Annotated in this window: 160 protein-coding genes and 2 tRNA genes (1 of these 162 only partly in view); 94 read left to right on the top strand and 68 right to left on the bottom strand. The window is 63.5% G+C overall.

What is annotated here, in order from left to right:
• Positions 1-649 carry the 5' end (the start) of a pyridoxal-dependent decarboxylase gene (locus tag G0P99_RS14105; RefSeq protein WP_164130867.1) on the bottom strand. 761 nt of this gene lie to the left of the window's left edge, so only the first 649 of its 1,410 coding nucleotides appear in the window; it begins with the start codon at positions 647-649; the stop codon falls past the left edge of the window.
• A gap of 21 nt (positions 650-670) precedes the next feature.
• Positions 671-1,651 carry a 3,4-dihydroxyphenylacetate 2,3-dioxygenase gene (hpaD, locus tag G0P99_RS14110; RefSeq protein ID WP_164130869.1) on the bottom strand — a complete coding sequence of 327 codons (981 nt, stop codon included), beginning with the start codon at positions 1,649-1,651 and terminating at the stop codon, positions 671-673.
• Between the two features lie 133 nt (positions 1,652-1,784).
• Between hpaD and hpaR the strand changes: the two genes are divergently transcribed.
• The 15 genes from hpaR (at position 1,785) to G0P99_RS14180 (ending at position 18,565) form a co-directional block, all read left to right on the top strand.
• The gene (gene hpaR, locus G0P99_RS14115; protein ID WP_164130871.1) at positions 1,785-2,222 is read left to right on the top strand and encodes a homoprotocatechuate degradation operon regulator HpaR; all 438 of its coding nucleotides are present in this window, start codon (positions 1,785-1,787) and stop codon (positions 2,220-2,222) included.
• Positions 2,223-2,677: 455 nt separating this feature from the next.
• Positions 2,678-3,712, top strand: coding sequence for a cupin domain-containing protein (locus G0P99_RS14120; protein WP_164130873.1), 1,035 nt, complete (start codon positions 2,678-2,680; stop codon positions 3,710-3,712).
• Complete coding sequence (locus G0P99_RS14125; protein WP_164130876.1) at positions 3,709-4,407, top strand: fumarylacetoacetate hydrolase family protein; 699 nt, start codon at positions 3,709-3,711, stop codon at positions 4,405-4,407. Before G0P99_RS14120 ends, G0P99_RS14125 begins: the two co-directional genes overlap by 4 nt.
• A 320-nt stretch (positions 4,408-4,727) precedes the next feature.
• Complete coding sequence (locus G0P99_RS14130; RefSeq protein WP_164130878.1) at positions 4,728-5,786, top strand: TRAP transporter substrate-binding protein; 1,059 nt, start codon at positions 4,728-4,730, stop codon at positions 5,784-5,786.
• 72 nt (positions 5,787-5,858) lie between these two features.
• Positions 5,859-6,443, top strand: a complete 585-nt coding sequence (locus G0P99_RS14135; RefSeq protein ID WP_164130880.1) for a TRAP transporter small permease — start codon at positions 5,859-5,861, stop codon at positions 6,441-6,443.
• Entirely contained in the window at positions 6,440-7,936 is a 1,497-nt protein-coding gene (locus G0P99_RS14140) for a TRAP transporter large permease (RefSeq protein WP_164130882.1), read from the top strand. The genes G0P99_RS14135 and G0P99_RS14140 overlap by 4 nt, the downstream gene beginning before the upstream one ends.
• A gap of 69 nt (positions 7,937-8,005) precedes the next feature.
• Positions 8,006-9,793 carry a feruloyl-CoA synthase gene (locus G0P99_RS14145; RefSeq protein WP_164130883.1) on the top strand — a complete coding sequence of 596 codons (1,788 nt, stop codon included), beginning with the start codon at positions 8,006-8,008 and terminating at the stop codon, positions 9,791-9,793.
• Positions 9,794-9,939: 146 nt separating this feature from the next.
• On the top strand, positions 9,940-11,469 hold the full coding sequence (locus G0P99_RS14150; RefSeq protein WP_164130885.1) for a benzoate-CoA ligase family protein: 1,530 nt from the start codon (positions 9,940-9,942) through the stop codon (positions 11,467-11,469).
• 3 nt (positions 11,470-11,472) lie between these two features.
• Positions 11,473-12,288, top strand: a complete 816-nt coding sequence (locus G0P99_RS14155; protein WP_164130887.1) for an alpha/beta fold hydrolase — start codon at positions 11,473-11,475, stop codon at positions 12,286-12,288.
• A 105-nt stretch (positions 12,289-12,393) separates the two neighbouring features.
• Positions 12,394-12,729 (top strand): DUF309 domain-containing protein, encoded by a 336-nt coding sequence (locus G0P99_RS14160; RefSeq protein ID WP_239059815.1) that lies wholly within the window; start codon positions 12,394-12,396, stop codon positions 12,727-12,729.
• Between the two features lie 156 nt (positions 12,730-12,885).
• Positions 12,886-14,547 (top strand): 2,3-epoxybenzoyl-CoA dihydrolase, encoded by a 1,662-nt coding sequence (gene boxC, locus G0P99_RS14165; protein WP_164130889.1) that lies wholly within the window; start codon positions 12,886-12,888, stop codon positions 14,545-14,547.
• A gap of 74 nt (positions 14,548-14,621) precedes the next feature.
• Entirely contained in the window at positions 14,622-16,073 is a 1,452-nt protein-coding gene (gene boxB, locus G0P99_RS14170; protein WP_164130891.1) for a benzoyl-CoA 2,3-epoxidase subunit BoxB, read from the top strand.
• Positions 16,074-16,193: 120 nt separating this feature from the next.
• Positions 16,194-16,370: a hypothetical protein gene (locus G0P99_RS24515; RefSeq protein ID WP_203583100.1), complete on the top strand. Its 177-nt coding sequence runs from the start codon at positions 16,194-16,196 to the stop codon at positions 16,368-16,370.
• Complete coding sequence (gene boxA / locus G0P99_RS14175; protein WP_164130893.1) at positions 16,367-17,551, top strand: benzoyl-CoA 2,3-epoxidase subunit BoxA; 1,185 nt, start codon at positions 16,367-16,369, stop codon at positions 17,549-17,551. Before G0P99_RS24515 ends, boxA begins: the two co-directional genes overlap by 4 nt.
• Before the next feature lie 96 nt (positions 17,552-17,647).
• Positions 17,648-18,565 (top strand): helix-turn-helix transcriptional regulator, encoded by a 918-nt coding sequence (locus G0P99_RS14180; RefSeq protein WP_164130895.1) that lies wholly within the window; start codon positions 17,648-17,650, stop codon positions 18,563-18,565.
• Positions 18,566-18,649: 84 nt separating this feature from the next.
• Here G0P99_RS14180 and G0P99_RS14185 read toward each other — a convergent pair whose 3' ends face one another.
• Both G0P99_RS14185 and G0P99_RS14190 read right to left on the bottom strand, forming a co-directional pair.
• The gene (locus tag G0P99_RS14185) at positions 18,650-19,864 is read right to left on the bottom strand and encodes a DNA glycosylase AlkZ-like family protein (protein WP_164130897.1); all 1,215 of its coding nucleotides are present in this window, start codon (positions 19,862-19,864) and stop codon (positions 18,650-18,652) included.
• A gap of 4 nt (positions 19,865-19,868) precedes the next feature.
• Entirely contained in the window at positions 19,869-20,894 is a 1,026-nt protein-coding gene (locus tag G0P99_RS14190) for a LacI family DNA-binding transcriptional regulator (RefSeq protein ID WP_164130900.1), read from the bottom strand.
• Positions 20,895-21,013: 119 nt separating this feature from the next.
• On the opposite strand from G0P99_RS14190, the gene G0P99_RS14195 reads away from it, so the two are divergent.
• Positions 21,014-21,090 (top strand) — tRNA-Arg (locus G0P99_RS14195).
• A 23-nt stretch (positions 21,091-21,113) separates the two neighbouring features.
• Here G0P99_RS14195 and G0P99_RS14200 read toward each other — a convergent pair.
• Together G0P99_RS14200 and mbfA are read right to left on the bottom strand one after the other, a co-directional pair.
• Positions 21,114-22,043, bottom strand: coding sequence for an AEC family transporter (locus tag G0P99_RS14200; protein WP_164130902.1), 930 nt, complete (start codon positions 22,041-22,043; stop codon positions 21,114-21,116).
• A gap of 45 nt (positions 22,044-22,088) precedes the next feature.
• Positions 22,089-23,063 carry an iron exporter MbfA gene (mbfA, locus tag G0P99_RS14205; RefSeq protein WP_164130904.1) on the bottom strand — a complete coding sequence of 325 codons (975 nt, stop codon included), beginning with the start codon at positions 23,061-23,063 and terminating at the stop codon, positions 22,089-22,091.
• 132 nt (positions 23,064-23,195) lie between these two features.
• On the opposite strand from mbfA, the gene G0P99_RS14210 reads away from it, so the two are divergent.
• Entirely contained in the window at positions 23,196-23,813 is a 618-nt protein-coding gene (locus G0P99_RS14210; protein ID WP_164130906.1) for a TetR/AcrR family transcriptional regulator, read from the top strand.
• A 61-nt stretch (positions 23,814-23,874) separates the two neighbouring features.
• On the opposite strand, the gene rpsO is transcribed toward G0P99_RS14210, so the two are convergent.
• The 6 genes from rpsO to rbfA form a co-directional block, all read right to left on the bottom strand.
• Positions 23,875-24,144, bottom strand: coding sequence for a 30S ribosomal protein S15 (gene rpsO / locus G0P99_RS14215; protein WP_093028924.1), 270 nt, complete (start codon positions 24,142-24,144; stop codon positions 23,875-23,877).
• A gap of 154 nt (positions 24,145-24,298) precedes the next feature.
• The gene (locus G0P99_RS14220; protein ID WP_164130908.1) at positions 24,299-25,312 is read right to left on the bottom strand and encodes a calcium-binding protein; all 1,014 of its coding nucleotides are present in this window, start codon (positions 25,310-25,312) and stop codon (positions 24,299-24,301) included.
• Between the two features lie 97 nt (positions 25,313-25,409).
• Complete coding sequence (locus G0P99_RS14225) at positions 25,410-25,916, bottom strand: DUF1643 domain-containing protein (RefSeq protein WP_164130910.1); 507 nt, start codon at positions 25,914-25,916, stop codon at positions 25,410-25,412.
• A gap of 227 nt (positions 25,917-26,143) precedes the next feature.
• Complete coding sequence (gene truB, locus G0P99_RS14230; protein ID WP_164130912.1) at positions 26,144-27,049, bottom strand: tRNA pseudouridine(55) synthase TruB; 906 nt, start codon at positions 27,047-27,049, stop codon at positions 26,144-26,146.
• A 71-nt stretch (positions 27,050-27,120) separates the two neighbouring features.
• Entirely contained in the window at positions 27,121-27,858 is a 738-nt protein-coding gene (locus tag G0P99_RS14235) for a phosphodiester glycosidase family protein (RefSeq protein WP_164130913.1), read from the bottom strand.
• On the bottom strand, positions 27,855-28,250 hold the full coding sequence (rbfA, locus tag G0P99_RS14240) for a 30S ribosome-binding factor RbfA (protein ID WP_164130916.1): 396 nt from the start codon (positions 28,248-28,250) through the stop codon (positions 27,855-27,857). Before rbfA ends, G0P99_RS14235 begins: the two co-directional genes overlap by 4 nt.
• An 87-nt stretch (positions 28,251-28,337) precedes the next feature.
• On the opposite strand from rbfA, the gene dapB reads away from it, so the two are divergent.
• From dapB to G0P99_RS14265, 5 genes are all read left to right on the top strand, one after another.
• A complete protein-coding gene (gene dapB, locus G0P99_RS14245; RefSeq protein ID WP_164130918.1) occupies positions 28,338-29,147 on the top strand; it encodes a 4-hydroxy-tetrahydrodipicolinate reductase in 810 nt (269 codons plus the stop codon).
• 105 nt (positions 29,148-29,252) lie between these two features.
• Entirely contained in the window at positions 29,253-30,677 is a 1,425-nt protein-coding gene (locus G0P99_RS14250) for a circularly permuted type 2 ATP-grasp protein (RefSeq protein WP_164130919.1), read from the top strand.
• 3 nt (positions 30,678-30,680) lie between these two features.
• Positions 30,681-31,625, top strand: coding sequence for an alpha-E domain-containing protein (locus G0P99_RS14255; protein ID WP_164130920.1), 945 nt, complete (start codon positions 30,681-30,683; stop codon positions 31,623-31,625).
• Positions 31,626-31,628: 3 nt separating this feature from the next.
• Positions 31,629-32,429, top strand: coding sequence for a transglutaminase family protein (locus tag G0P99_RS14260; protein WP_164130921.1), 801 nt, complete (start codon positions 31,629-31,631; stop codon positions 32,427-32,429).
• A 9-nt stretch (positions 32,430-32,438) separates the two neighbouring features.
• The gene (locus G0P99_RS14265; protein WP_164130922.1) at positions 32,439-33,170 is read left to right on the top strand and encodes a proteasome-type protease; all 732 of its coding nucleotides are present in this window, start codon (positions 32,439-32,441) and stop codon (positions 33,168-33,170) included.
• Positions 33,171-33,206: 36 nt separating this feature from the next.
• On the opposite strand, the gene G0P99_RS14270 is transcribed toward G0P99_RS14265, so the two are convergent.
• Positions 33,207-35,408, bottom strand: a complete 2,202-nt coding sequence (locus tag G0P99_RS14270) for a DEAD/DEAH box helicase (RefSeq protein ID WP_164130923.1) — start codon at positions 35,406-35,408, stop codon at positions 33,207-33,209.
• Between the two features lie 149 nt (positions 35,409-35,557).
• Between G0P99_RS14270 and G0P99_RS14275 the strand changes: the two genes are divergently transcribed.
• Positions 35,558-36,298 carry an SDR family NAD(P)-dependent oxidoreductase gene (locus tag G0P99_RS14275; RefSeq protein WP_164130924.1) on the top strand — a complete coding sequence of 247 codons (741 nt, stop codon included), beginning with the start codon at positions 35,558-35,560 and terminating at the stop codon, positions 36,296-36,298.
• Here the strand turns inward: G0P99_RS14275 and G0P99_RS14280 are convergent.
• Genes G0P99_RS14280 through pepT form a run of 3 tightly spaced genes read right to left on the bottom strand, consistent with a single transcriptional unit; the run spans position 36,292 to position 39,335 of the window.
• Complete coding sequence (locus tag G0P99_RS14280; protein WP_164130925.1) at positions 36,292-37,239, bottom strand: ornithine cyclodeaminase family protein; 948 nt, start codon at positions 37,237-37,239, stop codon at positions 36,292-36,294. The genes G0P99_RS14275 and G0P99_RS14280 overlap by 7 nt on opposite strands.
• The gene (locus G0P99_RS14285; RefSeq protein ID WP_164130927.1) at positions 37,236-38,093 is read right to left on the bottom strand and encodes an alpha/beta fold hydrolase; all 858 of its coding nucleotides are present in this window, start codon (positions 38,091-38,093) and stop codon (positions 37,236-37,238) included. The genes G0P99_RS14280 and G0P99_RS14285 overlap by 4 nt, the downstream gene beginning before the upstream one ends.
• A gap of 3 nt (positions 38,094-38,096) precedes the next feature.
• Complete coding sequence (pepT, locus tag G0P99_RS14290; RefSeq protein ID WP_164130929.1) at positions 38,097-39,335, bottom strand: peptidase T; 1,239 nt, start codon at positions 39,333-39,335, stop codon at positions 38,097-38,099.
• Positions 39,336-39,508: 173 nt separating this feature from the next.
• Here pepT and fghA point away from each other — a divergent pair, with 173 nt between their 5' ends.
• The 10 genes from fghA (at position 39,509) to G0P99_RS14340 (ending at position 48,823) form a co-directional block, all read left to right on the top strand.
• Complete coding sequence (gene fghA, locus G0P99_RS14295) at positions 39,509-40,342, top strand: S-formylglutathione hydrolase (protein WP_164131178.1); 834 nt, start codon at positions 39,509-39,511, stop codon at positions 40,340-40,342.
• Between the two features lie 3 nt (positions 40,343-40,345).
• Positions 40,346-41,797, top strand: coding sequence for a Si-specific NAD(P)(+) transhydrogenase (gene sthA, locus G0P99_RS14300; RefSeq protein WP_164130931.1), 1,452 nt, complete (start codon positions 40,346-40,348; stop codon positions 41,795-41,797).
• A gap of 28 nt (positions 41,798-41,825) precedes the next feature.
• A complete protein-coding gene (locus tag G0P99_RS14305) occupies positions 41,826-42,302 on the top strand; it encodes a YaiI/YqxD family protein (RefSeq protein WP_164130933.1) in 477 nt (158 codons plus the stop codon).
• A 126-nt stretch (positions 42,303-42,428) separates the two neighbouring features.
• Entirely contained in the window at positions 42,429-42,893 is a 465-nt protein-coding gene (locus tag G0P99_RS14310) for a GFA family protein (RefSeq protein WP_164130935.1), read from the top strand.
• A gap of 226 nt (positions 42,894-43,119) precedes the next feature.
• On the top strand, positions 43,120-44,082 hold the full coding sequence (locus G0P99_RS14315) for a DMT family transporter (protein WP_164130936.1): 963 nt from the start codon (positions 43,120-43,122) through the stop codon (positions 44,080-44,082).
• A 10-nt stretch (positions 44,083-44,092) separates the two neighbouring features.
• Positions 44,093-44,713 carry an HAD family phosphatase gene (locus tag G0P99_RS14320; RefSeq protein ID WP_164130938.1) on the top strand — a complete coding sequence of 207 codons (621 nt, stop codon included), beginning with the start codon at positions 44,093-44,095 and terminating at the stop codon, positions 44,711-44,713.
• Positions 44,710-45,624: an ornithine cyclodeaminase family protein gene (locus G0P99_RS14325; RefSeq protein ID WP_164130940.1), complete on the top strand. Its 915-nt coding sequence runs from the start codon at positions 44,710-44,712 to the stop codon at positions 45,622-45,624. Before G0P99_RS14320 ends, G0P99_RS14325 begins: the two co-directional genes overlap by 4 nt.
• On the top strand, positions 45,621-46,541 hold the full coding sequence (locus G0P99_RS14330) for an alpha/beta hydrolase (protein ID WP_164130942.1): 921 nt from the start codon (positions 45,621-45,623) through the stop codon (positions 46,539-46,541). Before G0P99_RS14325 ends, G0P99_RS14330 begins: the two co-directional genes overlap by 4 nt.
• Before the next feature lie 176 nt (positions 46,542-46,717).
• Entirely contained in the window at positions 46,718-47,134 is a 417-nt protein-coding gene (locus G0P99_RS14335) for a universal stress protein (protein WP_164130944.1), read from the top strand.
• Positions 47,135-47,173: 39 nt separating this feature from the next.
• On the top strand, positions 47,174-48,823 hold the full coding sequence (locus G0P99_RS14340) for a BCCT family transporter (RefSeq protein WP_164130946.1): 1,650 nt from the start codon (positions 47,174-47,176) through the stop codon (positions 48,821-48,823).
• An 8-nt stretch (positions 48,824-48,831) separates the two neighbouring features.
• Here G0P99_RS14340 and G0P99_RS14345 read toward each other — a convergent pair whose 3' ends face one another.
• Entirely contained in the window at positions 48,832-49,725 is an 894-nt protein-coding gene (locus G0P99_RS14345) for a LysR substrate-binding domain-containing protein (RefSeq protein WP_164130948.1), read from the bottom strand.
• A gap of 103 nt (positions 49,726-49,828) precedes the next feature.
• Here G0P99_RS14345 and G0P99_RS14350 point away from each other — a divergent pair, with 103 nt between their 5' ends.
• On the top strand, positions 49,829-50,056 hold the full coding sequence (locus G0P99_RS14350) for a hypothetical protein (RefSeq protein WP_164130951.1): 228 nt from the start codon (positions 49,829-49,831) through the stop codon (positions 50,054-50,056).
• Here the strand turns inward: G0P99_RS14350 and G0P99_RS14355 are convergent.
• Positions 50,053-51,288 carry an MFS transporter gene (locus G0P99_RS14355; protein WP_164130953.1) on the bottom strand — a complete coding sequence of 412 codons (1,236 nt, stop codon included), beginning with the start codon at positions 51,286-51,288 and terminating at the stop codon, positions 50,053-50,055. The genes G0P99_RS14350 and G0P99_RS14355 overlap by 4 nt on opposite strands.
• A 151-nt stretch (positions 51,289-51,439) precedes the next feature.
• Between G0P99_RS14355 and zapE the strand changes: the two genes are divergently transcribed.
• Positions 51,440-52,501, top strand: coding sequence for a cell division protein ZapE (gene zapE / locus G0P99_RS14360; RefSeq protein ID WP_164130955.1), 1,062 nt, complete (start codon positions 51,440-51,442; stop codon positions 52,499-52,501).
• Between the two features lie 197 nt (positions 52,502-52,698).
• Here zapE and G0P99_RS14365 read toward each other — a convergent pair whose 3' ends face one another.
• Positions 52,699-53,349, bottom strand: coding sequence for a carbonic anhydrase (locus G0P99_RS14365; protein ID WP_164130957.1), 651 nt, complete (start codon positions 53,347-53,349; stop codon positions 52,699-52,701).
• Positions 53,350-53,517: 168 nt separating this feature from the next.
• On the opposite strand from G0P99_RS14365, the gene G0P99_RS14370 reads away from it, so the two are divergent.
• The 5 genes from G0P99_RS14370 to G0P99_RS14390 all read left to right on the top strand — a co-directional run bounded on the left by G0P99_RS14370 (position 53,518) and on the right by G0P99_RS14390 (position 58,189).
• Entirely contained in the window at positions 53,518-53,889 is a 372-nt protein-coding gene (locus G0P99_RS14370) for a hypothetical protein (protein ID WP_370462798.1), read from the top strand.
• 82 nt (positions 53,890-53,971) lie between these two features.
• A complete protein-coding gene (locus G0P99_RS14375; protein WP_164130959.1) occupies positions 53,972-55,351 on the top strand; it encodes a M17 family metallopeptidase in 1,380 nt (459 codons plus the stop codon).
• Positions 55,348-56,097, top strand: a complete 750-nt coding sequence (locus G0P99_RS14380) for an NlpC/P60 family protein (protein ID WP_164130961.1) — start codon at positions 55,348-55,350, stop codon at positions 56,095-56,097. Before G0P99_RS14375 ends, G0P99_RS14380 begins: the two co-directional genes overlap by 4 nt.
• Before the next feature lie 53 nt (positions 56,098-56,150).
• The gene (gene sseA / locus G0P99_RS14385) at positions 56,151-57,005 is read left to right on the top strand and encodes a 3-mercaptopyruvate sulfurtransferase (RefSeq protein ID WP_164130963.1); all 855 of its coding nucleotides are present in this window, start codon (positions 56,151-56,153) and stop codon (positions 57,003-57,005) included.
• A complete protein-coding gene (locus tag G0P99_RS14390; RefSeq protein WP_164130965.1) occupies positions 57,005-58,189 on the top strand; it encodes an amino acid aminotransferase in 1,185 nt (394 codons plus the stop codon). Before sseA ends, G0P99_RS14390 begins: the two co-directional genes overlap by 1 nt.
• A gap of 51 nt (positions 58,190-58,240) precedes the next feature.
• Here the strand turns inward: G0P99_RS14390 and G0P99_RS14395 are convergent, their stop codons facing one another.
• Together G0P99_RS14395 and G0P99_RS14400 are read right to left on the bottom strand one after the other, a co-directional pair.
• Positions 58,241-58,882, bottom strand: a complete 642-nt coding sequence (locus G0P99_RS14395) for a hypothetical protein (RefSeq protein ID WP_164130967.1) — start codon at positions 58,880-58,882, stop codon at positions 58,241-58,243.
• 5 nt (positions 58,883-58,887) lie between these two features.
• Positions 58,888-59,397, bottom strand: a complete 510-nt coding sequence (locus G0P99_RS14400; protein ID WP_164130969.1) for an Rrf2 family transcriptional regulator — start codon at positions 59,395-59,397, stop codon at positions 58,888-58,890.
• Between the two features lie 155 nt (positions 59,398-59,552).
• On the opposite strand from G0P99_RS14400, the gene G0P99_RS14405 reads away from it, so the two are divergent.
• On the top strand, positions 59,553-59,783 hold the full coding sequence (locus G0P99_RS14405) for a DUF2798 domain-containing protein (protein ID WP_164130971.1): 231 nt from the start codon (positions 59,553-59,555) through the stop codon (positions 59,781-59,783).
• A 7-nt stretch (positions 59,784-59,790) separates the two neighbouring features.
• On the opposite strand, the gene polA is transcribed toward G0P99_RS14405, so the two are convergent.
• The 10 genes from polA to G0P99_RS14455 form a co-directional block, all read right to left on the bottom strand.
• On the bottom strand, positions 59,791-62,592 hold the full coding sequence (gene polA, locus G0P99_RS14410; protein WP_164130973.1) for a DNA polymerase I: 2,802 nt from the start codon (positions 62,590-62,592) through the stop codon (positions 59,791-59,793).
• 151 nt (positions 62,593-62,743) lie between these two features.
• Entirely contained in the window at positions 62,744-63,112 is a 369-nt protein-coding gene (locus tag G0P99_RS14415; RefSeq protein ID WP_164130975.1) for a cupin domain-containing protein, read from the bottom strand.
• Positions 63,113-63,124: 12 nt separating this feature from the next.
• The gene (locus tag G0P99_RS14420; RefSeq protein ID WP_164130977.1) at positions 63,125-64,165 is read right to left on the bottom strand and encodes a YeiH family protein; all 1,041 of its coding nucleotides are present in this window, start codon (positions 64,163-64,165) and stop codon (positions 63,125-63,127) included.
• 122 nt (positions 64,166-64,287) lie between these two features.
• Positions 64,288-66,069, bottom strand: coding sequence for a sulfoacetaldehyde acetyltransferase (gene xsc / locus G0P99_RS14425; protein ID WP_164130979.1), 1,782 nt, complete (start codon positions 66,067-66,069; stop codon positions 64,288-64,290).
• 33 nt (positions 66,070-66,102) lie between these two features.
• Positions 66,103-67,503: an FAD-binding oxidoreductase gene (locus G0P99_RS14430; RefSeq protein ID WP_164130981.1), complete on the bottom strand. Its 1,401-nt coding sequence runs from the start codon at positions 67,501-67,503 to the stop codon at positions 66,103-66,105.
• A 33-nt stretch (positions 67,504-67,536) separates the two neighbouring features.
• A complete protein-coding gene (locus G0P99_RS14435; RefSeq protein ID WP_164130983.1) occupies positions 67,537-67,923 on the bottom strand; it encodes a nuclear transport factor 2 family protein in 387 nt (128 codons plus the stop codon).
• Between the two features lie 24 nt (positions 67,924-67,947).
• Positions 67,948-68,457, bottom strand: coding sequence for a universal stress protein (locus tag G0P99_RS14440; protein WP_164130985.1), 510 nt, complete (start codon positions 68,455-68,457; stop codon positions 67,948-67,950).
• A 25-nt stretch (positions 68,458-68,482) separates the two neighbouring features.
• A complete protein-coding gene (locus tag G0P99_RS14445) occupies positions 68,483-69,823 on the bottom strand; it encodes a TRAP transporter large permease (RefSeq protein WP_164130987.1) in 1,341 nt (446 codons plus the stop codon).
• Positions 69,824-69,835: 12 nt separating this feature from the next.
• The gene (locus G0P99_RS14450; protein WP_164130989.1) at positions 69,836-70,375 is read right to left on the bottom strand and encodes a TRAP transporter small permease; all 540 of its coding nucleotides are present in this window, start codon (positions 70,373-70,375) and stop codon (positions 69,836-69,838) included.
• A 59-nt stretch (positions 70,376-70,434) separates the two neighbouring features.
• Positions 70,435-71,451, bottom strand: a complete 1,017-nt coding sequence (locus G0P99_RS14455; protein ID WP_164130991.1) for a TRAP transporter substrate-binding protein — start codon at positions 71,449-71,451, stop codon at positions 70,435-70,437.
• Positions 71,452-71,612: 161 nt separating this feature from the next.
• Between G0P99_RS14455 and G0P99_RS14460 the strand changes: the two genes are divergently transcribed.
• Together G0P99_RS14460 and rlmN are read left to right on the top strand one after the other, a co-directional pair.
• On the top strand, positions 71,613-73,097 hold the full coding sequence (locus G0P99_RS14460) for a PLP-dependent aminotransferase family protein (RefSeq protein ID WP_164130993.1): 1,485 nt from the start codon (positions 71,613-71,615) through the stop codon (positions 73,095-73,097).
• Positions 73,098-73,187: 90 nt separating this feature from the next.
• Positions 73,188-74,375: a 23S rRNA (adenine(2503)-C(2))-methyltransferase RlmN gene (gene rlmN, locus G0P99_RS14465; protein ID WP_164130995.1), complete on the top strand. Its 1,188-nt coding sequence runs from the start codon at positions 73,188-73,190 to the stop codon at positions 74,373-74,375.
• A gap of 3 nt (positions 74,376-74,378) precedes the next feature.
• Here the strand turns inward: rlmN and G0P99_RS14470 are convergent, their stop codons facing one another.
• The gene (locus G0P99_RS14470) at positions 74,379-74,720 is read right to left on the bottom strand and encodes a hypothetical protein (RefSeq protein ID WP_164130997.1); all 342 of its coding nucleotides are present in this window, start codon (positions 74,718-74,720) and stop codon (positions 74,379-74,381) included.
• Positions 74,717-75,637 carry a DnaJ C-terminal domain-containing protein gene (locus G0P99_RS14475; RefSeq protein ID WP_164130999.1) on the bottom strand — a complete coding sequence of 307 codons (921 nt, stop codon included), beginning with the start codon at positions 75,635-75,637 and terminating at the stop codon, positions 74,717-74,719. Before G0P99_RS14475 ends, G0P99_RS14470 begins: the two co-directional genes overlap by 4 nt.
• Before the next feature lie 168 nt (positions 75,638-75,805).
• On the opposite strand from G0P99_RS14475, the gene G0P99_RS14480 reads away from it, so the two are divergent.
• Complete coding sequence (locus G0P99_RS14480; protein WP_370462788.1) at positions 75,806-76,192, top strand: hypothetical protein; 387 nt, start codon at positions 75,806-75,808, stop codon at positions 76,190-76,192.
• A 3-nt stretch (positions 76,193-76,195) separates the two neighbouring features.
• Here G0P99_RS14480 and G0P99_RS14485 read toward each other — a convergent pair whose 3' ends face one another.
• Positions 76,196-77,314 (bottom strand): cystathionine gamma-lyase, encoded by a 1,119-nt coding sequence (locus G0P99_RS14485; protein ID WP_239059816.1) that lies wholly within the window; start codon positions 77,312-77,314, stop codon positions 76,196-76,198.
• Positions 77,315-77,547: 233 nt separating this feature from the next.
• Between G0P99_RS14485 and G0P99_RS14490 the strand changes: the two genes are divergently transcribed.
• Positions 77,548-77,757 (top strand): hypothetical protein, encoded by a 210-nt coding sequence (locus tag G0P99_RS14490; RefSeq protein ID WP_164131001.1) that lies wholly within the window; start codon positions 77,548-77,550, stop codon positions 77,755-77,757.
• A 16-nt stretch (positions 77,758-77,773) separates the two neighbouring features.
• Here the strand turns inward: G0P99_RS14490 and G0P99_RS14495 are convergent, their stop codons facing one another.
• The gene (locus tag G0P99_RS14495) at positions 77,774-78,061 is read right to left on the bottom strand and encodes a hypothetical protein (RefSeq protein WP_164131002.1); all 288 of its coding nucleotides are present in this window, start codon (positions 78,059-78,061) and stop codon (positions 77,774-77,776) included.
• A 48-nt stretch (positions 78,062-78,109) separates the two neighbouring features.
• Positions 78,110-78,952: a TIGR00730 family Rossman fold protein gene (locus G0P99_RS14500; protein WP_164131004.1), complete on the bottom strand. Its 843-nt coding sequence runs from the start codon at positions 78,950-78,952 to the stop codon at positions 78,110-78,112.
• 89 nt (positions 78,953-79,041) lie between these two features.
• Between G0P99_RS14500 and G0P99_RS14505 the strand changes: the two genes are divergently transcribed.
• The 5 genes from G0P99_RS14505 (at position 79,042) to dapD (ending at position 83,192) form a co-directional block, all read left to right on the top strand.
• On the top strand, positions 79,042-79,962 hold the full coding sequence (locus tag G0P99_RS14505) for a threonine/serine dehydratase (RefSeq protein WP_164131005.1): 921 nt from the start codon (positions 79,042-79,044) through the stop codon (positions 79,960-79,962).
• Positions 79,963-80,008: 46 nt separating this feature from the next.
• Positions 80,009-80,608 (top strand): GntR family transcriptional regulator, encoded by a 600-nt coding sequence (locus tag G0P99_RS14510; RefSeq protein WP_164131006.1) that lies wholly within the window; start codon positions 80,009-80,011, stop codon positions 80,606-80,608.
• Positions 80,609-80,731: 123 nt separating this feature from the next.
• The gene (locus G0P99_RS14515) at positions 80,732-81,319 is read left to right on the top strand and encodes a biotin transporter BioY (protein WP_164131007.1); all 588 of its coding nucleotides are present in this window, start codon (positions 80,732-80,734) and stop codon (positions 81,317-81,319) included.
• On the top strand, positions 81,312-82,268 hold the full coding sequence (gene bioB / locus G0P99_RS14520; protein ID WP_164131008.1) for a biotin synthase BioB: 957 nt from the start codon (positions 81,312-81,314) through the stop codon (positions 82,266-82,268). The genes G0P99_RS14515 and bioB overlap by 8 nt, the downstream gene beginning before the upstream one ends.
• 96 nt (positions 82,269-82,364) lie before the next feature.
• The gene (gene dapD, locus G0P99_RS14525) at positions 82,365-83,192 is read left to right on the top strand and encodes a 2,3,4,5-tetrahydropyridine-2,6-dicarboxylate N-succinyltransferase (RefSeq protein WP_164131009.1); all 828 of its coding nucleotides are present in this window, start codon (positions 82,365-82,367) and stop codon (positions 83,190-83,192) included.
• A gap of 61 nt (positions 83,193-83,253) precedes the next feature.
• On the opposite strand, the gene G0P99_RS14530 is transcribed toward dapD, so the two are convergent.
• Entirely contained in the window at positions 83,254-84,825 is a 1,572-nt protein-coding gene (locus tag G0P99_RS14530) for a choice-of-anchor L domain-containing protein (RefSeq protein WP_164131010.1), read from the bottom strand.
• A gap of 156 nt (positions 84,826-84,981) precedes the next feature.
• Here G0P99_RS14530 and G0P99_RS14535 point away from each other — a divergent pair, with 156 nt between their 5' ends.
• Positions 84,982-85,323 carry a hypothetical protein gene (locus G0P99_RS14535; RefSeq protein ID WP_164131011.1) on the top strand — a complete coding sequence of 114 codons (342 nt, stop codon included), beginning with the start codon at positions 84,982-84,984 and terminating at the stop codon, positions 85,321-85,323.
• 6 nt (positions 85,324-85,329) lie between these two features.
• Here G0P99_RS14535 and G0P99_RS14540 read toward each other — a convergent pair whose 3' ends face one another.
• Entirely contained in the window at positions 85,330-86,385 is a 1,056-nt protein-coding gene (locus G0P99_RS14540; RefSeq protein ID WP_164131012.1) for a transporter substrate-binding domain-containing protein, read from the bottom strand.
• Positions 86,386-86,523: 138 nt separating this feature from the next.
• Between G0P99_RS14540 and G0P99_RS14545 the strand changes: the two genes are divergently transcribed.
• Positions 86,524-88,182 carry an amidohydrolase gene (locus G0P99_RS14545; protein ID WP_164131013.1) on the top strand — a complete coding sequence of 553 codons (1,659 nt, stop codon included), beginning with the start codon at positions 86,524-86,526 and terminating at the stop codon, positions 88,180-88,182.
• 15 nt (positions 88,183-88,197) lie between these two features.
• On the opposite strand, the gene G0P99_RS14550 is transcribed toward G0P99_RS14545, so the two are convergent.
• Positions 88,198-89,292, bottom strand: a complete 1,095-nt coding sequence (locus tag G0P99_RS14550; RefSeq protein WP_239059817.1) for a Hint domain-containing protein — start codon at positions 89,290-89,292, stop codon at positions 88,198-88,200.
• A 1-nt stretch (position 89,293) separates the two neighbouring features.
• Positions 89,294-90,868 (bottom strand): Hint domain-containing protein, encoded by a 1,575-nt coding sequence (locus tag G0P99_RS14555; protein WP_164131015.1) that lies wholly within the window; start codon positions 90,866-90,868, stop codon positions 89,294-89,296.
• Between the two features lie 283 nt (positions 90,869-91,151).
• Here G0P99_RS14555 and dapE point away from each other — a divergent pair, with 283 nt between their 5' ends.
• The 4 genes from dapE to G0P99_RS14575 all read left to right on the top strand — a co-directional run bounded on the left by dapE (position 91,152) and on the right by G0P99_RS14575 (position 95,710).
• Positions 91,152-92,294: a succinyl-diaminopimelate desuccinylase gene (gene dapE / locus G0P99_RS14560; RefSeq protein WP_164131017.1), complete on the top strand. Its 1,143-nt coding sequence runs from the start codon at positions 91,152-91,154 to the stop codon at positions 92,292-92,294.
• A 9-nt stretch (positions 92,295-92,303) separates the two neighbouring features.
• Complete coding sequence (locus G0P99_RS14565) at positions 92,304-92,903, top strand: TIGR04282 family arsenosugar biosynthesis glycosyltransferase (protein WP_164131019.1); 600 nt, start codon at positions 92,304-92,306, stop codon at positions 92,901-92,903.
• 31 nt (positions 92,904-92,934) lie between these two features.
• Positions 92,935-95,193, top strand: a complete 2,259-nt coding sequence (gene rnr / locus G0P99_RS14570; RefSeq protein ID WP_164131021.1) for a ribonuclease R — start codon at positions 92,935-92,937, stop codon at positions 95,191-95,193.
• A 115-nt stretch (positions 95,194-95,308) separates the two neighbouring features.
• Complete coding sequence (locus G0P99_RS14575; RefSeq protein ID WP_164131023.1) at positions 95,309-95,710, top strand: globin domain-containing protein; 402 nt, start codon at positions 95,309-95,311, stop codon at positions 95,708-95,710.
• Between the two features lie 6 nt (positions 95,711-95,716).
• On the opposite strand, the gene G0P99_RS14580 is transcribed toward G0P99_RS14575, so the two are convergent.
• Positions 95,717-97,192, bottom strand: a complete 1,476-nt coding sequence (locus G0P99_RS14580; RefSeq protein ID WP_164131026.1) for an NAD-dependent succinate-semialdehyde dehydrogenase — start codon at positions 97,190-97,192, stop codon at positions 95,717-95,719.
• Positions 97,193-97,449: 257 nt separating this feature from the next.
• Here G0P99_RS14580 and G0P99_RS14585 point away from each other — a divergent pair, with 257 nt between their 5' ends.
• The gene (locus G0P99_RS14585; protein ID WP_164131028.1) at positions 97,450-98,667 is read left to right on the top strand and encodes an aminopeptidase P family protein; all 1,218 of its coding nucleotides are present in this window, start codon (positions 97,450-97,452) and stop codon (positions 98,665-98,667) included.
• 61 nt (positions 98,668-98,728) lie between these two features.
• On the opposite strand, the gene G0P99_RS14590 is transcribed toward G0P99_RS14585, so the two are convergent.
• Positions 98,729-99,070 (bottom strand): cupin domain-containing protein, encoded by a 342-nt coding sequence (locus G0P99_RS14590; RefSeq protein WP_164131030.1) that lies wholly within the window; start codon positions 99,068-99,070, stop codon positions 98,729-98,731.
• A gap of 191 nt (positions 99,071-99,261) precedes the next feature.
• On the opposite strand from G0P99_RS14590, the gene G0P99_RS14595 reads away from it, so the two are divergent.
• The 8 genes from G0P99_RS14595 to G0P99_RS14630 all read left to right on the top strand — a co-directional run bounded on the left by G0P99_RS14595 (position 99,262) and on the right by G0P99_RS14630 (position 106,825).
• Positions 99,262-100,341, top strand: coding sequence for a hypothetical protein (locus G0P99_RS14595; RefSeq protein WP_164131031.1), 1,080 nt, complete (start codon positions 99,262-99,264; stop codon positions 100,339-100,341).
• Positions 100,342-100,343: 2 nt separating this feature from the next.
• A complete protein-coding gene (locus tag G0P99_RS14600; protein WP_164131033.1) occupies positions 100,344-101,462 on the top strand; it encodes a hypothetical protein in 1,119 nt (372 codons plus the stop codon).
• Between the two features lie 67 nt (positions 101,463-101,529).
• Positions 101,530-103,467: an ATP-binding protein gene (locus G0P99_RS14605; protein WP_164131035.1), complete on the top strand. Its 1,938-nt coding sequence runs from the start codon at positions 101,530-101,532 to the stop codon at positions 103,465-103,467.
• Positions 103,464-104,057, top strand: coding sequence for a hypothetical protein (locus G0P99_RS14610; RefSeq protein WP_164131036.1), 594 nt, complete (start codon positions 103,464-103,466; stop codon positions 104,055-104,057). Before G0P99_RS14605 ends, G0P99_RS14610 begins: the two co-directional genes overlap by 4 nt.
• Positions 104,054-105,403 (top strand): DUF6638 family protein, encoded by a 1,350-nt coding sequence (locus G0P99_RS14615; RefSeq protein WP_164131039.1) that lies wholly within the window; start codon positions 104,054-104,056, stop codon positions 105,401-105,403. Before G0P99_RS14610 ends, G0P99_RS14615 begins: the two co-directional genes overlap by 4 nt.
• A 1-nt stretch (position 105,404) precedes the next feature.
• Positions 105,405-105,671, top strand: a complete 267-nt coding sequence (locus G0P99_RS14620) for a hypothetical protein (RefSeq protein ID WP_164131042.1) — start codon at positions 105,405-105,407, stop codon at positions 105,669-105,671.
• A gap of 10 nt (positions 105,672-105,681) precedes the next feature.
• On the top strand, positions 105,682-106,326 hold the full coding sequence (locus tag G0P99_RS14625; RefSeq protein WP_164131044.1) for a DUF1523 family protein: 645 nt from the start codon (positions 105,682-105,684) through the stop codon (positions 106,324-106,326).
• Positions 106,327-106,396: 70 nt separating this feature from the next.
• Entirely contained in the window at positions 106,397-106,825 is a 429-nt protein-coding gene (locus G0P99_RS14630) for a cytochrome c (RefSeq protein WP_370462792.1), read from the top strand.
• 8 nt (positions 106,826-106,833) lie between these two features.
• On the opposite strand, the gene G0P99_RS14635 is transcribed toward G0P99_RS14630, so the two are convergent.
• The gene (locus tag G0P99_RS14635; RefSeq protein WP_164131048.1) at positions 106,834-108,411 is read right to left on the bottom strand and encodes a DUF5928 domain-containing protein; all 1,578 of its coding nucleotides are present in this window, start codon (positions 108,409-108,411) and stop codon (positions 106,834-106,836) included.
• A 146-nt stretch (positions 108,412-108,557) separates the two neighbouring features.
• Between G0P99_RS14635 and G0P99_RS14640 the strand changes: the two genes are divergently transcribed.
• A complete protein-coding gene (locus tag G0P99_RS14640) occupies positions 108,558-109,376 on the top strand; it encodes a sulfotransferase family protein (RefSeq protein ID WP_164131051.1) in 819 nt (272 codons plus the stop codon).
• A 17-nt stretch (positions 109,377-109,393) separates the two neighbouring features.
• Here G0P99_RS14640 and G0P99_RS14645 read toward each other — a convergent pair whose 3' ends face one another.
• Positions 109,394-109,948 (bottom strand): TetR/AcrR family transcriptional regulator, encoded by a 555-nt coding sequence (locus tag G0P99_RS14645; protein WP_164131053.1) that lies wholly within the window; start codon positions 109,946-109,948, stop codon positions 109,394-109,396.
• A gap of 132 nt (positions 109,949-110,080) precedes the next feature.
• Between G0P99_RS14645 and G0P99_RS14650 the strand changes: the two genes are divergently transcribed.
• Positions 110,081-110,500, top strand: a complete 420-nt coding sequence (locus G0P99_RS14650; RefSeq protein WP_164131055.1) for a pyridoxamine 5'-phosphate oxidase family protein — start codon at positions 110,081-110,083, stop codon at positions 110,498-110,500.
• A 234-nt stretch (positions 110,501-110,734) separates the two neighbouring features.
• Here G0P99_RS14650 and ilvD read toward each other — a convergent pair whose 3' ends face one another.
• Positions 110,735-112,567, bottom strand: a complete 1,833-nt coding sequence (ilvD, locus tag G0P99_RS14655) for a dihydroxy-acid dehydratase (protein ID WP_164131057.1) — start codon at positions 112,565-112,567, stop codon at positions 110,735-110,737.
• 105 nt (positions 112,568-112,672) lie between these two features.
• Here ilvD and G0P99_RS14660 point away from each other — a divergent pair, with 105 nt between their 5' ends.
• Entirely contained in the window at positions 112,673-113,242 is a 570-nt protein-coding gene (locus G0P99_RS14660; RefSeq protein ID WP_164131059.1) for a helix-turn-helix domain-containing protein, read from the top strand.
• Here G0P99_RS14660 and G0P99_RS14665 read toward each other — a convergent pair.
• The 4 genes from G0P99_RS14665 to G0P99_RS14680 all read right to left on the bottom strand — a co-directional run bounded on the left by G0P99_RS14665 (position 113,239) and on the right by G0P99_RS14680 (position 115,936).
• On the bottom strand, positions 113,239-114,012 hold the full coding sequence (locus tag G0P99_RS14665) for an isocitrate lyase/phosphoenolpyruvate mutase family protein (protein ID WP_164131061.1): 774 nt from the start codon (positions 114,010-114,012) through the stop codon (positions 113,239-113,241). The two genes, G0P99_RS14660 and G0P99_RS14665, sit on opposite strands and share 4 nt — an antisense overlap.
• A complete protein-coding gene (locus G0P99_RS14670; RefSeq protein WP_164131063.1) occupies positions 114,009-114,662 on the bottom strand; it encodes a methylated-DNA--[protein]-cysteine S-methyltransferase in 654 nt (217 codons plus the stop codon). The genes G0P99_RS14665 and G0P99_RS14670 overlap by 4 nt, the downstream gene beginning before the upstream one ends.
• Before the next feature lie 63 nt (positions 114,663-114,725).
• On the bottom strand, positions 114,726-115,373 hold the full coding sequence (locus G0P99_RS14675) for a ChrR family anti-sigma-E factor (protein ID WP_164131065.1): 648 nt from the start codon (positions 115,371-115,373) through the stop codon (positions 114,726-114,728).
• Positions 115,374-115,378: 5 nt separating this feature from the next.
• Positions 115,379-115,936, bottom strand: a complete 558-nt coding sequence (locus tag G0P99_RS14680) for a sigma-70 family RNA polymerase sigma factor (RefSeq protein WP_239059818.1) — start codon at positions 115,934-115,936, stop codon at positions 115,379-115,381.
• A 219-nt stretch (positions 115,937-116,155) separates the two neighbouring features.
• On the opposite strand from G0P99_RS14680, the gene G0P99_RS14685 reads away from it, so the two are divergent.
• The 7 genes from G0P99_RS14685 (at position 116,156) to G0P99_RS14715 (ending at position 121,784) form a co-directional block, all read left to right on the top strand.
• Positions 116,156-117,454: an NAD(P)/FAD-dependent oxidoreductase gene (locus tag G0P99_RS14685; RefSeq protein ID WP_164131067.1), complete on the top strand. Its 1,299-nt coding sequence runs from the start codon at positions 116,156-116,158 to the stop codon at positions 117,452-117,454.
• Positions 117,451-118,212, top strand: a complete 762-nt coding sequence (locus tag G0P99_RS14690) for a DUF1365 domain-containing protein (protein ID WP_164131069.1) — start codon at positions 117,451-117,453, stop codon at positions 118,210-118,212. Before G0P99_RS14685 ends, G0P99_RS14690 begins: the two co-directional genes overlap by 4 nt.
• Positions 118,209-119,435, top strand: coding sequence for an MFS transporter (locus G0P99_RS14695; RefSeq protein WP_370462793.1), 1,227 nt, complete (start codon positions 118,209-118,211; stop codon positions 119,433-119,435). The genes G0P99_RS14690 and G0P99_RS14695 overlap by 4 nt, the downstream gene beginning before the upstream one ends.
• Entirely contained in the window at positions 119,432-120,010 is a 579-nt protein-coding gene (locus tag G0P99_RS14700) for a DUF3833 domain-containing protein (protein ID WP_164131074.1), read from the top strand. Before G0P99_RS14695 ends, G0P99_RS14700 begins: the two co-directional genes overlap by 4 nt.
• Positions 120,007-120,738: an SDR family oxidoreductase gene (locus tag G0P99_RS14705; protein ID WP_164131075.1), complete on the top strand. Its 732-nt coding sequence runs from the start codon at positions 120,007-120,009 to the stop codon at positions 120,736-120,738. Before G0P99_RS14700 ends, G0P99_RS14705 begins: the two co-directional genes overlap by 4 nt.
• Before the next feature lie 66 nt (positions 120,739-120,804).
• Positions 120,805-121,122 (top strand): DUF3775 domain-containing protein, encoded by a 318-nt coding sequence (locus G0P99_RS14710; protein ID WP_164131190.1) that lies wholly within the window; start codon positions 120,805-120,807, stop codon positions 121,120-121,122.
• Positions 121,123-121,196: 74 nt separating this feature from the next.
• Entirely contained in the window at positions 121,197-121,784 is a 588-nt protein-coding gene (locus tag G0P99_RS14715) for a hypothetical protein (protein ID WP_164131077.1), read from the top strand.
• Between the two features lie 33 nt (positions 121,785-121,817).
• Here G0P99_RS14715 and G0P99_RS14720 read toward each other — a convergent pair whose 3' ends face one another.
• The 4 genes from G0P99_RS14720 to G0P99_RS14735 are packed head-to-tail and all read right to left on the bottom strand — an operon-like array spanning position 121,818 to position 125,308.
• Complete coding sequence (locus G0P99_RS14720) at positions 121,818-122,960, bottom strand: saccharopine dehydrogenase family protein (protein ID WP_164131079.1); 1,143 nt, start codon at positions 122,958-122,960, stop codon at positions 121,818-121,820.
• A gap of 3 nt (positions 122,961-122,963) precedes the next feature.
• Positions 122,964-124,019, bottom strand: coding sequence for a saccharopine dehydrogenase (locus G0P99_RS14725; RefSeq protein ID WP_164131081.1), 1,056 nt, complete (start codon positions 124,017-124,019; stop codon positions 122,964-122,966).
• Between the two features lie 14 nt (positions 124,020-124,033).
• A complete protein-coding gene (locus tag G0P99_RS14730; protein WP_164131083.1) occupies positions 124,034-124,648 on the bottom strand; it encodes a glutathione S-transferase family protein in 615 nt (204 codons plus the stop codon).
• A gap of 9 nt (positions 124,649-124,657) precedes the next feature.
• On the bottom strand, positions 124,658-125,308 hold the full coding sequence (locus G0P99_RS14735) for a histidine phosphatase family protein (protein ID WP_164131085.1): 651 nt from the start codon (positions 125,306-125,308) through the stop codon (positions 124,658-124,660).
• A gap of 163 nt (positions 125,309-125,471) precedes the next feature.
• Here G0P99_RS14735 and G0P99_RS14740 point away from each other — a divergent pair, with 163 nt between their 5' ends.
• Together G0P99_RS14740 and G0P99_RS14745 are read left to right on the top strand one after the other, a co-directional pair.
• Complete coding sequence (locus tag G0P99_RS14740; RefSeq protein ID WP_164131087.1) at positions 125,472-126,668, top strand: Zn-dependent hydrolase; 1,197 nt, start codon at positions 125,472-125,474, stop codon at positions 126,666-126,668.
• Between the two features lie 84 nt (positions 126,669-126,752).
• The gene (locus G0P99_RS14745; protein WP_164131089.1) at positions 126,753-127,448 is read left to right on the top strand and encodes an SGNH/GDSL hydrolase family protein; all 696 of its coding nucleotides are present in this window, start codon (positions 126,753-126,755) and stop codon (positions 127,446-127,448) included.
• 227 nt (positions 127,449-127,675) lie between these two features.
• Here the strand turns inward: G0P99_RS14745 and G0P99_RS14750 are convergent, their stop codons facing one another.
• The 4 genes from G0P99_RS14750 to G0P99_RS14765 all read right to left on the bottom strand — a co-directional run bounded on the left by G0P99_RS14750 (position 127,676) and on the right by G0P99_RS14765 (position 131,133).
• Positions 127,676-128,074, bottom strand: a complete 399-nt coding sequence (locus G0P99_RS14750) for an MAPEG family protein (RefSeq protein ID WP_164131091.1) — start codon at positions 128,072-128,074, stop codon at positions 127,676-127,678.
• A 67-nt stretch (positions 128,075-128,141) separates the two neighbouring features.
• Positions 128,142-128,429, bottom strand: a complete 288-nt coding sequence (locus G0P99_RS14755; RefSeq protein WP_164131093.1) for a hypothetical protein — start codon at positions 128,427-128,429, stop codon at positions 128,142-128,144.
• Positions 128,430-128,533: 104 nt separating this feature from the next.
• A complete protein-coding gene (locus G0P99_RS14760; protein WP_164131095.1) occupies positions 128,534-129,238 on the bottom strand; it encodes a response regulator transcription factor in 705 nt (234 codons plus the stop codon).
• Positions 129,235-131,133, bottom strand: coding sequence for a PAS-domain containing protein (locus tag G0P99_RS14765; RefSeq protein ID WP_164131097.1), 1,899 nt, complete (start codon positions 131,131-131,133; stop codon positions 129,235-129,237). Before G0P99_RS14765 ends, G0P99_RS14760 begins: the two co-directional genes overlap by 4 nt.
• 256 nt (positions 131,134-131,389) lie before the next feature.
• Here G0P99_RS14765 and G0P99_RS14770 point away from each other — a divergent pair, with 256 nt between their 5' ends.
• The 8 genes from G0P99_RS14770 (at position 131,390) to G0P99_RS14805 (ending at position 140,240) form a co-directional block, all read left to right on the top strand.
• Positions 131,390-133,363 (top strand): AMP-binding protein, encoded by a 1,974-nt coding sequence (locus G0P99_RS14770; protein WP_164131099.1) that lies wholly within the window; start codon positions 131,390-131,392, stop codon positions 133,361-133,363.
• A 68-nt stretch (positions 133,364-133,431) separates the two neighbouring features.
• On the top strand, positions 133,432-134,250 hold the full coding sequence (locus tag G0P99_RS14775; protein WP_164131101.1) for an ABC transporter ATP-binding protein: 819 nt from the start codon (positions 133,432-133,434) through the stop codon (positions 134,248-134,250).
• A gap of 41 nt (positions 134,251-134,291) precedes the next feature.
• Positions 134,292-135,278 (top strand): branched-chain amino acid ABC transporter permease, encoded by a 987-nt coding sequence (locus G0P99_RS14780; protein ID WP_164131103.1) that lies wholly within the window; start codon positions 134,292-134,294, stop codon positions 135,276-135,278.
• A gap of 82 nt (positions 135,279-135,360) precedes the next feature.
• On the top strand, positions 135,361-135,618 hold the full coding sequence (locus G0P99_RS14785; RefSeq protein WP_164131105.1) for a hypothetical protein: 258 nt from the start codon (positions 135,361-135,363) through the stop codon (positions 135,616-135,618).
• A 3-nt stretch (positions 135,619-135,621) separates the two neighbouring features.
• Positions 135,622-136,698, top strand: a complete 1,077-nt coding sequence (locus G0P99_RS14790) for a branched-chain amino acid ABC transporter permease (protein WP_164131107.1) — start codon at positions 135,622-135,624, stop codon at positions 136,696-136,698.
• A 79-nt stretch (positions 136,699-136,777) separates the two neighbouring features.
• Positions 136,778-138,061: an ABC transporter substrate-binding protein gene (locus G0P99_RS14795; protein WP_164131109.1), complete on the top strand. Its 1,284-nt coding sequence runs from the start codon at positions 136,778-136,780 to the stop codon at positions 138,059-138,061.
• 110 nt (positions 138,062-138,171) lie between these two features.
• Positions 138,172-139,008, top strand: a complete 837-nt coding sequence (locus tag G0P99_RS14800; protein ID WP_164131111.1) for an ABC transporter ATP-binding protein — start codon at positions 138,172-138,174, stop codon at positions 139,006-139,008.
• A gap of 14 nt (positions 139,009-139,022) precedes the next feature.
• Positions 139,023-140,240, top strand: coding sequence for a phenylacetate--CoA ligase family protein (locus tag G0P99_RS14805; RefSeq protein WP_164131114.1), 1,218 nt, complete (start codon positions 139,023-139,025; stop codon positions 140,238-140,240).
• Positions 140,241-140,295: 55 nt separating this feature from the next.
• On the opposite strand, the gene G0P99_RS14810 is transcribed toward G0P99_RS14805, so the two are convergent.
• The gene (locus G0P99_RS14810; protein WP_164131116.1) at positions 140,296-141,447 is read right to left on the bottom strand and encodes an adenylate/guanylate cyclase domain-containing protein; all 1,152 of its coding nucleotides are present in this window, start codon (positions 141,445-141,447) and stop codon (positions 140,296-140,298) included.
• 104 nt (positions 141,448-141,551) lie between these two features.
• Here G0P99_RS14810 and G0P99_RS14815 point away from each other — a divergent pair, with 104 nt between their 5' ends.
• Positions 141,552-143,219 carry an iron ABC transporter permease gene (locus G0P99_RS14815; RefSeq protein WP_164131118.1) on the top strand — a complete coding sequence of 556 codons (1,668 nt, stop codon included), beginning with the start codon at positions 141,552-141,554 and terminating at the stop codon, positions 143,217-143,219.
• A gap of 10 nt (positions 143,220-143,229) precedes the next feature.
• Here the strand turns inward: G0P99_RS14815 and G0P99_RS14820 are convergent, their stop codons facing one another.
• From G0P99_RS14820 to G0P99_RS14840, 5 genes are all read right to left on the bottom strand, one after another.
• Positions 143,230-144,105: an adenylate/guanylate cyclase domain-containing protein gene (locus tag G0P99_RS14820; protein WP_164131120.1), complete on the bottom strand. Its 876-nt coding sequence runs from the start codon at positions 144,103-144,105 to the stop codon at positions 143,230-143,232.
• 131 nt (positions 144,106-144,236) lie between these two features.
• Positions 144,237-145,244 carry a Fe(3+) ABC transporter substrate-binding protein gene (locus G0P99_RS14825; protein ID WP_164131121.1) on the bottom strand — a complete coding sequence of 336 codons (1,008 nt, stop codon included), beginning with the start codon at positions 145,242-145,244 and terminating at the stop codon, positions 144,237-144,239.
• A 109-nt stretch (positions 145,245-145,353) separates the two neighbouring features.
• Positions 145,354-146,961 carry an arylsulfatase gene (locus G0P99_RS14830; protein ID WP_164131123.1) on the bottom strand — a complete coding sequence of 536 codons (1,608 nt, stop codon included), beginning with the start codon at positions 146,959-146,961 and terminating at the stop codon, positions 145,354-145,356.
• 134 nt (positions 146,962-147,095) lie between these two features.
• A complete protein-coding gene (gene ykgO, locus G0P99_RS14835) occupies positions 147,096-147,221 on the bottom strand; it encodes a type B 50S ribosomal protein L36 (RefSeq protein WP_011048967.1) in 126 nt (41 codons plus the stop codon).
• A 77-nt stretch (positions 147,222-147,298) separates the two neighbouring features.
• Positions 147,299-147,373: transfer RNA gene (locus tag G0P99_RS14840), tRNA-Val, on the bottom strand.
• Between the two features lie 150 nt (positions 147,374-147,523).
• Here G0P99_RS14840 and G0P99_RS14845 point away from each other — a divergent pair.
• Both G0P99_RS14845 and G0P99_RS14850 read left to right on the top strand, forming a co-directional pair.
• Entirely contained in the window at positions 147,524-148,384 is an 861-nt protein-coding gene (locus G0P99_RS14845) for an N-formylglutamate amidohydrolase (protein ID WP_164131125.1), read from the top strand.
• A gap of 111 nt (positions 148,385-148,495) precedes the next feature.
• Positions 148,496-150,094, top strand: coding sequence for a DUF4139 domain-containing protein (locus G0P99_RS14850; protein ID WP_164131127.1), 1,599 nt, complete (start codon positions 148,496-148,498; stop codon positions 150,092-150,094).
• A gap of 39 nt (positions 150,095-150,133) precedes the next feature.
• Here the strand turns inward: G0P99_RS14850 and G0P99_RS14855 are convergent, their stop codons facing one another.
• A complete protein-coding gene (locus tag G0P99_RS14855) occupies positions 150,134-151,396 on the bottom strand; it encodes a DNA polymerase IV (protein ID WP_164131130.1) in 1,263 nt (420 codons plus the stop codon).
• A gap of 68 nt (positions 151,397-151,464) precedes the next feature.
• Here G0P99_RS14855 and G0P99_RS14860 point away from each other — a divergent pair, with 68 nt between their 5' ends.
• Positions 151,465-151,899 carry an NUDIX hydrolase gene (locus tag G0P99_RS14860; RefSeq protein WP_164131131.1) on the top strand — a complete coding sequence of 145 codons (435 nt, stop codon included), beginning with the start codon at positions 151,465-151,467 and terminating at the stop codon, positions 151,897-151,899.
• Between the two features lie 362 nt (positions 151,900-152,261).
• Here G0P99_RS14860 and pyrF read toward each other — a convergent pair whose 3' ends face one another.
• Both pyrF and G0P99_RS14870 read right to left on the bottom strand, forming a co-directional pair.
• Entirely contained in the window at positions 152,262-152,996 is a 735-nt protein-coding gene (gene pyrF / locus G0P99_RS14865; protein ID WP_164131133.1) for an orotidine-5'-phosphate decarboxylase, read from the bottom strand.
• A 177-nt stretch (positions 152,997-153,173) separates the two neighbouring features.
• Entirely contained in the window at positions 153,174-153,434 is a 261-nt protein-coding gene (locus G0P99_RS14870; protein ID WP_164131136.1) for a hypothetical protein, read from the bottom strand.
• Positions 153,435-153,651: 217 nt separating this feature from the next.
• Here G0P99_RS14870 and clpB point away from each other — a divergent pair, with 217 nt between their 5' ends.
• Complete coding sequence (clpB, locus tag G0P99_RS14875; protein ID WP_164131137.1) at positions 153,652-156,270, top strand: ATP-dependent chaperone ClpB; 2,619 nt, start codon at positions 153,652-153,654, stop codon at positions 156,268-156,270.
• Between the two features lie 158 nt (positions 156,271-156,428).
• Complete coding sequence (locus tag G0P99_RS14880) at positions 156,429-157,124, top strand: DUF6629 family protein (RefSeq protein WP_164131139.1); 696 nt, start codon at positions 156,429-156,431, stop codon at positions 157,122-157,124.
• 3 nt (positions 157,125-157,127) lie between these two features.
• On the opposite strand, the gene G0P99_RS14885 is transcribed toward G0P99_RS14880, so the two are convergent.
• Both G0P99_RS14885 and G0P99_RS14890 read right to left on the bottom strand, forming a co-directional pair.
• Positions 157,128-157,523 (bottom strand): hypothetical protein, encoded by a 396-nt coding sequence (locus G0P99_RS14885; protein WP_164131141.1) that lies wholly within the window; start codon positions 157,521-157,523, stop codon positions 157,128-157,130.
• 132 nt (positions 157,524-157,655) lie between these two features.
• Entirely contained in the window at positions 157,656-158,093 is a 438-nt protein-coding gene (locus G0P99_RS14890) for a DUF302 domain-containing protein (RefSeq protein WP_164131143.1), read from the bottom strand.
• Between the two features lie 113 nt (positions 158,094-158,206).
• On the opposite strand from G0P99_RS14890, the gene G0P99_RS14895 reads away from it, so the two are divergent.
• The 3 genes from G0P99_RS14895 to msrQ all read left to right on the top strand — a co-directional run bounded on the left by G0P99_RS14895 (position 158,207) and on the right by msrQ (position 161,365).
• Complete coding sequence (locus G0P99_RS14895) at positions 158,207-159,760, top strand: FMN-binding glutamate synthase family protein (RefSeq protein ID WP_164131145.1); 1,554 nt, start codon at positions 158,207-158,209, stop codon at positions 159,758-159,760.
• Positions 159,761-159,865: 105 nt separating this feature from the next.
• Positions 159,866-160,765: a protein-methionine-sulfoxide reductase catalytic subunit MsrP gene (gene msrP / locus G0P99_RS14900; RefSeq protein ID WP_164131147.1), complete on the top strand. Its 900-nt coding sequence runs from the start codon at positions 159,866-159,868 to the stop codon at positions 160,763-160,765.
• 3 nt (positions 160,766-160,768) lie between these two features.
• Positions 160,769-161,365, top strand: a complete 597-nt coding sequence (gene msrQ, locus G0P99_RS14905; RefSeq protein WP_164131148.1) for a protein-methionine-sulfoxide reductase heme-binding subunit MsrQ — start codon at positions 160,769-160,771, stop codon at positions 161,363-161,365.
• Positions 161,366-161,766 lie beyond the last annotated feature (401 nt).

A 161,766-nucleotide genomic window follows, 5' to 3' on the forward strand; every position in this document is an offset into this window, starting at 1 on the left:
CTGCCTCGAGCGCGTCGGGATCCATGCCGCGCCAACTGCCCTTGATCGGCACCCGCACCAGATTGTCCTGCCCGATCCCGGCTACCCAGATGGCGCGGTCGACCGAAGTATGAACCTCGGACGAGCAATAGACCCGCAGCGGCTTCTGGCCGAAAAGCCCCTGCCGGTTCCCCTGCCAACCCAGCGCCTTTTCCCTAAGTGTCAGGACCGCCGCCAGCGTCGCCGACGAGGCGCTGTCCTGGATCACGCCCGCGAATCCTTCGGGCAGGTCCAGTGCCTGACGCAGCCAGTCCATCATCCGCGTTTCCATCTCGGTCGCGGCGGGCGAGGTCTGCCACAACATGCATTGCGGCGCGATGGCCGAGGCCAGGAATTCGGCCAGCACCGAGGGCGCCGAGGCGTTCGAGTTGAAATAGGCAAAGAAGCGCGGGTGCTGCCAATGGGTGATCCCAGGCATCACGATATCCTCGAAATCGCGAAAGATATCTTCCATCGCTTCGGGTGTCTCGGGCGGTGTTGCGGGCAGGGCGTTCAACACTGCGCCCGGCTCTGTCCGGGCGCGCACGGGGCGGTCGCCCACGGTCAGGTGATAATCCTGCGTCCAGTCGGCAACCCTGCGGCCCCAATCGGCGAATTCATCCCATTTCATCTATCGTATCCTCGCCTGCCCTCAGGGGGCAATGATCGGTTGCGCTTTGAGGGCGCTCGGCACCGGCTCAGTGCCTTCGAAGGTTGACCCTTCGTCGAACCAGCTTTTGGGCGCGGGTGCCCCCCATAGCGTCTGGCGCTGCGGGTCGGTCAGCGACCAGCGGATCGGTTCCAGATCCGGATCGACGGTCTGATAGTCCGAGCAGTAGATCTCGATCCGGTGCCCGTCGGGGTCGCGGACATAAAGGAAGAAGGCGTTCGAGATCCCGTGCCGCCCCGGCCCGCGCTCGATATTGGCGACATAGCCGGTGGTGCTCATCAGATCGAGCAGGTCGATGATGTTGAGCGGGGTCGGCACCCAGAAGGCGGTGTGATGCAGGCGCGGGCCCAGCCCGTTGGTAAAGGCCACGTCATGCACGCCGCCCTTGCGGTGCATCCAGGCGGCCCAGAGGCGACCGCTTTCATCATCTTCTGTGTATTCAGTGACGCGAAACCCCATCTCGCCGTAAAAGGCGACACTGGCATCCACATCGGCCGAGAACATGTTGAAATGGTCGATGCGAAGCGGCTTCACCCCGTTATACAGTCGGTATTTCTGATGGATCGGCGGCAGCCGGTCCATCCGCACATAGAATTCCAGCGGAATGCCCCAAGGATCGCGGGTGCGCAGCGTCCGGCCCATATGCGGGCGCTCGACCCAGGCGGTGGGCAAAGATTTTTCGGCGAAAAAGCTTTCGGCCCGCTCTAGGTCTGGTTCGTCATACAGCTTGAAGCCCAGCACGCCGACATCGGCCGTATCGGCCTGAACCAGAACGATGCAGTGGTGACCGCGCTCTTCCATCGCGCGCACATACAGACGCCCTGTCTCTTCATGCGTAACCTGAAGACCCAGGATGTCGACATAGAAGGCGCGGCTGGCCGCCAGGTCCCTCACCCGGTATTCCACATGGCTGAGACGCACGATGTTGAACGGCGGGTACAGGTTCGGTGCGGGAACTGGCATCTGAGTCCTGCTTGGCTGAGGGTTGATTTTTATTAACATGTGAAATTAATTTCACCTTGTCAAATCCGTTTTGACCGGCGTCCTGAGGCCATTCGCCCGTTGCGGGGCGCAGAGATTTCGGCAAGACTTCGTTATGAACTCCGATTTGCCCTTAACTTCAAGGTCCTTGCCGATTGCGCTGCTCAGGGCGCGCGAACGTGTGATGGGACCGATCCGTGCCATTCTGATGGACGTCGGGATTACCGAACAACAATGGCGCGTCCTTCGTGTCCTCGAAGAGGAGGGGCCGCAGGACCCGACTCGAATCGCGGATCAGGCGTGTCTGCTGTTGCCCAGCCTGACCCGGATTCTTCAGAAACTGGAAGAGAAGGATCTGATCACGCGGCAGCCGGATCCCGGAGACAGGCGCAAGCAGATTGTCAGCATTACGCCGGCAGGAGCCAAGATCATTCGCGACAACCTGGGCGCAAGCCAGGCTGTATTTGATGACATCCGAACGCAGTTGGGGGCCGGTCGTTTCGAAACCCTGCTTGACCTGCTGAATGAGCTTTACCAGGAAAAATCCAGCTGAGTCCGGGCAGATAGGTGAATCTGCCGGAGAGGAGGGGGTTCTCTCCGGCAGAAGGGCCAGGCCAGATGTAGCTGCGCCGCCTGACCTTCCAGCAGAAATCGGACGTAATGGTCACCGTCCATGCCGCTGGGTCGTCGGAACATCTGCGTGCCGGTAGGGACGGCACCTTTCAAAACTGAGCGGGACGAGGGGGTCTGCCCGTCAGCACGATGTTCCGAGATCTCCGAAATTGTCTCTGTCTCACCTTTGCTACCAGAAAGACGCACAACCAAAAGTAGCGCAATATTGATTTTACCGCTTTGAAACATAAAGGCAAGGATTGCGCGAAAAAGCGCCGATGCAATTTTCGGTTGCGGGCGAGATGCCGCGCATCGGTGCCGGGCACTGTTCTGGGACAAGCCAGTTGCCAGAACGTCAGACCGGCCTAAGATGGCGGCATCACTTCGAGAGGGAAAATGACCGAGCAGCTTGGCACACTAGAGGAACTGCCGCAGGACTATCGGGATCAGATGGCTGCGGCAGGTGTTGCGCCGCTTTGGCCGATGATGCGCAATGTGCTGCCGCATGATGCGCCGAAGCCCGTGACACGCTCGGGGCATTGGTCCTATCCGGCGGTGCGGCCCCTCTTGCTGCGTGCCGGAGAGCTGACGCCGGTGGAAAAGGCCGAGCGTCGGGTGCTGGTTCTGTCTGATCCGGGGCGCGGTGCGGGGGCGATGCAGGCGACCGCGACTATTTATCTGGGACTGCAACTGTTGCTTCCGGGAGAGTCTGCGCCGGCCCATCGCCACACGCCGTCGGCCGTGCGGATCGTGGTCGAGGGGCAGGGCGGATATACGGTCGTGGATGGTGAGCGTCTGCCGATGCAGCCGGGCGATCTGGTGCTGACGCCGGGCGGCGAATGGCACGATCACGGGCATGACGGAGACGAGCCCGTGATCTGGCTCGACGCGCTCGACCTGCCTCTTTTCGTGCAGCTCGAAGGGTCTTATGCGATCGAGGGCGACTTGCAGGCGCAGCGCAACCGCCCCGATGCCAGTCAGGTCGAATACAGGGCCGCCGGGCTGGCACCATCTCGGCGACCGGGACGCGGCGCGCGGCGCTATCCGATGATGCGCTATCCCTGGGCCGCGACCGAGGCGGCGCTGCGCCAGATGGCAGCCTATGGCGAGGGGATTGCTGAGCTGGACTATATCAACCCCGAAACGGGCGAGGATGTGCTGCCGGCGCTGGGCTTTACCGCCATGATGTTCAGGGCCGGTCAGGTCGAGACGCCGCCGCTGCGGTCATGTTCCTCGGCCTTTCACGTGATCGCCGGGGCTGGTCGCAGCGAGATCGACGGGCAGGTGATCGAATGGGGTCCAAAGGACACGTTCACCGCGCCAGTCTTTGCCCGCATTCGGCACGAGTCAGAACGCGAGGCGTTCCTGGTCCGCATCCACGACCGCCCGCTGCAAGAGAAACTTGGTTACTACGAGGAACGCGCCAGATGAGCGACAGCCTGTTCACCCTTCCCCCGATACCGGGCATCCCGGTCCGGGGCGAAAGCGCCACCTATCCTATTGGTCGTATATTCTGCGTCGGGCGCAATTATGCCGCCCATGCCGCCGAGATGGGCAACGAGGTCGACCGCGAGGCGCCGTTCTATTTCACCAAATCCCCCGCCAATGCGATCCTGACCGGGGCCACCGTGCCTTATCCGCCGGGCACCGAGAATTTCCATTACGAGATGGAGCTGGCCTTTGCCATCGGCAAGCCGGTGTTCCGTGCCAGCCGGGCCGAGGCCTGGGACGCGGTCTATGCCTATGGCTGCGCGCTGGACATGACCCGGCGCGACCAGCAGATCCGCGAGCGCGATAAAAAACGCCCCTGGGATCTGGGCAAGGATGTCGAGAACGCGGCGGTCTTTGCCCCTCTGACCCGGGTGGCAGACTGGTCGCCCGAAGATGGCAAGCGCATCCATCTCGAAGTGAATGGCGCGGTCAAACAGGACGCCACCCTGTCCGAGCTGATCTGGAAGATTGACGAGATCGTCAGCCACCTGTCGGGCTATTACCATTTGCGTCCCGGCGATCTGGTAATGACGGGCACGCCTGCCGGGGTTGGCCCGGTCGTGGCCGGGGATGTGATCATCGGCGGCATTGACGGGCTGGATCCGATCGCGCTGACGCTTGGGCCGGCAGAGTAGCCTATGATTGCGAGGGCATCCTTGCTGCGTTTGAAAAGAATGGTGGGCGGGTCGCTGATTCCAGCCTGTCCAGAGGGGCATTAAACATGGCGCCAATCAAGTGATGAGCCAGATCGCATCCAAAATCACGCTGGCCTATTAGTGACGATCCAAAATGCAATGGTACGCACCATGTCGGAAGAAAAGTGGTACGATTCGATCAAGCTGTTTTTTGGCGGCGCCCGTCTGATCGGGGCCTTTTGAGAGGAGTGTAGCAATATATTGCAAATATGAGATAAATGAGCATTATATTGCTTAGAGAGGGTCAAAGGGAGGATAACATGACCTATCGGAGAAAGATTCTGGGTCTGATCGGTGGTGCTGCGGTTGCGGCTCTGGCGACCGGGTTCGGCGCCGGCACCGCGCTGGCGCAAGAGGTTACGCTGAAGCTGCACCAGTTCCTGCCGGCGCAGGCCAATGTGCCGAAACTGGTGCTGGATGTCTGGGCGGACAATGTCGAGAAGGATTCGGGCGGCCGCATCAAGGTCGAGCGCTATCCCTCGATGCAACTCGGCGGCAAGCCACCGGAGCTGATGGACCAGGCCATAGACGGTGTGGCGGATGTGGTCTGGACTGTGGTCGGCTATACGCCGGGCCGCTTCCCCTCGACCGAGGTGTTCGAACTACCCTTCATGATGACAAATGCCCGTGCGGTCAGCCGTGCCTATTGGGAGATGTTCGAAAAACACATGAAGGACACCGAGTTCAAGGATGTGCACATTCTTGGCACCTGGGTTCACGGACCCGGCATGATCCATACCAAGGATCCGGTGGAAAAACCCGAGGACCTGCAAGGCATGAAGATCCGCGGCGGTTCGCGGTCGGTCAACTCGCTGCTGACCAAACTAGGCGCGACCCCGGTCGGCATGCCGGTTCCCGCCGTTCCCGAAGGACTCAGCAAGGGTGTGATCGACGGCACCACTATTCCGTGGGAAGTCACCACTGCGCTCAAGGTTCCGGAATTGGTGGAGAACCACACCGAGTTCTCCGGAAAGGCGCTCTATACCCTGACTTTCGTTCTGGCGATGAACAAGGCCAAGTACGACAGCCTGCCGGATGATCTGAAAGCCGCTGTCGACAAGAACTCGGGTCTTGATTTCTCGGTGTTTGCGGGCGGCACACAGGCCGATTCCGATGGGCCAGCCCGCAAGGTTGCCGAAGACCTGGGCAACAACATCATCACCATCGACGAGGCCGGGGTGGCCGAATGGCGCGCGCTGGCGCAGCCCATTTATGATGAGTGGGTCGCCGACATGAACAGCAAGGGCATCGACGGTCAGGCGCTGATCGACGAAGCGCAGATGCTGATCGAGAAGTACACACCGGATTACGCGAACTGATCCGGAGAAGAACCGACCCCGCGGCACGCAACTGCTGCGGGGTCCCCTTTCGGCGAAAGACGAAAAGAACAGATGCACAAGCTGATGATGGGGCTGGCCAAGGCCATGGCCATTTTGGGTGGGATCGTGCTCAGCGCCCTGATCATGCTGACCTGCGTGTCCATTCTGGGCCGTCTGCTCAACGGTGCGTTTCACGGCAGTTTCATGACCGGGATCGCGCCGGAATTTTCTCACTGGATGATCCAGCTGGGCGTGGGTCCGGTGAACGGCGATTTTGAACTTGTCGAGGCGGGGGTTGCCTTTGCGATCTTCTGCTTCCTGCCGTTCTGTCAGATTACCGCTGGCCATGCATCTGTCGACATCCTGACGAATTCTTTTTCGCAGGGCGTAAACCGGTTCTTGCGCATGGTCACCGAGACCGTGTTCGCCGCCGTCCTGATCCTGATCGCGTGGAAGCTGGGCGACGGGATGATCAGTAAACGAAGTTACGGCGAGACGACCCTGCTATTGGAATTCCCGATCTGGTGGGCCTATGCGCTGAGCTTTCTCGCCTCTCTAGCTGCGGCCGTGGTCGGCTGTTACATGGCTGGCGTGCGTTTTGTCGAGTTCTTCACCGGGCGCGTGATCGTCTGGGATGGTGTGGAGACAGGCCATTGACCACGCTTGAAATCGGGATCGCGTCGTTCCCTGCCCTGATGGTTCTGATCTTTCTGCGCGTGCCGATCGGGCTTGCCATGTTCCTTGTCGGCCTGATCGGGCTGGTGCTGGTGACCGACGGAACTCAGGTCGCTTTTGCCCGGTTGAAGAACGAGACCTATACGACCTTTTCCAGCTACTCGCTGACCATCGTGCCGATGTTCCTGCTGATGGGCCATTTCGCCACCCTTGGCGGTATGTCGAACGCCCTGTTCAAGGCGGCCGAAGGCTGGCTGGGCCACCGCAAGGGTGGTGTTGCCATGGCCGCTATTGGCGCCTGCGCGGGGTTTGGCGCGATCTGTGGATCGTCACTGGCCACTGCGGCCACCATGGGCCGTGTCGCCCTGCCAGAGTTGCGGCAGTATGGCTATGCCGGCGGGTTTTCTACCGCCACGCTGGCCGCGGGCGGTACGCTGGGCATCCTGATCCCGCCATCGGTAGTGCTGGTGATCTATGCCATTCTGACCGAACAGAACATTGCCAAGCTGTTTCTCGCGGCTTTCATTCCCGGCATCATGGCGGCGGTCGGCTACCTGATCGCTATCTCTGTCTACGTGCGGCTCTACCCCGAAAGCGCAGGCACCCGGCCACCGGTGCCCTATTCCGAACGGTTTGCTGCTTTGGTCCAGGTCTGGCCAGTTCTTCTGGTGTTTGGTCTCGTTGTCGGCGGTATCTACCTTGGCTGGTTCACACCAACTGAAGGTGCCGCCGTCGGAGCGCTGGGGACCGGCGTGATTGCTTGGCTGAACGGCGGCTTGACGCGGGCCTCGCTGACCGAAAGCTTTCTGGTGACAGCGCGTTCTACAGCGATGATCTTTTTCATCGTGCTGGGTGCGGCCTTTTACAACGGGTTCCTTGCCCTGACCCAGGTGCCGCAGGAACTCTCGAACTTCGTGGTCAGTCAGGGATACAGCCCGTGGACGGTACTGGCGCTGATCCTCGTCTTCTATCTGGTGTTCGGCTGCCTGATGGACAGTCTCAGCATGATCCTGTTGACCATCCCGATCTTCTTTCCGGTGATATCCGCCATGGACTTCGACCTTGTGTCGCTGGCCGCCATGCAGGCCGACGCCGCGATGGAGGTTCTCAAGGCCGGCGTTCCCGACGGGATGAGCGCTGAGACCCTGGCAGGCATCAAGGATGCCATCGCCAGCGGTGCCGAACTGACTCGCGACCAGATGAAGGAGTTGGGCATCCGCGTCACCCGTAGCATGGCCAACCGGATGGAGGCCGAGCACGTGGCGATCTGGTTCGGCATTCTGGTGCTGATCGTGGTCGAAGTCGGACTGATCACGCCACCTGTCGGCATGAACCTGTTCATCATCAACGCGATGGATCGGGCGACCCGTATGGTCGATACCTACAAGGCGGTAATGTTCTTTGTTGCGACGGACCTGATCCGTGTTGTCATTCTGGTCGCGTTTCCCGCGATCACACTGTTTCTGCTGGGATAGGTCAGGTCTGCCCCGGCTCTGCGCGACCGGCCTGACCGCAGGCCGCGACGCGGCATGTGGGAGGAGAAGATGACGCATTACCTGGCGCATGATGTCCGGCGCGAGGATCGCGCGGATGGCGCGGTCCTGCTGCGATCCGGGCATGAAGCAGTATCGCCTGACCGAAAGACTGCCGATTGGTTGCACCGCTGGGCCGGGCGCACGCCCGATGCTGTGTTTCTGGCAGAACGCAGCGGGGCGGGCTGGGCCGAGTTGCGCTATGACGCGGCGCTGGAGCGGGTTCGCGCCGTGGCGGCAGGTCTGCTGGCGCGTGGGCTGATGCCTGGGGATCGTATCCTGATCATCTCGGGCAACAGCGTCAATCATGGGGTTTTGGCACTTGCGGCGCAGTATGTGGGTCTGGTGCCGGTCCCGGTGGCCGAACAGTATTCACTGATCCCCGGTGCACTGAAACAGCTACGCTATGTGATCGGGCTGATCGACCCGGCGATGGTTTACGCCGAGGATGGTGCGCAGTTCGCAAATGCGCTGGCGATGGACGAGATAACAAGCCACCGGATCGTTGTCGGGCGAAATCCCGGGCCGAGTATGAGCCTTCTTGCCGATCTCGAACGCGAAACCGCCGATATTGATACCGCAGCCAAGGCCGTCGGCCCCGAGACGGTTGCCAAGATCCTGATGACCTCGGGCTCGACCTCGAACCCCAAGGGTGTACTGACCACGCAAAAGATGCTCTGCGCCAATCAGGCACAATACACCCGCGCCTTGCCGTTTCTGTCGGAACGTCCCCCGCGACTGGTTGATTGGCTGCCTTGGAATCACGTCTTTGGCGGATCGAATAATTTCAACCAGATGCTGGCTTTTGGCGGTGCGCTTTACATCGACGGGGGCAAGCCCGCCCCGGCCCTGATCGGCAAGACGTTTGAGAACAACCGCCTGATGAACGGCACCATCGCCTATAACGTACCGGTGGGTTTTGCCCAGCTGCGTGACGAGATGCGTCGGGACCCTGCGTTGAAGCGCCATTTCTTTGCCGATCTCGACATGCTCTTCTATGCGGGCGCATCTCTGCCCGCGGATGTCTGGCGCGACCTGAGCGATATGGCCGCCGAAGTGCGCGACACCCAGCCCCTGATCACCACCTGCTGGGGCATGACCGAAACCGCGCCCGCCTGTATCTTTCAGCACGTACCGGCGAATCTGCCCGGTATCATCGGTGTGCCGCTGACCGGTGTGACGGCCAAGCTTGTTCCGGCAGATGGTGGCGGCCACGAGTTGCGTGTGCAGGGGCCCAACGTCTTCTCCGGCTATCTGGGCAACCCGGAAAAGACAGCCGAGGCCTTTGACGAAGAGGGTTTCTTTCGCACCGGCGACAAGGTTTCGCTGGTTGACGCCGAGGATCCGAACAAGGGGCTTCGGTTCGACGGGCGGATCGCCGAGGAGTTCAAGTTGACTACCGGGATATGGGTGCCTGCCTCCGATCTGCGGCTAGAGGTTCTGGAGGCATTGGCCCCCTTGGCGGCGGATGTGGTCTTGACCGGCGAGGGACGTGGCGAGGTTGGCGCGATGATTGTTCCGTCGCCCGCGCTGGTGCAGGGCCTCGACGCGCGCGATGGCGCTTGTCTACCTGGGGAACAGGCTGAGGAGATCGCCAAGCGCCTGTCTCGTTTGAATGCGGGTCGTGGCAGCGCCACGACCGTTGCACGCGCCCTGATTCTCTCGGATCCGCCATCAATGGCCGATGGTGAGATCACAGCCAAAGGAAACCTGAATTTCCGCAAAATCTTGATGCTCCGGGCAGAACTGGTGACCCGATTGCACGAGAATCCGGACGAAACAGTCATTTTTGTGCATTAAGATGCATAATTTTTGCGAGATGAATAGGCAATATCTTGCATAAATGACTTTTGAATGCATGATGACTGTCTAAGAGGGAGGCGCGCGGGACCGTGGAGGAGAGCCGTCCGCGTGCGGCCCTGGGTATTCACCGGGAGGAGAACGGGATGAGCGGAAACGCCGCGCATTACTTTGTGGATCGGCACATTGACGAAGGGCAGGGCGATCGTCCCGCCTTTCGCGAAGCCGCAGGGAAAAAGCGTCGGATCACTTATGGCGAGCTGGCCACGGAGAGCGGCCGTGTCGCGGGTGCCCTCGCCCGCGCCGGTATCCCGCGCGAGGCGCGCGCCGCGATGCTGGTGTTGGACCAGGTGGAATTTCCGACTTTGTTCTGGGGGTGCCTGAAGGCGGGCGTGGTGCCGGTGCCGCTGAATACGTTGCTGGCGACCTCTGTCTACGATGTCATCCTGAACGATAGCCGGGCCAGCATTCTGTTCGTGTCCGAAGAGCTTTGGCCGGTGGTGCAAGCCGCTGCCGAGGCGTCTCCGTATCTGACCAAGGTTGTGGTCATCGGTGCGGCGCCCGAGGGCACGCAGGGTTATGAGGATTTCGTGCGTGACGCCGATATCCTGCCCACGGTTCAAAGCTCGTCCGACGATGTCGCCTTCTGGCTCTACTCCTCGGGGTCGACGGGGCAACCCAAAGGCGTTCGGCATGTGCATGGCAGCCTCAAGGCGACGGCGGATACTTACGGCGCGCAGGTGCTGGGAATCGAGGCTGACGATGTGGTGTTCTCTGCGGCCAAACTGTTCTTTGCCTATGGGCTGGGCAATGGCATGACCTTTCCCATGTCGGTCGGGGCAGAGACGATCCTGTTCAACGGGCGCCCGACGCCAGACGGGGTGCGCGACATCATCGCCGCCGAAAAACCTACAGTTTTCTGCGGTGTCCCGACACTTTATGCCGCGATGGTTGCCATGCTCGACCGCGAGGGCGTGCCGGACGTGACGCTCCGCCGCTGCATCTCGGCAGGTGAGGCGCTGCCGGAAGAGATCGGGCGGTCGTGGCACCGGCAATGGGGCGTCGACATTCTGGATGGCGTCGGCTCGACCGAGATGCTGCATATCTTTCTGTCGAACGCGCCGGGCGATGTGGTTTATGGCACCTCGGGTCGCGCCGTGCCAGGTTATGAGGTGCGGCTGGTGGACGAAAGCGGCGCAAATGTCGGGCCCGGTGGCCTTGGCGAACTGCTGGTGCGTGGTGCCTCGGCGGCGGACGGCTATTGGAACAAGCGCGACAAGAGCCGCGCCACGTTCGAGGGCGAGTGGACCCGCACGGGCGACAAATACGAACTGACACCCGAAGGCCGCTATATCTATTGCGGGCGTACCGACGACATGTTCAAGGTTTCGGGCATCTGGCTGTCGCCGTTTGAGGTGGAGCAGGCGTTGGTCGCGCATCCGGCCGTCCTCGAAGCGGCGGTGGTGGCGGCCCGCGATGCCGACGGGCTGGAAAAGCCAAAGGCCTTTATCGTACTCAAGGCGGCAGAGACCGAAGGGCTGGCCGATACGTTGCGTGATTTCGTCAAGGAGAAGGTGGGCAAGTGGAAATACCCCCGCTGGATCGAGTTCGTTGACGACCTGCCCAAGACCGCCACGGGCAAGATCCAGCGATTCAAGCTGCGCCATGAGGGGTGAGAGATGGAATGGAGTTCTGCGCCAACCGAAAAGCTGCGCGTCAACGGCGCGGCGCTGGAATACGCCTGTTACGGCCCGGCACCGTCCGAGGCGCCGACAATTGTCCTGTTGCACGAGGGATTGGGCTGTACTGCCCTGTGGCGGGATTTTCCAAGTCGGCTTGCCGAACGCACGGGGCTTGGCGTGCTTGTCTATTCGCGTCAGGGCTATGGCAAGTCCGATCCGATATCCTTGCCGCGACCGTTGGACTTTCAGACGCGCGAGGCGTTGGATGTCCTGCCAAGGGTTCTGGACGTTACGGGCGTCGATCGCGCCATTCTCTTTGGGCATTCCGACGGGGCGACAATAGCGGCGATCTATGCCGGTAGCGTCGAGGACCGGCGCGTGCGCGGTCTGATCCTTGAGGCGCCGCATTTCTTTACCGAACCGAGCGGGCTGGCTTCGATTGCGGCCGCGCGCGAGGCATATGAGAGCGTCGATCTGAAAGCGAAGATGGCCAAGTACCATCTTGACCCTGACGGAGCCTTCAAGGGTTGGAATGGCGCCTGGTTGGATCCGGGTTTTGCCGCATGGAACGTGGCTGAGGTGATCGACTATATCCGGGTTCCAATACTGGCCATTCAGGGGCGGCAGGACCAATACGGCACCATGGCGCAGATCGAAGAGATCGAAAACCGCGCTTACTGCCCGGTCGATACGCTGATCCTCGATTGCGAGCATGCGCCGCATCAGGAGTCCCCGGAACCGGTACTGGATGCGGTGGGCGAGTATTGTGCCCGGCTGATCCGTATTGAGGCCGCCCAGGTCATTCCCGCCTGAGCTATGGCGTTGTGTCTGTCATATCCGGCTTATGTCCCCGGTCGGACAGCTCGCCCGCCTGAGGACACGTTTCTCGATTTGCGCAAAAGCGTAACGGCGGGAATGATGGAGGAAGAATTGGCCGCCAGCCCAGCCTGGAGGGCGGGTTGGCAATTCTACGGCGCGGGCTACTTCTGGGAGGCGCATGAAGTCTGGGAACCCGTCTGGATGCAGTTGCCGCCGAATTCCGCCGCGCGTCATATTGCGCAGGCGGCAATTCAACTGGCGAATGCAGAGCTCAAGATTAGGATGGAGCGCACCCGGGCTGCACGGCGTCTATGTGCTCTGGTCCGGGAACATGCCGGCAGGACCGGGGGAGAACGGGTGATGGGGCTGTGTTCTGACGATCTGGTGGCGCTCGTCGAAAAGGTAGAAAATCGACTCACGAGTAATGCAAAATAATGCATAAAATGCCTGCTCTGCTATGAGATACTTTGGCTTTTCGCGTAAGACATTGATATTAATAAAAACAAAATATGCATTATTTTGCTCAAAACCTATTGCCAAAGCGCATGTGAGCATTAAAATGCACCTCAACCTCAAGTTTTGGAGTCTAACATGACCCACCGTATCGACTTTCAAACCGATCCCTCCCGCTATCGCCATTGGCGCGTGGAGTACGAGGGCGAGATCGCCAATCTCTACATGGATGTGGATGAGCAGGGTGGGTTGTTCCCGGGATATGAGCTGAAGCTCAACTCTTATGACCTCGGGGTCGACATTGAGCTTGCCGATGTTGTCCAGCGGATGCGGTTTGAGCATCCCGAGGTCAAGGTGGTGGTCATGCAATCGGCCAAGGACCGCGTGTTCTGCGCCGGTGCCAATATCCGCATGCTTGGGGGCGCTAGTCACGCGCACAAGGTCAATTTCTGCAAGTTCACCAACGAAACGCGAAACACGTTCGAGGCCGCCGAGGCCGACAGCGGCCAGAAATACATCGCCGCAGTCAAGGGCGCCTGCGCGGGTGGCGGGTACGAACTGGCGCTGGCCTGCAACTATATCATGCTTACCAATGACAGCTCTTCTTCGGTGGCCTTGCCCGAGGTTCCGCTGCTTGCCGTGCTGCCGGGCACTGGCGGACTGACCCGTGTCACGGACAAGCGCAAGGTGCGTCGCGATCTGGCCGATGTGTTCTGCTCGGTCGAAGAAGGTGTGAAGGGCCAGCGCGCCGTAGATTGGCGGCTGGTGGACGAGATCGCGCCGAATTCGAAATTCGACGAGGTCGTGCAGGAACGCGCCCGCGAATTCGCCGCAGCCAGCGCCAAGCCTACTGGTCTGACGGGGATCGAACTTACGCCGCTCGACCGCCGCTTTGACGAGGATGGATCGGTCACCTATTCCACAGTTGAAGTCGCAATCGATCGCGCAGGAGGTAGGGCAACGCTGACCATCACAGGCCCATCCGATCCGGCTCCGGCCTCGGTGGCGGAATTGCAGGAGCAGGGGGCGCAAGCATGGATCCTGCGTGCCGCCCGCGAACTGGACGACGCCATCCTGCATCTACGCCTGAATGAACGCCAGATCGGCACCCTGGTGTTCAAGACGCAAGGCGACCCGACTGCGGTTCTGGCGCATGAGTCGCTTTTGCTAGCCAACCGTGACAACTGGCTGGCCAACGAAATCCTGCACTATTGGAAGCGCGTCCTGAAGCGTGTGGACATGACCTCGCGAAGCCTGGTCGCCATCGTCGAGCATGGCTCTTGCTTTGCCGGGCCCTTGGCGGAACTGCTCTGGGCCGTGGATCGGTCCTATATGATGCTGGACGAGTTCGAAGGCGACAATCGCCCGCTTGCGACGGTCACTCTGAGTGAAGGAAATTTCGGCCCCTACCCGATGGGGAACGACCTGACGCGTTTGCAGACCCGGTTCCTGGGTACTCCGGAAACCGTCGATACCCTGCGTGGCCATGTCGGCGAGGCGCTGGAAGCCTCTGAAGCCGAACAACTGGGTCTGGTGACCTATGCTTATGACGATATCGACTGGGAGGATGAAGTGCGCATCTTCCTGGAAGAGCGCGCGAGTTTCTCGCCCGATGCGATGACGGGGATGGAGGCTAACCTTCGGTTTGCCGGTCCCGAAACGATGGAAACACGCATCTTTGGCCGCCTGACTGCCTGGCAGAACTGGATCTTCCAGCGCCCGAACGCGGTCGGTCCGGATGGTGCGCTGCAACGCTACGGCACCGGGGTGCGTGGCGACTACAACATGGAACGTGTCTGAGGAGGGAAGCAGATTTTTCGCTGAAAAATCTGTTGAAAAATCTTTGCAAGATTTTTCCCGCAAGGAGGAAAGCAATGCTCGACCTGATCAACGTAAGCTACGACACCCAGATCCCCAACAACGTGGGGCTGAGCCAGGACAAGAAAGTGCTGAAGGCGCTGGAGAAATGGCACCCCGGCTATATCAACTGGTGGAACGACCTGATCCCGCAGAATTTCCAGCAAAGCATGGTGTATCTGCGCACCGCCGTTTCGGTGGACCCGAAAGGCTGGGCCAAGTTCGACTATGTGAAGATGCCCGAATACCGTTGGGGCGTGCTGCTGGCGCCGCAGGTTGAAAACCGCACAATTCCCTGTGGAGAGCACTACGGGCAACCTGCCTGGCAGGAAGTGCCGGGTGAGTACCGCAATCTGCTCAAGCGGCTGATCGTGATCCAGGGCGATACAGAGCCGGCCTCGGTCGAACAGCAGCGCTTGCTGGCGCTGACCGCGCCTTCGCTCTATGACATGCGCAACCTGTTCCAGGTGAACGTCGAAGAGGGCCGCCACCTCTGGGCGATGGTCTATCTGCTGCACAAGTACTTTGGCCGTGATGGGCGCGAAGAGGCCGATGACCTGTTGCGCCGCCAGTCGGGCAGCGAAGAGGCCCCGCGGATGCTGGGCGCCTTCAACGAGGAAACGCCGGACTGGCTCTCGTTCTTCATGTTCACCTATTTCACCGACCGCGACGGCAAGATGCAGTTGGAAAGCCTGGCGCAGTCGGGTTTCGATCCGCTCAGCCGCACCTGCCGCTTCATGCTGACCGAGGAAGCACACCACATGTTCGTGGGTGAAACCGGCGTCGGCCGCACTATCGAGCGGACCTGCCAGGTGATGAAAGAGAACGGGATCGACGATCCGTTCGATGTGGACCGTATCCGTGGCCTCGGCGTGATCGACCTGCCGCTGATCCAGAAGAAGCTCAATCTGCATTACACGCTGTCGCTGGATCTCTTCGGTCAGGAAGTTTCGACCAACGCCGCAAACGCATTCAACGCCGGTATCAAGGGCCGCTACATGGAGGCGCGCATCACCGACGATCACCAGTTGCAAAGCGATACCTACGTGGTCTGGGATCTGGTCGACGGCAAGGCAGTGCAAAAGGAAGTACCTGCCCTTACCGCGATCAACATGCGCCTGCGGGATGATTACACAAAGGACGCCGCGGGTGGCGTCGGCCGCTGGAACAAGATCATCGAGAAATACGGCATCGACTTTGAATTTAAGCTGCCGCACGAAGCGTTCCATCGCAAGATCGGCGTCTTTGCCAACCTTCCTTTCGATCCCGAAGGCAAGGTTGTGACCGGGGCCGAGTATGACAAAGGCCTGCCCGAGTGGCTGCCGACCCACGCCGATGGCGACTATATCCAGTCGCTGATGAAGCCGTGCTACGAAGCTGGCCAATATGCTCGCTGGATCGCCCCGCCGAAGGTCGGCATCGACAACAAGCCGGGCGATTTCGAGTATGTGAAGCTTCACATGGCCTGAGTTGAATCACAGGCGGGAACCGTGGGCGGAAACAATTTGTGACCCGCCCGCGGATTGACGGACAGGGGTATTCTCCTGTTCGCTGATCCCAGCCTGATCGGAAAATGCGAGGACCCGACCATGCAGATTGACCGTTCGAAATCCGATACCCCACGCCTTCAGGCGCTGGCCGGCCAGATATCTGCATTGCAAGGTCCGTGTGTTGGGTGCTCTGACTGTGTGGGTCTGTGCAAGGCGCTGATCGATACGCTGATCGTTCCCGACATCGTTCTGACCAGGAAACAAGAGACCCCATGACACAGCCGATCAAGCAGCACCTGATCGACCCCGAAATCTGTATCCGCTGCTATACATGTGAAATGACCTGTCCCGAGCAGGCCATCGAACATGACGACATGAATGTCGTCGTGGACGTGGACAAGTGCAAATTCTGCATGGATTGCATTCCGGTCTGTCCGACGGGATCCATCGACAACTGGCGCGTGGTGGCCGAGCCATATTCGTTGGAAGACCAATATGCCTGGACGGATTTGCCCGCTCAGGAAGATGTGGCGGGTGACGATGCCGGGCTCGAGGCTCTGGACGACGCGGTCGCGGCGCTCTTGGCCGAGGCTCACAAGGGGGTCGGTGGCAAGTCACGCGCACCCGCCACGGCGGCCAAACCGACAATCAATCTCTATACGCTGGGCAAACCTGCCGAAGCGCGGGTGACCGGGAATTTCCGCCTGACTGCCGAAGGCAGTGACAGCGATGTGCGTCACATCATCCTGGATTTTGGCGGACAGCCTTTTCCCGTGCTCGAAGGTCAAAGCATCGGGATCATTCCACCCGGAACAGATGCCGAAGGCAAAGCGCATCTGCCGCGACTGTACTCGGTTTCAAGCCCCCGAGATGGCGAAAGACCCAATTTCAACAACCTCTCGCTGACGGTCAAACGCGAACCACATGGCGTGTGCTCGAACTTTGTCTGCGATCTGACACCGGGCGATACCGTGCGGGTGACCGGCCCGTTTGGTGCGACCTTCCTGATGCCATCGGATCCGAATGCGCATTTGCTGATGATCTGCACCGGAACCGGTTCGGCCCCCTTCCGCGCTTTCACCATGCGGCGGCAACGGGAGAACCCCAAGCTCAAGGACTCCCTGACCCTCGTTTTCGGCGCTCGCCGGCAACAGGAGTTGCCCTATTTCGGCCCATTGGGAAAGGTGCCAGAGAGCTTCATGGCCAAGCATTTTGCTTTTTCCCGGCAGGATGGAGAGCCCAAGCACTATGTGCAGGACAAGCTGCGCGCCGAGGCAGACCGCATTGGCCAGTTGCTGCTGGATCCGTCGACCCATATCTATGTCTGCGGTCTGAAGGCGATGGAGCAGGGCGTGGAAGAAGCGCTAAAGGACATCGCGCGGGCACGGGGCATTGTCTGGACCGAATTGCGCGACCAGATGCGCGACCAGGGACGTTTCCATGTGGAGACCTACTAAGGGCCTGCTCTGGGGCCATCTGCTTGCGGATTGGATTGCACCCGTGGGCCTCCTGCCGTAGTATTGCGCAATATTTTGCACAAAGCTGCAGGTAGCATGACCGAGATAACCAATTTCCGCGGCGAAACGGCGTCAAACGGACCGGCAGAAAGTGCAGAAGCCCAGGTTTCGGCCCTGATCGCCAGGGTTGGGGACCGGGTTCGGGCCGCCCGGCAGCGGCGGGGAATCCCACGGCGTGTTCTGTCCGAGGCCTCCGGCGTCTCGCCGCGCTATCTGGCGCAACTCGAAGCGGGCGAAGGGAATATCTCGATCGGTCTCTTGCTGCGTGTTGCAATAGCGCTTGATCACCGGATCGAATGGCTTGTGGGCCAGGATGATCCGTGGACCTCCGAAGCGCTGCGCGTCGCTGACCTGTATCGGGTTGCCAAATCCGACGTGCAACAGGCTGTCCTGCGCGCGCTCAGTCCTGAACCGGCCGAGGCGATCCGGGCCCAACGGATCTGCCTCGTTGGTCTGCGCGGCGCGGGAAAGTCCACTCTTGGGGTCCGATTGGGGGCCGAGTACGGTTTGCCCTTTGTGGAGCTTAATGACGAGATCGAGGAACAGGCCGGCATGCCTGTGGGCGAAGTCATGGCGCTCTACGGTCAGGAAGGATACCGCAAGCTCGAAGCGCAGGCGGTCAGTCGGGTCGTGGCCAAACACGAGGCGATGGTTCTGGCCGTGGCGGGCGGCATCGTTGCCGAGCCCGAAACCTACAACATGCTCTTGACCCATTTCCACACGATCTGGCTGCGCGCCGACCCTGAGGAGCACATGGAACGGGTCCGCGCCCAGGGAGACGAGCGCCCGATGGCTGGAAACCCCGAGGCGATGGAGCAGCTGAAATCCATCCTTGCCAGCCGCGAAATCCTCTACGGCAAGGCACTGGCCCAACTCGATACATCGGGTCAGTCCGTCGAAACATCTCTTACGCAACTAAAGGCATTGGTAAACGACCGCGGCTACCTTGGATAGGTCCTGGCAGGCAGCCGGTTCATGCTTCTTTCTGGTTGGAAATACTCCTGGGGGTCTGGGGGGCTGGCCCCCCAGCCTCAACGCTCAATGTGGTGCCCTGATCCAGTCCGCAGCAAACACGACCCGTTCGACGCCTGCCAAGCGACGAACTCGGTCAAGTTCGGCTTCCAGCTTCCGGGTACGGGCCTCTGACCAGCGCAAACCACGCTCTGGCCAAAACGCTCTGACCCGCAACTCGCTACAGTCTCGATGTGCCTTCATGTCGATGCGACCGACTAGGCGGTCACCCTCAAGCAAAGGGAAGACGTAGTAACCATAGACCCGCTTCGGTTCCGGGACAAAAACCTCGATCCGATAATGGAAGTCAAACAGTCGTTCCGCGCGTTTCCGGTCTCGCAGAGCGGGGTCAAAGGGGCTAAGCACCCGGATCCGGCCCGGCGCCTGCGGAGCGATGGCCGCCTGCTCGCTCACATCCGGCCTGGCCAATACCTTGCGCCAGCTGCCGTCGGCGCTCTGAATCTCGATCTGTTCCAGATTTCCGCGCGACAGTTCGCCTTCCGCCCAAACCTTCGTCTCGGCCGGGCTGGCGCTGTCCCAGAACGCGGCCAGCTCGCCCGTGGTGGCAAAGCCCAGACGGTCAAGGGCCGCGTTGCAGAGCCAGTCGATCGTAATAGCCGGGTCGCAGTCGATTGCCCCGGGGCAGAGGTGCTCTTCGATCACGCGTTCGGTCAGGTCATAGCGTTTCTGAAACCCTTCCCGCCCGATCACCGTCAGCGCCCCTGAGCGCCAGAGATATTCCAGCGCGGTTTTGGAAGGGTGCCAGTCCCACCAGCCGCCAGATGACTTCTCTTCGTCCTTGCCGACATCCGAGGAACCGACCGGTCCGTGATCGCGGATATGATCCAGCACCGCGGCGAACTTGGCCTCGAAACCGTCCCGACGCCAGTTCTTCCAGCGCGCGCGCAGCAAGTCGGCATCGCGTTCAAACCGCATATGCCAATGCGGGTAGAACGCCATCGGGATGACGGCGGCATCATGGGTCCAATGTTCGAACAGCGCCCGGTCATGTTCGTAAAGCCGTTTCAGATCGGGCGGGCGATAGGTGGGGCGACGCGAGAACAGGATCATGTCATGCGCCCGCGCAACGGTGTTGATGCTGTCGAGCTGCACAAAGCCAAGCCGGGTGATCAGGTCCAGCAAGTCAGCACCGCGCGCCGGGCCTCTGGGCTGTTCCGCCAGCCCGTGCCGGTCCAGGAACAGTGCCCGCGCCGCGCGGTTGTCGAGCCGTTGCAGCGCCACAGCCTCAGCGCCGCTTCAGCGTGTCGCCATAGCTGATCTTGGGCTCGAGCGTGATCCGGGTTTCGATTTCGGCCTCCGGGTCCTCCAGTCGTTTTGCGATGATCTCGGCGGCCTTGCGCCCAATCTCCAGCCGACAGGCATCCATCGTGGCCAGCTTGCGCGGCAGACCCTGGAGAAGCTCCACATTGTTGAAGCCGGCCAGGCCGATCTGGCCGGGAATGTCGATCCCCTGTTCGAGCAGATAGAGCAGACCGCCCGCCGCGATCATGTCATTGGAGTAATAGAGGAAATCGAGGTCCGGCGAGCGTTCCAGCATGGCCTGCGTCATCTCGCGCCCCTTGGCCAGCGCCGAACCGCCGGAGTAGAACTCGCGATCCTCGATCTCGACCCCGTTCTTGCCCAACACCTCGGTGAAGCCTTCGAACCGTTTGCGGGCGCGGTAATCGAGCGGCATCTTGGTGCCCATGAAGCCGATCCGGCGATAACCCGCCTTGAGGATCGCCTGTGCCATCTCGCGCCCGGCGCGGCGGTGCGAAATACCCACCATCGCATCGACCGGCTTGCCGTCGCTATCCATGATCTCGACCACCGGAATGCCGGCTGCATCCAGCATGGCGCGCGCCGCTTCGGAATGCTCCAGCCCTGCGATGATCACGCCCGAGGGGCGCCACGAGAGCATCTCGTAAAGCACCTTTTCCTCTTTTTCGGGGAGATAGTCGGTGACCCCGACCACCGGTTGCAACTCAGTGTCTTCCAGCACCTGGTTGATGCCGGTCAACACCTCGGGGAACACCATGTTCGACAGGGACGGGATGATCACTGCCACCAGATTGACCCGGTTCGACGCCAGCGCGCCGGCGATCTTGTTGGGGACGTATCCCAGTTCCTTGGCCGCGGCGAGCACGCGGGCACGGGTTGCATCCGAAACATCCCCCCGATTGCGCAATACGCGGCTGACGGTCATTTCCGAAACCCCCGAAGCTTCGGAGACATCGCGAAGGGTGAGCGGGCGTTTTGTGTCGGTTGTCAACGGCGTACCTGCACTGATTTGATTTATACTTGGATGCTAGCGCGAACAGGTCGGCACGTTCAACTGCTACGCATTGTCCGATGACAAGCCTCTCAAACCTCGTTAGAGAGGGCCCCGGCGGCCCCGTGGCTCAATTGGATAGAGCAGCCCCCTCCTAAGGGGCAGGTTACAGGTTCGAATCCTGTCGGGGTCACCAGTATCTGGCGAAGAGAATATCCCTCAGGGGGCGCTCACCCAGGCGATGAAGGCCGGAACGGTCAGGATGGATGCGGCTGTCGACAGCAGGATCGCGGCCGAGACACGTTGCGGGGCGACGCCGTAATGCGCGGCCAGCATATAGACGTTGCCAGCGACCGGAAGCGCTGCTGCGGAAATGGCCACCGAGGCGGTGAACGCATCGACCGGAAACACCCACAGTACCGCAAGCGCCACCAGCATTGGGTGTACGATCAGCTTACAGAAACTCAGCCAGGCCGCGATCTGTACCCGTTCGGCCGACCGCTCGGCCAGAGAAGCACCGATGGCGAACAAGGCGCCGGGGGTTGCAGCACCCCCAAGGATGGTCAGGAAATCGTTCATCGGGGCGGGTACCGGTAAGCCGATGGCCGACCACGCCAAGCCAGCAGAGATTGAGACGATCATCGGATTCTTGACCAGCCCGATACCGATCAGGCGTAGGGTGGCAAGGGTCAGACGCCCGTCGCGTCCGCCGTTGATCAGGATCACGATGAGAGACGAGAACACGACCAGATCGACCGAAAGGATCAGCATGATCGGCCCGATCGCCGCTTCGCCAAACAAGAGCGCCAGCATCGGCAGCCCCAGAAATCCGGTATTGCCAATGGCTGCACATTGCGCCTCGACCGCCGCCGTCGGGACGTCGAGACGCCTCAGAAAAGCGACCAGCATCCCGATGCCGTAAACGCCTGCGGTACCCCAAAGATACCCGGCGACGAGCTGGCCATCGAAAATCTCGTTGAATGGCAGGTTGGCGGAGAACCGGAATAGCATCGCTGAAAGAGCGAAGAAGAACACGAACTTGGTCAGATAAGCGGTGGCTTCAGGGCTGAAGAAACGGCTGCGCCCGGCCCAGAAGCCCAAGCCAATAATGGCAAAGAACGGGAGTGTGCGCAGAAAGATCTCGACCATGTTCGATCTGGTAACATTTTCTGACCTGATGGCAAGAGTGGCCGTCTAGCCGCTGCCGATCAGGACACCAGCGGCCAAGACCAGCGCACCGCCAAGAACAACCTGGAAGGCCGCGCGAAAGAACGGGGTCTCCATGTACCGGTTCTGAATCCAGGCGATGGCCCAAAGCTCGAAGAAAACGATGATCACTGCGATCGTCGTTGCGGTCCAGAAATCAGGGATCAGGTAAGGCAGCGCGTGACCCAGGCCGCCGAGTGTGGTCATCACGCCGGACGCGATACCGCGTTTGACCGGGGAACCGCGCCCCGAAAGCTCGCCATCGTCCGAGGCGGCCTCGGTAAAGCCCATCGAGATACCGGCGCCGACAGATGCGGCCACGCCCACCAGGAACGTGGTCCAGGTGTCCTGCGTCGCGAATGCCGTGGCAAAGATCGGGGCCAGGGTCGAAACCGATCCGTCCATCAGGCCGGCCAGGCCCGGCTGCACCCAGGTCAGAATGAACTGGCGCCGCGCGGTGGCTTCCTCTTGTGCGCGGCTGTCCTCATCAAGATGGGCCTCCTCCAACTCGGTTGCGGTGGCTTGATGGCCGGCTTCCGCCGCTGCCAGATCCCCCAACAGCTTGCGCGTGGCCGCATCGGTCGAGCGCGCTGCGGCGGCAAGATAGAAACGTTCGGCGTCACGCTCCATTGCTTCGGCCTCGGTCCGGATACGTTCGATCCCGAGGTTCTCAACCAGCCAGACAGGGCGGCGTGCGTAGTAGCCCGCCACATGCTCGCGTCGGATCAGCGGAATTACCGAACCAAACCGTCGCTCGTGCAGGGCGATCAACTGGGCGCGATGTTCATCCTCTTCTGCGGCCATGCCATCGAACATGCGGGCCGACGCCGGAAAGTCGGCGCGCAAAAGCTCGGCATAGGACCGGTAGATGCGCGCGTCGTCCTCTTCCGAGGAAATCGCAAGTGCGATGACTTCCTGCTCGGACAGGTCGCGGAAATGTTTGCGATAGGAAAGAAAGCGCATCCGGCACCCCAATTGGTTAGAATGATTCTAAGATATCATCGACCCGCAGGCTTGCAACCCGTTCGGCCCGAATCGTTGAAACTCTAGCCCCTGCTCCATACGTTGGAAAAACGGAATATCTGAGGAGTGAGGATGACGCAGGCCGCGACCATCGTGCGTACCGGGCGCAAGTTCGAGCAGGTGCTGAGAGGTGCGCGCGAGGTCTTTATGGCGGACGGCTTCGAAGGTGCAAATGTCGACGACATCGCACGGGCCGCCGGCGTGTCCAAGGCAACGCTCTACAGCTATTTTCCCGACAAACGGCTGCTGTTCATCGAGGTGGCGCAGACTGAATGCCAGTTGATGGCCGAACGCATCCTGTCGATGATCGACGAATCCCGCCCCGTTCGCGAAGTGCTGACAATCACTGCGACGCAGCTGGTTGCATTTCTTACATCCGATTTCGCACAACAGGTTTTTCGCATCTGTCTTGCAGAGCGCGACCGCTTTCCGGAATTGGCCCGCGCCTTTTACGCGGCGGGCCCAGAGAACGGTCAGCGCCGTATCTGCGAATATCTTGAAAAGGCGGTCGCCAAGGGCGAACTGGTTATCGAAGACATCCCGATGGCCGCCGAGCAGTTCTCGGAGCTTTGTAAGACGCGGCTTTGGACCCGGGCGGTGTTCGGCATCCAGAACCGCTTTACCCAGACGGAAATAGACGAAGTGGCGCTGCAAGCCGTCGACATGTTCATGGCGCGCTACGGCGCCTGAACGCAAAAACGCCCGCCAAAGGCGGGCGTTCCAGCAAATCCGTTTCCGGGTTTGATCCGGATCAGCGACGCAGGCCCAGACGTTCGATCAGCGACGCATAACGTGCTTCGTCCTTGCCCTTCAGGTAATCCAGCAGCTTGCGGCGCTGAGCCACCAGCTTGAGCAGACCACGGCGGCCGTGGTTGTCTTTCTTGTGGGTCTTGAAGTGCTCGGTCAGGGTCGCGATGCGCGAGCTGAGGATTGCAACCTGGACTTCCGGCGAACCAGTGTCACCGTCCTTGGTTGCATATTCTTTCATCACGCGTGCTTTTTCTTCAGCGGTAATCGACATCGGGGTCTCCTTGTGAGGTTAGAGTGAATGGCGCAGGCCGGGATGTCGTCCAGCACAGGCCCATGGAGATTGACCGCATAGGACGGGAATCCATGGCGGATGCGGGCGTATACGCGTTTATTTTTCGAAGGGCAAAGAGAAATTTCCCGAACCTTCAGTTCGGCCAGTTTTGTTGTGCAAGAACGTTCTCGCGGATCAGCAGAACATCGGACGGAAGGACTTCGTTCTCGCTGTGCAGAACTGCGACCTGCTCGCCCTCGACGATCACCCGGGTCAAACCGGGCTGGTCCGGGTCCTTGCTGATCTCGATGACGGGATTGGTATCGCTTTCGGTATTCCAGATGACCTGCAATTGATCGACGCCCGGTTCGAAATCCATGATCTGGACAGGGTCTCCGTCGGCAACCCAATGACCGGCAAAAACCGCATCTTCACCTTCGCCGGTTGTGACGATATCGCCTGCGCCGGCAAAGATCGTGTCCTGTCCGTCTCCACCATTCAGGTAGTCGACATCCTGATCGCCTGCGGCAAGTGGTGCATGGTTGGGCCCCTCGACCCCGAACAGGACATCGTTTCCGAAACCGCCGAACAGGCTGTCCGCCCCGGTCCCTCCGGCCAACGTGTCATCGCCGTGTCCGCCGTGCAGCGCATCATTGTCCGCGCCCCCGTCGAGCCGGTCGTCATCCTGTCCGCCATGAAGACTGTCCTGGCCTGAACCACCTTCCAGCAGATCGTCACCAAAATGCCCGAACAGGCTATCGTCCCCGCCCCCGCCGTCGAGCATGTCATCGCCATCCTCGCCATGGAGCAGATCATCGCCCGCATCGCCGTCGATCAGATCGTCACCTTCCGACCCAAAGATCGTGTCGTTTCCATCCTGGCCGGACAGCGTGTCGTCCGCGTCGTATCCGTTGATCTGGTCATTGCCGGCGCCGCCGGTGATCGTGTCCGTCTCTTCCGTTCCGGGAAGCACGAGGTATTCGGTCAGGTCGCCGGTTTCGTTGCCCATCGCGGCGCCTGAATTCTGTTCCACCGAAAGTTCGGTGCCAGGCTTCAGGGCAAGGTCGTCGTCACTGTCTTCGTCCGACAGATCGTCATCGGTGCCCGACGACATGAGAACCATTCCCCCGACGGCGGCCAGCCCCAACAGACTTGCGAGCATCAACATCGTGAACTCCGAACACACCTCACCCCACACCGGCAATATCTCATGACGGGGCCAGGCGGGTCAAAGTGCTTTGGATCAATTGGTTAACGGATTTGGCTCAGACCCAGGGGGCGGGCTGCTGGTTGTATCCGATGTACAGCGGATGTTTGGGGTGGCCATCCTTGGTCAGCCCAAGGTGAAACAACGGCAGGCCGGTTTCCCGCAACAGACGTTCGACATTCGGGCCGCGGTCCAGATGCGCGCCATGCGTGCCCCAGGCGGCCACGATCTGGTCCGCCCAGTCCGCGCCCTCCAGGATGGCCCGGTCATTCTCCGGCCCAACCGGATCCTGCGCTGCGCGCATCTTGCGCGGATCCGTGTCGCGCCAGGCAAAGATGTTGGTGACCCGGAAGGCGCCAAATCCAAGCGTTCTTGCCCGCCGCTCACAGCGTTCGACCGTGGGGTCGTTCTGCACTTCGGTCGCGGTCGAGGGGTTGAGCATCACGAACAGCGCCTTGGACCCGGCCGGGTCCCACACGCGGGTCAGGCTGTAGCGGTAGCGCTCGCAATCCGAGTAGACGGCGGTCGAGGGCGCATCGCCCTTGGTATGGCTGCGGGTGATCATGCGTGATCCGTCAAACTCTCAATTTAGTACCGCAAGATATGGCTATGTTCCCGTTTGTGCCATTGTCGCCTGACTATTCCAATGCAGACTGCAATCCCACCGAATAAGTAATCGCGCAATCTAGCTTCAATAGTGCTTTCCGGAACAAAGAAGCCATCCCGAGCAGGTTAAATCTTTAGTCGCTTCTGTGCTGTCTCAAGGCGAAATAAAAGGTCAACGCAAGTAAGTTAGGCGACGAAGACCCGGACCGGGTGCAATTCGCCAGATTTGTAGATCCCAACCGCCACGGCGCGCCCCTCGAACGAGGCCCATGCCTCGTCGCCGTACTCTGCCTCACCGGGATAGACCATGCCGGGGTTGCCGTTGCGCAGGCGCACGACTCCCTCGGGTGTGCATCTGAGTTCCGGCAGGTCGGCCAGCCCGGCCTCCAGAGGCAACAGGTGTTCGTCCAGCGCGGGCGTCTTGGCCAGCGCATCGACTTCTTCAAGGCTGATCCCATCCTCGGCCTCGAAAGGGCCCGACCAGATCCGGCGCAGCTCTTTCACATGGCCGTGGCAGCCCAGCGCCGCGCCCAGGTCGCGGGCGATGGCGCGGACATATCCACCCTTGCCACAGGTCATCTCCAGCACCACGTGGTCGGCGTCGGGGCGGTCCACCAGCACCAGTTCCTCGACCCACAAAGGGCGGGCTGCGATTTCGAACTCGGCGTCGTCGCGGGCCAGCTTATAGGCGCGCTGGCCGTCGATCTTGACCGCTGAAAACTTGGGCGGAACCTGCATGATTTCACCAAGGAAGGGCAGCAGCGCCTCCTTGATCTGCTCATCGGTCGGGCGCTGGTCGCTCTCGGCGATCACCTCGCCCTCGGCGTCGTCGGTATTGGTGGCCTGTCCCAGCCGCACGGTGAACACATAGGCCTTCAGCGCATCGGTGATATAGGGGACGGTCTTGGTCGCCTCGCCCAGGGCGATGGCCAGAACACCCGTGGCCTCGGGGTCGAGCGTGCCCGCATGACCGGCCTTGTTGGCGCCCAGCGCCCAGCGCACCTTGTTGACGACGGCGGTCGAGGTGATGCCGGCGGGCTTGTCCACCACCAGCCATCCCGAGATATCGCGTCCCTTGCGTTTGCGTGCCATGTCGTCCTCACTGGGTCCAAGGCGCGCCGGTTAGCCCATTGTGAAGAGGCTGTCAAACCGCGCGGGCGCGGTCACGGACCGCTTGCCACCACGCCCACGATCGGGCCCATCGAAAAGCCCGGATCCGAGCGCCCAAGCTGTGGAACATAAAGGCGCGAGATGTTGCCGTCGAAGTAAAGCGCATTGGGCACCTTCAGAACATCCCGGAACAGGCTGCCGAATTCGTGGAATGTCACGGTATTGCCGGAAATGGCAAAAACCGCCCTCGTCCCATCGGCGCTGGTACCGACCCCGTTGCGGATATAGCGCGATGTCGAATCCGGCAGGAACCGCGGATGCAAGGCGCCGTCGATCACCAGCATCGGCCCGGACTGGGTGGCAAAGGCGCAATCAGGCCGATCCGCATCATAGGCCAGCGTCTCGATCACATCGGCGCGCCCTGCCCGGATGCAGAAAACACCATTGGGTAACAGACCAAAGTTGCCCGGCCCCGCATTCGGGATAACGCGTTTCTGTTCCTTGCCGTTTTCGATATAGTGCCCGACCGGAGAACGGTCGGTGTGATACATGCCCGCGTTCATCGCAAAGGCCAGCCGCGTGCCTTCGGCTCGCAGGGTCGAGTCCACGGCAGAGAACTGGCCCAGAAGCTTGCCCTGGTCATCGTTGAGGAACAGGCGCAATTCTTCGGCGCGTGGATCGACCTCGCACACGGTGTACAGATTGCCCTGATGCGTCAGGTCGCGACATTCCACCGCCGCCGCAGGCCCCGCCGCGGCAAACGCCAGAAAAGCCGCGACACAGCGGATCACTCGTCCAGATCGCGGCGCACCGCGTCCTGATCGAATATCCGCCGTGTCTCATCGAGCCGATCAAAGGTTTCGTCCAGCCGGAATCGCAGATCCGGGGTGAACTTCAACCCCAGCTTCTTGCCGACCACCCGACGCAGCTCGTTCTTGTTGCGCGCGAGGAGTTGCAGCACATCCTCCTGCCCCTTGCCCCCCAGCGGCAACACAAAGGCGGTCGCGATCTTCAAATCGGGCGAGGTGCGCACTTCGCCCACGGTGATCGACAGACGGTTCAGGTCGGGATCGTGCACGTCGCCGCGCGCCAGCACCTCGGACAAGGTGCGGCGGATTACTTCGCCGACGCGCAGCTGCCGCTGTGACGGGCCGGGACCATCATGAAACTTGTTCTTTGCCATGGTTTCGATCTACGCCCAAAGCCGGGCTTTGCCAAGCGGCCCTGAACAGGCTAGGACGCATAAGGCCAAGGACAGGAAGGACACGCCATGACCCATATTCCAGGTATCGTGATCACCGGAGCGTCAGGCCGTATGGGGCAGATGCTGGTGCAAACCGTGACCACCAGCGACAAGGTCCGTCTGGTGGGCGCGGTCGAGCGTCCGGGCCACGACTGGATCGGCCGGGATGTGGGCGAGGCGATGGGCGGGCAGCCTCTGGGCGTCACCGTCACAGACGATCCGCTCGAGGCATTTGCGCGCGCCCAGGCGGTGATCGACTTCACCGCGCCCGCCGCCACGCTGGAATTTGCCGCGCTGGCCGCGCAGGCCCGTTGCGTGCATGTGATCGGCACAACCGGCATGACACCTGAGCAGATCGCGGCGTTGGAGCCCGCATCGCGCCACGCCGTGATCGTGCGTGCCGGCAACATGAGCCTTGGTGTCAACCTGTTGGTGCAATTGACCAAGAAGGTCGCTGCCGCCCTGGACGAGGATTTCGATATCGAAGTCATCGAGGCGCATCATCACCACAAGGTCGATGCGCCCTCGGGCACCGCGCTGATGCTGGGTGAGGCTGCCGCCGAAGGACGCGGCGTGGATCTGAAGGATGTGTCGGATCGCGCCCGCGATGGAATAACCGGTGCCCGCACGAGAGGGGCCATCGGTTTTCACGCCATTCGCGGCGGCGATATCGTAGGAGAGCACGACGTGCTGTTTGCCGCGCCGGGCGAGCGAATCGTGCTCCGCCACATCGCCACCGACCGGGCAGTGTTTGCGCGTGGGGCGCTCAAGGCCGCGTTGTGGGGGCAGGGCAAGACGCCGGGCCATTATGATATGGTCGATGTTCTGGGGCTTTGACACCAGAACCGGAGAATGCCCAGGTTTTAATCGTTTCATGTGAATCGCGGTGACGCGTTCGGCAATGCCATTGTCTTTCGGTTCGGCTGGCATAAACTGACCCTTATGAAACAAGGTCAATTGTTCGACGAAATGTGGGGGCAGGACGGCGCGCTGCGCGAGGCCTATTCCGATTTCAACACATGGTTCGCGGGCCAAGAGCCCTCTCGATTGCGCAAGAAACAGGCAGAAGCAGAGCGGCTGTTCCGGCTGACTGGCATCACCTTCAACGTCTATGGGCGGGCCGAGGCGACAGAACGGCTGATCCCCTTCGACATCATTCCGCGCATCATCTCGGGGCGGGAATGGTCGCGCCTTTGCCGTGGCATCGAACAGCGGGTTCGGGCGATCAACGCCTTCCTGCACGATATCTATCATCGCCAGGAAATCATCCGCGCCGGTCGGTTGCCTGTTGAAATGATCGCCAAGAATGCGGCGTTCCTGCCGCAGATGATCGGCGTTTCGCCGCCGGGTGGTGTTTATACCCATATCGTCGGTATCGACCTTGTGCGTACCGGCCCTGACGAATTCTTCGTGCTTGAGGACAATGCGCGCACCCCATCGGGCGTGAGCTACATGCTTGAGAACCGGGAGACCATGTTGCACATGTTCCCCGAGTTGTTCTCGCAAAACCGGGTTCAGTCGGTTCAGAACTATCCAAGGCAATTGCGACGTTCGTTGGCGGCTTGCGCCCCGGCGATGTCCGGGGACAGGCCCACCGTGGCGGTGTTGACACCGGGCATCTACAATTCGGCCTATTACGAACACAGCTTCCTGGCCGACAAGATGGGGGTCGAATTGGTCGAAGGCCATGACCTGCGGGTGGTCGATGGGCGCGTCGCAATGCGCACGACCCGTGGATACCAGCCAATTGATGTGCTTTACCGCAGGGTCGACGACGATTTTCTGGATCCGCTGAATTTCCGTCCCGATTCGGCGCTGGGCGTTCCCGGTATCCTGGATGTCTATCGCTCCGGCGGGATCACCATTGCCAACGCCCCGGGAACTGGCATCGCCGATGACAAGGCGATCTATTCCTACATGCCCGAAATCGTCGAGTTTTATACCGGCGAAAAGGCGTTGTTGAAAAACGTGCCAACATGGCGCTGCAATGACCCTGAAAGCCTCGCCTATGTGCTCGACAACCTGGCCGAGCTGGTGGTGAAAGAGGTCCATGGTTCGGGTGGCTACGGCATGTTGATCGGCCCGACGTCTTCGAAACGCGAACTGGAGGAGTTCCGCAGGAAACTCAAAGCCAAGCCCAGCAACTATATCGCCCAGCCGACGCTGTCCTTGTCGACCGTGCCGATCTTTACCAAGGCAGGGCTTGCGCCCCGGCATGTCGATTTGCGCCCCTTTGTCCTGGTCTCGCCGCAAGGTGTCGATATCACCCCCGGCGGCCTGACACGTGTGGCGTTGAAAAAGGGCAGCCTTGTGGTGAACTCCTCGCAAGGGGGCGGCACCAAGGACACCTGGGTGCTGGAGGACTAGGACATGCTGGGAAAAACCGCAGGCGGCCTCTTCTGGATGTTCCGCTACCTCGAACGCTCGGAAAACACGGCACGCCTGATCGAGGCGGGTCAGCGTATCGCGCTCACCCGCTCCAATTCTGCCGATGACGAATGGGCCAGCGTGCTGCAATCGGCAGGCGCCTATGGCGGATTTGTCGATATCCACGGCACCGAGATCAGCCGCGATGGCGCCATCGACTGGATGTTGCGCGACCCGGACAACCCGTCTTCGGTCCTGAACATGGCCGAAGCCGCGCGCAACAATGGCAAGACGGTCCGCACGGCGCTGACGCGCGAAGTTTGGGAAAGTATCAACGAGAACTGGATGACGCTGCGCGATGCGCTGGCGCGCAAGGTCCCTGAACGTGATCTACCCGATGTGCTGGCCCTGATCCGGCAGCGCTCGGCTTTTGTGCGCGGCGCCATGCATGGCACCATGCTGCGCAACGACATCTATGATTTCGCCCGGATCGGCACGTTCATGGAGCGGGCCGACAACACCGCTCGGATTCTGGACGTGAAGTATTACGTGCTGCTGCCCTCGGTGGTCGCGGTTGGAACGTCGATCGACAATGTTCAGTGGCAGACCATCCTGCGCTCGGTCTCGGCCGAAGGCGGGTTCCACATGACATTCGGCCAGGATGCCCGGCCACGGGAGATTGCGCAGTTCCTGATGCTCGACAAACGGATGCCGCGCAGCCTGGCCTTCTGTGTTGGCAAGATCCGGGACAACCTGGGATACCTGGCCGATGACTATGGCGCGCGTCTATCCTGCCATGATCTGTGTGACCAGTTGGCCGAACACACCATGTCGCATACCATTGACGAAATCATCGAGATGGGACTGCACGAGTTCATCAGCGATTTTCTGAAATCCCTTGCCTCGCTCGGCAGCCAGATCGAAACCGATTACAGGTTCTACAACTGACCCATGCGCCTCAGTATCAGCCATACCACTCGCTACGCCTATGACCAGCCGGTCCCATATGCCTTGCAGCAATTGCGGGTCACGCCAAAGTCCGGGCATGGACAGGCCGTCCACAATTGGACGGTGACCGTCGAGGGCGGGCAAAAGGAAGCAAGTTTCGAAGACCAGCACCACAACATTGTCGACCTGATCAGCTTTGCCCCGGGCACCACCCAGATCGCAGTGCATTGCAGTGGCGTGGTCGAAGTCGAGGAGAACCACGGCGTCATCGGTCAGCATGGCGGCTATATGCCGATGTGGATGTTCCTGCGCGAGACTGATGTCACCAAAGCCGGGCCCATGGTCCGCAAGCTGGTCTCCGGTGTGGACGGCGAGCCGGGCAGTCTGGGCTGGATGCACGCGCTTTCGGCGGCCATTCACGGGGCGGTGGCCTATGAAACCGGAAGATCCGAGGTCGGCTGGACAACCGAAGATGTGCTCAGCGCCGGGCATGGTGTCTGCCAGGACCACGCGCATGTGTTCATCGCCTGCTGCCGTCATATGGGCATACCCGCCCGCTATGTCTCGGGCTATCTGATGATGAACGACCGCATCGAGCAGGAAGCGACCCACGCCTGGGCCGAGGCCAACGTGGACGGGTTGGGCTGGGTCGGCTTTGACGTGTCGAACGGCATTTCCCCCGACACCCGCTATGTGCGTGCTGCAACAGGGCTGGACTATGCCGAGGCGGCTCCGGTATCAGGGACGCGGTTCGGCACCGCGGGCGAGACCCTTACGGTGCAGGTTCAGGTCCAGCAGCAGTAAAGGCATGCGATGACATATTGCGTAGGGATGCGGCTCGGTCACGGGCTGGTCTTCATGTCGGATACCCGCACCAACGCGGGAGTCGACAACATCTCGACCTTTCGCAAGATGTTCACGTTCGAGGAACCTGGCGAGCGTTTCATCACCATCCTGACCGCAGGCAATCTCGCCACAACGCAGGCGGTGATTTCCATCCTCGAGGAACGCACCAAGGCCCCCGCCGACCGCAGTCCTTCGATCATGGAGGCGCCCTCCATGTTCCAGGTGGCGCGGCTGGTTGGCCAAACCCTACGCGAGGTGATCGCGGCCAACGCCGAGACCGGGCAGCGGGCCGATGCGGCCTTTAACGCGACGATGATCGTCGGCGGCCAGATCGCGGGCAATCCGCCGCGCCTTTTCCTGGTCTATCCCGAAGGCAATTTCATCGAGGCCGGCGACGATACCCCCTATTTCCAGATCGGGGAAACCAAGTACGGCCGCCCGATTCTGGTCCGGGCCTATGAGCCGGATATGAGTTTCGAAGCTGCGGTAAAACTGCTGCTGGTCAGTTTCGATTCCACGATCAAGGCAAACCTGTCCGTTGGTTTACCGCTCGACCTGCAACTCTACGAGACCGACAGTTGCAAACAGGGGCTGACGCGCCGGATCGACGCCGAAGACCCCTATTTCCAGACCATCTCGACCGGCTGGGGTTCGGCCCTGAAACTCGCCTTCGACAGTCTGCCTGACATCACGCTCTGATCTGCCGCCCACAGGAGTGGACGGCAGCGACAGGCCTTATCCCTTCCGGCGCGGCGGGGCGTCGCCGCCGCGACCTGCCGGTTTGCCCGAGGGGCGTGCGCCAGGCTTGGCTGGTTTGCCGGAACCGGGCTTGGCAAACCGTGCGGGTTTTGTGCCTTCCGAACTGTTGCTCCGGAAGGGCTTGCCGCCCTCGGGTTTCGCGAAACGCGCCGGTTTTCCACCTTCGGATTTGCTACCGCGAAACGGCTTGTCGCCTCCCGGTTTACCGGGGCGGGACTGTTTGCTGCCATCCGGCTTGGCGAACCGGGCCGGTTTGTCCCCATCCGGCTTTGCCGCGCGGAAAGGTTTGCCGCCACCGGGCTTGCCTGCGCGGAATGAACGGCTGCTGTCCGCTGCGGCGAATGAAGCCGGGCGCGCGCTCTTGAACGGTTTCTTGGCTGCGGGCTTCGCCTCGACCAGTGCCGCGCGCTCGGCAGGTTTGTCCGATACCGGTTTGGGGCGCGGCTTGGCCGTCTCCTGTGCAACTACGTCTTTCTTCGGTTCCGGTGCCGCAACGGGCGCTTCGCGAGCGGTATCGCGCGGCGGGCGCGATTCCTTTCGGGGTGGCCGGGGTGTCCGCTCTGTATCGCGGTCAAAACGCTTCTTGGGCGCCCGCGCACGCGGTTCGTCGGCCGGCGCGCCGTCCATCGCCTTTGCGGTAATCTCGCCTTCGAGCACACCATTCGGACCAATATGGGCAAGGAAACCCTGAAGCGACGCCTCAGTCAGTTCCACATGGGTCTCGTCCGCCTGCATCCGGATCTTGCCGATCTGGCTTTTCTCCAGGTTACCGGCGCGGCAGAGCAGCGGCAACAGCCAGCGCGGTTCTGCCCGCTGATTCCGCCCGACTGACAGAGCGACCCAGGCCGACGGCCCAAAGTTCGCAGCAGGATCGGTGCGCACAGGCGCGCGGTTCAGTTCCTCGGGCGCAGTCAACCCGGCGCGGTGCAAGCGCAAACAGGCGATCGCGATCTGCTCGGCGCTGAACCTCTGCATCAGATCGGCGGCGAAACGGGTTTCATCCTCGGCCACTTCGGCGGTCCACATCGGATCGTCCAGCAGCCGGGCCTCGTCCTTGGCCAGAATATCCTCGGGCGTCGGCGCAAAGGTCCATTCCGCCTCGATCTTGGCCCATTTCAGCAGCCGCTGCGCCTTTTTGGCGATCTTGTCCGACACGATCAGCGCCGAGATCCCCTTGCGCCCGGCCCGGCCGGTCCGGCCCGAGCGGTGCAGCAGCCCTTCGGTGTTGATGGGCAGATCGGCGTGAATGACCAGATCCAGGTTCGGCAGGTCGATACCACGCGCGGCGACATCGGTCGCCACGCAGACCCGTGCCCGCCCGTCGCGCATGGCTTGCAGCGCATGGCTGCGCTCGTCCTGACTCAACTCGCCTGACAGGCTGACCACCGCAAACCCACGGTTGGCAAACCGCGCGGTCAGACGGGCGACGGCGGCGCGGGTATTGGCAAACACGATCGCCGTGGGCGCATCGTGGAACCGCAGCAGGTTGATGATGGCATGTTCGGCGTCATGCGCCGCCACCTGTACCGCCTGATAGGCGATATCGGCGTGCTGGCTCTTGGCCGAAATCGTCGAAACGCGCACGGCCTCGCGCTGATAGGTCTTGGCCAGTTCCGCGATGGCGGGCGAAACGGTGGCCGAGAACATGAGCGTGCGGCGACCCTCGGGTGCCTCGCCCAGCATGAACTCCAGATCCTCGCGAAAGCCGAGGTCGAGCATCTCGTCGGCCTCGTCCAGAACCACGGCGCGAATGTCGCTCAGGTCCAGCGTGCCGCGCTCGATATGGTCACGCAGGCGGCCCGGCGTGCCGACAACGATATGCGCGCCGCGTTCCAGTGCGCGCCGTTCGGTGCGGGCATCCATGCCGCCGATACAGGTGGCCACGCTGGCGCCCGTGCGGGCATAGAGCCAGATCAACTCGCGGCTGACCTGCATGGCCAGTTCGCGCGTCGGTGCCACGATCAGCGCCAGCGGCGCGGCAGGCGGGTCCAGGCGAAGGGCCTCGCCCAGCAGTGTCGGCGCGATTGCCAGGCCAAAGGCCACGGTCTTGCCCGAACCGGTCTGCGCGGAAACAAGCAGGTCCGCTTCGGTCAGTTCAGGAGCAGTGACGGCCTGTTGCACGTCGGTCAGCGTGTCAAAGCCGCGTTCGGCCAGGGCATCGAAAAGTGGGGAAGTCATCAGGGGAATGTCCAGCAGGGCGCGGGACTCACCCGTCGCAAAGATAGCGCATATAGGGGAGGCAGACGTGTTTGTCCATGCCTTGCGCTCGGGAAGGATTGCGAAACGCAGGCCGCTTCTGTTTGCTGGCGGTCGGGAGGACAACAAACATGAAACTGGCAGGAAAGCGGGCCTTTGTCACCGGCGGCAGCCGCGGCATAGGGCGCGGTATCGTCGAGGCCCTGTGCGCCGAAGGCGCCGAGGTCAGCACCTGCGGGCGCGGAGGCAGGCCAGAGGATCTGCACGTCCATGTCCACTGGCACCAACTCGACGTCGCGGATCCGGTGGCGGTCGAGGCGCTGGCCCGTTCCATCGGCGGCACCGATATCCTGATCAACAATGCGGGGGTGCAGGTTGAAAAAACGGTGGTCAGCAGTTCCGACGCCGATTGGGACGCCGTGATTGGCACCAACTGCCGGGGCGTGTTCAACATGTGTCGCGCCTTCATCCCTCGGATGGGGCCGGGCGGCAGCATCGTGAACATCGGCTCTATCTCGGGGCAGTTCGCCGATCCCTCCATGGCTTTGTACAACGCCTCCAAGGCATTTGTGCATGGCCTCACGCGGTCCATCGCCGTCGACCATGGCCCGGACATCCGGTGCAACGCGATCTGCCCCGGCTGGATCGAGACCGGCATGCTGGAAGCCGCGTTCGAGGCCTCCTCGGATCGGGCGACGGCACGTCGCGATGCGCTGATGCGGCACGCGGCGCGGCGGTTTGGCCGGCCCGAGGACATCGCGGCCATGGCGGTCTGGCTCGCCTCGGATGACGCGTCCTTTGTCACCGGTCAGCTTTTCACGGTCGATGGCGGGTTGACGGCGGCCTCGCCGATCAACCCCGGGCTTTATTGAACCGCGCGCCAGACGTGATCCGCGCAGGCGAGATCCTGCGCCGCGATCCCGAGCGAGCGGTAAAGGGTGATCGCGTCGGCGCTGCTGCGCCCCGTCACGCCGCCGGCCAGAACCTCACCGATCTCTCCGCGCACATGATCCTTGGTCATCGCACCGCTTTCCAGCGCCGAGATGATCTCACGCGCCTGAGCAAAGGCAGAGGGGCGGTAATCGGTGTAAAGCTCGGATTTCAGCAGCAGCGCCTCGTCGATCTCCTGCATCGACGGGATCGAGGCGCCGACCGCGTTCACATGGGTGCCAGGGGTGATCCAGTCGCCGTGCAGAACCACCGAAGGCGAGGAGGTCAGCGTGCAGACGATATCGGCCCCATCGGCTGCATGTGCCGCATCCGGCGCGGCGGCAAAGGCGATATCGGGGTATTGCTCCGACATCCGGTCTACGAAATCGGCGGCGCGGCCGGGCGTGCGCCCGGCGATTCTGATTTCGGAAATCTCGCGCACCAGTGTCAACGCGGCGATATGGCTTTCAGCCTGTTCGCCCGTGCCAATCAACGCCAGCACCCGCGCGTCAGACCGCGCCAGCGCCCGTGTCGCCACGGCCGTGGCGGCGGCGGTGCGGATCGCGGTGATCGCATCGGCATCCATCGACACGCTGGGTCGCCCGGTTTCCGGGTCGAACAGCAGCACCGTGCCGATATGTGAACTGAGCCCCTTGGCGGGATTGCCGGGAAAGAGGCTCAGCACCTTGATGCCATAGACCGTCGGGTCGCTCAGCGCGCCGGGCATCACGCCCAGCCGGTTGGTTCCGTCGATATCCATCACCGTGCGCAGCGGCAGGTTGGCCTTTCCCTGCGAGACCCGGACCATGGTTCCGGCGACGATCCTGATGGCGTCTTGCATGGAAAGGTGGCGGCGGACGTCTTCGGCACTCAGCACTTTCATAGCAGACTTTCCTCGTTGGCAGGCCAGATCGCTTGATCCGTCGGCAGACCCAGAACCTCGCGCAAGAGTGCGGTATAGGCGCCGGGACGGGTGACATAGGGAAAATGGCTGGCAGCCCGGAACCTGTAGGCGCGGATGGGGTTCAGCGCGGAGCGCAGGCTCTCTCGCATCGGTGGCATGATCAGATGGTCGTCATCGCTTTGAACCGTAAAGATGCGGTCGCGGGGCAGGCTCTGTGCAGGCAACTCCGGCGCGGTTTTCAGGGCCTGCAACCGGGCGCGCAATTCGTTTTCAGGTATGCGTCCGCGCACCTCTTGCAGCAAGAGCGGCGCCAGATCGCAATAGGCGTGGCCGGGAGTTTGCCAACCCGCCAGCCCCGCCTCGAACCCGGCGCGCAATTCGCCGATCGGCGTGGCTGCGAGGTCCAGCGCATAGGGTGGCACCCGGTCGATGCCCCGGGCCGAGGCCAGCGTGTTGGCCGCTACCAGCCCGCCGCTCAGCGCCGGTTCCGTGGCGGTCAGATACTGTGCCAGATAGCCGCCCAGCGACGAGCCAAGCACGGTCGCGCCCCGCATTCCGGCATCCGCGATCATTTGCGACAGATCCGCCGCCCAATCGCCGATCCCGCCCGACGCCGGATAGCTGACCGCGAGGATGCGCGCCTCACCCGACAGGGCCGTGATCTGTTGCCAGAATATGTCGGCCCGGCCCAGCGTGCCGGGGATCAGCACCAGCGCGGGGCCGCTCTGTCCCGTCCGGATCACTCCCCAGTCGCGGCCATTCACGACATTGCGGGTTTCCGAGTGCAGGGCCGCAAACTTGTCGCGTTCGGCTATCAGGTCTCGCTCGCCCAAGCCTCAGCCCTTTGCCGCCATCTGCGCCAGAGTCAGGCAGGTGCGTGTGGCGGTTGCCATGTCCTGTACCGAAATCCATTCCAGCGGGCCGTGGATGCATTGCATACCGGTAAAGATATTGGGCGTCGGCACCCCCATTTCCGTCAGGCGGGATCCATCGGTGCCACCGCGGATCGGAACCGAGATCGGCTCTATCCCCTCGGCCTTGGCCGCCGCGCGGGCCAGGTCGACGGGTGTCATGTCCTTTTCCAGCCAATAGCGCATGTTACGGTATTGCGGATAGATCTCGCACTTGATCGCCGCGCGCGGCTCGCCCGCCTGCACGGCGGCGCAGACCTGGCGCAGCAACTCTCCCTTGGCGGCCAGACCATCGCGTTCGAAATCGCGCAGGATGAACTTGATCACCATCTCGGATGATCCGCCGTCCATGTCTGTGGCGTGGATGAATCCGTCCCGGTCGGCGGTGGTTTCGGGGGTCATCGTCGCCTGGGGCAGGGTTTGTACAATCTTCGAGGCAAGGTGGATGGCGTTGACCATCTTCTCCTTGGCCCAGCCCGGATGGATCGACACTCCCGTCACCGTCACCACCGCGCGGTCCGCCGAAAAGCTCTCGTATTCGATCTCTCCCACTTGGCCCCCATCCAGCGTATAGGCGAAATCGGCGCGCAGATCCTTGGGCAGACGCTCGTTCACGCCATGCCCGATCTCTTCGTCGGGGGTAAAGGCCACGCGGATCGGACCGCGCGCGATATCGGGGCTGTTCAGCAGGTGCCGCGCCATGGTCATGATGATAGCCACGCCCGCCTTGTCATCGGCGCCCAGCAGCGTGGTGCCCGAGGCGGTGATTAGGTCGTGACCGATCTTGTCCGCCAGATAGGGGTGCTCGGCGGGCGACAACACCAGCGCGGGATCGTCGGGAAAGGTGATGTCGCCGCCATTGTACCCCTTTATCACGCGCGGCTTGACTCCACTGGCGTTGAATTGCGGCGCGGTGTCGACATGGGCCAGAAAGCCAACGGTCGGCCCCGGTACGGTGCCCGGAATGGTGGCCAACACGACGCCGTAGTCGGTCAGTTCCACATCCTGTGCGCCCATCTCGACCAGTTCGTCGCGCAATAGATTCAGCATGTCGAACTGGCAAGCGGTGCTGGGCGAGGTGGGCACGCTCTCGTCGCTCTGGCTGTCGATGGCGGCATAGCGCACGAGACGGTCCTGAAGTTCCTGGTCGAATGGGTTTTGCATGTCACCTCCTGCGGTTGCCGCGATCAAAGAGGTGGGGCCGGGACAAGTCAAGCGGGCCGCTGCGCCACCGCCGAGTGCCGCAAAAAGACGGGGCGGACCGGCCAGCATGCTTTACCTCTGGGCCCCAGACCGCTAGCCATTGCGGGAAATCAGAGGGAAAGGACCGTGCCATGATCGAAACCGTCTCGGAAAACGCCTGTTTCGGGGGAGTTCAGGGGGTCTATCGCCATGCCTCCGCAGTCACCGGTTGCGACATGACCTTTGGCTTGTTCCTGCCGGCCGAGGCCAAGGACGGTCCGGTGCCGGTGCTGTGGTATCTGTCGGGCCTGACCTGCACCCATGAAAACGCCATGGTCAAGGCAGGTGCCCAGGGTTGGGCCGCCGAACAGGGAATTGCCCTTGTGTTTCCAGATACTTCGCCTCGGGGTGAGGGCGTGGCCGACCACCCCGATTACGATCTGGGTCAGGGTGCGGGCTTCTATGTGAACGCCACCCAGGAACCCTGGGCGCCGCATTTCCGCATGTGGGATTACGTGGCCGATGAACTGCCTACGCTGCTGGCCGAACATTTCGCAATCGACCCCGAGCGGCAGGCGATCACCGGTCATTCCATGGGCGGGCATGGCGCGCTGACGCTCGCGATGAACCTGCCGGGGCGCTATCGCTCGGTCTCGGCATTCGCGCCGATTTCGAATCCGACGGGCAGCGATTGGGGCCGCAAGCAGCTGACCGCCTATCTGGGCACGGACGAGGCGGCCTGGGCCAAACATGACGCATCGCTGATGATGAAACAGGCAGGGTTCGATGGGCCGATCCTGATCGACACCGGCACCAGCGATCAGTTCATCGACCTCTTGCGTCCCGAGGCGCTGGCCGCCGCCATCGCCGAACGTCGTCAGCAGGCGACGGTGCGGCTGCAACCGGGGTATGACCATTCCTATTTCTTCGTCTCCAGCTTCATGGAGGACCATGTCTCGTTCCATGCCGATGCGCTTTATCGGGATTGAGCCATGAACGGCCACGACTATGACCTGATCATCATCGGGTCCGGCCCCTCGGGCCGGGCCGCAGCGATCCAGGCAGGCAAGCTGAAACGCCGGGTGCTGGTGATCGACCGCAAGGACCGGCTGGGCGGTGTCTCGGTTCATACCGGCACGATCCCGTCCAAGACGCTGCGCGAAACGGTGCTGAACCTGTCGGGCTGGCGCGAGCGCAGCTTTTATGGCCTGTCCTACCGGGTCAAGGACCGGATCAGCGCCGAGGACCTCAAGGCGCGGTTGCACATGACGCTCGATTACGAGGTCGATGTGCTGGAACACCAGTTCAACCGCAACCATGTGGACACGCTGAACGGGCTGGCGCGCTTTGTCGGCCCGCACGAGATCGAGGTCGCGACCGAGGCCGGGGACACCACCCGCCTGACCGCGTCCAAGTTTCTGGTCGCCACCGGAACCAAGACCTATCGCCCTGATTATGTTCCATTTAATGGGCGCACCGTGGTCGATGGCGACGAGTTTCTGGAGATGGCCGAGATCCCCCGTTCGCTGGCCGTGATCGGGGCCGGGGTGATCGGGGTGGAGTATGCCACCATGTTCTCGGCGCTGGATGTGCGGGTGACGCTGATCGAACCGCGCGAGACGTTTCTGGACTTTATCGACCGCACCCTGATTCAGGATTTCACCCATCAGATCAGGGAAAATGGCGTCGATCTTCGGCTGGGCTCGGCGGTAGAAAAGATCGAGGATGCAGGCGATCATGTCGAGATCAGCCTGGCCAACGGGCGCCATGTGCGGGCCGAAATGCTGCTGTTTGCCGCCGGGCGGATGGGCGCGACCTCGGCGCTGAACCTCGACGCGGTGGGGCTGAAGACTGACCACCGCAACCGGATCACGGTGGAGCGCAAGACCTATCAGACCGCCGTGCCGCATATCTATGCAACTGGCGATGTGATCGGGCATCCGTCGCTGGCCTCGACCTCTTTGCAGCAGGGACGGGTGGCGGCGTGCCATGCGCTGGAGACCCCGACACTGCCGGAAAGCCCTTGGTATCCTTACGGAATCTACTCGGTCCCCGAGATGTCCACCTGTGGCATGTCCGAGGAGGAATTGCAGGAGCGCGGCATTCCCTATGAGGTGGGCGTGGCGCGGTTCCGCGAGACCTCGCGCGGGCATATCATGGGGCTGGAACATGGCATGCTGAAGATGCTCTTGTCCTTGAAAACAAGGCGGGTTCTGGGGGTGCAGATCGTCGGCGAAGGAGCCACCGAACTGATCCATATCGGGCAGGCTGTGATGAACCTGAAAGGCACGGTGGATTACTTCGTCCAGAACACGTTCAACTATCCGACGCTGGCCGAAGCCTACAAGATCGCGGGGCTGGATGCGTTCAACCGGATGCCGATCCCCAAGGAGTTCAAGGTGCGCCGCAAGGAGGGCACGCAACCGGAAAACCCGGAGAATTGACCGTTTTGTACCTGTCCCGGAGGGTCAATTGACCGTTTTGTACATCGACGCCGACGCCTGTCCGGTGAAATCCGAGGCCGAGCGGGTCGCCACCCGGCACCGGCTGCGCATGGTCGTGGTGTCGAACGGGGGCTTGCGCCCCTCGGCCAATCCGCTGGTCGAGACGGTGGTGGTGTCCGAGGGGCCGGACGTGGCCGACATGTGGATCGCCGAGCGGGCGGGGGTGGGGGACGTAGTGGTCACCGCCGATATCCCGCTGGCGGCGAAATGCGTGGCGGCGGGGGCGCGGGTGTTGCGGCACAGCGGCGAGGCATTCACCCCGGCCAATATCGGCCAGCAGTTGGCCATGCGCGACCTGATGGCCGATCTGCGCGCGGCCAACCCGCTGGGTATGGCGGGCGGCGGCAAGCCGTTTTCCAAGGCCGACCGCTCGCGGTTTCTGGATGCGCTGGAGCGCGAGATCCGTGCGGCGCTGCGGGACGGGCAATCGCGCCCGACGCCCTGAGGGATGCGCGTGCCGCGCCCGCAAAGCGGCGGTTGGCACGAATTGCCCCGCGCTGGAAACCGTGGTCCGTGCTAGGCTGCGGGTATCCTGCGACGCGTGTCGCGGACCCTTTGGGAGGGGCGGAACATGGAACACCAAGCCACACATGTGACGGGCGGCTGCCTGTGCGGCAGGATCAGGTACGAGGCGGAGGTTTTCCTGCACAACGGGTATATCTGCCATTGCACGATCTGCCAGCGCAGTACCGGCCAGCCCGCCGAGATCACGGTGCTGATCAAGGCGGGCACGTTGCATTATGTTGGCGAGGAACCTCGCTATTACGTGTCCTCGGGTGACGGCAAGCGCGGTTTTTGCGCTGAATGCGGGTCGCGCATCGTCTGGCAGGCGTTGCGGGCCGAGGATGACTGGTTGACGAATGTCACGGTGGGCAGTCTGGACCGCCCCGCCCAGGCCAGGATGACGCGGCATATCTATGCCGATACGCAACTGCCCTGGTACCATGTCTGCGAAGAGCTGCCGAAACTGACCGGGCAGGATGCCGACGCGCTGATCGAGATGCTGCGACAGGAGCATCGCCCGGACCGGGCCTGACCCGAAAAGGAGGGCAAGGCTTCGCCTCGCGGTCCTGAGTGAGTGCCCGGACATGAAGGGGTTACGGGGCCGTACCTGCCCTGTGTTCATCTTGTTGTGATGGTCCGCTTTTGAGTATTTCTGACCGGAAAGAAGCGGGTCGGGTTCAGCCCGCCGGTTCGGTTCCGCGCTTGCCCCTGCCGGTCATTTCGGACAGGGATTGGCGGGCAGGCAAGGGAGCGGGCGGATGAGCGGCGAGGTCAGGGTGAACGTGCTGGGTCTTTTGGCCGCGATGGGGGCCGGGATCTGCTTTTCCGTCATTGACGTGGTGTTCAAGTTCTTTTCCGGCGACTATCCGCTGTATCAGATGGTGCTGATCCGGTCGGTGGTGGCGATGGTGGTGCTGCTGGCGGTGTTCGTGCCGCTGGAGGGCGGGGTGCAGGTATTGCGCACCCGGCAACCGCGCCTGCACATGGCGCGCAGTTTCGCGGTGCTGCTGGCCAACCTGTTTTTCTTTACCGGGCTGGCGGTGATGCCGCTGGCCGAGGCGGTGGCGATCGCCTTTGCCACGCCGCTGATCGTGACCACGCTGTCGGTGGTGTTCCTGCGCGAGCGGGTCGGTCCGTGGCGCTGGGGCGCGGTGTTTGCCGGATTCCTGGGCGTGCTGGTGATCATGCGGCCGGGAACCGAGGCGTTCCAGCCGGCGGCGGTGCTGCCGCTCTTGGGCGCCTGCGGCTATGCCACGCTGCATGTGCTGACACGCCGGGCGGGCGGCGCGGACCGGGGGGCGACGCTGACCTTTTACCCGTTGCTGGCGTTTCTGGTGGTGAGCGCGCTGGTGGGGCTGACGCTGGGCGACGGGCGGTTTGCCAGCGGCGACAGTGCGGCGCTGGATTTCATCCTGCGGGAGTGGCGCTGGCCCGCACCGGAGCACTGGAAGTATTTCCTGGCGATGGGGGTCGTGGGGTCCATCGGTGGTTATCTGACGGCGCAGGCTTATCGGTTGTGCGAGGCGGGGCTGGTGGCGCCGTTCGAATACATCGCCATGCCGATGGCGGTGCTGTGGGGCGTGCTGATCTTTGGCGAATGGCCGGACAGGGCGGTTTGGGCCGGTTCCGGGTTGATCATTGGCGCCGGTCTTGTTTCAGTCTGGCGCGAGACACGGCGTGGCCGCACCCCGAGCCGCCCGCGCCCCAGGTCGCAGAGTTGAGGAATGTGTCATGACCATAGAGGCCGTCATTTTCGACATCGGCAATGTGCTGATCGAGTGGCAACCGGAGCGTTATTACGACCGCACCATCGGCGTGGCGCGGCGGCAGGCGATGTTTGCCGAGGTGGACCTGCACGAGATGAACGACCTGGTGGATCAGGGGCATCATTTCACCGACACGATCTATGACTGGGCCGAGAAATATCCCGGTTGGCGGGACGAGATCCGGGCCTGGCATGACAGCTGGATCGAGCTGGCCACGCCCGAGATCCCGCATTCCGTGCGCCTGATGCGGGCGCTGAGGGCGCGGGGCGTGCCGGTCTTTGCGCTGACCAATTTCGGAGTGCAGAATTTCGATTATGCCTGCACGGTCTATCCGTTCCTGACGGAGTTCGACCGGGCCTATGTCTCGGGCCGGATGCGGATGGTGAAGCCGCATGTGCCGATCTATGCCGCGGTCGAGGCCGATTGCGGGCTGGCACCGGAGCGGATGCTGTTTGCCGATGACCGGGCCGAGAATATCGACACCGCCCGCGCCCGTGGTTGGCAGGTGCATCATTTCACGGGACCCGAGGGCTGGGCCGCGCGCCTGGTGGCCGAGGGGTTATTGACCGAAGGAGAGGCCGCATGAGCATTATCCATATTCCCTTTGCCGAGGGCGAGGCCAAGCTGGACTGGCTGGAATTGACCCGGGCGCTGGCCGATGGCCACACCCTGCCCAAGGCCCAGATCGGCGATACGTTCCTGTATCGCGATCCCGATACGATGCTGACGCGGTCGGCCTGGATCGACGGGCTGGGCATTGCGGTCAAGACCGCCAATATCTTTCCGCGCAACCCGGAGCGGGGCGATCCGATGATCAACGGGGCGGTGAACCTGTACAGCGACCACGACGGGGCGCTGTCTGCGCTCGTGGATTTCCACCTGGTGACCAAGTGGAAGACGGCGGGCGACAGCCTGCTGGCGGCGCTGCGGCTGGCCGACCCCGACGCGCGCGAGGTGCTGGTGGTGGGTGCTGGTACCGTGGGCCTGTCGCTGTGCGAGGCGTTTGGGGCGGGGTTTCCCAAGGCGGCCCTGAAGATGTGGAACCGCACCCGGTCGAAGGCCGAGGAGGTCGCGGCGCGGTATGACGGGCTGGAGGTGGTCGACGATCTGGCGCAGGCGGTGAACCGGGCCGACATCATCGTCACCGCCACCATGTCGAGCGAACCGGTCATTCGCGGCGAGTGGCTGCGCCCGGGTCAGCACCTGAACCTGATCGGCGCCTATCGGCCCGACATGCGCGAGGCCGATGACGAAGCGATGCGCCGCGCGCGCATCTTTGTCGACAGTTTCGACACCACCGTGAACCATATCGGCGAACTGATGATGCCGCTGGCCGATGGGGTGATCGCGCGGTCGGATGTGCTGGCCGATTTCTACGAGCTGGACGCGTTCAAGGCGGGCCGGGACGACATCACGCTGTTCAAGAACGGTGGCGGCGCGCATCTGGACCTGATGACCAGCCGCTATATCCTGGACAAATGGCAGGGCCAGGCGTGATCTGGCTCGCCGTCGCCCTATCCGTACTGGCGGCGGCACCGTTCCTGCGCGAGGCCACGCGCCAGCCGATGGGACCGGCGGCCCGGCGCGACGCGCCGGGTGCGATGACGGCCCTGTCACGCGGCAGGACCCATTACCGCTGGCATGGTCCGGCGCGAGGTCCGGTTGTGGTCTGCGTGCACGGGCTGACGACGCCCTCGTTCGTCTGGGGCGGCCTGATCGGCGGGCTGACGGATCTGGGATGCCGGGTGCTGACCTATGACCTGTACGGGCGTGGATATTCGGACCGGCCCGGCGGGGTGCAGGATGAGGCGTTTTTTGTCGGGCAGCTGGAAGAGTTGCTGGCCGACCGGCGGGTTGGCGGCGATATCACGCTGATCGGCTATTCGATGGGCGGCGCGATCGCCACCTGTTTTGCCGCACGCCACCCGGGCAGGGTGCGGCGCCTGCTGCTGCTGGCTCCGGCGGGGATGGGCATGGAGGATACCGGGATGATCCGGTTTATCCGCGCAACGCCACTGATCGGCGACTGGCTGATGCTGGCGTTTTTTCCGCGCCGTCACCGCCGTGGGGTGCAGTCCGAGCAGGGCACGGCCAGTGCGGTGCCGGATATCGTCGCGTTGCAGTTGCGGGAGCTGAAATGGCGCGGGTTCGTGCCCGCCGTGCTGGCCAGCCTGCGCGGGATCCTGTCGCGCGCGCTGGAGGGGGAACACCGGGCCTTGCAGGCCGCGGGCGTTCCGGTGCTGGCAATCTGGGGGCGGCAGGACGTGGTTATCCCGCTGTCTGCCAGCGACCGGTTGACGGACTGGAACAGCGACGCCCGCCACGCGGTGATCGAGGGGGCGGGCCATGGGCTGACCTATACCCATAGCGGTGAAATCCTGGAGATATGGCGCGACCATCTTCGCGTCGGATGACCCCGCAGCGGCGGTGGTTTGGCCGCGGCCGTCCTGCCCCGGGTCGGGTGATTGTTTGAACTTTGAGGGGAAACGCGGTAACACTGTTTCTATTGCAACCAGAAAGCCTGATCACAGGCGGTGTTGCAAAACCCGGAAACAGACTGGCCAGGTGCCGGTCGGAAACAGGAGGGGACATGTTCCAGAAAATTGTTGTACCCATTGACCTTGCGCATGCCGAACGGCTGGAGCGCACATTGCGCATCGGCGCCGATCTGGCGCGCCATTACAAGTCCGAGTTGTGCTTTCTCGGAATCACGACGACCACGCCCGGCGCCATTGCCCGCAGGCCCGAGGAGTTTGCCGAAAAGCTGGAGAGCTTTGCGCGGGATCAGGCGGCACGGCATGGCGTGGCCACGTCGAGCCATGCGCTGGTGGACCATGATCCGTCGGTGCAGATGGACCGGACGCTGCTGGCGGCGACAGAGACGCTGGGCGCCGATCTGGTGGTGATGGCGACCCATTTGCCGAACGTGACCGATTACATCTGGTCCGGCCACGGTGCGCATCTGGCTGCGCATTCCAGCGCCTCGGTAATGCTGGTCCGCGGCTGAGGAATTCACGAGAAAGCATTGAACGAAAGGAGGCCCGATATGGCCGACCAATCGAAAGAGACCCTGGAAGGCATACCCAGCCCCGAGGGCGCGGCGCATGTCATTGATACCGAGTACGAGATCGGGCAGGACAACCTGGAGGGCAATGTCGGGCCGTTCGGGTTTGACATTCACAACCCGGTCTTCCTGATCTCGGGCCTGGCGATCGTGGCTTTTGTTTTCTACACGCTGGCGCTGCCGGATCAGGCGGGGGCGCTGTTTTCGTGGCTGTTTGGTGCAGTGACCAAGGGGTTCGACTGGTTCTTTCTGGGCGCGGCGAACATCTTTGTCATCTTTTGCCTGCTGCTGATCGTGACACCTTTGGGCAATGTGCGGCTGGGCGGCAGCGCGGCTGTGCCGGATTACTCTTATGTCGGCTGGTTCGCGATGCTGTTTGCCGCCGGTATGGGCATCGGGCTGATGTTCTATGGCGTGGCCGAGCCGATGAGCCATTTCTCGTCGTCGATGGGGGGCACCGCCGCCGAGGGCGGCGCGCGCACCGACTGGGCGCCACTGGGCGCCGCCGCCGGGGACCAGGCGGCGGCGATGCGGCTGGGCATGGCGGCGACGATCTTTCACTGGGGTCTGCACCCTTGGGCGATCTATGCCGTGGTGGCGCTGGCGCTGGCGCTGTTCAGCTATAACAAGGGTCTGCCGCTGACGATCCGCTCGGCCTTCTATCCGATCTTTGGCGATGCGGTCTGGGGCTGGGTCGGCCATGTGATCGACACGCTGGCGGTGTTTGCCACGCTGTTTGGTCTGGCGACCTCGCTGGGGTTCGGGGCGACGCAGGCCAATGCGGGGCTGAACGAGCTGTTCGGCATTCCCGTTGGCCCGACGACCGAGGTGATCCTGATCTCTGTCATCACCGCGATTGCGCTGGTGTCGGTGCTGCGGGGGCTGGATGGCGGCGTCAAGGTGCTGTCCGAGATCAACATGGGGCTGGCGTTTCTGCTCTTGATCTTTGTGCTCTTGGTCGGGCCAACCGTGTTCCTGCTGACGCTGTTTGCGGATTCGCTGGTAGCTTATTTCCAGTATCTGCCGGCGCTGTCCAACCCGGTCGGGCGCGAGGATGTCAACTTCAGCCAGGGTTGGACCTCGTTCTACTGGGCGTGGTGGATCAGCTGGTCGCCCTTTGTCGGCATGTTCATCGCCCGGGTCAGCCGGAGCCGCACGGTGCGCGAATTCCTGGTCTGCGTGCTGCTGATCCCCTCGCTGGTTTGTGTGTTGTGGATGTCGGTTTTTGGCGGTACCGCGCTCTATCAGGTGGTCAATGACGGGTATACCGTCGCGCAGGATGCGGCGTTGGAGCTGAAGCTGTTCAAGATGCTCGACGTGCTGCCGCTGGCCGGAATCACCTCGTTGGTGGGGATCGTGCTGGTGATCGTGTTCTTCGTCACTTCGTCTGACTCGGGCTCGCTGGTGATCGACACGATCACGGCGGGCGGCAAGGTCGATGCGCCGGTGCCGCAGCGTGCGTTCTGGTGCATCTTTGAAGGCGCTGTCGCCATCGTGCTGCTGCTGAGCGCGGGCGGGTTGCAATCGCTGCAATCCATGGTGATCTCGACCGGCTTGCCGTTCACCGTGGTGCTCTTGCTGATGTGTTGGGCGATCTACAAGGGCCTTATGAGCGAACGCCGCGCGATGTAGCGCGTTGGTCAGGGGCTGGCCGTGCGGACGCGTGCGGCTTCGTCGATCAGCCATTGGCGGACCGCGCGCACCGGTTTGCGCCGGTGCGCGCGGCTGTTGACGGCAAGGTAATAGCCGCCGAAACGTAGCGCCAGCGGGGCAAGTTCGACCAGCGCGCCAGAGCGGCGTTCGGGTTCGCACAGGTTTTCGTCCATGAGCACGGCGCCAAGGCCCGAGACCGCCGACTGGATCGCCAGGAGCGCACTGAGCGGATGGGGCAGGTCGAGCGGGGGAAGCTCGGCCAGCCCGGCCTGTTCGAACCACACGGGCCAGAGGCGGAAGGTCGCTTCCTCGATCAGCGGGCCACGGGCCAGCGCGGCCAGGTCGAGCTGGCCATTAGCTGTTGGCGCGAAACCGGGCGCGGCGTAGGCGTGGACCATGGAGGGCAGCAGTAGATCGTAGCCCTGCGGTGGGTCGGATCGCAGGTAGCGCAGGCCGATGTCGAAATCATGCGCCTCGATATCCATGACCTGGGTGCTGACGGAGATCTCAAGTGTGATGTCGGGGTGCAACGCCCGGAGCTTGCCCAACCGGGGGACCAGCCATTTCTGCGCGATGGTGCTCTCGGTGGTCAGCGTCACCTTGCCCTGTGGCGGGACCGAGAGCGCCTCGGTCGCCTCGGCGATGAGATCGAAGGCCGGGGTGATCTGTGCCAGATAGGCGCGGCCCTGATCGGTGAGTTCGACGCCGGTGTTACGGGTGCGAAAGAGATGGACATTGAGCCGCTGCTCCAGCCCCCGGACATGCCGCGAGATCGCGGAATGCGACACGTTGAGTTCGGTAGCGGCCCGGGTGAAGCTGCCCAGCCTGCCGGCCGCCTCGAAGGCGCGCAGGGCGTTCAGCGGGGGCAGGACACGGGGCATGGCCCTTTGTGACTTTTTGGAACAATGGCTGTCAAGGAACGGCGTTTGAGCGGCCGCGCCGGGCGGGCGCAAGATGGGGTCAGGTCATCGACGGAGGTTTGACATGGCACATCTGGATCATCGGGCGGGCATCGTTGTTCAGGTTTCACCCCGGCAGGTCGCCGGATTGTTCCGGGGCTTGGGCCGCCGGGTGTTGGGCGGCTTCGGGGCGCTGTTGCGCCCCGCGTCGGGTGCAGAGCAACTGTCGCCCAGGTTGCGGCGGGATGCGGGGCTGGACGATCCGCGCGCAGAGTGGGAGGCGGCGCGCAAGGCGCCGCTGATCCGGGGTTAGGCCGGAACTGCCGCGCGGTTCTCGCGGATCGGCAGGTGGACGATGGCGCTGAAGGCACCGACGCCGACACCGATCCACCAGACCATGGTGTAATCGCCATAAAGGTCGTACATCCGCCCGCCGAGCCAGACGCCGAGGAACCCACCCAGCTGGTGGCTGAGGAAGATGATGCCATAGAGCGTGCCCATGTAGCGCAGCCCGTAAAGATGCGCGACAAGGCCCGAGGTCAGCGGCACGGTGGCAAGCCAGAGCGAGCCCATCGCAACCGAGAACAGGATCACCGACAGGGGCGTGATCGGCAGCAGGATGAACACGGCCCCGATCACCGTGCGGGCGGTATAGATGCCGGCCAGCAGGTATTTCTTGGGGAAGCGCTTGCCCGCCCAGCCCGCCGTCAGGGTGCCTGCGATATTGGCCAGCCCCACCAGCGAGATCGCCACCGCGCCGAGCGCCGAGGTGGTGGTGATCCCCATCGAATGCAGTACCCCACCGGGCAGGATCGGGCCGCACATCTCGGTCACGAAGGCAGGGAAATGCGCGGTGATGAACGAGAGCTGATAGCCGCAGCTGAAAAAGCCCAGAAAGATCAGCGTATAGGACGGGTCGCGAAAGGCGCGGGACAGGATCTGGCCCATGCTCTCTTGCAGCTCGGCCTTGCTGGCGGGTTCGGGCGCCCGCAGCATCGGCAGGGTCAGCACCAGCGCCAGGACCGCCACCGCAAAGACGATGAACACCTGTTGCCAGGGCAGGAAGGTCAGCAGCCATTCCGCCGTGGGCGCGCCGATCACCTGTCCGACGCTGCCTGCGGCGGTGATGAGGGCAAGGCTCATCGAGCGGTTCTCGTCGCTTGACGCCCGCGCGACCACCGCGAGGATCACGCCAAAGCCGGTGCCCGCGATGCCAAACCCCACCGCCCAGGCATAGATCTGATGTTCGAGCGGCGTGGTCGACCAGGCGCTGAGCACCATGCCGCCAGCATAAAGGAGCGCGCCGAGGAAGATCGCCTTGCGGTCGCCGATCTTTTCCGAGATGGCGCCAAAGATCGGCTGGCCGATGCCCCAGGCAAGGTTCTGGATGGCGATGGCCAGCGAGAAATCCGAGCGCAGCCAGCCGAACTCCTCGGCAATCGGGATCTGGAACACGCCGAACGAGGCGCGCACCGCAAAGCTGACGGTGATGATGATGCAGCTGACGATCAGGATCGGATTGATCAGGCGGGCCGAACGGTCCATTGGCGGTCTCCGGTATTCGTGTCCGGCGGACCCTAAGTCCAAACGCGGCGGCGTCAATTCAGGAGTTTTGGGGGCATCATTAACGAAAATTGATGCGAGCAGCGGGAACGGGCCGCTTTTCAAGGCCGGACAGGTTGGGTATGGCTGCAAAATGACCGCTGTTTCCGCTCTTTACGCCGCCCGTGTCGCCGAGGGCGCCCTGCATGCCGATACCGCCCAGGAGGCGGCGCTGGCCGAGTTCGACCGGATTTTCGAAGCGTTGAGCGCCCCGGTAAAACGCGGGTTGTTCCGCAAGGCGCCGCCGCCGCCCCGGGGGGTGTACCTGTGGGGCGGGGTCGGGCGCGGCAAGTCGATGCTGATGGACCTGTTTGTCGAGGCGCTGGGCGATACGGTGCCGGTGCGCCGGGTTCATTTCCACGCCTTCATGCAGGAAATCCACGCGGGCATGCACGAAGCGCGCGCCAAGGGCGTGGCCGATGCGCTGGCGCCCGTTGCCGATGCGGTTATCCGCTCGGTCAAGGTGCTGGCGTTCGACGAGATGCAGATCACCGATATCACCGACGCGATGATCGTGGGGCGCCTGTTCGAGGCGCTGTTTGCGGCGGGCGTGGTGGTGGTGACCACTTCGAACCGGGTGCCGGACGATCTCTACAAGGACGGGTTGAACCGGCAGCTGTTTTTGCCCTTCATCCAGTTGATCAAGGAGCGGATGCGGGTGTGGGAGATGGTCTCTCCCACCGATTACCGGCAGAACCGGCTGGAGGGCGCCCGCGTCTATTTCTCGCCCATCGGGCCTGAGGCACGGGCCGAGATCGCGACGATCTGGCGCGACCTGACCGGGGGGGCGGGGGGGCCGCTGATCCTCAAGGTCAAGGGCCGCGATGTGGAGTTGCCCGCGTTCCGCAACGGCATCGGGCGGGCCAGTTTCTATGATCTCTGCGGGCGGATGCTGGGACCGGGCGATTACCTGGCCATCGCCGAGGCGGTCAAGGTTCTGGTGCTGGAAGACATCCCGCGTCTGAGCCGCAACAATTTCAACGAGGCCAAGCGGTTTGTGACCCTGATCGACGCGCTCTACGAGGCGCGGGTGCGGCTGATCTGTTCGGCGGCGGCCGAGCCGGAGATGCTCTATGTCGAGGGCGAGGGCACGTTCGAATTCGAACGCACCGCCTCGCGCCTGCGCGAGATGCAGGACAAGGATTGGGGCGTCTAGCGCGGTCTGGTCTGGGTCTGTCAGGGGGCGCTGCCCCCGCCGCCCTTCGGGCGACTCCCCCGGAGTATTCTGACCAGAAAGAAGCAGAGTTTCAGGTGGCGCCGGGCGCACCCTGTCGTCCGCCGCGTCAGCGGCGCCCGGCCCAACGGCCGCGGATCGTCAGATCCGGCGGCAGGCGGGAGCGCTTGCGGTCTGGGTCAGACCGGTACGAACCTGTCGGCGGCCGGGTCGAAGCATTGCAGCCCGCCTTCGCCGATATCGGTCCAGAGGCCGTGCAGGCTGAGGGTTCCGTCATCGATCGCGGAGGCGATGAAGGGGAAGGTCATCAGGTTTTCCAGCGAGGCCACGACCGCGTGTTTTTCCAGCTGGCGCACTTGTTCGTCCTCGTCGCTGATCGCGGCCACGTGTTCGTATTTCGGTTTGAGGATGTCCATCCAGCGACCGACAAAGCTTTCCTTGGCCTCCAGCTGCGGCGCGTGGCCCTTGCACATGTCGAGGCATCCCTTGACGCCGCCGCATTGCGAATGGCCGAGCACGATCAGATGCGCCACTTTCAGCACGGTGACCGCGTATTCCACCGCCGCGCTGGTACCGTGGTGATCGCCGTCGGGCAGGTAGGGCGGCACCAGGTTGGCGACGTTGCGGTGGATGAAGAACTCACCCTGGTCGGCGCCGAAGATCGAGGTCACGTGTACCCGGCTGTCGCAGCACGAGATCACCATTGCGCGCGGGCGCTGTCCCTCGGTCGCCAGCCGCCGGTACCAGACCTGGTTCTCGGCATAGGTCGTCGCTTTCCAGCCGTGGTAACGCTGTACCAGATAACTGGGCAGGGGGCGGGCGAGTTTCATCAGGGTCTTCCTGTCTGGTATTGGGTTGCAGGTGGCTTTAGGCCAGTTTGGCAGAAAATTCGAGATATTTCATGTCGCAGCCGCAACCTTTTGCAAACCTCTTTTGCGCCACGATGCCTGGCGTGTCGTGGGGGCACGAAAGATTGGGTGAGACTTGTGGTGGAAAAGATCGTGACGCTCGTACAGAGCGAATCCGTTCGCCTGGACCCGGAGCGTCTGGGCGGGCTTTATCGGCAATTGGGTGACGCGGGGGCCGAGGATGTGGTCTGTCGCGCCATCGAGGAACTGGCGGTGCGCCTGTCGCATTGCGAGCGGCACTGGCGTCAGGGCGACTGGCGGAGCCTGCGCAAATGCGCGCGCTCGCTGATCGCGATTGCGGAACAGATCGGCATGGTGGCGCTGGCCCGGGTGGCCCGCAGCGTGACCGATGCGGTGGACAATGGCGATCAGGTCGCGACCAGCGCGGTGCTGTTCCGGCTGATCCGGGTCGGCGAGCGGTCGCTGACCGAGGTCTGGGATTTGCAGGACATGTCGATCTGACCGGTCCCGGGCCTTCGGTGGGGCTTGCGGGCGGGCCAACTGTGGCTAGTCTGGGCACGTGTTCCAAACCCGAGGTCTAACGATGCCGCTTGAATTCGCCCCTGCTGACGCCTCTGCGCGGCCCCTGCATGTGATTGATCAGGCCGGTCTTGATAGCTGGCTGGAGGGGCAGCCCGACCGGGTGGCGGCCTGGGTGCGGGCCAGCGGTTTTACCGGGGCGATCGGCCATGTGCTGCTGATCCCGGACGAGGCAGGCGCGCCGGTGGCGGCACTGGCGGGGTATGGCAAGCCCGAAACCCGGGCGCGCAAGCGGTTCGTTTTGGCCGCCGCGGCCGAAAAGCTGCCCGAGGGTGCGTGGCGTATCGCCTCGGGCCTGCCGCCCGAGGCGGCCGCGACCGAGGCGCTGGGCTGGTTGATGACCGGCTATGCCTTTGACCGCTACAAGGCGCAATCTCCGGCCAAGGCGCGGCTGGTTGCGCCCGAAGGTGTCGATGCGGCACGTATCGAGGTGCTGGCGGCGTCCGAGGCACTGACCCGTGATCTGGTCAACACGCCCGCGCAGGATATGGGACCGGATGCCTTGCAGGCGGCGGCCGAGGCGCTGGCGGCGGAATTCGGGGCCAGTTGCTCGGCGGTCGTGGGCGATGACCTGCTGACGCATAACTTTCCGATGATCCATGCGGTGGGCCGCGCCGCGACGCGCGCGCCCCGCCTGATCGAGATGTGCTGGGGCGAGCTCGGGCCCAAGCTGACGCTGGTGGGCAAGGGGGTCTGTTTCGACACTGGCGGGCTGGACCTGAAACCGGCATCCAGCATGCTGTTGATGAAAAAGGACATGGGCGGCGCGGCCAATGTGCTGGGGCTGGCGCGGATGATCATGGCGCTGGGTCTGAAGGTGCAGCTGCGGGTGCTGATCCCGGCGGTGGAGAACGCGGTGGCCGGCAATGCGTTCCGGCCCGGCGATATCCTGACTTCGCGCAAGGGGCTGACGGTCGAGATCAACAATACCGATGCCGAGGGGCGGCTGGTGCTGGCCGATGCGCTGGCGCTGGCCGACGAGGGGGCGCCGGACATGGTGATCTCGATGGCGACGTTGACCGGCGCGGCGCGGGTGGCGGTGGGGCCGGACCTGGCGCCGTTCTATACCGATGACGACGCGGCCGCGCAGGCACTGGCCGAGGCGGCGGCGGGCGCCGCCGATCCGGTCTGGCGGATGCCGTTTCACACGCCTTATGAGGAACTGATCGAGCCGGGGATCGCCGATCTGGACAATGCGCCGGGCGGCGGCATGGCCGGGTCGATCACGGCGGCTTTGTTCCTGCGCCGGTTCGTCGCGGCGCGTTACATGCATTTCGACATCTTCTCGTGGCAGCAGGCCAATGCGCCGGGTCGGACCAAGGGCGGGTTCGGGCAAGGACCGCGCGCCCTGTTGGGCGCGCTGCCCCGGATGCTGAACCTGTGAGCGGCCGGGCTGTCATCCGGCCGGTCGTCGACCTGTTGCGGCGGCCCGACGGGCCGCGCGACCGGCAGGTGTTGCTGGGCGAGCGGGTGGAGGTTCTGGAGGTCTCGGACGGCTGGGCACGCGTGCGCGCCGCCAAGGATGGGTATGAGGGCTGGGTTCCTGCCACGGCACTGGGCGAAGATACGGAGCCGACCCATTGGGTCAGTGCGCCCTCGGCCCATGCCTATGCCGAGGCCGACCTGAAGAGCCCGGACCGGATGGCGATCAGTTTCGGGTCGCGGGTTGCGGTGCGCGCGGTGACGGGGCGGTTTGCCGAGACCGCGCATGGCCATATCCCGGTGCAGCACCTGATGCCGGTCGGCGAGAGGATGACCGATCCGGTCGCGGTGGCGGAACTGTTTCTGGGCACGCCTTACCTGTGGGGCGGTGACAGCCGCTGGGGGATCGACTGTTCCGGGCTGGTGCAGGCGGCGCTCTTGGCCTGCGGGATCGACTGCCCCGGTGACAGCGGGCCGCAGTCGCGCGCGGTCGGGGCGCTGTTGCCTGCGGGTACGCGGCCCGAGCGGGGCGATCTGTTGTTCTGGACGGGCCATGTAGCGCTGGTGGCCGATGCCGGGCGGATCCTGCATGCCAACGGCAAGGACATGGCGGTGGCCTATGAGCCGCTGGAACAGGCCATAGACCGCATCGCCGCACAGGGCGAAGGCCCCGTGACCGCGCATCGCAGGCCCGCCATCCCCGCTTGAACCCGCGCCACGGGTTCGATAGGGACAAAACAGCGCGCAATCGGGAGGCTCTTATGCAGGACGATCCGAAAACACTGGTTTCCACCGACTGGCTCGCCGCCCATCTGAAGGATCCCGATCTGCGGATTCTGGATGGGTCCTGGCACCTGCCGCATCTTGGCCGAGACGCCAAGGCCGAATATGACGCCGCCCATATCCCCGGCGCGCGGTTTTTTGACATCGACGATATCTCGGACCATCGGTCGGACTTGCCGCATATGGTGCCGCCGGTCGAGAAGTTCATGTCTCGGCTGCGGGCGATGGGCGTTGGCGATGGCCACCAGGTGGTGGTTTACGACTCGCTGGGTCTGCAATCGGCGGCGCGGGTGTGGTGGCTGTTCAAACTGATGGGGCAGGACAATATCGCCGTGCTGGATGGCGGTCTGCCGAAATGGCAGGCCGAGGGGCGCGAGACCGAGGATCTGCCGCCGGTGGTGCGCGACCGTCACATGACGGTGCGGGTACAGAACCATCTGGTGCGCGATGTGACGCAAGTGTCGGCGGCGGCCAAGCTGCACGATCACGAGATCGTCGATGCCCGCTCGGCCGGGCGCTTTGCCGGGACCGATCCCGAACCGCGCCCAGGTCTGCGTGGTGGCCATATCCCGGGGTCGAAGAACGTGCCCTTTGGCACGCTCTTGAACAAGAACGGCACGATGAAATCGCCCGCCGACTGCCGCGCCGTGTTCGAGGCCGCAGGCGTCGATCTGTCCAAGCCGGTGATCACCACCTGCGGCTCGGGCGTGACGGCGGCCATTCTCAGCCTGGCGCTTCAGCGCATGGGCAAGACCGATCACTCGCTTTATGACGGCTCCTGGGCTGAATGGGGTGCCTTCCCGACCCTGCCCGTCGCAACTGGAGAGAACTGATGTTCGAAAACCTCAAGGCGCAGCCTGCGGACAAGATCCTTGCATTGATGCAGATGTACAAGGACGATCCGCGCACCGACAAGATCGACCTGGGCGTTGGCGTCTACAAGAACGCCGAGGGCGTGACCCCGGTGATGCGCGCCGTCAAGGCCGCCGAAAAGATCGTGTGGGAGAGCCAGGAAAGCAAATCCTATACCGGGCTGATCGGCGATCCGGCCTATTCGGATGCGATGATCAAGCTGATCTTGGGCGATGCGGTGCCGCGCGCCAATGTGGGCGCTGCGGCCACGCCGGGGGGCACCGGCGCCTGTCGTCAGGCGTTCGAGCTGATCAAGATGGCCGGCCCCGAGGCGCGCGTTTTCGTGTCGGACCCGACCTGGCCCAACCATATCTCGATCCTGAACTACCTGGGCATGACCATGGTGCCCTATCGCTATTTCGATGCCGAAACCCGTGGCGTCGATTTCGAGGGCATGCTGGCCGATCTGGAACAGGCGCGCGCGGGCGACGTGGTGCTGCTGCATGGCTGCTGCCACAACCCGACCGGCGCCAACCTGAACCTGGTGCAGTGGCAGGAGGTGGTAAAGCTGATCAATGCCAAGGGTCTGGTTGCGATGATCGACATCGCCTATCAGGGCTTTGGCGACGGGCTGGAGGAAGATGCGCAGGGCACCCGGCTGGTGGCCGCGTCGGTCAAGGAATGCCTGATCGCGGCATCCTGTTCCAAGAACTTTGGTGTTTACCGCGAGCGCACCGGCCTGTTGATGGCGGTGAGCCAGGACAGCGGCCAGACCGCGCTGAACCAGGCAACCCTGGCGTTTCTGAACCGTCAGAATTACTCCTTCCCGCCCGATCACGGGGCGCGGGTGGTGACGACGATCCTGAACGATGACGCGCTGCGCGCCGACTGGATGGCCGAGCTGGAGGAAATCCGCCTGTCGATGCTGGGTCTGCGCCAACAACTGGCCGACGAGTTGCAGCGGCTGACCGGCTCGGACCGGTTCGGCTTCATCGCGCAGCATCGGGGCATGTTCTCGCGCATAGGTGCGGCGCCCGAGCTGGTCGAGAAGCTGCGGACCGAGTTCGGCATCTACATGGTGGGCGACAGCCGGATGAACATCGCCGGGCTGAACGCCAAGACGGTACCGATCCTGGCCAAGGCGATTGTCGACGCCGGGATCTGAGTCCCAACGCCTAATGGCAAAGGCCGCCCCAACGGGCGGCCTTTTGTCGTTTCAGGGCGCAAAGCCCGGCACGAACTGGCGCAGATAGGCCAGCCAGTCGGGTGGCAGCGCGATGTCGTAGAACGCGCCCAGCAGCATCGCCACGATCAGGGCGGCGATGGTCCCCCCGGCAAGTGTCATGCCCCAGAACACCGCGCGGGCCTGTGCACGCGCGCCCCGGCGCAGCAGGATCAGCCGAAAGGCGCAGCCCAGATGCACGAACAGGGCAATCACGCCCAGGCTGTAATAGGGGATGAAATACCAGGTGAAGGGCGCGCCGCTCATCACCGAGGCGGGCCAGTAGAAATTGGTGTCCAGCCCGTCGACCCAGCGTGCCAGCGCCAGCGCGATCACGTGTTCGGTCATGAAATAGAGCACCAAACCACCCGAGATCACCTGTGCCCTCGCCCATGGCTCGCGTAACCCGCGCCGGACACGGGCGATCAGCAGTTTCAGCCCCAGACCCATCTGCACCAGCGCCGAGGTCAGAACCAGCGGCTCGACCACCGGATTGCGATAGATCAGGCGCAGTACGTCCTGGGTGGCGTTATAGGCGTTCACCCCCCATAGCCCGGACAGGTGGGTGATGAAATGCAGCAGCAGAAAAGCGGCAAACACCGCACCGTTCCAGCGGTGAATCTTGCGGGCGATCATGGCGCCTACTCCCTGGCGGTCGTGTCTTGCGAAAGTTTGTCTTGGAACCAGGCCAGCGCCTTGGCGGCCTGTTCCGGTGGGGTATCCTGCATCCCCATTCGCCCGATATCGGCCAGCGTCACACCGGCCAGTTCGCGCCGCCACGCCGCCTCGGCCCGCCACATCGAGCGGGCGATGCCGCAGGGGCGCAGGTATTTGTCATCGGCCACGCCGCTGGGTCCGCAGCGGCGCAGTTCGGTGCAGCGGAACTGTCGCTCGGGGCCGTCGATGGCCTGAACCATGTCGAGCAGGGTGATTTGCGCAGGTGGGCGGGCCAGCGCATAGCCGCCGCGCGGCCCGCGGCGGGTTTCGACAATGCCCGCCGCCGACAGTTTCTGCATCTGCTTGGCCAGATAGGGCTCGGGCAGGTCAAAGAACTCGGCCAGAAGCCGGGCGGGTAGCGGGGTGTCGGGGGGCAGGGCGGCCAGCAGGCTACAGGCATGCGCCGCCCATTCCAGTCCTTCGGTGTGTTTCATAAAGCGGATAAAATATGTCCGTAATAGAGTCGTCAAGCCCCGATCGCTCCTTGGTTCACGAGGCCGTGTTGTGCGGGTCAGGTGTGCCGTGAGAAGGTTGCGCTTTGCGGGCGGGAGTTGTATTCGGTTATAGGAATATGAAGTGAGGCTGTCAGATGTTCCCCGCCCGTTTTGCCCCGATCCTGTTTGCCCTGATCATGTCTGGGTTGATGTCCTGTATCGTCACCTGCATCGCGACCCTGCGCGCGGTGGGGATGAGTGATGACATGGCAGACAAATGGATGGGGGCCTGGGGGATCGCCTGGCCCACCGCCTTTGTGGTTCTGCTGTTCGTGGCGCCGCTGACCCGCCGGATGGTCGCGGCCCTGGTGCGCGCCGAGGGCTGAGCGAAGCCTAGTGCGCCTCGGCCCAGTTGGCGCCGCGGCCCGCGTCCACCACCAGTTTCACGTCAAGCCGTACGGCCGGATCGGCGGCGCCCTCCATCACGTCGCGGGCGGCGGTGATGGTGGCGTCAACCGCGTCCTCGGCCACTTCGAACAGCAGTTCGTCATGCACCTGGAGGAGCATTTTCGCGGGCAAATCGCGAATGGCATCCGGCATCCGCACCATGGCGCGGCGGATCACGTCGGCTGCCGTGCCCTGGATCGGGGCGTTGATGGCGGCGCGGCGGGCAAAGCCCGCATGCGGCCCCTTGGCGTTGATCTCGGGCGTGTGGATCTTGCGGCCAAAGAGGGTCTGCACAAACCCGTGTTCCTTGGCGAAGGCGATGGTGTCATCCATGTAGGTGCGGATGCCGGGGAAACGCTCGAAATAGCGGTCGATGAATTCCTGCGCCTCGGCGCGCGGAATGCGCAGGTTGCGGGCGAGGCCAAAGCCCGAAATGCCGTAGATCACGCCGAAGTTGATCGCCTTGGCGCGGCGCCGGATTTCCGGCGTCATCTGATCCAGCGGCACGTCGAACATCTCGGACGCGGTCATTGCGTGGATGTCGAGCCCGTCGGCAAACGCCTGTTTCAGTGCCGGGATATCGGCGATATGGGCCAGGATGCGCAGCTCGATCTGAGAATAGTCGAGACTGACCATCACGTTGCCCGGCTCGGCCACGAACGCCTCGCGGATGCGGCGGCCTTCTTCGGTGCGGACGGGGATGTTTTGCAGGTTCGGGTCGGTCGAGGCCAGCCGCCCGGTATTGGCGCCGGTGATTGAATACGAGGTATGGACCCGCCCGGTATCGGGGTTGATATGCCCTTGCAGGGCATCCGTGTAGGTCGATTTCAGCTTTTGCAGCTGCCGCCAGTCGAGGATACGCGCGGGCATTTCATGTTCTGTCGCCAGATCCTCGAGCACGTCGGCCGGGGTCGAATACTTGCCGGTCTTGCCGCGCGTGCCGCCGGGCAGCGACATCTTGTCGAACAGGATCTCGCCCACCTGCGCGGGCGATCCGACGTTGAAAGGTTCGCCCGCCAGTTCGTGAATCTCTGCTTCCAGCCCCGCCATCTTTTGCGCGAAAGCGTTCGACATCCGGCTGAGCACGTCGCGGTCGACCTTGACGCCGTGCATTTCCATCTCGGCCAGCACCGGCACCAGCGGGCGTTCGAGCGTTTCGTAGACGGTGGTGACCTGAACCCGGTGCAGCTGAGGTTTGAAAAGCTGCCACAGGCGCAGGGTGATGTCTGCATCCTCGGCGGCATAGGCGGTGGCATCGTCAATCGCCACCTTGTCGAAGGTGATCGCGGATTTGCCGGAGCCCAGCAGCGGTTTGATCGGGATCGGCACATGGCTGAGATACATCTCGCTGAGCGCGTCCATGCCGTGGCCGTGCTTGCCGCCGTGCATCGCGTAGGACATCAGCATGGTGTCGTCGATCGGCGCGACGTCGATGCCGTGACGGGCAAAGATCTTGGCGTCGTATTTCATGTTCTGGCCGATCTTGAGGATCGCTTCATCCTCGAGCATCGGTTTCAGGAGATTGAGCGCCTCTTGCAGCGGCATCTGCCCCTCGGCCAGCTTGTCCGAGCCAAAAAGGTCGTTTGCATCGCCGTCGCGGTGGCCCAGCGGGATGTAACAGGCGGCGCCCGGTTCGATTGCCAGCGAGATACCGACCAGTTCGGCGCGCATCTCGTCAAGGCTGGTGGTTTCGGTATCGACCGCCACCCAGCCGCGTTCGTGCGCCTGTGCGATCCATTTTTCCAGCGCCGCCGCGTCACGCACGCATTCGTATCTGGACGCGTCAAAGGGCGGCTGTTCGGGGGCGGGTGCGTCTTCTGTCGCGGGGGCGGGGGCCTCGGTGATGACCGGCGCCTCGGCGCCAAGCTTGTCGGCGATGCGCTTGGTCAGGGTGCGGAACTCCATTTCGGCCAGAAAACCCAGGAGTTTTTCCGGGTCCGGGTCGCGCAGTTCCAGATCGTCCAGCGTGAAATCGAGCGGGGTGTTGGCGTCAAGCGCGACCAGGCGTTTCGAAAGCTCGATCTGGGCGCGCATCTCGATCAGGGTCTGGCGGCGCTTGGGCTGCTTGATCTCTTCGGCGCGGTTCAGCAGCTCTTCGAGCGAGCCGAATTCGTTGATCAGGAGTGCTGCGGTCTTGACGCCGATGCCGGGGGCGCCGGGCACGTTGTCGACGCTGTCGCCTGCCAGCGCCTGCACATCGACGACCCGGTCGGGGAAGACACCGAATTTCTCGAACACGCCGTCGCGGTCGATGCGCTTGTTCTTCATGGCGTCGAACATCTCGACCCCGTCGCCCACCAGCTGCATCAGGTCCTTGTCGGAGCTGACGATGGTGACCCGCCCGCCCGCGTCGCGGGCCTGGTGCGACAGGGTGGCGATGATGTCGTCGGCCTCGTATCCCTCCAGCTCCTTGCAGGGGATGTTGAAAGCCTCGGTCGCGGCCCGGGTCAGCGGGATCTGCGGGCGCAGGTCCTCGGGCATCGCCTCGCGGTTGGCCTTGTAGAGGTCGTAGAGGTCGTTGCGGAAGGTGTGGCTGCCCTTGTCGAAGATCACCGCCAGATGGGTTGGTGCATCGGGACCGTGATCGCCATCGACATAGCGTTGCAGCATGTTGCAGAAACCCGACACGGCCCCGATGGGCAGGCCGTCGGATTTGCGCGTCAGCGGCGGCAGTGCGTGATAGGCACGAAAGATAAAGGCCGATCCGTCGATCAGATGCAGATGGCAACCCTTGCCGAAAGTGCTCATGCCGTTCGCTCCCCGCTGTGTTCCTGGGGGTCAGTCCTGCCATGTTCCGGAGCCCGATGCCAGTACCCGGGGGCATGCAATCGGAAAGACCGGCCGCCCTGAACTCAGGTTGGCCGGTCTTGAAACCCCTTGTGCGGTGGAAATGTGCCGGTCAGGCGGGGGCGTAGTCGCGGATCACGAAATGTTTGGTCGTGGTTTCCAGCACCTGCCAGTAGCCGCGAAAGCCGTTCGGGATCAGAAAGGAATCGCCGGTGCGGAACTCTTGTTCATGGCCGTCTTCGGCGATCAGCCTGACATGGCCCGAAACGATGAAGCAGAACTCGTCCCGGTCGGTGAAGGCGTGCCACTTGCCTGGCGTGCTGGTCCAGGTGCCTGCCAGGCAGGTGCCGTCGGGGCTGGTGTGGCGCATCCGGGTGACGTGATGCGGGTCGCCCGCAACCACCCGGCCCGGCAGATCGGCCAGGCGCCGTTCGCTGGTTTCCTGCGGTTCCGCGATGAAATCAATGACATGGGTGGTCATGCGCATCCCTTCTTATCCGATGAAATGGGTGATCCCGTAGAGGATGAACCCGGCGATGAAGAGTGTCTCGGCCACGATCAGGATGATCGCCTGCCCGCCCACTTCGAAGATGGTCTTGAGCGAGGTCTTCATGCCAACGGCGGCGATGGAGATCAACAGCGCCCAGGCGGAAAGATCGCCAAGCGCGGTGCGCACCACGTCCGGAACAAGGCCGAAAGAGTTGATCCCGGCGAGGATCAGGAACATCACCACAAAGGAGGGCATCAGCGGCGGGCGCTTGCCGCCGTCCTGCGGATCTGCGGCGGCAAAGCTGCGGATCGCCAGCGAAAAGACCAGCACCACCGGGGCCAGCATGGTCACGCGGATCAGCTTGACCACGGTCGCGGTTTCGCCGGTCTGTTCGGAGACCGAGAAGCCGGCGCCGACGACCTGCGCGACGTCATGGATGGTGCCGCCGAGGAAGACACCGGCGGCGACATCATCGAGGCCCAGCGTGTTGGTGATGATCGGATAGGCGATCATCGCAACGGTGCTGAGGACGGTCACGCCGAGAACGGTGAAGATGAGGTTGCGTTCGGATTGCTCGTTCTTGGGCAGGACGGCGGCGATGGCCATGGCCGCCGATGCGCCGCAGATCGCGACCGAGCCGCCGGTGAGCAGCGCAAAGCGCCAGCCGCGACCGAGCAGCCGCGAGCCCAGCAGCCCGAACAGGATGGTCAGGATCACCCCCGCGATGACCAGCCCGATCAGTTCCGGGCCGAGCCCGATCAGCAGTTCGACACTGATCCGTGCGCCAAGCAAGGCGACCCCGGCCCGCAGGACCGTGCGCGAGGTAAAGGCGATGCCGGCAACGCATTTGCCGTCTTCGGCCAGAAAGTGAAAGGCGATCCCCAGGAGCAGCGCCATCAGCATCGCCGGAGCGCCGTAATGTTCGGAGAGGAATTTCGCGGCCACGGCGATCACGGTCGAAACCAGCAGCCCCGGGCCGATGCCCGACAGGGTGGCGGGCAGCCCGGCCAGGCCGGATTTCGCGGCGGTCAACGAAACAGCCATTGTCTATTCTCCTTTGCCGCGTTGCCTGAGGCACGCGGGAGCGGCCCCTTGGACCGGTGGATATGTCTGGGAACGAGGGGGCAGGCGAGGCCTGCCCCCCTTTTCGGGTCAGGGTTCGGCGATCAGGCGACCTGTTGGGTGCGCATGTCGTCGCGGTTGATCCCGGCGACCTGGACCGGTCTCTTCATCGCGTCGCGGCGGAAGGGTTCGCCCAGTTCCTGGTTCAGAACGACCTCGATAAAGGTGGTGATCCCCTCCTTCATCTGTTCCTGCACGGCGGTGCGCAGAACCTCGGTGAGCTGTTCCATCGTCGTGACCTGCACGCCTTTGAGGCCGCAGCCCTCGGCGATCTTGGCATAGTTGACGTCGAGGTTCAGTTCGGTGCCGACGAAGTTGTCGTCGAACCACAGCGTCGTGTTGCGCTTTTCCGCGCCCCATTGGTAGTTACGGAACACCACCATGGTGATCGCGGGCCAGTCGCCGCGGCCGCAGGCGGTCATCTCGTTCATCGAGATGCCGAATGCGCCGTCCCCGGCAAAGCCGATCACCGGCGTATCCGGGCAGCCGATCTTGGCGCCGAGGATCGCGGGCAGGCCATAGCCGCAGGGACCGAAAAGGCCCGGCGCCAGGTATTTCCGGCCCTTGTTGAAGGACGGATAGGCGTTGCCGATGGCGCAGTTGTTGCCGATGTCGGAGGAAATGATCGCGTCTTCGGGCATTGCCGCCATGATCGCGCGCCAGGCCTGACGCGGGCTCATGTGATCGGGTTTGGCCGCGCGGGCGCGGGCGTTCCAGGTGATGCCCTCGTCGGTGTCATCCTCGTGATCCATCGAGCTGAGTTCCTGTGCCCAGCGCGACTTGGTGGTGGCGATCAGGTCGCGGCGTTCGGCGCGGCCCTTGTCGCCGGCACCGTCGGCAAGCTGCGCCAGCAATTGCTCGGCCACCATGCGGGCGTCGCCCTGGATCGCTACGTCGACCTTTTTGGTCAGGCCGATCCGGTCAGAGTTGATGTCGACCTGGATGATCTTGGCCTGGGTCGGCCAGTAGTTGATGCCATAGCCCGGCAGGGTCGAGAACGGGTTCAGGCGGTTGCCCAGGGCCAGCACCACATCGGCCTTCTGGATCAGTTCCATCGCCGCTTTGGACCCGTTGTAGCCCAGCGGGCCGACCGACAGCGGATGGTTGCCCGGGAAGGCATCGTTGTGCTGGTAGTTGCAGCAGACCGGCGCGTCGAGCGCCTCGGCCAGACGGGCCGATGCGTCGATGGCACCCGACAGAACCACGCCCGCGCCGTTCAGGATGACCGGGAATTCGGCCTCGGACAGCAGCTTGGCCGCGGCCTTGACCGCATCGGCACCGCCTGCGGGGCGCTCCAGCCGGATGATCTGAGGCAGTTCGATGTCGATGACCTGGGTCCAGAAGTCACGCGGGATGTTGATCTGCGCGGGCGCCGAGCCACGCCATGCCTTTTCGATCACCCGGTTCAGCACTTCGGCCATGCGCGAGGGGTCGCGGACCTCTTCCTGGTAGCAGACCATGTCCTCGAACAGTTTCATCTGCTCGATCTCCTGGAAACCGCCCTGGCCGATGGTGCGGTTGGCCGCCTGCGGTGTCACCAGCAGCAACGGCGTGTGGTTCCAGTAGGCGGTTTTCACCGGGGTGACGAAGTTGGTGATGCCCGGGCCGTTCTGCGCGATCATCATCGACATCTTGCCGGTCGAGCGGGTGTAACCATCGGCGATCATCCCGCCCGAGGTTTCATGCGCGCAATCCCAGAACTTGATCCCGGCGGCCGGGAACAGGTCGGAGATCGGCATCATCGCGGACCCGATAATGCCAAAAGCATTGTCGATGCCGTGCATTTGCAGGACCTTAACAAAGGCCTCTTCGGTGGTCATTTTCATATGGGGCTCCAATCTTGGAAACAGGGGGAGGGGTTAAAGAATTTCGTCGTTCAGGTGGTACCAGTGGTACATGAAGCGCTGGCCGAGCCTGCGGAACGGGGTCAGGATGCCGTGGCTGGGCAGGGGCGAGTTGAAAATCGGCAGGTCGACCGGAATGCCCTTGCCCGAGACCAGCTCGGCCAGGCGTTTGCCGGCCTGGGCCGAGTACATCACGCCGTTGCCGCCATAGCCCATCGCGTAATAGACGGTGCGGTCACGGTCGGGCTGGAAGATGCGCGGCATCATGTCGTGGCTGACATCCACCCATCCCCACCAGGAATAGTCGAGATCAATTCCGGTCAGCGCCGGGAATTTCCGATGCAGCCCTGTGCGCAGCAGCGCGAGATGCTTGGGGTTCTCCGCATCCCGCCCGGTGATGGCGCTGCGGCTGCCGATCTGCATTCGCCCGTCGGGCAGCAGCCGGTAATAGTGGCGCAGCGTCCGGGTGTCGGTGAGCGGCGAATGCGTCTTGATCCCGCATTCGGCAAGCTCTTCTTCCGTCAGCGGGCGGGTGACGATCGAGTTGGACAGGATCGGCATCAGCCGGTGCTTGGTGCGATGGTTGAGGCCCGGCGGCGTATAGCCGGCCGTGGCCAGCGCAACCGCGCGGGCGCGCACCGTGCCACCCGGCGTTGTCAGGTGATGCACGCCGTCCTTGACCACCCAGCCCATCACCGGGCTGGCGGTGTGGATCTTGGCCCCCAGCTTGCGCGCCAGTCGGATATAGCTGAAGGCCAGCTTGCCCGCGTGAATGCAGGTGCCGTCCGGCTCCCACATGGCGCCATGCGCCTCTTGATCCTTGACATGTTCCTCGTGCAGCTCTTCGCGGCCGAGGATGCGCGAGCCATAGCCGAAGGTCTCGTTCAGGAGCTTGCTTTCCTTTTCCAGCTTGGGCATCACCTTGGCGCGGTGGGCGATGTAGTAATGTCCGCCCGTCTGCGGATCGCAGTCGATATCGTCCGAGCCGATCAGATCGTTGAACAGCTCGAACGCCTCGCAGACCTCGGCATGCATCATTTTGGCGGTATCGACGCCCCAGCGTTCGATCCATTGCGACCGCTTGAGACGGCCGGACGAGATCTGCGCCTGCCCGCCGTTGCGGGTGGAACAACCCCAGGCGACGGTATTGGCCTCGAGCACGGTGGCCTTGATGCCGTGTTCCTTTGCCAGGTGGATCGCGGTGGACAACCCGGTATAGCCCGAGCCGATGATGACGACATCGACATCCATGTCGTGCGACACCGGGCCGTCATCCTCGGGCGGAGTGCCGGCGGTGCCGATCCAGTAGGTCGGCGCATGGTCCCGGTTATGGCCGGGGCCCGCATCGATGATCGGATCGTATTTCGGATCGTAGGTGGCCTTGGGCCAGTGACGTGGCCGCAGATCTTGAGCCATGAAAGTGTTCCTGTGTGAAGGGAGGCGGGTTGGTCAGGCTTTGAAGGCGGGGCGCGATTTGCGCAGCGCCTGCTTCACCACGATCATGCCGTCGCGCAGGGTAAAGAGATCGGCGCCCTGCGCCTCGATCCGCATGCCGTTGGCGTCGGTGCCAGAGAAGGTCCATTCCGACACGGCGCGGTCACCATGGACAAAGTGGCTGTGGTGGTCCCAATGCGCATCCTTCATCCCGGCCCAGACGGCGGAGAAGGCGTTGGCGATGGCCTCGGCGCCTTCGACCTTGTTGCCATAGGCATGATCGCCGCCGACGGTGTAGAACACGCAGTCATCGGCGAAATGGGTCATCACGGCATCGACGTCGTGACGGTTGAAGGCGTCGAACGTATCGGCGAGGTCCTGGGCGGTGAGGGTCTTGGTCATGTGAGTATCTCCGGTATTTGGGTGTTATTTCTGGATCTGCTGGCTGTGTTCCCGATAGGGAACGACCAGCGTCGGGATGTCGGCGCGGCGCAGGACGCGGGTGGCGACCGTGCCGAGGAAGGTGTGGGTGAACCCGTGATCATGCGCGCCCAGGACGATCAGGTCGCAGCCGAGTTCCTTGGCCCGACGCAGGATCGCGTCGGCCGGGTGACCATCGACCACCTCGATCGAGGTCACCTGGTCGCGGATACGGGTGCCTTCGGCATCCAGCGCCGCCCAGAATCGCTGCTGACGTTCTGCCAGTATCTGCTTGACCATCTCGTGGCGGCGCTGGACCGCCTTTTCGCGGGTCTCGGTGTTGAGAATGAACATCTCAAGCGTCACCCTGGCGTCATCGGACAGGGGTTCGTTGACATGCAGGACGTGGATCTGCGCCCCTGTGACCTCGGCCAGGCTGGCGGCATGGCGCAGCGCATAGGTGGAGTTCTGCGACAGGCTGGTGGCAAAGAGGATATTGGTGATCGTCGGTTTCATCGGTGTTTTCCTGTCGGGAATGACGTCAGTAGCCCATCACGCGCGGCAACCAGAGCGAGAGCTGCGGGAAGAGGGCGATGATGAAGATCGCGATCGTGTTGACCGCAGCGAAAGGCAGCGCGCGCAGCGAGATCGTCTCGATCGAGATGTTCGAGATGCCCGAGGCGATGAAGAGGTTCTCACCGAGCGGCGGGGTCTGGAAACCGATGCCGAGCGTACAGATCATCACCACCCCGAAGTGGATCGGGTCGATCCCCATCGAATAGGCCACAGGCAGCATCACCGGCGCCAGGATCAGGATCGCGGCCAGAGTTTCCATGAACATGCCGACGAACAGCAGGAAGAAGATGATCAGCGTCCAGATGATGTAGAGGTTGTCGGTCAGCGACAGCATGCCGTTGGCGATGATCGCGGGGATCTGGTTTTCGACCAGAAGCCGGCCAAAGACGGTGGCGGTGAACAGGATCAGCAGCACGCGGCCGGTGAGCCAGGTCGTGGTTTCGAGCGAGCGGTTGATCGAGTCGAAGTTCAGTTCGCGGTAGATGAACACACCGACGAAGAGCGTGTAGAAGATCGCGACGATGGCGGCCTCGGTGGGCGTGAACCAGCCGGTGTAGATACCGCCGAGGATCACGACCGGCGCCATCAGCGACCAGAAGCCCCGGTAAAGCTCGCACAGGATGTTGCGGGCAGACCAGCCGTCGGTCATGCCGGTATAGCCATGCTTGCGGCTCAGAATGTAGTTCATGATCAAGAGGCTGCCGGCGATGACAAAGGCCGGGATGAAGCCAGCGATGAACAGGACCGGGATCGAGACCGACTGGAAGGTGCCGAATTTCTCGACCGCTTCGGGCGGGGGCACCATGCCCAACGCCGAGATGCCGAAGATCACCAGCGGGATCGAGGGCGGAATGACGATGCCAAGACCCCCGGCCGAGGCAGTTACTGCCGAGGCATAGCCGCGCTCGTAGCCGCGCTGGATCATCGCCGGGATCATCAGCATGCCGACGGCTGCCGTGGTGGCCGGACCAGATCCCGAGATCGCGCCGAAGAACAGGCAGCCCACCACCGTGGCGGCGCCCATGCCGCCGGTGAAGGGACCGGCGAGGCTCTCGGCGATGTTGATCAGCCGCTTGGAGATGCCTGCGGCCTCCATCAGGGCGCCGGCCAGGATAAAGGCGGGCAGGGCCATCAGCGGGAAGGAGCCCACCGAAGTAAAGGCGATCTGCACGAACTTGATCGGGTTTTCATCGAGATAGAGGAAGGAGATCAGCGACGCGACACCCAGGGCCACGGTGATCGGCGCGCCGATCAGGAGCAGCAGAAGGAACGAGCCGAACAGGATGGTGACGATTTCGTTTTCCATGGCGAATGCCCCTTACTTGACGTCGGATTGCTGTTGGGACTTCAGGTCGTCGAGGTCGATCTTGTCGGGATCGGCGATCTCTTCGCCCTTGACGAGGCGGCGCCAGTTCACCTGGAGGATGCGGATCGTCATCAGCGTGAAGGCGATGGGCAGGGCGATGTAGACCCAGCTCAGATGGATCCCAAGTGTCTGGGAAGACTGAAATTTGTTCATCTTGAAGAAGATGAAGTCGATCGTCAGGTAGATGAAGTAGACGTTGAAGAACAGCCAGAAGAGGTCGGCAAACCCTTCGAAATACTTCGCCCACGAGGCCGGGAAGAGCTTGAACTGAAAGGTGACGCGGTTGTGGGCGCTCATCTTGGCGGCATAGCTGGCGCCGAAGAAAACGAACCAGACGAACATGTAGACCGACAGTTCCTCGATCCATGAGAACGAGTAGTCGAAGAATTGCCGCGACAGGATCTGTGTGAACAGAAGCCCCACGAACAGCACCAGAAGAATCCGGCAGATATAGCTTTCGATATTGTTGACGACGTACCAGAACTTGCTCATTGCGCCCTCCTCCCTGAGGTGGCGCGCGCCGGGCGGGCGCGCGCCGTTCGTTCAAAGCGTCACTGCTGAACCGGCGCGCGGCCGAGCGTTTCCAGAACGGCGTTGAGCTTTTCCACGCCGCCGATCGAGTCGTAGAACTTGGGCCAGACGGCTTCGGTCGCCAGCTTGATGAACTCTTCCTCGCCGTTTTCCGGATCGGAGATCTCCATGCCCTTGGCGAGCAGGTCTTCCTTGATCGCGGCCTCGGAGTCGCGCAGGAACTGGGCGCTGGCCTGGGTTGCCGCCTGACCTGCGTCGAGGATCATCTGCTGCTCGTCAGCCGACAGGCTCTGGAACAGGCTTTCGGAAATGATCAGCGGTTCGATCGAGAAGATGTAGCGGATGTTGGTGATGTATTTCTGGACTTCGTAGAACTTCATCGCGTTCACGGTCAGATACGGGTTGTCCTGCCCGTCGACGACCTGCTGTTGCAGCGCGGTGAAGGTTTCCGACCAGGCCATCGGCGTCGGGTTGATGCCCCAGGCCTTGTAGGTGTCGATCATGATCTCGTTCTTGGGGACGCGCACGACGAGGCCCTGAAGATCGGCCACCGATTTCACCGGCTTGCGCGAGTTGGTCAGCACGCGGAAGCCGGTATAGGTCCAGGCGATGATGCGGACACCGGCGTCGTTGATGGTGTTCTGGGTCAGTTCCTCGCCGATCGGGCCCTGGGTCAGCTTTTCGGCCTCTTCAAGGCTGAGGATGACGTAGGGCAGCGAGAACACGCCAACGGTGGGCGAATAGGGCGTGATGTTGTTGATCGCCAGGAGCGACATGTCGAGCGTGCCCATCGCGGCATCGTTGACGGTCACTTCTTCGGAGCCGAGCTGGCCGTTGAGGAAAAGCGTGGCGGTGTGCTTGCCGCCCGACTTTTCTTCCAGTGCCGCGACAAAGGCCTTGCCGGTGGCTTCCTGTGCGCTGCCTGCGCTGTCGCCCACGGCGATCTTGAAGTTCTTCGCGTCAGCGGTTCCGGCACCGATCACCATGGCGGCGATGGCAACGGCGGCTGCGGGTTTGAAGTGGGATAGGAATGTCATGAAATCCTCCAGGTTGACGTTCGCGCAAAACGCGAATGACCCGCCGCTGCCATATTCCTCCCGACCGCGGCGGGGATGGCGCTACCTATCGGCCGACCCAAAAACACGTTAGGGCCAGTTTTGTATTTGACTTAGACCAGAAAGAAGTCGAAATTTAGCATATGATCAAAACACGTGTTCCTCCGGACATATTCTTTCTCGACAAACAGTCGAAACGCCCCTTGCAGGGGCAAATCCGGGAAACGGTGATTGCGGCGATCCTGTCCCAGCAAGCTCCGCCCGGGACTGCTCTGCCGTCTTCGCGCCAGCTGGCGTCTCATCTTGGGATTGCAAGAATGACGGTGACGCTGGCCTATCAGGAACTGGTCGCGCAGGGATATGTCGAATCGATCAGCCGTGCCGGATACCGCGTTGCCGAGTCGGACGCGGCGCACCGGATCGCTGTCAGCGACCCGGACTGGTCCGATGGATCCTCGGGGCGCTGGGAGCGATTCCTGTCGGATACGCTGGCGACCCGGCGGCGGGTGCTGAAGCCGGTGGACTGGCGGAGCCTGCCGTTTTCCTTTGTTTACGGGCAGATGGACACGGCGCTGTTCAACCATACCGCGTGGCGCAACTGTGCCCGGCAAGCGCTTGGCACGCGCGACTTCGATGCGATGGCGGGGGATATGGTTGCGGCGGACGATCCGCTGCTGGTCAACTATATCCGGGCGCGGACACTGCCCCGACGCGGCATCTCGGCCGATCCCGACCAGATTCTGGTGACCGTGGGCGCGCAGAACGCCCTTTGGTTGATCATCGCGCTCTTGGCGCGCCGGGGGCTGCGGGCGGTGTGCGAAAACCCGGGATACCCCGATACCGTGGCCGCCCTGCGGTGGCACGGGGCAGAGGTGGAGACGATCGACATCGACGAGCACGGGTTGCCGCCCACCCGGATTCCGCCCGGCACGGATGCGGTCTTTGTCACGCCCAGCCACCACGCGCCCACCAGTATCACCATGCCCAAGGCGCGGCGGCTACAATTGCTGGCCTATGCTGAAACCCATGATTTCATCGTGGTGGAGGATGATTACGAGTTCGAGATGAGTTATCTCGAACCGCCGAGCCCGGCGCTGAAGGCCTTCGACCGGAATGGCCGGGTGCTGTACGTCGGCAGTTTTTCCAAGTCGCTGTTCCCCGGGCTCCGGCTGGGGTATCTGGTCGGGCCACGCAGCGTGATCACCGAGGCGCGCGAATTGCGGTCGCTGATGCTGCGCCATCCGGCCGGGCACCAGCAGCGGACGGCGGCCTATTTCATGGCGCAGGGCCATTTCGACATGCAGATCCGCGATATGCGCCAACAGTTCGCGCGCCGCCGCAAAGCGATGCAGTCCGCGTTGGAGAAACATGATTTCGAGATCGCGGGCGCTGCGCGATTTGGCGGATCCAGCCTTTGGGTAAAGGGGCCGGATGGACTCGATTCAACCGAGCTTGCGCACAGCCTCTTGCAGGACGGGGTGCTGATCGAGCCCGGCGCGCCGTTCTTTGACCGTCTGGATGGGCCGTGCCCGTTCTTTCGGCTGGGGTTTTCCTCGATCCCGGTGGATCGCATCGAACAGGGTATCGCGCTGATCGCGGAACATTCGGGCCGGCTGCTGTCGCGCTGAGCGACCTGCCCGGCGCCAAGGCGAAATCTTTTGATCTTCGCCGGGTTTCCTATATAGAGGCACATTCACTTCCGAGACCCGAGTCTGTCCATGTCCGTCAAAGCCCCGATCACCCAGGATGTCCTGACCCTTCCCCGCAAGCTGCCTGAGGGAAAGATCAACCTTGTCGGGCTGACCCGCGACCGGATGCGCGAGGTGCTGATCGAACATGGCACGCCCGAGAAGCAGGCCAAGATGCGGGTCGGGCAGATCTGGCAATGGATCTATCAATGGGGCGTGCGCGATTTTGATGCGATGACCAACCTGGCCAAGGCGTATCGCGCGCAACTGGCCGAGCATTTCACCATCGAAATCCCCGAAGTCGTGACCCGGCAGGTGTCCGAGGACGGTACCCGCAAATACCTGGTCCGCATCGCGGGCGGGCACGAGGTGGAGGTGGTCTATATCCCTGAAGAGGATCGCGGCACGCTGTGTATCTCGTCGCAGGTGGGCTGCACGCTGACCTGTTCGTTCTGCCATACCGGTACCCAGAAGCTGGTGCGCAACCTGACCGCCGCCGAGATCGTGGGCCAGATCATGATGGCGCGCGACGATCTGGGCGAATGGCCGGTGCCGGGCGCGCCCAAGGACGAAACGCGCCTGTTGTCCAACATCGTGCTGATGGGCATGGGCGAGCCGCTCTATAATTTCGAGAACGTTCGCGACGCGATGAAGATCGCCATGGACCCCGAGGGGATCCAGTTGTCGCGCCGGCGCATCACCCTGTCGACCAGCGGCGTGGTGCCCGAGATCGCGCGGACGGCGGAAGAGATCGGGTGCCTTCTGGCGATCTCGTTCCATGCCACCACGGACGAGGTGCGCGACGTACTGGTACCGATCAACAAGCGCTGGAATATCGAGGAGTTGCTGGCGGCGCTGGCGGCCTATCCCAATGCGTCGAATTCCGAGCGGATCACCTTTGAATACGTGATGCTGGACGGGGTGAACGACAGCGACGCGGATGCCCATCGCCTGCTCGACCATATCAAGCGCCACAAGATCCCGGCCAAGATCAACCTGATCCCGTTCAATGAATGGCCCGGCGCGCCGTACAAGCGATCGTCGAACAACCGTATCCGCGCATTCGCCAACATCATCTATCAGGCGGGCTATGCCGCGCCGATCCGCAAGACGCGCGGCGACGATATTATGGCCGCCTGCGGACAGTTGAAATCGGCCACCGAACGGGCACGCAAATCCAGAAAGCAGATCGAAGCCGAGGCCGGTCTGGGCGACTGACGCTCAGTCGCCGAACCGATGGCTGATGAGCCGGTCGGCAATGTCGCGCCGGACTGCTTCGGGTTGCGCGTCGAGCGCCCGCACCAACCCGCGCATCTCGGCGCGAAGCCCGTGCAACTGGTCGATCAACGAGATCATCAGGCCGATGGCCTCGGGTTCGGCCTCGTACTGGTCGTGCAGGTCACAGGCCAATTCCAGCCGCGCGATGTCGATCTCCTGATACATCGGGCCGGTCTCGGTCTGGGCCGGGATCACGATATGGGCCGCGCAATATTCGACCAGCCGCCCCTCGGTCAGGCGTGACACACGGGCGATGACTTCGCTTTCGCTATAGAACGGGGTCATGTCGGCATCCCCTTTCTTGGGTTGTAGGAATGCGATTTGCGCCAGCTTTCCATGAAATCGCGCAACCCGTCGTCGATGCGGTCGGGCATGACGATCGTGATCTCGACCAATTGGTCGCCCCGCCCGGTTCCGCCGCGCTGGCGCACGCCCTTGCCCTTGAGCCGCAGTGTTTTGCCGGTGCTGGTGCCGGGCGGGATGGTTACGGCGACCGGCCCGTCGATGGTCGGCGTCGCCACCTTGCCGCCCAGTACCGCCTCGTCCAGCGTGATCGGCAGGGTCAGGTGAATATCGTCGCCCTCGCGCCGGAAAACGGGGTGTGGCGCCACCGAGATCGTGACCAGCGCATCGCCCGCAGGCCCGCCGCCAATGCCCGGATCCCCCTTGCCGCGCAGCCGGATCGTCTGGCCATCGGTGACGCCAACCGGGATGCTGACCTCGAGCCGGTCGCCATTGGGTAAAGTGATCGGTTTGGTCGCGCCAAATACCGCGTCCAGAAACGAGATCTGCATCGCATAGCGGCGATCCTGCCCCGGCGCGCGATATTCGTGAGTGCGTCCCGCACCGCCCTGCCTGCGCATGAACTCGGCAAAGATGTCGGACATGTCCTCGTACTCGCCCTGTGCCTGGGCGCGGCGATAGGGATTGCCGGCGGCCTCGGAATAGCTGCGGTAATACTGTTGCTGCGGTTTCTCCTGGCCCGAGGCGTCGATCTCGCCCCGGTCGAATCGGGCGCGGGTTTCGGGATCTTTTAGCAGGTCATAGGCCGCGGCGGCCGCCTTGAACCGCGCTTCGGCGGCGGCATCCCCCGGTTTCAGGTCCGGGTGACACTCCTTGGCGATCTTGCGATACGCTTTCTTGATTTCATCCTGCGACGCTGTCTTGGACAGGCCAAGGGCCGCATAGGGGTCGGTGCTCATGTCTGGCTCGTCATCCGTGTCTGGCGCGTTTCCTGCAACGGGAATTAGATCACGGCGCAAAGCATGCCGCAAAGAGGCGTCTTGGCGCAGCGACCCAAGTGGCGGTTTTTCTGGTTTTTCCGCCTCGGGCGTATAACATCCGATAAAGATTAACGGGGAGTATCGGACGTGTATCGCAACATGCTGTCAATTGCGGCCATTCTGGCCGGCAACGCCATCGGCCTTTTGCTGGCCGCGCTCTTGCTCGACGGGTTTTCCATCGCGCCACTGTCGTTCATTTTTGTCGTGGCAATCTTTTCGCTGATTCAGGTGGTGGCGGGGCCGCTGATCAACAAGCTCAGCGAAAAGAACCTGCCCGCGCTCCAGGGCGGGGTGGCGCTGGTCGTCATCTTTGTGGGCCTGCTCGTGACCGAGATGCTGACATCCGGCCTGGTGATCGGCGGCGTGACGAACCTGTTGCTCGCCACGCTCTTGGTCTGGATCGGGGCGCTGATCGCCGGGATCGTCCTGCCGATCTACGTGTTCAAGGAACTGCGGGAAAACAAGGCGAAATAGCGCTCAGACCACCCCGTCGAGCGACGTTTTCAACGCCTGCCACAGTTCTTCAACCGGCTCGCAGCCGATCGACAGGCGGACAAAGCCGGGATCGACCGCATCGCCCCAGCGGATGCGGCGCTCGGCCGAGCTGTGGACGCCGCCGAACGAGGTGGCCGGTCGCAGCAGCGGGCATGTGTTGATGAACCGCTCGGCCTTGTCGGCATTTTCCAGCGTCAGCGACATCAGGAAACCGAACCGCCGCATCTGGCCGCGCGCCAGATTATGCGCCGGGTCCGTCGGCAGCCCCGGGTACCGGAGCGCCCTGACCACGGGATGTTGGGCCAGGCGCGGGGCCAGAACCTCGGCCGAGGAGCACATGCGATCATACCGCACCTCAAGCGTCTCCAGCCCGCGATGCAAGAGCCAGGCCTCGTGCGGGCCGGGGATGGCGCCGGAAATGCGACGCCAATCGTCCACCGCCTGCAATAGATCACTGTCGCGGGTGGCGACATGACCCATCAGCAGGTCGGAATGGCCGCCCATCGCCTTGGTGTCCGAGGCGACCACCATGTCGATGCCCAGGTCGAGCGGCCGCTGCCCCAGTGGTGTCATTGTGGTGTTGTCGCAGATCGTGATCCCGCCCGCAGCGCGCACCGCATCCGCGACGGCCGCGAGGTCGATCAGGTCCAGGCCAGGGTTCGACGGCGTTTCCAGGAACACTACGTCAAACCCGGCAAACCCTCCGGCGGCGAATTCCGCAGTCGGACGCTCCACCACCTCGACCCCGAGCTGGCGCAAGTAGCGGTCGGACAACAGCCGTGTCACGTAATAGCCATCGCCGGGGATCAAGAGCCGCTGGCCCGCCTTCAGCGTGGCAAACAGCGCCGCCGAGATCGCCCCCATGCCGGACGGAAAGACGCGGCAGGGCGCCGCTTCGAGATGCTCCAGCGCATGTTCCAGCGCCACCCAGGTCGCGTTGTGCACGCGGCCGTAGTTGGAGAAACTCTCCGGCTCGCCGGGTAGGTGATACATGCTGGACTGTACCAGCGGCAGGGCCACAGGATCGCCTTTGGACAAGGCATTGCCACGCAGATGCAGAAAGGCGCCCATGTCGGGGCCTTGGCGTTCGGTGTCGTCCATTCAAGGTCTCCAATGATCTTCGACGCAGGTCTAGCACCCTGTCCGCAGGGCCGAAAGAGGCGCGCGCGTTTGCGCTTCTTTCTGGTCTGAAATACTCCGGGGGAGCCGCGGCTCTGCTGCGGCGGGGGCAGAGCCCCCTTTTGCCCGCCCTTGTTTTTCCTCATTCGCGTTCAATTTCCGCCCTGATCAACAGTCAGTTTCGAAATTGGCAACAACGCCATGGAGGACAGGAAATGGCACAGGCAGATATCGGTGGCGCAATGATTGAGGCAGGCGTTCTGGACCTGCTGCAACGCGAACGGGCCAAGGCGCTGAGCGCGCGCGAGTGGAAATTCCGGTTGATGGGCTACGGCTATGCCATCAAGGACGTCAAGGGCGCCCAGGTGGTGACCAAACTGCCGCAGGGCATCGAACTGGGTATTCTGCCCACACATATGAACTGACCGGGGCCCGCTCCGGTCAGACCGAAACCGCCGCAGGTCCGCCGATGGCCCGGGTCATGGTGCCGCCTTCGGCCGGGTCGGTATCCTTGCGCATGTGCAGGACCGTGTCCCGCACGCGGTTCCAGGTGCCTTCGTCGGGATAGATCATCACGATCAGCCCCTCGGTCGGGCTTATCCGTACAAGATGGCCGCCCACTGCGCCCATCGCCTTGATCTGGTTCAGTTTGTCCCGCGCGCTGGCGATCAGCGCCGTCTCGTTCAACGACGCATCATAGGTCCAGCTGGATACCGTCACATAGGCCATCACGTCCTCCCGCCTTGGCTGTGCGGGGACAGTCTAGCACGAATCGCCTCAGCGGCCGGGGATACTGTCGCGTGGGGGCGCCGGTTCCCAGTTTTCGATGATATCCACCGCCTCTTGCGCGGTTTCGACAAAACGGAACAGGTCAAGATCCTCGGCTGAGATCGTGCCGGCATCGGCCAGCGCTTTCCAGTTGATCACCCGCTCCCAGAACTCACGCCCGAAGAGCAGGAAGGGCACCCGCTCCATACGGCCGGTCTGGATCAGGGTCAGGGACTCGAACAGCTCGTCCAGCGTGCCGAACCCGCCGGGAAAGATGGTAATCGCCCGTGCGCGCATCAGAAAATGCATCTTGCGGATCGCGAAATAGTGGAAGTTGAAGCTGAGGTCAGGCGTGACATAGGCATTTGGTGCCTGTTCGTGCGGCAGCACGATGTTGAGCCCGATCGAGCAGCCGCCCGCCTCTTGCGCGCCCCGGTTGCCCGCCTCCATCACGCCGGGGCCGCCGCCGGTGCAGATGACCATTTCCTGGCACCCGGTCAGTTTCGACTTCTCGGTGATCAGGCGGGCGAACTCGCGCGCCTCGTCATAGTATTTCGACAGCTCGGCCAGGGTCTGGGTGCGGGCCTTGTCCTTGTTGGCGGGCGCGGGAATGCGGGCGCCGCCGAAGAGGACCACGGTCGACGTGATGTTGCGCTCGGCCATTATCATTTCCGGCTTGAGCAGTTCCAGTTGCAGCCGCACCGGGCGCAGTTCGTCGCGGCACAGGAAGTCCTCGTCGGCAAAGGCCAGCCGGTAGGCCGCAGACCGGGTCTGCGGCGTGTCCGGCACGTGGCGTGCCGTCGAGCGGTCGGTATGGGCGTCGCGGAACGGGCTTTGGCGGTCGTCTCTCATGGCGCGGGCTTCCCTGCTTGCGTCTTTCTCTCTGAGCTATAGGGTTCGCGGGGCAAGTGCCAGAGGCAGAGCGGCAAAGAGGGTGAGAGATGGACTGGACGGCAGAGATTTCGGTGGCGGCGGAGCGTATCGCGGGGCATGTGCAGGTGACGCCGGTGATGTCGACGCAGGGGTTCGGCCTGTCCCATCCGGTCGATATGAAGCTGGAGCACATGCAGCACACCGGCAGTTTCAAGGCGCGCGGCGCCTTCAACACTCTGCTGGCCAGCGACGTGCCCGCCGCTGGCGTGGTGGCCGCCTCGGGTGGAAATCACGGGGCGGCGGCGGCTTATGCGGCCCGCGCGCTGGGCCATCCGGCCAAGATATTCGTGCCCGAGATCGCGGGCCCTTCCAAGATCGCCTTGATCCGGGGCATTGGCGCCGATCTGGCGGTGGTGCCGGGTGAATATGCCAATGCGCTGATGCTGGCGCGACAGCACGAGGCCGACACCGGCGCGATGCAGATCCATGCCTATGATGCGCCGCTGACGGTGGCGGGGCAGGGGACTTGTTTTGCCGAATGGGACGCGCAGGGGCTGGAGGCCGATACCGTTTTGATCGCGGTCGGTGGCGGCGGGCTGATCGCGGGAGCGCTGGCTTGGTGGCAAGGCGCGCGCAAGGTGGTTGCAGTCGAGCCCGAGACCTCCTGTGCGCTCAATGCGGCGCTGGCTGCGGGTGGGCCGGTCGATGTCGAAGTCTCGGGCATTGCCGCCAATGCGCTGGGCGCACGGCGGATCGGCGAGATCTGTTTCGGGCTGGCGCGGGGGGCGGTGGCCTCAGTTCTGGTGCCCGATGCCGCCATCGCCCAGGCGCAGCGTGCGCTCTGGTCGGAACGGCGGATCCTGGTCGAGCCCGCGGGGGCCACGGCGCTGGCGGCGCTGAAGTGCGGCGCTTACCGGCCGGAACCGGGCGAACGGGTCGCGGTTCTGATCTGCGGCGGCAATATCGCCCCGGATCCCTTCAGTGGGTGACGATTGCGGGTTGCTCCGGGCACGCAGGGTATTTTATCTATAATTCATGACAGCAACCATCGCCGACACCATCTATGCCCGGCTCAGCCAGCAGATCATCACCGGCGCTTTGCCCGCCGGGGAAAAGCTGCGTCAGGATCATATCGCGCGTGCCTTCGATACCAGCCATGTTCCGGTGCGCGAGGCGTTGCTGAGGCTCGAGGCGCATGGGCTGGCGCAAAGCGAGCCGCGCCGGGGCATGCGGGTCACCGCGCTGGACCCGGCCGAGATCCGTGAGGTGATCGAGATGCGGGTGGCGCTGGAGCCATTGGCGCTGCAACACGCGGTCCAGAGAGCAACGCCGGGTGACTTGCAAGTCATTGATGATGCACGACTTGTCTGCGACGCGGCCGAGGGCATGCCAAGCTGGGAGGCGCGCAACCGCGCCTTTCACCGTGCAATCCTGACACCGTGCGGCATGCCGCGCCTGTTGTCGGTGATCGACGATCTGCACATCGCCTCGGCCCGGCATCTGCACACGCATTGGCGTAAGCGCTGGCGGCAGCGCACTGACGCCGATCACGCGGCGATCCTGATGGCGATGAAGCGGCGCGATGCCGAGACCGCCTGCGATGTGCTGCGTCGGCATCTGCGTCGGGCGCTCTGACCTTTCGACATTTTCCGATCGCGAAGAAATACGGGGACGGAGATTTTTGCTTGCAGAAATTATAGATAGAAATCATGAATACCGAAGTGAGTCCTAAATTTTATCTATAAAATGGAGAATCCCATGAAAGAGACCACCGAAGCCGCCGTCGCCAGAGCCCGCGCGCCCGCGCTGAGCGGGCAAATCCTGCGCGTTGTGGCGGGGATCGCGATCCTGACCCTGTCGGCCCGGGTGCAGGTGCCGTTCTGGCCGGTGCCGATGACGTTGCAGGTTGCCGCCGTAATGACACTGGCGGCGCTTTACGGGATCCGTCTGGGAACCGCGACGCTGGCCGGATATCTGGCGGCTGGCGCGCTGGGGCTGCCGGTGTTTGCGGGTACGCCGGAAAAGGGCATTGGCCTGGCCTATATGCTGGGCGGGACCGGCGGATATCTGGTCGGTTTTCTGGTCGCCTCGGCGCTGGTGGGCTTTGCCGCCGACCGGCTGCACCGGCTGGCGCTCTGGCCCGCGATGCTGCTGGGGCTGGCGGTGATCTATGCGCTGGGGCTGGGCTGGCTGGCGCAATTCGTGCCTGCCGACAAGCTGCTTGCCTATGGCATGACGCCCTTTGTGGCCGGCGATCTGGTCAAGGTCACGCTGGCCGCCCTGCTGGTCACCAAGCTGCCGCAAGGCTGGGCCGAGCGCCTGCGCGGGGGCGCCCGTCATGGCTGAGGCGATCCGCTCTGACTGGAGCGTGGACGAGGTGGAGGCGCTGTTGCGCCTTCCCTTGCTCGATCTGGTGGGACGCGCCAATGCGGTGCATCGCGCCCATCACGCGCCCGATGATATTCAGAAGGCCAGCCTGCTCAGCATCAAGACCGGCGGTTGCCCCGAGGATTGCGCATATTGTCCGCAATCGGCCCATCACCGCGAGGTCGAACTGACCCGGGAAAAGCTGATGAACCCCGATCACGTGATCTCGCTGGCACGGCGGGCGCAGCAGGCCGGGGCCGAACGATTCTGCATGGGCGCGGCCTGGCGGCAGGTGCGCGATGGCGCCGAGTTCGACAATGTGCTGACCATGGTGCGCGGTGTGCGCGACCTGGGGATGGAGGCCTGCGTGACGCTGGGCATGTTGCAGCCCCATCAGGCGCAGCGACTGGCCGAGGCGGGGTTGACGGCCTACAACCATAATCTCGATACCTCGCCCGAGTTCTATGGTCAGATCATCGGCACCCGCACCTATCAGGATCGTCTGGATACACTGTCTTATTGCCGCGATGCGGGGATCGAGCTGTGTTGCGGGGGCATCATCGGCATGGGCGAGAGCCTGCGAGACCGCGCCGCCATGTTGCAGGTTCTGGCGAATTTCGCGCCCCATCCCGAAAGTGTCCCGATCAACGCGCTGATCCCCATCGCCGGTACGCCGCTGGCGCATCGCGAGCGGGTGGGCATTTTCGATCTGTTGCGGATGGTTGCCACGGCGCGGATCATCATGCCGCTGACACGGGTGCGGCTGTCGGCGGGGCGCTCGGATTTCAGCGCCGCCGAGCAGGCGCTGTGTTTCCTGGCCGGGGCCAATTCGGTGTTCTATGGCGATGTCCTGCTGACCGCGCCCAATGCCGGAACCGGCGCAGACGCCGAGATGTTTGTCGCTCTTGGCGCGCTGGAAGACGCGTAAGGACGCAATCGGGTCAGGGCGCGTCGCATTGCGCCTTGGCCCGCGCTTGCGTATAGGCGAAACAAACATCACGCATTGATCAGGGAGCAAGACCTCATGTCCAACGTTGAGCTGGAAGCCGCCATCGAGGCCGCGTGGGAAGCCCGCGACAGCATCACCCCCGCCACCACCGGCGCCGCGCGCGAGGCGATCGAGGATACGCTGGCCGCGCTGGACAGCGGCGCGCTGCGCGTGGCCGAGAAACAGGCTGATGGCAGCTGGCACGTGAACCAGTGGGCCAAGAAGGCGGTGCTGCTGGGCTTCCGCATCAAGGACATGGAAATCCAGTCGGGCGGCCCGCAGGGCGGCGGCTGGTGGGACAAGGTCGACAGCAAGTTTGCAGGCTGGGGCGAGAACCAGTGGAAGGCGGCCGGGTTCCGTGCCGTGCCCAACTGCGTGGTGCGCAAATCGGCCTATATCGCACCGGGCGTGGTGCTGATGCCGTCCTTTGTCAACCTCGGCGCCTATGTGGACAGCGGCACCATGGTCGATACCTGGGCCACCGTCGGCAGCTGTGCCCAGATCGGCAAGAACGTGCACCTGTCGGGTGGCGTCGGCATTGGCGGCGTGCTGGAGCCGATGCAGGCGGGCCCCACCATCATCGAGGACAATTGCTTCATCGGTGCCCGCTCCGAGGTGGTCGAGGGCTGCATCATCCGCGAGGGTTCGGTGCTGGGCATGGGTGTCTATATCGGCAAGTCGACCAAGATCGTCGACCGGGAAACCGGCGAGGTCATGTATGGCGAAGTGCCGCCCTATTCGGTGGTGGTCTCAGGGTCGATGCCGACAACCGGGGGCATCAGCCTCTATTGCGCGGTCATCGTCAAACGCGTGGACGAAAAGACCCGCTCCAAGACCGGCATCAACGAGTTGTTGCGCGACTGATCCGGCAATATGGGTTGCAGATAGGGCCGCGGCAGGGTTTGCTGCGGCCTTTCCATGTCTGTCAGGCGCGCAACAGTGCCCGCGCCTCGTACCCGCGCAGCGCCGGGCGGACCGATGGGCCATAGCCATAGCCCGGGGCTGAGAGATCCGGCATCAGGCGCAGGACCTCATCGCGGGTTTCACGATCGAAGGCGCTGAGCGACAGGTCGCCCGGGTGATAGCTTTCGCTTTCCAGCCCGTCCGCACAGATCACCTGATGCCGGTCGAACAGGATATGGACATAGATGACAGGCAGGCCATCGGCGCAGCGGCGGATTGTGCGCCCGTTTTCCAGGTCCTTCGCCTTGACCAGAACCTCGGCTGCGCCGAACAGCAGCTCGGATTGCGGCAGTTCGAGCAGTATCCGGTGGTTGGGGGAAACCGCCACGGCGCCATGCCGCCCCAAGGCGCCCCGCGAGATCAGAATGGGCGCGTCGGGCCCTTCGGCGATGCGCCGGGTTTGTCCGACCCAGCGCACCGGCTGCGGCCCGTTGTCCTTTGTGAACACCTTGTCGCCGGGCCTGAGGGTCTCGACGGCGATCTTGCCCTGTGGTGTTTCGATCAGGGTGCCCGCGACGAAACAGGGGGTCGCGTTGATGGTGACAAAGGCGGTGTCGGTGTTTCCCGCCGCATCCGTCACCTGATAGGAGAACGCGTTCGAGCTCGCCTCGGACCCGTCGGAGTCGATGGTGAAAGTACCGTCGGCATTCAAGGTGATGGTTTCGCCGGTGGACAGCGTGACCGTATCCCCGGCGGAAACGGTTTGTCCGTTGATCTTGGTGATCGTGAGAGTGCCGCCCTCGGTCGAACTGTCGTTGCTCAGCACGTCGACCGATTCTGGATTTCCGCCCGTTATCCCGACAATGTCGTCGTCGGCGATCAGGGCGGTCTGGATCGAATCTCCCGCGATCAGAAGGTTGGAGTCATAGGCCCCGTCGCCGGCATCGGCGATGGCGATCTTGATCGTGTTGATTTCGCCGGGGTTGACCGGCGCCTTGAGCGTCAGCGTAACCGTGAAACCATCCATTTCGGTATTGGCGACCTCGGCGTTTGCCGGGTTGTCGACATAGAGGCTGGAATTGGTTTCGTCGTTGATATTGTCGATCGTGATGTCGCCGCCACCGATGGACAGTTCCGCCTGAACACCGTTCACCCAGATGCCCACCGCGTCGTTGAAGCCGGAGCCCACGTATTCCAGATATTCCTCGGATGAAAATACCACCTGCATGGTCAGGGTCGAGCCTTCGGGGATGAAACTCGCCTCGAAAACAGATGCGTCATAGGTCTGGGCGCCTGCCATCTCGGTCAGTTGCGCGTCGCCTGCGAGGGAGTGATTCGTGCTGGTTCCGGTCGAGATGTTGGCATCACCGGAACTGTTGGTGATCGCGGATGCGTTGCCGGTGGACAGGATCACGCCGGTGTCCGAAGGCGTGATATCGGGTGCGACGGTATCTCCGTCGGAATAGATGCCCGAGGCCGAGGCGGCGCCGCTGTAATCGGCTGACACGATCTGAATGCCATTGCCGAACATGGCGTTGGCCATGTCCATGGCCGAGGCTGACGTGTCGATGGGCAATTCGCTGGCGGTGGGCATCGTGCAAGGATCCGGTCGATTGGGTCCGTTCCGGGATAATCCGCCCAGCTTTCCAATCCCTTTATCCCGGGCCGCGCAGGCGCGTATCGGCGCCCGCGATTTCCCGACAGTTTGTATCAAGTTGACGTCTTGCAGGGCGCGCGCTAAGGCGGCGCCATGGAAAAGCCCCGCAAAGAATCCCGCCAGCAGGTGTTCACGCTTGTCGTCCAGATCGGGCGCAAGGCAGGCGATGGCCTGCCTGACGGTGCCACCGGCGCCGCGCTGATGTGTTATGCCAGCGGCGTGGACGAGGCCGAGGCGGTCCGCGAAACCGTTGCGATCCTGAAACAGGCCGATACCGCGCCGCTCGACGTCACCGGGTACGGCACGCTGGAAGAGCGCGAGGCGCAGGGCCACGAGATCGACGCCGAAGAGCGGGAGCTGATGCAGCGGGCGCTGGACGAGAACGCGGTGATCGTGGCGCAGATGACGCCGTTTTTCGGCGACGAGGCTGACTGAGCGGGCTCAGTTCCGGGCGCCGAACCATTTGCGATAGATCTGGTCATAGGTGCCGTCCTCGCGCAGGGCAAGCAGGGCCTGGTTGACCTCTTCCACCCGGGCCGATCCGGTGGGAAAGGCGATGCCGTAGTTTTCCCGCAGGAACACCGACCCGGTGGTCGCGGCCTTGCCCCTGCCGCGATGGGTTGCGTAATAGGCCAGGATCGGTGCGTCGAACACCAGCGCGTCGACGTCACCAGCCTCGAAGGCAGTCAGCATGGTTTCCAGCCCATCGTAGGCGGCAAAGTCGATTTCGCGGCGCGAGAGGAAGGCGGCGGCGGTCGAGCCTTCGACCGTTCCCACGCTGCGGCCGTAGAGATCATTGACCGAATTGACCGAACCGCTGATCGCCTCGACCGTCATCACCGATGTGATGCGGGCGGTGAACACCGACACGATGAACAGCGACGACACTACCAGCAGAACTCCGAACATGCGCCCGAAGGCGGTGCGCGGCACGCGCTCCTCGAACCCGCCATTGACCACCAGGTTCAGCGCCCACCAGAACGAGGGGAACCAGGCCTCGTCCAGCGACCGGTCGAAATAGGGCTGGGCGCGGCGTTCGAAATACCACATGACCATGCCGCCGGTCAGCAGGATGACAAAGGCGATGCCGATGGCCAGAAACAGATCGCGCGACATCAACGCGCGCAGCAGCGCCGGAACGGCCGATTGTTCCTCGGGCACAAGGATCTGCAAGCCGGATTCAAAGATCGGCTGGCTGAAATCCATCGCGGTTTCGCGCGCGGCGGTGATTGAGATATTTGCTATGGCCAGATCGGCCTTGCCCGTCTGCACCGCACCGAGCATGTCGGCGAACTTGTCCATCCGCTCGATGCTGTATTGCCAGCCCAGTGTTTCTGACAGCGCCGCCAGCAGGTCCATCGAGAAACCGGCCTCGCCGCTCTTGTCGGCAAACGAGAAGGGGGGACGCTCGACCGTGGCGACGGTGAGCGTTTGTGCCATGAGGCTCTGACCCCAGAACGCGGCCAGAGCTGTCAGGGAAAGAAACAATTTGCGCATTGTTTGGTCACGTCCGGTTTTTAGACCCTTTATGCGGGTCTCCTCTTGCAGGCAACCCAGCCCAGAGGTCACTCTGCCATCAAACACGGGCAATGTGCCGGGCACGCAACCGGTATTCGAGATTGGGGAGCATGTGGAATGCAGAAAGCCGACAGCATCATTCTGGGCGGGCGGGTCCTGACACAGGACCGGAACATGCCGAGAGCCGAAGCCCTTGCGATCGCGGCCGGGCGGATTCTGGCCGTTGGGTCGGATGCCGAGATGCGCGCGCTGGCGGGCCCCGAGACCGAGGTGATCGAGGCCGGCGGCGCGACGGTGCTGCCCGGGTTTGTCGAAAGCCACCTGCACCTTTTCATTGGCGGGGCCGAGCTGGACCAGGTGCATTTGCACGGCACTGCCGACCCGGAAACCGCCCGGCGCAAGCTGGCCGAAGGGGCGGCGCGCAGCCCCGGTTCGGGGCTGCTGGTGGCACAGGGGCCGGGATACGCGCTGTTTGACGGGCAGGTGCCACGCCTGCTGCTGGACGATCTGATGCCGGATCGCCCGCTGGCGCTGGTAGCCGATGACCATCACACGGTCTGGGCCAACACACGAGCGCTGGAGCTGGCGGGTGTGCTGCACGGGCGTGAAACCCCGGACGGGCACGAGGTGGTGATGGGCGAAGACGGGTTGGCCAACGGCATGCTGCTGGAGCCCGAGGCCTATGCACCGGTGCTGAGCCTCAGCGGTTACTACCGCGCGATGCAGGGTCTGGCGGTGGGCACCGAGCCAGATCCGGCACCGGATGCCGCGCAGCGTGCCGGGGATCTGGAGGCACTGGCGCGTGGTCTGGCGCATGCCAATGCGCATGGGGTGACCTCGATCGTCAACATGGACGGCAACCTGTACACGCTCGACCTGCTTGACCAATTGCGGGCTGAAGGGCGTCTGACGGCGCGGGTGCGGGTGCCGTTCCATTTCCTGCCCGAGATGGACGAGGCCGAACTGGAACGCGCCAGCGAGATGCACGCGCGCTGGAACGATGAATGGCTGGCCTCGGGCTTTGTCAAAATGTTCATGGATGGGGTGATCGAAAGCAACACCGCCTTCATGAAGGCGGATTATCCGGGCCGCCCCGGATGGCGCGCGCATGGCCGGTTTTCGGCCGAGCGGTTTGCCCGACTTGCGACCGATATCGACCGGCGGGGATTGCAGATCGCGGTACATTCCATCGGCGATGCCGCGACCTCGCGCGTGCTCGATGGCTATGCGGCGGCGCGCGCGGCCAACGGCGACAGCGGTCTGCGCCACCGGATCGAGCATATCGAGGTGATCGACCCGGCCGATATTCCGCGTCTGGCCGAGCTTGGGGTGGTCGCCTCGATGCAGCCGATGCATGTGCCGGGGACAGGGTTTCCGCTGGAACCGGCGCAAAGCGCCATCGGGCGCGCGCGCTGGCCGGACAGCTATCCGGTGCGCCGGATCAAGGATGCCGGTATTGCTGTCGCGCTGGCGTCGGACTGGCCGGTGACCGACATTTCGGTGATGCGAGGCATTCATGCCGCCGTGACCCGGCAAAGCTGGTGCGCCGAACAGGCCGATCCGCGCCTGACCCTTGCCGAGACGCTCGAGGGTTATACGCTGGGCGGAGCCTTTGCCGAGCGGACCGAGGCGATCAAGGGCAGCCTGACGCCCGGCAAGCTGGCCGATGTGATCATTCTGGACGCCGATCTGGAGGCCGTCGAGCCCGCCGAACTGGACCGGGTGACGGTGCGCCGCACGATCTGTGGCGGGCGCACGGTCTATCAGCAGGATTGATGCGCCGCGCGCCGCTCAGGCGGCGCGAGCCTCTGCCAGAATGCGGGCGTCGAACGAGCGCAGAACCAGGTGGCTGGGCCGCCCGTGATCCGGCAACCGGCTGCGCTCGCATCCGGCAAGGATGCTGGCGGCAAGGTGCAGGGGGCGCCGGTGCAACCTGCCGATATAGAGGCTTTCGGCCAGCGTTCCTGCTGTGACCATCGCTTCGCCCGAGGGCAGCAGCAGCTGCGAATAAGTGATCGTCAGCCCGGCACGCGCGGGCATGACCGAGTGGCCCCCGGACAGGTGGCGCGCCGAAACCAGCACCGCCTCGCGTCCGAACAGGTATTCAACCTCGGTTCCGGATAGCAGCAGCCGCTGCGACGGCGCCACCACGATGTTTTGCCGGAGCCCAAAATAAGGTCTGCGGATGGTCAGGGGCGCGGTGCTGCCGAAGGCCGGGACCGTGCGGCTGACCTTGTGCAGGACAGGAACCGCGTCGCCGTCGGCAGAAATCACCGTGTCGCCGCGCTGGATATCCCGCAACTCGCGATAGCCCGTCGGGGTTGCGATGGGCGTGTCCGGCAGCAGCGACGGCATTGGGCCGACCGGCTCGATCCGGTTTGACAGGGCGAAATAGACCAGATCCTGAGATACGAATCTGTGGCCGCCCTCGGTAAACAGCGCGTTGAGGTCATCGGTCCTGAGGGGGGGAGGAGAGTCGATCTGGACCAGCAGCGGAAACTCCCGTTCCTCGTGTTCCAGCGCAATCCAGCCCGCCCGCGCCGGTGCATCCCAGGCATAGCTGAGCCTGAGCGTTTCAAGCCGCCCGCTGTCGGCGACGTTCAGCACCTGATGCAGGACCGACCCGCCCTGGTTCACGATCAGGATCAGCCCGCCGCCGGGAATGGCCTGAAGGGACAGGTGGAACGGCCAGGCGCCCTGCCGTTCGTATTGAAGCAGGAACCTCGGCCGGTTCGCGTTTGGCAGGCGGGTTTCGAAAACCAGGGTGCCGCGCACCATCAGGTCTTCGTCGGAGGTTTTCGCAGGGCCTGCTGGCCGCTGCCGTGGCGTCAGCCCGTCGGGCGAGAACTTGTCGATACCGGGGGCGGAAACGGCGATCCAGCTCATCTCAGGCCACCTTCCTGGGCGTCGCCAGCAATCGCGCCTCGTAGTGGCGCAGGATCCTTCGGGCCGCCTGTCCGTATCCCTCGCCGGTTCGTGGGTTCAGTTCCGGGAAAAGGGTACAGATTTCATCGAGAACCGCGTCGTCGAACAGGTTGCCGATCTGTGGTCCGGGCAGGAAGCTTTCGCTGGCCAGCCCCTCGGAATAGATCACCTCGTGCCGGTCGAACATGACGTGGACATAGGTGACGCGCCCGCCGGGAACTTGCAGAACGGTGCGCCCGTTGACCAGGTCGGCGGCAGAGATCAGCACCTCAGGTTCGCCGAACCACAATTCGCTGAGGACATCGCCCACCAGGATCCGGTGCTGCGGCGAGACCATCAGGTCGCGATGCCGGCCAAAGGCGCCCGCCTTGATGAGGATGGGGGCGAGAGGGCCCTCGGCATCGACAGTGCGCTCACCAACCCAGCGCACCTCTTGCGGGCCATGGTCGCGCGTCAGTACCATATCGCCCGGTGTCAGCCGTTCGACCTGGCGTTCGCCATCGGGGGTGTCGATCAGCGTCCCGGCCACGAAACAGGGGATCGAGTTGATATTGACCAGCCCGGTATCGGTATTGGTGCCGTTGGTGACCGTATAGGTGAAGTTGAAATGCTCGACATCACTATCGCCGAAAACTGTGATGGTGCCGTCGGCATTCAGCTGAACGCTCTGCCCCGTTTGCAGGGTGATGATGCTGCCCGCAGTGACGGGAATGCCATTCAGATGCGTGATGGTCAGCGTCGCACCGGACGGGTTGATGTCGTTGTCCAGGATATCGAGCGTCACCTGACCATCCGGATACATGGTGCTGTGATCGGCGACCGCGATCAGGCGGGTCTGAAGGCTGTTGGCGGCGATCAGGAGGTTGGAGTCATAACTGCTGTCCGAGACATCCGCGACCCCGATGCGAATGGTGTTCACGACACCGGGGATCACGTTCATCGTCAGGGTCATGGTGACCGTCAGACCATCCATTTCCGTGTTATAGGCGTCGCCGGTATTGTCCAGAAACAGGTTCTGGTTACTTGTCGCGTTGATGTTGCCGGGATCGGTGTCGCCATTGCCAACCTCGAGGTTCGCCTGCACGCCATTGACCCAGACGCCGACAAAGTCCTGATAGATGGAGTTCTCGAACTCGGGATATTCCTCGGACGAGAAGACGAACTGCATCGTCATCACGTTCGAGTCGGGGATGAAGCTGACGTCCAGGTAAGAGGCGTCATAGGTGTTTGTGCCTGCGGCGGCGTTGAAATCTGGGTTGTTGTTCTGGCCCGAGGTATTGGTCGAGGTGTTGGCCGACCGGTTCGGATCGCCGCCCGAGCGGGTGAAATCCGTGGCCCGGCCGGTAGACAGGATGATCCCGCTATCGCCCGGCGTGGCGCCGGGCGCCAGCGCATCGCCGTTGGAGTAGATCGCCGACGACCCGCTCCACCCGGAATAGGAGGCACCGACAACGGTCACCCCGTCACCGAAAATGGTCTGCGCCATCTGCATCGCAGACGCGCTGGTATTGTATGTCAGTTCGGCGCCTGTGGCCATTTTCTGCCCCAACCTGGTTCCGTCAAGGCAGAGCAAGCGTCCCGGATTGATCCCGGTCCGATACAGTGAACCGGCCGCGTCTGATGCGCGGTTGTGCTCGGTTCAGCCTGTTCAAGGCGATATGCTCGAAACCCTGCCTCGGGTCTTGTTTTTTTGTTTATCAACCTTAGCACGAACAAATTTGCGTTGTTAAGCGGATATCTGCGCAAAAGGCTTGGCAATGCAGCGTTTTCGTCACAAATGTGGCGCCCAGACGATGCGTAGCTGCTCAAGGAGCCCCCCCATGACCACAGATGCCGCCCGGTTGACCGCCGATCTGATCCGTTGCGCTTCGGTCACGCCCGAGGATGACGGCGCGCTGGATGTCGTGGAAAGCGTGCTCGCGCAGGCCGGGTTCTCCTGTGTCCGGGTCGATCGCGGCGGGGTGCGCAACCTGTTTGCCCGCTGGGGCGACAAGGCGCATCCGCGCACCTTCGGGTTCAACGGGCATACGGATGTGGTGCCGGTGGGCGATGCGGCGGCCTGGACGATGCCGCCTTTTGGGGCGCAGGAGAAAGACGGGTTTCTTTATGGCCGCGGCGCGACGGACATGAAATCGGGGGTTGCGGCCTTTGCTGCCGCGGCGGTGGATTTCGTGACGCAGACACCGCCCGACGGGGCGGTGATCCTGACCATCACCGGGGATGAGGAAGGCGAGTCCATCGACGGCACCACGGCGCTCCTTGACTATATGGAAAAGGCGGGCGAGCGGATGTCGGCCTGCCTGGTGGGAGAACCCACCTGCCCGGATCAAATGGGCGAGATGATGAAGATCGGGCGGCGCGGGTCGATGTCGGCCTGGTTCACGGTGACCGGGGTGCAGGGGCATTCGGCCTATCCGCACCGGGCGAAAAATCCGCTTCCGGCGATGGCGCGGCTGATGGAACGGCTGGCCAGCCACACCCTGGACGAGGGCACCGACCATTTCGACGCGTCCACATTGGCGGTGGTCACCATCGACACCGGCAATCCCGCTACGAATGTGATCCCGGCGCAGTGTCGCGCGGCGGTCAATATCCGGTTCAACGATCTGCATTCTGGCGCCAGCCTGACCGCCTGGATGCAGGGCGAGGCCGACCGGGTGGCCGAGGAATTCGGCGTGTCGGTCGAGATGAAGGTGAAAATCTCGGGCGAAAGCTTCCTCACCCCGCCCGGTGCGCTGTCCGATCTGGTGGCGGCCGCGGTCAAGGCGGAAACCGGCGTTGTGCCGGTGCTGTCGACCTCGGGCGGGACCTCGGACGCGCGCTTTGTCAAGGATCACTGCCCGGTGGTGGAATTCGGGCTGGTGGGCCGCACCATGCATCAGGTGGACGAACGGGTGGAGATCGCCCAGATCCATCAGCTCAAGGCCATCTATGGCCGGATCCTGCGGGACTATTTCGCCTGAGCCAGAGCGATGCGGCGCACGCTGGTCATCATGGTCAAGGAACCGCGCCCGGGCCGGGTGAAAACCCGGCTGGGGCGCGATATCGGCATGGTGGGCGCGGCCTGGTGGTTCCGCCACCAGACAAGGGCGCTGATCCGGCGGCTGCGCGATCCGCGCTGGCGGATCGTGCTGGCGGTGTCGCCCGATACCGAGGGGCTGGCCAGCCGGGTCTGGCCCGCCGATCTGGCGCGCCGCCCGCAGGGGCACGGCGATCTGGGTCAGCGCATGGCGCGGCAGTTGCGGGGTGCGCCCCGGGGGCCGGTCTGCCTGATCGGTGCCGATATTCCCGGCGTCACCCGCGCCCATGTCGCCCGCGCCTTTTCGGCGCTGGGCGCGGCTGATTTCGTGTTCGGACCGGCACCCGATGGGGGCTATTGGTTGGTGGGCGCGGCGCGGCGTTGTGCCTTGCCGCCGGGCCTGTTCGGAGATGTGCGCTGGTCCAGCGAACACGCGCTGGGCGACACGCTGGCAGGGCTTGCGGGACATCAGGTTGCTTTGGTCGACATGCTGCAAGATGTTGATGCCGCCGCCGACCTGAACGCGATGTGTCTGCCGTCGCTTTTGCGGTGACGCGCCCCGCGCCGCGTGCTACGGCGGAATTATGACTCGCATCCCTACCAAGCAGGAAATTCTCGAGTGGATTTCCGCGCATCCCACGCTCACCTCGAAACGCGATATCGCCAAGGCCTTTGGCATCAAGGGCTCGGACCGGATCGACCTGAAACGCATCCTCAAGGAGCTGGAGGCCGAGGGCCATCTGGAGAAGCGCAAGCGCAGCTATGCCGACCCGGACCGGCTGCCGCCGGTCAGCGTGTTGCAGGTGAAAGAACCCGATGAAAACGGTGATCTCTTCGCGCGCCCGCTGGAATGGCATGGCGAAGGGGTGGAACCCATCGTGCTGGTGCTGCCGCGCGCCAGCGATCCGGCGCTGGGGGCGGGGGATCGTATCCTTGCCCGCCTCACCGTGGTGCATGAAGAGGATCACAATTACGAGGCGCGGCTGATCCGTCGGATCGGCACCAACCCGCACAAGATCCTGGGCATCTTTCGCAAGGGGGCCGAGGGCGGCCGCATCGTACCCATCGACAAGGCGGGCCAGAATGAATGGCTGGTGGCCGAGGGCGCGGTGCATGGCGCCAAGGACGGCGAGTTGGTCGAGGCCGAACAGGCCGGGCCCAAGGGCCGCATGGGCCTGCCGCGCGCGCGCATCATCGAGCGGCTGGGCGACCCGAGCGCACCCAAGGCGGTGTCGCTCATCGCCATTCACCAGCACGGCATTCCCGACGATTTCCCAGACAAGGTGATCGAGGAGGCCGACCGGGCCAAACCGCTGGGCCTGTCCGGGCGGCAGGATCTGCGCGATATGCCGCTGGTCACCATCGACCCGTCGGACGCGCGCGACCATGACGACGCCTGTTTCGCCCATGCCGATGACGACCCCAAGAACCCCGGCGGTCATGTGGTCTGGGTCGCGATTGCCGATGTGGCGGCCTATGTCCGTGCGGGCGGCGCACTGGACCGCGAGGCGCGCAAGCGCGGCAACTCGACCTATTTCCCCGACCGGGTGGTGCCGATGCTGCCTGACCGGCTGTCGGGCGATCTGTGCTCGTTGCACGAAGGCGTGCCGCGCGCCTGTATCGCGGTGCGGATGCAGATCGACGCGCAGGGCAACAAGATCGGTCACCGGTTTGTGCGCGGGATGATGCGCTCGGTCGCCTCGCTGAACTATCAAGAGGTGCAGGAGGCCATCGACGGCGCCCCCAACGACAAGACCGGCCCGCTGTTGGATGAGGTTCTGACGCCGCTTTATGCCGCCTACAAGGCGCTGAATGCGGCGCGTGAGCGGCGCCAGCCGCTCGACCTTGACCTGCCGGAACGCAAGATCGTGCTGAATGACAAGGGTCATGTGGAGAGCGTGGCCTTTCGCGATCGGCTGGACGCGCACAAGCTGATCGAAGAGTTCATGATCCTCGCCAATGTGGCCGCCGCCGAGACGCTGATCGCGAAACGCGTGCCGCTCTTGTTTCGGGTCCACGAGGAACCCGCGCCCGAAAAGCTGGAGGCGCTGCGCGAGACGGCGCAGGCATCCGGGCTGACGCTGGCCAAGGGGCAGGTGCTGCAAACCCGCCATCTGAACGCGCTCTTGCATCAGGCGGCGGGGACGGACGAGGCGGAGCTGATCAACATGTCGACCCTGCGGTCAATGGCGCAGGCCTATTACCACCCAGAGAACTTTGGCCATTTCGGCCTGGCGCTACGGAATTACGCGCATTTCACCTCGCCTATCCGGCGTTATTCCGATCTGATCGCGCATCGCGGCCTGATCAAGGCGCATGGCTGGGGCGATGACGGGCTGACGGCGGACGAGATCGAGCAACTGGACCGCATCGCCACCCATATCTCGGACACCGAGCGCCGCTCGATGATGGCCGAGCGCGACACCACCGACCGCTATCTGGCGGCCTATCTATCGGAGCGGGTTGGCAACGAGTTCACCGGCCGGATCAGTGGCATCGCGCGGTTCGGCGCCTTTGTGAAACTGGACGAGACGGGGGCAGACGGGCTGGTGCCTGTGCGTTCGCTGGGGCGCGAGTTCTTTCATTTCGACCGCGAGGCGGGGACGCTGATGGGGTCGGAAACCGGGTTACTGATCTCGATCGGACAACGGGTGACCGTGCGGCTGGCGCAGGCCTCGCCGGTGACCGGTGGGCTGGAGTTCGAGATGCTGAGCCTGGAGGACAGTGAGATGCCGCGCGGCGGCACCCCGTCCAAGGGCAAGCGCGGGGTACGTCGCAAGGTGGCCAAGGCCAAGCACAAGACCGACAAGCTGAACCGCAAGGTGGCGCGCAAGCGACGGTGACATCGGGCAAGCCGGAGCCCCGTTTTGGCAAAACGGAAACGCGTCATTAACCGGTGGCCCTCATACTCGCTCAAGAACCGGAGAGACCGGAGCGTTTGCAGTTGAGCGAGGTTGCATGACAGACGATCAGATCCGGCTGGTACAATCCAGTTTTGCCCGTGTGTTCGCGCGCAAGGCGGATCTGACCGAGCGGTTCTATCACCATCTTTTCCGGGAATTGCCCGAGTCTCGGCAGCTGTTCAAAGGCGATTTCCCGGTGCAAAAGGAAATGTTCGCCTCGATGCTGGCCGCCACTGTTCGTGGCATGAGCGATGCGAAGAATTTCCAGGTTCTGGGGCACGGTCTGGCCCGGTCCCATGCGCGGTTCAATCTGAACCGTGCCGACCTGAAAAAGGCGGCCCGCGCTTTGCAGGCCGCCTTGTCCGATGTGATGGCTGACGGGTTGTCGCCCGAGGAAACAGCCGCCTGGAACGAGGCGGTGGCGCAGCTGATGGATATGCTGGCCGCGCCCGCCTGACCCCGGTCAGACCGCCATGCAGATGTACTTCATCTCCAGGTAATCCTCGATCCCGTGATGGCTGCCTTCTCGGCCCAGACCCGATTGCTTGACGCCGCCGAACGGCGCGACCTCGGTCGAGATGATGCCGGTGTTGACGCCGACGATGCCATATTCCAGCGCTTCGGCCACCTTGTAGACCCGGCTCAGATCCTTGGCATAGAAATAGGCGGCGAGACCGAAGATGGTATCGTTCGCCATATAGATCACCTCGTCCACGGTCTCGAACTTGAAGAGCGGCGCCAAGGGGCCAAAGGTTTCTTCCTGCGCGACCTTCATGTCCTGAGTGACGCCGGTCATCACGGTGGGCTGGAAGAAGCTGCCGCCCAGATCGTGCGGCAGGCCGCCGGTCAGGATAGCGCCGCCCTTGGCGGCCACGTCGGCAATATGCTCTTTCACCTTCTCGACCGCGTCGGCGTTAATCAGCGGCCCGGTGGTGGTTCCGGCGTTCAGGCCGTCGCCCACCTTGAGGTTTTCAACGGCCACTTTCAGCTTGGCGGCAAAGGCGTCATAGACGCCCGCCTGCACATAGATCCGGTTGGCGCAGACGCAGGTCTGGCCGTTGTTGCGGAACTTGCACATCATCGCGCCTTCGACGGCGGCATCCAGATCGGCGTCGTCGAACACGATGAAGGGTGCATTGCCGCCCAGTTCCATCGAACATTTCATCACCTGGTCGGCGGCCTGTTTCAGCAGGATGCGGCCCACCTCGGTCGAGCCGGTGAAGGTGAGCTTGCGCACGCCGGGGTTCTCGCAGAATTCCTTGCCGATCTCGCTGGAGCGCGACGAGGGCACAACGTTGAACACACCAGCGGGGATGCCCGCCTGTTCGGCCAGCACCGCCAACACCAGCGCCGACAGCGGGGTTTCCGCCGCAGGCCGGGCGACAAAGGCGCAGCCCGCCGCCAGCGCGGGGCCGGCCTTGCGGGTGATCATCGCGTTGGGGAAGTTCCACGGTGTGATCGAGGCGGCCACACCGATGGGCTGTTTCAGCACCATGATCCGCTTGTCGCGCTGGTGGCCGGGAATGGTCTCGCCATAAATGCGCTTGGCCTCTTCGGCAAAGAACTCGATAAAGGACGCGCCATAGGCGACCTCGCCCACTGCCTCGGCCAGGGGCTTGCCCTGTTCGGCGGTCAGAATGCGACCCAGATCCTCGGCGTTGGCCATCATCAGATCGTACCAGCGGCGCATGATCGCGGCGCGCTCCTTGCCGGTGTACTGCGCCCATTCCTTTTGCGCGGCCTCGGCCTGGGCGATGGCGCCCGCCACCTGAGCGCGGCTCAGATCCGCTACCTCGGCGATCACGTCGCCGCGCGCGGGGTTGGTGACGGCAAAGGTGCCGTTGTCGCCGTCAACCCATTGGCCGCCGATATAGGCCTTGGTCGCCAGCAGCTCCGGGTTCTTGAGGAGCGATTTCAGATCGGTCATTGCGTCCAGCATGGCTGAGTCTCCGCCTAGAATGTCTCGGGTGCACCCAAACAGGTGTGTCGCCTCTTGTCTATGTCCACTCGTGGGTGGGAATCAATCCAGATTTGATCAAATTATCGACCTGGGCCTCTGAAAACTACCACTTGATCGACTCAGGGGCTTGCGCCAATGTCCGCGCGGGCTCTGGCGATGGCGTCGCCTCATGCCGTGCTGCATGCGCCCACTCCCCGTCCTGAACGCCGGGACCTTTCTGCAAAGGAGGGTCAACCATGACCGCTGATTTGTCGCGTCCGGAATTCTATCGCTATCACAACGGAACCGAAGCCAGGCTGCCTTTCGAGGCCGCAGAATACGAGGCGCGTCTCGCCGGGTTGCGCACCCGGATGGAGGCGCTGGGCGCTGAGGCCGCCGTGTTCACCTCGATGCATAACATCGCCTATTACTCGGGCTTTCTTTATTGCGCCTTCGGGCGGCCCTATGCGCTGGTGGTCACCCCGACCGAAAGCGTGACGATCAGTGCCGGTATCGACGCGGGCCAGCCCTGGCGCCGCTGCCATGGAGACAACATCACCTATACCGACTGGCAGCGGGACAATTACTGGCGCGCGATCCGTTCGGTCACCGGCGAGGGGCGGGTGATCGGGTACGAAAGCGATCATCTCAGCCTGTTGCAGAAGGGCAAGCTCGACAGCTTCCTTTCGCCGTCGAAAACCGTCGATCTGTTCGACACCACCATGCGCCAGCGGATGATGAAATCTCCGGCCGAGATCGCATTGATCCGGCAGGGCGCGCAGGTGGCCGATGTGGGCGGCTATGCGATCCGCGAGGCGGTCAAGGCCGGGGTTCGCGAGATCGACGTGGCCATGGCCGGGCGCGACGCGATGGAACTGGAGATTGCCAAGCGGTTCCCCGATGCTGAATACCGCGACACCTGGGTCTGGTTCCAGTCGGGGCTCAACACCGATGGCGCGCATAACCCGGTGACGGGCCGGGTGCTGGAGCGGGGCGATATCCTGTCGCTCAACACCTTCCCGATGATCTCGGGCTATTACACGGCGCTGGAACGCACCATGTTCGTGCAGGAGGTCGATGCGGCCAGCCTGAAGATCTGGGAGGCCAACGTCGCAGCCCATGAATACGGAATGTCGCTGCTGAAACCGGGGGCGAGCTGCGCCGAGGTCACCCACAAGATCAACGATTTCTTTGCCGCGCGTGACCTGCTGCAATATCGCACCTTTGGCTATGGTCATAGCTTTGGCGTGCTCAGCCATTACTATGGGCGCGAGGCGGGTCTGGAGCTGCGCGAGGATATCGACACCGTGCTGGAACCCGGCATGGTGATCTCGATGGAACCGATGCTGACCATTGCCAACGATCAGCCCGGTGCGGGCGGATATCGTGAACACGATATCCTTGTGATCACCGAGGACGGTAACGAGAACATCACCGGCTATCCCTACGGGCCGGAATTCAACGTCGTCGGCTGAGACGGTTGCGATCCATTGCCGAAAAAGCTTTCGCCCCCTCAGGGGGGCGGAGCACCGTGCGTCACAACCGGATCACGTAGTCCTTGGTCGTGGTCTCGATCACTTCCCAAGTGCCGGAAAACCCCGGCCGCAGCATGAAACTGTCACCTGCGCGCAGCGTGATCTCGTTACCGTCTGCATCGGTCAGCACCGAATGGCCCGACAGGATGCGGCAGTATTCCCATTCGTCATAAGAGATGCGCCACTTGCCCGGCGTCGACCGCCAGATGCCGCAATAAAGCCCATCGCGCTCCTCAAGGTTCCAGGTGGTAAAGACCGGATCACCCGATAGCACCTTGTCGGGTGCGGGGCGTTCCGTCTCGCCCGCTCCCTCGGGGGTCACCGGTTGGTAAAAGCTGCTCATCGCCTGCCTCGTTCTGAATGGTTCGGGGCGGAGCATCGCGATTGGTGCTGCGATCTGCAAGGCACATTCAACCGCCTTTCCTTTTGCGCCCGAGTTTGCCACAGTTTTTCCAGTCCCGGCGCCCTAGGGGGATGTAAATCCTTGTTACATGCCATATCTAGGGCATGCATTTGACCCAAAAGGATAAAGCCATGTCTGATACAGCGTTCGAGGCAATGATCCTGGAAACGCAGCGCAAGGTGCGCGAGAGCCAGGCCCAGATCGAGGGCGTGACCAGCCGGATCGAGGCGGCGCGGGCCAAGATCGAAACCGGCGAGGCCGATATCGACATCGAGAACGCCACGTTGGAAGACGTGCATGCCCATACCGAGGTGATGAACGCCAATATCGCCGAACTGATCATGGGGCTTGACGATGTGACATCGGCCTTTTCCAAGGATTTCGACGAGATGCGCTCGAAAACCGGATGGGAGAGCTTTGTCGGCATCTTCTCCAGCGGCAAGTCGGAATCGATGCGGCAGGAACGGATGCGCACCGCCAACATCGACGACAAGTTGCAGGATCTGATCGCCAAATCCGATGTGATCGTCAAGCTGCTCGAAGGGCAGTTGGCGGTGCTGGAAGAGCAGCGCACCAAGGTGGAAACCAACCTGACGGGCACATTGGACGACCGCGAGGCGACGGTTGCGGCATTGGAAGCGGTGCGGGCCGAGATCCTTGCCATGGATCCGCAGATCATTGCGCTGGAAAACAAGATCAGCGTCGAACAGGACGCCGCCGCGCGCACCAAGCTGGAAACCGAACTGGCCGAGCTGAACAAGGCCTATAATGCCAAGGTGCGCGACGAGCAGGTGAAACTGGCCAAGAGCCAGACGCTGGAGCGCTACATCGAAAAGGGCAAGACCTGGGTGGATTCGCTGCAAAACCAGGCAGCGACCCAGATGGTGCTGATCAACAAGTTGCAAACGGATACGCAGCAGCGCGTGGTGCTCTATGACGCGCTGACCAAGTCGCTGAAAACCGCGCAGCAGCAGGACGTTGCCCACCGCATCAACGAGATCGGCGTGCAGACCGACCAGGAAGCACAGACCGCCATGGCCGCCATCGGCACCGCGACCAACCAGAAAATGGCCGACATGCTTGAGGCGCACGAGGATCACATGGTCTTTGCCCGCGACGTGCTGGAGAAGAAGGCCAAGGCCGATGAGCGCTTTGCCCGCCGCTTCGCCGCGATCGTCGAGAAGCACGACAAGAACCTGTATGGGGGCTGATCTTGGCCGACCCCGCCCACGACCATGTCGGCCTGACTGACACATTCGCCTCGCGCCGGTATTTCCGCAAGTTCGAGACGATCACCACCCATCTGCTGCGGGTGGCCGCCAACATGGAGGCCGAGGGCGCGATCAGCCGCGATGAGGTGCGGATTATCTCGCGCTATATCTCGGGGCTGCTGTTCACCTTTCGCGCGCTCAGCATGAAATACCTGCTGGTTGGGCGCGATACGGGTCGGTTTTTTGGCTCGCTCAGCATGGACAAGCGCGACAGCGGCTTTCCGGTGGCGGCCGAGCTGATGACCATGGCCAACGATGCCCAGCAGGCGGCCAGCCATCTGGCCAACATGCCCTCCGAGGCGGCGCTGAAGGACGAGATGGTCCAGACTATCCTCGGCAGTCGCGAGATCCCGACCAAACTGCAATTCGCCCTGTCACAGCGGCTCTATTACGGGGAACTGGCCCGGGGGCAACTGTTTTGGGTGCGCAACGACCCCGAATGCCACTGGATTTCGACCGAGGGCGACCGGCGCCGGTTCCTGCTGCATTGGGCGGTTTATGACAGCCAGATTAACCTGCCAGTGATCTATCTGATGCGGCTGGAGGATACCGGAAAACAGGCGCTGCCCAAGGACAGCCGCCGCTGGCCCGAGGTACAGGCGCATCTGATGGCGCAGTCGCTGGCAGGGCTGAAGCTGTTGACCATCGCCAAGGGGTTTGACGAGGATTTCGACGACCTGCACCCCAAGCATCTGCGCCGTATCCATGTCGGGCCGATGTATTCCTCGGCTTTTACCGAACAAACCGGCCCGCTGCGGGCGGTGCTGGAGGATGCGCAGGCGCCTGCCGGTCAGGACTGGGCGCTGGCCTGGACCAGCGAGGAACTGGAAAGCGAGGACGTGCGTGCGGAACGCTCGGGCTGGTTCGGCACGGTCGAGCGCGAAATCTTTGCCCTCGACCCGTTTGGCGGGCAGGGAGCCGAGACCGGGGCCACGCGCACCAGCCGGTCGATCATCCTGCCGCAGCGCCCGTTCCAGGTGCTGGCCGAACGCAATCCGCCGGGGTTTACGGATGTGCGCAAGTTCGTGGTGAGCGAGGGCGGGCAGGTGGTGCGATATTGATTGGCCCTGCCGGGCCAAGCCTCCGGCGGGAGTATTTTGAGCGAAGTGAAGACAGGGGCGTTGTGACATGAGCCTGACATCGGACCAGATGGAACTGCGTGAAGAGGCGATCCGCGCGCATTACCCGGCTGCGACCGCGCTGCTGGACGGGTTCGACCATGCGCCACGGGTGGCGCAGGCGCGGACCCCCGCCAGGGCGGAGGAGCGCTCGCCCGGCATTCCAACGGCGCGGCGGTTCCGTTCGACCACGCCCGGTCTGGTGACGCGGCGCAGCACCCGGCCTGATGGGGTGCATCTGCGCGAACGGATCGAGGCGGCGGACGATGGCGACACGCTGGTCTCGCCGGTGCAGGCCACGGTGGCGCATGCGATCCGCCGGGCGCTGGCCATCGCGCTGGCAATGGGCGAGGGTTATGGCGACCGCACGCCGCTGGGCGATCTGAAACGCGCCAATCTGGCGGGCGACCTGCCGGCGGCGCGCAAGGGCGAGTTCTCCGAACTGCTGACCGCCGAGGCTTTGGTTGTCTCTCATGTGTTCGGCAATGCGCTGGCCTATCTCTTGTCGCCGCATCTGGGCGCAACCTCGGTCGAGGTGGGCGAGGTCGAGGAATTCCTGACCGACAACGCGCAACTGGCGCTGCATGGCGCGCTGTGGGATCTGGACCAGAAGCTGGAAAGCTTCGCGAGCGACGACGCGCAGCTGATCGCCACCACCGCCGGTTTTGCCGAACAATTGATGGCAAAGGCCGCCGCGCGCGCACAAGGCGCCGGGCATCTGGGGCCCTTTGCCGGGGCCGCTTGGCATGTCGAGGCCGATGACCTGACCCTGCGCGGCTTTACTCCGGCGGCCAAGGCGCGCTCGACCAAGCTGACCATGACGTTCAAGAAACCGAACGAGGTGGTCGGCAACCATATCGCCAAGTATCAGGCCATGAAGCTGGCCAAGATGCTGATGGCCTATGATTTCGAGCGCCGCCTGAACCCGTTCGCGGAACTCGGCGGCTTCATCTTCACCTTCATGGGTGACGGCAAACCGGGCACCGGCAAGACGACGCTGATCCAGATGATGGCGGGGCTGATCGACGAATATTGCCGCAACGCCGGCTATCCTTTCCGCTATCAGAATTTCGGCATCGACAATATCGACAGCTATCAGGGCAAGTCGGGCCAGAACGCCAAGGCCTTTGTCCAGAACGTACTCGACCCCGGCGTGATCGGGTTTGGCACCATCGACGATATCGACCAGATCGCGGGCAAGCGTGGCGACCGCCAGTCGAGCGCGGGCCAGCAGGAGGTGACGGCGGTATTCATGGAGGCTTTTGCCGGTGCCAATACGGTGGTGCGCGGCAATTGCACCTTTGGCATGTTCTCGAACTATCCCGAGAATGTCGACGACGCCCTGCGCCAGCGGGCGGGCGCGCGGTTCCTGGTCGACGGGCCGCAGTCGCGCGAGGATTACATCGACATCCTGGCCCTGCTCTTGGGCAAGCGCCACGATATCCCGCTGGGCGACCATGACCTCTATGCCGCGCAAGAGATCAAGCGCGCGGTGGCCGCCAGTTTCGCCGCCCATGGCCGCCCGCAAGAGGCCGGGCTGGCGCAGGTGTGGGAGAGGGTGGGGGCGCAGGTCGGCCCGCTCGACACCATCGCCAAGCTGGGGACTTATCTGAAGGGGATACAGGAGGCCGACGAACGCTTCACCGGTCGCGCGATCAAGAACATCACCGACGCGGTCAAGGTGCGGGCGATGGATTTCGAATTGCCCGATGAATGGATGGAAAAACCCGACCTGTTCCTGTTCCGCGACTATGATGAAAAGCTGGCGATGATCGAGGAGCTGCGCAAGCCCATCACGGTGGACATGGTGGTGCAAGAGATCAACCGCTATGCGGACAGCGAGTTCCGCTATGCCGACAAGTCGGACGAGGTGGCCATCGATGGCATGGTGCGCGAGATGGGGCGGATGGAAGAGGCGAAGAAGCGGTATCTGGAGGGGAAGGGGTGATTTACATTGCTATAATTTTTTTGTTTTTTGCCATTCTTGCTATCACTCCTCCGCTTTTAGTGGTTCTCAGTGATTTTGAGGGAGGGTTTTTTGAAAAAATCGAAGAATTTATTTCGGTTTACGATGGCACCCTAATAGCACTAGGAACGCTTTTCTTAGTTTCGCTCCTTGCTATCCTCACCACGCATTTATCAAATGTTGCCGCCGATCGTAGAGAAAGAAGCAACCGGAGAATACAAGCCGAGTTAAAACTGTCGGACTTTCGTCAACTATGGATTAATGAACTTCGAATCGACTTGGCCGTGTACATGGCAGAGGTAAGGTTTAGGAAAAATAGAGAGGATCTCTCTCGCTTAGAAGAAGTGTCGACAAGAATTTTTTTGCGTCTCAATCAAAATGAAGAGGATGCGTTCAAGCTGGGTGGAATGATTGCCAAACTCGTCAGGGTAGTTCGTGCTGAGAATTATGATGAAGAAGATGAAATCGTTAGTGAGATACTGAGATTGAGTAGAGTAGTATTGAAGAAAGAATGGGAGCGCTTGAAGAGTGACTTGAGAACGGCTCAAGTCGACAATAGCGAGCTGACATGATCCGCCTCATCCAATCCGGCCTGATGTTCGGCAATCTTGTGCATATCTCCAGCCCGGCGCTGGTGGAGCGGTATAATCGCGCGCTCCAGCATCTGGCGGGCAAGACCACGGCGCTCACCGATTTCCATATCGACATCTCGGGTTATTCGCCCGAGATCGGGGACGAGCTGGGCGATCCGCTCTACCTCAACCCCAACGGGGTCAACCGGCAGTTCATCCTGCTGACGCCCGAGCAGAAGCGCGCGCCGCTCTTGAACGTGAAATTCTCGACCTCGCGTCCGATCCTGCGCGAGTTCATCGAGGCGAACGAGGCGCAGCTGTTTGCGCTGACCGCCACCGACGCGGTGGCGGGCGAACTGGTGAACTCGGTCTTCAAGCTGCGCTCGCCCGCCGACCTTTTCACCCTGCGCAAAATCGAGATCGAGGCCGACACCGTCGGCGGCACGCTGAAAAACGCGGACAAGCTGGCGGCGATGATCGAGCGGTTCAAGACCGAAAACGACGCCTGGTTCGACGACGTGCTGATTGCCGAGATGATCGGCATCTCGAAGCAGACCGGCGATATCAGCCGCAACCCCGTGCATCTGAGCCACAAGGCGCACGAGCAGCGCAATTTCTGGACGGCGCATTTCGGCGGGCTCTACCTGTTCCCCGATGTGGAGCACCCGGCGATGATCTGCGTGGGCGAGAAACCTCGCGAAGAGATGCCGGTGAAATACGTTCTGGACCTCGGCGAGCGCAACCGGATTGCCAAGTTCCTCGATTTCAACAAGTTGGCCGAACCCATTGTGCGGGCGCGCGGCATGGATGCGGCGGCGGTGCTGCGGCAAAAGATGGATTTCATTGTGATCGACACTGCCGCCGGTACCGGGCTGAACCCGGCGGGGCTGGACCAGGGCGACATCCGGCGGCTGGCGCGGATGCATGCCGACCGGCTGCCCGAGGAATATCACGGGCTGGCGCAACTGGCGCGCTGGGCCGAGAATGGCGGCGACTGGCCCCGCATCTCGGCCGATCATCCTGCCTATTTCTATGGTCTGCGGGCCGCCGACACGCCCGACCGCGACCTGGTCAACATGTTGCTGGCGGAACTGGCGCCGCTGGATGCCCGCCAGCTCTTCATTTGTCACAAGGAGCTGTTCTATCGCCTCTATGTGACCTGGCCCGAGGCCAAACGGGCCTTTGTTGCCGATTTCCTCGCGCGCGAGTATCAGGTGGACAAGGCGGGCGCGCGGACGGCATTGTTCGGGCACGAGCCGGACATGAGCGGAGCGCAAAGCCCCGCGCAGGCGGATGAACGCCTGATCGAACGGGTCGGCCCCTGGGGCGCAATACGGAGGCGATAGGGTGTTCGGACTTCTCAGACTTGTCGTTGTCCTGCTGGTGGTGCAGACGGTGGCCTATATCGGGCTGTCGTTCTACTCCCGCGCGGTTCGGCGCGGCAAGCTGGAGCGCTGGTGGGAGGAGAAGGGCAAGACCGGCGACAAGGAGGCCTTTGTCGAACGCGGTCTCAGGGCCTATGACGGATCTTTCCGGCGCAAGCTGATCCTGGGGGTGTACTTTGTACCCTGGGTGCTGATCGCGGCGCTGATCTATATCGTGAATTTCAAGTGAGGACCTGGCCATGCGCTATGTCAAATGGGTGATCATCGGGCTGTTCTGGCTCAGCGTCGCCGCCTTCCTGCACTATACCCTGCCGCAGCGCGACATCGTGCGCATCGTCAATACTTATGAGGAACGGCAGGAGTTGAACGACTGGACCCGCATCTTCTGGTCTCGGCCCGACGATCAGTCGGTGAACATCATCAACCGCGATGTGCAATTCATTCAGGGCGTGACGCCCGAAGGCCGCCCGCGTGTCTATCGCAATGAGGATACCAGCTGGAGTTGGCCGCCCTACTTCAAGTTCGACACCGCCAATCTCTATACCGAGGCGAATGACGCGATCTCGTCCAAGGATAAACCCGAATGGATGGCGGTGACCCATTATGGCTGGCGCAACGAGTTTCTGTCGATCTTTCCCAACGCGGTGGCGATCAAGCCGGTGGCGGGGCCGGACGTGCGCTTGATCCCCTGGTTCAACATCATTGTTCTTACCCTGTTGGCGGCGCTGTTCTGGGCGATCTGGGTGCGCTGGCGCCGGTTCCGCGAGGCGCGCATCGACCCGGTGATCGAGGATGTCGAAGACAGCCTCTATGCTGCCGGCGAGGCGATCGAGGAACGGCGCGGCCGGCTCCGGCGCTGGCTCGACAGCTGGAAGTCGAAATAGATTTTCGTCCTTGACCTTACACCTGCTGGAACCTCCAGAACCGGGTACGATGTCAGCACAGGAGCGACTGGTGAAACGCGCAGCTCTTTTCTTTGTGGCGCTGGCCGTTCTGGCTGGCGCCTATGCGTTCTGGTTCCGCCCGCAGGGGCAGGATGATGCCGCCGCTCCGGCGGCTGGCGCTGCGTTGGCAGCCGTAAACCTGCCGGACAGCCTGTCTGAGAACGGCCGGATCGGAGAGCGCCTGTTCCAGGCCAAATGCGTCATCTGCCATGGCGAGAATGCCGCCGGCCGACAAGGGGTCGCGCCGCCCCTGATCCACAAGATCTATGAACCCTCGCACCATGCCGACGAGGCGTTTCATCGAGCAGTGACGCTTGGCGTGCAGGCGCATCACTGGCCCTTTGGCGACATGCCGCCGGTTGAGGGGCTCAGCCGCGGCGATGTGACCATGATCGTGGCCTATGTGCGGGAGATTCAGGCGGTCAACGGCATCCGCTGAAGGCCGGGTCAATCGGCGAACATGTGGTCGTTCTGCATGATGCGCAGCGCCTGATCCCAGGGGATCGACAGAAACTCGGACAGCTTGTCGGCGTTTTCCTCGGGGGTCGAGGTCTGATGGATGCGGCCATAGCGGGCAAACCCCGCGTCGCGGATCCGGTCTGCCTCGTAAGTCATCTCGTTGCGGATGGTGGGCAACAGCCGTTCCAGCGTCGCCTTTGGGGTGCGTTCCCCCGCCAGGCCCACGCGATAGGCGTGCCCGATCAGGTAGTCGTCGGTAAACTGGCATTCGATCTCCAGCATCCGGGTAACCGACCTGTCGGAAAAGAAATCGTGCATCAGGTCCAGGTTCGACGGGTCCAGGCAGATCACCAGGCGATCTGTCTCGAAATACTCGAACAGCATCCGCATCAGGGCGCGGCGGTGCCGGGTCCGCTTTTCCAGGGTTGCCTGGATACCGCCCAGGTCAGGCAGGGGCGTGCCTTCTTCGCTGAAGAGGTATTCGATGGTCGGCACGTTCATCACCTGCCGGATCTGTTCCATCAGCCGCTTGGCCACATGCCACTTCTTGCAGACCACGATCATCAGTTCACGTTCGCGGCCCAGCGAGCTTTCGGTTTCCCAGAACCGCATGGCGAATCGCCGCCCGATCCGGCCGCGCCCGGTCAGGAACTTGAACAGGTTCCTGCCCTCGTTCGAGATCTGGAAATCGACGTTATGGGTCGCGTAGAGACGGCCAAGACGGGCTTTGAGCTCCTTGGCTTCGGGGCTGATCTTGCGTGCGAACAGGAAATCCTGGCTCAGCAAAAGATCGTAATGGTCGTTGTAAAATGTCACCGGCATCCCGTAGTCCGAAAACATCAGGAAGGTCAGCGTGCGGGTCTCGATCTCATGTTCCGGGATCAGGTGCCGGACCAGGGTCTGAAAGAACGTCTCGTCCGGAATCCAGGTGCTGGCGAAGAACCGCATCACGTCGCGCCGGGAGCGGGTGAAATCCAGGATCCATTCGATCGTGCGGCGGCGCAGGCACCACCATTGGCTACCGATCATGATCTGGATGTCCGACGGGATCTCGCGCGTCCAGCCTAGCCGTTTCTGGGTTTCGAACATCGCGTAGAAGCGTTTTTTCTGCGTGCGTTCGTTGAACCAGTGGCGGTAGATCAGCCGCTCTTCCTTCCAGCCGGTCTTGATCCAGTCGCTTTCGAAATAGTCGAAGCTTTCGATGAAATCCCGGTCGTGTTCGTCCAGGAACTTGTGCGCGTATTCGGCGGTCTTGATCGCCATGCAATCGCCCGACAGCATGTAAAAATGCGTGGCGCGCGGAAACTCGTCCACCGCTGCCTCGATGGCGTTCAGCGTGGCCTGCACCAGCGACCACTCGCCCCAGCCGCATTTGATGCGGCGGCGGGCAAAGGTGACATTGGGGTTATCCGCCAGGGCGCTGCGAATACGGTCATAATCGGCGCGCCTGGCGCGGGCGTCGAAATGGATCGACATGTAATCGCCGGCCGCGGTCAGGCGCTCGGCCTGCATGACAATGGCATCAGGGTCCTTGTGGCACAAAAGGATGTAGGCGATTTTGGCCATAACGGAAACGATCGACCCCTGTTTCTGCTCGTTGTTTACCCTGATAAAGGTGAAGACCGATTGAATAAACAGAGTAAATTTGGTTCTTTGGAGCAAACACGCCCGTTCCCGGATTATGGCGACACGCGGCACAGGAGGCAAGGCAGATGGGTTTCCCCGGCACGTGGATGACGGAAAGTGAAAGTGTGGTCTATCGGGTGGTGCCGAAATGCGCCTGCTCGACCATCGGGCAGATCATGTATTACTCGGATCACGGCACGTTCTTCGATGGCGACATCCATGATGCCCAGCAAGGGCTGCACAAATGGGCGCTCGAGGCCAGCCAGGGTCCGATCAAGCGCAACGTGAAGGCCCATAAGTCCTATGCCTTCACCTGTGTGCGCAACCCGTACACGCGGATCCTCAGTTCATTCTTCGACAAGATCTGCGGCATTCAGCGCAATGGCAAACGCTATCGCGGCAATCTGGTTCCAACGCTGGTCTACAAATACGGGGTCGAGGTCGGCGGCGAGGACGGCAAGCAGGAGTTTGACCAGATCGCCAGCTTCCGCCGGTTCCTGCTGTTTGCGCGCGACACCATCCGCTGGCGGCGACCGATGGACCCGGACATTCACTGGTCAGCCATGTCGGGCCATATCTCGACCTTTATCTGCAACGGCGGGCGCTACGACAAGATCTTCTGGACCGAGGCGTTCAACGACGGCATGCAGGAGGTGCTCGACAATATCGAGACGCCGCACAAGGTCAGGCTCGACAAGATCCCGCGCTTCAACGAAAGCGAGGGGCACGGGCCGAAGCGGCTGCATCCGGTCGAGGACTATTTCGACGACCTGTCGAAGCATCTTGTCTATGAAATCTACAAACGCGATTTCGACCTGTTCAAATACGATTTCGAAAACCCGGGCAACAAGATGCCAATCAACGAGATCGATCTGGACGAAGTGCACGCCAAACTGGGCGAATAATGCGAAACGGCCCGCCCCTAGACCTGGGGCGCGGGTCTTTCCGCCAGCATCAGAAGCTCGGTTACTACCCCGTCCAGCTCCGCCGCGTTCAGCCTGCGGCGCAGGCTGCTGCCCAGATAGCAATCATAGATCAGGTGCGCCTTGCGGCGGGCCACCGGGGATTTGTGGCCAATCGCGCCAAGAAGATCGGTCAGAAAACCGATGCGCCGGGCGTCAATCTCGTCGACCGCGTCGCGGGCCAGCACCTCACTCTGGGCCCAGAACCGCATCGGCCATTCCAGGCTTTCCGGCTGACCGAACGCGGTGCGAAACAGGGTTTCCAGCGCCGCGCGCGGATCGGTCGTGTTTTGCAGATCGGCGATGATCCGGTTGGTCGCCACATGCTTCCAGCGGGCGATCACGGCGGCATGGAAATCGGCCACGTTTTCGAAGTGATAGTAGAAACTGCCGCGTGTCATCCCCTGCGCCCGCGATAGCTGATCGGCCTTCAGTGCCACATAACCTTGCTGCGCCAGCGTCTCCAATCCGATCTCGACCCATCGTTCGGCGGAGAGTCTCGTACTGCGGGCCATGGCACGCTCCTGGTTTACATACAGTTGTGTATTTACACTGCGGTATCGGTGTGACTAAGTAAAATACATAACTGTATGTTGGCGAGTCGCCATACGGCCGGCATCTCGTCCCATGATCGAAGGAAGCCCCGAATGACCGATATCCAGGAACGAATCCGCGCCTTGGCCCCCGGCCTGCAACTTGTCTCGCTGGCCACAACGACCGAGACCGGCGCCCCCTGGGTGCGTTTTGTCGCGGGCCGGATGATGCCCGACCTGTCGATCTGGTTCAGCACCCATCTGAGCTCGCGCAAGATCGCTCAATTGCGACGTGATCCGCAGGTACATGCCACTTTGGGTGCCACGGATTTCACCGCGCAGGAATGGCTTCAGCTCGCGGGGCGGGCCGAGATCTCGACCGCGCAGAGCGACCGCGAGGCCTTTTGGTTCGATGGGCTGCTGGCCTATGTCAGTGGCGTTGACGATCCCGAATATGCCGTGGTCAAGGTGATCCCCGACCGGATCGAGATTGGGGCGATGGGGCGGGCGCCGTTGGTCTGGCGGGCAGGCTAATTTACCTAGATTGCCGGGGCAATTGCTCTGCGCTTTTGCAGTTTTGCGAAGGCGCTGAGAGAGACCAGAGAGCGGGGCGCTCCCGCCCGTCGTCGACGTTTCTGGCGAAACATCTCCTCCCGTTGGGCCGGGCGCCGCGCCATAGGCGCGGCGCCCGGCCCAACCCCGCAAGGGGGTCCGGCGTCAGCTGGGGACATGCAGCGGGGGCGGGAGTGTCCCGCCCCATGCAACGGTTCAAAGTTGACGCACAGCACCTTTGGCCGCGCTGGTGGCCAGCTTGGCATAGGCCTTGAGCGCCGTGGACACCTTGCGCTTGCGCGGCTGCGCCGGGTGCCAGCCCAGCTTGTCCTGTTCCGCGCGGCGGGCGGCCAGATCCTCGTCGGACACCGCCAGGTGGATGGTGCGGTTAGGGATGTCGATCTCGATCCGGTCGCCCTGGCGCACCAGCCCGATGGTTCCGCCTTCGGCCGCTTCGGGCGAGACATGGCCAATCGACAGGCCCGAGGTGCCGCCCGAGAACCGGCCATCGGTCAGAAGGGCGCAGGCCTTGCCCAGCCCCTTCGACTTCAGATAACTCGTCGGATACAGCATCTCCTGCATGCCCGGCCCGCCGCGCGGGCCCTCGTAGCGGATCACCACCACGTCGCCTTCCTTGACCTTGCCGGTCAGGATGTCATTGACGGCGGCGTCCTGGCTTTCGCAGACATGTGCGGTGCCGGTGAATTTCAAAATGCTCGCATCCACCCCGGCGGTTTTCACGATGCAACCGTCCAGTGCGATATTGCCGAAGAGTACCGCCAGACCACCGTCCTGGCTGAACGCGTGCTCCTTGCTGCGGATCACACCCTTTTCACGGTCGGTGTCCAATTCCTTGAACCGGTTCGCCTGGCTGAACGCCTGCGTCGTCCGCACCCCGCCTGGTGCGGCCTTGAAAAGCTCCTCGGCCTCGGGGTTGTTGGCAACCGTGATGTCCCATTTGGCGATCGCCTCGGCCATCGAGTTGGTGTGCACCGTCGGCACGTCGCCATGCAGCAGGCCAGCGCGGCTGAGCTCGCCCAGGATCGAGAAGATGCCACCGGCGCGGTGCACATCCTCCATATGGACGTTGTGGATGTTGGGCGCGACCTTGCACAGGCACGGCACCTTGCGGCTCAGCCGGTCGATATCGTCCATGGTGAAGTTCACCTCGCCCTCATAGGCGATCGCCAGCAGGTGCAGCACCGTGTTGGTCGATCCGCCCATGGCGATGTCGAGGCTCATGGCATTCTCGAACGCTTCGAAGGTCGCGACCTCGCGCGGCAGCAAGCCCTTTTCCTCGCCGACATAATGCCGCTTGGTGATGTCGACGATCTTGCGCCCGGCCTCCAGGAACAGCTTCTTGCGGTCGGCATGAGTGGCCAGCGTCGAGCCGTTGCCCGGCAGCGCCAGACCCAGCGCTTCGGCGAGGCAGTTCATCGAGTTGGCGGTGAACATGCCCGAACAGGACCCGCAGGTCGGGCAGGCGTTTTCCTCGATCTGCTTGACCTGCTCATCGGTGAACTTGTCGTCGGCGGCCGCAACCATCGCATCCACGAGGTCGATCTTCTTCATGTCCAGATCGGCGATGTCGATCTTGCCGGCCTCCATCGGCCCGCCGGACACAAAAATCGCCGGGATGTTCAGCCGCATCGCGGCCATCAGCATGCCGGGGGTGATCTTGTCGCAGTTCGAGATGCAGACCATCGCGTCGGCGCAATGGGCGTTGACCATGTACTCGACGCTGTCGGCGATCACCTCGCGCGAGGGCAGGGAATAGAGCATGCCGTCATGCCCCATCGCGATGCCGTCATCCACCGCGATGGTGTTGAATTCCTTGGCTACCCCGCCTGCGGCCTCGACCTCGCGCGCGACCATCTGGCCCAGATCCTTCAGATGCACATGCCCCGGCACGAACTGGGTGAACGAGTTCACGATGGCGATGATCGGCTTGCCGAAATCGTCGTCGGTCATGCCGGTCGCGCGCCACAGGCCGCGCGCGCCAGCCATGTTACGGCCATGGGTCGAGGTTCTGGATCGGTACATTGGCATGGTGCTGTTTCCCTTTTGCCGGTCCCTGAAATTCGGGTGCGTATGTTATAGCGCACGCTATCCGATGTGCGTTATAACGTACAAGTGGAATCGAAGGGCGGATACATGGACTCGGCTGTGGAATCGGGTGAGGTCACCCTCAAACTGCGCGAGGTTCGCGCGGCAACCGGCCTCAGCCTGTCAAAGGCGGCCGAGCTGACCGGGGTCAGCAAGGCGATGCTGGGTCAGATCGAGCGCGGCGAATCAAGCCCGACCATCGCGACGCTGTGGAAGATCGCCAAAGGGTTCCAGCTGCCGCTCAGCGCACTGATCGGCCCGGCCTCGTTGCGCGATCCGGCTGACGAGCGGCTGTTTCGTACCGTGACCTTTCCCGGCAGCATCAAGGTCAAGATCGTCTTTCCCTTTGACCCGATGCTTGGCGCCGAAACCTTTCACGTGACGCTGGCTCCCGGCCAAAGCTACGAGTCCGCCGCCCATGCCAGCGGTGTCACCGAAGAGGTGTTCGTGCTACATGGCGCGCTGGAGATTTTGCGGGACGGGGACTGGGTACCACTCAGGACAGGGCAGGGCCTGCGCTTTGCCGCCGACCTGCCACATGGCTATCGCAGCGGTGCCGAAGGTGCCGCCTTTCTCAACATGCACCACTATCCGCAACAGACCGGTTTACCGGTCTAGCCGTCATTCGCCAGTGCCGCCTTCGCCGCCTCTGTGACGCCGTCCATGGCGGTGATCCAGGGCATTGGGCCGTGGCTGATGCGCGCGACGCTCAGGCCCGCCAGGGTCACGTTGTCCGGCGCCTTGCCGGTCTGCATGATGTTCACCGGCAGCAGGGTCTCGGCGCATAGCGTTCCGATCAACTCGGGCGTCACCAGCCCCGGTACGAACAGCCCGTTCGCCCCGGCGCTGGCATAGATCCGCGCCCGGTCCAGCGCCTCGCCCATCAGCGCGGGATGATCCAAGGGCTTGCTGCCCTGGAAGAACACATCGGTGCGGGCATTGATGAACAGCGGCACGCCTGTCGCCTCGGCCGCGTGGCGCAGGGTGGCGATGCGATCGGCCTGTTCCTCGGCAGGCAACAGGCCGGTCCCGCCGATCCGCCGGTCTTCGAAATTGACACCGACGGCGCCCGCCGCGATCACCCGTTCCGTATTCGTGGCCAAGTTTACCTTGGTTTCCGCATATCCGGTCTCGAAGTCAAAGGTGACGGGCAGGTCGACGCTGGCCGCGATCCGGGCCAGAATCTGCAAGGCGAACTCAAGCGGGATTTCCTGCCCGTCCGCATAACCCTGTGCCGCCGCCAGCGACCAGCTGCCCGTGGCGATGGCCCGCGCCCCGGCCTTTGCAATCGCGCGGGCGCTGCCGGCATCCCAGGCATTGTACAGGATCAGCGGCGCACCGGGCCGGTGCAGCGCGGCAAAGCGCTCGGCGATTGAAACCTGACTCATGCATGCGCTCCTTGGATGGGAAAGAATTTAGCCTCGTGATCGATCAGCCAGCGTTTTCGCCACAGGCCGCCGCCATACCCGGTCAGCGCGCCATCGGCGGCCGTAACCCGATGGCATGGGATCACAATGGAGATCTGGTTGGCGCCATTTGCCCGCGCCATGGCGCGTACCGCCGGACCGCGCCCGATCCCGCTTGCAAGTTCGCCGTAGGAGGTCGTTCTACCGGCTGGCAGAGCGATCAGCGCCGCCCAGACCTCGCGCATGAAAGCGGTACCGTGCAGCGCAAGTGGCAGGTCGAAATGATCTCTGCGGCCGTCAAAATACTCTGACAATTGCCGTTCCAGCTGGTCCGTCAACGGGTGCCGACCAAAGCCCAGATCACCATCGCAGGCCTGATAGAGCCTGCGAACCTGCTCTGGCAAGATCCGGCGGTCGGCGAATTCCAGCAGGTGCAGGCGGCTGTCATCGCAGCCTGCCACCATGGTCCCCAGCGGCGTATCGAGACGTGCCAACCGGAGCCCCGTCTGACTGGGAAAGGCGTCGGTCGCCAGCGACAGCATCGCCGCCACACTGTCACGCAACGCTTGCGGCGTGGCGCAGGTGTCCAAGCCGCTGGCGTGCCGGTCCTCTGTGCAGGAAAAGAATGTCATGCGCCTATACTAGCGCGATGACGGCCAACCCGCAGTCGGTTTTTCGAACATGTGAAGTAACAGTCAGATCCGCAGGAAAGGCTGTACCAACCGGGGGATCCAGCTGTTGAACCGCAACGGTGCGTCGGTGACGGCCAGGCAGATGCAATCCTCGCCCGGATCGGCCACCGGCATATGTTCCAGTTCTTCGTCAGCGACCTCGACATCTCCGCGCGCGAACCGGTCCACCTCGTCCGAAAACGCCCCTTGCAGCACCATCGTCAATTCGATGCCGCGATGCCCGTGGTCGGGCACGGCGGCCCCGGCGGGGATGAACAGCAGCCGGGCCGAGGCCGCACTGCTGGTCGGCAGGATCGCCTGCCGTACGCCCATGCCGACGGGTTTCCAGCGGATCGTTGAAACATCGCCCCCCACATAGTCGCGCAAAGGCTGCGGCAGCACCGAGCAGCTATCGCGGCGCCTTGCGGGTACGGCAGTGCCGGTGCTGATGCGGGCAAATGTGGCCTCCAGCGCATCGGCGGCCATCGCCTCAGTGCCGCACTCGGCCAGCAGGCAGCCGCCCACGGCCTCCAGCGCTTCGGCCTGGGCGCGGCAGCTGTCGCAGAGCGACAGATGCGTTGCGACCATCAGGTTGAACGCCTCGGGTAAACTACCGGCGGCATAGGCCGTCAACAGCGTATCGGTCAGGTGGTGTTTGATCAGTTCTGTCATGGTCGTCACTTCATCGCGTGGCGCAATCGGTCTAGCGCCAGTCTGATTCTGGATTTGATGGTCCCCAGCGGAAGGCCGGTGCGGGCGGCAATCTCGCGGTGGCTGAGATCGCCGAAATAGGCTTGTTCGATCAGTTCGCGTTGCGCGTCGGGCAGGGCCCGGATCGCAACGCGCAACATCTCTGTTTCCTGCTGCATCGCCATCACATCGGCGGCCGCCGGTTCAGGTTCCGGCCCCCAGGGCAGGTCTTCGGGTTCCGGCCTGCGATCCTTGCGCAGGGCGTCGATCCGCCGGTTGCGTGCAATGGTGAAAATCCAGGTCGAAACGGTTGCCCGTGTGGGATCGTACAGGTGCGACTTGTTCCACACCGTCGCCATGACCTCTTGCGCGCAATCCTCGGCCAGAGTCGGCGTGGCGCCGGACCGCATCAGAAAAGACTTAACGCGCGGCGCGAAATGCGCAAACAACTCGGCAAAGGCGGCCCTGTCCTGCGCCTCGGCGATACGGGCGAGGTGGCCGCTCCAATCGTTTTCTGCCCGCGCCCCGTCCTGTTTCCGGTCCAAGTGCTTTCCTTCGCTCGCGTCCTTGCACATGTGGCCATACCGCCCGACAGGGCTTTTCCCGTCAAGGCTGGCGTCGGGCCGGTCTGTGTTCGTTGCGATCAACATAACCACGATACGCGGCTCGGGCCAAAGCGGATCAGTCGCGGTCAAAGGATTTTCTTTTCATCCACTTCCGCATGCGGGCCGTACATCTGAGACAAGGACAAGGCGGAGCAAGACATGCCATTTGAACTGAATGGGGGCGTGCCCCGACGGATCGCTGTGATAGGGGGCGGCATCTCGGGCATGGGGGCCGCCAACCTGTTGGCGGACACCCACAACGTGACACTGTTCGAGGCCGAACCCCGGCTGGGCGGGCACGCGCGGACCATCGTGGCCGGGAAGCGGGGCGATCAGCCGGTCGATACCGGCTTCATCGTGTTCAACAATGCAACCTATCCCAACCTGATCGCTCTCTTCGACCGCCTCGGTGTGCCAATCGCCAAAAGCGACATGAGCTTTGCCGTTTCGGCCCAGGGCGGTGCGGTGGAATATGCGTTGCATGGGGCCGATGCGCTGTTCGCACAGCGGCGCAACCTGGCGCGTCCGGGCTTTCTGCGCATGGTGCGCGACCTCTTTCACTTCAACGCGCATGCGGCCGAGGCCGCGCGCGACCGCTCGATCACGGTGCGCCAGCTTCTCGACCGTCTCGGAACCGGCGACTGGTTCCGGCGCTATTACCTTGAACCCTTTTCGGGTGCGATCTGGTCCACGCCCAAGGAACACATCCTCGACTTTCCCGCCCATGCGATGATCCGCTTCTTCGAGAACCACGCGCTGCTGAACTACTCTGGCCAGCATCAGTGGTACACGGTCGAAGGCGGCTCGGTCGAATATGTCAGCCGGCTGGAACAGGCGATGCGCCGCAAGGGCGTGTTGTTGGCACTGGGTGTGCCTATCGCCGGGGTGCGGCGCACCGAGCTTGGGGTCGAGATCCGGGTGCGGGGCGGCGAGTGGCAGGTGTTCGACGAGGTCGTGTTTGCCACCCATTCCGACACCACCCTGGCGCTGCTATCCGATGCCACCCGGCGAGAAAGCGCGGCCCTGGGCGCGGTGCGCTACCAGCCGAACGAGGCAGTCCTGCATTCCGATCCCGCGCTGATGCCGAAACGGCGCAAGTGCTGGGCCAGCTGGAACCACACCGAGGAAAAAGGCGCCAATGGCGGCCCCATCGGCCTGACCTACTGGATGAATTCCTTGCAGCCGATCCCGCAGGATGACCCGTTGTTCGTGACACTGAATGCCAGCCATCGCATCCACGAAGAGCATATTCACGACGTGACCACCTTTGCCCATCCAGTGTTCGACGCCGGTGCGCTTGCCGCGCAAGAAGATCTGGCACGGATGAACGGAACCAACTCGACCTGGTTCTGCGGCGCCTGGATGAAAAACGGGTTTCACGAGGACGGGTTGGCCAGCGCCATCGACGTGGTTGCAGGCATCAACCGCACCGCCGCCTTGCCGGTCGCCGCGGAATGAGCGCAATGGTCGAACATATCCCGGCCCATACCTTCCATGGGCGCAAGGGCGCGGTGCGGAACGCGTTCCGCTATTCGGTGGATTTCGTGCTTCTCGACCCCGAGACGCCCGTGTCCGGGCCGCGCCTGTTTTCGCGCAACCGCGCGAACCTGTCGGGTGTGTTCGACCGCGATCACGGTGGCAGTCCGGGGCAGGGGCGCGGAGCGTCCTGGCTGCGCGAGCAGTTCGACCTGTTTCAACTGCCCCAGCCTGCCCGGATCGCGCTGCTGACCCAGCCGCGCCTGTTGGGGCACGTGTTCAACCCGGTCAGTTTCTGGTTCTGTTTCGATCCGCGGGATGCGCTCTTTGCCGTGGTGGCCGAGGTGACCAACACTTTCGGCACCCGCCACAGCTATCTGTGCCACAAACCCGATCTGTCGCCGATCGGGCCGCAGGACCGGTTGGGCGCGACCAAGCTCTTGCATGTCTCGCCCTTTCAGCCGCGCGAGGGGTCTTACACCTTCCGCTTTGACCTGCGCGCGGACCGGGTCGGTATCTGGATAGACTATGGTCGCGAAGGGGGCGGGCTGGTGGCCACGCTGACCGGCCACAGGCGGCCATTGACCAACCGGGCGATCCTGTGGTCGGCGCTGCGCCGTCCCTTTGGGGCGCGCCGCGTGCTGGCGCTGATCCACTGGCAGGCGCTGAAGCTCTGGTGGAAAGGTGCGCGCTTTCGCCCCGAACCCGCAGCAAATCGCCCGGATGTGAGCCGGGGATGACCATGTCCGTTCCCCTGCCGCGCGCAGCACCCCTGACCGGCTATGCGCTCTTTGCCGCCATGCTGGCGGCGGCGGGCCTGCCGATCTATCTGCATGCGCCGAAGTTCTATGCAGATACCTATGGGGTCAGCCTGACCGCGCTGGGCGCGGTGCTGTTCGGATTGCGGCTCATTGACGTGGTACAGGATCCGGGACTTGGCTGGTTGGCCGCGCGCTTGCGCCGTCATCTGCGGGTCGCTGTACCGGTGGCGGCGGCGGTCATGGCGGGTGGGATGCTCGGTCTCTTTTCCTTGGCTCCGCCAATTGCGCCACTGGCCTGGTTCGCGCTGATGCTGATGCTGGTGTTCTCGGCCTTCAGCTTTCTGACCATCTGCTTCTATGCCCAGGGCGTGACAAATGCCGGGGCGCTGGGCGGCCATGTCCGGCTGGCGCGCTGGCGCGAGGCGGGCGCACTCTTGGGCATCTGCGGCGCTGCAGCCGCGCCGGTCCTGTTGCCGGGCGGCTATGCCGCCTTTGCCCTGGCTTTTGTTGGTCTCGCCCTTGCCGCGACGGTGGCGCAGCGCACGGAATGGCGCGCAAGCCCGGTGCCGAATACCGGCTTTGCGCCCGTTCTGCGCGATCCGGTTGCACGGCGCCTGCTGCTGATCGCGGGGCTGAACGCTGCACCGGTGGCGGTCTCCTCGACCCTGTTCCTGTTCTTCGTGGCAGACCGGCTGGAGGCGCCCGGCGCCGAAGGGTCGCTGCTGATCCTGTTCTTTCTCAGCGCCGCCGCTGGCGCGCCGCTCTGGGGCACGCTGGCCGAGCGGCGGGGCGCCCGACCGACCCTGATGGTCGGCATGGCGCTGTCGATCGCGGCTTTCGCGCTGGTGCCATTACTGGGCCCGGGCGACGTGGCGGGCTTTGCCCTGATCTGCGCCGTGTCCGGTATCGCCCTGGGCGCCGACATGACCCTGCTGCCCGCGCTCTTTGCCGCCCGCATGGAGCGCGTCGCCCCTGGTGCCGCGCCGGGCTGGGGCCTCTGGGCTTTTGTCACCAAGTTCACCCTGGCGCTGGCCGCGTTGCTGCTGCTGCCGATACTCGATGCCGCCGGTTACATACCCGGCACAGACAACCCGGCAAGCGCCCTGACCTTGCTTTCAATTCTCTATGCCGCGCTGCCCTGTCTGCTCAAGGCGGCGGCGCTGGGCCTCTTGGCCCTGACCGATCCGGAGGACATGTCATGACAGATCCGATCCTTTTCACCTTGCTGGGCGTCGCGCTGACAGTGGCCGCACTGCTGCTGTTGCGCCGCTATGCGGGCTTCTCGGCGCAAGCGCCCGGCGACTATGCCGGGGCCGAACCGCAGTTCGACCTGCGCCGCCATCTGAACGGACCGATCGCCTGCGAAGGCGTCATATATGGTCCGACCGGCCGCGTCGCCTCGCGCTTTACCGGCGCGTTCGAGGCGACATGGGAGGGCAATCGCGGCACCATGCGCGAGCGCTTTCTCTATGACAGCGGCACCGTGCAGGATCGCGAATGGCAACTCAGCATCGGCAACGATGGCCGGATCCAGGCCAGTGCACCGGACGTGATCGGCACCGGCCAGGGCGATCAGAGCGGCCCGTCGGTGCGGCTGCTCTATCGTCTGCGCCTGCCCGAAGGTGCCGGTGGCCATGTGGTCGATGTGACCGACTGGATGTATCTCACCCCGGGCGGCGCCATCGTCAACCGCTCGGAGTTTCGCAAGTTCGGGATAAAGGTCGCTGAACTGGTCGCGACCATGCACCCCGCCAATGCGGAACGCACCGCAGCATGAAGGACTGGACCGGCAAACGATACTGGCTGGTCGGCGCCTCTGAAGGGCTGGGTGCGGCGCTGGCCCAGCAGATGAGCGCCGCCGGCGCCCATCTGGTTCTGTCCGCGCGAGGCCGCGACCGGCTGGAGCGCCTTGCCGCCCGGTTGCCGGGCCCGGCCGAGGTGTTGCCGGTAGATATCGCCGATGATGGCAGCGTCGCGGCCGCCGCGCGCGCGCTGGGCGAGATCGACGGTGTGGTTCTGCTGGCGGGTGTCTACTGGCCGATGCGGGCACAGGATTGGGACAGCGCCCGCGGGGTGACCATGGCGGATGTGAACTTCACCGGGTACCTGCGGGTGCTCGGGGCCGTGGTGCCGGGTATGGTGGACCGCGACCGGGGCCATATCGTGATCACCGGCTCGCTCGCCGGGTTTGGCGGGCTGCCGGGCGCTATCGGCTATGCGGCGTCCAAGGCGGGCACGATGGCGCTGGCCGAATGCCTGCATGCCGACCTGCACCGCACCGGCGTCGAGGTGCAACTGGTCAATCCCGGTTTCATCCGCACGCGGCTGACCGATCTCAACACATTCGCCATGCCGATGCTGATGGAGCCGGAAGAGGCCGCCCGCGCAATGTTCCGGCACATGAACAGCCGCCGTTTTGCCACCAGTTTCCCTGCACCGTTTGCCTGGCTGTTCCGGTTCGGACGTTTCCTGCCGCAATGGCTCTATGTCCGCCTGTTTGCGTGAGATCAAAGACGGCATGTGCCATGCCTGTTTGATGGATCACAGGATACGCGAACAGGAGACGAGGGAATCATGGAAATTTCGGCACGCAAGGTGGCGCAAGTGGCGCTGATGGCGCGCGAGCTGGGACGCGCCGAGGGCGAGTTGCGCGCCTTCATCGACCGGATGAGCGAGGACGAACAGGCCGAGCTGGTGGCGATCATGTGGATCGGGCGCGGCAGTTTCGAGGCGGAGGAGTTCGAAGAGGCCATTGCCACCGCGCGGGCCGAGGCGACAACGCCTTGCGCCGATTACCTGCTGGGCTCGCCGCATCTGCCGGACCACCTGGAAAACGGGCTCGACGCGCTGGGGATCTCGGCCGAGGATGTCGAAAACGATCTGATGTGATACCCGGTGGAGGGGGCGAGGGGCGCTGCCGCTCGCGCTCCCCGGAGTATTTCCGGCGAAATGAAGATATCCGGTTGTTCTTGACAGGAAACGCCAGCCACGCGGAAGCTGGCCGGGCGATGTCAGAGGCGTTCGAACAACAGGATGTTTCCAGGGAAACGCGCATCGGGCGCGACTGGCCGAAATCCGTCGCTCTGCCGATTGTCTGTCTGCTCCTTGTGGCCGCTGCGGCCCATGGAATAGGCATCGAGCCCGACAGTCTCCCCAACCGCCGGTTTCACACAGGATCGTTTGTGATCCTGCCCGTGTTCTCGGTTCTGGGGCTTGTGTCCTTGTACCGCCTGGTTTTCCCTTGGGGAGCCCCGGTCAGGTTCGATCCGCAGGGATTTGTCGATCTGAGGGCAGGCCGCGAGACCATTCCCTGGACCCAGATCACCAACGCCGTTGCACGCGGCGATTTCGTGATCCCGACCCTGCGCCGGGGATATGCCCGCAGCTATCGGATTTCGGTCAGCCAGAAACTGTTGAAGTCGATGCGCAAATCGGTTGGGCCGGGGCATCTGATGATCGCCAGCTGGTGTTTGCCGCAAGTGCCAGCCGAGATGGTGCGGATGATCGACGCCTACCGAGTCGCATATGGTGAGGACCCACCGAAAGACTGACAGGGGCGCGGGCGGGCACCGCGCCCCGATTGTTCAGGCTGTATGGTCCACGATTTGCAAGTGCTGCGCCAGTTTTCCGACCTCGTCCATCCAGCGGGCCAGCAGTTTCGGATCGCTGGAGGCGGCGTGTACACCTGCGGGGATTTCGCGGTTCATCACCGCCTCGACTGCCAGCGAGACTGGGATCGACACCAGCCGGGCCATGGCGGTGCCGCGCGCGTCGCCCCAGGCATCCATCACATAGGACTTGTGCCAGACCGCGCGCCCATCCTTCTCCGCCTTCAGCCCCACGCAGAGGACCACGCGGTCCGGTTCACCTTCGTCATAGGCGTTTTCGGTCCAGAACTGGTCGGACATCTCCTTGAGCCGTGCGTCGCCCTCGGGGCCTTGCAGCGTCTCGATCTCACGGAACACATCGCCCCAGGCGTCGGCCCAGCCGTTGAGCCGCAGTGTGCCGCGCACGAATTCCTTCACCGGCCAATGCTCCTCAAAATGGTACTGGCCCATAAACGGCAGCGAGTCGCGGTTGGGGTAGACCTCGAAGCTTTCCGGCGTGGGCAGCGGCGCGATGTAGCTGCTGATCGCGTCCCATGGCCGCGCCACATCCAGCGGGGCATAGTCGCGGATCGAGCGCGAAGGCGAGCGCAGCGCCTTCAGCACGCCCAGCGGCGACCAGCTGAACTTGTAGCGGAAGGGGTTGGGATGTTTCGGGATGCCGCCGCAATAGGAAATGAAACTCAGATGGTTCTGGGCGTCGAACGCGTCCGAGGCGCGGTAAGCTGCCACCAGCTCATGCGCCATCAGGTGATCAATGCCGGGATCGAGGCCGATCTCGTTCACCAGGCTCACGCCAGCGGCGCGGGCGCGGTCATCGAGCGCGCGCATCTCGGGCGCGATGTAGGAGGACGAAACGAAATGCGCGCCCTTGGAGATTGCCAGCTCCGCCAGCGGCACGTGCCAGTCACCCGGCAGCATCGAGACCACCACGTCGCCCTTGGCCAGCACCGCGCCAAGCGCGTCGATGTCAAAGGCGCGGATGTCGTCGGTCAGGTCGCCCAGTTCGGCGCGGGCCTTTTCGACCGTGCGGTTCCAGACGGTGACGGGATGGCCCGCCTCGATCAGGCGGCGCAGGCCAGGAATGGCCGACAGGCCGGTGCCACACCAATGGATGGTCATCGCTCAGATCCCTTTCATATGGGTTTTGAATTCGGCCTCGGCCCGGCCCCAGACGCCTGCATCAAGCGCAGTCAGGGTCAGCAGCGAGGGCAGCAACTGGGCCGCGTAATCCTGTGAACTTTCCACTGGCAGCATCGAGGGCAGGTTGTCGATCGCCATCACGTCCAGCACCGGGTCCTCGGCCACGCGCAGCACCGGCGCGTCCCAGCTGGTGGCGCGGTCATAGACCGGCACCGGGTTGTAATCGCTGTCGGGGTCACAGGCCACGTCGCCGATGGCAGTTAGCGTGCGGGGCGCATTCAGCGCCGAACGCGGCACAAAGACCGGCGTACCGGGACGGGCAAAGATGCAGTTGAGAAAGATGTCATGGGCGAGGATCTCGGGGAAGGGGCCGCCGCTGGCGGTCTCGGCCATGTCCCATTTGGTGACCTCGACCTCCATCGCGGTGCAGAGATCGGCCGCACCGGTGCCGACCCGGCCCAAGGCGCCGATCACGATGGCGCGGGGGCGCGGCGCGCCGGTGGCGTCGAGTTCTGCGGCAAGCGCCGCGTTCAGTGCGTCCTTGCTGGGATAGACGTCGACAGGGGCGCAAATGCTGCCCTGCTGCTGCGCGGCCCAGGCCTTGAGCGTGACAGCCGCGCCTGCATACCCGGCCCAATAACCAAAGGCCGCGACCCGGCGGCCGGCCTCGTCCACCAGATACTCCAGATCGTAAAGCGTGCCGCCCCCGGCCTTGAACCGCTCCAGCAACCGGCGGCCCGAATGCTGCCCCTTGAAGGCATGGCCGAACATGATGTGGCGGTGCGGCAGGGGCGTGCCGTCCTCGGGCAGTTCCTTGAGCCCAAAGATGATGGCGTCGCGCGGGGCATCCGGCCAGCTGTTCTCGGGCGCGATCTCGCATCCAGCGTCGCGGTATCCGTCCAGCCCAATGGCGCGGACCGAGCTTTCCTCGACCGTGACCCGGATACCGGCGGCGATCAGGGCGGCGGCGCCCTCGGGGGTCAGGCCGACCCGTTCCTCGTTCGGGCGCTGTTCGGCCCGGACCCAGAGATGCGTCATGTCTTGTCCTTTGTTCAAAGCAGACCAGCGGCCTTGACGGCCTGAATCGAGGCGCGCGCCTCCATCGCGGCGCGGAAGGCGCGGATTTTCGGGAACGGGTCCAGGTCGACGCCGTCGCCCTCGAGCCAGCCGGTGACCACGTAGAGATAGCAATCGGCGATGCTGACCGCCTCACCCAGTACGAAGGGCCCGCGCAGCCCGTTCGTCTCGACATAGGCGGCAGATGCGGTCATCGTCTGGGGCACCTTGGCGCGCATGTCGGCCCAGCTGCTGTCCTGATCGGCCCATCGGGCGCCGCGCATCTTGTGGGCGTGGTTCACATGCATGGTGGAGGCAAGGTAATACATCACCTCGCGCATGCGGGCGCTGAGCAGCGGATCGGCGGGGACCAGCCCCTTGTCGGGCGCGCTGTCGGCGATGAATTCCAACAGCGCACCGGTTTCGGTCAGGATGCCGCCCGGCACCGCCAGCGCGGGCACCCGGCCCTTGGGGTTGATCTGGTGGTAGGCGGGTTTGGTCTGTTCGGCGGCGCCAAAGTCCAGCTGTACTTTCTCATGCTCGATTCCCGCCTCGTGAAGCGCGATGGCGACGGCCACGGAAATGGTGCCGGGTGCACAATAAAGCTGCATCGGATCCCCCTAGAGATGCGTCTGGGCAAACTGCCGCTCTGGGGCCTCCAGATGCGGGACGGCATTGAACAGCACCGGGCTGAGATGCGTGCCGATCGGGTAGAGACGATGCATCGACGTGTTCATGATGGCAAGGGCCACCCGCGCCATGGCCGGTATGTCCAGCCCCATCGCCTGACGCATCACCATCGAGATGAGCCCGCCCGAGGTGACCACGATGGCCGGCCCCGCCCCCTGGGCGATTTCGGCCAATGCCGACGAGACCCGGGTTTCGAACTGGTCGAAGCTTTCGGGTGCGTCCTGGATGCGGCCTTCGGCCCAGGCGGTGAAGGTCATCGGCAGGTGCTCGACAAAGCCTTCGCGATCCTCGGGAATGGTGACACCGTACTGCGCCTCGAAAAGCTGGGCGAGGGTGAAATACTCGATCTCGTTCAGGCGCGGGTCCTGTACCACATCGGCCAGACCCATGCTGGCGGCGGTTTCCAGGTGGCGGGTCAGGGTGCCACAATAGACGCGCGGATGATGGGCGCGGGTGTCGGCCAGATGCGACCCCAGCCAGCGCGCCTGCTGGTGACCCAGATCGCTCAACCGATCATAACTCGCCTCGTCACGGGCATGGGTATTGGCTTGGCCGTGACGGATCAGGGTGATGTGAGACATGTCATCCTCCACTTCGGGCAGACTCTTAGGCAAGGATCGGGCCGGGGGCCAGAGGGGTTTGGCGCCGGGCGCGTGAATTTACCAGGTGTTGGTGCCTGTGGCTGGTTGCGGATGCCTCCGGCGGGAGTATTTTTGGCGAAATGAAGGGATGGGAGGACAGGCCATGACGGTGAACGCGGAGCGGTTTCTGGAGGATCTGCACAAGCTGCGCAGCTTTGGCGCTGCAGGGGTGGGCAAGGGCGTGGTGCGACCGGCCTATTCCGAGGCGGATATCGCGGCGCGCCGCTGGCTGGCGGGCCGGATGGAGGAGGCGGGGTTGCAGGTGCGCTTTGACCCGGTCGGCAATCTCTTTGGCCTGGCAGAGGGGCCGTCGCTGCTGATGGGATCGCATTCCGACAGCCAACCCGAGGGCGGCTGGCTGGACGGCGCGCTGGGGGTGATCGCGGCGTTGGAGATTGCGCGCAGCAGCGCCCGCCCGGTCTCGGTCGTCAGTTTCCAGGACGAAGAGGGGCGGTTCGGCGTCACCACCGGGTCGGCGATCTGGTCCGGGCACCTGCCGCTGGCCGAGGCGGATGGGCTGAGCGATCACGCAGGCGTGTCCTTTGCTATGGCGCGCGCGGCAGTGGCGGATCTGGCGGGGGATTTTGTCGACCCGTCGCAGTTCACCGGTTTTGTCGAGATGCATATCGAACAGGGTCCGACGCTGGATACCGAGGGCGAGCAGATCGGGGTGGTCAGCGATATCGTCGGTATCCGCGACATGAAGGTGACATTCGAGGGCCAGCAGAACCATGCCGGCACCACGCCCATGCATCTGCGCCGCGACGCGTTCCAGGCGTTGTCCGATTTCAACGCGCGGCTGGGCGAGCGATTCCGCAATGTGGTCACACCGCGCACCGTCTGGACCATCGGCCATGTCAGCCTGCACCCGAACGCGTCGTCCATCGTGCCGGGGCGGGCGCGGTTCTCGATGCAGTGGCGCGATGGTGACACGGCCCGGCTGGCGCGGATGGAGGAGATCATTCGTGCCACCGCACAGGAGGTGGCCGACGCGCGCGGCATGAAGCTGAGCTTTGGTCCGCTCCTGGGACTGGAACCGGTGGCGATGGATTCACAATTGCGCGCCGCTCTGGAAAAGGGGGCCCAGGCGGTCGCGCCGGGGCGCTGGCGGTCCATGCCCTCGGGCGCGTTGCACGATGCCACCAACGTGTCGCGCCTGATGCCGGTGGCGATGCTCTTCGTGCCGTCGATCGGCGGGATCAGCCACGATTTCGCCGAGGATACTGACGAGGCAGACCTTGTTGCCGGGTTGAGGGTTCTGGACCAAGCCGTTGCCGCGCTGGACCAGGGCAAGGAATAACCGGTGTCCTGCCATTTTTCGGCCGCGTTCCTTTGTCAATCTTTGTGTGTCGACAATTGAGAGATTTGCGAGGGCCAGTCGTCTATGTTTCGGAAAATCATTGTTCTGTTGGGCCTGAGCGGCCTGCTTTTCGCCTGTCAGGACAGCGTCCGGCACAATCAGGATGCCCGCATCCTGGCGATCGGCGATTCGCTTCTGTCGTGGAACTCCGCCTTTGGCAGCTCGGTCCCCGATGTGATATCCAAGGAGCTGGGTCAGCCGGTTGTCGACCGCTCGGTCAGCGGCGCATGGATGCTGACACGGGACGGTGACGAGGAAGGCCGGGGCGTGAACGTGCCGTACCAGTACGAGCAGGGCGCCTGGGACTGGGTTGTCGTCAATGGCGGCGGCAATGACCTGCTGTTCGGGTGTGGTTGCGGCCGCTGCGACGCCGTGTTGGACCGGCTGATCTCGGTCGATGGGTCGGTGGGGCAGATCCCCGATCTTGTCCGCCGTATCCGTGCTGACGGGGCAAGGGTGCTCTACACCGGATATCTGCGCAGCCCCGACCTGCTCACCCCGATCGAGCATTGCAAGAACGACGGAGACGAACTTGAGGCGCGGATCGCCCGACTGGCTGCGGCCGAAGACGGGGTGTATTACGTCTCGATGCAGGATGTCGTGCCGCCGGGTGGGCTGACCTATTTTGCTCCCGACCTCATCCATCCCGCGCGCAAGACCAGCCGCAAGGTGGGTGAGCGGCTGGCGTCGGCGATCCGTCAGTTGAACGGGCGGCCCTGACCCAACAGCCGGATTTCGCCGGCCCCGGCGCAGGTCGGCCAGGTCCGGTTCGTTGATACAGGCGCGCGGCCCCGGTATCGGGAAAACTCAGGACGGCGGCAACACCTGGCACTGGCCGCGGGCGTGGCCTGTTGGACCTTGCCGCCATGCCGCGCACCTTTCGCGAGGTCTTGATACCCTGGTTCCGGTCCTGCCAGGCGGATTTCGTGGCGTGAACCCGAACCGCCCTAGATCGTTCCCAGCAGCCGCAAGGCCAGGGCCACCGAAGACAGCGCCGCCAGGGCAAAGGCCAGCGTCCTGAGCACCGGGATACCCAGGCAATAGATGATGTAATGGGCGAAAATGCCCACAAAAAACGTCATCGCCAGCGTTCCGGGATAGGCATCTTCGGGCATCCTGATCATCGCCATCACGGCCAGCGGCGCAAAGGCGGCAAAGGCCTGGATCGCCACGTTATGCGCCCGCATCGCCCGCTGTGCCCAGGCGCTTTGCGGAACGGCGTTCGGATCATAGTTCGCCATGGCGCCCATCAGGCCACGGACCATGATCCGGTCAAGGATATAGGGCAGCCAGGCGATAGCCACCCAAAGGGCGGTCAAGGCGGTATAGAATTCGAGTGTTGTCATGATATGCGTCCCTCCCACAGGAAACATACCATATTTTGTGTCACTTTGCGCGTGAGAATTACAGCGGTCAGCCGCGCGCGATCAACAATATGCGCCGGTCCACCCGGACCCTGCCGCGCGCCTCGTGCAGCTTGGCCCGTGCCGCCGTCAACCGCTGCAAAGCCCGGTCGCGCTCGTCATAGAGTCGGCGGACCCGCGATCCCGGATTGCCGATCATCAGGTATCCCCGGCCGATCGCGCCGGGCACCAGCAGTGCCGCCTGCTCCAACCCTTGCCGCCATGCAATGTCGGCCAGGACATAGCGGCGCATGGCCTTGTCCAGCATGCGTCTGCGAATCTCCAGATATGGGTGCATTGCAGCCTCCCTCTCAAAAGGAACCGCGGCGGGCGCTGGCCCGCCTGTGCTTCGGTCCGCGCATGTTCATGCTACCGTCGCTGGCCGGTCCCGGTCAACCGAGCCTAGCGCCAGCTGACATCGCCCAGAAAGATGTACCCCGCCCCATAGATCGTCTTGATCAGGCGCGGGTTCTTGGGGTCTTCGCGCAGCTTGGTGCGCAGGCGCGAGATGCGCACATCCATCGCCCGGTCAAAGCTTTCGCCCGCCGCACCCCCCAGCGCCTCCTGCATCTGCGCCCGGCTGATCAGCCGCTTGGGGCTTTCCAGGAACAGTCGCAGCACCTCGCCCTCGGCATGGGAAAACGGGGTTTCCATGCCGCTTTCATCCTCCAGCGCATAACGGTCGAAATGCGCCGTCCAGCCGTTGAAGCTGGCGATATCGCCGCCCTGCACCTCGCTGCGCATCCCGTCGCGCAGCCGCGCGCGGATACGCGCCACCACCTCGGCCGGGTCAAACGGCTTGGTGATGTAATCGTCAGCCCCCAGTTCCAGCCCGGTCACCCGGTCCTGCACCTGCGCCCGGCCCGAGATGATGATCACCGTCGCCCCCTGTTCCAGCGCCAGGCGATGCACCAGCGCCAGACCATCGGTATCGGGCAGCGACAGGTCCACCAGGCAGACATCCGGCGTCACCCGTTTCAGCGAGGCCTCGAATTCGCGGGCACGGGAAAAACTCTGGGTGCGGAACCCGGCCTCGGCCAGCGCTTCGGTCAGGATCAGCCGGATTTCCGGTTCGTCGTCCAGGATGGTCACGAGAGGGGCGGTCATGTCGTCTCCTCAGAGCGGATCAGCGCGGCCAGTTGCGCGCGGGTAAAGGGCTTGCGCAGCACCGGGCCGCGGGTCAAGGCCTCGCGGTGCAGCGGATCGGACAGCGGCAGCGAGGTCATCAGGATACAGGGCAGCGCGCGCGGCAGGCGTTTCAGCAGGTCGATGCCGGTTGCGGCCCCCTCCAGTTTGATGTCCGACAGGACCAGCGCGATATCCTCGATGTCGGCGGTCAGCGCGCTGGCCTCGTCGACCGAGGTCGCCTCGATCACCGTATGCCCCAGATCGACCAGCATGTCGCGGAAGGTCGCGCGCAGATCCTCGTTATCCTCGACCAGCAACGCCAGCCCGCCCTGCGTGGGCGGCGCGGCACGATAGGGCAGGCGCAACGTGACAACCGCGCCCGTGGGCGTGTTGCCCAGCCGCATGTCTCCACCCGCCAGCTTGACCATGTCATAGACCATCGGCAGGCCCAGCCCCGACCCCTCGCTGCCCTTGGTGGTAAAGAACGGGTTCAGCCCGCGCTCCAGCGCCTCCTTGGAAAATCCCGGGCCTGTGTCGGTTACCGCGATCTCGATCCAGATACGGCCGATGGCATGTGCGCTGACCGCGATCAGCCCGTTGGCGCCGCAGGCGTCGCGCGCGTTCAGCACCAGGTTCAGCAGCGCATCCTGCAACATGCCCGCGTCCAGCATCAGCGCCTCGTCCGGCGTGTGGTCCAGCACGCTCAACCCGATGCCGCGTGGCAGGGTGGGAGTGGCCAGCAGCTTGAGGTCATCGAGCAGCCCATGCATGTCGGTGGCCCGTGGCCGTAATGTGCGGTTGCCGGTCATGTCGGCGATCCGGTTGAGCAGCCGCCCGCCCCTCTGCGCGGTGGCCTGGGTTGCGGCCACCAGTTCGGCGGCCTCTTCGGGCAGGTCCATCTTCTCCATCTTCGACATCATGCCCAGGATGATGGTCAATAGGTTCGAGAAATCATGCGCCAGCCCGCTGGTCATCTGCGCCGCCATCGCCCGGCGGCGGGATTGTTGCAGCGCAACCCGGGTCTGGGTTTCGGTGGTCACATCCATCGACAGGATATAGACCCCGCCGGTACCATCGGGGGTAAACGCCACCCGGATGCGCCGCCCGTCATGCGCCTCGTTGAACTCGAAAACCGGGCTGTCCCCGCCATAGGCGGCCTGAAGATGTGGCTCGATCTTGGCAAAGGCCTCGGGCCCCAGTGCCTCCGAGATATGCATTCCCAGGATGTCCGAGGGCCGCCCCGGCATCACCGCGCTCAGCCGCCGGTTGGAATAGGTGTAATGCCCGTCCCGATCCACATGGGCGATGTGGGCCGGCATCATCTCGGTGGTCAGGCGGGTGCGTGCCTCGATCTCGGTCAACTGCCGCTGCGCCTCTTCCAGTGCGCTGATGGTGGCGGCCAGCTTGCGGTTGGTCGTGCTCAGCTCCTCGGCATGGGCCAGGAGCTGGCCCGACAGTTCCTCGGACCGGGCGCGCAGCAGCTCTTCTACCCGCTTGGTCCGGGTGATGTCGGTATAGACGGTCACCCATCCACCCTGCGGCAGGGGCGCGCCCTCGATCGAGATGACCTGCCCGTTGACGCGCGTCCGTTCGAAATAATGCGGCACAAAGGCGCGCGCCTGCTGCACCCGGTGCCGGACCAGCGCGTCGATGTCGGCGACCTCGCCATAATCGCCGCGCTGGGCGAGATAACGGATCGTGTCGTCGAACCGCGCGCCCGGACGGATCAGCCGGTCGGGCAGATGAAACATTTCCTGGAAACGGCGGTTGCAGACCGCCAGCCGCAGGTCATTGTCATAGATGGACAGGGCCTGGGCGATCAGGTTCAGCCCGGCCGAGGTCATCGTCTTGATCCACTGTTCGCTTCTGTCCACGGCGTCTGGCCTCCTTCACTCTCTGCCTAGCACCACAAAATTCGTCAGAACAAGGGGCGGCGGTCCCGGGGGATACCGTGTCGCGGATACCGAATGCGCGCTGTTACAATTCGTAAGAATTGGGAAAACATCACGAAAACTTTCCCCGCGACCAATGGCGCTGTTCCTGATCTGGGGCAGAATCGCAACGGTCCGTCAGGGTCACGCGGTCACGTCCGGCCCGAAGGAGCGGGTCGGAATGGGGAGGAGAGAGACATTGGTCCAGTCGCAGTCGGGCGCTGGGGGGCTTCAGTCCCTTCCGGCGCTGCTTCACCGCAACGCAACCCAGTTTGGGAATGCCCCGGCTTACCGGGAAAAGGAATTCGGCATCTGGCAATGCTGGACCTGGGCCGAAGCCGCGGCCGAGATTCGCGCCATGGCGCTGGGTTTTCTGGAGATCGGCGTCGAAAAGGGCGACCACATCGCCGTCATCGGCCGCAACCGTCCGGCGCATTACTGGTCGATGGTCGCCGCCCAGATGGTCGGCGCCGTGCCGGTGCCATTCTACCAGGACGCGGTGGCCGAAGAGATGACCTATGTCATGGAGCATTGCGGCGCCAAATACATCGTCTGCGGTGACCAGGAGCAGGTCGACAAGGTCATCGAGATCCAGGAGAAAGTGCACCAGGTCAAGCACATCCTCTATACCGACAAGCGCGGGATGCGGAAATACGACCACTCCCAGATGAACGCGCTGCATGACATCATGGCCGAGGGTCGCGCCGGGCATCACCGGCTGGACGCCGAACTCGACCGCCGCATCGCCGCGATCACCTATGACGACACCTGCGTGATGCTCTACACTTCGGGTACCACGGGCAAACCCAAGGGCGTGGTTCTGTCCAACCGCAACGTCATCGAAAGCGCCAAGAATTCGGCGGACTTCGATCACCTGACCCGCGGCGAGGATATCCTCTCCTACCTGCCGATGGCCTGGGTGGGCGACTTCATCTTCTCGATCGGACAGGCCTATTGGTGCGGTTTCTGCGTGAACTGCCCCGAAAGCCCCGACACGATGATGACCGACCTGCGCGAGATCGGCCCGACCTATTTCTTCGCCCCGCCACGGGTGTTCGAGATGCAGCTGACCAACGTGATGATCCGGATGGAGGACGCAAGCCCCCTGAAACGCCGGATGTTCCACCACTTCATGGCCCATGCCAAGAAGGTCGGCGGCCGCATTCTGGACGGCAAGCCGGTCAGCTTCGGCGACCGCCTGAAATACGCGCTTGGCAACTTTCTGGTCTACGGTCCGCTCAAGGATACGCTGGGCTACAGCCGGTTCCGCGTGGGCTACACCGCGGGCGAGGCGATCGGGCCGGAAATCTTCGATTTCTACCGCTCGCTCGGCATCAACCTGAAACAGCTCTACGGCCAGACCGAGGCGACCGTGTTCATCACCGTCCAGCCCGATGGCGAGGTGCGTGCCGATACCGTCGGCGTGCCCGCGCCGGACGTCGAGATCAAGATCGACGAAAAGGGCGAGATCCACTACCGCTCGCCCGGCGTCTTCGTCGAGTATTACAAGAACCCCGAAAGCACCGCCTCGACCAAGGATGCCGAAGGCTGGGTCGCCACCGGCGACGCGGGCTTCATCGAGGAAGGCACGGGTCACCTGCGCATCATCGACCGCGCCAAGGACGTGGGCAAGATGGCCGACGGCAGCATGTTCGCGCCGAAATATGTCGAGAACAAGCTCAAGTTCTATCCCGACATTCTCGAGGCCGTGCTGTTCGGCAATGGCCGCGACCGTTGCGTCGCCTTCATCAACATCGACCTGACGGCGATCGGCAACTGGGCGGAGCGCAACAACATCGCCTACGCCTCGTACCAGGAACTGGCAGGACACCCCCGCGTGCTGGAAACCATCACCAACCACGTGGAAGAGGTGAACAAATCCGTTGCCGCCGACGCCATGCTGTCGGGCTGCCAGGTGCATCGCTTCGTCGTCCTGCACAAGGAGCTTGATGCCGACGATGGCGAGATCACCCGGACCCGCAAGGTGCGCCGCGGCTTTGTCGAGGACAAGTATGCCGACATCATCGCCGCGCTTTATGACGGCTCCGACAAGGTCTCGACCGTGACCGAGGTGACCTATGAGGATGGCCGCAAGGGCGCGATCAAGGCGACGCTGACCATCTGCGACGCCAAGGTCCAGCCCGTGGCACAGCACAAGGTGGCCGCTGAATAAGCGCCGGCAGGGCGCGCGGCCCGCGCCCACCGCACTGGACCCCGGTCCGACAGACAAGGGAGACACCGATGCTCGACGCATCTGAGGGATACATCACCGAGGACGGCCGCAAGATCGGCGGCGTGGTGATGGAAATGAAGAACATCACCCTGCGGTTTGGCGGCGTGGTGGCGATCAAGGACATCAGCTTTGACATCCGCGAGGGCGAGATCCGCGCGATCATCGGCCCGAACGGTGCCGGCAAGTCCTCGATGCTGAACGTGATCTCGGGCTTTTATGTGCCGCAAGAGGGCGAGGTCTGGTTCCACGGCAAGAAGCGCCCTGCGATGCGCCCCTATGAGGTGGCCCGCCAGGGCATCGCGCGCACCTTCCAGAACATCGCCCTGTTCGAGGGGATGAGCGTTCTGGACAACGTGATGACCGGGCGGCTCAACTTCATGAGCGCGGGCCTGCTGAGCCAGTCGATCTGGCGCGGCAAGGCCGAGCGCGAAGAGGTCGAGAACCGAGAGGCCGTGGAAAAGATCATCGACTTCCTCGAAATCCAGCACATCCGCAAGACGCCGGTGTCGCGCCTGCCCTACGGCCTGAAAAAGCGGGTCGAACTGGCCCGCGCGCTGGCTGCCGAGCCGAAACTGCTGCTGCTGGACGAACCGATGGCGGGCATGAACGTCGAAGAGAAAGAGGACATGAGCCGCTTCATCCTCGACGTGAACGACGAGTTCGGCACCACCATCGCACTGATCGAACACGACATGGGCGTGGTCATGGACCTGAGCGACCGTGTGGTGGTGATGGATTACGGCAAGAAGATCGGCGACGGCACACCCGAAGAAGTGCGCAACAACCAAGAGGTCATCGACGCCTATCTGGGGGTGGCACATGACTGATCTTCACCTGAACGACACGATGAAAACCGGGGGCGCGGGACATGTCTGATCAACTGATTTATGCCACCGAGGTGATCCTCAACGGCCTGATGGCGGGCGTGCTCTATGCGCTGGTGGCGCTGGGCTTTGTGCTGATCTACAAGGCGTCCGGCATCTTCAACTATGCCCAGGGCGTGATGGCGCTGTTTGCCGCCATGACCCTGGTGGGGATCATGAACGGCCAGGTGCCCTTTGCGCATCTGATCAACGCGACCTTCGGGGTTCATGTCACCCATTTCGGCTGGACCATCCCAGCGCTGCTGGCCATCCTGCTGACGATGGGCGTGATGATCCTTCTGGCCTGGGCGGTGCAGCAATTCGTGATGCGCCACCTGGTCGGGCAGGAGCCGATCATCCTGTTCATGGCTACCATCGGGCTTGCCTATTTCCTCGAAGGCGTGGCGGACCTGATGTGGGGCTCCGAGATCAAGACGCTGGATGTCGGCCTGCCGCAGGGCCTGAACGTCTGGATCGACGACACCACCTACGGCATCTTCGGCTACGGCTTCTTCATCGACAATCTCGATATCGTGGCGACCGTGATCGCGGCGCTTCTGGTGGCGGCGCTGGTGGCCTTCAGCCAGTACACCAAGCAGGGCCGGGCGATGCGCGCGGTGGCCGACGATCACCAGGCGGCGCTGAGCGTCGGTATCTCGCTGAACTTCATCTGGGTGCTGGTCTGGTCGGTCGCGGGCTTTGTCGCGCTGGTCGCGGGCATCATGTGGGGCACCAAGTCGGGCGTGCAGTTCTCGCTGTCGCTGATCGCGCTCAAGGCCCTTCCGGTGCTGATGCTGGGCGGCTTCACCTCGATCCCCGGCGCCATTGTCGGCGGGCTGATCATCGGGGTGGGCGAGAAACTGTTCGAATTCGCGGTTGGCCCGCTGGTGGGCGGCGCGACCGAGAACTGGTTCGCCTATGTTCTGGCGCTGATCTTCCTCGTGTTCCGGCCGCAGGGCCTGTTCGGCGAGAAGATCATCGAAAGGGTCTGAGGCTCCGGTGGGCGACCCCGTTGCGCGTGCCGCGCAACGAAACCCGCCCGCCCGGAACCTTCGCAAGGAAGGGAGGAGACGGATGAACAAGCTGATCGCCATCGTCAATGTCGTCGCCTGGTCGGGCTTTTGGGCCTTTGGCTATATCGCCCTGACCGCGCAGGATCTGAGCGACCATCAGCTGATCACCGCCAGCCTCCTGGCCTTTGCCGGGTTCATCATGGGGATCGTCGCATATCTGCGGCTGGTCCGGGCCGCCGAAGCGAGCGGCTATGCGAAAAAGACAAATCAACTCGACACCGCGGCCCGCAACCGCGCGCAGTCCGAAGGGGGCATGTAAGCGATGTTCTACCGTGAAGCCGGAGATTTCAAAACCTCCTACCAGTCCGACAGCCAGACCTTTCCGATCAAGTTCGACCGGTACCGGTATTATGTGGTCCTGGTGGTGGCCTTCGGGATCATCCCGTTCATCATCAACGACTATTGGGCGAATTCGCTGCTGCTGCCGTTTCTGATCTATGCCATCGCCGCGATCGGGCTGAACATCCTGGTGGGCTATTGCGGCCAGGTCAGCCTGGGCACCGGCGGGTTCATGGCAGTAGGCGCTTATGCCGTCTACAAGCTGATGACCGCCTTTCCCGAGGTAAGCATGTTCATCCATGTGATCCTGGCCGGTGGCATCACCGCTGCCGTGGGGGTGCTGTTCGGCCTGCCCAGCCTGCGGATCAAGGGGTTCTACCTTGCGGTGGCAACTTTGGCGGCGCAGTTCTTTCTGGTCTGGCTCTTCAACCGGGTGCCATGGTTTTACAACTATTCCGCCTCGGGCCAGATCAACGCGCCCGAACGCGAGGTGTTCGGTGTCATCATCACCGGCGCCAATGCGCCGGCCTGGGCCACCTACCTGTTCTGCCTGGTCTTCCTGACCCTCTGCGCCCTGATCGCCCGGAACCTGACCCGCGGCACAATGGGCCGCACCTGGATGGCGATCCGCGACATGGATATCGCGGCCGAGATCATCGGGGTGAACCCGCTCAAGGCCAAGATGACCGCCTTCGCCGTCAGTTCCTTCTTCATCGGCATCTCGGGCGCGCTGTTCTTCGCGCTCTACCTCGGAGCCGTCGAAGTGGGCGAGGCCTTTGGCATCCAGAAATCGTTTCTGGTGCTGTTCATGGTGATCATCGGCGGTCTCGGCTCGATCTTCGGTTCGTTCGCGGGTGCGGCCTTCCTGGTGCTGCTGCCGGTGGTGCTCAAGGTCGTCGGCGCGGACATGCTGGGCTGGCCCACGGATATCGTGGCGCATCTGCAACTTGTGATCGTCGGTGCGCTGATCATCGTGTTCCTGATCATGGAACCTCATGGGCTGGCGCAGCTGTGGCGCGTGGCCAAGGAAAAACTCAGACTCTGGCCCTTCCCGCACTGACGCGGACAGGTCCAACCCGATACGGGGGGCGGTTCCCCCCGTACACCAACATCGGTCTAACCAAGGGAGGAGACACCCGATGAAGATGAAACTGGCAACCGCGGCGCTGAGCGCCCTGATCGCCGCCGGCCCGGCACTGGCTGACCTGACATTCCCGTCGCTCAGCTATCGTACCGGTGCCTATGCCGCGGGCGGCATTCCGTTCGCAGACGGCTATGCCGACTATTTCACCCTGCTCAACGAGCGGGATGGTGGTATCGGCGGCGTCAAGGCCAACGTTCTGGAATGCGAAACCGGCTACAACACCGAGAAAGGCGTTGAATGCTACGAGTCGACCAAGGGCGCGGGTGCCCTGGTGTACCAGCCGCTGTCGACCGGTATTACCTATCAGCTGATCCCCAAAGCCACCGCTGACGGTATTCCGATCCACTCGATGGGCTATGGCCGTACCTCGGCCAAGAACGGCAAGGTGTTCTCGAACGTCTTCAACTATCCCGCCAACTACTGGGATGGTGCCTCGGGCGCGGTGAACTACCTGCTGGAAATCAACGGCGGCGACATCAAGGGCAAGAAGATCGCCCTGGTCTATCACAACTCCGCCTATGGCAAGGAACCGATCCGCACCCTGGAAGAGCTGAGCAAGAAGCATGGCTTTGAACTCAGCACCCTGCCGGTCGACCATCCGGGCCAGGAGCAGAAGTCGCAGTGGCTGCAAATCCGTCGCGACAAGCCCGACTATGTCCTGATGTGGGGCTGGGGCGTGATGAACCAGGTCGCCGTTCAGGAAGCCGCCAACATTCGCTTCCCGATGGAAAACTTCATCGGCATCTGGTGGTCGGGTTCCGAGAACGACGTGTTGCCCGCCGGTGACGCGGCCAACGGCTACAAGGCACTGACTTTCCACAACGTCGGCACCGATTTCCCGCTGTTTGACGATCTGAAGAAATACGTGATCGACGCGGGCAAGGCCGCCGGTGCCGGTGATCAGGTCGGTACCGTGCTCTATAACCGCGGTCTCTATGCCGCCATGCTGGCAGCCGAAGCCGCCAAGAAGGCACAGGAGATTTCGGGCAAGGCCGACATCACCGCCGCCGACATGCGTGACGGTATGGAAGCACTGGAGATCACCGAAGCGAAGATGGCCGAACTGGGCCTGCCGAACTTCGGTCCGACCTTCTCGGTCAGCTGCGAAAACCACGGTGGCGACGCGCTGGTGGGTGTGACCCAGTGGGATGCGACCTCCAAGACATGGTCGCTGATCTCGGACTTCAAACCGACCGACGGCGATGTCATCGGCGCGCTGATCGAGGAAGACTCGAGCGCTTACGCGACTGAGAACAACATCTCGCCGCGCTGCAACTAAGCGCGTGACCGGGCCCGGGATCCGGGCCCGCATCGAACCCGGGACGGCGGTCCGCCGCCGTCCCACCCCGATCATCCCCGGCAAACCGGGGCCAATGAGGACAAGCGCGGATGCTGGATGCGGCAAAAACCACGGATACGCAGGTGGAAACCCTGCTGGAGGTCAACAATATCGAGGTGATCTACAATCACGTGATCCTCGTGCTCAAGGGTGTCAGCCTCACCGTGCCCAAGGGCGGGATAACCGCGCTGCTGGGTGGCAACGGCGCTGGCAAGACGACCACGCTCAAGGCGGTGTCGAACCTGCTGCATTCCGAACGCGGAGAGGTGACCAAAGGGTCGGTCAAGTATCGCGGCGAGACCATTCACGAACTGGACCCGGCCGCCCTGGTGACCAAGGGCGTCATCCAGGTGATGGAAGGCCGCCATTGTTTCGAACACCTGACCGTCGAGGAAAACCTGCTGACCGGCGCCTATACCCGCAAGGATGGCGGCGCCAATATCCAGCGTGACCTCGAGATGGTTTATAACTACTTCCCCCGCCTCAAGGAGCGCCGCCGCAGTCAGGCAGGCTATACGTCGGGCGGTGAACAGCAGATGGTGGCGATGGGGCGGGCGCTGATGTCGCGGCCCGAGACCATCCTGCTCGACGAGCCCTCGATGGGTCTGGCGCCGCAGCTGGTCGAAGAGATCTTCGAGATCGTCCGCGACCTGAACCAGAAAGAAGGCGTGTCCTTCCTGCTGGCCGAACAGAACACCAACGTGGCGCTGCGCTATGCCCATTACGGCTATATCCTGGAATCCGGTCGCGTGGTGATGGATGGCCCGGCCAAGGAGCTGCGCGAGAACCCGGACGTCAAGGAATTCTATCTCGGCATGTCCGACGAGGGCCGCAAGAGCTTCCGCGATGTGCGCTCCTATCGCCGCCGCAAGCGGTGGCTGAGCTGATGAGGGATCATGCCATGACCCATTTTGATGCACTCGAAACCCGCTCGGCCGATCAGCGCGCCGCCGATCTGGCCACGGCCTTGCCAGAGCAGATTGCCCGCGCGAAAACCGCGCCCGGATTTGCCCGTTTGCTGGCCGATATCGACCCGGCCGCGATCACCGATGCTCAGGCACTGGCGACGCTGCCGGTGCTGCGCAAGTCGGAACTCAGCCGGTCGCAGGGCGAACACCCGCCCTTTGGCGGCTTTACCGTCAAGCCCGCGCACGGGTTCGCCCATGTGTTCCAGTCTCCCGGTCCGATCTATGAACCGGGCGGCACCGATCACGACTGGTGGCGCATGGGTCGCTTCCTGCATGCCGCCGGGATCGGGCAGGGCGATATCGTCCAGAACTGTTTCGGCTATCACCTGACGCCCGCCGGAATGATCTTTGAAAACGGCGCCCGGGCGGTCGGGGCGGCGGTGCTGCCCGCCGGAACCGGCCAGACCGAATTGCAGGTGACCGCCGCGCGTGACATCGGCTGCACCGCCTATGCCGGTACGCCCGATTACCTCAAGGTGATCCTGGACAAGGCCGAAGAGATGGGCGTCACGCTCAGCTTCACCAAGGCCGCCGTGGGCGGCGGCGCGCTGTTCCCGTCGCTGCGCAAGGAATATGCCGACCGTGGCATCTCGTGCCTGCAATGCTATGCCACCGCCGATCTGGGCAATATCGCCTATGAAAGCGCGGCGATGGAGGGGATGATCGTCGACGAACATGTGATCGTCGAGATCGTCACTCCCGGCACCGGCACGCCGGTGGCGCCGGGCGAGGTGGGCGAGGTCGTGGTGACCTCCCTCAATCCCGACTACCCGCTCATCCGCTTCGCCACCGGCGACATGTCGGCGGTGATGGCGGGCGCCTCGCCCTGCGGCCGCACCAACACGCGGATCAAGGGCTGGATGGGCCGCGCCGACCAGACCACCAAGATCAAGGGCATGTTCGTGCGCCCCGAGCAGGTGGCGGCCCTTGTCGACAAGCATTCCGAAATCGTCAAGGCGCGGGTGATCGCCACCCGCGTGGGCGAGATGGACGCGATGACGGTTCAGATCGAAAGCCCCGGCGGCGACAGCACCGCCTATGCCCGCTCGGTCGTCGAAGTGCTCAAGCTGAAAGGCGCGATCGAGGTCGTGGCTCCCGGCAGCCTGCCCAAGGACGGGTTGGTGATCGAGGATCAGCGCCGCTACGACTAAGGCGCGCGACCGCCAGATACAGCAGGACCCCGCGCCCTTGCGCGGGGTTTTCTATTCAGACCTCGGGCGCAAAGACCGCAACCGGATCGGCCACGCCCTTGACCCGGTGCCGCCCCTTGTCCCGGTACGTCCGACGCGACAACCGCGCGACATCGCCCGTGACCAGAACCGGCTCTCTCAGCTCGGCGCACAGCCCCTCGACCCGCGCAACCAGATTGACGGCCGCGCCGATCACGGTGAAATCCAGCCGTTCGCGCCCGCCGATATTGCCATAAAACACCTCGCCCAGATGCAGCGCCACACCGATCCGCATCGCCTCGGGCCAGTCCGGCGCCGCCATCGCCGCCCGCAGGTCATCCACCGCCGCCTCGGCGCGGGCAACCGCGCCTTCGGCATCCTGTTCAACCGGAAAAATCCCCAAGACCGCGTCGCCGATGAACTTCAGCACCTCGCCGCCCCGGTCCAGAATGGCCCGGGTGACACCTTCGAAAGCCTGGTTCAACAGGCCGATCACCTGCTCGGGCGGATGGTCTGACGCAATCCGGGTGAACCCCCGGATATCGCTCATCCAGATCACAGCCCGGAGCGTGTCGCCGTCGCCGCGATGGATCTGCCCTTCCAGCACCCGCCGCCCCGCGCGCTGCCCCACAAATGTGTCCATCAGTGTCTCCGCCAGCCGCCGCTGCACATGGTGCTCAACAGCCACGGCAAGCGGCGGCACCAGGTCACGCAAAAGCGCGCGTTCGTCCGCGGAAAACCCGCCCGCCCGTTTGGTCTGGATCGTCAGCCCCTTGAAACTGCCATCGGCAAAGGGCAGCGCCAGTCCCAGGTAATGGGTGAAGCCATCCGCCCGCAATTCTGCCCCGATCCTGTATTCGCCGGGCTCGGCCACCGCGTCCAGCCGCCAGTCGACATCCTCGCCCCGGGCATAGATCGGATACATCGGGCTGTTGTGCAGCCGCTCCAGTCCGACCTCGTCCCAGATCAGCTCATTCTCCTTTGCGCCCGTGCCCGGCACCCAGATCGAGAAACTCGACCGCGCGATCGGATGCATCAGCGGCGCGCCGATGGTGGCCCGGTCGATGCGCAACCCCGCCGCCATCAGCCGCTCGACCAACCCGTCCAGCACCGCCGCCAAACCGGTCTCGGCCCGCGCCCCGGTCAGCAGCCATCGGGTGATCTCGGCAGAGGTCCGGGTCGTCGTCATCGCGGCATTCCGTGGCAGAGGCGCAAAATCGCGCGGTAGGCACTGGTGTTTCCGACTAATCTGGTCGATTAAGGGACAAAAGCAACCCCCGTACCAGACCCACCATGGCCGAGATCCAGTATTCAGAACACGGTTCGCGCCGCCGCAATGCGCTGGGAACCCGCGTTCTGGGCGGGCTTGCCTATGCCATTGCCGCAGCCTGCCTGTTGCCGATGGTCGCCGTCGCGCTGGCGGCGCTGACCGGTGGGACCGATACGCTGGGCCACCTGATGTCCACGGTGCTGCCCGGATACGCGGCGACCACGCTATTGCTGGTGCTGCTGGTGGCGGCCGGAACCTTCTGCCTTGGCGTCGGCGCGGCCTGGCTGGTGACGATGACCCGCTTTCCCGGCGTCCGCCTGATGGAGATCGCGCTGGTCCTGCCGCTGGCCTTCCCGGCCTATGTGCTGGCCTATGCCTATACCTTCGTGCTCGATCATCCTGGCGTGGTGCAGACCACCCTGCGCCAACTCACCGGCTGGGGCCCCCGCGACTACTGGTTCCCCGAGATCCGCTCTACCGAGGGCGCGGCGGTGATGCTGATCCTCGTGCTCTACCCCTACGTCTACCTGCTGGCGCGCGCCGCCTTCCTGCAACAAAGCGCCACCGCTTATCTTGCCGCCCGTGCGCTGGGGTCCAGCCCCTGGGCGGCGTTCTGGCGGGTGTCGCTGCCGATGGCCCGGCCCGCCATCGCCGGTGGCGTGCTGCTCGCGGTGATGGAGACCATCGCCGATTTCGGCACCGTGGCCTATTTCGGCGTGCGCACCTTTGCCACCGGTATATATACCAGCTGGTTCTCGATGGCCGACCGCGCAGCGGCGGCACAGCTTGCACTGTGCCTTCTGGGCTTTGCCCTGTTGCTGGCAGTGGCCGAACGCACCCAGCGCGGCAAGGCGCGCTATTACCAGTCGGGCCGCCGCCACGCTGCCATGCCCGCGGGCGAGCTGAAAGGCTGGCGCGCCGCGGCTGCGCTGACGCTCTGCGCCATTCCCGTCCTGCTGGGCTTTGTCTTGCCGGTGGTGATCCTGGTCCTGATGGGGCTGGAATCGGAACAGGACCTGCTGTCGCGGCGCTATATCGGCTTTATCCGCAATTCGCTGATCCTGGCGGGCACGGCGGCCGTTGTGACGGTGACGGCCGCGATCTGCGTCGGTTTTTTCCAGCGGCTCCGCCCCGGGCGCTCGGCCCAGATTTCGGCCTATCTCGCACGGCTTGGCTATGCGGTGCCGGGGGGCGTGATCGCTGTGGGCCTGATGGTGCCCTTCGCCTCGTTCGACAACGCGCTCGACGCCTGGATGCGGGCCACCTTCGGCGTCTCCACCGGCCTTTTGGTCACCGGCTCGATCTGGCTTCTGGTGGCGGCATATATGGTGCGCTTCCTGGCCGCCGCGCTCAGCGCCTATGAGGGCGGCCAGAGCACCGTGCATGCCAACATGGATGCCGCCGCCCGCTCGCTGGGGCAGACGCCCTTTGGCACGCTGCGGCGTATCCATCTGCCGATCCTGACGCCTTCGCTTATGACCGCGCTGCTCATCGTCTTTGTCGACGTGATGAAGGAACTGCCCGCGACTCTGATCATGCGGCCCTTCAATTTCGACACGCTGGCGGTGCAGGCCTATCGCCTGGCCAGCGACGAACGGCTCGAAGGTGCCGCCGTGCCCTCGCTGGTGATCCTCGCTGTGGGCCTCTTGCCGGTGATCCTGATCTGCCGCCAGGTCGGCCGCGGAAAGTAACCGCGCCGCCTCACTCGGGGATCAGGTCGTTGGTGGCATAGCTCAGCCGCGCCCCCGCCGCGCTCTGGTCGCCGGTGCCGAACAGCAGCACGCCGGTGCCCATCAAGGGCACCGCCCGCCGATGCACATCCACTGCGGGTCCGTCCTCGGGCAGCACCGCGCTGCCGGCGCTGGAATGGTCAGCATATTCCAGCACCGCACCGCGCAGCTCCAGCCGGCCATGCTGACGCGACACCCAGGGTTCGCTCAGCCTTATGTCACAGTCCTCGGCGCGCCCCACCGTCAGGCTCTGCCCCTCGGTCAGGTGCCAGACACCATCATCGCTGCGGAACTCGGCGCTCTCGGTGCGCGCCCGTGTCAGCGCCGCGAAGCCCCCGGCGATGGTCGTGCGCCCGTCGCTGGCGCCCTGGGTGATCGAATAAACGCGGGTCGCCTCGGCCTTGCCCTTCAGCCGGATCCGACCGATCGGCAGGAATGCCTCGCGCGCTGTGTCGTCCAGCGCCTCGACCGCCGCGTTCCCGGCCAGGATCTCGCCCGCTTTGGCCAGGGTTGCCAGCCGCGCCGCCACGTTCACCGCGTCGCCGAACATGTCGCCCGGGGTTTCCTCGGCCTCGCCCCAGTAGAGACCCGCATGCAGGTTCAGCCCATGCGGCCAGGGTTCCGACAGCATCTGTCGCGCCGCGGCATAGCCCGCGCCGGGGGCGTCGAACCGGCAGAGCGCATCGTCGCCCTGCGTCTTGATACAACGCCCGCCATTGCCCTCGGCAATCTCGCGCAACCGTGCCAGCATCGTGCTGACGCGTTCCATCGCAACGTGCTGTCCCAATCTGTCATACAACGCAGTGCTGCCGGTTATGTCGGCAAGCAACACGGATGTCATCGGCATGATCGCCCCTCAACGGACTTTAAATCGAAACGTCAGAAAATGGTGGTCGCAGGGTACGCGGGCACCGGCGCCAGCGCAAATGAAAAGGCGCGGGGCAGGGCCCCGCGCCTCAAAGCTCCGCCCCGAAATGTTTACTTCCAACCGACCTCGTTAAAGATCTTCTGCGCTTCGGGGATATTGGCAGCAACTTCCGACAGGTTGACCGTATCGGCCTTGAACTCTCCCAGCTCTGCGACGTTTGCGGCCAGTTCGACCCCGGAAACGGCCGGATACTCGTCATTGCCTTCCGAGAAATAGACCTGTGCCTGATCGCTGGCCAGATATTCGAGGAACTTGATCGCGTTGTCGCGGTTGGGCGCATGGGCGGCGACACCGGCGCCCGACAGATTCATATGCGCGCCATTGCCGCCCTGGTCGGGGAACACCCAACCGATCATGTCGCGGCTGTCGGACAGGCCTTTGACATCGGTCCGGATCGAGCGGGAAAAGTAATAGGTGTTCGACACCGCGATCTCGCACTCGCCCGACACGATGCCGCGCAATTGGTCGGTATCGCCGCCCTGCGGATCACGCGCCATGTTGGCAACCACGCCCTCGGCCCAGGCCTTCGCCGCGTCGCGCCCTTCGTGGGTGACGATGGCGGCCAGCAAGGTCTGGTTGTATTCGTTGGTCGACGAGCGGATACAGACCTGCCCCTTGTACTTCGGGTCGGCCAGGTCGGCATAGGTCATCGGCGGTTCGCTCACGTCGGCCTTGTCGAAAAAGATGATCCGCCCGCGCTGGGAAAAGCCGAACCACTGGTTGTCGCTGTCCTGAAGGTTGGCCGGAATACGCTCTTCCAGGATCGGGCTGTCGATGGCTTGCAGAATGCCCGCCTCCTTGGCGCGCGATAGGCGCGAGGTGTCGACGGTGAGCAGGATGTCAGCGGGCGAGTTCGCGCCCTCGGCCTGCATCCGCGCGACCAGCTCGTCGGCCTTGCCCTCGATCCGGTTGATGCGGATACCGGTGGCGGCCTCGAAATCCGAATAAAGGCGCTCGTCGGTGTCGTAGTGGCGCGACGAGTAGAGGTTCAGCTCGCCCTCGGCGACAGCCGATGTGGCGATCAGGGCGGCGGCGATTGCAGTGGTGGTCTTCATCATGGCAGAGGTCTCTCGCGATTCCGGTTATCTGACTGATTTAGTCAATTACCTGATTTTCGCGCGGACGCAAGACAAAACCGATAATTTCAGTCGGGTAATTCGGCCGCAGTCACCCCTCGGCATTGTCCATTTGCCAGGCGGCCAGCAGCCGGGGCAGGGCAATGGACCAGTCCAGCACGCCGGTCTTGTCGGCCCAGTCCTGGTACTGGGCCACCAGCGCCTTTGCCCGGTCGGGCTCGCCCCGGATCAGGTCGTGCAGCTCGGTCCTGTCGGCCTCGACGTCGTAAAGCTCCCAGTCGTGCCCGTGCAGCCGTACCAGCTTGAACTGGCCCAGCCGAATGGCGCTGTTGCCCTCGTGCTCGAAAAAGATGGGCTGCGCGCGTTCCCAGTCCTTGCCGCGCAGCAGGCCCAGTAGGCTCTCGCCTTGCAGCGGCTGCATTCCATGCCCGTCCAGCTCCGCAACAGGCTGCGCGCCCGCGACTTCCAGGATCGTCGGCAGGATATCGACCACATGACACGCGGCATGCAGCGGCACGGGTGCCGCGATCCTGCCGGGCCAATGGGCGATCAACGGGGTCGAGATGCCGCCTTCGTGCACGTAATGCTTGAACTTGCGGAACGGCGCGTTCGACACATTGGCCCAAGGCTTGTCATAGCTCTGATAGGTCAGCGCGCCGCCGGGCATGATCTCGGGCCGGTTGCCCATCTCGATATGCCGCCCGTCATGGGTTGTATCGGGAAAGAACTTGGCCCAGCCATCCTCGGCCATGAACTCGGCACAGCCGCCGTTGTCGCTGAGAAACAGGATCAGCGTGTTGTCGAACTGGCCCATCCGTTTCAGCGCCGCCAGCAGCGTGCCGATGGACTGGTCCATCCGGTCCACCATGGCGGCATAGGTGGCCATCTTGCGCGCTTCCCAATCCTTGTGCGGTGCGGCCTCCCAGGGGCAGACGTCTTCGTCCCGCGGGCTGATCTGCCAGTTGGTCTGAAACAGGCCCATCGCGTTCATCGTCTCGTGGCGGCTGCCGCGCAGCGCGTCCCAGCCGCGCCCATAGACCCCGTCATAGCGCGCGATATCCTCGGGATGCGCATGCAGCGGCCAATGCGGCGCGGTATGGGCGAGGTAGAGGAAAAAGGGCTGCTCCATCTCCACCGCCTCCGCGACCATGCCGATGGCCCTGTCGGTGATAGCGTCGGTGAAATAGAAATCATCCGGAAAGGTTTCGACGCGGGTATCGTCCTCCAGCATGTAATGCGGCGAGAAGAAATGCGTGACCCCGTCGACGATGCCATAGAACCGGTCGAATCCGCGCTGGCGCGGGGTGGGGTGGTCGATATCACCCACCCGCCAGCTGTCCACCTCGCGCGCCATGAAATCCCCGCCCACATGCCACTTGCCCGACATGCAGGTGCGATAGCCCGCCGCCCGCAGATGCTCGGCAATGGTGGCGCAGTCGTTGCGCAGAAAGCCGCGATAGGCGGGCGTGCCCAGATCGGCCCCCATATGGCCGATCCCGGCATTATGCGGGTAAAGCCCGGTCAACAGCGACGCCCGCGTCGGGCAGCATCGCGCGCAATTGTACATCGCCGTCAGCAGCGCCCCGTCGCGCGCCAGACCGTCGATGTTCGGTGTGCGGATCTCGGATCCGGTACAGCCCAGATCGGCAAATCCCAGATCGTCGGCGAGAATGAGAATGATGTTGGGCTTGTCGGACATGGCGGCCTCCTCCTGCACAAGAGAAGGCTATCGCGCCCCGGCCGGTTGCGGGAACCAGGAAACTGCCACCCCGCAACAACAAAACCGCGCCCAAAGGCGCGGTTTTGATTGAAGCTCGAATGTCTTGCGACGGTTCAGCCCTGGCGGGCTTTGAACTTGCGCTGCGTCTTGTTGATCACATAGACGCGGCCTTTGCGACGCACGACGCGGCAGTCCCGGTGGCGGGACTTGAGCGAGCGGAGCGAGTTCCTGACCTTCATGGTCGTCTCCAATTCCTGCGGCGCGGGCCAGCGCCTGGGTTACGCGGGTCCCCTGTGTGAACAGAGGCGTGAAATCATGGTGGGCGGTACAAGGTTCGAACTTGTGACCCCTACGATGTCAACGTAGTGCTCTACCACTGAGCTAACCGCCCATGATTGCCGTCGCGTGCCTGCCCCAGAACGTAATGGGGCGCGGTAGCCCGCGCCGGTAAGCGGGGTCTATAAAAGGAGTCGGCGGGGGGATCAAGGGCTTTTGACCGAACTATTTTCCGGTCTATGATTTTGTTCAACAAGGAGCGTCCATGGTCCAAGCCGCCTACAATCTGTCCCTGCCCGGAAACCGCACCTCTTGCGTGGTATTTGCCTCGCCGCATAGCGGCTCGCACTACCCGCCGGCCTTCCTGACGCAGACCATACTGGACAATCATTCGATTCGCTCCTCCGAGGACGCCTTTGTAAACACGCTGTTCGACGCCGCCCCCGATTTTGGCGCGCCGTTTCTGACCGCCGTCGCGCCCCGCGCCTATCTCGATCTCAACCGCAGTGCCGACGAGCTGGACCCGGCCCTGATCGAGGGCGTGCGCAAGGGCGGTCACAATCCGCGCGTCGCCTCGGGCCTGGGGGTGATTCCCCGCGTCGTGGCCGGGGGCAGGGCGATTTATCGCGGCAAGCTGCCCCTGGCCGAGGCGACCGCGCGCGTGAACCAGGTGTGGCGGCCCTATCACAACCGGCTTCAGCGGCTTCTTGACGAATCGCATGCGCGGTTTGGCCAGGCGATTCTGATTGACTGCCACTCGATGCCGCGCGAGGCGCTGGATGGCACCAGCCGTTCCCATTCCAAACGACCCGAAGTGGTCCTGGGCGACCGGTTCGGCGCCTCGGCCTCGTCCGAGGTGGTCGACCGGGTAGAGGCCGCCTTTGCCGCCGCGGGCCTGCATGTGGTGCGCAATTCGCCCTTTGCAGGCGCTTATGTGACCCAGGCCTATGGCCGCCCTTCGCGCCGCCAGCACGCGATCCAGATCGAGATCGACCGAGCCCTTTACATGGACGAGGCGACGATCAGCCCGAACGCCAATTTCGACGCGATGCGCGCGCTCCTGCGCGCCGTGGTCGCCGATATCGCGACCATCGGGCAAGAGCGCATGCCGCTGGCGGCCGAATAGGGGGCCCAACCGCCGCACCAGGCCAGCCGGGCCGCTTTCCAGGAAAGCGGTTCCTAAACCCCGACCCGAGTGCAAAACTCGCCCCGATGCCTGTTTGAAGGAGCCTTTGCCATGCGCGCCGCCCTCGTTTTTGCGTTCTGCCTGACCTCTCCCGCACTGGCCGAAACGTTTGTTCTGCGCGGCAGCCCGCAGGCGGTCACCGTCTATCCCGGGGTTGCCCGGATCACGCGCCACATGTCGCTGGATCTGCCCGCTGGCACGCATCAGATCATTCTGCCCGACCTGCCGCCGGGCGCCGCCCACCAGACCCCGCGAATCGCGGTCTCGGGCGCGGTTCTGGGCGCGGTTTCGCTGCGCGACAGCGCGCTCGACCCGCTGGCGGACGACGATTCCCCCGCGATCGAGGCGGCGCGCGATGCGCTCAAGGGGGCGCAGGCGGCGCTGGATGCGCATGCCGATGCCGAGACGGCCGTCACCAACCGCTTTGATGCCGCCGCCGCCCAGATCGCCTTTCTCGAACGGCTGGGCGGGGGCGATGTGCCGCTGGCGGATGCCACGGCGCTGGACAATCTGGTGTCGGTGGTCGGCGCCCGGGTGCTGCAAGCCCGTCGCGACATGCTGGCCGCCCGGCAGGAGTTGCGCGGCATGGCCGAAGCCCGCGAAGATCTCGAAGAAGCCCTGACGGATGCCGAACAGGCGCTTGCCGCCCTGCTCACGGCGGGTGAGGATCGGGTGCAGGTCGCCGCCGCCCTCAGTACCGATACCGCCACCACCGCGCAGATCGAGCTGTCGTATTTTGTCGAGGCGGATTGGCGCCCGACCTATGATTTCTCGCTGGCGCAGAGCGAACCGGCGCGGCTGTCGATCAAGCGGGGCGCCGAAGTCACGCAATACAGCGGCGAGGATTGGCGCGATGTGACACTGACGCTGTCCACCCTGCGGATCAGCGACACCATCGCCCCCCATGATCTCTCCCCGCACTGGCTGCGGATCGAGAAACCCGCCCCGCCGCAGCCCGCCCCGAAATTGCTGTCACGGACAGAGAGCCTGGCCGAACCCTTGGCCGAGGCGCCGATGATTTTCGACGAGGCAGCAGGCGCCTATGCCAGCTTCAACGACGTTGAGGCCAGCTATGCCTTTCCAAACCCTGTCACCGTGGCCAACGATGTCGATCAGGTACGCCTGTCACTCGATACCCTGGCGTTCGAGGCCCGGATCTTTGCCCGTGCCGTTCCCCTCCATGACGAAACAGCCTTCCTGATGGCGACGTTCACCAATACCACGCCCGAGCCGATTTTCGAGAGCTATGAGAACAGCTTTTCGCTCGACAACACCCTCATCGGGCGCGGTCACACAGACCAGATCCCCGCCGGGGCCGAGACGACGCTGGCCTTTGGCCCGATCGAGGATCTGCGGTTGGATCGCGTCCGTCTGGACAAGAACGAGGGCGACAGCGGCATCATCAACCGTACCAATACCAGCAGTGAAGAGGTGCGGATCACCGTCGAGAACCTCGGCGCGCGGAACTGGCCCGTCCGGCTGCTTGATCGTGTCCCGGTCTCCACGCAAGAGGATCTGGTGATCACCCATTCCGCCACCCCACGCCCCGACATCGAAGACCCGGAGGACAAACAGGGCCTGCTGGAATGGCGGTTCGACCTGGCGCCGGGTGCGGAAAAGTCGATCCTGCTCAAGCACGACATGCAATAGCCGCTGGACATGATCCTTCGCTGACCCCCGGCACCGGGCTCAGCGCATCCCGCGCCCCTTGATGATCGCGTCCGACCCGAACCGCCGACGGATCTCGTCGGTGGCCCGCTCGGCGCGCGCCCGCTGCGCCGCCTGCGGGTCGAGCAGGTCGCCCGAGACATCCGCTTCGGCCTCGGGGCACAGATGCGACAACCCGCAGCCCAAGAGCCGGTAAGGTCCCTGATCCCCCAACTGGTCGAACAACGCGCGCGCGGTGCGATAGATCCGGTCGGCCATCTGCGTCGGGTCGCGCAGCGCCTGCTGCCGCGACAGGATGCGGTGATTGGCGCGTTTCAGCTTCAGCGTCACCACCCGCCCCGCCAGCCCGCGCGCCTTGGCCCGATCCGCCACCTTCTCCGCCATCCGCCAGATATGGCCATCCAACACATCTATACTGGCTGTATCCTCGAAAAACGTGGTCTCGTTGCTGATCGACTTGATCGGATCATGCGCCGAAACGCGCCGGTGATCCTCGCCGCGCGCCAGATGCCACAGCCGCTGGCCCATCGCACCGAACCGGGCAACCAGCGCCTCCTGATCCCAGCGCAACAGGTCGGTAAAGCTGCGGATGCCCGCGCGCTCCAGGCTCTCTTGCGCCGCAGGCCCGATGCCCCAGATCAGCCGCACCGGCTTGTCGCGCAGGAATTCCGCCGTCTCGGCCCGCCCGATCACCGAGAACCCGCGCGGCTTGTCCAGGTCCGAGGCCACCTTGGCCAGGAACTTGTTGTGGCTGAGCCCGATCGAGCCCGTCACGCCCAGCTCCTCCTTCATCCGCTTGACCAGCCGCGCCAGCATGACCGCCGGGGGATGCCCATGCAGCCGCTGGGTGCCCGACAGGTCCATAAAGGCCTCGTCCAGCGACAAGGGTTCCACCACCGGGGTCAGCTCGTCCATCATCGCGCGGATCTGTTTCGACACCTCGGCATAGACCGACATGCGCGGCTTGATCACCACTGCATCCGGGCAGAGCTTCAACGCCTGAAACATCGGCATGGCCGAGCGCACGCCGCGAATGCGCGCCACATAACACGCGGTCGAGACCACGCCGCGCTTGCCGCCCCCGATGATCACCGGCTTGTCGGCCAGGTCCGGATTGTCACGCTTTTCCACGCTGGCATAAAAGGCGTCGCAATCCATATGCGCGATGGTCAATACGTCCAGTTCGGGATGGCGCAGCACCCGCGGGCTGCCACAGACCGGACAGCGCCGGGCCTCCCCGGTCCGGGCCAGGCATTCGCGGCAAAGTCCGGGTGCAGAGGTCATCGGGTGTATCCGACCGGAGAACGGGCTATATCACCCCTATCTAGACCGACTCGCAGCGGAGAGAAAAGGTGACACAGGACCAGACGGAGTTTTCCGGCGCCAAGCTGGCCCTGTTCCTCGGGCAATCACTGCTGGTGATCCGGCGCGATGACAGGGCCGATATCCCCTGGCCTGATCATTGGGACTTGCCCGGCGGCGGGCGCGACGGCGACGAAACTCCGCTGGATTGCGCCCTGCGCGAAACCCACGAAGAGGTCGGGCTGGTGGTACCCGCCGATCAGGTGATCTGGCGCGCCAGTTACCTCAGACCGCGCGGCCGCGTCTGGTTTTTCGCGGCGCATCTGCCCGCGAGCTGGAGCACGCATGTGGTGCTGGGCGACGAAGGTCAGGAATGGCGGCTGATGCCGCCGCGCGACTATATCCGCCACCCCAAGGCGGTGCCGCATTTCGCCGAACAGCTGGACATATATCTGGGCAGTCCCGAGTTCGGGCGCCAGATTTGAACATGACTTTTGGACAAGACGCCTGAACCGGGATTTCTTTGAGAAAGGCCCCCCGCACGCTGGGCGGGGGGAGGTAACGAACCTCAGGAAGACATGGTTCGTTGGGGAGTGTCTCAAGGGTAAGGGTCGCCGAAAATCTGGTGGCGGAGTAGGTCGGAGTCCGACAGGGCCGAAACTCGCCTTTTTAATGTGTTTTTGGGGGCACAGCGGCAAAATGGCGCGGAATCGGCGGAAAGTCCGGTTTTTCAGGCCGTTAGGCAAGAAATCAGGGTGACGTTAGGTCATTTGGCGCCGCAGGCGCTGCACAAGGCAAGAATTTTTTGCCACGCCGCCGCACCCGGTGCGGCGGTGTCTGCCGGGCCTCAGGCGCGGTTGGGCGCGATGGCTTGCGGCGAGGTCATTTCCCGCAGGATCGCCGCGACCGCGGCGCGCGGGTCGGCGGCGCGGACCACCGGACGGCCGACCACGATGTGATCGGCACCGTCGGCGATGGCGTTGGCGGGCGTCGCCACCCGTTTCTGGTCGCCCAGGTCCGCGCCCGCAGGGCGCACGCCCGGGGTCACGATCAGCCGTCCGGCCGCTTCGGGCAGGGCGTGGATGGCGGCGGCCTCCTGCGGGCTGGCGATGATCCCGTCGGCGCCCGCCGCAAAGGCGCGCGCGGCGCGTTCGATCACCAGCTCGCTGACCGTGCCCGGCAGCATCAGCCCGGCATCCAGGTCGGCGCGTTCCAGCGAGGTCAGGATGGTCACGGCAAGGATCTTCAGGTCCTTGCCGGCGGCGCCTTCCTTGGCGGCGCGCACCACATGCGGATCGCCATGCACGGTCAGGAAATCCAGATCGTACTGTGCCAGCCCGCGCACTGCCGCCTCGACCGTGTTGCCGATGTCGAAGAGTTTCATGTCCAGGAAGATGCGCTTGCCATGTTCCTGTTTCAGCTCGTTGGCCAGCGCCAGCCCGCCGCCCGTCAACATGCCCAGCCCGATCTTGTAGAACGACACCATGTCGCCCAGCCGTCCGGCCATGTTCAGCCCGTCCAGCGCGTTGGGTACGTCAAGGGCGACGATCAGGCGATCGTCTGCAAGGGGGGTATCGGTCATCTGGGGATCCTCCGGCAGGGGTCGCCCGTACATAATCGGGCTATTCTGCCGAGGCAAGCGCGGATCGGAAAGCACCCGCAGGGTGCGCTCCCGCGCCTGAACGCCCCCCTTTCAGGGGGCCATTACAGCCTTGGGCCGGGCGCCGCGCATCCGCGCGGCGCAACTGTGCCTTGGGGATCAGGCGACGCCCAGGGACAGGTGCTCATCGACCACAAGTTCCTGCTTGCCCGCCCGGAACTCGGGCATCCGCCGCATCTGCCGCAACGCGTCGCCGACAAAGGCCTGGGCGCGCGCCACCGGGTTCGCCTCTCCGGGCAGATCCAGCGAGCAGAACAGGGTCACGATCCGGTCGGCAAGGGTCAGGCACACGCTCGCCGAATGGCGCGAGGTATCCGAGCAATAGCTGTACCGCGAGATTTCGATATTGGTGATCAACATGACGAGCCTCCACATTACGGCCTCATATGACACGGCAAATCTTTCCAAAACGCGTCGACAATGGGGCAAAGTAAGGACAATTGGATCGGATTCGCGCTTCTTGCCGGCAGGCTCTTGAAGAGGGCCGATTAGTCCCCAGATTGGATGCGAGGCCCGAACCGCCGCGTGCTGCCAGGCAGGCGCAGGCAAGACAGGGCGCTTGGAAAAGGAGAGAAAGATGGACTTGTCGAAGTTCACCGAGCGTGCACGCGGATTCGTGCAGGCAGCGCAGACAATTGCGCTGCGCGAGGGGCACCAGCGCTTGGCGCCCGAACACCTTCTCAAGGCATTGATGGATGACGATCAGGGGCTGGCAAGCAACCTGATCACCCGCGCCGGTGGCGCGCCGTCCCGCGTGGTCGAGGCGCTGGATGTGGCGATGTCGAAACTGCCCAAGGTCAGTGGCGACGGGGCCCAGGTCTATCTTGACGGCCAGACCGCCAAGGTGCTGGACGAGGCCGAGCAGATCGCCAAGAAGGCGGGCGACAGCTTTGTTCCGGTCGAGCGCGTCCTGATGGCGCTCTGCATGGTCAAATCCAAGGCCAAGGAGGCGCTGGATGCCGGTGCCGTCACCGCGCAAAAGCTCAACGAGGCGATCAACGACATCCGCAAGGGCCGCACCGCCGACACGGCGAGCGCGGAAGAGGGCTATGACGCGCTCAAGAAATACGCCCGCGACCTGACCGAGGCCGCCGCCGAGGGCAAGATCGACCCGATCATCGGGCGCGACGAGGAAATCCGCCGCTCGATGCAGGTGCTCAGCCGCCGGACAAAGAACAACCCCGTCCTGATCGGTGAGCCGGGCGTTGGCAAGACCGCCATCGCCGAGGGCCTGGCGCTGCGCATCGTCAACGGTGATGTGCCCGAGAGCCTGCGTGAAAAGAAGCTCTTGGCGCTCGACATGGGCGCGCTGATTGCCGGTGCGAAGTATCGCGGCGAGTTCGAGGAGCGGCTCAAGGCCGTGTTGAACGAAGTAACCGCTGCTGCGGGCGAAATCATCCTCTTCATCGACGAGATGCACACTCTGGTGGGTGCCGGTAAATCCGACGGCGCGATGGACGCGGCCAACCTTATCAAACCGGCGCTGGCGCGCGGTGAATTGCACTGCATCGGTGCCACCACGCTGGATGAATACCGCAAATATGTGGAAAAAGACGCGGCCCTGGCCCGCCGGTTCCAGCCGGTGATGGTCGAGGAACCGACCGTCGAGGACACGATCAGCATCCTGCGCGGCATCAAGGAGAAATACGAGCTGCACCACGGCGTGCGCATCTCCGACTCGGCGCTGGTTTCGGCGGCAACGCTCAGCCACCGTTACATCACCGACCGGTTCCTGCCTGACAAGGCGATCGACCTGATGGACGAGGCGGCCAGCCGCCTGCGGATGGAGGTCGACAGCAAGCCCGAGGAGCTTGACCAGCTCGACCGCCAGATCCTGCAATTGCAGATCGAGGAAGAGGCGCTGAAGCGCGAGGACGATGCCGCATCGAAAGACCGGCTTGCCACGCTGCAAAAGGACCTTGCCGATTTGCAGGAGCGCAGTGCCGAGATGACCGCCCAATGGCAGGCGGCACGGGACAAGCTGGCTTCGGGACGCGACCTCAAGGAACAGCTCGACCGGGCCCGCGCCGAACTGGAAATCGCCAAGCGCGAAGGCAACCTGGCCCGTGCCGGCGAGCTTAGCTATGGCATCATCCCGGGGCTCGAAAAGCAGCTGACCGAGGCGGAAACCCGCGAGGACACCGGCCTGATGGCCGAGGAAACCGTGCGCCCCGAACAGATCGCGGCAGTGGTCGAACGCTGGACCGGCATCCCGACGTCGAAGATGCTCGAAGGCGAGCGGGAGAAGCTTCTGCGCATGGAAGACGAGCTGCACAAGCGCGTCATCGGCCAGAACGCGGCCGTCACCGCCGTGGCCAACGCGGTGCGCCGGGCCCGCGCTGGGCTCAACGACGAGAACCGCCCTCTGGGCTCGTTCCTGTTCCTCGGGCCCACCGGTGTGGGCAAGACCGAACTGACCAAGGCCGTGGCCGAATACCTCTTTGACGACGACGCCGCGATGGTGCGCATCGACATGTCCGAGTTCATGGAGAAACACTCGGTCGCCCGCCTGATCGGCGCGCCTCCGGGCTATGTCGGCTATGACGAGGGCGGCGTGCTGACCGAGGCGGTCCGCCGCAGGCCCTATCAGGTGGTGCTGTTCGACGAGGTGGAAAAGGCCCACCCGGACGTGTTCAACGTGCTCTTGCAGGTGCTCGACGACGGCATGCTGACCGACGGTCAGGGCCACCATGTCGACTTCAAGCAGACGCTGATCGTGCTGACCTCGAACCTCGGTAGTCAGGCGCTCAGCCAGCTGCCCGAAGGTTCCGACGCCAGCGCCGCCCGGCGTGACGTGATGGATGCGGTGCGGGCGCATTTCCGGCCCGAGTTCCTGAACCGGCTCGACGAGACGATCATCTTCGACCGGCTCAAGCGCGCCGATATGGACGGGATCGTGTCGATCCAGCTGGGCCGCCTGACCAAGCGTCTGGCCAATCGCAAGATCGGGCTGGAGTTGGACGACGCGGCGCGGACCTGGCTGGCGGATGCGGGTTATGACCCGGTCTATGGCGCCCGCCCGCTCAAGCGCGTAATCCAGCGCGACCTGCAAAATCCGCTGGCCGAGAAGCTGCTGGCCGGCGAGATCAAGGACGGCGAGACCATCGCCATCACCGCCGGGGACGAGGGGCTGATCATTGGCGACCGGGTGGTCAGCTCGAACCGCCCGCGGCCGGATGACGCCGTGGTCCACTGATCCGCGACACTGCAACAGAAAGGCCCGCCAGTTCTGGCGGGCCTTTTCTTATCCGGCATTGTCGGTTGAGCATCCCTGCCAACGAAAGGAGCCGCCCGGACAACCGGGCGTTTGCCCCTCCCGCTCATGTCGCCTAAGCTTGCGCCACGGAGGTCCCCATGTGCTTTTCCGCCACCGCAAGCTTTGTCGCCGGCACCGTCCTGATCGCGGGCGGGGCGGTCTCGTTGCGCAGGGCGCGCGACCTGCGGTCGCGGTTCCTCGGCTTTGGGGCATTTCCCCTGCTCTTCGGCATCCAGCAGATGTCCGAGGGCGTCCTGTGGCTGTCGCTTGACAGCCCGGACGTGGCACAGCCCGGCGGCGCGGCGCTGGTGTTTCTGTTCTTCGCCTATTGGTTCTGGCCCTTCTGGGTGCCACTCTCTGCGGCCCTGGTCGAGCCTGACCGCACCCGCCAACGCCTGTTTGCGGGACTGTCCGCCTTTGGCTTCTGCCTTGGTGCGGCGCTGTACCTGCCGGTGCTGGTCGATCCGGACACGCTCGACATCTATCTGGTGCGGCATTCAATCCAGTACGAGAACCCGGTCATGTTCCCGGGCGAGGCCGCCAAGACAGTCGTACGGCTCGTTTACGCCCTGGTGATCTGCCTGCCGTTGCTGGGATCCTCCCATCGGCAGGTGCGCATCTTTGGCGCGCTGATCGTGGCCTCGGTCGCGGCGGGCTTTGTCTTTGCCGCTTATGCCTTCACCTCGATCTGGTGTTTCCTGGCCGCGCTGATCTCGGGTTACATCGTCTACATGATGTTCGCCCTGGCGCGCGACGAACGCGCGGGCGACCCGGCGCGGCGCACCCTGTCCTGAGCCTTATCCGCTGGCGGTCCGCTCGTCACAGGTCTTCTTGGCCTGGCTGACCGTCAGCGTGTTGCCGATGATCCCGACGTCATTGGTCAGGGCAGGGGCGCGTCCTTGAGGCGGCGGCGCAAAGCCAAAGGTCACCGCCCGCTCACCCGGCCGGGCAAGGCTGGGCGACGGCCCCTGCCAGACATAGATCCGCTGGCTGCCGGGCATGCCCAGCCGGGTCAGCGCATGGTCGCCCACCCCGCACCAATAGATCGCGTTTTCGGAGAACGCGGCCACCACCTCGATCAACCCGCCCGCCACCGGATAGGCGGCCGAACGGGATTCGTTTCCAGCCATCACCGCGGTCGCGGTCAAAACGGTTGCCAGACTTGCAACGCGATACAGGCCAACTCTCGGCATCAAGGCACTCCATTCCTCTGAAAGGAATACGCCCGGATGCCCGGGGCGGATCGAAATTGGCCGTTCTTTCTTGGTACAAAACGGTAAATCCCGCCCCGGGACGGCGTACAAAACGGTCAATTCCGCCCGGATCTACTGGTCGACGGCCTCGCGCACGATTCCGTCCAACAGCCCTTGAACCTCCTGCATCGGCCCCTCGGGATAGCCTCGGAACCCGACCATAACCTCTTCTGATCCGGCCTTCTGAGCGACGAAGATCCCATAAGGGCAGAACACAATGTTCATCGGGTCCGCCTCCATCACCCGGCGCGACACGGTGGCCGAGCAGAACGTGTAAACTTCTGCCTTGTCGAACAGAACCACGTCCGATCCTACGTCGGCCCGGGTCCGTTCCAGCATGTCGCCGACGTGGCTGACATGGTCTATGACCAACCCGCGACCGACGATGGCGCTTTCCACGGCAAAGGCCACATCGGAAAAACTCTCGTTAGTTGAATAGGTTACCATCTCCTGCGCGGATACGGCCGTCGCGGTCGCCGCAAGTGTCAGTGCCAGCATTAACTGTTTCATAGCGCTTCTCCCTTTGTGATGTGACGCGGCTTGCACGATGCGCCAATCGGTTACAGTCTTGAACCACAGATCACATCCGTCCTTGAGACATATCAATATATCGGAGTTCCGGCATGGGTTTCGCGTATAATTCCATCGAGGTCATGGCGATCATCTTCATCGGCGTCCTTGGCCTGGCCGCGCTGCTGCTGGTGATCTTTTTTGTCATAGACAGGTTCCAGACCCAGGATGCGATCCGTCGAAACTATCCGGTAATTGGAAGATTTCGCAATATTTTCACAGAGTTAGGAGAGTTCTTCCGGCAGTATTTCTTTGCCATGGACCGCGAGGAGATGCCGTTCAACCGGGCGCAGCGCAACTGGGTCTACAACGCCAGCGAGGCCAAGGGGAACACGGTGGCCTTCGGCTCCACGCGCAACCTGAACATCCCCGGCACCCCGATTTTCATGAACGCACCCTTTCCGCCGCTCGACGACCAATATGCCACGACCGCGCCGATGCTGATCGGCCCGACTTGCCGCCAACCCTATCTGGCGCCGTCCTTTTTCAACATTTCCGGCATGTCCTATGGCGCGATTTCCAAGCCCGCGGTCCGGGCCCTGTCGCGCGGCGCAAAGGTGGCCGGGGTCTGGCTGAACACCGGAGAAGGGGGTTTGTCTCCCTACCACCTCGAAGGCGGCTGCGACATCGTTTTCCAGATCGGCACGGCCAAGTTCGGAGTGCGGGACGCCGACGGCAACCTCAGCGACGAGAAACTGCGCGAAGTGGCGGCGCTGCCGCAGGTCAAGATGTTCGAAATCAAGCTGAGCCAGGGCGCCAAGCCGGGCAAGGGAGGCATCCTGCCCGCCGCCAAGATCGACGAGGAAGTTTCGAAAATCCGTGGTGTTCCAATGGGTAAGGACGCGATCTCGCCCAACCGCCACCGCGAGGTCGACGATTTCGACGGGTTGCTCGACCTGATCAATCACGTGCGCGAGGTCACCGGCAAGCCGGTTGGGATCAAGACCTGCATGGGTTCGGCCGACCCCTGGTTCGAGTTCTTTCGCAAAATCCGCGAACGCGGCGACGACAGCGCGCCGGACTTCATCGCGGTCGATGGCGGCGAGGGCGGGACCGGCGCGGCCCCGATGCCCCTGATCGACCTGGTGGGCCTGCCGCTGCGCGAGGCGCTGATCCGCATGGTCGACCTGCGCGACCTCGCTGGCCTGCACGATCGTATCCGCATCATCGCCGCCGGCAAGCTGGTCGCGCCAGGGGACGTCGCCTGGGCGATTTGCCTGGGCGCTGATTTCATCGCTTCGGCGCGTGGGTTCATGTTCTCTTTGGGATGCATCCAGGCGCTCAAGTGCAACAAGAACACCTGTCCGACCGGAATCACCACCCATATCCCCTCGTTGCAGAAGGGGCTTGTGGTGCCGGAAAAGGAAAAACGCGTGGCCGCCTATGCGCGTTCGGTGATTGGCGAGGTCGAGACCATCGCCCATTCGGTCGGCGTGGCCGAGCCCCGGCAGATGCGCCGGCGGCATGTCCGGATCGTCTGCGACGATGGAACCTCGGTGCAGATGAATGACCTCTACCCTTCGGTATTGCTCGGCGCCGAGGGCACCGCTCGGGCGCGCGGCAACAAGCAGTTCGAGGAGGGGTTGAAGCGTCTCGGCGTTGTTTGACGCGTCAATTGTTTCAGGCTGGCAACGCAGCTGTGAAGCGAGTTGCGTTGGCGGTTCGGTCCGTCGGCTCTAAACTCTTTGAATGTGGAAGTAACGGAGTGCCCGATGGCTCATCGCTGGAACAATGACCTTAGCCGTGCTGATATCACGCCCGAGGCCGCTTTCTTGAACCGCCGCCATGTGCTGGCTGGTCTGGCCGCAAGCGGCCTGAGCGCGGTTGCCGGACGGGCAAGGGCAGAAACGCTGGAGCCGAACAGTTGGGAAGAGATCACCGGTTACAACAACTTCTACGAGTTTGGTACCGGCAAGGGCGATCCGGCGGAATACGCCCATCTGCTGACCACCAAACCCTGGTCGGTCAAGATCGACGGCATGGTCGACCGGCCCGGCGACTATGATTTTCAGGATATCCTATCCGAAATGACGGTCGAGGAGCGAATCTATCGGTTTCGCTGTGTCGAAGCCTGGTCGATGGTGATCCCTTGGAACGGGTTCGAGCTGGCCGATCTGCTGGCCATGGCCGGGGTGAAGGAGGGGGCGAAATACGTCGCCTTTGAAACGCTCTACCGGCCCGAGGAAATGCCCGGCACCCGCTATCCGGTGTTGGAGTGGCCCTATCGCGAGGGTCTTCGCCTCGACGAGGCGATGCACCCGCTGACCCTGATGGCGACCGGCATCTACGGCAAGCCGCTGCCCAATCAGAATGGCGCGCCGCTGCGGCTGGTGGTGCCATGGAAATACGGGTTCAAGTCGATCAAGTCGATCGTGCGGATCACCCTGACCGACAAGGAGCCCCCGACCAGTTGGAACATGGCGATCCCCAGCGAATACGGGTTCTACAGCAACGTGAACCCCGAGGTCAGCCACCCGCGGTGGAGCCAGGCCAGCGAACGCAAGATCGGTGGCGGGTTCTTTGTCAAACGGGTGCCGACATTGATGTTCAACGGGTACGAAAAAGAGGTCGCCGGGCTTTACGAAGGTATGGATCTGGCGAAATACTTCTGAACCGTGGATCGTGTGAATGGATATCTGCGCCGGGTGCCGGTTTGGCTGGTCTATACGGTCGGAGTATTGCCCGTTCCGATTTGGCTGTGGCTTGGCATAAACGGGCAACTGGGCATCGATCCCGTGAAAGAGATCGAGCATCGCCTTGGCGAACTGGCCTTGCAGATCTTGCTAGTTTGCCTGGCGATCACACCCCTGCGCCGGTATGCCCGCCTCAATCTGATGAAGTTCCGCCGCGCAATCGGAGTGTTGGCTTTTTACTATGTCACCTGCCACCTGCTTGTCTGGCTGGTGCTGGATGTTCAGATTCCCGCCCAGATCTGGGCGGATATTCTGAAACGTCCCTATGTAACCATAGGCATGGCCGCGTTCGCGCTGTTGCTGCCACTGGCGGTGACGTCGAACAACTGGTCGGTGCGGCGGCTCGGCAATGCGTGGCGCCGGTTGCACCGGTTGGTTTATCCCGCCGTTCTGTTGGGGGCGATCCACTATTTGATGCTGGTCAAGGGATTTCAGTTCGAGCCACTGATCTATCTTGGTATGATCCTACTGCTGCTTGGGCTGAGGTTGCCGGACTTACGGCGCCGAACAGCTTTGTGATCTCAGTCCTCTAGGCGCAATTTTCCGTCGGTCGAAAGCCGTTGGGTGATTCCGTGGGCGTGTAACGTTTTTGGACGGTGCCGGGTCATTGGGTCGCCCTGTTATGGTGTTTGTTGGCTGCTAGGGCACAAGATGTGGGCTTGTGAGGTATCGTTCGAAAGATATCGGCGAGTGGGTTCAGGGTGCGAGAGGTTTCTGGTGGGGCGTCTTATCGATCCAGAGATTTCGTAAGTGTATGAAAATAAGAGATTTCGTGGACCCATCGAAGTTTTTTGAATTTTTTGCAAAAAGGCTCTTGCGGCTGTTGGAGAGAGACCGTAGATAGCCCCTCACCGGCGGCGCTGAGGTGCTGCTGACGGGTCGGAGAGACGGCTGGACGCGCTGGAGAGACGGCGGCATTC

This window comes from Ruegeria sp. PrR005, from assembly GCF_010500245.1.
In the GTDB taxonomy this organism is placed as follows: Bacteria; Pseudomonadota; Alphaproteobacteria; order Rhodobacterales; family Rhodobacteraceae; genus Ruegeria_B; species Ruegeria_B marisflavi.

Coding starts and splice junctions, on each gene's coding strand:
- hpaD (WP_164130869.1), bottom strand. CDS start 1,651: ATGCCAGTTCCCGCACCGAACCTGTACCCGCCGTTCAACATCGTGCGT.
- hpaR (WP_164130871.1), top strand. CDS start 1,785: ATGAACTCCGATTTGCCCTTAACTTCAAGGTCCTTGCCGATTGCGCTG.
- G0P99_RS14120 (WP_164130873.1), top strand. CDS start 2,678: ATGACCGAGCAGCTTGGCACACTAGAGGAACTGCCGCAGGACTATCGG.
- G0P99_RS14125 (WP_164130876.1), top strand. CDS start 3,709: ATGAGCGACAGCCTGTTCACCCTTCCCCCGATACCGGGCATCCCGGTC.
- G0P99_RS14130 (WP_164130878.1), top strand. CDS start 4,728: ATGACCTATCGGAGAAAGATTCTGGGTCTGATCGGTGGTGCTGCGGTT.
- G0P99_RS14135 (WP_164130880.1), top strand. CDS start 5,859: ATGCACAAGCTGATGATGGGGCTGGCCAAGGCCATGGCCATTTTGGGT.
- G0P99_RS14145 (WP_164130883.1), top strand. CDS start 8,006: ATGACGCATTACCTGGCGCATGATGTCCGGCGCGAGGATCGCGCGGAT.
- G0P99_RS14150 (WP_164130885.1), top strand. CDS start 9,940: ATGAGCGGAAACGCCGCGCATTACTTTGTGGATCGGCACATTGACGAA.
- G0P99_RS14155 (WP_164130887.1), top strand. CDS start 11,473: ATGGAATGGAGTTCTGCGCCAACCGAAAAGCTGCGCGTCAACGGCGCG.
- G0P99_RS14160 (WP_239059815.1), top strand. CDS start 12,394: ATGGAGGAAGAATTGGCCGCCAGCCCAGCCTGGAGGGCGGGTTGGCAA.
- boxC (WP_164130889.1), top strand. CDS start 12,886: ATGACCCACCGTATCGACTTTCAAACCGATCCCTCCCGCTATCGCCAT.
- boxB (WP_164130891.1), top strand. CDS start 14,622: ATGCTCGACCTGATCAACGTAAGCTACGACACCCAGATCCCCAACAAC.
- G0P99_RS24515 (WP_203583100.1), top strand. CDS start 16,194: ATGCAGATTGACCGTTCGAAATCCGATACCCCACGCCTTCAGGCGCTG.
- boxA (WP_164130893.1), top strand. CDS start 16,367: ATGACACAGCCGATCAAGCAGCACCTGATCGACCCCGAAATCTGTATC.
- G0P99_RS14180 (WP_164130895.1), top strand. CDS start 17,648: ATGACCGAGATAACCAATTTCCGCGGCGAAACGGCGTCAAACGGACCG.
- G0P99_RS14200 (WP_164130902.1), bottom strand. CDS start 22,043: ATGGTCGAGATCTTTCTGCGCACACTCCCGTTCTTTGCCATTATTGGC.
- mbfA (WP_164130904.1), bottom strand. CDS start 23,063: ATGCGCTTTCTTTCCTATCGCAAACATTTCCGCGACCTGTCCGAGCAG.
- G0P99_RS14210 (WP_164130906.1), top strand. CDS start 23,196: ATGACGCAGGCCGCGACCATCGTGCGTACCGGGCGCAAGTTCGAGCAG.
- rpsO (WP_093028924.1), bottom strand. CDS start 24,144: ATGTCGATTACCGCTGAAGAAAAAGCACGCGTGATGAAAGAATATGCA.
- G0P99_RS14220 (WP_164130908.1), bottom strand. CDS start 25,312: ATGTTGATGCTCGCAAGTCTGTTGGGGCTGGCCGCCGTCGGGGGAATG.
- G0P99_RS14225 (WP_164130910.1), bottom strand. CDS start 25,916: ATGATCACCCGCAGCCATACCAAGGGCGATGCGCCCTCGACCGCCGTC.
- truB (WP_164130912.1), bottom strand. CDS start 27,049: ATGGCACGCAAACGCAAGGGACGCGATATCTCGGGATGGCTGGTGGTG.
- rbfA (WP_164130916.1), bottom strand. CDS start 28,250: ATGGCAAAGAACAAGTTTCATGATGGTCCCGGCCCGTCACAGCGGCAG.
- dapB (WP_164130918.1), top strand. CDS start 28,338: ATGACCCATATTCCAGGTATCGTGATCACCGGAGCGTCAGGCCGTATG.
- G0P99_RS14250 (WP_164130919.1), top strand. CDS start 29,253: ATGAAACAAGGTCAATTGTTCGACGAAATGTGGGGGCAGGACGGCGCG.
- G0P99_RS14255 (WP_164130920.1), top strand. CDS start 30,681: ATGCTGGGAAAAACCGCAGGCGGCCTCTTCTGGATGTTCCGCTACCTC.
- G0P99_RS14260 (WP_164130921.1), top strand. CDS start 31,629: ATGCGCCTCAGTATCAGCCATACCACTCGCTACGCCTATGACCAGCCG.
- G0P99_RS14265 (WP_164130922.1), top strand. CDS start 32,439: ATGACATATTGCGTAGGGATGCGGCTCGGTCACGGGCTGGTCTTCATG.
- G0P99_RS14270 (WP_164130923.1), bottom strand. CDS start 35,408: ATGACTTCCCCACTTTTCGATGCCCTGGCCGAACGCGGCTTTGACACG.
- G0P99_RS14275 (WP_164130924.1), top strand. CDS start 35,558: ATGAAACTGGCAGGAAAGCGGGCCTTTGTCACCGGCGGCAGCCGCGGC.
- G0P99_RS14280 (WP_164130925.1), bottom strand. CDS start 37,239: ATGAAAGTGCTGAGTGCCGAAGACGTCCGCCGCCACCTTTCCATGCAA.
- pepT (WP_164130929.1), bottom strand. CDS start 39,335: ATGCAAAACCCATTCGACCAGGAACTTCAGGACCGTCTCGTGCGCTAT.
- sthA (WP_164130931.1), top strand. CDS start 40,346: ATGAACGGCCACGACTATGACCTGATCATCATCGGGTCCGGCCCCTCG.
- G0P99_RS14310 (WP_164130935.1), top strand. CDS start 42,429: ATGGAACACCAAGCCACACATGTGACGGGCGGCTGCCTGTGCGGCAGG.
- G0P99_RS14315 (WP_164130936.1), top strand. CDS start 43,120: ATGAGCGGCGAGGTCAGGGTGAACGTGCTGGGTCTTTTGGCCGCGATG.
- G0P99_RS14320 (WP_164130938.1), top strand. CDS start 44,093: ATGACCATAGAGGCCGTCATTTTCGACATCGGCAATGTGCTGATCGAG.
- G0P99_RS14325 (WP_164130940.1), top strand. CDS start 44,710: ATGAGCATTATCCATATTCCCTTTGCCGAGGGCGAGGCCAAGCTGGAC.
- G0P99_RS14335 (WP_164130944.1), top strand. CDS start 46,718: ATGTTCCAGAAAATTGTTGTACCCATTGACCTTGCGCATGCCGAACGG.
- G0P99_RS14340 (WP_164130946.1), top strand. CDS start 47,174: ATGGCCGACCAATCGAAAGAGACCCTGGAAGGCATACCCAGCCCCGAG.
- G0P99_RS14345 (WP_164130948.1), bottom strand. CDS start 49,725: ATGCCCCGTGTCCTGCCCCCGCTGAACGCCCTGCGCGCCTTCGAGGCG.
- G0P99_RS14350 (WP_164130951.1), top strand. CDS start 49,829: ATGGCACATCTGGATCATCGGGCGGGCATCGTTGTTCAGGTTTCACCC.
- G0P99_RS14355 (WP_164130953.1), bottom strand. CDS start 51,288: ATGGACCGTTCGGCCCGCCTGATCAATCCGATCCTGATCGTCAGCTGC.
- zapE (WP_164130955.1), top strand. CDS start 51,440: ATGACCGCTGTTTCCGCTCTTTACGCCGCCCGTGTCGCCGAGGGCGCC.
- G0P99_RS14365 (WP_164130957.1), bottom strand. CDS start 53,349: ATGAAACTCGCCCGCCCCCTGCCCAGTTATCTGGTACAGCGTTACCAC.
- G0P99_RS14375 (WP_164130959.1), top strand. CDS start 53,972: ATGCCGCTTGAATTCGCCCCTGCTGACGCCTCTGCGCGGCCCCTGCAT.
- sseA (WP_164130963.1), top strand. CDS start 56,151: ATGCAGGACGATCCGAAAACACTGGTTTCCACCGACTGGCTCGCCGCC.
- G0P99_RS14390 (WP_164130965.1), top strand. CDS start 57,005: ATGTTCGAAAACCTCAAGGCGCAGCCTGCGGACAAGATCCTTGCATTG.
- G0P99_RS14395 (WP_164130967.1), bottom strand. CDS start 58,882: ATGATCGCCCGCAAGATTCACCGCTGGAACGGTGCGGTGTTTGCCGCT.
- G0P99_RS14400 (WP_164130969.1), bottom strand. CDS start 59,397: ATGAAACACACCGAAGGACTGGAATGGGCGGCGCATGCCTGTAGCCTG.
- G0P99_RS14405 (WP_164130971.1), top strand. CDS start 59,553: ATGTTCCCCGCCCGTTTTGCCCCGATCCTGTTTGCCCTGATCATGTCT.
- polA (WP_164130973.1), bottom strand. CDS start 62,592: ATGAGCACTTTCGGCAAGGGTTGCCATCTGCATCTGATCGACGGATCG.
- G0P99_RS14415 (WP_164130975.1), bottom strand. CDS start 63,112: ATGACCACCCATGTCATTGATTTCATCGCGGAACCGCAGGAAACCAGC.
- G0P99_RS14420 (WP_164130977.1), bottom strand. CDS start 64,165: ATGGCTGTTTCGTTGACCGCCGCGAAATCCGGCCTGGCCGGGCTGCCC.
- xsc (WP_164130979.1), bottom strand. CDS start 66,069: ATGAAAATGACCACCGAAGAGGCCTTTGTTAAGGTCCTGCAAATGCAC.
- G0P99_RS14430 (WP_164130981.1), bottom strand. CDS start 67,503: ATGGCTCAAGATCTGCGGCCACGTCACTGGCCCAAGGCCACCTACGAT.
- G0P99_RS14435 (WP_164130983.1), bottom strand. CDS start 67,923: ATGACCAAGACCCTCACCGCCCAGGACCTCGCCGATACGTTCGACGCC.
- G0P99_RS14440 (WP_164130985.1), bottom strand. CDS start 68,457: ATGAAACCGACGATCACCAATATCCTCTTTGCCACCAGCCTGTCGCAG.
- G0P99_RS14445 (WP_164130987.1), bottom strand. CDS start 69,823: ATGGAAAACGAAATCGTCACCATCCTGTTCGGCTCGTTCCTTCTGCTG.
- G0P99_RS14450 (WP_164130989.1), bottom strand. CDS start 70,375: ATGAGCAAGTTCTGGTACGTCGTCAACAATATCGAAAGCTATATCTGC.
- G0P99_RS14455 (WP_164130991.1), bottom strand. CDS start 71,451: ATGACATTCCTATCCCACTTCAAACCCGCAGCCGCCGTTGCCATCGCC.
- G0P99_RS14460 (WP_164130993.1), top strand. CDS start 71,613: ATGATCAAAACACGTGTTCCTCCGGACATATTCTTTCTCGACAAACAG.
- rlmN (WP_164130995.1), top strand. CDS start 73,188: ATGTCCGTCAAAGCCCCGATCACCCAGGATGTCCTGACCCTTCCCCGC.
- G0P99_RS14470 (WP_164130997.1), bottom strand. CDS start 74,720: ATGACCCCGTTCTATAGCGAAAGCGAAGTCATCGCCCGTGTGTCACGC.
- G0P99_RS14475 (WP_164130999.1), bottom strand. CDS start 75,637: ATGAGCACCGACCCCTATGCGGCCCTTGGCCTGTCCAAGACAGCGTCG.
- G0P99_RS14485 (WP_239059816.1), bottom strand. CDS start 77,314: ATGGACGACACCGAACGCCAAGGCCCCGACATGGGCGCCTTTCTGCAT.
- G0P99_RS14490 (WP_164131001.1), top strand. CDS start 77,548: ATGGCACAGGCAGATATCGGTGGCGCAATGATTGAGGCAGGCGTTCTG.
- G0P99_RS14495 (WP_164131002.1), bottom strand. CDS start 78,061: ATGGCCTATGTGACGGTATCCAGCTGGACCTATGATGCGTCGTTGAAC.
- G0P99_RS14500 (WP_164131004.1), bottom strand. CDS start 78,952: ATGAGAGACGACCGCCAAAGCCCGTTCCGCGACGCCCATACCGACCGC.
- G0P99_RS14505 (WP_164131005.1), top strand. CDS start 79,042: ATGGACTGGACGGCAGAGATTTCGGTGGCGGCGGAGCGTATCGCGGGG.
- G0P99_RS14510 (WP_164131006.1), top strand. CDS start 80,009: ATGACAGCAACCATCGCCGACACCATCTATGCCCGGCTCAGCCAGCAG.
- G0P99_RS14515 (WP_164131007.1), top strand. CDS start 80,732: ATGAAAGAGACCACCGAAGCCGCCGTCGCCAGAGCCCGCGCGCCCGCG.
- bioB (WP_164131008.1), top strand. CDS start 81,312: ATGGCTGAGGCGATCCGCTCTGACTGGAGCGTGGACGAGGTGGAGGCG.
- dapD (WP_164131009.1), top strand. CDS start 82,365: ATGTCCAACGTTGAGCTGGAAGCCGCCATCGAGGCCGCGTGGGAAGCC.
- G0P99_RS14530 (WP_164131010.1), bottom strand. CDS start 84,825: ATGCCCACCGCCAGCGAATTGCCCATCGACACGTCAGCCTCGGCCATG.
- G0P99_RS14535 (WP_164131011.1), top strand. CDS start 84,982: ATGGAAAAGCCCCGCAAAGAATCCCGCCAGCAGGTGTTCACGCTTGTC.
- G0P99_RS14540 (WP_164131012.1), bottom strand. CDS start 86,385: ATGCGCAAATTGTTTCTTTCCCTGACAGCTCTGGCCGCGTTCTGGGGT.
- G0P99_RS14545 (WP_164131013.1), top strand. CDS start 86,524: ATGCAGAAAGCCGACAGCATCATTCTGGGCGGGCGGGTCCTGACACAG.
- G0P99_RS14550 (WP_239059817.1), bottom strand. CDS start 89,292: ATGAGCTGGATCGCCGTTTCCGCCCCCGGTATCGACAAGTTCTCGCCC.
- G0P99_RS14555 (WP_164131015.1), bottom strand. CDS start 90,868: ATGGCCACAGGCGCCGAACTGACATACAATACCAGCGCGTCTGCGATG.
- dapE (WP_164131017.1), top strand. CDS start 91,152: ATGACCACAGATGCCGCCCGGTTGACCGCCGATCTGATCCGTTGCGCT.
- G0P99_RS14565 (WP_164131019.1), top strand. CDS start 92,304: ATGCGGCGCACGCTGGTCATCATGGTCAAGGAACCGCGCCCGGGCCGG.
- rnr (WP_164131021.1), top strand. CDS start 92,935: ATGACTCGCATCCCTACCAAGCAGGAAATTCTCGAGTGGATTTCCGCG.
- G0P99_RS14575 (WP_164131023.1), top strand. CDS start 95,309: ATGACAGACGATCAGATCCGGCTGGTACAATCCAGTTTTGCCCGTGTG.
- G0P99_RS14580 (WP_164131026.1), bottom strand. CDS start 97,192: ATGCTGGACGCAATGACCGATCTGAAATCGCTCCTCAAGAACCCGGAG.
- G0P99_RS14585 (WP_164131028.1), top strand. CDS start 97,450: ATGACCGCTGATTTGTCGCGTCCGGAATTCTATCGCTATCACAACGGA.
- G0P99_RS14590 (WP_164131030.1), bottom strand. CDS start 99,070: ATGAGCAGCTTTTACCAACCGGTGACCCCCGAGGGAGCGGGCGAGACG.
- G0P99_RS14595 (WP_164131031.1), top strand. CDS start 99,262: ATGTCTGATACAGCGTTCGAGGCAATGATCCTGGAAACGCAGCGCAAG.
- G0P99_RS14605 (WP_164131035.1), top strand. CDS start 101,530: ATGAGCCTGACATCGGACCAGATGGAACTGCGTGAAGAGGCGATCCGC.
- G0P99_RS14615 (WP_164131039.1), top strand. CDS start 104,054: ATGATCCGCCTCATCCAATCCGGCCTGATGTTCGGCAATCTTGTGCAT.
- G0P99_RS14625 (WP_164131044.1), top strand. CDS start 105,682: ATGCGCTATGTCAAATGGGTGATCATCGGGCTGTTCTGGCTCAGCGTC.
- G0P99_RS14635 (WP_164131048.1), bottom strand. CDS start 108,411: ATGGCCAAAATCGCCTACATCCTTTTGTGCCACAAGGACCCTGATGCC.
- G0P99_RS14640 (WP_164131051.1), top strand. CDS start 108,558: ATGGGTTTCCCCGGCACGTGGATGACGGAAAGTGAAAGTGTGGTCTAT.
- G0P99_RS14645 (WP_164131053.1), bottom strand. CDS start 109,948: ATGGCCCGCAGTACGAGACTCTCCGCCGAACGATGGGTCGAGATCGGA.
- G0P99_RS14650 (WP_164131055.1), top strand. CDS start 110,081: ATGACCGATATCCAGGAACGAATCCGCGCCTTGGCCCCCGGCCTGCAA.
- ilvD (WP_164131057.1), bottom strand. CDS start 112,567: ATGCCAATGTACCGATCCAGAACCTCGACCCATGGCCGTAACATGGCT.
- G0P99_RS14660 (WP_164131059.1), top strand. CDS start 112,673: ATGGACTCGGCTGTGGAATCGGGTGAGGTCACCCTCAAACTGCGCGAG.
- G0P99_RS14665 (WP_164131061.1), bottom strand. CDS start 114,012: ATGAGTCAGGTTTCAATCGCCGAGCGCTTTGCCGCGCTGCACCGGCCC.
- G0P99_RS14670 (WP_164131063.1), bottom strand. CDS start 114,662: ATGACATTCTTTTCCTGCACAGAGGACCGGCACGCCAGCGGCTTGGAC.
- G0P99_RS14675 (WP_164131065.1), bottom strand. CDS start 115,373: ATGACAGAACTGATCAAACACCACCTGACCGATACGCTGTTGACGGCC.
- G0P99_RS14685 (WP_164131067.1), top strand. CDS start 116,156: ATGCCATTTGAACTGAATGGGGGCGTGCCCCGACGGATCGCTGTGATA.
- G0P99_RS14690 (WP_164131069.1), top strand. CDS start 117,451: ATGAGCGCAATGGTCGAACATATCCCGGCCCATACCTTCCATGGGCGC.
- G0P99_RS14695 (WP_370462793.1), top strand. CDS start 118,209: ATGACCATGTCCGTTCCCCTGCCGCGCGCAGCACCCCTGACCGGCTAT.
- G0P99_RS14700 (WP_164131074.1), top strand. CDS start 119,432: ATGACAGATCCGATCCTTTTCACCTTGCTGGGCGTCGCGCTGACAGTG.
- G0P99_RS14705 (WP_164131075.1), top strand. CDS start 120,007: ATGAAGGACTGGACCGGCAAACGATACTGGCTGGTCGGCGCCTCTGAA.
- G0P99_RS14720 (WP_164131079.1), bottom strand. CDS start 122,960: ATGACCATCCATTGGTGTGGCACCGGCCTGTCGGCCATTCCTGGCCTG.
- G0P99_RS14725 (WP_164131081.1), bottom strand. CDS start 124,019: ATGACGCATCTCTGGGTCCGGGCCGAACAGCGCCCGAACGAGGAACGG.
- G0P99_RS14730 (WP_164131083.1), bottom strand. CDS start 124,648: ATGCAGCTTTATTGTGCACCCGGCACCATTTCCGTGGCCGTCGCCATC.
- G0P99_RS14735 (WP_164131085.1), bottom strand. CDS start 125,308: ATGTCTCACATCACCCTGATCCGTCACGGCCAAGCCAATACCCATGCC.
- G0P99_RS14740 (WP_164131087.1), top strand. CDS start 125,472: ATGACGGTGAACGCGGAGCGGTTTCTGGAGGATCTGCACAAGCTGCGC.
- G0P99_RS14745 (WP_164131089.1), top strand. CDS start 126,753: ATGTTTCGGAAAATCATTGTTCTGTTGGGCCTGAGCGGCCTGCTTTTC.
- G0P99_RS14750 (WP_164131091.1), bottom strand. CDS start 128,074: ATGACAACACTCGAATTCTATACCGCCTTGACCGCCCTTTGGGTGGCT.
- G0P99_RS14755 (WP_164131093.1), bottom strand. CDS start 128,429: ATGCACCCATATCTGGAGATTCGCAGACGCATGCTGGACAAGGCCATG.
- G0P99_RS14760 (WP_164131095.1), bottom strand. CDS start 129,238: ATGACCGCCCCTCTCGTGACCATCCTGGACGACGAACCGGAAATCCGG.
- G0P99_RS14775 (WP_164131101.1), top strand. CDS start 133,432: ATGCTCGACGCATCTGAGGGATACATCACCGAGGACGGCCGCAAGATC.
- G0P99_RS14780 (WP_164131103.1), top strand. CDS start 134,292: ATGTCTGATCAACTGATTTATGCCACCGAGGTGATCCTCAACGGCCTG.
- G0P99_RS14785 (WP_164131105.1), top strand. CDS start 135,361: ATGAACAAGCTGATCGCCATCGTCAATGTCGTCGCCTGGTCGGGCTTT.
- G0P99_RS14790 (WP_164131107.1), top strand. CDS start 135,622: ATGTTCTACCGTGAAGCCGGAGATTTCAAAACCTCCTACCAGTCCGAC.
- G0P99_RS14795 (WP_164131109.1), top strand. CDS start 136,778: ATGAAGATGAAACTGGCAACCGCGGCGCTGAGCGCCCTGATCGCCGCC.
- G0P99_RS14800 (WP_164131111.1), top strand. CDS start 138,172: ATGCTGGATGCGGCAAAAACCACGGATACGCAGGTGGAAACCCTGCTG.
- G0P99_RS14805 (WP_164131114.1), top strand. CDS start 139,023: ATGACCCATTTTGATGCACTCGAAACCCGCTCGGCCGATCAGCGCGCC.
- G0P99_RS14810 (WP_164131116.1), bottom strand. CDS start 141,447: ATGACGACGACCCGGACCTCTGCCGAGATCACCCGATGGCTGCTGACC.
- G0P99_RS14815 (WP_164131118.1), top strand. CDS start 141,552: ATGGCCGAGATCCAGTATTCAGAACACGGTTCGCGCCGCCGCAATGCG.
- G0P99_RS14820 (WP_164131120.1), bottom strand. CDS start 144,105: ATGCCGATGACATCCGTGTTGCTTGCCGACATAACCGGCAGCACTGCG.
- G0P99_RS14825 (WP_164131121.1), bottom strand. CDS start 145,244: ATGATGAAGACCACCACTGCAATCGCCGCCGCCCTGATCGCCACATCG.
- G0P99_RS14830 (WP_164131123.1), bottom strand. CDS start 146,961: ATGTCCGACAAGCCCAACATCATTCTCATTCTCGCCGACGATCTGGGA.
- ykgO (WP_011048967.1), bottom strand. CDS start 147,221: ATGAAGGTCAGGAACTCGCTCCGCTCGCTCAAGTCCCGCCACCGGGAC.
- G0P99_RS14845 (WP_164131125.1), top strand. CDS start 147,524: ATGGTCCAAGCCGCCTACAATCTGTCCCTGCCCGGAAACCGCACCTCT.
- G0P99_RS14850 (WP_164131127.1), top strand. CDS start 148,496: ATGCGCGCCGCCCTCGTTTTTGCGTTCTGCCTGACCTCTCCCGCACTG.
- G0P99_RS14855 (WP_164131130.1), bottom strand. CDS start 151,396: ATGACCTCTGCACCCGGACTTTGCCGCGAATGCCTGGCCCGGACCGGG.
- pyrF (WP_164131133.1), bottom strand. CDS start 152,996: ATGACCGATACCCCCCTTGCAGACGATCGCCTGATCGTCGCCCTTGAC.
- G0P99_RS14870 (WP_164131136.1), bottom strand. CDS start 153,434: ATGTTGATCACCAATATCGAAATCTCGCGGTACAGCTATTGCTCGGAT.
- clpB (WP_164131137.1), top strand. CDS start 153,652: ATGGACTTGTCGAAGTTCACCGAGCGTGCACGCGGATTCGTGCAGGCA.
- G0P99_RS14880 (WP_164131139.1), top strand. CDS start 156,429: ATGTGCTTTTCCGCCACCGCAAGCTTTGTCGCCGGCACCGTCCTGATC.
- G0P99_RS14885 (WP_164131141.1), bottom strand. CDS start 157,523: ATGCCGAGAGTTGGCCTGTATCGCGTTGCAAGTCTGGCAACCGTTTTG.
- G0P99_RS14890 (WP_164131143.1), bottom strand. CDS start 158,093: ATGAAACAGTTAATGCTGGCACTGACACTTGCGGCGACCGCGACGGCC.
- G0P99_RS14895 (WP_164131145.1), top strand. CDS start 158,207: ATGGGTTTCGCGTATAATTCCATCGAGGTCATGGCGATCATCTTCATC.
- msrP (WP_164131147.1), top strand. CDS start 159,866: ATGGCTCATCGCTGGAACAATGACCTTAGCCGTGCTGATATCACGCCC.